The 226,591-nt window shown below is 68.4% G+C and carries 204 protein-coding genes, 1 tRNA gene and 6 pseudogenes (1 of these 211 cut by a window edge); 118 read left to right on the top strand and 93 right to left on the bottom strand.

Annotation, left to right across the window (positions count from 1 at the left end):
- A protein-coding gene (locus ASC95_RS15335; RefSeq protein ID WP_157256335.1) for a YhdP family protein crosses the window boundary here: on the top strand, nt 1–2,513 show its 3' portion. It extends 1,543 nt beyond the left edge of the window; only the last 2,513 of its 4,056 coding nucleotides appear in the window; its start codon lies off the left edge, out of view; it ends in the stop codon at nt 2,511–2,513.
- 7 nt (nt 2,514–2,520) lie between these two features.
- Here the strand turns inward: ASC95_RS15335 and ASC95_RS15330 are convergent, their stop codons facing one another.
- A complete protein-coding gene (locus ASC95_RS15330) occupies nt 2,521–3,366 on the bottom strand; it encodes an ABC transporter substrate-binding protein (protein WP_057298586.1) in 846 nt (281 codons plus the stop codon).
- Nucleotides 3,367–3,400: 34 nt separating this feature from the next.
- Entirely contained in the window at nt 3,401–4,006 is a 606-nt protein-coding gene (locus ASC95_RS15325) for an alpha-ketoglutarate-dependent dioxygenase AlkB (protein WP_057298585.1), read from the bottom strand.
- A 163-nt stretch (nt 4,007–4,169) separates the two neighbouring features.
- Between ASC95_RS15325 and ASC95_RS15320 the strand changes: the two genes are divergently transcribed.
- Both ASC95_RS15320 and ASC95_RS15315 read left to right on the top strand, forming a co-directional pair.
- Nucleotides 4,170–4,964 carry a carbon-nitrogen hydrolase family protein gene (locus ASC95_RS15320; RefSeq protein WP_057298584.1) on the top strand — a complete coding sequence of 265 codons (795 nt, stop codon included), beginning with the start codon at nt 4,170–4,172 and terminating at the stop codon, nt 4,962–4,964.
- A gap of 110 nt (nt 4,965–5,074) precedes the next feature.
- Nucleotides 5,075–6,343, top strand: a complete 1,269-nt coding sequence (locus tag ASC95_RS15315) for an MFS transporter (protein WP_057298583.1) — start codon at nt 5,075–5,077, stop codon at nt 6,341–6,343.
- 208 nt (nt 6,344–6,551) lie between these two features.
- Here ASC95_RS15315 and ASC95_RS15310 read toward each other — a convergent pair whose 3' ends face one another.
- From ASC95_RS15310 to ASC95_RS15285, 6 genes are all read right to left on the bottom strand, one after another.
- Nucleotides 6,552–7,106, bottom strand: coding sequence for a hypothetical protein (locus tag ASC95_RS15310; RefSeq protein ID WP_057298582.1), 555 nt, complete (start codon nt 7,104–7,106; stop codon nt 6,552–6,554).
- 67 nt (nt 7,107–7,173) lie between these two features.
- Complete coding sequence (locus tag ASC95_RS15305) at nt 7,174–7,581, bottom strand: response regulator (RefSeq protein ID WP_057298581.1); 408 nt, start codon at nt 7,579–7,581, stop codon at nt 7,174–7,176.
- Nucleotides 7,578–8,075, bottom strand: coding sequence for a GAF domain-containing protein (locus ASC95_RS15300; protein WP_057298580.1), 498 nt, complete (start codon nt 8,073–8,075; stop codon nt 7,578–7,580). The genes ASC95_RS15305 and ASC95_RS15300 overlap by 4 nt, the downstream gene beginning before the upstream one ends.
- 26 nt (nt 8,076–8,101) lie before the next feature.
- On the bottom strand, nt 8,102–8,710 hold the full coding sequence (locus ASC95_RS15295; protein WP_057298579.1) for a hypothetical protein: 609 nt from the start codon (nt 8,708–8,710) through the stop codon (nt 8,102–8,104).
- Nucleotides 8,711–8,718: 8 nt separating this feature from the next.
- The gene (locus ASC95_RS15290) at nt 8,719–9,036 is read right to left on the bottom strand and encodes a GNAT family N-acetyltransferase (RefSeq protein ID WP_369820617.1); all 318 of its coding nucleotides are present in this window, start codon (nt 9,034–9,036) and stop codon (nt 8,719–8,721) included.
- Nucleotides 9,037–9,115: 79 nt separating this feature from the next.
- Nucleotides 9,116–10,297: an FAD-dependent monooxygenase gene (locus ASC95_RS15285; protein WP_057298577.1), complete on the bottom strand. Its 1,182-nt coding sequence runs from the start codon at nt 10,295–10,297 to the stop codon at nt 9,116–9,118.
- 163 nt (nt 10,298–10,460) lie between these two features.
- On the opposite strand from ASC95_RS15285, the gene ASC95_RS15280 reads away from it, so the two are divergent.
- The 3 genes from ASC95_RS15280 to ASC95_RS15270 all read left to right on the top strand — a co-directional run bounded on the left by ASC95_RS15280 (nt 10,461) and on the right by ASC95_RS15270 (nt 17,699).
- Nucleotides 10,461–11,441, top strand: a complete 981-nt coding sequence (locus tag ASC95_RS15280) for an aldo/keto reductase (RefSeq protein WP_057298576.1) — start codon at nt 10,461–10,463, stop codon at nt 11,439–11,441.
- 62 nt (nt 11,442–11,503) lie between these two features.
- Entirely contained in the window at nt 11,504–14,644 is a 3,141-nt protein-coding gene (locus ASC95_RS15275) for a ligand-binding sensor domain-containing diguanylate cyclase (RefSeq protein WP_057298575.1), read from the top strand.
- A gap of 28 nt (nt 14,645–14,672) precedes the next feature.
- Nucleotides 14,673–17,699 carry a P-loop NTPase fold protein gene (locus tag ASC95_RS15270; RefSeq protein ID WP_057298574.1) on the top strand — a complete coding sequence of 1,009 codons (3,027 nt, stop codon included), beginning with the start codon at nt 14,673–14,675 and terminating at the stop codon, nt 17,697–17,699.
- On the opposite strand, the gene ASC95_RS15265 is transcribed toward ASC95_RS15270, so the two are convergent.
- Entirely contained in the window at nt 17,696–18,310 is a 615-nt protein-coding gene (locus tag ASC95_RS15265) for a hemerythrin domain-containing protein (RefSeq protein ID WP_235537940.1), read from the bottom strand. The genes ASC95_RS15270 and ASC95_RS15265 overlap by 4 nt on opposite strands.
- Before the next feature lie 111 nt (nt 18,311–18,421).
- On the opposite strand from ASC95_RS15265, the gene tkt reads away from it, so the two are divergent.
- From tkt to ASC95_RS15240, 5 genes are all read left to right on the top strand, one after another.
- Nucleotides 18,422–20,449, top strand: coding sequence for a transketolase (tkt, locus tag ASC95_RS15260; RefSeq protein WP_057299040.1), 2,028 nt, complete (start codon nt 18,422–18,424; stop codon nt 20,447–20,449).
- A 187-nt stretch (nt 20,450–20,636) separates the two neighbouring features.
- On the top strand, nt 20,637–25,157 hold the full coding sequence (locus tag ASC95_RS15255; protein ID WP_057298573.1) for a hybrid sensor histidine kinase/response regulator: 4,521 nt from the start codon (nt 20,637–20,639) through the stop codon (nt 25,155–25,157).
- 139 nt (nt 25,158–25,296) lie between these two features.
- Nucleotides 25,297–26,313, top strand: a complete 1,017-nt coding sequence (locus tag ASC95_RS15250; RefSeq protein WP_057298572.1) for a hypothetical protein — start codon at nt 25,297–25,299, stop codon at nt 26,311–26,313.
- A gap of 81 nt (nt 26,314–26,394) precedes the next feature.
- The gene (gap, locus tag ASC95_RS15245) at nt 26,395–27,393 is read left to right on the top strand and encodes a type I glyceraldehyde-3-phosphate dehydrogenase (RefSeq protein WP_056199784.1); all 999 of its coding nucleotides are present in this window, start codon (nt 26,395–26,397) and stop codon (nt 27,391–27,393) included.
- 153 nt (nt 27,394–27,546) lie between these two features.
- A complete protein-coding gene (locus ASC95_RS15240) occupies nt 27,547–29,772 on the top strand; it encodes a S8 family serine peptidase (protein ID WP_082567826.1) in 2,226 nt (741 codons plus the stop codon).
- Here ASC95_RS15240 and ASC95_RS15235 read toward each other — a convergent pair.
- The 3 genes from ASC95_RS15235 to ASC95_RS15225 all read right to left on the bottom strand — a co-directional run bounded on the left by ASC95_RS15235 (nt 29,755) and on the right by ASC95_RS15225 (nt 31,791).
- Nucleotides 29,755–30,426, bottom strand: a complete 672-nt coding sequence (locus tag ASC95_RS15235; RefSeq protein ID WP_057298570.1) for a hypothetical protein — start codon at nt 30,424–30,426, stop codon at nt 29,755–29,757. The two genes, ASC95_RS15240 and ASC95_RS15235, sit on opposite strands and share 18 nt — an antisense overlap.
- The gene (locus tag ASC95_RS15230) at nt 30,426–31,163 is read right to left on the bottom strand and encodes a biotin--[acetyl-CoA-carboxylase] ligase (protein ID WP_057298569.1); all 738 of its coding nucleotides are present in this window, start codon (nt 31,161–31,163) and stop codon (nt 30,426–30,428) included. Before ASC95_RS15230 ends, ASC95_RS15235 begins: the two co-directional genes overlap by 1 nt.
- A gap of 139 nt (nt 31,164–31,302) precedes the next feature.
- Nucleotides 31,303–31,791, bottom strand: a complete 489-nt coding sequence (locus ASC95_RS15225) for an SET domain-containing protein (protein ID WP_057298568.1) — start codon at nt 31,789–31,791, stop codon at nt 31,303–31,305.
- Between the two features lie 233 nt (nt 31,792–32,024).
- On the opposite strand from ASC95_RS15225, the gene ASC95_RS15220 reads away from it, so the two are divergent.
- The 10 genes from ASC95_RS15220 to ASC95_RS30720 all read left to right on the top strand — a co-directional run bounded on the left by ASC95_RS15220 (nt 32,025) and on the right by ASC95_RS30720 (nt 45,066).
- The gene (locus ASC95_RS15220) at nt 32,025–34,613 is read left to right on the top strand and encodes a DNA topoisomerase III (RefSeq protein ID WP_057298567.1); all 2,589 of its coding nucleotides are present in this window, start codon (nt 32,025–32,027) and stop codon (nt 34,611–34,613) included.
- 77 nt (nt 34,614–34,690) lie between these two features.
- Entirely contained in the window at nt 34,691–36,553 is a 1,863-nt protein-coding gene (locus ASC95_RS15215) for an ATP-binding protein (RefSeq protein WP_057298566.1), read from the top strand.
- Nucleotides 36,554–36,646: 93 nt separating this feature from the next.
- Nucleotides 36,647–37,630, top strand: coding sequence for an AEC family transporter (locus ASC95_RS15210; protein ID WP_057298565.1), 984 nt, complete (start codon nt 36,647–36,649; stop codon nt 37,628–37,630).
- Nucleotides 37,631–37,710: 80 nt separating this feature from the next.
- Complete coding sequence (locus tag ASC95_RS15205; protein WP_082567825.1) at nt 37,711–40,560, top strand: pitrilysin family protein; 2,850 nt, start codon at nt 37,711–37,713, stop codon at nt 40,558–40,560.
- A 63-nt stretch (nt 40,561–40,623) separates the two neighbouring features.
- Entirely contained in the window at nt 40,624–42,429 is a 1,806-nt protein-coding gene (locus ASC95_RS15200; RefSeq protein WP_235537939.1) for a tetratricopeptide repeat protein, read from the top strand.
- A gap of 28 nt (nt 42,430–42,457) precedes the next feature.
- Entirely contained in the window at nt 42,458–43,708 is a 1,251-nt protein-coding gene (locus tag ASC95_RS15195) for a glutamate-5-semialdehyde dehydrogenase (protein WP_057298564.1), read from the top strand.
- 23 nt (nt 43,709–43,731) lie between these two features.
- Complete coding sequence (locus tag ASC95_RS30725; protein WP_157256334.1) at nt 43,732–43,878, top strand: hypothetical protein; 147 nt, start codon at nt 43,732–43,734, stop codon at nt 43,876–43,878.
- A 33-nt stretch (nt 43,879–43,911) separates the two neighbouring features.
- Nucleotides 43,912–44,157 (top strand): hypothetical protein, encoded by a 246-nt coding sequence (locus ASC95_RS15190; RefSeq protein WP_057298563.1) that lies wholly within the window; start codon nt 43,912–43,914, stop codon nt 44,155–44,157.
- Between the two features lie 18 nt (nt 44,158–44,175).
- Nucleotides 44,176–44,634 (top strand): GNAT family N-acetyltransferase, encoded by a 459-nt coding sequence (locus tag ASC95_RS15185; protein ID WP_057298562.1) that lies wholly within the window; start codon nt 44,176–44,178, stop codon nt 44,632–44,634.
- A 12-nt stretch (nt 44,635–44,646) separates the two neighbouring features.
- On the top strand, nt 44,647–45,066 hold the full coding sequence (locus tag ASC95_RS30720; RefSeq protein WP_157256333.1) for a hypothetical protein: 420 nt from the start codon (nt 44,647–44,649) through the stop codon (nt 45,064–45,066).
- Here ASC95_RS30720 and ASC95_RS15175 read toward each other — a convergent pair.
- The 16 genes from ASC95_RS15175 to ASC95_RS15100 form a co-directional block, all read right to left on the bottom strand.
- A complete protein-coding gene (locus tag ASC95_RS15175; RefSeq protein ID WP_057298560.1) occupies nt 45,026–46,627 on the bottom strand; it encodes a DUF4139 domain-containing protein in 1,602 nt (533 codons plus the stop codon). The genes ASC95_RS30720 and ASC95_RS15175 overlap by 41 nt on opposite strands.
- A gap of 87 nt (nt 46,628–46,714) precedes the next feature.
- On the bottom strand, nt 46,715–47,770 hold the full coding sequence (locus ASC95_RS15170) for an adenosine deaminase (RefSeq protein ID WP_057298559.1): 1,056 nt from the start codon (nt 47,768–47,770) through the stop codon (nt 46,715–46,717).
- 152 nt (nt 47,771–47,922) lie between these two features.
- Nucleotides 47,923–49,059 (bottom strand): BMP family ABC transporter substrate-binding protein, encoded by a 1,137-nt coding sequence (locus ASC95_RS15165; protein WP_057298558.1) that lies wholly within the window; start codon nt 49,057–49,059, stop codon nt 47,923–47,925.
- A gap of 38 nt (nt 49,060–49,097) precedes the next feature.
- Nucleotides 49,098–50,018: an ABC transporter permease gene (locus ASC95_RS15160; protein ID WP_057298557.1), complete on the bottom strand. Its 921-nt coding sequence runs from the start codon at nt 50,016–50,018 to the stop codon at nt 49,098–49,100.
- Entirely contained in the window at nt 50,015–51,094 is a 1,080-nt protein-coding gene (locus ASC95_RS15155) for an ABC transporter permease (protein ID WP_057298556.1), read from the bottom strand. The genes ASC95_RS15160 and ASC95_RS15155 overlap by 4 nt, the downstream gene beginning before the upstream one ends.
- Complete coding sequence (locus ASC95_RS15150) at nt 51,081–52,598, bottom strand: ABC transporter ATP-binding protein (RefSeq protein ID WP_057298555.1); 1,518 nt, start codon at nt 52,596–52,598, stop codon at nt 51,081–51,083. The genes ASC95_RS15155 and ASC95_RS15150 overlap by 14 nt, the downstream gene beginning before the upstream one ends.
- Nucleotides 52,599–52,721: 123 nt before the next feature.
- Entirely contained in the window at nt 52,722–53,576 is an 855-nt protein-coding gene (locus ASC95_RS15145) for a hypothetical protein (protein ID WP_057298554.1), read from the bottom strand.
- A gap of 138 nt (nt 53,577–53,714) precedes the next feature.
- A complete protein-coding gene (locus ASC95_RS15140; protein WP_235537938.1) occupies nt 53,715–54,407 on the bottom strand; it encodes a GntR family transcriptional regulator in 693 nt (230 codons plus the stop codon).
- A complete protein-coding gene (gene hpxZ / locus ASC95_RS15135) occupies nt 54,404–54,844 on the bottom strand; it encodes an oxalurate catabolism protein HpxZ (protein ID WP_235537937.1) in 441 nt (146 codons plus the stop codon). The genes ASC95_RS15140 and hpxZ overlap by 4 nt, the downstream gene beginning before the upstream one ends.
- On the bottom strand, nt 54,841–56,643 hold the full coding sequence (gene atzF, locus ASC95_RS15130) for an allophanate hydrolase (protein WP_057298551.1): 1,803 nt from the start codon (nt 56,641–56,643) through the stop codon (nt 54,841–54,843). Before atzF ends, hpxZ begins: the two co-directional genes overlap by 4 nt.
- Nucleotides 56,640–57,326 carry a cysteine hydrolase family protein gene (locus ASC95_RS15125; protein ID WP_057298550.1) on the bottom strand — a complete coding sequence of 229 codons (687 nt, stop codon included), beginning with the start codon at nt 57,324–57,326 and terminating at the stop codon, nt 56,640–56,642. Before ASC95_RS15125 ends, atzF begins: the two co-directional genes overlap by 4 nt.
- Nucleotides 57,323–58,855 (bottom strand): ABC transporter ATP-binding protein, encoded by a 1,533-nt coding sequence (locus ASC95_RS15120; RefSeq protein ID WP_057298549.1) that lies wholly within the window; start codon nt 58,853–58,855, stop codon nt 57,323–57,325. Before ASC95_RS15120 ends, ASC95_RS15125 begins: the two co-directional genes overlap by 4 nt.
- A gap of 9 nt (nt 58,856–58,864) precedes the next feature.
- Nucleotides 58,865–59,557: a cysteine hydrolase family protein gene (locus ASC95_RS15115; protein WP_057299037.1), complete on the bottom strand. Its 693-nt coding sequence runs from the start codon at nt 59,555–59,557 to the stop codon at nt 58,865–58,867.
- Nucleotides 59,558–59,574: 17 nt separating this feature from the next.
- Nucleotides 59,575–60,501: an ABC transporter permease gene (locus ASC95_RS15110; RefSeq protein WP_057298548.1), complete on the bottom strand. Its 927-nt coding sequence runs from the start codon at nt 60,499–60,501 to the stop codon at nt 59,575–59,577.
- Nucleotides 60,498–61,622, bottom strand: coding sequence for an ABC transporter permease (locus ASC95_RS15105; protein WP_157256332.1), 1,125 nt, complete (start codon nt 61,620–61,622; stop codon nt 60,498–60,500). Before ASC95_RS15105 ends, ASC95_RS15110 begins: the two co-directional genes overlap by 4 nt.
- A 22-nt stretch (nt 61,623–61,644) precedes the next feature.
- A complete protein-coding gene (locus ASC95_RS15100) occupies nt 61,645–62,763 on the bottom strand; it encodes a BMP family ABC transporter substrate-binding protein (RefSeq protein ID WP_082567824.1) in 1,119 nt (372 codons plus the stop codon).
- A gap of 280 nt (nt 62,764–63,043) precedes the next feature.
- Here ASC95_RS15100 and queC point away from each other — a divergent pair, with 280 nt between their 5' ends.
- The 3 genes from queC to ASC95_RS15085 are packed head-to-tail and all read left to right on the top strand — an operon-like array spanning nt 63,044 to nt 64,796.
- Entirely contained in the window at nt 63,044–63,748 is a 705-nt protein-coding gene (gene queC, locus ASC95_RS15095; RefSeq protein WP_057298546.1) for a 7-cyano-7-deazaguanine synthase QueC, read from the top strand.
- Nucleotides 63,745–64,290 carry a LemA family protein gene (locus ASC95_RS15090; RefSeq protein ID WP_057298545.1) on the top strand — a complete coding sequence of 182 codons (546 nt, stop codon included), beginning with the start codon at nt 63,745–63,747 and terminating at the stop codon, nt 64,288–64,290. Before queC ends, ASC95_RS15090 begins: the two co-directional genes overlap by 4 nt.
- 29 nt (nt 64,291–64,319) lie before the next feature.
- Nucleotides 64,320–64,796, top strand: a complete 477-nt coding sequence (locus ASC95_RS15085; protein WP_057298544.1) for a TlpA disulfide reductase family protein — start codon at nt 64,320–64,322, stop codon at nt 64,794–64,796.
- Nucleotides 64,797–64,945: 149 nt separating this feature from the next.
- Here ASC95_RS15085 and folE read toward each other — a convergent pair whose 3' ends face one another.
- On the bottom strand, nt 64,946–65,641 hold the full coding sequence (gene folE / locus ASC95_RS15080; RefSeq protein ID WP_057298543.1) for a GTP cyclohydrolase I: 696 nt from the start codon (nt 65,639–65,641) through the stop codon (nt 64,946–64,948).
- Between the two features lie 43 nt (nt 65,642–65,684).
- On the opposite strand from folE, the gene rsmB reads away from it, so the two are divergent.
- From rsmB to ASC95_RS15050, 7 genes and pseudogenes are all read left to right on the top strand, one after another.
- On the top strand, nt 65,685–67,013 hold the full coding sequence (gene rsmB / locus ASC95_RS15075; RefSeq protein WP_057298542.1) for a 16S rRNA (cytosine(967)-C(5))-methyltransferase RsmB: 1,329 nt from the start codon (nt 65,685–65,687) through the stop codon (nt 67,011–67,013).
- A 1-nt stretch (nt 67,014) separates the two neighbouring features.
- Nucleotides 67,015–67,578 (top strand): DUF4390 domain-containing protein, encoded by a 564-nt coding sequence (locus ASC95_RS15070; protein ID WP_057298541.1) that lies wholly within the window; start codon nt 67,015–67,017, stop codon nt 67,576–67,578.
- Nucleotides 67,575–69,863, top strand: a complete 2,289-nt coding sequence (locus ASC95_RS15065) for an ATP-binding protein (protein WP_057298540.1) — start codon at nt 67,575–67,577, stop codon at nt 69,861–69,863. Before ASC95_RS15070 ends, ASC95_RS15065 begins: the two co-directional genes overlap by 4 nt.
- Nucleotides 69,864–69,869: 6 nt before the next feature.
- Nucleotides 69,870–70,238: pseudogene (locus ASC95_RS32550) on the top strand (response regulator); the annotation flags it as partial.
- A 141-nt stretch (nt 70,239–70,379) separates the two neighbouring features.
- Nucleotides 70,380–70,565: pseudogene (locus ASC95_RS32545) on the top strand (helix-turn-helix domain-containing protein); the annotation flags it as partial.
- Between the two features lie 77 nt (nt 70,566–70,642).
- A tRNA-Phe gene (locus ASC95_RS15055) sits at nt 70,643–70,718 on the top strand.
- A 306-nt stretch (nt 70,719–71,024) separates the two neighbouring features.
- Entirely contained in the window at nt 71,025–71,249 is a 225-nt protein-coding gene (locus tag ASC95_RS15050) for a hypothetical protein (protein ID WP_057298538.1), read from the top strand.
- 59 nt (nt 71,250–71,308) lie between these two features.
- On the opposite strand, the gene ASC95_RS32270 is transcribed toward ASC95_RS15050, so the two are convergent.
- Nucleotides 71,309–71,431 (bottom strand): hypothetical protein, encoded by a 123-nt coding sequence (locus tag ASC95_RS32270; RefSeq protein ID WP_255355267.1) that lies wholly within the window; start codon nt 71,429–71,431, stop codon nt 71,309–71,311.
- 45 nt (nt 71,432–71,476) lie between these two features.
- Nucleotides 71,477–74,116, bottom strand: a complete 2,640-nt coding sequence (locus ASC95_RS15045) for an excinuclease ABC subunit UvrA (protein WP_057298537.1) — start codon at nt 74,114–74,116, stop codon at nt 71,477–71,479.
- A 194-nt stretch (nt 74,117–74,310) separates the two neighbouring features.
- On the opposite strand from ASC95_RS15045, the gene ASC95_RS15040 reads away from it, so the two are divergent.
- Nucleotides 74,311–75,000, top strand: coding sequence for a hypothetical protein (locus ASC95_RS15040; protein ID WP_057298536.1), 690 nt, complete (start codon nt 74,311–74,313; stop codon nt 74,998–75,000).
- A gap of 93 nt (nt 75,001–75,093) precedes the next feature.
- Here the strand turns inward: ASC95_RS15040 and ASC95_RS15035 are convergent, their stop codons facing one another.
- The 7 genes from ASC95_RS15035 to ASC95_RS15005 all read right to left on the bottom strand — a co-directional run bounded on the left by ASC95_RS15035 (nt 75,094) and on the right by ASC95_RS15005 (nt 84,843).
- The gene (locus ASC95_RS15035; protein WP_082567822.1) at nt 75,094–76,230 is read right to left on the bottom strand and encodes an MFS transporter; all 1,137 of its coding nucleotides are present in this window, start codon (nt 76,228–76,230) and stop codon (nt 75,094–75,096) included.
- A complete protein-coding gene (locus ASC95_RS15030; RefSeq protein WP_057298535.1) occupies nt 76,227–76,688 on the bottom strand; it encodes a thioredoxin family protein in 462 nt (153 codons plus the stop codon). Before ASC95_RS15030 ends, ASC95_RS15035 begins: the two co-directional genes overlap by 4 nt.
- A 71-nt stretch (nt 76,689–76,759) precedes the next feature.
- Complete coding sequence (locus ASC95_RS15025) at nt 76,760–77,725, bottom strand: PHB depolymerase family esterase (RefSeq protein WP_057298534.1); 966 nt, start codon at nt 77,723–77,725, stop codon at nt 76,760–76,762.
- Nucleotides 77,726–77,729: 4 nt separating this feature from the next.
- On the bottom strand, nt 77,730–79,106 hold the full coding sequence (locus ASC95_RS15020) for an efflux transporter outer membrane subunit (protein WP_057298533.1): 1,377 nt from the start codon (nt 79,104–79,106) through the stop codon (nt 77,730–77,732).
- Complete coding sequence (locus ASC95_RS15015) at nt 79,103–82,258, bottom strand: efflux RND transporter permease subunit (protein WP_057298532.1); 3,156 nt, start codon at nt 82,256–82,258, stop codon at nt 79,103–79,105. The genes ASC95_RS15020 and ASC95_RS15015 overlap by 4 nt, the downstream gene beginning before the upstream one ends.
- A 14-nt stretch (nt 82,259–82,272) precedes the next feature.
- Nucleotides 82,273–83,469 carry an efflux RND transporter periplasmic adaptor subunit gene (locus ASC95_RS15010; protein ID WP_200960150.1) on the bottom strand — a complete coding sequence of 399 codons (1,197 nt, stop codon included), beginning with the start codon at nt 83,467–83,469 and terminating at the stop codon, nt 82,273–82,275.
- Nucleotides 83,470–83,610: 141 nt separating this feature from the next.
- Nucleotides 83,611–84,843 carry a multifunctional CCA addition/repair protein gene (locus ASC95_RS15005; protein ID WP_057298530.1) on the bottom strand — a complete coding sequence of 411 codons (1,233 nt, stop codon included), beginning with the start codon at nt 84,841–84,843 and terminating at the stop codon, nt 83,611–83,613.
- A gap of 106 nt (nt 84,844–84,949) precedes the next feature.
- Between ASC95_RS15005 and fghA the strand changes: the two genes are divergently transcribed.
- The 6 genes from fghA to ASC95_RS14975 all read left to right on the top strand — a co-directional run bounded on the left by fghA (nt 84,950) and on the right by ASC95_RS14975 (nt 91,108).
- Nucleotides 84,950–85,774, top strand: coding sequence for an S-formylglutathione hydrolase (gene fghA, locus ASC95_RS15000; protein ID WP_057298529.1), 825 nt, complete (start codon nt 84,950–84,952; stop codon nt 85,772–85,774).
- A gap of 114 nt (nt 85,775–85,888) precedes the next feature.
- Complete coding sequence (locus ASC95_RS14995) at nt 85,889–87,235, top strand: dicarboxylate/amino acid:cation symporter (RefSeq protein ID WP_057299035.1); 1,347 nt, start codon at nt 85,889–85,891, stop codon at nt 87,233–87,235.
- Nucleotides 87,236–87,269: 34 nt separating this feature from the next.
- Nucleotides 87,270–87,887: a TetR/AcrR family transcriptional regulator gene (locus ASC95_RS14990; protein ID WP_057298528.1), complete on the top strand. Its 618-nt coding sequence runs from the start codon at nt 87,270–87,272 to the stop codon at nt 87,885–87,887.
- Nucleotides 87,888–87,937: 50 nt separating this feature from the next.
- Nucleotides 87,938–88,828 carry an alpha/beta fold hydrolase gene (locus ASC95_RS14985; protein ID WP_057298527.1) on the top strand — a complete coding sequence of 297 codons (891 nt, stop codon included), beginning with the start codon at nt 87,938–87,940 and terminating at the stop codon, nt 88,826–88,828.
- 22 nt (nt 88,829–88,850) lie between these two features.
- Nucleotides 88,851–90,731: an ATP-binding cassette domain-containing protein gene (locus ASC95_RS14980; protein WP_057298526.1), complete on the top strand. Its 1,881-nt coding sequence runs from the start codon at nt 88,851–88,853 to the stop codon at nt 90,729–90,731.
- On the top strand, nt 90,728–91,108 hold the full coding sequence (locus ASC95_RS14975; protein ID WP_057298525.1) for a hypothetical protein: 381 nt from the start codon (nt 90,728–90,730) through the stop codon (nt 91,106–91,108). Before ASC95_RS14980 ends, ASC95_RS14975 begins: the two co-directional genes overlap by 4 nt.
- Here the strand turns inward: ASC95_RS14975 and ASC95_RS14970 are convergent.
- On the bottom strand, nt 91,105–91,713 hold the full coding sequence (locus tag ASC95_RS14970) for a response regulator (protein ID WP_162250783.1): 609 nt from the start codon (nt 91,711–91,713) through the stop codon (nt 91,105–91,107). The two genes, ASC95_RS14975 and ASC95_RS14970, sit on opposite strands and share 4 nt — an antisense overlap.
- Before the next feature lie 187 nt (nt 91,714–91,900).
- Entirely contained in the window at nt 91,901–93,343 is a 1,443-nt protein-coding gene (locus tag ASC95_RS14965; RefSeq protein ID WP_057298523.1) for a PLP-dependent aminotransferase family protein, read from the bottom strand.
- A 73-nt stretch (nt 93,344–93,416) separates the two neighbouring features.
- Here ASC95_RS14965 and ASC95_RS14960 point away from each other — a divergent pair, with 73 nt between their 5' ends.
- The 23 genes from ASC95_RS14960 (at nt 93,417) to ASC95_RS14850 (ending at nt 110,967) form a co-directional block, all read left to right on the top strand.
- Nucleotides 93,417–94,334, top strand: a complete 918-nt coding sequence (locus tag ASC95_RS14960; RefSeq protein WP_057298522.1) for a DMT family transporter — start codon at nt 93,417–93,419, stop codon at nt 94,332–94,334.
- Nucleotides 94,335–94,346: 12 nt separating this feature from the next.
- A complete protein-coding gene (locus ASC95_RS14955) occupies nt 94,347–94,640 on the top strand; it encodes a DUF2917 domain-containing protein (RefSeq protein ID WP_057298521.1) in 294 nt (97 codons plus the stop codon).
- Nucleotides 94,637–95,332, top strand: coding sequence for an aspartate/glutamate racemase family protein (locus ASC95_RS14950; protein WP_057298520.1), 696 nt, complete (start codon nt 94,637–94,639; stop codon nt 95,330–95,332). Before ASC95_RS14955 ends, ASC95_RS14950 begins: the two co-directional genes overlap by 4 nt.
- A gap of 26 nt (nt 95,333–95,358) precedes the next feature.
- Nucleotides 95,359–96,567, top strand: a complete 1,209-nt coding sequence (locus ASC95_RS14945; protein ID WP_057298519.1) for a PLP-dependent aminotransferase family protein — start codon at nt 95,359–95,361, stop codon at nt 96,565–96,567.
- The gene (locus ASC95_RS14940) at nt 96,567–97,001 is read left to right on the top strand and encodes a GNAT family N-acetyltransferase (protein WP_057298518.1); all 435 of its coding nucleotides are present in this window, start codon (nt 96,567–96,569) and stop codon (nt 96,999–97,001) included. Before ASC95_RS14945 ends, ASC95_RS14940 begins: the two co-directional genes overlap by 1 nt.
- A gap of 7 nt (nt 97,002–97,008) precedes the next feature.
- Entirely contained in the window at nt 97,009–97,848 is an 840-nt protein-coding gene (locus tag ASC95_RS14935; protein WP_200960149.1) for a PhzF family phenazine biosynthesis protein, read from the top strand.
- 2 nt (nt 97,849–97,850) lie between these two features.
- Complete coding sequence (locus ASC95_RS14930; protein ID WP_082567818.1) at nt 97,851–98,429, top strand: VOC family protein; 579 nt, start codon at nt 97,851–97,853, stop codon at nt 98,427–98,429.
- Nucleotides 98,429–99,145: an alanyl-tRNA editing protein gene (locus ASC95_RS14925; RefSeq protein WP_057298516.1), complete on the top strand. Its 717-nt coding sequence runs from the start codon at nt 98,429–98,431 to the stop codon at nt 99,143–99,145. The genes ASC95_RS14930 and ASC95_RS14925 overlap by 1 nt, the downstream gene beginning before the upstream one ends.
- 129 nt (nt 99,146–99,274) lie before the next feature.
- Nucleotides 99,275–99,790, top strand: a complete 516-nt coding sequence (locus ASC95_RS14920) for a GNAT family N-acetyltransferase (protein ID WP_057298515.1) — start codon at nt 99,275–99,277, stop codon at nt 99,788–99,790.
- Between the two features lie 17 nt (nt 99,791–99,807).
- Nucleotides 99,808–100,695, top strand: coding sequence for an SMP-30/gluconolactonase/LRE family protein (locus ASC95_RS14915; RefSeq protein WP_057298514.1), 888 nt, complete (start codon nt 99,808–99,810; stop codon nt 100,693–100,695).
- A gap of 161 nt (nt 100,696–100,856) precedes the next feature.
- Complete coding sequence (locus ASC95_RS14910) at nt 100,857–101,345, top strand: ATP synthase subunit I (RefSeq protein ID WP_057298513.1); 489 nt, start codon at nt 100,857–100,859, stop codon at nt 101,343–101,345.
- 25 nt (nt 101,346–101,370) lie between these two features.
- The gene (gene atpB, locus ASC95_RS14905) at nt 101,371–102,225 is read left to right on the top strand and encodes a F0F1 ATP synthase subunit A (RefSeq protein ID WP_057298512.1); all 855 of its coding nucleotides are present in this window, start codon (nt 101,371–101,373) and stop codon (nt 102,223–102,225) included.
- A gap of 66 nt (nt 102,226–102,291) precedes the next feature.
- Nucleotides 102,292–102,567 (top strand): F0F1 ATP synthase subunit C, encoded by a 276-nt coding sequence (gene atpE, locus ASC95_RS14900; protein WP_056205553.1) that lies wholly within the window; start codon nt 102,292–102,294, stop codon nt 102,565–102,567.
- 74 nt (nt 102,568–102,641) lie between these two features.
- On the top strand, nt 102,642–103,112 hold the full coding sequence (locus ASC95_RS14895; RefSeq protein ID WP_057298511.1) for a F0F1 ATP synthase subunit B: 471 nt from the start codon (nt 102,642–102,644) through the stop codon (nt 103,110–103,112).
- Nucleotides 103,113–103,646: a F0F1 ATP synthase subunit delta gene (locus tag ASC95_RS14890; protein ID WP_057298510.1), complete on the top strand. Its 534-nt coding sequence runs from the start codon at nt 103,113–103,115 to the stop codon at nt 103,644–103,646.
- A 93-nt stretch (nt 103,647–103,739) separates the two neighbouring features.
- On the top strand, nt 103,740–105,293 hold the full coding sequence (atpA, locus tag ASC95_RS14885) for a F0F1 ATP synthase subunit alpha (protein ID WP_057298509.1): 1,554 nt from the start codon (nt 103,740–103,742) through the stop codon (nt 105,291–105,293).
- Between the two features lie 61 nt (nt 105,294–105,354).
- Complete coding sequence (atpG, locus tag ASC95_RS14880) at nt 105,355–106,227, top strand: F0F1 ATP synthase subunit gamma (RefSeq protein ID WP_057298508.1); 873 nt, start codon at nt 105,355–105,357, stop codon at nt 106,225–106,227.
- Between the two features lie 42 nt (nt 106,228–106,269).
- The gene (atpD, locus tag ASC95_RS14875; RefSeq protein WP_057298507.1) at nt 106,270–107,685 is read left to right on the top strand and encodes a F0F1 ATP synthase subunit beta; all 1,416 of its coding nucleotides are present in this window, start codon (nt 106,270–106,272) and stop codon (nt 107,683–107,685) included.
- Nucleotides 107,686–107,784: 99 nt separating this feature from the next.
- A complete protein-coding gene (locus ASC95_RS14870) occupies nt 107,785–108,198 on the top strand; it encodes a F0F1 ATP synthase subunit epsilon (protein ID WP_057298506.1) in 414 nt (137 codons plus the stop codon).
- A 173-nt stretch (nt 108,199–108,371) separates the two neighbouring features.
- Nucleotides 108,372–109,043: a CsgG/HfaB family protein gene (locus ASC95_RS14865; protein ID WP_057298505.1), complete on the top strand. Its 672-nt coding sequence runs from the start codon at nt 108,372–108,374 to the stop codon at nt 109,041–109,043.
- A gap of 8 nt (nt 109,044–109,051) precedes the next feature.
- Nucleotides 109,052–109,450, top strand: a complete 399-nt coding sequence (locus ASC95_RS14860; RefSeq protein ID WP_057299033.1) for a DUF4810 domain-containing protein — start codon at nt 109,052–109,054, stop codon at nt 109,448–109,450.
- A 12-nt stretch (nt 109,451–109,462) separates the two neighbouring features.
- A complete protein-coding gene (locus ASC95_RS14855; protein ID WP_057298504.1) occupies nt 109,463–110,143 on the top strand; it encodes a DUF799 domain-containing protein in 681 nt (226 codons plus the stop codon).
- 2 nt (nt 110,144–110,145) lie between these two features.
- Entirely contained in the window at nt 110,146–110,967 is an 822-nt protein-coding gene (locus ASC95_RS14850) for a D-hexose-6-phosphate mutarotase (protein WP_057298503.1), read from the top strand.
- Here ASC95_RS14850 and ASC95_RS14845 read toward each other — a convergent pair.
- Genes ASC95_RS14845 through ASC95_RS14835 form a run of 3 tightly spaced genes read right to left on the bottom strand, consistent with a single transcriptional unit; the run spans nt 110,962 to nt 113,028 of the window.
- Nucleotides 110,962–111,495 carry a TPM domain-containing protein gene (locus ASC95_RS14845; RefSeq protein ID WP_057298502.1) on the bottom strand — a complete coding sequence of 178 codons (534 nt, stop codon included), beginning with the start codon at nt 111,493–111,495 and terminating at the stop codon, nt 110,962–110,964. The two genes, ASC95_RS14850 and ASC95_RS14845, sit on opposite strands and share 6 nt — an antisense overlap.
- Nucleotides 111,495–112,403 carry a YgcG family protein gene (locus ASC95_RS14840; protein ID WP_057298501.1) on the bottom strand — a complete coding sequence of 303 codons (909 nt, stop codon included), beginning with the start codon at nt 112,401–112,403 and terminating at the stop codon, nt 111,495–111,497. The genes ASC95_RS14845 and ASC95_RS14840 overlap by 1 nt, the downstream gene beginning before the upstream one ends.
- 7 nt (nt 112,404–112,410) lie before the next feature.
- Complete coding sequence (locus tag ASC95_RS14835) at nt 112,411–113,028, bottom strand: LemA family protein (protein ID WP_057298500.1); 618 nt, start codon at nt 113,026–113,028, stop codon at nt 112,411–112,413.
- Nucleotides 113,029–113,123: 95 nt separating this feature from the next.
- Here ASC95_RS14835 and hemE point away from each other — a divergent pair, with 95 nt between their 5' ends.
- From hemE to ASC95_RS14820, 3 genes are all read left to right on the top strand, one after another.
- Nucleotides 113,124–114,203, top strand: coding sequence for a uroporphyrinogen decarboxylase (gene hemE / locus ASC95_RS14830; protein WP_057298499.1), 1,080 nt, complete (start codon nt 113,124–113,126; stop codon nt 114,201–114,203).
- Nucleotides 114,204–114,522: 319 nt separating this feature from the next.
- Nucleotides 114,523–116,601, top strand: coding sequence for a primosomal protein N' (locus ASC95_RS14825; protein ID WP_057298498.1), 2,079 nt, complete (start codon nt 114,523–114,525; stop codon nt 116,599–116,601).
- An 18-nt stretch (nt 116,602–116,619) separates the two neighbouring features.
- Complete coding sequence (locus ASC95_RS14820) at nt 116,620–118,128, top strand: alkaline phosphatase (RefSeq protein ID WP_057298497.1); 1,509 nt, start codon at nt 116,620–116,622, stop codon at nt 118,126–118,128.
- Nucleotides 118,129–118,138: 10 nt separating this feature from the next.
- Here ASC95_RS14820 and ASC95_RS14815 read toward each other — a convergent pair whose 3' ends face one another.
- From ASC95_RS14815 to ASC95_RS31175, 6 genes are all read right to left on the bottom strand, one after another.
- Nucleotides 118,139–118,828 carry a hypothetical protein gene (locus ASC95_RS14815; RefSeq protein WP_057298496.1) on the bottom strand — a complete coding sequence of 230 codons (690 nt, stop codon included), beginning with the start codon at nt 118,826–118,828 and terminating at the stop codon, nt 118,139–118,141.
- Nucleotides 118,829–118,975: 147 nt separating this feature from the next.
- Complete coding sequence (locus ASC95_RS14810; protein WP_057298495.1) at nt 118,976–119,344, bottom strand: hypothetical protein; 369 nt, start codon at nt 119,342–119,344, stop codon at nt 118,976–118,978.
- A gap of 106 nt (nt 119,345–119,450) precedes the next feature.
- Nucleotides 119,451–121,526 carry an ATP-dependent helicase gene (locus ASC95_RS14805; RefSeq protein ID WP_057298494.1) on the bottom strand — a complete coding sequence of 692 codons (2,076 nt, stop codon included), beginning with the start codon at nt 121,524–121,526 and terminating at the stop codon, nt 119,451–119,453.
- Nucleotides 121,527–121,536: 10 nt separating this feature from the next.
- Nucleotides 121,537–124,179: a hypothetical protein gene (locus ASC95_RS14800; RefSeq protein WP_057298493.1), complete on the bottom strand. Its 2,643-nt coding sequence runs from the start codon at nt 124,177–124,179 to the stop codon at nt 121,537–121,539.
- Nucleotides 124,179–124,781 (bottom strand): PEP-CTERM sorting domain-containing protein, encoded by a 603-nt coding sequence (locus ASC95_RS14795; protein WP_057298492.1) that lies wholly within the window; start codon nt 124,779–124,781, stop codon nt 124,179–124,181. The genes ASC95_RS14800 and ASC95_RS14795 overlap by 1 nt, the downstream gene beginning before the upstream one ends.
- 92 nt (nt 124,782–124,873) lie before the next feature.
- Complete coding sequence (locus ASC95_RS31175; RefSeq protein WP_057298491.1) at nt 124,874–125,911, bottom strand: hypothetical protein; 1,038 nt, start codon at nt 125,909–125,911, stop codon at nt 124,874–124,876.
- 112 nt (nt 125,912–126,023) lie between these two features.
- Here ASC95_RS31175 and ASC95_RS14785 point away from each other — a divergent pair, with 112 nt between their 5' ends.
- Complete coding sequence (locus tag ASC95_RS14785; RefSeq protein ID WP_057298490.1) at nt 126,024–126,983, top strand: AEC family transporter; 960 nt, start codon at nt 126,024–126,026, stop codon at nt 126,981–126,983.
- 9 nt (nt 126,984–126,992) lie between these two features.
- Here the strand turns inward: ASC95_RS14785 and ASC95_RS14780 are convergent, their stop codons facing one another.
- The 3 genes from ASC95_RS14780 to ASC95_RS14770 all read right to left on the bottom strand — a co-directional run bounded on the left by ASC95_RS14780 (nt 126,993) and on the right by ASC95_RS14770 (nt 130,827).
- Nucleotides 126,993–128,060 (bottom strand): PEP-CTERM sorting domain-containing protein, encoded by a 1,068-nt coding sequence (locus ASC95_RS14780; RefSeq protein WP_082567816.1) that lies wholly within the window; start codon nt 128,058–128,060, stop codon nt 126,993–126,995.
- A 62-nt stretch (nt 128,061–128,122) separates the two neighbouring features.
- Nucleotides 128,123–129,484 (bottom strand): PAS domain-containing sensor histidine kinase, encoded by a 1,362-nt coding sequence (locus tag ASC95_RS14775; RefSeq protein ID WP_057298488.1) that lies wholly within the window; start codon nt 129,482–129,484, stop codon nt 128,123–128,125.
- Nucleotides 129,484–130,827: a sigma-54 dependent transcriptional regulator gene (locus ASC95_RS14770; protein ID WP_057298487.1), complete on the bottom strand. Its 1,344-nt coding sequence runs from the start codon at nt 130,825–130,827 to the stop codon at nt 129,484–129,486. The genes ASC95_RS14775 and ASC95_RS14770 overlap by 1 nt, the downstream gene beginning before the upstream one ends.
- 187 nt (nt 130,828–131,014) lie before the next feature.
- On the opposite strand from ASC95_RS14770, the gene ASC95_RS14765 reads away from it, so the two are divergent.
- The 4 genes from ASC95_RS14765 to ASC95_RS14750 all read left to right on the top strand — a co-directional run bounded on the left by ASC95_RS14765 (nt 131,015) and on the right by ASC95_RS14750 (nt 135,996).
- Nucleotides 131,015–132,685, top strand: a complete 1,671-nt coding sequence (locus tag ASC95_RS14765) for an OFA family MFS transporter (RefSeq protein ID WP_057299032.1) — start codon at nt 131,015–131,017, stop codon at nt 132,683–132,685.
- 72 nt (nt 132,686–132,757) lie between these two features.
- The gene (locus ASC95_RS14760) at nt 132,758–135,103 is read left to right on the top strand and encodes an FdhF/YdeP family oxidoreductase (protein ID WP_057298486.1); all 2,346 of its coding nucleotides are present in this window, start codon (nt 132,758–132,760) and stop codon (nt 135,101–135,103) included.
- The gene (locus ASC95_RS14755) at nt 135,072–135,287 is read left to right on the top strand and encodes a hypothetical protein (RefSeq protein WP_057298485.1); all 216 of its coding nucleotides are present in this window, start codon (nt 135,072–135,074) and stop codon (nt 135,285–135,287) included. The genes ASC95_RS14760 and ASC95_RS14755 overlap by 32 nt, the downstream gene beginning before the upstream one ends.
- Before the next feature lie 94 nt (nt 135,288–135,381).
- Nucleotides 135,382–135,996, top strand: coding sequence for a glutathione S-transferase family protein (locus ASC95_RS14750; RefSeq protein ID WP_057298484.1), 615 nt, complete (start codon nt 135,382–135,384; stop codon nt 135,994–135,996).
- 6 nt (nt 135,997–136,002) lie between these two features.
- Here ASC95_RS14750 and ASC95_RS14745 read toward each other — a convergent pair whose 3' ends face one another.
- From ASC95_RS14745 to ASC95_RS14710, 8 genes are all read right to left on the bottom strand, one after another.
- Nucleotides 136,003–136,878: a hypothetical protein gene (locus ASC95_RS14745; RefSeq protein ID WP_057298483.1), complete on the bottom strand. Its 876-nt coding sequence runs from the start codon at nt 136,876–136,878 to the stop codon at nt 136,003–136,005.
- Between the two features lie 6 nt (nt 136,879–136,884).
- Nucleotides 136,885–137,226 (bottom strand): hypothetical protein, encoded by a 342-nt coding sequence (locus tag ASC95_RS14740; RefSeq protein WP_235537935.1) that lies wholly within the window; start codon nt 137,224–137,226, stop codon nt 136,885–136,887.
- 203 nt (nt 137,227–137,429) lie between these two features.
- Complete coding sequence (locus tag ASC95_RS14735; protein ID WP_057298481.1) at nt 137,430–138,953, bottom strand: Do family serine endopeptidase; 1,524 nt, start codon at nt 138,951–138,953, stop codon at nt 137,430–137,432.
- A gap of 91 nt (nt 138,954–139,044) precedes the next feature.
- Nucleotides 139,045–139,413 (bottom strand): hypothetical protein, encoded by a 369-nt coding sequence (locus ASC95_RS14730; protein WP_235537934.1) that lies wholly within the window; start codon nt 139,411–139,413, stop codon nt 139,045–139,047.
- Between the two features lie 174 nt (nt 139,414–139,587).
- Nucleotides 139,588–139,788, bottom strand: a complete 201-nt coding sequence (locus ASC95_RS14725; RefSeq protein WP_057298479.1) for a hypothetical protein — start codon at nt 139,786–139,788, stop codon at nt 139,588–139,590.
- Between the two features lie 54 nt (nt 139,789–139,842).
- Complete coding sequence (locus tag ASC95_RS14720) at nt 139,843–140,223, bottom strand: TraR/DksA family transcriptional regulator (RefSeq protein ID WP_057298478.1); 381 nt, start codon at nt 140,221–140,223, stop codon at nt 139,843–139,845.
- A gap of 49 nt (nt 140,224–140,272) precedes the next feature.
- Nucleotides 140,273–141,592: an ATP-binding protein gene (locus ASC95_RS14715; RefSeq protein WP_057298477.1), complete on the bottom strand. Its 1,320-nt coding sequence runs from the start codon at nt 141,590–141,592 to the stop codon at nt 140,273–140,275.
- Nucleotides 141,593–141,758: 166 nt separating this feature from the next.
- Nucleotides 141,759–142,424: a response regulator transcription factor gene (locus ASC95_RS14710; protein ID WP_057298476.1), complete on the bottom strand. Its 666-nt coding sequence runs from the start codon at nt 142,422–142,424 to the stop codon at nt 141,759–141,761.
- A 143-nt stretch (nt 142,425–142,567) separates the two neighbouring features.
- Between ASC95_RS14710 and ASC95_RS14705 the strand changes: the two genes are divergently transcribed.
- A complete protein-coding gene (locus ASC95_RS14705; protein WP_057298475.1) occupies nt 142,568–143,188 on the top strand; it encodes a type 1 glutamine amidotransferase family protein in 621 nt (206 codons plus the stop codon).
- On the opposite strand, the gene ASC95_RS14700 is transcribed toward ASC95_RS14705, so the two are convergent.
- On the bottom strand, nt 143,169–143,735 hold the full coding sequence (locus ASC95_RS14700) for a cysteine hydrolase family protein (protein ID WP_057298474.1): 567 nt from the start codon (nt 143,733–143,735) through the stop codon (nt 143,169–143,171). The genes ASC95_RS14705 and ASC95_RS14700 overlap by 20 nt on opposite strands.
- Before the next feature lie 113 nt (nt 143,736–143,848).
- Here ASC95_RS14700 and ASC95_RS14695 point away from each other — a divergent pair, with 113 nt between their 5' ends.
- Nucleotides 143,849–144,349, top strand: a complete 501-nt coding sequence (locus tag ASC95_RS14695; protein WP_157256331.1) for an endonuclease V — start codon at nt 143,849–143,851, stop codon at nt 144,347–144,349.
- 149 nt (nt 144,350–144,498) lie between these two features.
- Nucleotides 144,499–145,491: an alpha/beta hydrolase family protein gene (locus ASC95_RS14690; RefSeq protein WP_200960148.1), complete on the top strand. Its 993-nt coding sequence runs from the start codon at nt 144,499–144,501 to the stop codon at nt 145,489–145,491.
- A gap of 284 nt (nt 145,492–145,775) precedes the next feature.
- Here ASC95_RS14690 and ASC95_RS14685 read toward each other — a convergent pair whose 3' ends face one another.
- Nucleotides 145,776–146,660: a hypothetical protein gene (locus ASC95_RS14685; protein WP_057298471.1), complete on the bottom strand. Its 885-nt coding sequence runs from the start codon at nt 146,658–146,660 to the stop codon at nt 145,776–145,778.
- Between the two features lie 119 nt (nt 146,661–146,779).
- Nucleotides 146,780–147,565, bottom strand: a complete 786-nt coding sequence (locus ASC95_RS14680; protein ID WP_057298470.1) for an SDR family NAD(P)-dependent oxidoreductase — start codon at nt 147,563–147,565, stop codon at nt 146,780–146,782.
- A 170-nt stretch (nt 147,566–147,735) separates the two neighbouring features.
- Between ASC95_RS14680 and ASC95_RS14675 the strand changes: the two genes are divergently transcribed.
- From ASC95_RS14675 to ASC95_RS14640, 8 genes are all read left to right on the top strand, one after another.
- Entirely contained in the window at nt 147,736–148,455 is a 720-nt protein-coding gene (locus ASC95_RS14675; RefSeq protein WP_057298469.1) for a GntR family transcriptional regulator, read from the top strand.
- Nucleotides 148,452–149,240, top strand: coding sequence for a transporter substrate-binding domain-containing protein (locus ASC95_RS14670; protein WP_057298468.1), 789 nt, complete (start codon nt 148,452–148,454; stop codon nt 149,238–149,240). The genes ASC95_RS14675 and ASC95_RS14670 overlap by 4 nt, the downstream gene beginning before the upstream one ends.
- 152 nt (nt 149,241–149,392) lie before the next feature.
- Nucleotides 149,393–150,061, top strand: a complete 669-nt coding sequence (locus tag ASC95_RS14665; RefSeq protein ID WP_057298467.1) for an amino acid ABC transporter permease — start codon at nt 149,393–149,395, stop codon at nt 150,059–150,061.
- Nucleotides 150,058–150,711, top strand: coding sequence for an amino acid ABC transporter permease (locus ASC95_RS14660; RefSeq protein ID WP_057298466.1), 654 nt, complete (start codon nt 150,058–150,060; stop codon nt 150,709–150,711). Before ASC95_RS14665 ends, ASC95_RS14660 begins: the two co-directional genes overlap by 4 nt.
- Nucleotides 150,695–151,477: an amino acid ABC transporter ATP-binding protein gene (locus ASC95_RS14655; protein ID WP_057298465.1), complete on the top strand. Its 783-nt coding sequence runs from the start codon at nt 150,695–150,697 to the stop codon at nt 151,475–151,477. Before ASC95_RS14660 ends, ASC95_RS14655 begins: the two co-directional genes overlap by 17 nt.
- A 121-nt stretch (nt 151,478–151,598) precedes the next feature.
- A complete protein-coding gene (locus tag ASC95_RS14650; protein WP_057298464.1) occupies nt 151,599–152,039 on the top strand; it encodes a host attachment protein in 441 nt (146 codons plus the stop codon).
- 40 nt (nt 152,040–152,079) lie between these two features.
- Nucleotides 152,080–153,378, top strand: coding sequence for an erythromycin esterase family protein (locus tag ASC95_RS14645; RefSeq protein ID WP_057298463.1), 1,299 nt, complete (start codon nt 152,080–152,082; stop codon nt 153,376–153,378).
- A 19-nt stretch (nt 153,379–153,397) separates the two neighbouring features.
- Nucleotides 153,398–153,784, top strand: coding sequence for a DUF427 domain-containing protein (locus ASC95_RS14640; RefSeq protein ID WP_057298462.1), 387 nt, complete (start codon nt 153,398–153,400; stop codon nt 153,782–153,784).
- Here ASC95_RS14640 and ASC95_RS14635 read toward each other — a convergent pair.
- Complete coding sequence (locus ASC95_RS14635) at nt 153,781–154,689, bottom strand: LysR family transcriptional regulator (protein ID WP_057298461.1); 909 nt, start codon at nt 154,687–154,689, stop codon at nt 153,781–153,783. The genes ASC95_RS14640 and ASC95_RS14635 overlap by 4 nt on opposite strands.
- An 81-nt stretch (nt 154,690–154,770) precedes the next feature.
- Here ASC95_RS14635 and ASC95_RS14630 point away from each other — a divergent pair, with 81 nt between their 5' ends.
- Together ASC95_RS14630 and ASC95_RS14625 are read left to right on the top strand one after the other, a co-directional pair.
- Nucleotides 154,771–155,520: a TSUP family transporter gene (locus ASC95_RS14630; protein WP_057299031.1), complete on the top strand. Its 750-nt coding sequence runs from the start codon at nt 154,771–154,773 to the stop codon at nt 155,518–155,520.
- Nucleotides 155,521–155,601: 81 nt separating this feature from the next.
- Nucleotides 155,602–155,994 (top strand): DUF1801 domain-containing protein, encoded by a 393-nt coding sequence (locus ASC95_RS14625; protein ID WP_057298460.1) that lies wholly within the window; start codon nt 155,602–155,604, stop codon nt 155,992–155,994.
- Here ASC95_RS14625 and ASC95_RS14620 read toward each other — a convergent pair.
- The 5 genes from ASC95_RS14620 to ASC95_RS14600 all read right to left on the bottom strand — a co-directional run bounded on the left by ASC95_RS14620 (nt 155,991) and on the right by ASC95_RS14600 (nt 161,586).
- Nucleotides 155,991–156,569: an HD domain-containing protein gene (locus ASC95_RS14620; RefSeq protein WP_057298459.1), complete on the bottom strand. Its 579-nt coding sequence runs from the start codon at nt 156,567–156,569 to the stop codon at nt 155,991–155,993. The genes ASC95_RS14625 and ASC95_RS14620 overlap by 4 nt on opposite strands.
- 78 nt (nt 156,570–156,647) lie before the next feature.
- Nucleotides 156,648–157,472 (bottom strand): class I SAM-dependent methyltransferase, encoded by an 825-nt coding sequence (locus ASC95_RS14615; protein ID WP_057298458.1) that lies wholly within the window; start codon nt 157,470–157,472, stop codon nt 156,648–156,650.
- 23 nt (nt 157,473–157,495) lie between these two features.
- A complete protein-coding gene (locus ASC95_RS14610; RefSeq protein WP_057298457.1) occupies nt 157,496–160,009 on the bottom strand; it encodes an ATP-binding protein in 2,514 nt (837 codons plus the stop codon).
- A gap of 135 nt (nt 160,010–160,144) precedes the next feature.
- Nucleotides 160,145–160,951, bottom strand: a complete 807-nt coding sequence (locus ASC95_RS14605; RefSeq protein ID WP_057298456.1) for an ABC transporter substrate-binding protein — start codon at nt 160,949–160,951, stop codon at nt 160,145–160,147.
- Nucleotides 160,948–161,586, bottom strand: a complete 639-nt coding sequence (locus ASC95_RS14600; RefSeq protein WP_057298455.1) for an HD-GYP domain-containing protein — start codon at nt 161,584–161,586, stop codon at nt 160,948–160,950. The genes ASC95_RS14605 and ASC95_RS14600 overlap by 4 nt, the downstream gene beginning before the upstream one ends.
- A gap of 162 nt (nt 161,587–161,748) precedes the next feature.
- On the opposite strand from ASC95_RS14600, the gene ASC95_RS14595 reads away from it, so the two are divergent.
- The 6 genes from ASC95_RS14595 (at nt 161,749) to ASC95_RS14570 (ending at nt 167,243) form a co-directional block, all read left to right on the top strand.
- The gene (locus ASC95_RS14595; protein WP_235537954.1) at nt 161,749–162,300 is read left to right on the top strand and encodes a response regulator; all 552 of its coding nucleotides are present in this window, start codon (nt 161,749–161,751) and stop codon (nt 162,298–162,300) included.
- A gap of 14 nt (nt 162,301–162,314) precedes the next feature.
- Nucleotides 162,315–163,052 carry an Hpt domain-containing protein gene (locus ASC95_RS14590; RefSeq protein WP_057298454.1) on the top strand — a complete coding sequence of 246 codons (738 nt, stop codon included), beginning with the start codon at nt 162,315–162,317 and terminating at the stop codon, nt 163,050–163,052.
- A 205-nt stretch (nt 163,053–163,257) separates the two neighbouring features.
- The gene (locus ASC95_RS14585) at nt 163,258–163,641 is read left to right on the top strand and encodes a response regulator (protein ID WP_057298453.1); all 384 of its coding nucleotides are present in this window, start codon (nt 163,258–163,260) and stop codon (nt 163,639–163,641) included.
- Nucleotides 163,642–163,717: 76 nt separating this feature from the next.
- Nucleotides 163,718–165,280, top strand: a complete 1,563-nt coding sequence (locus tag ASC95_RS14580) for a DUF1800 family protein (RefSeq protein WP_082567878.1) — start codon at nt 163,718–163,720, stop codon at nt 165,278–165,280.
- Nucleotides 165,281–165,285: 5 nt separating this feature from the next.
- Nucleotides 165,286–166,518, top strand: coding sequence for a DUF1501 domain-containing protein (locus ASC95_RS14575; protein ID WP_057299029.1), 1,233 nt, complete (start codon nt 165,286–165,288; stop codon nt 166,516–166,518).
- A gap of 212 nt (nt 166,519–166,730) precedes the next feature.
- Nucleotides 166,731–167,243: a hypothetical protein gene (locus tag ASC95_RS14570; protein ID WP_057298451.1), complete on the top strand. Its 513-nt coding sequence runs from the start codon at nt 166,731–166,733 to the stop codon at nt 167,241–167,243.
- On the opposite strand, the gene ASC95_RS14565 is transcribed toward ASC95_RS14570, so the two are convergent.
- Together ASC95_RS14565 and ASC95_RS14560 are read right to left on the bottom strand one after the other, a co-directional pair.
- Nucleotides 167,231–168,568, bottom strand: coding sequence for a DUF1501 domain-containing protein (locus ASC95_RS14565; protein WP_057298450.1), 1,338 nt, complete (start codon nt 168,566–168,568; stop codon nt 167,231–167,233). The two genes, ASC95_RS14570 and ASC95_RS14565, sit on opposite strands and share 13 nt — an antisense overlap.
- 177 nt (nt 168,569–168,745) lie before the next feature.
- Nucleotides 168,746–170,395 carry a DUF1800 family protein gene (locus ASC95_RS14560; protein WP_057298449.1) on the bottom strand — a complete coding sequence of 550 codons (1,650 nt, stop codon included), beginning with the start codon at nt 170,393–170,395 and terminating at the stop codon, nt 168,746–168,748.
- Between the two features lie 204 nt (nt 170,396–170,599).
- Between ASC95_RS14560 and ASC95_RS14555 the strand changes: the two genes are divergently transcribed.
- The 5 genes from ASC95_RS14555 (at nt 170,600) to ASC95_RS14535 (ending at nt 177,154) form a co-directional block, all read left to right on the top strand.
- Complete coding sequence (locus ASC95_RS14555) at nt 170,600–171,877, top strand: efflux RND transporter periplasmic adaptor subunit (protein ID WP_057298448.1); 1,278 nt, start codon at nt 170,600–170,602, stop codon at nt 171,875–171,877.
- A 696-nt stretch (nt 171,878–172,573) separates the two neighbouring features.
- Nucleotides 172,574–173,257 (top strand): ABC transporter ATP-binding protein, encoded by a 684-nt coding sequence (locus tag ASC95_RS14550; protein ID WP_056205385.1) that lies wholly within the window; start codon nt 172,574–172,576, stop codon nt 173,255–173,257.
- Nucleotides 173,258–173,262: 5 nt separating this feature from the next.
- A complete protein-coding gene (locus ASC95_RS14545; RefSeq protein WP_057298447.1) occupies nt 173,263–174,552 on the top strand; it encodes a TolC family outer membrane protein in 1,290 nt (429 codons plus the stop codon).
- Nucleotides 174,552–175,859, top strand: a complete 1,308-nt coding sequence (locus ASC95_RS14540; protein ID WP_057298446.1) for an ABC transporter permease — start codon at nt 174,552–174,554, stop codon at nt 175,857–175,859. The genes ASC95_RS14545 and ASC95_RS14540 overlap by 1 nt, the downstream gene beginning before the upstream one ends.
- Nucleotides 175,859–177,154, top strand: a complete 1,296-nt coding sequence (locus tag ASC95_RS14535; protein ID WP_082567811.1) for an ABC transporter permease — start codon at nt 175,859–175,861, stop codon at nt 177,152–177,154. The genes ASC95_RS14540 and ASC95_RS14535 overlap by 1 nt, the downstream gene beginning before the upstream one ends.
- A 6-nt stretch (nt 177,155–177,160) precedes the next feature.
- Here ASC95_RS14535 and ASC95_RS14530 read toward each other — a convergent pair whose 3' ends face one another.
- A complete protein-coding gene (locus ASC95_RS14530) occupies nt 177,161–177,985 on the bottom strand; it encodes a DUF6279 family lipoprotein (protein WP_057298445.1) in 825 nt (274 codons plus the stop codon).
- A 52-nt stretch (nt 177,986–178,037) separates the two neighbouring features.
- The gene (locus ASC95_RS14525) at nt 178,038–178,514 is read right to left on the bottom strand and encodes a BON domain-containing protein (protein WP_057298444.1); all 477 of its coding nucleotides are present in this window, start codon (nt 178,512–178,514) and stop codon (nt 178,038–178,040) included.
- Between the two features lie 64 nt (nt 178,515–178,578).
- Here ASC95_RS14525 and ASC95_RS14520 point away from each other — a divergent pair, with 64 nt between their 5' ends.
- The 7 genes from ASC95_RS14520 (at nt 178,579) to glcF (ending at nt 185,868) form a co-directional block, all read left to right on the top strand.
- Nucleotides 178,579–179,064, top strand: coding sequence for a TIGR02281 family clan AA aspartic protease (locus tag ASC95_RS14520; protein WP_057298443.1), 486 nt, complete (start codon nt 178,579–178,581; stop codon nt 179,062–179,064).
- A complete protein-coding gene (locus ASC95_RS14515; RefSeq protein ID WP_057298442.1) occupies nt 179,061–179,972 on the top strand; it encodes a TraB/GumN family protein in 912 nt (303 codons plus the stop codon). Before ASC95_RS14520 ends, ASC95_RS14515 begins: the two co-directional genes overlap by 4 nt.
- Before the next feature lie 27 nt (nt 179,973–179,999).
- Nucleotides 180,000–180,767 carry a PhaM family polyhydroxyalkanoate granule multifunctional regulatory protein gene (locus tag ASC95_RS14510; RefSeq protein WP_057298441.1) on the top strand — a complete coding sequence of 256 codons (768 nt, stop codon included), beginning with the start codon at nt 180,000–180,002 and terminating at the stop codon, nt 180,765–180,767.
- A 55-nt stretch (nt 180,768–180,822) separates the two neighbouring features.
- Nucleotides 180,823–181,656: an ABC transporter substrate-binding protein gene (locus ASC95_RS14505; RefSeq protein WP_157256329.1), complete on the top strand. Its 834-nt coding sequence runs from the start codon at nt 180,823–180,825 to the stop codon at nt 181,654–181,656.
- Between the two features lie 285 nt (nt 181,657–181,941).
- Nucleotides 181,942–183,420 carry an FAD-linked oxidase C-terminal domain-containing protein gene (locus ASC95_RS14500; protein WP_057298440.1) on the top strand — a complete coding sequence of 493 codons (1,479 nt, stop codon included), beginning with the start codon at nt 181,942–181,944 and terminating at the stop codon, nt 183,418–183,420.
- Nucleotides 183,417–184,487, top strand: coding sequence for a glycolate oxidase subunit GlcE (glcE, locus tag ASC95_RS14495; protein WP_057298439.1), 1,071 nt, complete (start codon nt 183,417–183,419; stop codon nt 184,485–184,487). The genes ASC95_RS14500 and glcE overlap by 4 nt, the downstream gene beginning before the upstream one ends.
- Nucleotides 184,488–184,620: 133 nt before the next feature.
- Nucleotides 184,621–185,868, top strand: a complete 1,248-nt coding sequence (gene glcF / locus ASC95_RS14490) for a glycolate oxidase subunit GlcF (protein ID WP_057298438.1) — start codon at nt 184,621–184,623, stop codon at nt 185,866–185,868.
- 670 nt (nt 185,869–186,538) lie between these two features.
- Here the strand turns inward: glcF and ASC95_RS14485 are convergent.
- The 5 genes from ASC95_RS14485 to ASC95_RS32375 all read right to left on the bottom strand — a co-directional run bounded on the left by ASC95_RS14485 (nt 186,539) and on the right by ASC95_RS32375 (nt 190,022).
- Complete coding sequence (locus ASC95_RS14485; RefSeq protein WP_057299026.1) at nt 186,539–186,847, bottom strand: addiction module antidote protein; 309 nt, start codon at nt 186,845–186,847, stop codon at nt 186,539–186,541.
- Nucleotides 186,848–186,861: 14 nt separating this feature from the next.
- Nucleotides 186,862–187,155, bottom strand: coding sequence for a type II toxin-antitoxin system RelE/ParE family toxin (locus ASC95_RS30005; protein ID WP_082567809.1), 294 nt, complete (start codon nt 187,153–187,155; stop codon nt 186,862–186,864).
- A 107-nt stretch (nt 187,156–187,262) separates the two neighbouring features.
- Entirely contained in the window at nt 187,263–187,784 is a 522-nt protein-coding gene (locus ASC95_RS14480; protein ID WP_057298437.1) for a hypothetical protein, read from the bottom strand.
- A gap of 136 nt (nt 187,785–187,920) precedes the next feature.
- Nucleotides 187,921–188,454, bottom strand: a complete 534-nt coding sequence (locus ASC95_RS14475; protein WP_057298436.1) for a hypothetical protein — start codon at nt 188,452–188,454, stop codon at nt 187,921–187,923.
- Between the two features lie 41 nt (nt 188,455–188,495).
- The gene (locus tag ASC95_RS32375) at nt 188,496–190,022 is read right to left on the bottom strand and encodes a methyl-accepting chemotaxis protein (RefSeq protein WP_304440596.1); all 1,527 of its coding nucleotides are present in this window, start codon (nt 190,020–190,022) and stop codon (nt 188,496–188,498) included.
- A 7-nt stretch (nt 190,023–190,029) separates the two neighbouring features.
- Between ASC95_RS32375 and ASC95_RS31935 the strand changes: the two genes are divergently transcribed.
- A complete protein-coding gene (locus ASC95_RS31935) occupies nt 190,030–190,167 on the top strand; it encodes a hypothetical protein (RefSeq protein WP_235537933.1) in 138 nt (45 codons plus the stop codon).
- Nucleotides 190,168–190,251: 84 nt separating this feature from the next.
- Here the strand turns inward: ASC95_RS31935 and metK are convergent, their stop codons facing one another.
- Nucleotides 190,252–191,433: a methionine adenosyltransferase gene (metK, locus tag ASC95_RS14465; protein WP_057298434.1), complete on the bottom strand. Its 1,182-nt coding sequence runs from the start codon at nt 191,431–191,433 to the stop codon at nt 190,252–190,254.
- A gap of 129 nt (nt 191,434–191,562) precedes the next feature.
- Between metK and ASC95_RS30715 the strand changes: the two genes are divergently transcribed.
- On the top strand, nt 191,563–192,426 hold the full coding sequence (locus ASC95_RS30715) for a lysophospholipid acyltransferase family protein (protein ID WP_057298433.1): 864 nt from the start codon (nt 191,563–191,565) through the stop codon (nt 192,424–192,426).
- Nucleotides 192,427–192,430: 4 nt separating this feature from the next.
- Here ASC95_RS30715 and ASC95_RS30710 read toward each other — a convergent pair whose 3' ends face one another.
- Nucleotides 192,431–193,306, bottom strand: coding sequence for a PEP-CTERM sorting domain-containing protein (locus tag ASC95_RS30710; RefSeq protein WP_057298432.1), 876 nt, complete (start codon nt 193,304–193,306; stop codon nt 192,431–192,433).
- A 106-nt stretch (nt 193,307–193,412) separates the two neighbouring features.
- Nucleotides 193,413–196,007 (bottom strand): AAA family ATPase, encoded by a 2,595-nt coding sequence (locus ASC95_RS32370; RefSeq protein WP_057298431.1) that lies wholly within the window; start codon nt 196,005–196,007, stop codon nt 193,413–193,415.
- Nucleotides 196,008–196,283: 276 nt separating this feature from the next.
- Between ASC95_RS32370 and dapF the strand changes: the two genes are divergently transcribed.
- From dapF to ASC95_RS14425, 5 genes are all read left to right on the top strand, one after another.
- A complete protein-coding gene (dapF, locus tag ASC95_RS14445) occupies nt 196,284–197,123 on the top strand; it encodes a diaminopimelate epimerase (protein WP_057298430.1) in 840 nt (279 codons plus the stop codon).
- Nucleotides 197,120–197,830, top strand: a complete 711-nt coding sequence (locus ASC95_RS14440; RefSeq protein ID WP_057298429.1) for a DUF484 family protein — start codon at nt 197,120–197,122, stop codon at nt 197,828–197,830. The genes dapF and ASC95_RS14440 overlap by 4 nt, the downstream gene beginning before the upstream one ends.
- The gene (locus tag ASC95_RS14435) at nt 197,827–198,750 is read left to right on the top strand and encodes a tyrosine recombinase XerC (RefSeq protein ID WP_157256328.1); all 924 of its coding nucleotides are present in this window, start codon (nt 197,827–197,829) and stop codon (nt 198,748–198,750) included. Before ASC95_RS14440 ends, ASC95_RS14435 begins: the two co-directional genes overlap by 4 nt.
- Nucleotides 198,747–200,270, top strand: a complete 1,524-nt coding sequence (locus ASC95_RS14430) for a hypothetical protein (protein ID WP_157256327.1) — start codon at nt 198,747–198,749, stop codon at nt 200,268–200,270. Before ASC95_RS14435 ends, ASC95_RS14430 begins: the two co-directional genes overlap by 4 nt.
- 79 nt (nt 200,271–200,349) lie before the next feature.
- Complete coding sequence (locus ASC95_RS14425; protein WP_057298426.1) at nt 200,350–201,531, top strand: class I SAM-dependent rRNA methyltransferase; 1,182 nt, start codon at nt 200,350–200,352, stop codon at nt 201,529–201,531.
- 55 nt (nt 201,532–201,586) lie between these two features.
- On the opposite strand, the gene ASC95_RS14420 is transcribed toward ASC95_RS14425, so the two are convergent.
- Both ASC95_RS14420 and ASC95_RS14415 read right to left on the bottom strand, forming a co-directional pair.
- On the bottom strand, nt 201,587–202,657 hold the full coding sequence (locus ASC95_RS14420) for an NF038122 family metalloprotease (protein ID WP_057298425.1): 1,071 nt from the start codon (nt 202,655–202,657) through the stop codon (nt 201,587–201,589).
- Between the two features lie 86 nt (nt 202,658–202,743).
- Entirely contained in the window at nt 202,744–203,214 is a 471-nt protein-coding gene (locus tag ASC95_RS14415) for an Lrp/AsnC family transcriptional regulator (RefSeq protein ID WP_057298424.1), read from the bottom strand.
- A 133-nt stretch (nt 203,215–203,347) separates the two neighbouring features.
- Here ASC95_RS14415 and glmS point away from each other — a divergent pair, with 133 nt between their 5' ends.
- The gene (gene glmS, locus ASC95_RS14410) at nt 203,348–205,207 is read left to right on the top strand and encodes a glutamine--fructose-6-phosphate transaminase (isomerizing) (protein ID WP_057298423.1); all 1,860 of its coding nucleotides are present in this window, start codon (nt 203,348–203,350) and stop codon (nt 205,205–205,207) included.
- Between the two features lie 355 nt (nt 205,208–205,562).
- Here the strand turns inward: glmS and ASC95_RS14405 are convergent, their stop codons facing one another.
- From ASC95_RS14405 to glpD, 10 genes are all read right to left on the bottom strand, one after another.
- Entirely contained in the window at nt 205,563–206,120 is a 558-nt protein-coding gene (locus ASC95_RS14405; RefSeq protein ID WP_057298422.1) for a PIN domain-containing protein, read from the bottom strand.
- The gene (locus ASC95_RS14400) at nt 206,120–206,857 is read right to left on the bottom strand and encodes a hypothetical protein (RefSeq protein ID WP_057298421.1); all 738 of its coding nucleotides are present in this window, start codon (nt 206,855–206,857) and stop codon (nt 206,120–206,122) included. The genes ASC95_RS14405 and ASC95_RS14400 overlap by 1 nt, the downstream gene beginning before the upstream one ends.
- Nucleotides 206,858–206,957: 100 nt before the next feature.
- The gene (locus tag ASC95_RS14395; RefSeq protein ID WP_157256326.1) at nt 206,958–208,157 is read right to left on the bottom strand and encodes a PIN domain-containing protein; all 1,200 of its coding nucleotides are present in this window, start codon (nt 208,155–208,157) and stop codon (nt 206,958–206,960) included.
- A 296-nt stretch (nt 208,158–208,453) separates the two neighbouring features.
- On the bottom strand, nt 208,454–210,187 hold the full coding sequence (locus tag ASC95_RS14390) for an ABC transporter substrate-binding protein (RefSeq protein ID WP_057298419.1): 1,734 nt from the start codon (nt 210,185–210,187) through the stop codon (nt 208,454–208,456).
- Between the two features lie 86 nt (nt 210,188–210,273).
- Nucleotides 210,274–210,582 (bottom strand): DUF2160 domain-containing protein, encoded by a 309-nt coding sequence (locus tag ASC95_RS14385; protein WP_057298418.1) that lies wholly within the window; start codon nt 210,580–210,582, stop codon nt 210,274–210,276.
- Nucleotides 210,583–210,612: 30 nt separating this feature from the next.
- A complete protein-coding gene (locus ASC95_RS14380; RefSeq protein WP_056205621.1) occupies nt 210,613–211,425 on the bottom strand; it encodes a carbohydrate ABC transporter permease in 813 nt (270 codons plus the stop codon).
- Complete coding sequence (locus ASC95_RS14375; RefSeq protein WP_057298417.1) at nt 211,418–212,299, bottom strand: carbohydrate ABC transporter permease; 882 nt, start codon at nt 212,297–212,299, stop codon at nt 211,418–211,420. The genes ASC95_RS14380 and ASC95_RS14375 overlap by 8 nt, the downstream gene beginning before the upstream one ends.
- Nucleotides 212,296–213,324, bottom strand: coding sequence for an ABC transporter ATP-binding protein (locus tag ASC95_RS14370; RefSeq protein ID WP_057298416.1), 1,029 nt, complete (start codon nt 213,322–213,324; stop codon nt 212,296–212,298). The genes ASC95_RS14375 and ASC95_RS14370 overlap by 4 nt, the downstream gene beginning before the upstream one ends.
- On the bottom strand, nt 213,324–214,394 hold the full coding sequence (locus ASC95_RS14365; RefSeq protein ID WP_057298415.1) for an ABC transporter ATP-binding protein: 1,071 nt from the start codon (nt 214,392–214,394) through the stop codon (nt 213,324–213,326). The genes ASC95_RS14370 and ASC95_RS14365 overlap by 1 nt, the downstream gene beginning before the upstream one ends.
- Nucleotides 214,385–216,007, bottom strand: coding sequence for a glycerol-3-phosphate dehydrogenase (glpD, locus tag ASC95_RS14360; RefSeq protein ID WP_057298414.1), 1,623 nt, complete (start codon nt 216,005–216,007; stop codon nt 214,385–214,387). Before glpD ends, ASC95_RS14365 begins: the two co-directional genes overlap by 10 nt.
- A 188-nt stretch (nt 216,008–216,195) precedes the next feature.
- Between glpD and ASC95_RS14355 the strand changes: the two genes are divergently transcribed.
- The 10 genes and pseudogenes from ASC95_RS14355 to ASC95_RS31920 form a co-directional block, all read left to right on the top strand.
- A complete protein-coding gene (locus ASC95_RS14355; RefSeq protein ID WP_057298413.1) occupies nt 216,196–216,963 on the top strand; it encodes a DeoR/GlpR family DNA-binding transcription regulator in 768 nt (255 codons plus the stop codon).
- A 64-nt stretch (nt 216,964–217,027) separates the two neighbouring features.
- Nucleotides 217,028–217,726 (top strand): annotated as a pseudogene (locus ASC95_RS29995) (FGGY family carbohydrate kinase); the annotation flags it as partial.
- Nucleotides 217,727–217,891: 165 nt separating this feature from the next.
- Nucleotides 217,892–218,023: a hypothetical protein gene (locus ASC95_RS32265; RefSeq protein WP_255355266.1), complete on the top strand. Its 132-nt coding sequence runs from the start codon at nt 217,892–217,894 to the stop codon at nt 218,021–218,023.
- Between the two features lie 508 nt (nt 218,024–218,531).
- On the top strand, nt 218,532–219,227 hold the full coding sequence (locus tag ASC95_RS14340) for a FadR/GntR family transcriptional regulator (protein ID WP_235537932.1): 696 nt from the start codon (nt 218,532–218,534) through the stop codon (nt 219,225–219,227).
- Nucleotides 219,228–219,838: 611 nt separating this feature from the next.
- Nucleotides 219,839–221,506 (top strand): hypothetical protein, encoded by a 1,668-nt coding sequence (locus ASC95_RS14335; protein WP_235537931.1) that lies wholly within the window; start codon nt 219,839–219,841, stop codon nt 221,504–221,506.
- A gap of 141 nt (nt 221,507–221,647) precedes the next feature.
- Entirely contained in the window at nt 221,648–224,743 is a 3,096-nt protein-coding gene (locus ASC95_RS14330) for a TonB-dependent receptor (protein WP_162250781.1), read from the top strand.
- 144 nt (nt 224,744–224,887) lie between these two features.
- A pseudogene (locus ASC95_RS30705) lies at nt 224,888–225,129 on the top strand (tryptophan 7-halogenase); the annotation flags it as partial.
- A gap of 19 nt (nt 225,130–225,148) precedes the next feature.
- Nucleotides 225,149–225,508: pseudogene (locus tag ASC95_RS32540) on the top strand (tryptophan 7-halogenase); the annotation flags it as partial.
- A 55-nt stretch (nt 225,509–225,563) separates the two neighbouring features.
- Nucleotides 225,564–226,120, top strand: a pseudogene (locus ASC95_RS32535) (tryptophan 7-halogenase); the annotation flags it as partial.
- A gap of 1 nt (nt 226,121) precedes the next feature.
- Nucleotides 226,122–226,591, top strand: a 470-nt coding sequence (locus tag ASC95_RS31920; RefSeq protein WP_235537930.1) for a tryptophan 7-halogenase, incomplete at both ends; no start/stop codon positions are given.

Here is a 226,591-nt window from a genome sequence, read left to right as displayed (position 1 = left end):
CGCCCGGCGAGGTCGAGCTGAAGCTGCACGAGCTGCAGCTGCAGACGCCCGATCTGAGCGGCGAGTTCGATGTCACCTGGCGGCGCGCGGCTGGCGCGACGACGCCTGGCTTCCTGGACCTCAGCGGCCGCGTGCAGCGCGTGGAGGCCACGCGCGTGGCCCGCTACATCCCGCAGCGCCTGCCGGCCACGCGCAGCTATGTGTCGCGCGCCATCCTCGGCGGCGAGGCGCGCAACGTCAGCGTGCGGCTCAAGGGCGAGCTGAGCGACTTCCCCTTCGCGACCCCCAGGTCCCCCGGCATCTTCCGCGTGGCCACCCAGGCCCAGAACGTCACGCTGGCCTATGTGCCGCCGAGCGACAACGGCGGCAACTGGCCGGCCATGGAGGGCGTGGATGCCGAGCTGATCTTCGAGCGCGCCGGCATGGAGATCAAGGATGGCCGCGCCAAGGTGGTGGGCTATGAACTCAGCGGTGTCAACGGCGGCATCAAGGACCTGCACCATGGCCGGGTGCTGCAGCTCGACGGCAACGGTCGCGGCGCCGGCGCCGACCTGCTGCGCTTCGTGCGCGCTTCGCCGCTGGACGAATGGCTGGGCCATGCGCTGAGCACCACGACGGCCCAGGGCCCGGTCGGGCTCAAGCTCGGCATCACCATCCCGCTGGACGACACCCACCAGACGGCGGTCAAGGGCCAGCTCCAGCTCGGTGGCGTTGACCTCAAGCTGCGCCCCGAGCTGCCGGCGCTGAACGGCGCACGTGGCCGTGTCGACTTCGACCGAAAGGGCCTGCAGCTGACCGGCATGACGGCCCGCCTGCTCGGCGGCGACGCCGGCATCGAGGGCGGTACGCAGCGCGACGGCGGCATGCGCTTCGCCGTGCAGGGCCAAGCCACCGCCGAGGGGCTGCGCCGCGCCACCGAGCTGGGCGCCGTCGCCCGCCTGGCCCAGGCCGCCAGCGGCCAGGCGGCCTATCGCTTCCAGCTCGCCATCCCGAAGGACGGCCAGAGCGAACTCAGCGTCACCAGCAATCTGCAGGGCCTGGCCCTGGACCTGCCCGCGCCCGGCCGCAAGGAGGCCGATGCGGTGCTGCCGCTGCGCCTGCTGATGACGCCCACCGGCGCCGGCCGCGACGAACTGCGCCTCGAACTGGGCGCCGGTGCGCTGCCGCTGCTCCAGGCCCAGCTGCAACGCGACGTGTCCGGCACGGCCTCGCAGGTGCTGCGCGGTGCGCTGGCCGTGCAGGACAAGCTACCCGCCTTGCCGGCTGCCGGTGTGCTGCTGCAGGTCAATGTCGCCGCGCTGGACCTGGACGCCTGGCAGCAGCGCCTGGGCGGGTTGGCGGGTGCCGGTAGCGGTGGCGAGGGCGCCGACGACGCCGGCCTGCTGCCCAGCCAGATCTCGCTGCGCAGCCAGGCGCTGAAGATCGGTGGCCGCCAGCTCGGCCGCGCGTCCGCGGTGGTGGCGCGCGAGGGCGCCAATTGGCGCGTCAACATCGATGCCGAGCAGCTCTCCGGCCGCATCGACCTGAAGGGCGTCAAGGGCGGCCAGATCGACGCCGTGCAGGCGCGGCTGACCCGGCTGTCGCTGCCGCGCCAGGAAGCCGAGTCGGTCAGCGAGCTCATCGATCCGGTCAAGGCCGACGCGGGAAGCAGCCCGCTGCCGTCGCTGGACATCGAGATCGACGACTTCGAGCTGCGCGGCAAGCGCCTGGGCCGGCTGGAGGTGCTGGCCCACGCGCCGGCCGCCGCGCGTGACTGGAAGCTGGAGAAGCTGCAGATCCGCTCGCCCGAAGCGACGCTGATGGCCACCGGCCATTGGGGTGGCGACGGCAACGCCAGGCGCCGCACCCAGCTCGACTGGAAGCTCGACATCGCCGACGCCGGCAAGCTGCTGGAGCGCCTCGGCCAGGGCCAGAAGGACGCGCCCGTGCTGCGCGGCGGCAAGGGCGTGCTGGCCGGCCAGGTCGGCTGGGACGGCTCGCCGCTGGCCCCGCACTACGCCAGCATGGCCGGCGCCTTGAACATCCAGCTCGACACGGGCACTTTCCTGAAGGCCGAGCCCGGCGTCGGGCGGCTGCTGGGCGTGCTGAGCCTGCAATCGCTGCCGCGACGCTTCCTGCTGGACTTCCGCGACGTCTTCGCCGAGGGCTTCACATTCGACGGCGTGACCGGCGACGTCAAGATCACCGCCGGCGTGGCCCGCAGCGACAACATCCGCATCCGCGGCCTGCAGGCGGCCGTGTTGGTGGACGGCAGCACCGACCTTGCGGCGGAGACGCAGAAGCTGCGCGTCGTCGTCGTCCCCGAGGTGTCGGCCGGCGGCGCATCGCTCGCCTATGCGGCCATCAACCCAGCCATTGCGCTCGGTGCCTTCCTGGCCCAGTTGATCCTGAGCCGCCCGGTGGCCGCGGCCAACACGCGCGAGTTCCACATCACCGGGACCTGGGATGACCCCAAGGTCGAGAAGGTGGAGGCGCTGCCGGCCAAGGCGGCGAGCGGGGCCAGCGCGCCCTGACCTCGCGTCAACGAGGAGGCTCCGCCTCCAGCGCCTTCAGCTGCAGCCGCAGCCCCGTGTAGCCGCGCAGCTGCATCAGCGCGGTCTTCAGCCCGGGTTCGGCCATGAAGAGGGTGTCGAAACTGCCGTCGGCCGCCGCCAGGTTCAATCCGCGCAGCAGCCGCTCGGCCAGTTGCGGCTTGTCGCGCGCCACGAAGAAGTAGAGCGGCTGCCGGTATTGCAGCGCCACACCCGGCAGTTCGGCGAAGCCCTGGTCGGCGAATTGCAGCAGCTCGGCGTCGATCTCTTCGCGGCTGCGAGGGATGAAGTCGAAGCGGCCGGCCTTGAGCATGCGGAACAGCAGCTCGGATTTGGTCGCCGTCTCGACGTTGAAGCCATTGGCGCGCAGGATCTGCGCGTCGCTCCAGTAGGTGCCGGCGCCGGCGCGAAAGCGGCGCAGCGCCTCCAGCGTGCGCACCGATCGCATGGTGGAGAGGTCGGTGGCCCGCACGAGCAGGAAGCGCAGTTCGTTGATGCCCTTGAGCAGATTGAAGCGCACCGGCAGCGCCTGCGCCTCGCGCTCGGGCGTGGTAGTGCTCCACATCAGGTCCAGCAGGCCGTCCTGCAGCATCTGGCGCATGCGCGGGCGCGGCAGGTCGGGCGCCGCGTGAACCAGGACGGGCGCCGGCTCGCCGTCGCCCGTCTTGCTAAGCGCCAGCTTCAAGGCCTCGATGAAGAAATTGCCGTGGGCGCTGTAGGCGTTGGGGTCGGGCAGTCGCAGCGTCAGCGGTGAGGTGGCGCCATGGGCTGGCGGCAGTGCGGCGGTGAGGGGCAGCGCCAGCAGTTGGCGCCGCAGTCGGGAGGCAAGCGGCATGTCCGCTCGATTCTCATGCCGCCGCCCGAGGGCGTCATGCCGGCGGGCGTGAACTCTGCCGCGCAGTCCTGAACGTGATCGACCAGCGCAGCGCGTCCACCGGCGCCACGCTGTGCTGCCAGCCCCAGCGCGCCGCGCCCTGCAGCGCGTAGAGGGAGCGCGGTTCGACGTTCAGCTTGATGATGTCCTCGCGCTTCGGGTTCTGCGGCGGATACGGTCTGAAACGCAACAGCGCCACATTGCCCAGCGACACGCCAAAGACGTCCTCGAAGTCGGGCACATCACGGTGCCAGCCCAACGGCGTGCCCGGTGCGTACTCGGCGACGAGCACATGCACGAGGGCCTGAGCGTCGACACCCGCCCGGCGCGCGACACGTTCGCGCAGCGGGTGCAGTGCGTCGATCAGCGGCACGGACGGCAGCAGCCGATTGCTGTCGTAATCGAATTGGCCGCCGAAGCTGACGACACGGCGCCGCGCGGTATAGCTCTTGTACTTCGCTGCCTGCAGCGGCAGTGCCTTCACGATGGCGATGAGGGCCGCTTCCTCGCTGGCGGACAGAAAGCCAGCCTCGTAGCGCAAGCCGGCAGGCAGTGCGCCCGGTGACGGCGCGAGATCGTCGAACAGTCCGGTCTGGCTCATTGCGGTCAGTTCAGGCCGGTATGCAGGCTTTCAAGTCGGCGGCCGTGAGGGCTGCGTCCTCGCGAATGACCAGCAGGTTGGCGCGCGGCTTTGATGGCATCGTTCGGGTCTCTTTCTCCTGGCTTAACGACCAAGCGGACGTCGAACGGCTAGCATCAGTGGCATGAAGATCGCTGCAGTCCAAATGGTCTCCGGCCCCGACGTGGCCACCAACCTCGGCACCGCGCGCCGCCTGCTGGAGGACGCCGCCCGCGGTGGCGCCCAGCTCGCGGCCCTGCCCGAGTATTTCTGCCTGATGGGGATGCAGGACAGCGACAAGCTGGCGCTGGCCGAAACCGAGGGCGAGGGCCCCATCCAGGCCATGCTGGCGAGCGCCGCGCGCGACCTGGGCCTGTGGCTCATCGGCGGCACGCTGCCCATCAAGTCGGCGACGACTGAACGCGTGCGCAATTCGACGCTGGTGTTCTCGCCCGACGGCGAGCGCGTCGCGCGCTACGACAAGATCCACCTGTTCGCCTTCGACAACGGCCGCGAGAGCTATGACGAGGGCCGCGTGCTGGAGCCCGGCAACCAGCCCACCCGCTTTGACACTGGCAGCATCAAGGTCGGCCTGTCGGTCTGCTACGACCTGCGCTTCCCCGAGCTCTACCGCGCCTATGCCGGCTGCGACCTGCTTGCCGTGCCGGCGGCCTTCACCTACACGACCGGCCAGGCGCATTGGGAGCTGCTGCTGCGCGCCCGAGCCGTCGAGAACCAGTGCTATGTCGTCGCGCCGGCCCAGGGCGGCCAGCATGCCAATGGGCGCCGCACCTGGGGCCACAGCATGGTCATCGACCCCTGGGGCCAGGTGCTCGGCGTGTTGGCCGAAGGCGAGGGTGTCGTCGTCGCCGACGTGGACCCGGCCCGCCTGACCCAGGTGCGCCAGCAGCTGCCGGCGCTCGCGCACCGCAAGCTCTGAGCGGCCCCCGTTGCTGAGGTGTGAAGGGAGCGCGGCCCGGGGGAGACCCCGACGGCCGCAACGGCGCGCAGCGCCCAGAATGCGCGGCTTCACGCACAAGGATTTCCTTCATGACTGACAAGCTGCCCAGCCCGGCCCTGGCCCGGCTGGTGGGCGTGCTGATCGCGCTGGCGCTGTTCGGCAATTTCTACGTCTATGACTCCATCGGCCCGGTGGCCGACCTGCTGCAGCAGCAGCGTGGTTTCAGCGACACCCAGGTCGGTGTTCTCAACGCCATCTACAACCTGCCCAATGTCGTGCTGATCCTGGTCGGCGGTGTGCTGGTGGACCGCTTCGGCGCGGCGCGCATGACGCTGATCACGGCCGGCATCTGCCTGGCCGGGGCGCTGCTGACGGCCTTCAGCCCCAGCTTCGCCGGCATGGCCGCGGGCCGGCTGCTCTACGGCATCGGTGCCGAGACCTTCAACATCGCGACGCTGGCCGCCCTGGCCCAGTATTTCGCCGCCGGTGGCATCGCTCTGGTGATGGGCCTGACGCTGGCGATTGGCCGGCTGGGCTCCTACAGCGCCGACATGTCGCCGACCTGGTTCACCACCGCCTACGCCCAGGGCTGGCAACCGCCGCTCTTGATCGCGGCGGTCATCGCGGCGACCTCTTTCGCGGCTTCTGCCGCCTACTGGTGGATGGACCGCAAGCGCGCCAGCCAGGTCGGCGCGCCGCCGGTGGCCGAGCGCTTCGTGCTGCGCGACCTGCTGCACTTCGGCAAGGCCTACTGGTATCTGCTGGCCCTGTGCGTGCTGTGGTACTCGGTCATCCTGGCGTTTCGCAGCACCTTCTCGATCAAGTACTTCCAGCACACCCACGGGCTGGACCTGGCCACCGCCGGCGAGATGAACAGTTATGTCTTCCTCGCCGCCGTGTTCGCCACGCCGGCGTTTGGCTGGATGTGCGACCGCCTGCGCCGCTATGCGCCCTTCCTCGCCTTCGGCGCGCTGCTGCTGCCCATCGCGCTGGCAGCATTGGCGTTGACGTCCTGGAGCCTGTGGGTGCCGACGGCGCTGATCGGCGTCAGCTACTCCCTGGTGCCAGCCGTCATGTGGCCGCTGACCAGCCGCCTCGTGTCACCGGCCCGCTTCGGCACGGCCATCGGCCTGATGTGGGTGGTGCAGAACGCCGGCATCGGCGCCGCCAACATGGTGGCGGGCTGGCTCAACGACCAGGCGGGCGCGAGCGCGGCCAACCCGGCGGGCTACGCGCCGATGATGTGGTTCTTCGGGCTGACCAGCGTGGCGGGCTTCGTCTTCGCGCTGCTGCTGTGGTGGACCGCCGGACAGCGCCGGCATGAAGTGAAGCCCCTCGCCCAATCTCACCCCCGCTGAACGCGGGAGAGCCTGGTCGGTCCCCCAAGGGGACGCCGGTGCTCGCGGCATTGAGCCGCAATCACCGTCAGACGGGCCGGCTCGGCGAACTGGAGTCGGACACAAGCAGTCCCTGCGGACTGCTTGTGCCTACGACAGGCCAGGGGCCTTTGGCCCCTGGCAGCCCAGCGCTCGGCCCGAAAAGCCCCGGCTCTCGTGGGATAGCCGGTCAGGGACGCAGGGTGACGAGATCGCGCAGCAGCAGGTCGATGTTGGCCCGCAACGCGCGCTCGTTGGCGATGCGCAGCCTCTCGTTGGGCGAAACGATGGCCTCGCTGAAGCGGGCCTCGTCGGTGTTGGCAATGCGGCGCTGGTACACAGCCTTGCCGCTGGCCTTGTCGACCAGGGTGTAGTGCACCGCCACGCCGACGGTCACGCCGACAGCGGGCACCAGCGGCTGGTCCAGTTGCAGCAACTCGGCCTGCAACTCAAAGCGCGGCGCCGGCTCGGGCGACAGCGGCTTCATGCCGACCGCAAACAGGGATTCGTCCAGCGCTTGTTGCAGCACCACCGTGCTGACCTTGGAGCCCCACCAGCGGCCGGTCTCCTGGCCGCCCTTGACGGTGGCGAGACCGACCTGGCGCTGCAGAGCATCCGGCACCCAGCCGCGGATCTGCAGCGCCTCGGCCGCGGTGACGGCCATGGGCAGGGGCTGGCTGGGCGTGCCGCAGCCGGCTAGCGACAGAGTCAGCAGGGCAGCGGGAAGGAGGGCAAGGCGCGTCATCGGTCCCCCATGCTAGGGCCAGGCGTGCCGGGCGTGGCGACGAAAAGCGCCGTCGCGGCGGGGCTTTTCAGGACGCGGACAGCGGTTCGGGCGCGCCCAGCGCAGAGATGACCTCCAGCATGCCGCGCACCTTGAAAGGCTTGAGCAGTAGGCGGCAGACGTCGAGCTGCTTCAGGCGCAGGGCCAGCTCGACATCGCAGGACGCGGCCGTGGCTGCCACCGGCACACGGGCCGGGTGCGAGGTCTCGCCGGCGCGCAGGCGGCGCAGCAGCTCCAGCGTTTCGCCTTCATCGTCGATGGCGATCAGCAGCGCGTCGTAGCGGCGCTCGAACAGCAGCTTCTCGGCCACCGCCGCGCTGGTGGCCTCCTGCACATCGGCCAGGCCCATCTCGCGCGCCATGGTCGAGACCGTGCGCCGCAGCACGAATTGCGGCTCGAGCAGCAGCAGCCGCCCGCTGGGCGTGACGCCGGTCATGGGGTTCCGCCCGGGCCGGCCAGCTCGGCCACCACCAGGTCGCGCAGCGTGCCCAGGATGGCGCGGTCCAGCATGTCGAAGTGGCGCGGCTGGGTATCGATGAGGCAGAGCGTGCCGATGGTGGCGCCGCTCGGCAGCGCCAGGGGCGCACCGATGTAGAAGCGGATGAAGGGCGCTCCGACGACCAGCGGGTTGTCGGCGAAGCGCGGATCCAGCGCAGCGTCCAGCACCTCGAAGAGATCGCTCTGCACGATCGCGTGGCCGCAGAAGGAAATCTCGCGCGAGGTCTCGCAGGCGTCCAGGCCGACGCGGGCCTTGAACCACTGGCGCTGCGCGTCGACGAGGCTGATCAGCGCGATCGGCATGTCGAATTCTTCGGCGGCGAACGTGACGATGCGGTCGAAGCGCTCCTCGGGTGGCGTGTCGAGGATGAGCAGCTCGCGCAGCACGCGCAGCCGCTCGGCCTCGTTGGCGGGGATTGGAGCGGGTGTCATAGGCGGGCCCAGTCTAGGCCCGCAATTCAGCGCACGTCGAGGGTATAGGTCACGGCTTGGGACATGGTGGGCAGGATGCCGCCGAAATTCAGCGTGTAGCGGCCGGGCTTGAGTGGGCCAAGGGCGACGTAATAGCCATTGGCGGCCGCAGGTGCGTCGTCGTCCGGCGCGACAAGGAAGCAGCCTCGCGTGGCCTGGCGGTGCGCTTCCAGCCCGGCAAAGCGCTTGCCGTTCAAATCCAGCACGAGGGCTGCCGGCGACTCGGTCAGCCCTTCGGCGCGCAGCATCAGCGAGGCGCAGGCCTCGCGCTCGTCGTCGGGCGGGAAGGCGATGGTGTTGATCAGCGGGAAGAACAGCGTCTTGCCGGCCGGGATGCTGCAACGGCGCACTGTGCGCTTTGTGCCATAGGTGCCGGCCAGGAACCAGACCGGCCCGGACTGGCCGTTGGCGCACAGGCTGCCGTCGGTGTCGGCCACGGGGCTGTCCTCGTCGTCGAAGGACAGGGCCCAGTGCCACCAGCGCTTGGACCATTCCTCCTGCGTGGCGCCGGCTATTTGCCTGGCTGGCGGGATGAGCTGGGCCTGGGCCGGCACGGCCGTGGCCAGCAGCAGGGTCAGAAGGAGAGCGTGTCGCATCGATGCTTTCAGGGTTTGCGCTTGCGTTCCATGGCCACCTGGGAGGCCTGAAAGCCGAGCTTTTCGTAGAAGGTGGCCACGCCGTCGCGGCCGGCGCGCAGCACCCAGGTCATCTCGTCGTTGCCGCCGATGGCCGCCTTGACGAGGGCGCTGCCGATGCCGCGGCCGCGGTGCGAGTCCGCCACGACGACCATGGAGATATAGCCGTTGAACAGGCCGTCGGTGATGGCGCGCAGGAAGCCGATGACCTCACCATCGTCGTCCACGGCAGCCAGGGCAACCTGGGAGCGCCGGACCAGTTCGGCAAAGACGTCGGCATCGGCCACGCGCGGTCCCCAGTGGTTGGCGATCAGCAGCTCGCGCGCGGCTTCGATCTCGGCAGGCTTGATGGGTCGGATCTCCAGATCAGCCTCCGAACATCATGCGGTGCGCCAGCGCTTTTTTCAGCGGTGTGGCCAGCTCCAGGCCGGCCAGGGCCAGGCCACGCAGCGCCGGCAGCCCCGGCAGCCGCCAGGCAAAGCTGCGGGCGAGGAAATCGGTCGCGGCAATCATGGGCCAGCGGTCGGGGGCGCGCTGCCAGTCGACGCGGGCCAGCACGGCGTCCAGGCCCAGGCCGGTTTCCGTCGCATCGCGCAATGCATCGATCAGGGCCTGGGCGTCGCGCAGCCCCAGGTTCAGCCCCTGACCGGCCACCGGGTGCAGGGTCTGGGCCGCATTGCCGATGCGCAGCGCCCGGCCCTGCAACAGCCGGGTCTCGGCGTTCAGGCCGAGCGGAAAGCACTTCAGCGCCGAGATGCCGGTCAGCCGGCCGGCCACGGCGGGCAACTGCTGCTGGATGACGATCAGGCGCTGGGCATCGTTCAAGGTAGCGATGTCGTCCTCGGCCTGGGGCAGGCACCAGACGATGGCCGCGCGCGGGCCTTGCGCGTCGTCGGGCAGAGGCAGCAGGGCCAGTGGGCCGTTGCGCGTGAAGCGCTCGATCGCCAGGCCCTGCAGGCCGGGTGGCCCCAGGTGCACCGTGCCGACCCAGGCGTTCTGGTGGTAGTCGCTGGTGATGGACTTTCTGTCCTGCTCGGCGAACACGCCGCCCTCGGCAACGACGGCGAGGTCGAAGCTGTCGACGACCGGGCCTTCGCCGCAATCAAGTTCTACGCCGCCCGGGTTCGAGCGAATCGCATGCACGGCCGTCCCGAAGCGCGTGAACAGGCGTTCGCGCTGGGCGGTGGCCAGTTCGAGCCAGCGCTGCTGCAGCGGCGCCACGAGGGCGCCATAGGGCAGCACGGCGCCGAGCTGGGGCAGGCCCTGCTCCGCGGCGCTGATGCGCACTTCGCCGGCAATCGGTGCGGGTGGCGCCTGGCTGACATGCACGGTCCGGATGGCCTGGGCGCTCTCGGGTTGCCAGGCGTGCAGGCGCTGCAGCAACCGGATGCTGCCGAGGTTGAGCGCCAGTGTGCGGGCGTCGCCGCTGATGTCGCGGTCCAGCGGCCGCGTGTCGAAGAGGTGGATTTCGGCTTGGGCCAGGCGCTCGGCAGCGAGCAGGGCGAGGGCGAGGCCGGCAGGGCCTGCACCAATGACGGCGAGCTTCATGGGCTCAACGATACCTGCCGGCGACGCGCAGCTGCCCAATAACCAGGGGATGTCGGGCGCCTCGCCCCCTGCGCGCCTCGGGGAATTGCAGCCATGCGCCGGCCGGGCCGGGTGGCCGCCGATAAGCTGCGTCTTTTCCGCACCTCCCGCACAGGAACGCCCCATGCAATACCGCCGTCTCGGCCGCGCCGGCCTCCAGGTTTCCGAACTCTCGCTCGGCTCCTGGGTCACTTATCACAACCAGGTCGGCACGAAGGCCGCCACCGAGATGCTGGCCGCGGCCTTCGACGCCGGCGTCAACTTCTTCGACAACGCCGAGGTCTATGCCCAAGGCGAGAGCGAGGTCGTCATGGGCCAGGCCTTCAAGGCGCTGGGCTGGAACCGGCTGGACTACATCGTGTCGAGCAAGTTCTTCTGGGGCCTGCAGCGAGACGGCGTGACGGTCAACCGCAAGGACACGCTGAACCGCAAATACCTGATACAGGCGGTCGACGCGTCGCTCAAGCGCTTCCAGCTCGAGCATCTGGACCTGATCTACTGCCACCGCCCCGACCCGAACACGCCCATCGAGGAGACCGTCTGGGCGATGAGCGACATCATCCGCCAGGGCAAGGCGCTGTACTGGGGCACCAGCGAGTGGAGCGCCGCCGACATCCGCGCCGCCTGGGAGATCGCCGAGCGCCACCACCTGCACAAGCCCATCGTCGAGCAGCCGCAGTACCACCTCTTCCACCGCCGCCGCGTCGAGCAGGACTACGCCCGCCTGTACGAGGACATCGGCCTGGGCCTGACGACCTGGAGCCCGCTGGCCTCGGGCCTGCTGACCGGCAAGTACCGCAGCGGCATTCCCGCCGGCAGCCGCGGCGCGCTGGAGAACATGAGCTGGATGCGCGAGCAGCTGCAGGACAAGGCGCGGAACGACGCTGTCGGTAAGCTGTCCGAGATCGCCGCCGAGCTGGGCTGCAGCACGGCCCAGCTCGCCATTGCCTGGATCAACCGCAACCCGCGCGTGTCCACCGTCATCCTGGGCGCCAGCCGCATCGAGCAGCTGCACGACAACCTGGGTGCGCTGGCGGTGACGCCCAAGCTGACGGCTGAAGTGATCGAACGCATCGACGCCATCACCAAGCCCCTCGCGGCATGATTCACGTTCTGTGAGGGCAAGACCCGGCAAGCCAGGCTCTTTCGGTGCCTGAGAATGCCGGCATGAGGGTCTTGATAACAAAAGGGTGCGCTGCAGCCCTGCTGATCGCCGCGGCGCTGATAGCCACTGCGGCGCAGGCGGTGGTGCCGCGCTTCGAGCCCATCGGGGAGCCGGGCGCCGTCAGGGACAACGTTGTCTCGGCGCTGGCGCTGGACGCCCGCGGCCTGTTGTGGGCGGGCTCGCCCGAAGGGCTGCTGCGCTTTGACGGCTATGCCTTTCGCCGCTATCCCTTGAGCGGCCCCGACGGCCAGCTGCTGCCCGAGCAGTTCGTGCGCGCCATGCTGCCCGACCCGCGCGGCTGGATGTGGGTGGCCGCCGGCAACAGCGGCCTCGTGCGCCTGGACGTGGCCACCGGCCGCTGGGACCGCTGGGCGCGCGACGGCAAGTCGGCCGACGAGACCGCGCCCGCCGCCAACACCGTGCGCACCTTCGCGCTGGAAAAGGACGGCACGCTGTGGATTGGCGGCAGCGGCGGCCTGGACCGCTTCGACGTCAAGAGCCAGCGCTTCACCCACCACCGCGGCAAGGAAGACGGCCTGCCCGACCCGCGCGTTCAGACCCTGCTCGTCGACCGCCAGGGCACGCTGTGGATCGGCACCTGGCGTGGCCTGGCGCGCAAGGCGCCCGACGGCCCCATCGAGGCGTTGGACGTCGGCATCGGCGACCAGCTCGTCACGCTGATCAGCGAGGCCCAGGACGGCCGCATCATCGTCGGCACGGCCCAGGGGCGGCTGCGCGCGCTGTCGCCCAATGGCCAGCCGCTGCCCTTCAGCCCCGGCGCCCAGCCGGGCGCCACCTCGGGCGTCTGGCCCGTCATGGCCATGGCCCAGCCCGATGCCGACGAGCTGTGGTTCGGCGACGCCTCGGGCGTGTCGCGCCGTCGTGCGGTTGACGGCGCGCTGATCGAGCGCCTGCCCGCCACCGGCGCCGGCACCGCGCCGCGCAGCGATGTGCGCGCGTTGATGCGCGACCCGTCCGGCACGGTCTGGGCCGGCAGCTATGGTGGCGGCCTGATGCGCCACGTGCCGTCACTACCAGGCCTGTCCATGGTGCGCGAGGCCATCGGCTCGGTCTCGGGCGGCCTGGACGTGCGCAGCATCCTGCAGCTGGACAACGGCGAGATCTGGCTGGGCACGCTGGCCGGCGGCATCGAGCGCCGCGACCGCCAGCTGATGCCGCTGGGCGTGGTCGCCCAGGGCAGTGGCGGCCTGCCGTCAGGGCGGGTCAATGCACTGGGGCAGAGCAAGGACGGCTCCGTCTGGGTCGCCATCGACACCCAGCTGCTGCGCTTCGACACCCAGGGCCGCTGGAAGGAAACCCTGCGCAGCGGCAATGCCGTGCCGCGGCGCTTCCACGCGCTGGACGACGGCTCGCTGTGGATCGCGACGCTGGACGGCGTGATGCGCTGGACGCCCGAACACCCGCAGATGCGCGCCATCCCGACCGCCGGCCTGGTGGGCGGCACCGGCGAGGTCAATGCCTTCGCCAGCCTGCCCGACGGCAGCCTGTGGGCGGGCGGCGCGGCCGGCCTGTTCCGCGTCGCCAAGCCGGGGTCGGATGAGCCCGTGGCCGAGTGGGTCGAGCCCGTGGGTCTGACCGGCCAGACGGTGCTGGGCATGGCCGTCGACCTGGCCGGGCGCCTGTGGGTGGACACCGGCACCGGCCTGCACCGCCTCATCGACAGCGACGGCAAGAAGGCGCGCTTCGAAGTCGTCGGTGCCTCCGACATCGGCGGGGCGTTCGGCGCCAACCTGCTGTTCGACAAGCAGGGCCGCATCTGGTCGCAGCGCAATATGTACGACCCGCGCAGCGGCGAGCGCCGCGAGCTGGGCGCCGCCGACGGCGCTGATCTGGGCACCGGCTGGTTCCGCGCCTACGCCAAGCTCGACGATGGCCGCATGCTGTTCGGCGGCGCGCGCGGCCTGCTCGTCATCGACCCCGACCGTTTCTCGCCCTGGACGTACAAGCCGCCGCTGGTCGTTTCGGAGCTGCGCGTCGATGGCGAGGAGCGCGCGCTGCCGGCCAACGGCAGCGACATCGTCCTCGCGCCCGGCGAGCGGGGCCTGAGCCTGGCCTTCGCCTCGCTGGACTACAGCCAGCCCAGCCGCAACCGCTACCGCTACCGGCTGCAGGGCCTGGACGCCGGCTGGATCGACGCCGGCATGCTGGGCCGCACGGCGGCCTACACCAACCTGTCGCCCGGCCACTATCAGCTGCAGGTGCAGGGCAGCAATCGCGACGGCGCCTGGAGCCCTACCGAGATCAAGATCGGCGTCAATGTGCGCGCCGCCTGGTGGCAGACGCGCTGGGCCCTGGCCCTGGCCGTCATCGCTGCGGTGGGGCTGGTGGCGGCGATCGTCAGCATGCGCACGCGGCTGTTGCTGCGCCACCGCCGCGTGCTGGAGCTGCGCGTGCAGGAGCGCACCGAAGCGCTGGAGGCCGCGACTGCCGCACTGACGGCCAAGTCCGTCGAGCTGGAAGAGGCCAGCCTCACCGACCCGCTGACGGGCCTGCGCAACCGCCGCTTCCTGGACCGCCAGATGCCGGCCGACGTCGCCATGGTCCTGCGCCACTACGAGCCGACCTCGGGCGCCCTCGTCGCCAACCCCGACAGCGACCAGGACCTGCTGTTCTTCCTTATCGACATCGACCACTTCAAGCGCATCAACGACGCCCATGGCCACATGGCCGGCGACGCCGTGCTGATGCAGATGCGCGGCCGCCTGGAGCAGGTCTTTCGCGCCACCGACTACCTGGTGCGCTGGGGCGGCGAGGAGTTCCTCATCGTCGCTCGCGGCACGCCGCGCCGCCGTGCGGCCGAGCTGGCCGAACGCGCCCGCCAGGCCATCATGGCCCAGCCCTTCGAGCTCGACGGCGGCCTGCGCCTGACCCTGACCTGCTCGGTCGGCTTCTCGGCCTTCCCCCTGTGCCCCATGCTGCCGCGCGCGCTGGACTGGCACGCTGCCATCGACCTGGCCGATGCAGCGCTGTACGACGCCAAGGACACCGGCCGCAACGCCTGGGTCGGCCTGCTGGACGCCAAGGCCGACAACGAAGACGAGCTGCGCCAGGACATCCGCCGGCCGCTGGACAGCTGGGCCGCCAGCGGGCGGCTGACGCTGCAGCGCTCGGGGCGCGGCTGAGGCCGGCGCGGCAGGCGGAGCATCCGACATGCTGCCTGCCCACGCGCCTCTGTCCTTTGGCCACGCGGCGCTGGCCAGGCGCCTTGTCGATGAGCTGCAAGCCAGCCTGCAGCCCGGCGCCGGCAGCAGCACCGAGCCGGCCCTGGTCATCGGCGTGTTCGGCGAATGGGGTGCAGGCAAGAGCCGGCTGCTGCAGACCATTGGCGACGAGCTGAACCAGCGCGGCCAGAAGAACGGTGAGGGGCTGCTGACGGTCGTCGTGCCTTTCAACGCCTGGCGCTTCGAGCGCGAGGAGCATCTGCTGGTGCCGCTGTTGCGGGTCGCCCAGCAATGTCTGCGCAAGGCGATCGACGACAGCCTGGGCACCGACATCAAGCGTCACGAGCGGCTGTCCGATCAGCTGCTGTTGCTGGGCGACCTGGCCCAGGTCATCTACCAGCACGGCGGACGCGACCTCGCCCAGGCGGCGCTGACGGCTCATGGAGTTGCGCTCAAGCTGCCAGCCATCAAGCCGACCGAGGGCAAGCCCAGCCCTAGCGCCCTGGAGGTGCTGGCGCTGAACCGCCGCCTGAGGGCAAACGCGCGCCGGCTGGACACACCCATCAGCCAGCTCCAAAGCCTCTACTACGACTTCCTCGAACAGCTCAAGGCGGTCACGGGGCGCAACCCGTCGGCGTTGACCCTGCATCGGCAGCGCCTGCTGCGGCGCGGCAGCGGCCTGTGGCCGGCGCTGCGCTTTCATGCCCGCACGGCCTGGGACTGGTTCTTCACCGGAGAAGTGGCTACGGCGCCGGGCGTGCAGGTCAACCTGGTGTTTCTCGTCGACGACCTGGACCGCTGCCTGCCCGACAAGGCCGTTGAGGTACTGGAGGCGGTGAAACTCTTCCTCGAGGTCGAGGGCTGCGCCTTCGTGCTGGCGCTGGACGAAGAGGTCATCGAGCGTGGCATCGCGCACCGCTACCGCGACTACGCGCTGCAGGGCAAGGAGGGCATGACGCCCATCACCGGCGCGGAGTACCTGGAAAAGCTCGTGCACCTGCCGGTGCGGCTGCCGCGGCCGACGCGCGCCGAGGCCGAGGACTTCCTGACGCTGAAGCACCCGGAACTGTTTGGCACGCCGGGCGCCTGCAACGACCTGGCCCGGCTGGTGGCGGCCATCACGCCTTCGGTGCCGCGCAAATTGCTGCGCATGGTCAACCTGTTGGAGATGGCTGACCAGCTCGCCGCCGCCGTCACCGGCCAGGGTCAGGAGCGCCGCCAGTGGCTGGCCGTCGTCTGCGCCTTGCAGCTGTTCACGCCATCGCTTTACCGCTATTTGCGTATGCGCGGCCCGATGCTGTTGCTGACGCTGGCTGACTGGCGCGCCGACGCCCGCTTGCGCGACCTGGATGCCTTGCGCCAGCAATTGGCGGGCGAGGTGCGCGCGGTGACGTCGCCGGCAGAGCTGAACTACCGCCTGGTGCTGCTGCGCCTGCCCGACCTCTGCGAGGCTGCGATGCAGAACCGCTCCGGCTTTGACCTGTTGGAGCTGCTGGCGCGGGTGGGTGATCTGAGGCAACGGGCGCCGCTGACGCCGACGCAGCTCGGCGCGCTGCTGGCCTTCACCGAGGCCAAGGCGGAGGACAGGGCGTCGGAGTCCGTCGCGATGCCGCCGTCGGCCGTAGCGGTGATGCCCGAGCCTGTGGCACCGCTACAGCCGCCCCTGGTCGATCCGGTAGCAGCCGCGGCGGTCGAACCGGCCCCTGCTGCGCCAGCCGCTGTTGTGGCGATGCCGCCGGCACCAGCAGTGCCCGAGCCGGGACCGGCCCCACTCGACGAGCCCCGGTTGGAGGACGAGCGCGGTCTGCTCGAAGCATTGGTCTCGGGCCACCCGGAGCTGGTGCGTTTCGCTCTGTCAAGGGAAGGACCCGCTTTGGGTGGTCGCAGTCTGCCGGAAGGCTTCTGGCGCACGCTCTATAGCTCGCCCTGGTTGCAGCGTCTGAATGACTGGATGGCGGAGGGCATGCCGCCCGGACCGATAGAGCAGACGTTGCGTGAGTTGCGGCCGCACCTGTCCCAGGCCATGGCACTACAGCTACTCGAGGGTTTCGGCGCATCTCTGCACGCCATCCTGCGCCGCCCAAGCTGGGCGCCGCGTGTGGAGGTGAGTGCAGAACATCCGGTGCCACGCGTGCTAGCGCCAATGTTGGACCGCAACCACCGGCTTTGGCTGGCGACGCGGGACGGAACCACTGCCTCCACTTGGTCCGTGCCGCGAGGCTGGTCCTGCCCCACCGAACCGCTGCTGACGCATCGAGACGGCGAGCACACGGCCTTGCTGCGAGTGGGCGCGGACGCCCTCTTCGGCGTCTTCGCGCTGCTGACGATCACGCGCGACGGTGGCGCGCGGCCTGTCACCCAGCGCCTGCGTTGGATGGAGCCGGGGGGCTTCATGATGGGCTCGCCGCTGACCGACAGCGGCCGCCTCGGCAATGAGCGCATTGCGGAGCCCATGCAGTTGACAGAGGGCTATTGGATCGCGGACACGGCCTGCACTTCGGGGCTGTGGCTGATGCTGATGGCCGACGAGACACCCGCCGACTGGAACGGCGATCGCGACAACGATCCTGCGACGGGCATCACGCCCGCGCAAGCCTTCGAATTCCTGCGCCGCCTGGGCGCCCTACTGCCGCCCTGCCAGGCGCTGCTGCCAAGCCAGGCGGAATGGGAATACGCCTGCCGCGCCGGTACGGACACGGGCTGGTCCTTCGGCAGCAGCGTCAATAACAGCCAGGTTCAGATGCTGACCAGCGCGCCCTGCGCGGTGACCAGCCTGCCGCCCAACGCCTGGGGTCTCTACGAAATGCACGGCAACGTGGCCGAGATCTGCGCGGATGGGATGCCGTCGGCCGCAGGGGTGCCCGAGTTCTTCGCAACGCGCGGCGGCTCGTTTGCCGATCCACCGGGGGCGACCCGGTCGGCGGCCGAGCGGCTCATCCAGCTCAAGGAGGTCCACGACGACGTGGGCTTTCGCTTCACTCTTCGCGCTCATCCGAAGGCCGAGCCGGTCGTTTAACCGGCCGAAGGCAAGGCCGGCCCCCAGCCCAGTGGCGCCGGCAGCGCGGCCAGGATGCGCTGGCGCAGCGGCGCGTAGGCCTCGTCCACCGGCTGGCCCGCGCGTGGCGCCAGCGGGTCCTGGTGGCTGCCGAAGGCTTCGTCCAGGTCGGCCCAGTCGGCGGCGCTCAGCAGCCGCGTTGCCAGCGGCAGGATCTCGGTCTCCTCGCGCCGCATGTGGCGCAGGTACCGGGCGGTGTAGACCTTGAGCTGCTGCTCGAACTTCATGCGCCGCGGCTCGCCCATGTGTTCCCAGGCGAGCAGGCTGTGCTGCAGCTCACGCACGGCGCGTTCGCCCTGGGCGTGGTCGGCATCGAGTTCGTCCAGCGTCTCGCGCAGTTCTGGCGCCAGTGCGCGCAGCTTCGGAAACAGCAGCTCGCTTTCTTTTTGGTGATGCAAGCGTTCTGGAAATTCGTCGACATAGAACAGCATCGCTCGCAGCGCACCGAAGTCGCAGGGCGTGCCGGCGCGCTGCTGGGCCGCAAGCAGCAGGGGCAAGGTGCGCAGCATCGCGGCCAGGGCGTCGTGCTCGGCGCGGATGATGCGCACGGCCAGGGGCATGGGCGTGGTCATGCGCCAAGCGTCGCGCTTCGCCGCGCGGGCGGTCTTGCGCTGGATCAAGCCAGTCGAACCACCCCCGTAAAATCCCTGGTTTTGCCCTTCCAGCCCAAGAAAGCCCCGGCCATGACTGCATCGACCGCTTCCCCCACCCTCATGGCCAACGCGATCCGCGCCCTCGCGATGGACGCGGTGCAGGCGGCCAACTCCGGCCACCCGGGCGCACCGATGGGCATGGCCGACATCGCTGTCGCGCTGTGGGGCCACCATCTGCAGCACAACCCGGCCAACCCGCACTGGGCCAACCGCGACCGCTTCGTGCTGTCCAACGGCCACGGCTCGATGCTGATCTATGCGCTGCTGCACCTGACGGGCTATGACCTGCCGATCGACGAGCTGCGCAACTTCCGCCAGATGCACAGCAAGACGCCGGGCCACCCCGAAGTGGGCGTCACCCCGGGCATCGAGACGACCACCGGCCCGCTGGGCCAGGGCGTGACCAACGCCGTGGGCCTGGCGCTGGCCGAGAAACTGCTGGCGCGCGACTTCAACCGCGAAGGCCACGAGATCGTCGACCACCACACCTACGCCTTCCTCGGCGACGGCTGCCTGATGGAAGGCATCAGCCACGAGGCCGCGTCGCTGGCCGGCGCCTGGAAGCTGAACAAGCTGATCGCCATCTACGACGACAACGGCATCTCCATCGACGGCCAGGTTGCGCCCTGGTTTGCCGACGACACCGCCAAGCGCTTCCAGGCCTATGGCTGGCACGTCATCGGCCCGGTGGACGGTCATGACGTCGACGCCCTGGACGACGCCATCGGCAAGGCCAAGGAGAGCCAGGACAAGCCCACGCTGATCATCGCCAAGACGGCCATCGGCAAGGGCTCGCCCAACCGTGCCAACACCAGCAAGGCCCACGGCGAACCGCTCGGCGCCGAGGAGATCAAGCTGACCCGCGAGGCCCTCGCCTGGGAACACGAGCCCTTCGCCGTGCCGGCCGAGGTCTATGCCGCCTGGGACGCCAAGGAACGCGGCGACAAGGTTGAGGCCGAGTGGGACAGCCGCTTCGACGCCTATGCCGAAGCCCACCCCGAGCTGGCCGCCGAGTTCCAGCGCCGCATGGCCGGCGTGCTGCCTGCCAACTTCGCGCAGATCGCCGTCGACGCCGTCGTCAAGGCCCATGCCGAAGCGCAGACCGTCGCCAGCCGCAAGGCCAGCCAGTTGGCCCTCGAAGCCTTCACGCTCGCCCTGCCCGAGCTGCTCGGCGGCAGCGCCGACCTGACCGGCTCCAACCTGACCAACACCAGCAGCACGCCGGCCCTGCGCATCGGTGCGGACGGCGCGCCCAACAACGGTCGCCACATCAATTACGGCGTGCGCGAATTCGGCATGGCCGCCATCATGAACGGCGTGGCGCTGCACGGTGGCTTCATCCCTTACGGCGGCACCTTCCTGACCTTCAGCGACTACAGCCGCAACGCCATCCGCATGGCCGCACTGATGAAGGCCCGCGTCATCCACGTGATGACACACGACTCCATCGGCCTGGGCGAAGACGGCCCGACCCACCAGTCCGTCGAGCATGTCGCCAGCCTGCGCCTGATCCCGGGCCTGGACGTCTGGCGCCCGGCCGACACGACCGAGACGGTCGTCGCCTGGACCATGGCCATCGGCAACGCGCAGCGCCCCAGCCTGCTGGCCCTGTCGCGCCAGAACCTGACCTACTCGCCCAAGACCAACGTCGACGAGATCGCCAAGGGCGCCTATGTGCTGTTCGACCCGGTGAGCCCCAAGGGCAACAGCAAGGCCCAGGCCGTCATCATCGCCACCGGCTCCGAAGTGCAGCTGGCCATGGCCGCCAAGGCGCTGCTGGCCGATGAAGGCATCAAGGTGCGGGTCGTCTCGATGCCGTCGACCAACGTCTTCGACCGCCAGGACAAGGACTACAAGAAGAGCGTGCTGCCCAAGGGCCTGCCGCGCGTGGCCGTCGAGATGGGCGTCAGCGATTTCTGGTGGAAGTACGGTGTCGACGCGGTGGTCGGCATCGACACCTTTGGCGAATCGGCGCCGGCCGGGGTGCTGTTCAAGCATTTCGGCTTCACGCCTGAAAATGTGGCCGCGACCGTCAAGGCGGTGCTGAAGAAGAAGTAACGCCATCGCGCCGCGGGCCTGCCCGGCGCAGCGGGTGAATGCCGATAGCCGGGGTTCCCGGACAGACATCCAATGGCCCTTGATTTCCGGGGGCTCTGGAGGGCTGGCGTTGGCGACTGGCGATTCGTTTCCTGCGCGTTCGAGGGGCTGGCGCGCCATCAGCGCACGGCTATGCAATTTCGTCGCGTTGTTCACCGCGCTTGCTGCGCTCGCCACCTGCAGGGCCGCCTGCGCGCAGGACATCCGCGTCGTCGACGTACCGCTCGTCGCCGGCGCGCCAATGCCGTTCTACCCGCTGCCGTCGCCCCTTGCGTCCGTGGCGGTCCAGCGGATGGTGCAGGACGAGTTCGGCTTCCTGTGGCTGAGCGCCGAGGACGGGTTGCGGCGCTACGACGGCTACGACTTCATGAAGGTCCCGGCGGACCAGCGCGCGAGCAGCGTCGGCTTCATCATCGGCCAGTCGCTGTTCAAGGACCACGCGGGCCGGCTGTGGATCGGTGCCGACGACTCGCTCAGCCGCTATGACCCTGCCAGCGGCAGCTTCACGCAGTACCGCTCACCCAACGAGGCCTGCGGCACGGTGGCGATCACCCACGACATCAGCGAGGACCCCGACGGCCTGATCTGGCTCGCGACGGACGACGGCGTGACGGCCCTGGACCCGGTCACGTCGAAGACGACCTGCCATCGGCCGCGCTACACGCCCGGGCTCGGCGAGACGCGCGTCATCGCGACGCTGGCGCTGCGCGACGGCACGCTCTGGGTCACCAGCACGGAGGGCCTCTACGTGCTGGACCGGCGCTCGGGCGAGGTCAGGCGACACATTCGGTTGGAGACCAGTCCCGGGCGCAAAGTCGTCGCCACGGGATTCCCGTCCAAGCCGTTCCTGGATAGCCGGGGCATGCTGTGGTTTGGCCTCTCCTCCGGCGGGGACCTTGCCTCGATCGACGTGGCCAGCGGCGCCGTCACCGTCTATGCGTTGCGGGGCGGCGGGCTGGCGCCGAACGCCTCCTCCAGCGTCGTGTCGATCCAGGAGGACGACGACCACGCACTCTGGCTCGGGACCAACAAGCTGGGCCTCGTCAAGCTGACGCCGGACCGCACTCAGGCGATCTGGTACCAGAGCGACCCCGACGACCCCGACGGCTTGCGCGGCGACCTCGTCGTTGGCCTGTTCCGGGACCGCGACGGGAGCTTCTGGTCGACGACGAGGGCGGGGGCCGTCTACCGCTTCGACACCGAGCGCCCGCGTTTCCGGTCCTACCGCCACCAGCAGGCGGACCCGCACAGTCTGGCCAAGGGCGCGGTGACCGCCGCCTACGCCGAGAACGATCAGACGCTGTGGATCGGCACGGACCGCGGCCTGAACCGCGTCGACCGCGCGACCGATCAGGTGATGCAGATCGACCTGCCGGTCTTCGCGCGGGGCGTCCGGGCGATTGCGGATCACGCGGGCGATCTGTGGTTGGGCACTTACGGCAATGGCCTGGTCCGCTTCGATCGCCGCACGCAGCGCTACACGGCGTACACCCACGTCGCATCGGACCCGCGCTCGCTGAACCACGACCGCATCACGGCCCTGTGGGTCGATCGCGGCAACACCTTGTGGGTCGCCACGGACTTCGGCCTGAGCCGCTGGGAGCCGGCGACGGAAAAGTTCTCGACCTTCAGCCCGCAGCCCGGCACTCTGGTCCAGTACCGCTCGATCGCGGAGGACGCCAGCGGCGTGCTGTGGCTGGCGACGTCATCTCACGGCCTGCACCGTTTTGATCCCCGCACGAGCACCTTCAAGGTCTTCGATGCGGAACTCCGCGCCGCGCGTCCGCCGGGCCATCAACGCGTCAATGCGGTCCATGTCGACCGCGCCGGTACGGTGTGGGCCGGGACCTTCCGCGGGCTGGTCAAGCTAGATCCCCGCGGCACGTTCACCTCGTACGACTCGCGCGCCGGCCTTCCCGCGGACAGCGTGTTCGGCATCCTGGAAGATGACGATGGGCAGCTGTGGGTCAGCACGCCGAACGGGTTGTCGCGGTTCGACCCGCACCGGGGGACCTTCACGAACTACCGCGCGTCCGATGGCCTGTTGACCGACCGGTTCGCCAACCCCGTGGTGGCCGCCAGGAGTTCGAGCGGGGAGTTGTTCTTCGGCTCTCAGAAGGGGCTGGTGGCTTTCTTCCCCGGCCAGGTCGTCGACCGCAAGCGCACGCTGCCGGTGTTCCTGACCGACTTCCGCCTGTTCGGCGAGTCGGTGCTGCCAGGCAGCACGCCGCTGCAGCAGCCGATCTGGTCCGCGCCTGCGCTGGCGCTGGAACCGCGCAGCATCGCGTCCTTCGACTTCGCCGCCCTGAACTATGTCGACCCGGCGCACACCCGCTACCGCTACCGGCTCGAAGGGTTCGAGACGAAGTGGAACGACACGGACAGCGCGCGGCGCAACGCGACGTACACGATGCTGCCACCGGGCGACTACACCTTCCTCGTCCAGGCGCGCGGCACCCGCGGGGACTGGAGCGAGAGCGCGGTGCCGCTCAAGATCCACGTGCCGCCGCCGTGGTACGCGACCTGGTACTTCCGCGCCGGGGTCGCCGCGCTGCTGCTAGCGGCGCTGTGGCTGGCCTACCGCCTGCGCATGCGCCAGTTGCGCCATGACTTCGAGATCGCGCTCCAGGCGCGGCTCGACGAGCGCACCCGCGTCGCGCGCGAAGTGGCCGAAGGGCTGGAGCAGCGCGTGCGCGAGCGCACCGAGGAGCTGGCCGGCGCCCAACACGCCGCCGAGGCCTCCACACGGGCCAAGAGCGAGTTCCTGGCCAACATGAGCCACGAGATCCGCACGCCGATGAACGCCATCCTCGGCATGTCCTATCTGGCGCTGCAGACCGGCCTGGACGCGCGCCAGCGCAACTACGTCGACAAGGTACACCGTGCCGCCGAGTCGCTGCTCGGGATCATCAACGACATCCTCGACTTCTCGAAGATCGAAGCCGGCCGGCTGGAGATCGAGGAGATCCCCTTCCAGCTCGGCGACGTGCTGGACCAGCTCGCCACGCTGGTGGGCATGCGCGCCGAGGAAAAGGGGCTGGAGCTGCTGTTCGCGCTGTCGCCCACGCTGCCAACCGCGCTCGTCGGCGACCCCTCGCGGCTGGGCCAGATCCTGCTGAACCTGAGCAACAACGCCGTCAAGTTCACCGAGCAAGGCGAGGTCACGGTGGCAGTGGCCGAGACGGCGCGCGAAGGCCCGCGCGTGACGCTGCGCTTCGAGGTGCGCGACACCGGCATCGGCCTCGAGCCCGAGTCCCGTGCACGCCTGTTCCAGCCCTTCACGCAGGCGGATGCGTCGACCAGCCGGCGCTATGGCGGCACGGGGCTGGGCCTGGCGATCTGCCGCCACCTGGTGGAGCGCATGGGCGGCGAGATCGGCGTGGACAGCGAGCCCGGGCGCGGCAGCTGCTTCCACTTCAGCCTGCCCCTGGGCCTGCAGCCCGGGGCCGAGCCGGCGCCGCAGGACAACGAACTGCACGGCTTGCGCGTGCTGGTCGCCGACGACCACCCGGCGGCGCGCGACGTGCTGCGCACGCTGGCAACGGCCTTCGGCCTGGAGGCTGAGACGGCGGCCGATGGCGCCGCGGCGCTGCAGGCCGTGGCGCAGGCCGACGCCGAGGACCGGCCGTTCCGACTGCTGCTGCTGGACTGGCACATGCCGGTCCTGGACGGCATCGGTTGCCTGGAACGGCTGGGGCAGGCCGCCGACAGGCACGCGCCGCCGACGGTGCTGATGGTGACCGCCTTCAACCGCGACGAGGCCGAGCGCCAGCTCGCCGCACGGGGGCTGCTGGTGGCGGGCCTGCTGGCCAAGCCGGTCACGCCCTCGAGCCTGCTGGACGCCTGCGCCAATGCGCTGGGCCGTCCGCGTGCCGGGCTGAGCCGCAACGGGCAGCGCCACGAACTGCTGCAGGCGCGCCAGGCCGGCCTGGCCGGCGCGCGCGTCCTGTTGGTCGAGGACAACCCCATCAACCAGGAGCTCGCGCGTGACCTGCTGAACCGCGCCGGCATCGTCGTGCAAATCGCCGGCGACGGCCAGGAGGCGCTGGCGATCCTTGCGCGCGAGCGCTTCGAGGCCGTGCTGATGGACTGCCAGATGCCGGTGATGGACGGCTACGAAGCGACGCGCGAACTGCGCCGCCGCCCCGAACTGCAAGGCCTGCCGGTGATCGCGATGACGGCCAACGCAATGGCCGGCGACCGCCAGAAGGCGCTGGAGGCCGGCATGAACGACCATGTGCCCAAGCCGATCCGCGTCGACGAGCTGTTCGCCACGCTGGCGCGCTGGGTGCGTCCGGCGCTGCCCGCGCCCGCGCCGCAGGCGCCGACCGCGGCCCTGGACATCGACGCCGGCCTGGCCGCGCTGATGGGCGACGAGGCGCTGTATCGGCGCTTGCTGGCGCTGTTCCGCGAGCGTGAGGGCGACGTCGTCGTGCGCTGGCGGGCCGCCCGTGAGCGCGGTGATGGCAAGGCCGCCCTGCGCTGCGCGCACGACCTGAAGAGCGTCGCGGGCAGCCTGGGCATGCCCGCCCTGCAGCGCGCCGCCGCCAGGCTGGAGGAAGCCTGCAGCCAGGGCGTCGAAACGGTGGGCCTGGAGCCGCTGCTGCAGGTCGTGGAGCGCGAGCTCTCGGCCGTGCTGGCCAGTTTGCAGGAGAAGGGCTTGGCCTGAATCGGCTGAACCGCTCGCGCGTGGCCGCTGCCCTGAGGCGCTGGGGGCGCCCAGTTCCTGAAGCGGGCTCCTGGTGACTGCCGGCGCGGCATTCATGCGCTACAAACCCGCCTGCATCGAAAAGACCAGGGAGGTTCGGATGCGCAATGTCTTTATGGCCCTTGCGGCCGGTTTGATCGCCGGCTGCGCCTCGGCCCAGATGGTCGAGGTCGACCGTGTCGATCCACAGGCCCTGGCATGCCTGCAAAAGGGCGGCCCCGCGATCAGCTACCCGGCGCAGGACGAAAAGCTGCGCCAGCCCGGGCATGTGCGCCTGAGCCTGAAGTTCACCGCGCCGGACCGTGCGCCGGAAGTGACGGTGCTGTTCCGGGCCGCCAGCGAGGCCATGCTCGATGAGGTGCGGTGGTTCGTGAACGGCTACCGCCTGCCTTGCCTGCCCGCGGGAGCCGCGACCGTGCTGGCGGTGCAGGAGTTCGAGTTCACGCCCCGCGTCACCGACCCCATCACCTGGACCGCGCCGCGCGCCGTGGCCGAGCGCGACGGCACCGATGCGTCGGCGCTTCAGCGGCCCAGGGCGCTGTCCTGCATGCGCACGCCAAAGGAGCCACCCGAGTTCGCCGGATCGTCCCTGCAGCGCGAAGTCAGTAACGCCTTCGTCGAACTCAGCTTCACGGCGCCCGACGCGCCACCCGAGGTCAAGATCGCCTATGCCAGCGCCGGCAACGCCCAAGTCGGCGTGGTGACAGACTATGTGCGCCAGTACCGCCTGCCCTGCCTGCAGGCAGGCGCCAAGCCCTACGTCGTGCAGCAGCATTTCCAGTTCCGCCCCTACGGCGTGGGTGCGAGGGTGTTCAAGGACGCCGTCCCGCTTACCTCCTTCCTGTCCAACGTCAAGGGCGTGCGGGCTTTGCGCGCCGACTTCGACCTCACCACCATGGCCTGCCCTTTCCAGGTCGCATGGACGCTGGGCAAGCCGGCGCTGGACAACCGCATCGGCGAGGTGGGCAAGCCGGACCTGAACCGCGCGGAGTTCCTCGCTTGGCTGGCCGGCCTGGAGATGGACATGAAGGAGCGCCAGTTCGAGCAGTTGGTCGGCCAGACCGTCATCGTGAACGTGCCCTGCGGCAAGCTGAAGCTGGAGCCCCAGCCGGGCTGAAATCGCCCTGAAACCACCCGGTACCCCGAATCGCCGAGAATCGCGCCCGCACCGAATTTTTCATCCTCTGGAGACAGTTCCATGACCATCAAGATCGGCATCAATGGCTTCGGCCGCATCGGGCGCATGGTGTTCCGTGCCGCCGTGGCGAATTTCAAGGACATCGAGGTCGTCGCGATCAACGACCTGCTCGAGCCCGACTACCTGGCCTACATGCTCAAGTACGACAGCGTGCACGGCAAGTTCGACGGTGAAGTTTCCGTGGACGGCAACACCCTGATCGTCAACGGCAAGCGCATCCGCCTGACCGCCGTGAAAGACCCGTCCGAGCTGAAGTGGGCCGAGGCCGGTGCCGACATCGTCATCGAAGCCACCGGCATCTTCCTGGACAAGGCTGGCGGCGAGAAGCATTTGGCCGCAGGCGCCAAGAAGGTCATCTTCTCGGCCCCCTCCAAGGACGAAACGCCGATGTTCGTCTTCGGTGTCAACCACACCAAGTACGCCGGCGAGGCCATCATCTCCAACGCGTCGTGCACCACCAACTGCCTGGCGCCGCTGGCCAAGGTGCTGAACGACAAGTGGGGCATCAAGCGCGGCCTGATGACCACCGTGCACGCCACGACCGCCACGCAGAAGACCGTCGACGGCCCGAGCAACAAGGACTGGCGCGGCGGCCGCGGCATCCTCGAGAACATCATCCCGAGCAGCACCGGCGCCGCCAAGGCCGTCGGCAAGGTCATCCCCGAGCTGAACAAGAAGCTGACCGGCATGAGCTTCCGCGTGCCCACCAGCGACGTGTCGGTCGTCGACCTGACCGTCGAGCTGCTGAAGGACGCCAGCTACGAAGAGATCTGCGCCGAATTCAAGGCGCAAAGCGAAGGCGCGCTCAAGGGCGTGCTGGGCTACACCGAGGACAAGGTCGTCGCGACCGACTTCCGCGGTGACGCCCGCACCTCCATCTTCGACGCCGACGCCGGCATCGCGCTGGACAGCACCTTCGTCAAGCTGGTGTCCTGGTACGACAACGAGTGGGGCTATTCGAACAAGGTGCTGGAAATGGCGCGCGTCGTGGCCGGGTGAATTGTTGGCCCCTCGCCCAGTCTGGCCGCGCTGAACGCCGGCCAGCCTGGTCGGTCTTGCAGACCGCGCTGCGGCAGGTGCCGCAGCTCTTCGGCAGGCACATGCCGCCCACTGGGCGCCATGTGTCCGGCCTCAGCCCCCTAGGGGACGGCGATGCTTGCCGGATCGACCGGCAAGCACATCGCCCAACGGGCCGGCTTGGGAGCGGCCCGGCGCTCGGCCCCGGATACCCACTGGAAGCCCCGCTCGACGGGGCTTTCTCTATTCTTGCGCCCCACATTTGTTTGCGATTGCTTCACAAGGGCGCGCCTAAACTGGCCGCCCCGCCCGTTCGAGCTCGCCGTCATGAAGTCCTTGCGTCCGCTGCTGATCGCTGCCCTGACCGTGATGGCCGCGCCCGTGCTGGCTCAGACTGCTGACAGCGAAGCCCGTGTCATCGTTCGCTTCAAGCCGCAAGCCGACAGCGTGCGCGCCAAGGCACTGGCCTTGCGGGCCACCCGGGCCGAGGCGCGCGAGGTGGCGCAGACGCGCGCGACGGCCCTGGGCTTGCGCAGCGGCCAGCGGCTGGCGGCCGGCATCAGCCTGGACGAGCGCACCCATGTGGTCATCGCCAAGGGCATGACCAGTGCCGCGTTGGCAAAAAAGCTCGCCGCCGACACCGAGGTCGAGCTGGTGGTCGTCGACCAACGCCGCAAGCACATGAGCCTGCCGAATGACCCGCTGTTCGGTGGCGCGGACGTAAATCCGGAGTCGACGGTCGGCGGCATTCAGGCCCGCACCATCGACCAGTGGTATCTGAAGAAACCTAGCAGCACGCCGGGACAGGCGGTCTCCAGCATCAATGGGCCGGCGGCATGGGATGTCATGACCGGATCTTCGGGTGTTGTTGTCGCTGTACTCGACACGGGCGTGCGCCTGGATCATCCCGACCTGGCGGGTCAGTTCGTCAGCGGCTACGACATGATCGGTTTCAGTAGCTCAAGTTCCGTGTCGGCGGCGATTGCCAACGATGGCGGCGGCGCCGATGCCGACCCTTCCGATCCAGGCGACTGGGTCAGCCAGGCAGACATCGACGGGAAATCGCTGGGCAGCGGCTGTGACAGCACCGACGTCGGCAACAGCTCCTGGCATGGCACCCGCGTGTCTGGCCTGATTGCCGCGATGAGCAACAACAACCTCGGCATGGCTGGCGTTGGGTGGGGTCTGAAGATCCTGCCGGTGCGTGTGCTCGGCAAATGTGGCGGTTATGACAGTGACATCGTGGCTGGCATGAAATGGGCCGCCGGCATCTCGGTACCGGGGCTATCGCCGAATCCCTGGAAGGCCAAGGTACTTAACATGAGCCTGGGCGGCAGCGGGACGTGTGGCACCGAGGGCACGGGCAAGCTCTACCGCGATGCGATTACGGCAATCAATGCGGCCGGCGCCATCATCGTCATCGCGGCTGGGAACTCCGAGGGTCAGGCCGTCGGCCTGCCAGGCAACTGCCCAGGTGTCATCACGGTGGCGGCGCTGCGTCACGTCGGCACCAAGGTTGGCTTCTCCAGCCTAGGTTCCGAAGTGACCGTCGCCGCGCCTGGTGGCAACTGCATCAACATCGGCACCGGTCAAGCCTGTCTCTACCCCATGGTCAGTACGACCAACGCCGGTACGACGACGCCGGTGGCCAACGATGGCAGCTATACCGGTAGTTCAGCTTCAGTCGGCACCAGCTTCTCGGCGCCCATCGTCAGCGGCATCGTCGGCCTGATGGCCTCGGTACGACCCACGCTGACGTCAGCCGAGGCGACCCAGATTCTCAAGAGCACGGCACGGCCCTTCCCGACAACAGGTAGCGGCAGCACGCCAAACCCTCCGCAGTGTGTGGCACCCAGCTCCACGGCGCAGGATGAGTGCTACTGCACCACCTCGACCTGCGGCGCGGGCATGGTTGACGCCGCCGCCGCGGTCAATTCAGCGTTGGCGATGAGCGGAGGTGCTGTCACGATTTCGGAGTCGCCCAGGAGTGGTTTGATTGCGGGCCAGACACTGACACTGACTGCTGCAGGCATTGGTTTGCCAGCGAATCGCGTCATCGCATCCACGTCGTGGACGATCGTGAACGATGGTGGCATCGTGAGTAGCTTTGCCTCATCCAACCTGACTACGGCAACCGTTGTGCCAAGTGCGAGTGGTACGTTCTCTGTGCGCGCCGAAGCGACTGACAACCTCGGACAGATTTATAGCCAGACTGCGACCGTTAACGTCACAGCGGCGCCTGTTGCCCCACCGCCATCCACCGGTGGCGGTGGTGGTGGTGGTGGCGCCGCCAGCGCGGCCTGGCTGGCCGGCCTGCTGCTGGCGGCGTTGGCGCTGCGTCGCTCAGCGGCTGGCCGCTGATGCGGCTGCGGCGGGCGCCGCGCTGCAGGCCTTGAAGCCGGCGGCCAGCGCCGCATCCTTGGAGGCCTTGAGCCGGGCTGCCAGCAGGCCATCGGCCTGATCGATGACCAGGCTGTGGCGGGTCAGCGGCGCCTTCAGCGTCAGCACGCGCAAGCCCTTGAGGCCGCGTTTGTCGAAGTTCTCGGCCTGGGCGTTCGCCTCGGCCTGGCTCGCATGCTTGCTGAGCACAAAGGCCGGTTGCTCGGCGGGCAGGCCGTCCAGCGGTTCGAAGTTGATGCGCAGCTGCTTGTAGGTGGCTTCCTTGCGGGCGCGGAACTCGGGGTCGGCGAGCTTGATGGTCGCCACCACCCACACGCCCGACTGCTCGCTGCTGCGCACCTGCGCTTCGGCGCCGGCGGCCTTCAATGCGGCTTGCGCGGCGGCCAGGGCCGCATCGCCATCGAGCGGGCCCAGTTCCAGGCAGCTGCGCTGGGCGGCGACGGCGGCAGCGCTGGCGGCCAGGGGCTGGATGCGTTCGGGATGCTGCTGAGCCGCGACGCGCTGCGGCTCGCGGCCGCCTTGGGCCGGCAAGCCCGTGACGGTGTCCAGCCAGCCGCGCGACCAGATGAAGAAGAGGGCGTTCACCGCCAGCAGCACCACCACGACGATACGCATCACAGCGGTTTCTCCAATCTGAGGCTCAGTTCACCACCGCTGCAGGGCAAGAGGCCGGCGGCGGTTTCCAGCAGCAGTTCACCACGCTCGCTGACGCCGCGTGCGGTGCCGGCCTGCTCGCCGACGCGAACACGCTGGCCACCCGCAAGGTCGCGTCGCGCGAACGCGGCTTGCCAGGGCGCAAAGCCCAGGGTTTCAAAATCGGCCAGCATGCCGCGCAGCGCAGGCGCGAGACGGTCCAGTGTCGCCGCGGCCGTGGCGGCTGGGTCCAGCGTCTGCAGCGCCGCGTGGCCACTGGCAAAGGCTTCGCGGTCGGCGCCTTCGGGCAGGGGCCGCAGGTTGAGGCCGATGCCGATGACGACACCGCGCTGGTCCGCCGGCAACGGCACCGTCTCGATGAGGATGCCGCCGAGCTTGGCGCCATCCAGGAAGAGGTCATTGGGCCATTTGAGCTGGATGCGCCGGCCCGCCGGGTCCAGCACGTCGGCCACTGTGCAGCCCACGGCGAGGGACAGGCCGCTCAGGTCAAGCGCGGCCGGCAGTGGCAAGGCGATGGAAAAAGTCAGCGCGGCGTCATCCCCCGCCTGTTCAGTCAGCCACGCCCGGCCCAGGCGCCCTCGACCTGCGGTCTGGCGCGAGGCCGACACCAGCAGCGGCCCGCCGCCATCGCGAAGGTGCGCCAGCGCCTCGGTGTTGGTCGAGCCGCATTCGGCGAGGTGCTTGCGAGCAAAAACCATCAGTGGTTTCTGGAGCAAATCAACCGTCTAGACGGTGGCATGTGGTGACTTCCCAAGCGGCTCCCGCAGAACCGGCTTTGCCGGGCTGCTGGGGGCGCCCCTCGAGGGGGCCGGCGAAGCCGGTAGGGGGTGGGTCATATCAGCGCCTCGATTTCCGGGTCTTGGGCGCCAGCATGGTGCCGCGGCAGGTCAGCGCGCCGCACCAGCAGGCGAACTGCTTCTTGACCTTGGCCGTGTGGCGGTCGTCCAGCACCAGGCCGTAGTCATAGAACAGTTCCTCGCCGGGTTCCAGGTCGCGCAGGGCCTGGATGAAGACGCGGCCATCGACCTCGTCGGCTTCGCAATTGGGCTCGCAGGCGTGGTTGATCCAGCGCGCGTCATTGCCGCCATACAGCGCATCGATGACGAGGCCGCCGTCGAGGTGGAAGTAGAAGGTGTGGTTGGGCTGTGCCGGGTCGTGCGGATGGCGGTCAACCGCCTGCTCCCAGGTGATGCGCTCGCCGGTGTACTCGATGATGCGCGCACCGGCGGCGATGGGAGCTGCTGCATAAACCCCCCGGCCATGCACGCCGGAATCACGGACTTCGATGTTGCGGCGCGGGGCAGGACGCGGGGATTTGGCGGTCATCGGCGCTGTGGTACGGTGATTTCATGGGTGCGCGTGTGCGTAGGCGTGCGCGCGAGGCCCGGATTGTAGGCAGCAAGAATGAGACCCCTCGTCCAAGGACTACCTTGGCCGGTCCCCCGAGGGGACGGCGATACACGCGGCTTCGAGCCGCGTGCACATCGCCCGGCGGGCCGGCTTGGGAACGGCCCGGCGCTCGGCCCGGGAAGACGAACTGACAACTGATTGAAAGACCGATGAGCAAGACTCTGATCATTGCCGAGAAGCCCTCCGTCGCGCAGGACATCGTCCGCGCGCTGACACCCGTGGCGGGCAAGTTCGACAAGCACGACGACCATTTCGAGAACGAGCAGTACGTCGTCAGCTCGGCCGTCGGCCACCTGGTGGAGATCGCGGCGCCCGAGGAGTTCGACGTCAAGCGCGGCAAGTGGAGCTTCAACAACCTCCCCGTCATCCCGCCGCATTTCGACCTCAACCCGATCGACAAGAACAAGGGCCGGCTCAATGCGCTGGCCAAGCTGATCCGCCGCAAGGACGTGACGGCACTGATCAACGCCTGCGACGCGGGTCGCGAGGGTGAGCTGATCTTCCGGCTCATCGAGCAGTACGCCCAGCCGGCCAAGGGCAAGCTCAACAAGCCCATCGAGCGGCTGTGGCTGCAGTCCATGACGCCCGCCGCCATCCGTGAAGGCTTCGAGAAGCTGCGCAGCGACGCGCAGATGCTGCCGCTGGCCGACGCGGCGCGTTGCCGCTCCGAGGCCGACTGGCTGGTGGGCATCAACGGCACGCGGGCCATGACGGCCTTCAACTCGCGTGATGGCGGCTTTTTCCTGACCACGGTGGGCCGCGTGCAGACGCCGACGCTGTCGGTCGTCGTCGAGCGGGAAGAAAAGATCCGCAAGCACGTCGCTCGCGACTACTGGGAGCTGCGCGCCAACTTCGACGCCCAGGCCGGCCAGTACGAAGGCAAGTGGTTCGACCCCGCATGGAAGAAGAACGACGACCTGGAGCGCCGCGCCGACCGGCTCTGGACCCAGGCCGAGGCTGACGAGATCGCCAAGGCGGTGCTCGGCAAGCCCGCCGTCGTCACCGAGGAAAGCAAGCCCAGCACGACCAGCTGCGGCGGTCTCTACGACCTGACGACGCTGCAGCGCGAGGCCAACTCGCGCTTCGGCTTCTCGGCCAAGACGACGCTGTCCATCGCCCAGGCGCTGTACGAGAAGCACAAGGTGCTGACCTACCCGCGGACGGACTCGCGCTTCCTGCCCGAGGACTACTTGGCCGTGGCCAAGGACACCGCCAAGATGCTGGCCACCGAGGACCTCCCCGGCCCGCTGGCCGCGCTGTCCCAGCATGCCGCCACGTCGCTGAAAGAGGGCTATATCAAGCCCACCAAGAAGGTCTTCGACAACGCCAAGGTGTCGGATCACTTCGCCATCATCCCGACGTTGCAGGCGCCCAAGGCCCTGACCGAGATCGAGGCCAAGCTCTACGACATGGTCGTCAAGCGCTTCCTGGCGGTGTTCTTCCCGCCGGCCGAGTTCCTGGTCACGACGCGCATCAGCAAGGTCGACACGCATCACTTCCAGACCAACGGCAAGGTGCTGGTGAAGCCGGGCTGGCTGGCCGTCTACGGCAAGGACGTCGACGACGAGGACGCCAACCTCGTGCCGGTGCAGCCGAACGAGGTCGTGCGCACCGAGAGCGTGGACGTGAAGGCGCTGCAGACCAAGCCGCCGGCGCGCTACACGGAAGCGACGCTGCTGTCCGCGATGGAAGGCGCCGGCAAGCTCATCGACGACGACGAGCTGCGCGAGGCCATGGCCGAAAAGGGCCTGGGCACGCCAGCCACGCGCGCGGCCACCATCGAAGGCCTGATCAGCGAGAAGTACATGCTGCGCGAGGGCCGCGAGCTGATCCCGACGGCCAAGGCCTTCCAGCTGATGACGCTGCTGCGCGGCCTGGGCGTGGAAGACCTGACCAAGCCCGAGCTGACCGGCGACTGGGAATACAAGCTGGCCGAGATGGAGAAGGGCCGCCTCAAGCGCGAGGTCTTCATGGCCGAGATCGCGGCCATGACCGAGAAGATGGTCGCCAAGGCCAAGGGCTATGACCGCGACACGATCCCGGGTGACTACGCGACGCTGAAGACGCCTTGCCCGAAGTGCGGCGGCATCGTCAAGGAGAACTACCGGCGTTTCACCTGCACGGGGAAAAGCGGCGACGGCAGCGATGCCTGCGGCTTCTCCATCGGCAAGATCCCGGGCGGCCGCAGCTTCGAGTTGAACGAGGTCGAGACCTTCCTGGCGAACAAGAAGATCGGCCCGCTGGAAGGCTTCCGCTCCAAGGCCGGCTGGCCCTTCACGGCCGAGCTGGCGCTGGTTTACGACGACGAGATCCAGAACTGGAAGCTGGAGTTCGACTTCGGCGAGGACGCCAAGAAGGCCGAGGGCGATGGCGAACCGGTGGACTTCTCCGGCCAGAACTCTCTGGGCGCCTGCCCCAAATGCAAGGGCCATGTCTACGAGCACGGCGCCAACTATGTCTGCGAGCATTCGGTCGGCGAGACGGTGACCTGCGACTTCAAGACCGGCAAGGTCATCCTGACCCAGCCCATCGAGCCGGCCCAGGTGCACAAGCTGTTGGCCAACGGCAAGACCGACCTGCTGGAGAACTTCGTCTCCAACAAGACGCGCCGCAAGTTCAAGGCCTTCCTGGCCTATGACAAGAAGGAAGGCAAGGTCGTCTTCGAGTTCGAGCCACGCGCGGCCAAGGCACCGGCGGCCAAGAAGGTGGCCGCCAAGAAGACCGCAGCGAAGGCCTGAGCGGGGCAGGAGATCCGCGGCGCCGCTGCATTTATGCTCGGCGCCTGGCCTGACAGGGCTGCACCGGGGGAGAGGGGATGGCGTTGGCACCGATCAGCATCGGCATACAGACGCGCCTGACGGCCGGCATTGCGCTGGTTGCGAGCCTGCTGGTGTTGGCGGTGGGCTGGTACTGGACAACGCACGAAGAGGCCGAGCTGATGGCCGGGCTGCGCCAGCGCGAAGCGCGCATGGCCGGCCTCATCGAGCGCGGTTTCGCGGGCCCGATCTGGAACCTCGACCACGTCGCCATCGAGAATCTGCTCGACGCCGTCATGGCCGATCCCGAGGTGCATGCCATCGAACTCAAGGGTCTGGGCCTGCGCGGCGGCCAGGCGCGGCGTGTGCGCGACAACCCGGCCGTCGGGTCGTTGCGACGCGAGTTCGCAATCACCTATCAGCCCGCGGCCGACACCGCCGGCACTCAGGTCGCCTCGGCCGTTCTCACTTTCACGCGATACCTCGTCGACGAGCAGATCAGCCGCACGCGGTTTTTCGTCGTCGAACTGCTGGCCGTCGTCGTCATCGGCATCGTCATCGCCAGCTCGTTGCTCGTGCAATGGCTGGTGCGCCGGCCCGTGCTGAAGCTGGGCGCGCTGGCCCAGCGCGTCGCCAAAGGGGACCTGGGGGCGCAGGAGACCGTGGAGCGCGGCGACGAGATCGGCGAGCTGACGATGCGCTTCAATGCCATGAGCCTGAAGCTTCGCAGCGCGGCCGACCAGGTGCAGCTCAGCTCCGCGGGCCTGCGCGCCAGCGAGGCGCGCTACCGCAGCCTGTTCGAGAACGCGACCGAGGGCGTCTTCCAGGCCGACGCCGATGCCCGCGTACTCAGCATGAACCGCACTTTCACGCAGATGCTGGGGCTGGGTTCGCAAAACCCGGTGGGGCGCCGGCTGGCTGAACTGACCGGCATTGACCGGCACGAGATGCAGCGCGTCGCCGCCGTCATGAACGAGCAGGGCAAGATCCAGCAATGCCAGCTGCAGCTCCGCGGCGCGGCTGGCCGGCCGTTGTGGGTCGAGCTGAACGCGCACTGGGTTGAGGGCGAGAGCGGCCAGCGTCGCATCGAGGGCATGGTCAGCGACATCTCGCTGCGCCGCCAGGCCGAGGCCGAGCTGACCCGCCACCGCGACCACCTCGAGGAACTCGTCAACGAGCGCACCGCCGAACTCAGCGAGGCCAAGCTGCGCGCCGAAAGTGCCAACCAGGCCAAGGGCCGCTTCCTGGCGACCATGAGCCACGAGTTCCGCACGCCGTTGAATGCCATCCTGGGCTTCACGCAGCTGATGCAGATGGATGCCGCCATTCCCGCCGGCCAGCAGGCCAAGCTGCAGCTGATGCGTGACTCCGGCCTGCACCTGCTGGAGCTGATCAACGATGTGCTGGACATGGCCAGCATCGAGGCCGGCAAGGTCTCGCTCAAGCCGGCGTCCGTGGACCTGCGCGCCCTCGTCGACATGGCCTGCGACAGCGTGCGCCTGCGCGCCGAGCAGAAGGGCCTGGCCTTCTGGCTGGACATCGACGCCCGCCTGCCGACCCAAGTCATCGCCGACGGCCAGCGCTTGCGCCAGGTGCTGCTCAACCTGCTGTCCAACGCCGTCAAGTTCACCGACAGCGGCAGCGTGCAGCTCGACGCCCGCGTCGTCGAGCTCGATGCCACGCACACGCGGCTGCGTTTCGAGGTCAGCGACACCGGCATCGGCATGACGCCGGCCCAGCAGGCGCGCCTCTTCCAGGCCTTCGAACAGGTCTCCGACGCCTCGCGCCACCTCGGCGGCACGGGCCTGGGCCTGTCCATCAGCCAGCAGCTGGTGCGCCTGATGGGCAGCCAGATCCTGGTGCAGAGCACGGCCGGGCACGGCAGCAGTTTTGTCTTCGAATTGCGGCTCGCGTTGGCATGACATGAAAAGGCAACCACAGAGGCGCGGAGCCACAGAGGAAATACAAGAAGGCTGTTTCTCCGTGCCTCTGTGCCTCTGTGGTTGCATTTCAGAATGACCTGGGCTATCGCCGCCAAATTGCTGGCCATCCTGGTGGCTGTCGCCATCGGCTGGGCGGTCGGCCGCATGCGCTGGCTGGGCGGTGGCGAGGCGGGCAGTGACAGCGATCCGGCCCGCGTGCTGGCCAATGCGGCCTTCTACATCTTCGTGCCGGCGCTGCTGTTTCGCACCACGGCGCGGCTGGACACGGCGACGCTGCCCTGGGCCTTTTTGCTCGCTTTCTTCGTGCCGGTGCTGGTGCTGATCGCGCTGCTCTACGTGCTGTACCGCGGGCTGCGCAAGCCAGGTGAGAACGTCGTCGCGCCCAGCGTCAGGGCCATCACGGCGGGCTTTGGCAACACGCTGCAGGTGGGCCTGCCGGTCGCGGCGGGCGTGTTCGGTGAGAAAGGCCTGGCCATCCACATCGCCGTGGTGAGCCTGCATGCGCTGTCGATCCTGACGCTGCTGACCGCCATCGTCGAGCTTGACCTGGCGCGCGAGCGCAGCACCGGGAACCTGGCCGGCACGCTGCTGCAGACGGTGCGCAACACCGTCATCCACCCCGTCGTGCTGCCGGTGCTGGCCGGCCTGGCCTGGAACGCGACCGGGCTGGGCCTGCCTGCGGTCGCCGACGAGGCGCTGCAAAGCCTGGGCACGGCCGTCGTGCCGCTGTGCCTGACGCTGATCGGCATGTCCCTGGCCTATTACGGCTGGCCGCGCACCTGGCGCGGCCTGGCCGGGCTGGTGCTGGCCAAGCTGCTGCTGATGCCGGCCGTGGTGCTCGGTGTCGCGCATTGGGGCCTGGGCTTGAACGGCATGCCGCTGGCCGTCATCGTCATGATCGCGGCGCTGCCGACCGGCTCCAACGCGCTGATCTTTGCCCAGCGCTACCGCGCGCTGGAGGCCGAGGTCACGGCCGCCACCGTCGTTTCCACCATCCTTTACGTCGCCACGGCGCCGCTGTGGCTGGCGCTGCTCGCCTGGCTGTCGCCTTGGTAGGCTCGTGGTGACTCCCGGCACTTCCGCATCGTGTTGAACACGTCGCCCAATCCCGCATTGCCCTTCGAGGACCGATACGAATGAAAGCTCCCGCCCCCCGCCGTCTCGTCGCGCTGCTGGCCCTGGCTGGCGCCCTCTCGGCCGCCCTGCCCGCAGGCGCCGCCCCTGAATCCGCGATGAAGGCCGCCGTCAGCACCGAGGCCGGCCAGCTCGCCGTGCGCCAGGAGAAGCTGACGTTGCCCAATGGCTTCGAGGTCATCCTCGTCGAGGATCACCGCCTGCCGCTGGTGGCCTTCAACCTGTGGGTGCATGCCGGCCCGCGCAACGAGGCCAAGGGCCAGACCGGCTTCGCCCACCTGTTCGAGCACCTGATGTTCGCCGGCAGCAAGCATGTGCCGCGAGGCGAGTTCGACAAGTTCGTCGACGCCGCCGGCGGCACCGACAGCAATGGCTCGACCAACTTCGACCGCACCAACTACTTCTTCACGCTGCCGTCCAACCAGCTCGAACTCGGCCTGTGGCTGAAGGCCGACATGCTGGGCTACATGATCGACGAGGTCGATTCGGTGGCCCTGGCCAACCAGCAGGACGTGGTGCGCAACGAGCGCCGCCAGAGCTTCGAGAACCGGCCCTACGGCATCGTCGAAGAGGCGATGTACCAGGCCCTCTACCCCGAAGGCCACCCCTACCGCGCCGCCGTCATCGGCTCGCATGCCGACATCCAGAGCATCCAGCTCAAGGACGTGAAGGACTTTGCCCGCACCTACTACCGGCCCAACAACGCCACCCTGGTGCTGGCCGGCGACTTCGACCCCAAGCAGGCCAAGGCCCTGGTGCAGAAGTATTTCGGCTCGCTGAAGGCCGGCGCCAAGGTGCCCGAGGTGCATGTCGCCATGCCCGAGATCACCAAGGAGCGCCGCCTCGTCGTCACTGACCGCATCGAGCTGAGCCGCCTGAACCTCGCCTGGCACACGCCGCCCATGTTCGCCGCCGGTGACGCCGAGCTGGACGTCGCCGCCCATGTGCTGGGCGGCGGCAAGGCCAGCCGCCTCTACGGCCTGCTGGTGCGCGACAAGCAGCTCGCGCAGAGCGTGCAGGTGGGGCAGGACTCGCAGTCGCTGAGCTCGATCTTCAACATCGAGATCGTCGCCCGCCCCGGCGCGTCGCTGGACGAGATCGAGAAGCTGGTCGACGCCGAGATCGCCAAGCTGGCCACCACGCCGCCGACGGACGCCGAACTGGGCCAGGCCCGCGCCACCATCCAGACCCAGCTGCTGCAGCGCATGGAGAAGGTCACGTCGCTGGCCGATCTGATCAACCACTACAACCAGATGGCCGGTGACCCCGGCTTTGTCGGCAAGGACCTGGCGCGCTATGGGCAACTGGGCCCGGCCGCCGTCAGTGCCACGGTTGCGCAATGGCTCAAGAAGGACCGCCGCGTCGTCGTGCAGGCGAAGCCGGGCGAGCAGGTGCTGCCGCCCGAGGTGGCCACACCGCCGGCGCCCACCAAGGCGGCCAAGGGTGAGCGCGAGTCGCTGAACGCGGCCGAGGCCTGGCGCGCCAAGCCGCCGGGTGCGGCCAAGGCCAAGGCGCTGACGCTGCCGGCCGCGCAGAGCTTCACACTGGCCAATGGCCTCACGGTCATCTACTCGCCCAAGCCCGGACTGCCGCTGGTGAGCGCCGCCCTGGTGGTGCGTGCCGGCCAGGGCGCCAACCCGGCGGACAAGCCCGGCCTGGCCGGCTTCACCGCCGCCATGCTGCCCGAGGGCACGAAGACGCGCAGCGCCCAGCAGATTGCCGAAGCTGCCGCGGCCCTGGGCGCCACGCTGAACGCCCAGGCCGGCAGCGAGGAGGCGCGCATCGACTTCTCCGGCCTCAAGGCCAGCGCCAAGGAAGGCCTGGGGCTGCTGGCCGACCTGGCGCTGAACCCCGCGTTTGCCGCGCCCGAGATCGAGCGCCTGAAGGCGCAGCGCCTGGCCGCCCTGGCCCAGATGCGTGAGCAGGCGCCGCTGCTGGCCAACGTCGTCGGCAACCGCGTGACCTATGGCGAGGGCCACCCGCTCGCCGTCAACGCGCTGGGCACCGAGGCCAGCATCAAGGCCGTGGATGGCGCTGCGCTGCGCGCCTTCTGGCAGGCCCACTACCGCCCCGAGCGTGCGGCCCTGGTGGTTGCCGGTGACCTGACCGAGGCGGAGCTGCGTGCGCTGATCGAGCCGCTGTTCGGCGCCTGGAAGGGCGAGGGTGCCGCTGCAGCCGCCGCGCCGCTGCCTGCGGCCAAGCCCATCGCCGCGCGCACCGTCGTTGTCGACAAGCCCGGCGCGCCGCAGACGGCCCTGGCCGTCGTCTCGCCCGGCCCCTTCGCCGCCGCGCCCGATGCAGCCGCCATCAACGTCATGAACGCGGCCCTGGGTGGCCTCTTCACGTCGCGCATCAACAACCAGCTGCGCGAGGTCAAGGGCTACACCTATGGCATCCATTCCGGCTACACCATGGGCCGTGAGCGCGGCCAGTTCGGCATCCGCGGCAGCGTGCGCACCGACGTGACCGGGCCGGCCCTGGTCGACATGTGGAAGGAGATCGAGGGCATGCGCGCCAAGCCCATGGGCGCGGCCGAGCTGGGCCGCGTGCGCAACGCCCAGCTGCTGTCGCTGCCGGGCCAGTTCGACACCAACCTCGCGGTCGTGGCCGGCTATGCCGGCAACTGGTCCTCGGGCCGGCCGCTGAACGCGATCACCGAGCTGCCGAAGAAGGTCGCCGCCGTCACCGCAGCCAGCGCGCTGAAGGCCGCCCAGCAGCATCTCGACCCGGCCCAGCTCATCGTCGTGGCGGTGGGCGACAAGGCCAAGATCGTGCCGCAGCTGGAAGCGATTGGCCGCAAGCCCGAGATCCTGAATGCCGAGGGGCTGGCCGAGGGCAAACCGCAGCCCTGATTGCGGCCGCGCGGCGCTGATGCGAGCATGCCCCTCCTGGCCCCTGCCGGGCCTGGAGGTCGCATGCCATCACGCCATCACCCCGCCACCCGCCTGCTGCAGGCCCTCGCCGCGCTGGGCCTCGTTGCCCTGACCGGCAGTGCCGATACGGCCGCCGCCTTCGACCCGCTGCTGAGCAGCCCCGGCGGCGTCTGCGCCCCGTCAGTGGCCGGCCGGCCCGTGCTGCTGCAAGCCCTGCTGGCCTCTGCCGCCACCACGCCCAGGACCGAGACCGCGCCCTTCCAACCCGCGCCCATGAAGGCCGCGCCGGGCGACGTGCCGCTCTACAAGGACTTGGGCCGCATGAGCTTCAAGCTCGAGCATGCGTCGCCCAAGGTGCAGGCCTATTTCGACCAGGGCCTGCGCCTGGCCTTTGCCTTCAACCATGCCGAGGCGCAGCGTGCCTTCCAGGCCGCGCAGAAGCTCGACCCCGGCTGCGCCCTGTGCTTCTGGGGCGAGGCCCTGGTGCTGGGCCCCAACATCAATGTGCCCATGCAGGCCGAGGCGAATGCGCCCGCCTGGGCTGCACTCACCCGCGCCGTCGTGCTGAAGGACAAGCTGCCGCCGCGTGAACGCGTCCTCATCGAAGCCCTGCAACAGCGCTATGCCGCCGAGCCACCGGCCGACCGCAGTGCCCTGGACGCCGCCTATGCCGACGCGATGAAGCGCGTCGCGGCCCAGTTCCCTGGCGAGGACCTGATGCAGGTGCTCTACGCCGAGGCGGCCATGGACACCCAGCCCTGGGACTACTGGGAGGCCGCCGGGGCGAAGCCGAAGGGCAGCACGGCCGACATCGTCGCCGTGCTGGAGACCGTGCTCAAGCGCCGCCCCAACCATGCCGGCGCCATCCACCTTTACATCCATGCCGTCGAGGCCTCGACGCGGCCCGAGCGCGCGCTGGAGCCCGCGCGCCGCCTGGCCGCGCAGATGCCCGGTGCAGGCCACATCGTGCACATGCCGGCCCACATCTACTACCGCGTCGGCCTGTACCGCGAGTCGCTGGATGCCAACCGCCAGGCCATCGCCGTCGACGAGGCCTATTTCAAGACCTCGCCGTCCGACCCGCTTTACCGCTCGGCCTACTACCCGCACAACATCCACTTCCTGATGGTGTCGGCCCAGATGGGCGGCGCGGCCAAGACGGCCATCGACGCCGCGGCCAAGCTCGACGCATCCATGCCCGTCGACGTCGTCAAGGCCTTCCCCATCATGCAGCCCGTCAAGGCCGCGCCCTACACGACGCACGCCCAGTTCAGCCCGCCCGACGTCATCCTGAAGCTGGCCGCGCCGCCCGACGACCTGGTGCTGGTGCGCGTCATGTACCACTACGCCCGCGCGCTGGCCCAGGCTACCCGCCACGACGCGGCGGCGGCCCGGCTTGAGATCGACGCCATCACGGCGCTGGAAAAGGGCGCCGACTTCAAGCCCTTCGACGCCTGGGGCATCCCGGCCCAGGCCATCGCCCAGACGGCCCGCCTCGTCGCCACGGCACGCCTGGCCGACGCCCAGGGCGACCTGGCGGGCGCGGCCGCCGCACTGGAGCAGGCCGTCGCCATCGAGGAGGGCCTGGCCTACACCGAGCCGGCCTATTGGTACTACCCGGTGCGCCAGTCCCTCGGCGCCGTGCGCCTGCGCCAGGGCCGGCTGGACGAGGCCGAGAAAGCGTTACGGGAATCGCTGGCCCGTGTGCGCAACAACGGCTGGGCGCTGGCGGCCCTGGCCGAGGTCTACAGGAAGCGCGGCGACGTGGCCGCCGAGAACAGCGCTCGCCAGGCGTTGAACAAGGCTTGGTTCGGCGCGGAGGGCGGCCCAGACCTTACGAAGCTGTAGGTCGAGGCTCGTCGACGAAAATGCGGCCATGAGCCTGCCCGCCTACATGGACGACCTCGGCCGCGCCGCCCGCGCCGCCGCCACCGCAATGGCCGCCGCCCCGACGGCCGCCAAGAACGCTGCACTGCTGGCCCTGGCCCGCCGCCTGCGCGAGGCCGGCCCGGCGCTGGCGGCCGCCAATGCCCGCGATCTGGCCGGTGCGGCCGAACTCAGCGGCCCGTTGCGCGATCGCCTGAAGCTCGACGCGAAGACCCTGGCGACGGTCGCCGAAGGCTGCGAGCAGATCGCCGCCATGCCCGACCCCATCGGTGAGGTCACCGGGGTGAAGCGCCGCCCCACCGGCATCAGCGTCGGCCAGATGCGCGTGCCGCTGGGCGTGTTCGGCATGATCTACGAGAGCCGCCCCAACGTGACCATCGAGGCCGCCTCGCTGGCCATCAAGAGCGGCAATGCCTGCATCCTGCGCGGCGGTTCCGAGGCGATTCACTCCAACCTCGCGCTGGCCGAGCTGGTGGCCGCGTCGCTGGAAGAAGCCGGCCTGCCGCGCGCCGCCGTGCAGCTCGTCAACACGACCGACCGCGCCGCCGTCGGTCTGCTGATCTCCTCGCCGCAATGGGTAGACGTCATCATCCCGCGCGGTGGCAAGGGCCTGATCGAGCGCATCAGCGCCGAGGCCAAGGTGCCCGTCATCAAGCACCTGGACGGCAATTGCCACAGCTATGTCGATGCCGAGGTGGACCTGGAGCAGGCACTCAAGGTCGTCGACAACGCCAAGACGCAGAAGTACAGCCCGTGCAACGCGACCGAGTCGCTGCTGGTGCATGCGGCCCAGGCGCCGGCCTTCTTGCCGCGCATCGCGGCCATCTTCAAGGCCAAGGGCGTGGAGATGCGCGGCTGCCTGCGGACTTTGGCTTTGGTGCCTGGCGCGGTGCCGGCGACGGAGGAAGACTGGTCCACCGAATACCTCGCCCCCATCATCAGCATCAAGGTGGTCGATTCACTTGACGAAGCCATTGCCCACATCAATCGCTATGGCTCGCATCACACGGATGCGATCCTGACGACGAATCATCCCAACGCGATGCGATTCCTGCGCGAGGTGGATTCGGCAAGCGTGATGGTCAATGCCAGCACGCGCTTTGCTGATGGCTTCGAATACGGCCTGGGCGCGGAGATCGGCATCTCCACCGACAAGTTCCACGCCCGCGGCCCGGTGGGGCTGGAGGGGCTGACGTCGATGAAGTGGGTGGTGTTGGGGCAGGGTGAGGTGAGGGGCTGAGGCTTCGCATGCAGAGACGTCTCTTGTCGATCGCGCTGATGCTGGCCTTGCCGGTGTTCGCTCAGGTTTCACCGTCGATCCAACAGTCTCACATTGATGCCAACGTTCCCGAGGACAAGGACTTCCATACCTTTCTGAAGCGCGATGTGCTGGCTTACCTTCGAGCCTGACAGTCAGGCGCTGACGATGACATCCAGATCGAGTTGCTGCGCGACGAGCCGACCCAGTCCGGCGTGGCCTATCCGAAGTACTACGCCTGGGTCAGATACAAGGTTGGCGTCATGAAGCAGCAGCAAGGCGCCGTGCGTCTGGCCGCGATTGACAAGCTCAGATTCGAAGTCACGGACTTCTTGTCAGCAGCCGTGATCAAGGCGGACAGCCAAGCGGTGGAGCGGGTTTTTCCGCGTCCGCTGGTTCCAATGATTCTTGCCAGGGCAGCTCAGGCGTGACTTTGCTGCGTTAGCCCGATGTCCATCCTTTTCCGCCCCGCCACCGCCGCCGACGCCCCCGCCTGTGTGACCCTGCGCGGCCTCACTCGTGAGAACGCGATCTCGGTTGCGCAGCTGGCGGCCATGGGCATCACGGCCGAGTCGTGGGCAAGTGCGGTCGCTGACGGCGCCTTGCCTGGCTTTATCTGCACCGACGAAGCCGCCATCGTCGGCTACTGCTTTGGCGACAAGGCCTCCGGCGAAGTGGTGGTGCTGGCGCTGCTGCCTCAGTATGAAGGCCGTGGCATCGGCAAGGAGCTGCTCAACCTCGTGGTGGACCTTCTCGTCGAGGCCGGCCACCAGCGCCTCTTCCTCGGCTGCTCGCCAGATCCCGCCGTGCGCTCCTACAGCTTCTATCGCCAGCAGGGCTGGGTGTCGACCGGCAGCTTCGATCGTGCCGGCGATGAAGTGCTCGAACTCTTGGTCGGTAACTCATAGAGGAGGCCCTGCATGCAACGTCTCGCCTTACTGCTAGGTGTCATCGTGGCGCTGCAGGGCGTTGTCGGCCTCGTCGCGCCGGACGCGTTTGTCGATGTTGTCCGCTTCTTCCAGACCCCGCCGACGATCTACTTCGCCGCGGTCGTTCGCATGGCGTTCGGCCTGGTCCTCGTGCGCGCTGCGCGTCACGCGCGTGCAGCGGTCGGGCTTCGCGCGCTGGGCATTGCCATCGTCATTGGTGGCGCCCTGACGCCGTTCCTTGGCGTTCAATTGGCCCAGGTGATCCTGGGCTGGTGGGCGGAGGGTGGCGCTGCGGTCGTGCGAGCGTGGGCTTTCGCTTCCTTGGCCATCGGCGCTTTCATCATCTACGCGACTTCGCAGAGCCGCCGCTCTACCGCAATCCCGTCACCTGCGCCTCCTTCGGCGCACTGATGACGTACTCCGCCGTGAACCGCTGGCTCTGCCCCGCTGCCAGCGGCAGCTCCCACATCACCAGCCCCGGCTGCTTGCGCCAGGCCTGAGTCGTCGGTGCCGGGTTGAATTGGGTCTGCACCTTGATGTCCTCGTGCTGCGACACCGGCGCGGCTTCGACGAGTTGCAGTGTCACCGTGCCCGACGTGTGACGGTTCTCGACGACATAGGCGCGCCCGTAGCGGTGCTCGGCGCGTGCGCTGATGAAGCCGGTGTTGGCGGCATTGCGCTGCTCAGGCTCGACCTGCACGCGCACGCTCTCGTCGCGACCGAAAGGCAACTCCAGGCGCTCCTCGCCGGTCGCGACATTGAGCGTGCTGCTGCCTACCAGCGCCCCGTCGCGCACCAGCTGCAGCGTGCCGCGCGGCCATGAGCCGTCGGGCTTGGCAAGCTCGGCGACGAGGTAGGCCGCGGCCTCGCTCTGCGGCTGCACGCGGGCCAGCACCCTGGCCTGCAGCTTCTCGCTGCCGAGCGTCAGGCTGGCGCGCTGCGTGCCGCTGTCGATGTTGACGCGCAGCGGCAGCACGAACTCGGTGGCGTGGCTGCCCTGGAAGACGCTGAGGTCGAAGCGCTCCAGCTGGGGCTCGGCGGCGACGCGCGAGCCGGTCACGGCGACGTTCTGCGGCGGGGGCGCGGGAGCGGGTGAGGCAGGAGCGGGCGCGTACAGGGCGCGCGTCTCAGCCTGCGGTTGCGGACGCTGCAGGTCGAGCTTCCACGGCGGTGGCATGCCTACGCCCACGCGGGGCGTCAGCTGCGCCGTCGACAGCCGCAGCTTCACGTTCTTCCAGTCCTCGCCGCTTTGCTGCGACACCTGGGCCAGGCGCTCCAGGTTCAGCGCGCCCGAGGTGGTGTCCAGCAGTGCGCGGTAGCTCGGCGCCCAGCCGGCCTGCGTCACGCGGTAGTTCAGCTTCAGCTCGGCCTCGCGCACGGTGGACAGCCGCAGGCGCAGGCTGCGCCATTGCGGGTTGGCTGCGGCCACGTGGTCGCGCTCGGCCTTGAGCGGGGCGAGCTGCTTGTCCAGGTCTTCCAACTGGCGGCGGATTGCGGCCTGGCGCAGCAGGCCCTCCAACGCGGTTTTGCGGATCGTGTCTGCCGTCGCGCCGATGCCTGTGGCCGGCGTGGCCCGCGCCTCGCCGGCGCCCAGGGCCTTGAGGTAGCCGAGGCCGGTGTCCAGTGCGCTTGACTCGGCGGTCAGCGTGTCGCGCTGGGCTTCGAGCTTGCGAACCTGTTCATCCAGCGGGCTTTGCGCGCACTCGGGCACGCGCTCGCGCGGCAGCGTCTCGAGTTGCACCGGTCCGAGGTTGACGCCGGCGGGCGCGTCGATCTGCAGCGAGTCGGGGTCGAAGCGGGCCGACAGGCAGTTCAGCACCAGCTCGCGCGCGCCGGCCGCGACCGTGGCCAGCCGGGTGACCTGGGCGCCGCCCGGGTAGACGAGGACTTCGTCGATGTGGGATGCCGGTGCGGCTGCCAGTACGCTGCCAGCCCCCAGGGCGGTGGCCAGGCTAAAAACGGTCGATTTCATGTTGTTGCTCCCCAGGCGAACGCGCCCGCGCGGCGCGGAAGTTAACACCGGGTGAGGCGGGCCGCCGCGAACCGCAGCGGCCGATTCCTAGACCACCGCCCGCGCGAACTCGGCGTCCAGGGCCGCCACCCAGGGCGCGCGGGCCGGCGGCGGCACGAAGGCCGCTTCGAGGCTGTTGCGCAGCAGCTGGTAGGCCTCGCGCGCGCCCCATTGAGGCAGAGCGTCGAACAGCGCCGACAGGTTCTCGTTGAGGTAGCCGCCGAAGTAGGCCGGGTCGTCGGAGTTGATGGTCACGGCCAGGCCGGCGGCCAGCAGCTGTGGCAGCGGGTGCATGGCCAGGTCGGGCACGACGCAGAGCTTGACGTTGGACAGCGGGCAGACCGTCAGCGGCATGCGCTCGGCAGCCAGGCGCTGCATCAGCGCCTGGCTTTCGACGGCCCGCACGCCGTGGTCAATGCGCTCCACGCGCAGCAGGTCCAGGGCCTCTTCGATGTAGGTCGGTGGCCCCTCCTCGCCGGCATGGGCCACGCGGTGCAGGCCCAGCTCGGCGCAGCGCACGAACACGCGCGTGAACTTGCTGGGCGGGTTGCCGCGCTCCGAGCTGTCCAGCCCGACGCCGATGAAATGCGCGCGGTAGGGCAGGGCCGCCTCCAGCGTGGCGAAGGCATCGGCCTCGCTCAGATGGCGCAGGAAGCACAGGATGAGCGCGGCGCTGACGCCCAGCTTGTCGCGCGCATCGGTGCAGGCGCGCGACAGGCCCTGGATGACCGTGCCCATGGGCACGCCGCGCACCGTGTGCGTCTGCGGGTCGAAGAACAGCTCGGCATGGACGACGTGGTCGCGGGCGGCCTTCTCGAAGTAGGCCCAGGCCATGTCGTAGAAGTCCTGCTCATGCAGCAACACGCTGGCCCCGGCGTAGTAGATGTCCAGGAAGCTCTGCAGGTCGGTGAAGGCATAGGCCGCCCGCAGCGCCTCCACGCTGGCATAGGGCAGGGCCACGCCATTGCGTGCCGCCAGCGCGAAGATCAGCTCCGGCTCCAGCGAGCCCTCGATGTGGATGTGCAGCTCGGCCTTGGGGCTGCGTGCCAGCAGGCCGGAAAGGGCTGAGCGCGGGATGCGGTCGAAGTCGATCTCAGTATTCATGGCCGTAGTGTCTTTGTGGGCCGAGCGCGGGCCGCCCCAAGCCGGCCCGTTTGGCGATGTGCTTGCCGGTCGATCCGGCAAGCATCGCCCTCCCCTCGGGGGACCGACTGGGCTTGCCCGCGTTCAGCGCGGCAAGACCAGGCGAAGGGTTCCTACTTCGAACCTGGAACTTTGCCCTCGACGCCTTTCACGAAGAACTTGATGCCGCCCAGGAAGGCATCGTCCGCCACGGTGTCCTTGGCCAGCACTTCCTTGCCGGTGTTGTCGATCAGCGGGCCCTTCCAGATCGAGAAACTGCCGTCCTTCAGCCCGGCCTTGACTTGCTCGACCTTGGCCTTGGCCTCGGCCGGCACGTCGTCGGCGATGGAGACCATGTCGATGGCGCCTTCCTTCACACCCCACCAGGCCTTGCCGGTGGCCCACTTGCCGTCCAGCGCGTCATGCGTGGCCTTGATGTAGTACGGCGCCCAGTTGATGACGGCCGAGGCCAGGTGGGCCTTGGGGCCGTAGGCCTTCATGTCGGAGTCCCAGCCGAAGGCGCGTTTGCCCTTTTCCTCGGCGGTCTTGAGCACGGCGGCGGAGTCGGTGTTCTGCATCAGCACGTCGGCGCCGCCGTTGATCAGCGCGGTGGCGGCCTCGGTTTCCTTCGGCGGGTCGAACCACTCGTTGACCCAGACCACCTTGGTCTTGATCTTGGGGTTCACGCTCTGCGCGCCCAGCGTGAAGCTGTTGATGTTGCGAATGACCTCGGGGATGGGGATGGAGCCGACCACGCCGAGGGTGTTTGTCTTGGTCATGGACCCGGCGATGACGCCGGCCAGGTAGGCGCCCTCGTAGGTGCGGCTGTCATAGGTGCGCAGGTTCTCGGCCGTCTTGTAGCCGGTGGCGTGCTCGAACTTCACGTCCTTGTGCTCGGCCGCGACCTTGAGCATGGGCTCCATGTAGCCGAAGGTGGTGCCGAACACCAGCTTGTTGCCCTGGCCCACCAGGTCGTTGAAGACGCGTTCGGCGTCGGCCGCTTCGGGCACCTTCTCGACGAAGCTGGTGGCGATCTTGTCACCGAACTCCTTCTCCAGCGCCTTGCGGGCGTTGTCGTGGGCAAACGTCCAGCCGCCGTCGCCGACCGGGCCGACGTAGGCGAAGGCGATCTTCAGCGGCTCGGGCTTGGCGGCGGCGGTGAACGCGGGCGTCGCGGCGGCGGGAGGCTCTTCCTTCTTGGAGCAGCCCGCGAGGGCGGCGGCGGCCAGTGCGGCAAGCGCGAAGGTCCGGCGGGTGGCAAGGGGTGTCATGCGTTTCTCCTGAGGGGTGAGCGGTTGAGACAGGGAATTCAATGGCCGGGTTTGAAAGGCTTGCCAAGCGACGCGGGCATGTTGGCCTTGATCCAGGCCGGGTTGCGCGAGATCAGCACCAGCACGGCGATGGTGGCGAGGTAGGGCAGCATGCTCAGCCAGTGGCTGGAGATGGCGATGCCTTCGCTTTGCAGGTGGAACTGCAGCATCGTCACGCCGCCGAACAGGTAGGCGCCCAGCAGCACGCGGGCCGGCCGCCAGGTGGCGAAGGTGGTCAGCGCCAGTGCGATCCAGCCCTTGCCGGCCACCATGCCCTCCACCCACAGTGGCGTGTAGACCAGCGACAGATAGGCGCCCGCCAGGCCGCACAGCGCGCCGCCAGCGGCCACGGCGGCCAGGCGGATGCGGCGAACCGGGTAGCCCAGCGCATGGGCCGACTCGGGCGACTCGCCCACCGCGCGCAGCACCAGCCCCGCCCGTGTGCGGTACAGGAAGAAGTGCAGCGCCACCGCCAGCGCCATGGCCAGGTAGACGGCGGGATGGTGCTCGAACAGCGCCTTGCCCACCACCGGCAGGTCGGCCAGGCCGGGCACGGCCCAGTGACTGCGCTCGGTGAGTCGCTGTTGCGTGTACTCGATGCCGACGAAGGCCGAGAAGCCGGCGCCGAACAGGCTCAAGGCCAGGCCGGTGGCGTATTGGTTGGTGTTGAGCCAGATCACCAGCAGCCCGAGGAAGAGCGACAGCACCGCGCCTGCGCCTAAGCCGGCCAGGAAGCCGAGCAAGTCGGAGCCGGTGTGCACCGCGGTGGCAAAGCCGGCGATGGCCGCCACCAGCATCAGCCCCTCGGCGCCCAGGTTGACGATGCCGGCCCGCTCGTTGATGAGCAGGCCCAGGCCGGCGATGGCCAGCACCGTGCCGGCGCTCAGCGTCGCGGCGATCAGCAGCGCGATTTCGTTCATGCGGCTGCCCTCGCCTTGGCCGCAGCCACCCAGCGCATGCGGTATTGCAGCCCGTGGTCGCAGGCCAGCAGCGTGAATAGCAATACGCCCTGGAAGACGCTGGTCAGCGCCTTGGGCAGGCCCATGCGGCTCTGGGCCAGTTCGCCGCCGATGTAGAACATGCTCATCAGCACCGACGAGAAGACGATGCCCACCGGATGCAGCCGGCCGACGAAGGCCACGATGATGGCCGCGAAGCCGTAGCCCACCGGCACGTAGGGCGTCAGCTGCCCCAGCGGCCCGGCCACCTCGAAGGCGCCTGCCAGCCCCGCCATGCCGCCCGACAGCAGCAGCGCCGTCCACAGCGCGCTGCGCGACGAGAAGCCGGCATAGCGCGCGGCGGCCGGGGCGATGCCACCCACGGTCAACGCATAGCCCCGGTAGGTGCGGAACTGGAACACCGCGAAGGCCGCCACGGCCAGCAGCGCGATGACCACGCCCACGTTCATACGCAACCCGTTCACCAGGCGCGGCAGCCGCGTCGAGGCCGCGAACAGCACGGTCTGCGGGAAGTTGTAGCCGTCGGGGTCCTTCCAGGGCCCGTAGACGAGGTAGTTCAGCAGCAGCGTGGCCACATAGACCAGCATCAGGCTGACCAGGATCTCGTTGGTGTTGAAGCGGTCGCGCAGCAGCGCCACGACCCCGGCCCACAACATGCCGCCGACGACACCGCCGAGCAGCACCGGCACGACGAACCAGGCGGAGGTGTCCGGCCCGGCCTGCATGGCCACCCAGCCGGCGCCCAGAGCGCCAAGCACGAACTGGCCCTCGGCGCCGATGTTCCAGATGTTGGCGCGAAAGCACACCGCCAGGCCCAGTGCGATCAGTGCCAGCGGCACGGCCTTGACGCTGAGTTCCGACAGTGCCCGGCCGTTCTTCAGCGGTTCGATGAAGAACAGCCGCAGCGCCTGCAGCGGGTCCTTGCCCAGCGCGGTGAACAGCAGCACGCCGATGGCCACGGTGAGCGCCAGCGCCAGCAGCGGCGCGGCCACGGCCAGCAGCATGGAGGTTTGCGTGCGCGGCTCAAGCTTGAGCATCGGCCGCTTCCTTTGTGGGCCACAGCCCCGACATCCATTCGCCGATCTGCTCGCGCGTGGCCGCCGCAATGGGCACCGATGGCGACAGCCGGCCATCGGCGATGACGTGCAGCCGATCGCAGATCTCGAACAACTCGTCCAGCTCCTCGCTGAACACCAGCAGCGCACAGCCCTGGTTGCGCAGCCGCAGCAGCTCGCCGCGGATCTGCGCGGCTGCGCCCACGTCCACGCCCCAGGTCGGTTGGGCAATGATCAGCAGCTTCGGGCTCGCGTCGATCTCGCGGCCGACGATGAACTTCTGCAGATTGCCGCCCGACAGCGTGCGGGCCACGGCGTCGGGGCCCGAGGCCTTGACGCGGAAGCCCTCGATCAGTTTGGCCGCTAGCCGGCGCGCCTCGCCGACCCGCAGCCAGCCGCTGGCGGCCACCGCCTCGGTGCGCGTCAGCAGCGTGTTCATGGCCAGCGACAGCGTAGGTACCGCGCCGCGGCCCAGTCGCTCCTCGGGCACGAAGTGCAGCCCGGCGGCGCGGCGCCGGGCCGGTGGAGCCTGGGCGATGTCCTGGTCGAAGAGCTTGATGCTGCCCGCCGCCGCGCGCGGGTCTTCGCCGGACAGCGCCGCGAGCAGCTCCTGCTGGCCGTTGCCCGACACGCCGGCCACGCCGACGATCTCGCCAGCGCACACCTCGAAACCGACCGTCTTGAGCGTGACGCCAAACGGATCGAGCTGAGCCAGATCCAGGCCGCCCACGCGCAGCACCGGCGCGCCGCGCTCGCCCTGGCGCGGTGTCAGCACCGGCGCATCGGCACCGATCATCAGCCGCGACAGGCTGGCGTTGGTTTCCTGGCGCGGGTCCACCTCGCCCACCACGCGGCCGCCGCGCAGCACCGTGCAGTGGTCGCACAGCGAGCGGATCTCATGCAGCTTGTGGCTGATGTAGAGGATGGAGCAGCCCTCGCCGCTCAGCTTGCGCAGCGTCACGAACAGGCTTTCGACGGCCTGCGGCGTCAGCACCGAGGTGGGTTCGTCCAGGATCAGCAGCTGCGGCTGGGTCAGCAGCGCACGCACGATCTCGACGCGCTGGCGCTCGCCGACGCTCAGCGTATGCACCGGGCGCGACGGCTCGATGTGCAGGCCGTATTCGGCGGACACCGCCCGCGCCTGCTCGGCGACCTCGGCCAGCGAGCCCGACTTGTCCAGCCCCAGCCAGATGTTCTCGGCGGCGGTCAGCGTGTCGAACAGCGAGAAGTGCTGGTAGACCATGCTGATGCCCAGCGCGCGGGCCTGCGCCGGGCTGGCCACCTCGACCTCGCGGCCGTTCCAGGCCATCTGCCCGGCGTCCGGCTTCGTGGCGCCGTAGATGATCTTCATCAACGTCGACTTGCCCGCGCCGTTCTCGCCGAGAACGGCGTGGATCTGGCCCGGCGCGACGTTCAGATGGATGTCGTCGTTGGCGCGGACACCGGGGTACTGCTTGGTGATGCCGATCAGTTCTAGACGAGACATGGGGCCCGCAGACGAAACGAAAGAACCAGTACGACCACAGAGTCACAGAGGCACCGAGAAGAGCACAGAGAAATTCGGCATGCCTCTGTGTCTCTGGGCCTCTGTGGTTGCATTTGTGTGCCTTTAGAAGTGGTACTCCGCGCGGATCATCGGCGTCTTCGCGAAGGCCCCAGATCCGGCCGGACCCTTGTACGGGTTGCCGAACTTGTTGCGCCAGTACTGGTACTCCAGCCCCACCTTGAACTTGTTCGGCGTCGCGCCGGTGGCGGCGCCCACGTCGTACATGATCTGGCCGTCGAAGTTGGTCTCGGGGCCTGTTGCGCCGCCGAACTCGTCCGTGCCCTTGCTGGCGATGTAGTTGGCAAAGCCTTCGAAGGCCAGGGGCAGCTTGCCCAGCGGGATGCTCCAGGCCGCCGTCAGCATCACATGGCTCTTGTAGTTGTAGCGCGGCGTCGCCGTGCTGCTGAACTTGTTGTACGGCGCGTTGCTTTCCTTCAGCAGCAGCAGGCTGACGTTGAGGAAGCCAGGCACGTCCATCATCAACGTGGGGCCGAGCACGAGCATCTGCTTGCGCGAGTTGTAGCCGGCATCCACCTTCACGTTGGCGTCGAAACCGGCGGTGAGACCCACGCCACGGACAGGGCCGAAGGCAATGGGGCTGCCGGTGATCTTGCCGAAGTCCAGCGTGTGGCGATAGACGATATAGACCTCGCTGGCACCGCTGCCCGAGTTGGGGCTGGACGGGTCGCGCTTGTCGGACAGCAGCAGGTCGACGTTGAAGAAGTTGGTGCCGTAGGCGTAGCCGCTGGCATGGTTGAGGTCAAGGATGTTCTTGTGGATGTCGTTCGTGCCGAAGGGCTCGGCAAACTTGGTGCCGTAGCGGTAGCCGATGGAGGTGTCGGCCCAGTCGGCGGCCTGGGTGGCGCTGGCGGCGAAGGCGGCGAGGGCGGTGCAAAGCAGGCGTGCGGTGGGTTTCAAGGCAAAGCTCCTAGGGGGTGGATGAAGAACGCGTGAATTGACTCTTGGCGGCCGGCATCGCCAGGGCCGCTCGCACGAGCCGGCCTGGCGGGTTCATGCAATTCATGTGCCATTCGGATGCGATGTGGGCGCGCGGCATCAGCTGCTCCGCCTGGCGCGGTAAAGCATGTCGAGCGTGATGTGCCGCACTTCGAGCTTGCTCTGCTGGATGTGCGCGCGCAGCAGGCGCTGGGCTTCATCGGTGCGGCGCCGCGTGATGGTGCGCAGGATGCGGGCATGCTCGTCGTAGGTCGCATCGACGCGCGCGGATTTGGTGAAGTCCAATCGCCGGATGATGCGGATGCGTTCGGTGATTTCCCTGTGCACGCGGACCATCTCGCGGTTGCCGCTGCCCTGCACCAGCAGCGCGTGGAAGCGCTCGTCCAGCGCGCCCACCTCGGCAGCATCGGCCAGCCGCTCGGCAGGTGGCACCAGCCAGATGTCGGCCAGTTGCTGCAGCTCGGGCCGTTGCTCGCGCTCGCAGAGGTGGCGTGCGGCCTCGCACTCGATGAGGGTGCGCAGGTCATAGAGCTCATCCATCACGTCGAAGTCCAGCGGCGCCACCTGCCAGCCCAGGCGCGGCAACAGTTGCAGGAAGCCCTCGCGCTCCAGCCGCTGTAGGGCGGCGCGCAGCGGCGTGCGGCTGACGACGACGCGCTGCGCCAGCTCGGTCTCGGAGACGCGGTCGCCGGGCATCAGCGCAAAGTCAAAGATCATCTGCTTGAGCCGCGTGTAAGCCTGGTCGGCCAGGCTCGGGGCTTCGGCGGGCGGGGAGGGCGCGCGCTGGGTCACGGCTGGGGCACGGGAGCCCCGGGCTCCACGATGGTTGGCGTGCCGCATGCGAAGGGAATCATGCTGACGTGGGCTGCCACGATGCGCCAGCCCTCGGGCAGCCGCACCCAGGTCTGCGTCTGGAAGCCGCGCAGCGGCGTGTCGCTGCGCACGAACTCGACCTGCGCCACCGCCATGTCGGGCCCGAAGGCGTGCAGGCGCAGGTGCTCCAGCCGCCGCGTGAAGGCCGGCGCGGGCGTGGCGGCGCGGTAGGCCTCCAGCTCGGCGATGCCCCATTGCCGGTCGGCGATGCCGTAGCGCGTGACGCGCGCGTCCTGCCAGAAGAAGGCGTTGAGCGCGGCCACGTCGTTGCCCATCAGCGCCTGCTCGTAGGTCTCGAACACGGCGCCGAGCTCGGCCAGCACGGCCGGGTCGTCGAAATGGCTTGGGTCCATCATGGCGCGGCAAGGAAGGCGCGCCAGCCACCGTGATGGCTGATGTCGGGTGCGCCCTGCAGCGCGGCGCCTTCGCAGATGAAGCCCTTGACCCAGCGGCCGTCGGCCAGCTCCAGGTTGCCCAGGCCCAGCGGCGGCGGGATCAGCGCGAGCAGCGAGCCGACGCTGGCTACCGGCAGTTCGTAGACCTCGACCTCGATGGCATGGCCGGCCTCGCCTTCGGGCGCACGGGCCAGGCCGGGCTTGGGCGGCACGGTGCCTGGCAGCGCGTGCAGGCGGTAGCGCGGTGCCGTTTGCGTGCGGACCTGCAGCCGCGCGCCGCGCTCCTGTAGCTGGCCATGCAGCGGCAGGCCCTGCAGATGGGCGCCGACGACGGCCAGCAGCAGCGTCGGCTCGGCCCGGGGCAGGGCTTGCACGTGGCGGTCGGCCGGGCGGGCCTCGCGCAGGCGCGCGCCCAGCGACGCGGGGCCGGCAGCCTCCCAGCGCAGCCCGAAGTCGACCAGCGCCGCTTCGGCCCCGCCGGGGGCGATCAGCGTGACGCCGAAGGGCAGCGGGGATTTGTCATCGGGCAGCTGGCAAGGCAGGGCCAACGCCGACCAGCCCAGCAGGTTGACGAAGTTGGTGTAGCGGCCCAGCTCGCTGTTGCGCAGCACCGGCTCGGCGGCCACGGCGGCGCGCGTGGGGCAGGTGGGTGCGGTGGGCACGAGCAGCGCATCGACCTGCTGCCACAGGCTTTGCAACTCGGCGCGCAGGCTTTCCAGCTTGTAGCGGCCACGGAAGGCCGCCACCGCGTCGTGGTTGCCCCCCTGCGTGATGACGCGGGCCACGGTGGGGTCGAACGCCTCGGGTTCGGCGGCGAGCAGGGTGTCGACCACGCTCAGCCGCTCGGCCACCCAGGGGCCTTCGTACAGCAGCTTGGCGACTTCGAAGAGCGGCTCGAAGTCCAGCTCCACCAACTCGGCGCCCAGCGCGCGGGCGCGGTCCTGCGCGGCCTCGAAGGCGGCCGGCCAGCCCAGGGCGGCATTGCAGCCGGGCTCTCTTGGCACGCCCAGGCGCAGCGCCGCGCGGGCGCCGCCCAGCCACGGCGGCCGCGGCGCGGCGACGTGAAAGCGCGCCTCGTCTCCTTGCGCGCCCTCGAATAGCGAGAAGGCGAGCGCCGCGTCGGCCACGGTCAGCGCGAACACGCTCACCACGTCCAGCGTGCGGCAGGCCGGCAGCACGCTGCGCATGGGCACGCTGCCCGGCGTGGGCTTAAGGCCCACAAGGTGGTTGAAGCCGGCCGGCACGCGGCCCGAGCCGGCGGTGTCGGTGCCCAGGGCCAGCGGCACCAGGCCGCGCGCCACCGCCGAGGCCGAGCCCGAGCTGGAGCCGCCGCTCACGTACTCCGGCGCGAAGCTGTTGGGCACTTCGCCGTAGGGCGAGCGGGTGCCGACAAGGCCGGTGGCGAACTGGTCGAGGTTGGTCTTGCCGATGACGACGGCGCCGGCCACCTGCAGGCGCTGCACGCAGGTGGCCGAATGCTCGGGCTGGTGCGCGAAGGCCGGGCAGGCGGCCGTGGTGGGCATGCCGGCGACGTCGATGTTGTCCTTCACCGCCAGCGGCACACCCCACAGCGGGGTGGCGGGCCCGCGCGGCGGCAGCGCGGCGAGCTGCGCGACGAGCTGCTCGGGCGTGCAGCGGTGGATCCAGGCCGCGTCGGTGGGCTCGAGCCGGGCCAGCAGGTCAGTCAGCAGGATGTACGGGCTTGCGCCTGCGGCGTAGGCGGCCTGCCAGTCGGCGACGGTGTGCAGGGTTTCTGTCATGTGATCGCTTCGATGACTGCGCTCGACGGCGCCGCCCAGCCGACGATGGCGCCCTGGGCCGTCAGCATGGCCAGCGCGGCGGCCTTGAACTCAGGGAAGTAGCTGGCGGTGCCGTCTTCGATCAGCAGGCACTCGTAGCCGCGGTCGTTCGCTTCGCGCATCGAGGTCTGCACGCAGACCTCGGTGGTCACGCCCATGAAGAGCAGGTGGGTGATGCCGCGCTCCTTCAGCAGCGCGTCCACCGGCGTGGCGTAGAACATGCCCTTGCCGGGTTTGTCCACCACCAGTTCGCCGGGCAGCGGCGCCAGCTCGGGAATGATCTCGGCGCCGGGCTCGCCGGCGATGAGGACGCGGCCCATCGGCCCGACATCGCCGATGCGCAGCGAAGGCTGGCCGCGCAGGCGCTTGGCCGGCGGGCAGTCGCTGAGGTCGGGGCGGTGGGCTTCGCGGGTGTGCAGCACCACGCCGCCCTTTCCGTCGTTCAAGGCTCGCCAGGCGTCGAGCATGCGGCGCACGGTGGGCACGATGGCCTGCAACCGCGTCACGTCGTTGCCCAGGCTGGCACCGAAGCCGCCGGGCTCGATGAAGTCGCGCTGCATGTCGATGACGACCAGCGCCGTGTGCGCCGGGTTGAAGGTGTAGGGAAAGGGTTGCGCGGTTGCCAGCGTGAGCAGCGTGTTCATGCGTGCCCCTTTCCACCCATGAATTCGCCGAGCGACTGGCGCGTGGCCTCGGCGGCCGGCACGTCGTGCACGATGCGGCCTTCGCTCATGACGACGATGCGGTCGGCCAGCGCCAGCAGCTCGTCCAGGTCTTCGCTGACCAGCAGCACGGCGGCACCCCGGTTGCGCGCGGCCGTCAGGCGGCCGTGGATCTCGGCGACGGCAGCGAAGTCCAGCCCGAAGACGGGGTTGCTGACCAGCAGCAGCTCGGACTCGCCCGCCAGCTCGCGGGCCAGCACGGCGCGCTGCACGTTGCCGCCCGACAGCGTGCGAATGGCGGCGCGCTCGCCCTGGGTCTTGACGCCGTACTCGGCGATCCATTCGCGCGCACGCTGGCGCAGCGCGCCCCAGCGCACCAGGCCGCCGCGCGACCAAGGTGCCTCGTCGAAGCTGCGCAGCGCCATGTTCTGCGCCACGCTCAAGGGGCCGACGCAGGCATTGGCCAGCGGCTCCTCGGGCAGGCTGCGCACTTTTCGGGCGCGGTTCTCGGCGCGGCGGGCCAGGAAGGGCTGGTCGTCCACCATCACCCGGCCGGCGAGGCGGGCGCGCTGGCCCACCAGGGCCTGCATCAGCTCGCGCTGGCCGTTGCCGCTGACGCCGGCAATGCCGACGATCTCGCCGCGCCGCACGTCCAGGCTCAGGGCACGCACGGCGGGCTCGCCGCGGTCGCCCATCACGTCCAGGGCCTCGATGGCGAGCTTGACCTCGCCGGGCGGGCGCGTTTCGCGCACCCACGCCGGGCTCATGACGGCGCTGCGGCCCTCGCCCACCATCGCAGTGGCCAGGCTGTCGGGCGTGCAGTCGGCCACCGCGCCGGTGGCCGCCAGCGCCCCCTTGCGCAGCACGCTCACGTCGTCGGCATAGGCCATCACCTCGCGGAACTTGTGCGTGATCATCAGCACCGAGCAGGCCATCGCGTGCGCCTGCTCGCGCAGCGCGCCCAGCACTTCGTCGGCCTCCTGCGGCGTCAGCACCGAGGTGGGCTCGTCGAGGATGAGCAGGCGCGGCTTGAGGAACAGCTGCTTGAGGATTTCGAGCTTCTGCCTCTCGCCGGCCGACAGCTCGCCGGGCCAGGCGTCCAGCGGCAGGCGAAAGGGCGCCGTGTCCATGAAGGCCTGCAGCTCGGCGCGGGCAGCCTTCCAGTCCACGACCATGGGCAGGTGGCCGCGCGCCAGCAGCAGGTTCTCGGCGACGCTCATGCCGGGCACGACGGTGAAGTGCTGGTAGACCATGCCCAGGCCGAGGTCGCGGGCCACGACCGGCGAGGCGATCTCGCGCTCGCGGCCGTCCACCAGCACGGCGCCGTCGTCGGGGCGGTGGTAGCCGACGATGGCCTTCACCAGCGTGCTTTTGCCGGCGCCGTTCTCGCCCAGCAGCGCATGCACGGTGCCGGGCCGCACGGTGAGGGAGACGTCATCCAGCGCCGTGAAGCTGCCGAAGCGCTTGGTGAGGCGGTAGGTATCGAGCTGCAGGGCGTGTGGGTGGGACATGGCCGCGGCTCAGAGTTGCGCCAGCAGGTCGAGCACGGCGGCCGACTCGGCCACGGCGCCGAACACGCCGCCCTGCATCTGGATCATGCTGAGCGCGGCGGCGTGGTTGCCAGGGTCGGTGGCGCCGGTGCAGTCCGACAGCATCAGGCACTCGAAGCCGCGGTCGTTGGCCTCGCGCATGGTGGTGTGCACGCACACGTCGGTGGTGATGCCGGTGAGGATGAGATTGCGGATACCGCGCGTGTGCAGCACCAGCTCCAGGTCGGTCGCGCAGAAGCTGCCCTTGCCGGGCTTGTCGATGACGGGCTCGCCCGCGGCGGGGTAGAGCTCGGGAATGATGTCCCAGCCCGGCTCGCCGCGCACGAGGATGCGGCCACAGGGCCCGGCGTCGCCGATGCCGCGGCCCTCGGTGCCAATCTGCCGCGAGCGCCACAGCTTGTTGGCGGGCAGGTCGGCCAGGTCGGGGCGGTGGCCCTCGCGCGTGTGGATGACGTGCATGCCTTTGCTGCGCGTGGCGGCCAGCAGCACTTTGAGCGGTTCGATGGGCGCGCGCGTCAGCGACAGGTCGTAGCCCATCTTGTCGACATAGCCGCCGATGCCGCAGAAGTCGGTCTGCATGTCGATGATCACCAGCGCGGTATTGCGCGGCGTGATGTCGCCGTCGAAGGGCCAGGCATAGGGTTTTGAACGCAGGGTCGGCATGGTCGGGTTCCTTCGGTTCAACGGGACACACCGAGTTCGGCGGGCGCACCTTTGAGGGACTGGCTCGGCGTGCAGGTGGCCACGAGGATGAGCAGGGTCAGCGCGTAGGGCATGGCGTTGAACAGGTAGTAGCCGCCGCTCACGCCCACGCTCTGCAGCGCCGGGCCGATGGCGCCCGCGCCGCCGAACAGCAGCGCCGCGCCCAGGCAGCGCCACGGGCGCCAGCGCGCATAGATGACCAGGGCCACGGCGATCAGGCCCTGGCCGCTGGACAGGCCTTCGTTCCAGCTGCCGGGGTAGTACAGCGACAGTGACGCCCCGCCCAGGCCGGCAATGGCGCCGCCCACCGTGGTGGCGGCGATGCGCACCCCGTTGACCGAGTAGCCCAGCGCCCGTGCGGCGTCGCTGCTGTCGCCGGCCATGCGCACGACCAGCCCCCAGCGCGTGTTCTTGAAGCCCCAGGCCAGCAGCGCGGCCAGCGCCACGCCGATGGGGAAGAGGGCGTTGACCGACAACGCCGTCTGCACGGCGGACGAGTCGCTCCAGGCGCCCAGCGGCAGCGACGGGATCTGCGGCGCCTGCGGCTGGATCAGTGGCTTGCCCAGGTAGAAGGCCAGGCCAGCGCCCAGCAGCATCAGCGCGATGCCGGTGGCGATGTCGGACACGCGCGGCAGCGAGCACAGCAGCCCGTGCAGCAGGGCCAGCAGCGCGCCGCAGCCGCCGGCCGCCAGCACGCCCAGCCACGGCGAGCCGCTGAGGTAGGCGCCGCCGAAGCCGGCCATGGCGCTGAAGACGAGCACGCCTTCGAGGCCGAGGTTGATGCGGCCGCTCTTCTCGGTCAGGCACTCGCCCAGGCTGACGAAGAGGAAGGGCGTGCCCACGCGCAGCGCGCCACCAACGACGGCGAGCAGCAGGTCGGGGATGACGTTCAGCGCCAGACTCATGCGACCCCCTGGACGGTTGCGGCCGGGGCGGCCGGAGCGGGCCGCCTGGCCACGGCGCGCGGCGCAAACAGCCGCCCGCGCAGCGCCTCGGCCGCGAGGATGAAGACGAAGGCGAAGCCCTGCAGCACCAGCACCGAGGCGTCGGGCAGGTCCAGCCGGCGCTGCAGCAGGCTGCCGGCCGCCGCAAAGCCGCCGAACAGCACGGCCACCGGCGGGATGGCCCAGGGGTTGTGGCGGGCCACGAAGCTGACCAGGATGCCCGTGTAGCCCAGGCCGGCGATCACCGAGGCATTGGCCGCCGTGTGCACGGCCGCCACCTCGATGGCGCCGGCCAGGCCCGCCGCCGCGCCGCCGAGAGCGCAGGCCAGCAGGATGAGGCGGTCGGTGGGCAGGCCGACGAGACGGGCGGCCCGGGCGTTGCAGCCCACCACGCGCATCGCGAAGCCCGAGGCGCTGAAGCTCAGCCAGGCGCCGCAGGCCAGGCACAGCACGACGCCGATGACCAGGCCCCAGTGCACGTCGCCCAGCCAGGACTCTATGGCCGCGTCGCCCATGATGGGACCGATGCGCAGGCTTTCAGCCAGCGGATGGGTGGACGGCTTGTTCAGGCTCGCCGGGTCGCGCATCGGCCCTTCGACGAAGTGCTTGAACAGCGCGATGGCGATGTAGGAGAGCAGCAGGCTGGAGATGGTCTCGTTGACGCCGCGCCACTGGCGCAGCCAGCCGGAGAGCATCACCCAGCCGCCGCCGAGCAGCGCACCGGCCGCCAGCACCATGGCGCTGCCGATCACGTTGCCGGGTGGGCCGAAGAGATAGGGCAGGCCGGCGCAGCCCAGCGCACCGAGCACCAGCGCGCCCTCGCCGCCGATCATCGTCAGCCCGGCCTGCGCGGGCAGCGCCACGGCCAGTGCGGTGAGCATCAGCGGCGCGGCGCGCAGCAGCGTGTTCTGCCAGGAGAAGGCGTCGCCGAAGGCGCCGAGGAAGAGCAGCTTCCAGGCCTCCACCGGCGAGGTGCCGCCCAGCCACACGAAGACGCCAAACAGCAGCAGCGCGGCCGTCAGTGCGAAGACGGGCAGCAGCAAGGCTTCGGCGAAACCCTGCGCTCTTGAGTTGGCGACCATGGTGGCGGCTCCTGGAGCGGGGTCACACCTTGCCGATGACGCCTTCGACGAGGTAGTTCATGCCCTCCAGCTCCATGTCGGTCTGCTTGAACACCTTGCCTTTTGGAATGACCACCTTGCCGGTGTTGTCCTTGAGCTCGCCCTTGAAGATGTCGAAGCTGCCCTTGAGCATCTCGGCGCGCACGGCCTCGGCCTGCTTGCGCCCGCCCTCGGGCACCGAGCTGCCGTAGGGGCTGCTCTTGACGAAGCCGTCCTTGAGCCCGCCGCGCACGAAGTTCGGGTGCGGCTTGCCGGTCTGCGCGGCGTCGATGATCTGCTTGTAGGCGGTGATCCAGTTCCACTCCGCGCCCGTCAGGTAGGCCTGCGGCGCCAGCTTCGCTTGGCTGGCGTGGTAGCCGCAGACGAACTTGCCACGTTTGGCTGCTGTCTCGACGATGACCTTGGGGCCGTCCACATGCATCGTGAACACGTCCACGCCCTGGTCGGCCAGGCTGTTGGTGGCCTCGGCCTCCTTGACCGGCATGCTCCAGTCGCCGGTGAAGATCACCGTCGTCGTGATGTCCGGGTGCACGCTGCGCGCGCCCATCGTGAAGGCGTTGATGTTGCGCAGCACCTGCGGGATGGGCTTGGCGGCGATGAAGCCGAGCTTCTTGCTCTTGGTCACGTGGGCCGCCACCACACCGTTGAGGTACTGCGCCTCGTCGATGTAGCCGAAGAAGCTGCCGGCGTTCTTGGGGTGCTTGGCCGCGTCCCACAGCCCGCCGCAGTGCGCGAAGCGCGCGTTGGGGTATTTGGGCGCCAGCGCCAGGATGTGCGGATCGAAGTAGCCGAACGAGGTCGGGAACAGCAGTCCCGCGCCGTCCTGGGCGATCATGCCCTGCATCGTTTTCTGCACCGCGTTGGTTTCGGGGACGTTCTCCTCCTCCACCACCTTGATGCCCGGCATCTTCTTCACCAGCGCCGCGGCCTCGGCATGCGCCTGGTTGTAGCCGTAGTCGTCCCGCGGCCCCACGTAGATGAAGCCCACGGTCAGCGGCTTCTGGGCTTGCGCCAGCCCGCTCCAGCCGGCGGTCATCACGCCGGCTCCCGCAGCGCCCAGGCTGCCCAACAATTCCCGGCGGTTCCATTGCGATCGCTTCATCCAGGCTCTCCTCAAGTTGTTTGACCCACGAAGTGCGCCGGTTGAGTTCCGGCTTGTGTTCAATGCGGTATACAAGCATGTGCCGTGCCAGTCCGCCCGCCTGGGAGAGGTGGGCTGGACGCGCACATGGGCGGTGCAAAGTCGCGCCGCGCAGGGCGAATCGGGGGCGCGCAGGCACGGCCGAGGTGCCTGTAAGCCGGCTCTTGAAGGTGCCGAACCGGCGCGCCGGCATCCGGCCTGGCGCCGGGCATGGCTGGAGTGGCCGGGTAGCATCCCGGCCATGACCGACAACCGCAAAGCCCTGGTGCTGTTTTCCGGCGGCCAGGACTCCACCACCTGCCTGGCCTGGGCCCTGGACCGCTTCGCCGAAGTCGAGACGCTGGCCTTCGACTACGGCCAGCGCCACCGCATCGAACTGGCCTGCCGCAACACTGTCCGCGCCGAAATCGCACGCCAGTTCCCGCATTGGGCCGGCAAGCTCGGCGCCGACCATCTGCTGGACCTGTCCCTGCTCGGCCAGATCAGCGACACGGCGCTGACGAGTGAGCGCGCCATCGAGCTGCAGGCCAACGGCCTGCCCAACACCTTCGTCCCGGGCCGCAACCTGCTGTTCCTGACCTTTGCCGCGACGCTGGCTTATCGCCGTGGCGCGTCGGTGCTGGTCGGCGGCATGTGCGAGACCGACTTCTCGGGCTACCCGGACTGCCGCGACAACACGATGAAGGCCATGCAGGTGGCGCTCAGCCTGGGCCTGGACACGCCCATGACGCTGGACACGCCGCTGATGTTCATCGACAAGGCGGCCACCTGGCACCTGGCCGAATCGCTCGGTGGCCAAGCGCTGGTGAAGCTCATCGTTGAGGAGACGCACACCTGCTACCTCGGCGAGCGCGGCGAGCTGCACGAGTGGGGCCATGGGTGCGGCCACTGCCCGGCCTGTGCGCTGCGGGCAAAGGGCTTCGCGCAGTACAAGGCCAGCGCATGACCGCCTGGAGCTGGGCCGGCGTCGCCGGGGCGGCGCTGCTGTTCTTCTGGGGCATTGGTGCCTACAACCGCCTGATGTCGCTGCGCAATGTCATCGGCGAGGCCTTTGTGCAGCTCGATGCCCACCTGAAGGACCGCGGCGAAGTCTGCGACAAGCTGCTCGCGGCCGTGGCGCCGCGGCTCTCCAGCGAGCAGGCGACGTTCGATGCCTTGGCGAGCGCACAGGCGGAATCGCAGGCCGCAGCTCTGGCCTCGCGCAGCAAGCCCTGGGCGCCCGACCCGGTCGGCAGCCTGGCCGTGGCCAGTGCACTGCACGCCGCGGCGCTGACCCGCCTGCTGTCCCTGCTGGACCACCAGCCCGAGCTGCGCAGCGAAACCGAGATTGACGGCCTGGTCAGCGAGCTGAAGCTGATCGAGCGCCAGCGCGCATTCGCGCGGCAGGTGTTCAACCAGGCGGTAAGCCAGTACAACGAGGCCTTGCACCAGTTCCCGACGCGGGTGCTGGCCAATCTTTATGGCTTCAGCGAGGCGCGGTCGCTGTAAGGTTTGACGGGCTGGCCCGACTGAGCGGCATGCGCCCGCTCATCACCGCCTTCTTGTTCTTCATCAGCCTGTCGGCCGCCGCCCAACCGGCGCGGCTGAACGGCAACACGCTGGACGGCCAGCGCTTCAGCCTGGAGGCGCTGCGTGGCAAGGTCGTCATGCTGTTCTTCTGGAACACCGACTGCACCCCCTGCATCCAGAAGATGCCCGAGCTGCGCGCCAATGCGGCCGGCTGGCGCGGCAAGCCCTTCGAGCTGGTGCTGATCAGCACGGATCGTGAACGGGCGAATGCATTGGCCTATCTGCAGACGCTCAAGCAGATCGAGAAGAACGGGCCGCCGATGCCGGCGTTGTGGGCAGGTGACCTGACCTTCAGCGCGCCATTGGCAGCGCCCGCCACCGTGCCGCTGACCCTGGTCATCGACGTCAAGGGCGCGGTCGTCGCGCGGCATGCCGGGCGCATCGCGCCGGAAGCCTGGGACGACGTCGCCGGGCTCCTGCCATAGTCCTGAATGGTTTTGGGCCGAGCGCCGGGCCGCTCCCAAGCCGGCCCGTTAGGCGATGTGCTCGCGGCTCGATGCCGCGAGCATCGGCGTCCCCTTGGGGGACCGATCAGGCGCGCCTGCGTTCAGCAGGGAGAGACTGGGCGAGGGGTTCACGATTTCTTTGGCATCAGCGACAGGAATTCCCGCCGCAGGTTGGCGTCCGTCAGGAAGGCACCGCGCATGACGCTGTTGGTCATCGCGGCCTCGATGTCCTTGACGCCGCGCCAATGCATGCAGAAGTGGTCGGCCTCCATGACGACGGCCAGGCCGTCGGGCCGCACGCGGGCCTGAAGTTCGTCGGCCAGCATGATCACGGCCTCTTCCTGGATCTGCGGGCGGCTCATGATCCAGTCAGTCAGGCGCACGTACTTCGACAGGCCGATCAGGTTGGAATGCTCGTTGGGCATGATGCCGATCCACACCTTGCCGATGATGGGGCAGAGGTGATGGGAGCAGGCACTGCGCACGGTGATAGGCCCGACGATCATCAGCTCGTTGAGGCGGCTGATGTTGGGGAATTCGGTCACCGCGGGCGCCTGCGCGTAGCGGCCGGCAAACACCTCGCGCACGAACATCTTGGCGACGCGCTTGGCGGTTTCCTGCGTGTTGTGGTCGCTGTCGGTGTCGATGACCAGGCTCTTCAGCACTTCCTGCATGCGGGTCTGCACCTCGGCCTGCAGCGCGTCGAGTTCACCGGGCTCGATGTAGGCGGCGATGTTGTCGTTGGCGTGGTGGCGGCAGTTGGCCGACACGAGGCGGTAGCGGATGCGTTCGGAAACGGGCGCGTCGGGGGCAGGTGCATTCATGGGCGCGAATTCTCCGGCCAAAGCCCCCTCCTACACTGGCGCGATGTCCCAAAGCCCCCAAGCCGGCTCGATGTCGGCCCCCCTGCATCGGCTGCTGTCCCAGGCTGCCGATGCTGTCCAGGGCGTGCGCGAGGGCAAATCCCTGACCGAGTTGCTGGGCCGCGTGCCCGCCGACCTGCGCCCCGGCACCCAGGCCCTGGCCTTCACGGCACTGCGCCGGCTGGGCGCCGCCGAGGCGGCCCGCCAGCAGCTTGCGCCCAAGGCACCGCCGGCGCGTGTCGACGCGTTGCTGCTGACTTCGCTGGCCCTGCTCTGGCCCGACCCCGAACCGGCCTACACCGATCACACCCTGGTCGACCAGGCCGTCAAGGCCGCCAAGCAGCGCGCGCCGGCCAGCGCGGCCTTCATCAACGCCGTGCTGCGCCGCTTTCTGCGCGAACGCGGCGCCATCGTCACCGCCGCCGAGCGCAGCCCGCTGGGTGCCTTCAACCACCCGGCCTGGTGGGTCGAGAAACTGCGGCTGGACTGGCCGGCCCAGTGGCAGGCCATCCTGGCCGCCAACAACCGCCCCCCGCCGATGACGCTGCGGGTGCACGCCCAGCGCGCCACGGCGGATGACTACGTGAAGCGCCTGGCGGCCGCCGGCATCGCGGCACGGGCCCTGGGCGCCCCCGCGCCCCAGGCCGTCGTGCTGGACAAGCCCGTGCCCGTGTCGGCCCTGCCCGGTTTTGCCGAGGGGCTGGTGTCCGTGCAGGACGCGGCCGCCCAGCTCGCCGCTCCGCTCGTCGTCGGCGCAGGCCTCAAGCCGGGTGCGCGGGTACTGGATGCCTGCGCCGCACCGGGCGGCAAGACGGCCCATCTGCTCGAATTGCAGCCCGACCTGCAGCTGACCGCCCTGGACGCCGACGCGACCCGCCTGACCCGCGTACAGGACAACCTCAACCGCCTGCAACAGCAGGCGACGCTGAAGGCCGCCGACGCCCGCCAGCCAGCCACCTGGTGGGACGGCCAGCCCTTCGATGCCATCCTGCTCGATGCCCCCTGCAGTGCCTCCGGCATCGTGCGCCGCCACCCCGACGTGCGCTGGCTGCGCCGGCCCGATGACATCACCGCCCTGGCCCGCATCCAGGCCGAGCTGCTGGACGCGCTGTGGCCGCTGCTCGCGCCGGGCGGCCGCCTCGTGTACGCCACCTGCTCTGTCTTCCGTGCCGAAGGTCAGGCCCAGCTCGACGCGTTTTTGCAACGCCAAACTGACGCCAAGTCCCATGCCGTGCCCGGGTTCACGGGTCACCTGCTGCCCCTGGCTGACAATGGCCTGCAACTGTTGCCGCCCCTGGACGGCTTCTTCTACGCCCTGCTGACCAAGCCCTGATTTGTTCGCCCGGATCGCCATCGCCGCCTTTTTTGCCGTGCTGCTTGCCCTGACCCCCGGGCCGGCGCGGGCAGACGGCATCGAGCTGTCCCAACTGGCCACGCGCCGCGCCGACGACGGCCTTGATCTCAGCTTCACGACTCATTTCGAGCTCAGCCACGCCGCCGAAGACGCGCTGCACAAGGGGGTGCCCCTGTACTTCGTCGTTGAAGCCACCGTGCTGCGCAACCGCTGGTACTGGCGCGACGCCCGCGTCGCCCGGGCGGAGCGCACCTGGCGCCTGTCCTGGGATTCGCTGACGAGGCAGTACCGCGTCTCCACGGGCGGCCTGCATCAGAGCTTCACGGGGCTGGACGATGCGCTGACCTTGCTGCGCGGCCAGAGCGCCTGGCATATCGCCGAGCCCAAGGACATCGAAGACAGCGGCAGCTACTACCTCGAGTTCAGTTACCGGCTCGACATCAGCCAGCTGCCGCGTCTCATGCAACTCGGTGGCTTGCAGTCGGGCTTTGCGCTCAGCATCGAGCAAAAGCGCAACTTCGCGCCTGACTTCAGCTTGAAATGACCAAGGTCGCTCGATGGGGCTGGGTCATCACGCTGGTGACCCTCACGGGCGTGGCCGGCGTGCTGGCCTTCGTGCTGATCGTCGGCACGACCTCGGAACGCGGCTTCTTCGAGCGCCACTACAACTGGCTCTACTGGGTCAACGTCGCCGTTGCCGCGGTGCTGACCCTGGTCATCCTGACGGCCGCAGTGCGCCTGGTCGTGCGCGTGCGCCGCGGGCGTTTCGGCAGCCGGCTGCTGCTGAAACTGGCGGGCATCTTTGCGCTGGTGGGCATCGTGCCCGGCGTGATGATCTACACCGTCTCCTACCAGTTCGTGAACCGCAGCATCGAGACCTGGTTCGACGTGCGCCTGGCCAGCGCGCTCGAGGCCGGTCTCAACCTCGGCCGCGGCACGCTGGATGCGATGGTGACCGACCTCGGCATCAAGACGCGCGACGCCGCGGATCAGCTCGCGGAGAGCAACACGCCGCAGCTGCTCGGGCTGGAGCGCGTGCGCGACAAGCTTGGCGCCCGCACCGTCGCCCTGGTAGGCGGCAACGGCCAGATCCTGCTGGAAAGCGGTGGCGACACCCGCCAGCTGACGCCCGACCGCCCCAGCAGCACGATGCTGCGCCAGGCGCGCGGCGGCAACGTGGCCAGCCAGCTCGAAGGCATGGAAGACGAGACCGCGGCCCTGCAGGGTGGCGCCCAGATCCGCACGTTGGCCCTGCTGCCCAACACCGAGCTGCGCCTGGGGCTGGGCGAGCGCTACCTGATGGTCATCCAGCGCATCCCGGCCAGCATGCTGACCAATGCCCTGGCCGTGCAGACGGCCAACGCCGAATACCAGCAGCGCTCGCTGGAGCGCGTCGGCCTGCGCCGCATGTACCTGGGCACGCTGACGCTGGTGCTCATCCTGGCCACCTTCGCGGCCCTGCTGCTGGCCGTGACGCTGGGCAACCAGCTGGCGCGGCCGCTGCTGATGCTGGCCGACGGCATGCGCCTGGTGGCGCAGGGCGACCTGTCTGTGCGCCCCGTGCTCGCCTCGCGCGATGAACTCGGCGGCCTGACACGCTCCTTCGCCGACATGACCGGCCAGCTGGCCGACGCGCGCGCGCAGGTGTCGCACACCGTGGTCGAACTGGACGCCGCCCGTACCCACCTTCAGACCATTCTCGACAACCTGACCGCGGGCGTCCTCGTCATCGACGCCGACGGCCACCTCGAAACCGTCAACCCCGGTGCGACGCGCATCCTGCGCCTGCCGCTGTCTGCCTACATCGGCCGCCCGCTGGCCGACCTGGCGCCGCTGGCCGAGTTCTCAGCGGCGCTGGACCAGCGCTTCGAGCAGCATCTCGGCCGCGACAGCGGCGAGCGCGACATGGATCGCGAGCTTTGGCAGGACTCCTTCGAGCTCAAGCTCGACCCCAAGCAGGACCCGCTGACGCTGCTGGTGCGCGGTGCACCGCTGCCGCAGGCCGCGCGCCTCGTTGTCTTCGACGACATCTCCGAGGTGGTCTCGGCCCAGCGCTCGGCCGCCTGGAGCGAAGTCGCGCGCCGCCTCGCCCACGAAATCAAGAACCCGCTGACGCCCATCCAGCTCTCGGCCGAGCGCATGCAGCACAAGCTCGAAGCCAAGCTCGAAGGCGCCGACCAGGCGATGCTCGTGCGCTCGGTGGCCACCATCGTCAACCAGGTGCAGGCCATGAAGCAGCTCGTCAACGAGTTCCGCGACTACGCCCGCCTGCCGTCGGCCCAGCTCAAACCCCTGGACCTGAACGAGCTGATCCATGAGGTGCTCAGCCTCTACGCCGAGCCACAGGAGAAGGGTCGCCTGGCCGCCGATCTGGCGTCCAACCTGCCCCTCATCAAGGGTGACGCCAGCCAGTTGCGCCAAGTCATCCACAACCTTGTGCAGAACGCGCTGGACGCCGTGCACGAGCGCCCCGATGGCCATGTGGCCGTGCGCTCCTCGCTCTCCGTGACCGAGGGCGGCACGCCGCGTTCGGTACGCCTGCACATCGTTGACAACGGCCCCGGTTTTGCCGAGAAGGTGCTCAAGCGCGCCTTCGAACCTTATGTGACAACCAAGGCCAAGGGCACCGGCCTGGGCCTGGCCGTCGTGAAGAAAATTGCCGACGAACACGGCGCCCGCATCTCCTTGCGCAACCTGCATCCGGCTTCCGATGCGGGTTCTCCCCCGGACGGCAGTCAGGAGGCTGTCGTGACTGGCGCGCAAGTTTCGCTATCATTTTCGAATCTGGCACCTGCCACCGAGCCCGGTGCACAGGCTGCCAAGACCTAAGGATTCATGGCCACGATTCTTGTTGTCGACGACGAACTGGGCATCCGTGCCCTGTTGTCCGAGATCCTCAGCGACGAGGGACACACCATTGAGCTTGCCGAGAACGCCACCCAGGCGCGGGCGGTGCGTGAACGCATGCGCCCGGATCTCGTGCTGCTCGACATCTGGATGCCCGACGTCGACGGCGTGACGCTGCTCAAGGAATGGGGCAGCGCCGGCGTGCTGACCATGCCCGTCATCATGATGAGCGGCCACGGCACCATCGACACGGCGGTGGAGGCCACCAAGTTCGGCGCCATTGCCTTCCTCGAGAAGCCGATCACGCTGCAGAAACTGCTGCGGGCCGTCGAGCAGGCGCTGGTCAAGACGGCCCCGCCGCGCCCCGCGCCGGCTGCGGTCGGCATGGTCAGCTATGCCCGCCCAGAGATGAGCCCGATGCAGGCGGCACCCACGAGCCTCGCGGGCAACAGCCATATGCCGGGCAACGCGCTGGCGTCCGAGCAGAGCTTCGAGCTCGACCGCCCGCTGCGCGAGGCCCGCGACGCCTTCGAGAAGAGCTACTTCGAGTTCCACCTCGCCAAGGAAAACGGCTCCATGACCCGCGTCGCCGAGAAGACCGGCCTGGAGCGCACCCACCTCTACCGCAAGCTCAAGCAGCTGGGCGTCGACCTGAGCCGCAACAAGCGCGGCAGCGGCGGCTGACGTAGCAAAAGCCACGCAGCCTGTGCTACAGTCGCGGACTTCGCTGAACGGCGCCAGCCATTCGGGAAGCAGATCAAGGCCTGGTAGCTCAGTTGGTAGAGCAGCGGATTGAAAATCCGCGTGTCGGTGGTTCGATTCCGCCCCAGGCCACCAGACAAGAACGGCACCCTTCGGGGTGCCGTTTACGTTTGGGGGTCTGGGGCGGATGAGAACCACCGAGTGGTTCGCTCAAGGCAGTCCGGTGGACTGCCTTGGACGTGGCCTGCGGCCACGGGCCGAGCGCCCAGCGAGGCCGAGGGATCGGTCCGACCGATCCCGAGCATTCCGCCTGTCGTCGCGGGGCATAGACTTCGCCGAAGCTACAAGCACTTAGAGCAAGCCCCGCGTAGTTCGTCTACCCGGGGCTTTTCTACAATCGGGCTACCCATCTACAAACGGCGGGACGCAGGGAGTGGACAGATGCAAGAGTTGCTGCGGGAGCTGTACTCCGAGCAGCCGACGGGAGAGCTGTTTCACTACACAACTTCCGCTGGTCTGCTCGGAATCGTCCAGTCTGGTTCGATCTGGGCGACAGAGGCCCGCTACCTGAACGATGCGACAGAGCTGTCAAACGCTTTGGAGCGAATTGGTGCAGAGGCGGGTGAATGCGCGAAGGGTTGGCAGGCCATGAAGCGCAGTGCTTAGAAGCACTTGGCGAGTGGTGCCGCTTTCGACGCAGTGACGTGCACTCAGTATTCGTGTCGTCATTGACGCAAAACGGCAATCTTCTCAAACGTGTCGAGCGGCTTGCCGTCGTCACGCTGAATCAACCAGGCGCTCAGACGCTCGCGCGGCCTGGCGTTGATCCGTTCGATCAACTGGGCCAACTCCCCGGTGATCTCGATGGCCCGCTTGGGACTGAGCGACCGAGGCTAGAGGCGCAGTTCGCGCCTGAGGAAAGACCCCGTCCTGCTTTTCGCCGCCGCCGCCACGGCCTCGGGCGAGCCGTGCGCGACCATCTTTCCGCCGTCCGCGCCGGCCCCAGGCCCGACATCGATGACCCAATCGCAGGCCGCCACGACGCGCATCTCGTGCTCGACGACGATGACGGTGTTGCCCGCATCGACGAGGCCGTTCAGCTGCACCAGCAGCTTGTCCACGTCCGACGGGTGCAGGCCGGTCGTCGGCTCGTCCAGCACATAGAGGGTGTTGCCGCGCTGCGCCCGCTGCAGCTCGGTGGCGAGCTTGATGCGCTGGGCCTCGCCGCCGGACAGCTCGGTGGCCGGCTGGCCCAGGCGCAGATAGCCCAGGCCGATCTGCTGCAGCAGCGCCAGCGGGCGCGCGAGCACCGCTTCCTGGGCGAAGAAGCCCTGCGCCTCGTCCACCGTCATCTGCAGCACGTCGGCGATGCTCCTGTCGCGCAGGCGGACCTTCAGCGTCGCCTCGTTGTAGCGCGCGCCGTGGCAGGCTGGGCAGGGCGCGTAGACGCTAGGCATGAAGAGCAGCTCGACGCTGACGAAGCCCTCGCCCTCGCAGGTCTCGCAGCGGCCCTTGGCGACGTTGAAGGAGAAGCGGCCAGCGTCAAAGCGCTTCGCCCGTGCGGCGGAGGTGGCCGCGAAGAGCTTGCGCACATGGTCGAACAGGCCCGTGTAGGTGGCCAGGTTGGAGCGCGGCGTGCGGCCGATGGGCTTCTGGTCGACCTGCACGAGGCGGCGGATGTGCTCGGCGCCGGCGCTGATGCGGCCCTGAGTGGTTTCTCGTGCCGGCTCCTCGTCGTCGTCATCGGCCTCGGGCGCCGGCGGCTCGTGGCCCAGCGCCTGGCTGACGAGGTCGACCAGGGCCTGGCTGACGAGACTGGACTTGCCCGAGCCGGAGATGCCGGTCACGGCGGTGAAGCAGCCCAGCGGGAAGTCGACGGCGATGCCGCGCAGGTTGTTGCGCGTCACGCCGGTGAGTTGCAGCCAGCCGCGCGCCGGGCGGCGCGGCCCGCGAACCGGGCTCTGCCGGGGAAAGAGATAGGCCGCGGTGCGGGAGGCCGTCACTGCTTCCAGCCCCGCGGGCGGGCCGCTGTAGAGCACCTCGCCGCCCAGCTCGCCGGCGTCGGGGCCGACGTCGACGATCCAGTCCGCCTCGCGCATCAGGCCGAGGTCGTGCTCGACGATGAACAGGGAATTGCCCGCGGCCTTCAGGTCTTTCAGCGCCTGCAGCAAGGCTTCGCCATCGGCGGGATGCAGGCCGGCCGAGGGCTCGTCCAGCACGTAGATGACACCGAAGAGGTTGGAGCGGATCTGCGTGGCAAGGCGCAGCCGCTGCAGCTCGCCGCTGGACAGCGTCGGCGTGGCGCGGTCCAGCGACAGATAGCCCAGGCCCAGTTCGATCAGCGTCGTCAGGCGCGCCAGCATGTCGTGGGCGATGCGCTGGGCGGCGATGAGCTTTTCCTCCGACAGGTTGGGCGTGCGGCGCACGTCCGGTGCGGCGGCGTGGGCATTGCCACCAGCGGCGAACCGCTGGGCGGTGTGCGCCTGCGACGTCTTGCGGCTCACGCCATGCCCATGAGCCGCCGCATGCGCCGCGCCGGCGGCCGTCGGGCGCAGCACCTCGGCCAGCTCGCGCAGCGGCATGCGCGACAGCTCGCCGATGTCCCGCCCCTCGAACGTGATCGACAGCGCCTCGCGCTTGAGCCGCTTGCCTTCGCAGGTCGGGCAGTCGCTGGCCACCATGTAGCGCGACACGCGGCGCTTCATCAGCGCGCTCTGCGTCGTCGCGAAGGTGTGCAGCACGTACTTGCGTGCGCCCATGAAGGTCCCTTGGTAGCTCGGCTCCATGCGGCTCTTCAGCGCGGCGCGGGTCTCGGCGGGCGTGAAGCCGGCGTAGACCGGCACGGTGGGCTGCTCGTCGGTGAAGAGGATCCAGTCGCGGGTCTTCTTCGGCAGGTCGCGCCAGGGGGTGTCGACATCGTGGCCCAGGGTGACGAGGATGTCGCGCAGGTTCTGGCCGTGCCAGGCCGGCGGCCAGGCGGCGATGGCGCGCTCGCGGATGGTGAGCGACGGGTCGGGCACCATGGACGCCTCGGTCACCTCATAGACGCGGCCCAGGCCGTGGCAGGTCGGGCAGGCGCCTTGCGGCGTATTGGGCGAGAAGTCCTCGGCGTACAGCATGGGCTGGCGCGACGGGTAGTGGCCGGCGCGCGAATACAGCATGCGCAGCAGGCTGGACAGCGAGGTGGCGCTGCCGACCGACGAGCGCGCGCTGGGCGTGCCGCGCTGCTGCTGCAGAGCCACGGCGGGCGGCAGGCCGTCGATGCTGTCGACCGCCGGCACGCCGACCTGGTCGATGAGGCGGCGCGCATAGGGCGCGACGGACTCGAAGTAGCGTCGCTGCGCCTCGGCATAGATGGTCGCGAAAGCCAGCGACGACTTGCCGGAGCCGGACACGCCGCTGAACACCACCAGCGCGTCGCGCGGCACGTCCACGTCGACGTTCTTCAGGTTGTGCTCGCGGGCACCGCGAACGCGCACGAAACCCGAGGGAATCACGAACGACCTCCTTGCTGACGTGAGGCCCCTAACCATGCGTCGAAATGGCGGCCGCACCTGTAGGACAACTTCCTGCACGCCTGCGCGCGGCCATACTTCGCAGGATGAGCCGCGCCCGCATCTTTCTGCCCCTGGCTTTGCTGGTTGCCGCTGCAATGGGCACTGCATCGGCGGGTGTCGCCTGCGACCGCACGCCGCTGCCGCCGGCGACCGCATAGGCGCCGCAGCGCGTGCTCTTCGTCGGCAACAGCTTCCTGCACGGCCATGTGCCGCCGGTGCTGCACTACAACGCGGCGCGCGTGACGGATCTGAACGGCACGGGCTATGGCGGCGTGCCGGGGCTGTTCAAGCAGCTCGCCGATGACGTCGGGCTGTATGTCGACGTGGTGAGCGAGCTGCTCAGCGGACAGACACTGCAGGTCCACTTCAACGACAAGCGCGCGCTGATCGCCAGTCGGCCCGGGGACATCGTCGTGCTGCAGGAATACAGCACGCTGAGCCCGCAGCGGCCCGGCGACGCCACGGCCTTCATTGCCGCGGCTGGACGGCTGGAAGCGGCGGTGCACGGCGTGAACCTGGCTGCGCGCGTCTACCTGCTGCAGACCTGGGCGCGCGCCGACCAGGTCTACCGCATGCCTGGCGGCCGCTGGGCCGGCAAGACGCTGGAGGCCACGCAGGGCGGCCTGCATGCGGCCTATGCGCAGGCCATGGCGCGCGCCTCGTGCATTGCCGGCGTGCTGCCGGTGGGCGATGCGGCGCTGTGGGCGGTGCAGGAGGGCGTGGCCGACCGCGACCCTATGACGGCATCGCCCCCGGCAAGATCAATGTGTGGGGCGACGACAGCTACCACTTCAGCGCCTGGGGCAGCTATCTGGAGGCGCTCGTCATCTTCGGCCAGCTCAGCGGGCGCGATCCGGTGAGCCTGGGCGAAGCGAACCGCGCCGGGCGCGACCTGGGCCTCAGCGCCGCGCAGATCGACGCTGCACAGGCGGTAGCGTCGCGCCAGTTGGGCTTCAGGCCCCGCGCATGGCCCGCTTCGCCGACAGCGCCATGAAGACGGCGAACACGACGACGACGACCAGGCCGGCCGTCAGCGACGAATGCTCGGCGATCAGGCCGATCAGCGGCGGGCCGGCCATCATGCCGAGGTAGCCCACGCCCGACACGGCCGCGATGCCGTGGGCCGACGACACGCCCGGCGCCTGCGACGCCGCGCTGAAGATCACCGGCACGACATTGGACAGGCCGAGGCCGACCAGCGCAAAGCCGATCAGCGCGACCGCGGGTGAGGGCACGGCCAGCGCCAGCGCCATGCCGGCGGCCGCCAGCACACCGCTGGCGCGCATCAGCTGCGTGCTCGACAGGCGGGCGCGCACCCAGTCGCCGCCGAAGCGGCCCACCGCCATCGCGCCGCTGAAGCTGGCGTAGGCCAGGGCCGCGGTGCCGGGTTCGCTGGCGCGCTCCTGCTTCATGAACAGCACGCTCCAGTCGTACATCGCGCCCTCGGCGATCAGGCCCATGGAGGCCAGCACGCCCAGCAGCAACAGCGGGCCGCGCGGCAAGCTGAGCGGATGTTTTTCCTCGGCCGCCTTGTCAGGCACGGGCAGCATGGCGCGGCTGCCCAGCAGCACGACGACCGCGCCGATGCCGGTGGCCACCAGCAGATGGGCCTGCGGCGAGAGGCCGAGCGCAGGTGCTGCGCTGCCCAGGCCGGCGCCGGCCATGCCGCCGAGGCTGAACATGCCGTGGAAGCCGCTCATCAGTGGTCTGGCGGCCAGGCGCTCGATCTCCGTGGCCTCGGTGTTGATGGCCACGTCGACCAGGCTGCCGGTGATGCCAAAGCACAGCATGACGGCCAGCAGCGCGGCGTAGGCCGATCCCGCCAGCAGGCAGGCGATGGAGGCGCAACAGGCCACGCCCATGGCGGCGGAGACGGCGCGAGGCCCCCAGCGGCCGACAACGCGGCCCGCCTGGGCCAGGGCCATCAGCGCACCGACGCCGCCGGCCAGCATGGCGATGGCCAGCGCCTGCTCACCCAGCCCGTAGTGGGCCTTGACGGTGGGGACGTGGACGCCCCAGGTCGCGAACATGACGCCGAGCACGAAGAACTGCGCGCGCAGTGCGCGCGACGCACCGGTGACGGTGCTCACTTCGCGGTCGTGCTGATGCGGGTGAAGAAGTCGTAGACGCCCTGGTCACCCATCTTGCGGGCGTCGGCCAGCTCGCCGCCTTCGGTCGCGTAGAGCAGCTTGCCCTGCGGTGACAGTACGGCGACGGCCGGGATGCCCTTCTTCAGCGGCACGCGGTAGCCCTCGGCGATGTCGACGTTGCGGTCGAAGCGGCCGACGTCGACCTTGACGACCTTGAAGCTCTTGGCGATCAGCGGGGCGCTGGGGCCGTGCTTGAAGGTGTTGTCCAGCATGCGGCAGTCGCCGCACCAATTGGCGCCGAAGACGACCAGCACGGGCAGCTTGGCCTTGTCGGCCTCGGCCAGCGTGGCGCGGATGGCGGCCTTGGCGTCGACGCCTTCGTCGTAGATGGCCGGCGGGCCGCTGGCGATGGCGGAGAGGCTGGTGGCGAGGAGGAGGGTGGGGGTCAGGAAGCGCATGGCGGTGGGGGCGCGGTGGGTTCGTGCAGCGCAGTATGGGTCAGAAAATTGGAAGCGATTCCAGCAGGGGCTTAGCGCGCGGTCTGCTCGAAGAAGCGCCAGATCGCGTCGTTGGCGTCCAGCGCCTGCGAGGCCGCCTCCTTGCCGCGTCGCACGTTTTGCGCGCCGGGCCAGGAATGGCCACCGGTCTCGGTGACGCAGAGTTGCACGGCCACGCCGCCACTGCAACCGGTGTGGACTTCGCAATAGGCGCCGGCCTTGTCCAGCGTTCGCTGGGGAGCGGCCGTGCAGTGGTCGCGCTGCACCCAGCGCGAGACGGTCTCGGGCACGGAGATGAAGCTCATGACCTTGCCCTCGTCGCGAAACGCGCCTGCGCCGGCGCCGCCGTCGAAGAGCACGTGATCGTCGTCCCGGGCGTGGATGTGCAGCACCGGGATGGGCCGGCTCGGCGTGCAGCTGGCGGTCGCGTCGGTACCGGCGACGGACGCGACCGCGCGGAACACGTCGGCCGCCTCGCAGGCCAGGCGATGGCTGAGCATGCCGCCGTTGGACATGCCGGTGGCGAACACGCGGGCGGCATCGATGTTGTAGCGGGCCTGGAGGGCTTTCACGACGGCGCGCGCGAAGGCCACGTCGTCGACCTTGCGGTCGCGCGCATCGCCGCAACAGCCGCCCGCGTTCCATGTGGCGAATTTCCCACCCGGCAGCTTGCTGTAGCCATTGGGAAACGCGACGACGAAGCCCGCCTCGTCGGCCTTCTTCTGCAGGCCATACTTCCCGTCGTCGGCCATGTACTCTGCATGGCCGCCGCCGCCGTGGAAGGCCAGCACCAGTGGCGCGGGCTTTGCTGCGTCATAGCCGGCGGGCAGGTGGACCAGCACCTTGCGATCCTGGACCTGCAGCTCATGCAAGGCGCCGCTGCCCTTGTCGGCGCGGCGTTCCTCGATGCGGGCCTTGATGCGTGCGCGCAGCGTCCCTTCGGCCTGCGCAGTCGGCAGCAGCGCAAACAGCACGACGGCAAGCGCCAGCCCGCGCATGGGCTCAGCCTCCGCCGCCCAAGGCGCGATACAGCGCCACCAGGTTCTGCGCGCGCTGGCTCTGCACCTGCACCAAAGTCTGCTGGGCCGCGAACAGCGAGCGCTGGGCGTCCAGCCGGTCCAGTGCACTGGACACGCCGGCCGTGTAGCGCTGCTCGGCGGCATTCAGGCGGCGTGATTCGGCGTCGACCTGGGCGGCCAGCGCAGCGCGCTGCTCGGCCAGCGTGGCGCGCCCAGCCAGGCCGTCGGCCACCTCGCGGAAGGCCGTCTGGATGGCCTTCTCGTACTGGGCCAGCGCGATGTCTCGCAACGCCCGCGCGCCGGCCAGGTTGGCGCGGTTGCGGCCGGCGTCGAAGATCGGCTGAACCAGCGAAGGTGCAAAGCTCCAGGCCGAGTTCTTGAACAGATCCGATAGGTGGCCGCTGGCCGTGCCGACGCTGCCGGTCAGGGTGATGCGCGGCCAGAAGGCGGCGCGGGCGGCGTCGATGTTGGCGTCGGTGGCGCCGAGCTGGAACTCGGCCTGGCGGATGTCGGGCCGGCGTGTCAGCACCTCGCTGGGCAGTCCGGCGGGCAGCTCGGCCAGCGGCTCGAAATCGGCCAGGTCGCCGGTCGGCGCGGGCAGGTCGGCCGGCAAAGGCCCGCCGATCAGCAGGGCCAGCGCGTTCTCGTCCAGCGCGCGCTGGCGCTGCGCCTGGGCCAGCACGGCGCGGGCTGCCTGCCAGGAAGACTCGGCCGTGCTCAGGTCCAGCTGCCCCGCCACGCCGCCTTCGAAGCGCTGGCGGGTCAGCGACAGCGACTGCTCGCGCGTGGCGAGGGTGTCGCGCGTGATCCTGAGCAGGGCCTCATCGGCCTGCAGTGCGATCTCGGTGTTGGCGACGCTGGCCACCAGGGCCGTGCGCACGGCCTGCTGGTTGGACTGGGCAGCCAGCACCTGGGCCGCGGCGGCGGCGCTCAGGCCACGCAGACGGCCGAACAGGTCGAGCTCATAGGCCGAGACCTGCAGGCCGGCCTGGTAGGCGCTGTTGATGCCGCCAGCCGCCGTGGGCGTGCGCGAGCCGCTGAGGCCGGCGTTGACCGTGGGCCACAGGTCGGCGTCGCGCGCCGCCGTGGTGGCACGGGCGGATTCGATGTTCAGCACCGCCACGCGCAGGTCGCGGTTGTTGGCCAGCGCCAGCGGGATCAGCCGCTGCAGCCGCGCGCCCTTGAAGGCCTGGGCCCAGGGCAGCTCGGCGGCGGCGACCGGGCTGGGGCCGCCCGGCTGCGGGAAGGCATTGGGCACCGCAGCAGCGGCCGCTTTGGAAGCGACCGGCCGCTTGGGTTCGGGCCCGGCACAGGCTGCCAGCAAGGCCGCCAGCGCGATCAGCGAAAGCGTCGTCTTCATGCCTGGCCTCCCGCATCGTCCTCGGCCTCGTGGGCATCGCGCTTGCGCTGCCGCTCGCTCCCCGGGAAGAAGCGGCGCACGACGACGAAGAACACCGGCACGAAGAACACCGCCAGCATGGTGGCTGACAACATACCGCCCAGCACGCCGGTGCCGATGGCACGCTGGCTGGCCGAGCCCGCACCGCTGGCGAGCACCAGCGGCAGCACGCCGAGCATGAAGGCGAGCGACGTCATGACGATGGGCCTGAAGCGCAGGTGCGCGGCTTCACGCACCGCGTCGAATACGCTCTTGCCGTGGGCCTGCAGGTCCTTGGCGAACTCGATGATCAGCACCGCGTTCTTGGCCGACAGGCCGATGATGGTGATCATGCCGACCTTGAAGTAGACGTCGTTCTCCAGGCCGCGGAAGGTGGCGCCCAGCACCACGCCCAGCACGCCCAGCGGCACGACGAGGATGACGGCGAGCGGAATGCTCCAGCTCTCGTACAGCGCGGCCAGGCACAGGAACACGGCCAGCAGCGAGAAGCCGAACAGGATGAACGCGGTGGAGCCCGAGAGCTTCTCCTCGCGCGACTGGCCCGTCCATTCGTAGCCGAAGCCGTCGGGCAGGGTGGCCGCGATCTTCTCCATCTCGGCGATGGCCACGCCGGTGGACACGCCCTTGGCCGGCTCGCCCAGGATGCGCATGGCCGAGTAGCCGTTGTAGCGCACGGTCTGCATGGCGCCGGTGATCCACTTGCTGGTCGAGAAGGCGCTCAGCGGCACCGGCTGGCCGGCGCTGTTGAGCACATTGAGCCGGCCGAGGTCCTCGGGCTGCATGCGCGCCGGCGCGTCGGCCTGCACGATGACGCGCTGCAGCCGGCCGGTGTTGGGGAAGTCGTTCACATAGGTGGACCCGAGCGACGTGCCCAGCACCGCGTTGACGGCGCCGATGTTCACGCCCAGCGCCTGGGCGCGGTCGCGGTCGATGCTGAGCTCCAGCTGCGCGGCGTCTTCCAGGCCGTCGGGGCGCACGGCGTTCAGCAGCGGGTTCTTGGCGGCGGCGGCGAGGAGCTGGTTGCGCGCGGCTAGCAACTCGGCGCGCGTGTGGCCGCTGCGGTCCTGCAGGCGGAAGGCGAAGCCGTTGGCCCGGCCCAGGTCGCGGATGGGTGGCGGGCTGGTCGGGAAGATGATGGCGTCGCGCACCTTGCTCAGCGCCCCGAAGGCGCGGGCGGCCAGGCCTTGCGCAGAGTGCTCGGGGCCGTGGCGTTCGTCCCAGGGCTTGAGCGTGACGAAGGCCAGGCCGGCGTTCTGGCCCGCGCCCGAGAAGCTGAAGCCGACCACGCCGACCATGCTCTCGACCTCGGGCTGCTTGAGCATGTAGCCCTCGACCTGCTTGACCACGTCCAGCGTGCGCGCCTGCGTGGCGCCCGGCGGCAGCTGGATGTTGACGAGGATGTTGCCCTGGTCCTCATTGGGCACGAAGGAGGTGGGCAGCTTCTGGAACACCAGCACGGCCGCGGCGATGACGGCCGCGTAGACCACGGCCATGCGCGCGCCGCGGTAGATGAACTTGGACACCCAGCCTTCGTAGCCCTTGGCCGTGCGTGTGAAGCCGCGGTTGAACCAGCCGAAGAAGCCGCGCTTTTCCAGGTGGTGGCCGGCCTCGACGGGCTTGAGCAGCGTCGCGCACAGCGCCGGCGTCAGCGACAGCGCCAGGAAGGCCGAGAAGGCGATGGAGCTGACCATCACCGCCGAGAACTGGCGGTAGATGTTGCCGATGGAACCGCTGAAGAAGGCCAGCGGCACGAACACCGAGATCAGCACCACCGTCACGCCGACGATGGCGCCGGAGATCTGGCCCATGGCCTTGCGCGTGGCCTTGAGCGGCGACAGCCCCTCCTCGCTCATGACGCGTTCGACGTTCTCCACCACGACGATGGCGTCGTCCACCACGATGCCGATGACCAGCACCATGCCGAACATCGTCAGCACGTTGATGGAGAAGCCCAGGGCCAGCAGCGTGGCGAAGCTGCCCAGCAGCGCGATGGGCACCACCAGCGTGGGAATGATGGTGTAGCGGATGTTCTGCAGGAACAGGAACATCACCAGGAACACCAGGGCCACGGCCTCCACCAGCGTCTCCACGACCTGCGAGATGGAGATGTCGATGAACAGCGAGCTGTCGTAGGGGATGGTGGCCTTCACACCCGCGGGGAAGTACGGCTCCAGCTGCTTGAGCCGCTGCTTGATGAGCTTGGCCGTCTGCAGCGCATTGGCCGACGGCGCAAGCTGCACGCCCACGCCCGCCGAGGGGTTGCCGTTCAGCCGCGTGGAGCGGCCGGTGTAGCTGTCGGCGCCCAGCTCGATGCGGGCCACGTCCTTGAGCCGCACCGTGGAGCCGTCGGGATTGGCGCGCAGGATGATGTTGCCGAACTGCTCGACGCTGGTGAGCTGGCCGCGCACGACCACCGTGGCCGCCACCGGCTGGCCCGGCACATTGGGCAGGTCGCCGATGGAGCCGGAGCTGACCTGCGCGTTCTGCGCCTGGATGGCCGTGTTGACGTCGGACGGCGCGAGCCGGAAGCCCACCAGCTTGGCCGGGTCCAGCCAGATGCGCATGGCGCGCTCGGTGCCGAACAGCAGGCCCTGGCCGACGCCGGGCACGCGCTGGATCTCGGGCAGCACGGTGCGCGAGGCGTAGTCGCCCAGAGCGATCGGGTCGAAGGCCGGGTTGCTGCTCGACAGGATGATGAAGAGCAGGAAGTTGGGGTTGGCCTTGTCCACCCGCACGCCCTGCTGTATGACGGACTGCGGCAGGCGCGGCTGGGCGCGGGCGTAGCGGTTCTGCACGTCGACCTGGGCCAGGTCGGGACTGGTGGCCGGGTCGAAGCTCATCGTGATGGAGCCGGTGCCGTCGGCTTGCGCCACGGCCTCCATGTAGATGAGGCCGGGCGAGCCGTTCATCTCGCGCTCGATGACGCTGATGACCGAGTCCTCCAGCGTCTGCGCCGAGGCACCCGGGTAGCTGACTGACAGCACGATGGACGGCGGCGCGACCGGCGGGTACTGGGCGATCGGCAGCTGCGTGACCGCCACCACGCCGATGACCGTGATGAACAGGGCGATGACCCACGCGAAGATGGGCCGGTTGATGAAGAACTGCGCCATGAGTGCTCAGCCCTTCAGCGCGAAGCCGCCGAGGCCGGCGCGGCAGGAGCGGACCCCGCTGGCGACCATGGCACCGGGCGGGCCTTGCCGCCCGCCTTGGCCTTCTGCAGGCCGTCCACGATGACCTTCTCGCCGGCCTTCAGGCCGCTCAGCACCAGTGCGTTGCCGCCCTGGGCCGGGCCCAGCTTGACGGGGCGCGCACTGACGCTGCCGTCGTCGGCCACGACCAGCACGGTCTCGCCCGTCGCGCCGCGGGCCACGGCCTGCTGCGGCAGCCAGACGGCGTCGCTCACCTCTGCCTGGGCCAGGCGCACCCGCACGTAGAGCCCGGGCAGCAGCAGGCCCTTGGGGTTGGGCAGCTCGGCGCGCAGCGTGATCTGGCCGGTGGCGGCGTCCACGCTGAGGTCGGAGAACAGCAGCTTGCCGGCCTGTGGGTAGACGCTGCCGTCCTCCAGCAGCACCTGCACGCTCGCGGCGTCCTTGCCGCCCGCCCGCTGCAGCTTGCCATCGGCCAGCGCCTGGCGCAGCCGCATGACCTCGGCGGCCGACTGCGTGAAGTTCACATACAGCTTGTCGATCTGCTGGACGATGGCCAGCGGCGTGGCTTCGCCCTGGCCCACCAGTGCGCCTTCGGTGACGAGGGCACGGCCGATGCGGCCGGCGATGGGCGAGGTGACGGCTGCGTAGCCGAGGTTGATCTGGGCCGTCTGCACGGCCGCCTTGCCGGCCGCCACGTCGGCCTTGGCCTGCTGGGCCGCGGCCTGGGCGTTGAGCGCTTCCTGCTGGCTGACGGCCTGGGTCTTGGCCAGCGGGGCATAGCGGTCGGCCAGGGCCTGGGCCTGGGTCAGGTTGGCCTCGGCGCGCGCGAGCGTGGCCTGGGCGCTGGACAGCGACGCGCGGTAGGGCGCGGCATCGATCTCGAACAAGGCCTGGCCGGCCTTCACGTCGCTGCCTTCGGTGAAGAGGCGCTTTTGCAGGATGCCGGCGGCGCGGGCGCGGACCTGTGCGACGCGGAAGGCTTCCAGCCGACCGGGCAGTTCGGTGGCGAGGTCGGCGCGGCCCGGTGCGACGGTGACGACACCCACTTCGGGCGGCGGTGGCGCGGCTGCCGCGGGCTTGCTGTCGCCCCCGCCACAGCCGCTCAGGCCCAGCCCAGCGCCCAGTGCCACCAAGACGCCCAGCCGAGCGCTGTTACCCCATGCCAACTTCATCATTGCGTCCTGTTCGACTTGCTTCTCGACGGCCCGCTCGCATGCGAATTTCCGGCATGCGGAGCAAAACCTCTGACTTTATCCATGCAATCGCTTTCATGCCGGTGAAGCAACGCAAAGCCCCAGTGCCTGGCCAAGTGCCTAGGTCAGCGTCGCGTTGAGCGCCGCCAGCCGCGCCCGCTGCACGGCGCGGCCGATGTCCGGCCCCTTGGCGCCACGCGCGATGGCTTCGGCACTGGCGGCGGCGAGGTCAACCTTCTGCGTCGCCGCCAGGTCGGCCAGCAGCCGTTCGCGTTGCGGATAGTCGCGGTTCTCCAGGCCCAGACGGCCGCGGGCATCGCACTCGCAGGCCCACAGCAGTTCGGCGAATCGATCCGGGCGGCGCCAGGCGTCGCAGCGCTCCAGCAGGCGCAGCCGCGCCTCGGCGCTGAAGCCGCCGCTCTGGTGAACATGGGTGTGCTCGCGCGCCACCAACTCGGCCAGCTCGCGGCAGTCGGTCGGCACCTTCCAGCGCGCGCTGACGCCACGGGCCAGGTCCTCGCTGCGCTTCTCGTGGGCGATGTGGCGCGGCAGCTCTTCCTTGCGCGTCGTGCCCTTGCCGAGGTCGTGGCAGAGGCAAGCGTAGCGCACCGTCAACGGCGCCTGCAGCCGGGCGCATTGGTCCAGCACCATCAGCAGGTGGATGCCGGTGTCCACCTCGGGGTGGTGGGCCTCGGGCTGGGGCACGCCGAACAGGGCCTCGACCTCGGGCAACAGCTTGGCTAACGCGCCAGCCTGGCGCAGCACCTCCAACATGCGTGAGGGCTTGGCTTCCATCAACCCGCGGGACAGCTCCTGCCAGACGCGCTCGGCCACCAGCGCATCGACCTCGCCGGCGGCGACCATGGCGCGCATCAGCTCGACCGTCTCGGGAGCGACGGTGAAGTCGGCGAAGCGCGCCGCGAAGCGGGCCAGGCGCAGGATGCGCACCGGGTCCTCGGCAAACGAGGGCGAGACATGGCGCAGCACCTTGGCCGCCAGGTCTCGCTGGCCGTCGTAGGGGTCGATGACCTGGCCCTGCTCGTCCTGCGCCATCGCATTGATGGTCAGGTCACGCCGCGCCAGGTCCTGCTCAAGCGTCACGTCGGGCGCGGTGTGAAAGGCGAAGCCGTGATAACCGGCGGCCGTCTTGCGCTCGGTGCGGGCCAGGGCCACTTCCTCGCGCGTGTCAGGGTGCAGGAAGACGGGAAAATCCTTGCCGACCGGCAGGTAGCCGGCCGCCAGCAGGTCGGCAGGCGACGCGCCGACGACGACCCAGTCATGGTCCTGCACCGGCAGGCCGAGCAGGCGATCGCGCACGGCGCCACCGACGAGATAGGTCTGGAAATGAGACATGACGCCGATTCTGCGGCCACACTGTGGGCATGAAGCCCCCACGTCAACTTCGTTTCCTGCCCCGCGAGGGGGCGTCAGTGCCCTTCGGGCGGTCGGGCCGGCACTGATGCAGATCCTGAACGAACACCGCTGCTTTGGCGGCACCCAGCGCTTTTGCCAGCACGACTCGGCCGAGATCGGCCTGCCGATGCGCTTCGGCCTCTTCCTGCCGCCCGAGCCGCGGGCGCTGCTGGTCTTCCTGGCGGGCCTCACCTGCACCGAAGAGACCTTCGCCATGAAGGCCGGCGCCCAGGCCGTTGCGGCCGAGCTGGGCCTGACCCTGTTGACGCCGGACACCAGCCCGCGCGGCGCCGGCGTTCCGGGCGAGAGCGACGCCTGGGACTTCGGCGTTGGCGCGGGCTTCTGTCTGGATGCGACGCAGCCGCCCTGGGCGCAGCACTGGCGCATGGAAAGCTGGCTGATGAAGGAGTTGCTGCCCGCGGTGCAGGGCGAGACGGGGCTGGCGCGCGTCGGCCTGTTCGGCCACTCCATGGGCGGACACGGCGCGCTGACGCTGGCGCTGCGCCACCCGGGCCGCTTCGCGTCGTTGTCGGCCTTTGCGCCCATCGCGGCGCCGATGCGCTGCCCGTGGGGGCGCAAGGCCTTCAGCGGCTATCTGGGCGAAGACCGCGCCGCCTGGGCGGCCCACGACGCCAGCGCGCTGATGCAGTCGCAGGCCAGTGCGCCCTACCCGCAGGGCATCCTCATCGACCAGGGCCTGGCCGACAAGTTCCTGGCCGAGCAACTGCACCCCGAGGCCTTCGAGGCCGCCTGCGCTGCCAAGGGCCAGCCCTTGACGCTGCGCCGCCATGCCGGCTACGACCACGGCTACTACTTCATCGCCAGCTTCATGGCCGACCACCTGCGCCACCACGCCAGCCAATTGTTCTAGGGGGTCTGGCGCCGGCTTTGCAATTCTTGTGGGAAGCCACAGTCGCCGCCGCCGACCTTCGCACCTAAGCTGCCGCCGAAGCCAGTTCCGCTCGAAGAACTGTTGGAGACGCGCATGCAAGCTGCCACCGGGCGCCCGCCCATCTATCGCTCCCTCTACGCCCAGGTCATCACGGCCATCGTCATCGGCGTCGTCGTGGGGCATTTCTGGCCGCAGACAGGTGAGGCCCTGAAGCCGTTGGGTGACGGCTTCATCAAGCTGATCAAGATGATCATCGCGCCCATCATCTTCTGCACGGTGGTGGTGGGCATCGCGGGCATGGAGGACATGAAGCGCGTCGGCAAGACCGGCGGCTATGCGCTGCTGTACTTCGAGATCGTGTCGAGCATCGCCCTCATCGTCGGCCTCATCGTCGTCAACGTGTTGCAGCCCGGCGAGGGCATGCATGTGGACCCCAAGACGCTGGACACCAAGGGCATTGCCGCCTACACCGGCCCAGGCAAGCTGCAGGGCACGGTGGACTTCCTGCTGGCCATCATCCCGACCACGGTGGTGGACGCCTTTGCCAAGGGCGAGATGCTGCAGGTGCTGCTGTTCTCGCTGCTGTTCGGTTTCGCGCTGCACCGCTTCGGCGGCCGCGGCACGCTGGTGTTCGACGGCATCGAGAAGACCTCGCATGTGCTGTTCGCCATCGTCGGCATGATCATGAAGATCGCGCCCATCGGCGCCTTCGGCGCGATGGCCTTCACCATCGGCAAGTACGGCGTCGGCTCGCTGATCTCGCTGGCCAAGCTGATGGGCACCTTCTATGCCACCTGCCTGATCTTCATCTTCATCGTGCTGGGCACCATCGCCAGGCTGCACGGCTTCTCCGTGTGGAAGTTCATCAAGTACATCAAGGAAGAACTTTTCATCGTGCTGGGCACCTCGTCCAGCGAGTCGGTGCTGCCGCGCATGATGGCCAAGCTCGAGAACCTGGGCGTGCGCAAGTCCACCGTCGGCCTCGTCATCCCGACCGGCTATTCCTTCAACCTCGACGGCACCTCCATCTACCTGACGATGGCCGCCGTCTTCATCGCCCAGGCGACGGACACGCCGATGACGCTGACACAGCAGCTCACGCTGCTGGGCGTGCTGCTGCTCACCAGCAAGGGCGCGGCCGGCGTGACGGGCAGCGGCTTCATCGTGCTGGCAGCGACGCTGTCGGCGGTGGGCGGCGTGCCGGTGGCGGGGCTGGCGCTCATCCTGGGCATCGACCGCTTCATGTCCGAGGCACGGGCGCTGACCAATCTGATCGGCAATGGCGTTGCCACCGTCGTCGTCGGCAAGTGGACGGGCGACCTCGACACGGCGCGCATGCAGGCGGTGCTGAACAACGAGACGCCCGCCGAGTCCGACGAGCCCGAGGAGGTGCTGGACGCCGTGGACCAGCACATGCCCGGCGCAGTGACCTCCAAATAGACAGGGTCTCGCACGATCGTGCTAAATTGCGGGCATGGAAACCCGCAGCGAACGCGCCGAAACCACGCTGGCCGCCATCATCGATGCCGCCCTGGCCATGGCCTCCGAAGGCGGGCTGGAGAGCCTGTCAATCGGTGAGTTGGCCAAGCGCCTGGAGCTGTCCAAGAGCGGCGTGTTCTCGCGCGTCGGCTCGCGCGAGCAGCTGCAGGTGGCCGTGCTGCTGGAGTACGACCGGCGCTTCCAGCAGGACGTTTTCGTGCCCGCCATGCGCGAGCCGCGCGGCCTGCCGCGGCTGGACCTCATCATGCGCCGCTGGCTGGCGCGCGCCACCAACACCGATCGCACGCGCTCCTGTCTCTACACGGCGGGAGCCTTCGAATACGACGACCGCGAGGGTCCGGTGCGTGACCAGCTCCTCGACGGCGTGCTGAGATTGCGCGTGGCGCTGCGCCGCACCGTTCTGCAGGCCATCGAGGCCGGCCATCTGCGCGCCGACCTCGACGTCGAGCAGTTCGTCTTCGAGATGGACGCCCTCTTCACCGGCCTGCTGCGCGACACTCGCTTCCTGCGCGACCCCCTGGTCCACGCGCGCGGCATCAAGGCCTGGGAGCGCATGCTGGCCGCCGCCAGAAGCCCCGCCAGCCCGAGTTGATTTTTTTTGCCAAAACGTCGCACGATCGTGCGAAATCAGGAGCCACAGCGATGAGCACCCACAATCCCGCCGCCGCCTTCTTTGCCTCCCCGGCCGCACGCGGCGTCGCCGCCCTGCTGCGCGGCCTGCAGCATGTCTCGCCCAGCCTCGGCACGCGGGTCGCGCTGGGCCTGTTCTTCACGCCGATGCCGACCAAATGGCTGGCCCGCTCGCGCGCCGTGCCACGGCCCTGGGTGGAGCGCCAGCTGCCCTTCGAGGGCGGCCATGTCAGTGTCTGGGAGCGCCGCGACATCGAGCCGGGCCGGCCCAAGGTGTTGCTGACCCACGGCTGGGCCGGCGACGCCCAACAGATGCGGCCGCTGGCCGACACGCTGGCGGCGGCGGGGTTCGAGCCGGTGCTGCTGGACCTGCCGGCCCATGGCCGCAGCAGCGGCTGGCGCAGCAATCTGCTGCAGTGGGTGAGGGCGATCTTTGCCGTCACGGCGCGCTTCGGTCCCTGGGACGGTGTCGTCGCGCATTCACTCGGCGCGATGGCCATGTCCCATGCGCTGGCGCGCGGCCTGCCGGTGCGGCGTGCGGCGCTGGTCGCGCTGGCGCCGGCGCCCTGGCAGTTCCTGCGCTGGTTCGCCCAGGCCATGGGCACGGGCGAGGGCCTGGCGGCGCGCATGCGCGGCCATTTCGAGCAGCGCGAGGGTGCGTCGCTGGGGCATTTCGAGCCCGGCTGGCTGGCCTTGCGCGTGAACCAGCCGACGTTGCTGGTGCACGACCGCGGAGACCTCACGGCGCCCATCGCCGGCAGCGAGACCCTGCTCGCCGGTCTGAGCGCCGGCCGCCTGCACGTCACCGAGAACCTCGGCCACCGCCGCCTGCTCAGCGACCCGGCCGTCATGGAGCAGGTGCAGGCCCATCTGTCGGCAACGCCGTCGCTGAGGGCCGTTTGAACCGCCGAGGGACAATCGAGGGATGGCAGTCCTCTCCCTCACCAACGCCCACCTCGCTTTCGGCCACGTCGCGCTGCTCGACGGTGCCGGCTTTTCCCTCGAAGTCGGCGAGCGCGTCGGCCTCATCGGCCGCAACGGCACGGGCAAGTCCTCGTTGCTGAAGATCCTTGCCGGCCTCGAGAAGCTCGACGACGGCCTGCTGCAGCAGCAGCAAGGCCTGACCAACGTCTATGTGCCGCAGGAGCCCGAGCTGCGCGGCGACGCGACCATCTTTGATGTCATCAGCGAGGGCGTGGCCGAGCACAAGGCGCTGCGCGAACGCTACGAGATCCATGACGAGAACGACGACCTGGCCTGGGTGCAGGAGCGCATCGAGCACATCGGCGCCTGGAACTGGGAGCAGCGCGTCGAGGAGACCCTCCACCGCCTGGGCCTGGACGGCTCACGCCTGGTGAGCACGCTGTCCGGCGGCCTGAAGAAGCGGGTCGCGCTGGGCCGGGCGCTGGTCGCGCAGCCGGACGTGCTGCTGCTGGACGAGCCCACCAACCACCTGGACCTGGACGCCATCACCTGGCTGGAAGGCCTGCTGAACGACTTCAAGGGCTCGCTGCTGCTGATCACCCACGACCGGGCGTTCCTCGACAACGTGGCCAACCGCATCGTCGAGCTGGACCGCGGCCAGCTGCGCGGCTACCCGGGCAACTACGCCGCCTTCCAGGCCGCCAAGGCCTATGAGCTGGAGAACGAGGCGCTGTTCAACGCCCGCTTCGACAAGCTGCTGGCGCAGGAAGAGGTCTGGATCCGCAAGGGCGTCGAGGCGCGTCGCACGCGTTCGGTGGCGCGCATCCAGCGCCTGGAGGCCATGCGCCAGGCTCATGCCGCGCGGCGCGACGTGCAGGGCAAGGTCAGGCTGGACATCGACACCGGCGGCGCCAGCGGCAAGATCGTCGCGGAGCTGGAGGACGTGTCCAAGAGCTACGGCGAGCGTGCCATCGTGCGCGGCTTCACGTCCACCATCCTGCGCGGCGACAAGGTCGGCCTGATCGGCCCCAACGGCGCCGGCAAGACGACGCTGCTGAAGATGATTCTCGGCGAGCTTCCGCCGGACAGCGGCAGCGTGCGCCTGGGTTCCAAGATGACGGTCGCCTACTTCGACCAGATGCGCGACACGCTCAACCTCGACGCGACGCTGGCCGACACCATCAGCCCCGGCTCGGAGTGGATCGAGATCGGCAACCAGAAGAAGCACGTCAAGAGCTACCTCGGCGACTTCCTGTTCTCGCCGGCACGTGCCAACTCGCCGGTGCGCACGCTGTCGGGCGGCGAGCGCAACCGCCTGCTGCTGGCGCGCCTGTTCGCGCGGCCGGCCAATGTGCTGGTGCTGGACGAGCCCACCAACGACCTCGACATCGAGACGCTGGAGCTGCTGGAGGAACTGCTGGCCGACTACGACGGCACGGTCTTCCTCGTCAGCCACGACCGGCGCTTCCTGGACAACGTCGTCACGTCGACCATCGTCTACGAGGGCGAAGCGCGCTGGCGCGAGTACGAGGGCAGCGTGCAGGACTGGCTGACGCAGTCCCGGCGCGCGGCGGCCCTGCAGGCGCAGGCGGCGCCCAAGCCTGCCGCGGCGCCGACGCCGCCACCACCCGCACCTGAACCGGCGCTGGTCGTCGCGACCAAGCGCAAGCTCAGCTACAAGGAGCAGCGCGAGCTCGACGAGATCCCCAAGCAGATCGCCGCATTGGAGGCCGAGCAGAAGCAGCTGAACGCGCTGCTGGCCGGCAGTGAGCTGTACGCGCAAGGCGCGACCCGCATCGCCGAGGTGACCGACCGCGCCGCCGACATCGATGCCGAATTGCTGACGCTGATGGAGCGCTGGGAAATCCTGGAGGCGAAGTGAACGCCTTGCACCAGGAATGGCTGGCCCTGCAGTCCCAGCACGAGCGCTACGAGGCGCTGGCCCTGAGCGTGAAGCTGGTGGCCTTTGCCGCCACCGTGCTGGTGCCGGACAACACGCTGGCGCTGGCCCTGCTGGCTCTGCTGTGGCTGCAGGAAGGCGTGCTCAAGACCTTTCAGGGGCGGCTGGGTGATCGCCTGCTCGCTGTCGAGGCGGGACTGAAGTCGGGCGAAGGCGTGGTGGCGATGCAGTTGCACAGCGACTGGCTCGCCAGCCGGCCGCGTGGCGCGGGATTGATGTCGCAGTACCTGAAGAGTGCGCTGCGCCCGACGGTGGCGCTGCCTTATCCGCTGCTGATGCTGTTGGTGGTGATCGTCTAGGCGCGCTGCAGTTTCTCGAGCGGGACGAGTTCGCCCTGGCCCTTGAGCTGCACCACCGTCTCGCCATGGCGGTGCACGACGTACTGGGCCACGTGCACGGCACCGTTGAAGCGCACCTTGTCGCCCGGCTTGATGATGGGCAGGGGCGCCATGACCGGCATTACCGGCCGGGGCGCTGGCTTGGCCGTGCGCATCACCTCGCGGACCTGGCCGTGCAGGCCGGGCAAGCGCTTGGCCAGGGCCTCGAGGGAGCGCGTCATCTCCGCCTTGAGCTGCTCGGCGGTGAAGGGCTTCTTGAGCAGGAAGTCGGCACCGTGGGCCTCGGCCTCGAACTGGTGCTCGGGCGTCACCTCGAAGCTCAGCAGGGACAGGTGCAGCGACGGCTGCACCTCGCGCAGGCGCTGGTAGAGCTGGATGCCGCTCAGCGGCGCCTTGGCGAACCAGTCGGTGATCAGGAAATGCGGCTTGAAGAGCAGGCCCTGGGCCAGGGCGGCGTCGGTGTCGGCGCAGCACAGGATGTTGTCAGCGGCGAAACCGCGGCTTTGCAGCAGTTGGCGTGCAAAGGTCTGCACGCCGGCCAGGGGGTCTACAACGAGAAATTTCAAGGAGTCTGTCATGGCCGCCGGAGGGCCGCTGAAAGGATTTCGCGGCGCCCGGATTCTGCCGTCCACGGTCTGCCCGGCCGGCGAACAAACCCTCGCTCGGCGAGAACTTTTTGTCAGCCCTGCAGGCCGCCGAAGTCGGCTCGCAGACCCTGCGGCGTGCGAGCCAGACGAACGAGGTGGGATGACCCTAGGGGGGCGCCGCCCGGCCTTGCAAGGCATCCACGCAGGCGCGCAGCGCGCGCCAGAAGGTCGGGTCCTGCGAGGTGGCCATGTTGACGCGCATCAGCGAGCCCGGGCAGCGCGTGGCGCTGAAGAGGGCGCCGGGCGCCGTCAGCCAGCCGGCGTCCAGCAGCGGCTGGGCCAGGCGCTCGGTGTCGACACCGACGTCCAGCCAGCCGAACAGGCCGTCCGGCGGCGCGGCCCAGGCAAAGCCCTGCTTGCCCGCGAGCGCCGAGACGCGCTGGCGCGCCGTGGCCAGGCGTTCGCGCAGGCGCTGGGCGTGGCGGCGCAGGCGCCCCTGTTCCAGGCACAGCGCCACGGCACGCTCCAGCACCGGCGAGCTGGTCAGGCCGTCGAGCAGCTTGGTGTCGGTCAGCGCGCGCAGGCGCTCGGGCGCAGCGGCCAGGTAGCCGACGCGCCAGGCCGGCGTCAGCACCTTGGAGAATCCCGACACATAGGTCACGCGGCGCAGGCCGTCCAGGGCCGCCAGGCGCGGCAGGTGCTCCGGGGCGAGGAAGCCGTAGCTGTCGTCCTCGACGATGAAGAAGTCATGTTCGTCGGCCAGGCGCAGCAGCTTGTGGGCGCCGGCCAGGTTGAGGCTGTGGCCGGTCGGGTTGTGCAGCACGGACACGGTCAGGTAGGCGCGCGGCGAATGCGCGGCGGCCAGCGCGTGGAGCACTTCCAGGTCCGGCCCTTGGGCACTGCGCGGCACGGGCAGCAGGCGGATGCCGGCCTGGCTCAGGCGGGCAAACATGATGGCCCAGCCGGGGTCGTCGACCAGCACGGCATCGCCCGGCTGCAGCTGGGTGCGGATGATGAGGTCCAGCGCGTGGGTGGCGCCGTTGGTCGTCAGGATCTGCGCCGGGGTGGCGTGGATGCCCAGGTCGTGCAGGCGCTGGCCGAGGGCCGCGCGCAGGCGGGCGTCGCCGCTCGGGTCGCCGTAGCTGACCTGCAGGCCGAGAGCGTCGGCCGCGTTCAGGCGGCGCAGGGCCGACTGCAGCAGCGTCGGGTCCAGCCAGTCGGCCGGCAGCGTGCCCAGGCCGGGCGAGCGCGCCGCGTCGGCCTCGAACATGCCGCGGATCAGCGCGGTGGCGTCCATGGGCGCCTGGCGCGGCATGGCCATGGCGGGCGCGCGGGCCGTGGCCCGGGCGGTGGCAGGCCGGCTGTCACGCACGAAGAAGCCGCGCTGCTGGCGCGCCTCCAGCAGCCCGGCGGCCTGCAGCTGGTCGTAGGCGGCCACGACGGTGTGCGGGCTGACGCCGTGCTGGCGCGCGCAGTCGCGCACCGAAGGCAGGCGGGCGCCGGGCAGCAGCAGGCGCTCGCGGATGCGCTGGGCGTAGCGCTCGGCCAGTTGGCCGGCCAACGGCAGGCTGGCGCCGCGCTGCAGGGGCGGGTGTGTACCGGTGGGCATGGCAGTACAGATTCGTGGTGTGGCTGGCCGACTGTACTGGTTCTGTATCGGTGTCATGCCTCAGACTGAATCCATGTCAGGGTTTTCCACGTCCACCACGGTCTCGACGACCACCACCTCCGATGCCACACGGGGCTTGCTGCTCGGCGCGGCCGGCGTGCTGATGTTTGCGCTCAGCATCCCGATGACGCGCCTGGCCGGTGGCAGCGCTGCGCTTCCGCAGCTCGACCCGGCCTTTGTTGCCTTCGGCCGCGCGGTGGTGGCAGGGCTGCTGTCGGTGGCCTATCTGCTGGCCACCGGCGCGCGCCGGCCGCGCGGCGGCGAATGGCGGCTGCTGGGCTTCACGGCCGCCGGCGTGGTGTTCGGCTGGCCGCTGCTGCTGGGCTTTGCGGTGCGGCATGTGGATGCCGTGCATGCCTCCGTCGTGTCCGGCGTGCTGCCGCTGGCCACGGCCGTCATCGCTGCGCCGGTGCTGCGCCAGCGGCCGAGCCTGGGCTTCTGGGCCTGCGCGTTGGCGGGGTTGGCGCTGGTGATTGGCTTCGCGGCCTGGCGTGGCGCCGGTGGGCTGGAACTGGCGGACGGCTTGCTGCTGGGCGCCGTGCTCTGCGCGTCCGCCGGCTATGTCAGCGGCGCCAGGCTCACCAGGTCCATGACGGCCGAGCAGGTGATCTGCTGGGTGCTGGTCATCAGCCTGCCCCTGACCGTGCCGCTGGCCGCGCTGACGCGGCCGACCGCGCCGGTGGCGGCCTCGGCCTGGGGCGGCTTTGCCTATGTGTCGCTGGTGTCGATGTGGATCGGCTTCTTCGCCTGGTACCGCGGTCTGGCGCTGGGCGGCACGATGCGGGTCAGCCAGGTGCAGGTGCTGCAACCTTTCTTGTCCATGCTGTTCGCGGTGCCCTTGCTGGGTGAGCGGCTGGACGCGATGACCGTGGTCTTCGCCGTCGCCGTGCTCGCGGTCGTGTGGCTGGGCAAGCGGCAACCGGTTCACTGAAGGAGGCTTGCCATGAACGACCGTTTCACCACCCAACTCGTGCCCGGCCAGGCGCTGACCTTGGCTGCCGTGGCTGCGCCGCGCCGCCTCGTCGTCACGAGTGGCCGGCTGTGGCTGACGGTGTCCGGTGGCACGGATGACCATTGGCTGTGCGCCGGCGAAGGCTTGACGCTGGCGGCCGGCCAGGAGGTGGTTGTCGAGGCGTGGCCGGAAGCCGCCTTCCAGTTGCTGCAGCCGGTGCCCAAGCGCAGCGTCGAGGCCAGGCCGGCACGGGGCTGGCGCATGAACCTGGCGGGTGCGGCATGAAGACGCTGGGCATCCTGGGTGGCATGAGCTGGGAGTCCACCCAGCATCTGTACGCGTTGATCAACCGCGGCGTGGCGGCGCGGCTGGGCGGCCTGCACAGCGCCCAGCTCGTGCTGCACAGCGTCGACTTCGCGCCCATCGCCGCCATGCAGTCGGCCGGCCAATGGGCCGAAGCCGCCCGCGTGCTGGGTGAAGCCGCCGCCGGCTTGAAGCGTGCCGGTGCCGAGGCGCTGCTGATCGCAACCAACACCATGCACCTCGTCGCCACCGAGATTGAACAGGCGGCCGGCCTGCCGGTGCTGCACATCGTCGACGCGACTGCGGAGGCGCTGCGCGCAGCCGGCGTGAAGCGCGCCGGCCTGCTGGCCACGCGCTTCACGATGGAGCAGGGCTTCTACCGCGAGCGCATGAAGACCCGTTTCGGCATCGAGGTCATCGCGCCCGACGAGGTTGGCCGCACCGAGGTGCACCGCCTGATCTACGAGGAACTGTGCCGCGGCCGCTTCGAACCGGCCTCGCGCGAGGCCCTGCGCGGCCAGGTTGCGGCCCTGGCCGACCGCGGCGCGCAGGCCGCCATTCTTGGCTGCACCGAGCTGGGCCTGCTGCTGCCTACAGGTTCCAACGCCGCCCTGCCATTGTTTGACTCCACCGATTTGCAGGCCCGTGTCGCCGTCGACTGGATGCTAGGCTGACTCCTTTGAAATCCCACGTAACCACCATGACCACCGTCTGGACCCAGGCGCGCCGCGCCGCGCGAATGAACCCATCCATCATTCGCGAGATCCTCAAGGTCACCGAGAAGCCGGGCATCCTGTCCATGGCCGGCGGCCTGCCGAGCGCGGACACCTTTCCGGTCGACGCGCTGAAGGCCGCCTGTGACCGCGTGCTGAGCAGGAACCCGCGCGAGGCCCTGCAGTACGCCGCCAGCGAGGGCTTTGCGCCGCTGCGCGAATGGGTGGCGGCGCGAGTCGCTTCACTGGGCATGAAGGTCACGCCCGACCAGGTGCTGGTCACCAGCGGTTCCCAGCAGGGCCTGGACCTGGTGGGCAAGATCCTGTGCGACGCCGGCGCGCCGGTGGCCGTGGAAACGCCCACCTATCTCGGCGCCCTGCAGGCATTCACGCCTTTCGAGCCCATCTTTGCGAGCCTGGCCAGCGACGACCAGGGCCCGCGCCCTGAGGCCATCGCGGCGCTGCCGCATGACGCGCCGGGCACGCGCTTCAGCTATCTGCTGCCCAACTACCAGAACCCGACCGGCCGCGTCATGGGCGCGCAGCGGCGTGTCGAGGTCGTCGAGGCCTCCCGCCGCGCCGGCGTGCCCATCGTCGAGGACAACCCCTACGGCGATCTCTGGTTCGACGAGCCGCCGCCGGCCGCGCTGTCCAGCCTGTGGCCGGAAGGCTCGCTCTACCTCGGCTCCTTCTCCAAGGTGCTGACGCCGGGCTTCCGCCTGGGCTATTTGATCGCTCCGCCCGAGCTGTATCCAAAGCTGCTGCAGGCCAAGCAGGCCGCCGACCTGCACACGCCGGGCTTCAACCAGCGCGTCGTGCACGAGGTCATCCGCGACGGTTTCCTGGACAACCACATCCCCACCATCCGCGCCCTGTACAAGGCCAACCGCGACGCCATGGCCGAAGCGCTGCGCGAGCACCTGCCGCCGGGTTGCGACTACCTGTCGCCCCAGGGCGGCATGTTCTTCTGGATCCGCCTGCCGGAAGGCCTGGACGCCATGGCCCTGCTGCCCAAGGCCGTGGACGCCGGCATCGCCTACGTGCCGGGTGCAGCCTTCTACGCCCACCAGCCCGACCCGCGCACGCTGCGCCTGTCCTTCGTCACGCTCACGCCCGACCTGATCCGCGACGGCGTCGAGAAGCTGGGCCGGGTGCTGCACGAGGCGTTGGAGCCGGTGGCGGAGCACGCGCCCTGATGCAGCACGATGGCTACCGGCTCAGCTTTGCGCCCGAGGACATCGACGCCCGGGCAGCCCACGCCTTTCTCGTCGGCGCCTACTGGTCCGAGGGCATCCCGCTGGCCCTCGTCGAGCGCTCGATTGCGAACTCGCTGTGCATCGCGCTGCTGGCCGAAGGGCAGGGCCAGGTCGGCTTTGCCCGCGTCGTGACCGACCGGACGACCTTCGCCTACCTCTGCGACGTCTATGTCCTGGATGCCCACCGCGGCCGCGGCCTCGCGAACTGGATGATCGAGACGCTGCTCGCCCACGCCGACCTGCAAGGCCTGCGCCGCTTCATGCTCTTCACCCGCGATGCCCATGCGGTCTACGCCGGCCACGGCTTCTCGCCACTGGCCAAGCCGCAGCGCGGCATGGAGATCGTCCGCCCCGGTCTTTATCTCAAGCCATGATCAAGCCATGACTCAGTTGCGCCGCTTTGCCCAGGTCGATGTGTTCACCGCCGTCCCGTTGAAGGGCAATGCCCTGGCTGTCGTCATCGACGGTACGGGGCTGTCCGACGAGGAGATGAGTGACTTCGCGCGCTGGACCAATCTGTCCGAGACGACCTTCCTGCTGCCGCCCACCGACCCCGGCGCCGACTACCGCGTGCGCATCTTCACGCCCGGCGGCGAACTGCCCTTCGCCGGCCATCCGACGCTGGGCAGCGCCCATGCCTTCCTGGCCAGTGGAGGCGATGCGAAGAAGCCGGGCGAGGTGGTGCAGCAATGCGCCATCGGCCTGGTGCGCGTGAAGCGCGACGGCGCGCGCCTGGCCTTTGCCGCGCCGCCGTTGCAGCGCAGCGGCGCCGTGGGTGCCCAAGAGCGTGCACAGGCGATTGCCGCGCTGCGCATCGCGCCGGACGCGCTGCTCGACCTGGTCTGGGTCGACAACGGCCCCGGCTGGATGGCCGCTCGTCTGGCCGACGCCGCCAGCGTGTTGGCGCTGCAGCCGGATTTCATCGCGATGCAGGGGCTCAAGCTCGGCGTGGTCGGCGCCCATCCGGACGGCAGCGAATGCCAGTTCGAGGTGCGTGCCTTCGTGCCCGATCTGGGCATTCCCGAAGACCCGGTCACCGGCAGCCTGAATGCGGGGCTGGCTCTGTGGCTGCAGGCATCCGGTTTGGCGGGTGACAGCTATGTTGCTGCTCAGGGCGCGGCTCTCGGTCGCGCGGGTCGCGTCCACGTGAGGCGCGATGGCGAGGGAACCTGGATCGGCGGTGACGTCACCCCGCTGATTCATGGCCAGGTGAAGCTGTGAGTATGGAACTCGATCACCTTGTCGTCGGCGCAGCGACGCTGGAAGAGGGCGTCGCCTGGTGCGAGCGCGTGCTCGGTGTCACGCCCTGCCCGGGCGGCAAGCATGCGCTGATGGGCACGCACAACCGCCTGCTCAACATCAGTGGCCCCCTCCATCCACGCGTCTACCTGGAGATCATCGCGATCGATCCCGAGGCGCCACCGCCCGGCCGGCCGCGCTGGTTCGACCTCGACCAGCCGGCCCTGCGCGAGCGGCTGGCCCAGGGGCCGGGGCTCATCCACTGGGTGTCGCGCGTGCCGAACCTGGATGCGGCGCTCGCCAACTGGCGCGGCGAAGGCGTCGACGCCGGCGAGGCGGTCGAGGCCTCTCGAGGCAATCTGCGCTGGCGCATCGCGTTGCGGGAAGACGGCCGCCGGCTGCGCCGCGAGGCGCTGCCGGTGCTGATCGAATGGGGCGAGGCCCATCCCACCGATGGCATGCCGGCCTCGGATGTGCAGTTGCTGGGCTTCGATGCCCGCGACGGGCTGAAGGCGCGCCTGGCGACGCCGCGCGGTGAAGTCGAGCTGGAGGTGGTGGGCTGATGAAGACCGAGGATCTGTTCCGCGAAGACGCGACGCTGCTGGCTTGCGACGCGACCGTCACCGCGCAGGGTGAGGGTGGCGTGCTGCTCGACCGCACCGTCTGCTATCCGGTCGGTGGCGGCCAGGCCGGGGACACCGGTTGGTTGGTCGCCGACGAGCAACGCTGGCGCGTCACCGACACGCGCAAGAGCAAGGAGCACCCGGCGGCGATCGTCCACCTGATCGAAGGCGAGCTGCCGGCTGTCGGCACTGCGGTTCGCGTCGAGGTCGATGTTGCGCGCCGCATGGCCCACCGGCGCTTTCACACCGCCACGCATCTGCTGTGTGCGCTGCTGCCCTATCCGGTCGACGGCTGCTCCATCACCGAGACCTATGCGCGGCTGGATTTCCACACCGACGAGCCCTTCGACAAGGAAGCCATCCAGGCTGGGCTGGACCGGCTGGTGGCCGAGTCGCATCCGGTGGGGCACCGCTGGATCAGCGAGGAAGAGCTGGATGCCAACCCCGGTCTCGTGCGCTCGATGAGCGTGCAGCCTCCGCGCGGGCTGGGCCGCATTCGCGTGCTGGAGGTTGAGAGCGTGGACCTGCAGCCCTGCGGCGGAACGCATGTTTCGAATACCGCCGAGATTGGTGCCGTGGTGGTCACCAAGATTGAGAAGAAGAGCGCCAAGACCCGCAGGGTCGTGCTGGGCTTTGCCCAGTCAAGCGCAGCTTGAAGCGCTCTTCTTCGGGGAGCACTCACGTTTACTTTGCGAACGTGAGTGATCACCAGAAGAAGAGTGCCAAGACCAGACGTGTAGTCTTGGGATTCGCCAGCTGATCCCACTGGCTAAACTGCGGCGCCTATGGCCGGCCCCGACATACAGCTGATCACGCCCGAGTCCCCCGAGGACTGGCAGGAGACCCGACTCATCCTGCGCGACTACGCCAACAGCCTCGATGTGGATCTCGACTTCCAGGGCTTCGAGGAAGAACTCGCCGGATTGCCAGGCGTCTATGCGCCGCCCGGCGGCCTGATGCTGCTGGCCACCGTCGACGGTGCCATCGCGGGCAGCGGCGCCTTCCGTCCCTTGCCTGACGCCGACTACCCCAACGCCTGCGAGATGAAGCGCCTGTTCGTGCGCCCGGCCTTTCGCCGCTTCGGCTTGGGCCGCATCCTGGCCCAGGCGCTGATGGACCGCGCCACCGAGGCCGGCTACTCATCCATGCTGCTGGACACGCTGGACGACATGGAAGCCGCGCGTGGCCTCTACGAAAGCCTGGGCTTCTCGGAAGTGCCGCCGTTCTACTACAACCCCATCCCCGGCGCCCACTACCTGAAAGCCGAACTCGGCGCCTTCCGGCCGAGTTACTTCGGATAACCGCCTAGAGTGAGTGGATGCCTCAAGACATCCAGCCCCTAGGCTCCCATCGCTGCCTGCTCGGCGAATCGCCGCTCTGGCATCCCACCGAACAATCGCTGTACGCGGTCGACATTCCTGGCCGCCAGGTCTTGCGCTGGCGCGCTGGCGCCGATGCCCCTGATGCATGGCCGCAGGATGCGGAACCTGGCTGCATCGCGGCGCGAGCCAGCGGTGGCCTGCTGGTTGCACGACGCGATGGTCTGTGGGCGCTGGATCCGGCGACCGGAGAGCAGCAACTCGTCAGCCCGCCGCCCTATGACGCCGCGCGCCTGCGTTTCAATGACGGCAAGGTCGACCCGGCAGGACGGCTGTGGATCGGCAGCATCTCCGATGCGCGCGAGCCTGAAGCGGCGCTCTATCGCTTTGATGGCCAGGCGTTCGCGGCACAGGTGTCCGGCCTGACGACCTCCAACGGCCTTGCCTGGAGCCCCGACGGTCGGCGCATGCACTGGTCCGACACCAAGGCCCACCGCGTATACGTGGCCGACTTCGATGTGGCGACGGGCGCACTGTCGTCCCCGCGCGTTTTTGCCGAATTCAAGCCGCGCTCACCGGGCGAGGTCTATGGCGGCCGCCCGGATGGTGCGGCGATGGATGCCGAGGGTTGCTACTGGGCCGCGATGTTCGAGGGCGGCTGTGTGCTGCGCATCGCGCCGAGCGGCGAAGTCGTGCGGCGCGTCGAGCTGCCCGTGACGTGCCCGACCATGCCCACCTTTGGTGGCGCCGACCTGCACACCCTCTTCATCACGACGGCGCGCGAAAAGCGGCCCGCTGACGAACTGGCGCGCGAGCCGCTCGCCGGCGCCGTGCTGCAACTGCGCGTCGACGTGCCGGGCTTGCCCGCGACCCTGACACCCGCCTGAACGGGGCCTGAATCCTGTTCCGGACAGGGGGCGTATTTACCCCGGTGTAACTCGTCACATATAATGAGTGGCTTTGTTGGGTGGCGCCCATGCGTCATCCCGGTGCAATCGGCTTCCGGTAGTTTTGGAGGTCGAGCCGCCCACCCCAGGACCCTGGCGCCATGACCGAGAACGGCCCCCGAAAGACCTGGCCCCCCGCTGTTTCGACGGCCGGCGGCTGGGACGAGGACAACGAGGAGCCGCCCGTCAAGGCCTTGAGCCCCGAGGAAGCGGCCGCGCTGAAGTCCACGTTGCCGATGCTGTCGCCTTGGCGTGTGCTGGGGATGCAACTGGTGGCGGGCTTGCTGTGCGTGGCCGTGATCCGGCTGTGGACGGCGTCCGGCGTGGCCATGGCCTCGGCGCTCTACGGCGCTGCGGCGGTGGTGCTGCCAAACATGCTGCTGGCGCGGGGCATGACGAAGCGTGTGGATTCAGCGGTCGGCGCGGCCGCCGGATTCATGGGTTGGGAATTTTTGAAAATCGGTGCATCGATCGCGATGCTGGTGCTGGCGCCAAAGGTGGTGCCGGGCCTGAGCTGGCCAGCCCTGCTGGTCACCCTCGCGGTGTGCATCAAAGTGAACTGGCTTGTGCTTGCGTGGCGCAGCCGCTGATTGAACTGACGAGGCAGAACGAAACATGGCAGCAGAAGGCCACGAAACAGCCGCCCCGAGCGCCGGTGAATACATCATTCACCACTTGAACCACGCGCAGAGTGGCAAGCAGCAGGGCATCGTCGACTTCTCCGTCGTCAATCTGGACTCGATCTTCTTCAGCGTGCTGCTGGGGTTGGTGGGCTGCTTCTTCCTGTGGCGCGCCGCGAAGTCCGCCACGTCGGGCGTTCCCGGCCGTTTTCAAGCCGCCGTCGAAATCCTCGTCGAGATCGTCGCCGATCAGGCGAAGGGCATCGTCCACAACGCCAACAGCCGCAAGCTGGTCGCGCCGCTGGCCCTGACCGTGTTCGTCTGGATCTTCCTGATGAATGCGATGGACTTGTTCCCGGTCGACCTGTTCCCCTGGATCTGGCAGAACATCACCGGCAACCATCACGCCTACCTGCGCGTCGTGCCGACCGCCGACCTGTCCATGACCATGGGCCTGTCGCTGGGCGTGCTCGTCACCTGCCTGATCTACAACGTCAAGATGAAGGGCGCTGGCGGCTGGGCTCACGAACTGATCTCGGCACCGTTCGGCGACAAGGTCGCGCTGTACCCGGTCAATCTGGCGATGCAGCTGATCGAGTTCGTTGCCAAGACCGTCTCGCACGGCATGCGGCTGTTCGGCAACATGTATGCCGGCGAACTGATCTTCATGCTGATCGCCCTGATGGGCGGCGCCTGGAGCCTGTCGGCCACGGGCATCGGCCTGGCCATCGGCCACATCATCGCGGGCTCGGTGTGGGCGATCTTCCACATCCTGATCATCACGTTGCAGGCCTTCGTGTTCATGATGCTGACGCTGGTCTACATCGGCCAGGCCCACGACGCGCACTGAGCGTCCCCAGTTTTTTCAAGCAGTTTTCCCTCAACCCTTTCTCTCTAAATCCTCTAAGGAGTCATCGTGGAAGTCATTAGCTTTGTTGCTCTCGCCGCTGGTCTGATCATTGGCCTGGGCGCCTTCGGTGCTTGTATCGGCATCGGCATCATGGGCAGCAAGTACCTTGAGTCCGCCGCTCGTCAGCCCGAGCTGATGAACGAACTGCAGACCAAGATGTTCCTGCTGGCCGGCCTGATCGACGCGGCCTTCATCATCGGCACCGGTATCGCCCTGTGGTTCGCCACCGCCAACCCGTTCCTGGGCCAGATCGCTACCGCCCTGGCCGCTGGCGCCAAGTAATTCGACGCTGTCGACCCGCCGTGGCCAAGCTTGCCCCGGCGGTTTCCGCACTCGAACTCCTGTGAGGCACCAAGGTGTTTATTAACGCGTCGCTCATCGTTCAGATGATCGTGTTCCTGATCCTGGTCGGGTTCACGATGAAGTATGTGTGGCCGCCGATCATCAAGGCGCTCGACGAGCGCGCCGCGAAGATCGCCGCCGGCCTGTCCGCTGCAGACAAGGCGAAAGCCGAACTGGCCGGCGCCGAGGCGCAGATCGCCAAGGAACTGGCTCAGACCAAGGCTGAATCCGGCAAGCTGATCTCGGACGCCGAGAAGCGCGCCGCCGCCATCGTCGACGCTGCCAAGGGCCGCGCCGAAGAGGAAGGCGCCAAGATCCTGGCCGCCGCCAAGGCCGATGCTGAGCAGCAGGTTTCCCGCGCTCGCGAAGCCCTGCGCGAGCAGGTCGCCGCGCTGGCCGTCAAGGGCGCCGAGCAGATCCTGCAGAAGGAAGTCAACGCCGGCGTTCACGCCGAGCTGCTGGCTCGCCTGAAGACGGAGCTGTAAATGGCCGAGATCGCCACCATCGCCCGCCCCTACGCGGAAGCGCTGTTCCAGGTTGCCAAGTCGCAAGACCTGACCTCTTGGGGCCAGCAGCTCGACGCGCTGGCCCAGGTGGCGCAGGACGCCGATCTGCGCCAGTTCGCCGATCACCCCAAGGCCCAGGTCGAGCAGGTCGTTGCGGTCGTGACCGCTGCGGCCAAGCAGGACTTCGCCTCAGGTGTGCAGAACTTCCTGCGCGCCATCGTCGAGAACGGCCGCCTGGCTGCGCTGCCCGAAATCGTGGCCCAGTACCACGTGCTCGCCAACGCGGCCTCGGGTGTGTCCGATGCGCAGATCTTCAGCGCCTATGAGATCAGCGACGCTCAGCTCGCTGACCTCAAGGCGTCGCTGGAGAAGCGCTTCGGCCGCAAGCTCGAAGCCCATGTGCAGCTGGAGCCCGGCCTGATTGGCGGCGTTCGCGTCGTCGTCGGCGACGAGGTGCTGGACACCTCCGTCAAGGCCCGACTTGAGCGCATGAAAGTTGCGCTGACTGCCTGATCCGCAGCTGGACACCCGAAGACATTCCGATTTACCCCGCGTCTGACCCCCGCCCTTGATCCGGCGAAGGAACGGCCACCTGGGAGACCTAGCATGCAACTGAATCCCGCTGAAATTTCCGAACTGATCAAGAGCCGCATCGAGGGTCTTGGTGGCAGCACGGACATCCGCAACCAGGGCACCGTCGTGTCCGTTTCCGACGGCATCGTCCGTGTCCACGGCCTGTCCGACGTGATGCAGGGCGAAATGCTCGAATTCCCGGTCGCCGCCGACGGCTCGCAGACCTTCGGCCTGGCCCTGAACCTCGAGCGCGACTCCGTCGGCGCCGTGATTCTGGGTGCCTACGAGCACATCTCGGAAGGCGACACCGTCAAGTGCACGGGCCGCATCCTGGAAGTGCCGGTCGGCCCCGAGCTGATCGGTCGCGTCGTCAACGCGCTGGGCGAGCCGATCGACGGCAAGGGCCCGATCAACGCCAAGATGACCGACGTCATCGAGAAGGTCGCCCCGGGCGTGATCGCGCGCAAGAGCGTCGACCAGCCCGTGCAGACCGGCCTGAAGTCCATCGACTCCATGGTTCCCGTCGGCCGCGGCCAGCGCGAACTGATCATTGGTGACCGTCAGACGGGCAAGACCGCCGTCGCCATCGACGCGATCATCAACCAGAAGGGTCAGAACATGACCTGCGTCTACGTCGCGATCGGCCAGAAGGCCTCGTCGATCAAGAACGTGGTGCGTGCTCTGGAGCAGGCCGGCGCGATGGAATACACCATCGTCGTGGCCGCCTCGGCTTCTGAATCGGCAGCGATGCAATACGTGTCGGCCTACTCCGGCTGCACGATGGGCGAGTACTTCCGCGACCGCGGCCAGGACGCCCTGATCATTTACGACGACCTGTCCAAGCAAGCCGTCGCCTACCGTCAGGTCTCGCTGCTGCTGCGCCGCCCGCCGGGCCGCGAAGCCTACCCCGGCGACGTGTTCTATTTGCACAGCCGCCTGCTCGAGCGCGCCGCCCGCGTGAACGCCGACTACGTCGAAGCCTTCACCAAGGGTGAAGTCAAGGGCAAGACCGGTTCGCTGACGGCCCTGCCGATCATCGAGACGCAGGCCGGCGACGTGTCCGCCTTCGTGCCGACCAACGTGATCTCGATCACCGACGGCCAGATCTTTCTGGAAACCAGCCTGTTCAACGCCGGTATCCGCCCCGCCATCAACGCCGGTATCTCGGTGTCGCGCGTCGGTGGTGCTGCCCAGACCAAGCTGATCAAGTCGCTGTCCGGCGGTATCCGTACCGACCTGGCGCAGTACCGTGAGCTGGCCGCGTTCGCGCAGTTCGCTTCCGACCTGGACGAAGCCACCCGCAAGCAGCTGGACCGCGGTGCCCGCGTGACGGAACTGCTCAAGCAGGCCCAGTACTCGCCGCTGTCCATCTCGCTGATGGGCGCGTCGCTGTACGCCGCCAACAAGGGCTTCATGGACAGCATCGAAGTGAAGAAGGTCCTGGCCTTCGAACACGGCCTGCACCAGTTCCTGAAGACCAGCCACGCTGCCCTCCTCGCCAAGCTCGAAAACGACAAGGTGATGGACAAGGACGCTGAAGCCGAGCTGAACGCCGCCATCACGGCCTTCAAGAAGTCCTTCGCTTAAGAAGCCACGGAACACGCGGGGCTGAGCCTCTACTTAGCCCCGCATTGAACTAGGAGTTCGAATGGCTTCAAGCAAAGAAATCCGCGGCAAGATCAAGTCGGTCGAGAACACCAAGAAGATCACCAAGGCGATGGAAATGGTCGCCGCGTCCAAGATGCGCAAGGCGCAGGAACGGATGCGGTCGGCTCGTCCCTATGCCGAGAAGATCGGCAACATCGCGGCCAGCCTGGCCAAGGCCAACCCCGAGTACCGCCATCCCTTCCTCGTCAAGAACGAGAGCGTGAAGACGGTCGGCATGGTCGTCGTCACGACGGACAAGGGTCTGTGCGGTGGTCTCAACACCAACCTGCTGCGCGCGGCCACGGCCAAGCTCAAGGAAGTTGAAGCGGCGGGCCACAAGGCCGAGGTCGTCGCCATCGGCGGCAAGGGCCTGGGCTTCATGAACCGCATCGGCGCCCGCGTCGTCGCTCACGCGACGCAGCTCGGCGACCAGCCGCACATCGAGGCCCTCATCGGCCCCGTCAAGGTTCTGCTCGACCAGTACGCCGAAGGCAAGCTGTCGGCCGTGTACCTCTGCTACACGCAGTTCATCAACACGATGAAGCAAGAGGTGAAGGTGCACCAGCTGCTACCGCTCAAGGCCAGCGACATGGAGACCGACAAGGCCGGCCACTCGTGGGACTATCTCTACGAGCCCGACGCCCCCACCGTCATCAACGAACTGCTGATGCGCTACACGGAAGCCCTGGTCTTCCAGGCCGTTGCCGAAAACATGGCCAGCGAGCAGTCCGCCCGCATGGTGGCCATGAAGGCCGCGACCGACAACGCCGGCACGCTGATCGGTGAGCTGAAGCTGGTCTACAACAAGACCCGCCAGGCAGCCATCACCAAAGAGTTGTCCGAGATCGTCAGCGGCGCCGCCGCGGTCGGTTGAGTCGATTCGGCACGCAAAGATTTGAATTGAAGGAACGCACAAATGTCTAACACTCAAGCAGCAGTCGGCAAGATCGTCCAGTGCATCGGTGCCGTCGTCGACGTGGAATTCCCGCGTGACCGCATGCCCAAGGTCTACGACGCGCTGAAGATGCAAGGCTCGGCGCTGACGCTGGAAGTCCAGCAGCAGCTGGGCGACGGCGTGGTCCGCACCATTGCTCTCGGCTCGTCCGACGGCCTGCGCCGCGGCACCGAAGTCTTCAACACCGGCGACACCATCAAGGTGCCGGTCGGCAAGGCGACCCTCGGCCGCATCATGGACGTGCTGGGCAACCCCATCGACGAGCGTGGCCCGGTCTCCTCCGACCTGACCGCCTCCATCCACCGCGCCGCCCCGGCCTACGACGAGCTGAGCCCGTCGCAGGACCTGCTGGAAACCGGCATCAAGGTGATCGACCTGATCTGCCCGTTCGCCAAGGGCGGCAAGGTGGGCCTGTTCGGCGGCGCCGGCGTCGGCAAGACCGTCAACATGATGGAGCTCATCAACAACATCGCCAAGGCGCATAGCGGTCTGTCCGTGTTCGCAGGCGTGGGTGAGCGCACCCGTGAGGGCAACGACTTCTATCACGAGATGTCGGACTCGGGCGTCGTGGTCCAGGACAAGCTGGAAGACTCCAAGGTCGCCATGGTCTACGGCCAGATGAACGAGCCCCCGGGCAACCGTCTACGCGTGGCCCTAACCGGCCTGACCATCGCCGAGTCCTTCCGTGACGAAGGCAAGGACGTGCTGTTCTTCGTGGACAACATCTACCGCTACACGCTGGCCGGTACCGAAGTGTCCGCACTGCTGGGCCGCATGCCTTCCGCCGTGGGCTACCAGCCGACGCTTGCCGAGGAAATGGGCCGCCTGCAAGAGCGCATCACGTCGACCAAGGTCGGCTCGATCACGTCCATCCAGGCCGTCTACGTCCCTGCGGATGACTTGACCGACCCGTCGCCCGCCACGACCTTCGCCCACCTGGACGCCACCGTCGTGCTGTCGCGTGACATCGCCTCGCTGGGCATCTACCCCGCCGTGGACCCGCTGGACTCGACCAGCCGCCAGATCGACCCCAACGTCGTCGGCGAAGAGCACTACACGACGACCCGTGCCGTGCAGCAGGTGCTGCAGCGCTACAAGGAACTGCGCGACATCATCGCCATCCTGGGCATGGACGAGCTGTCGCCGGAAGACAAGCTGTCCGTCGCCCGCGCCCGCAAGATCCAGCGCTTCCTGTCGCAGCCCTTCCACGTCGCCGAAGTCTTCACCGGCTCGCCCGGCAAGTACGTGCCGCTGAAGGAAACCATCCGGGGCTTCAAGATGATCGTGGCTGGCGAGTGCGATCACCTGCCGGAGCAGGCGTTCTACATGGTTGGCACGATTGATGAGGCGTTTGAAAAGGCCAAGAAGATTCAATAAGACATTGCGGGACAGACCTGGCCGAGGTACTCCTTGGACTGCTCTGTCCCCAACTGATCAAGTCTTGAATCTCTGCAACCCAGCCAAGGAAGATTGAACATGGCAACCCTCCACGTCGACGTGGTCTCCGCCGAAGAGCAGATCTTCTCGGGCGAGGCCAAGTTCGTCGCCCTGCCGGGCGAGAGTGGCGAGCTGGGCATCCTGCCCAAGCACACGCCGCTGATCACCCGCATCAGGCCGGGCGCCGTGCGCATCGAGCGGCCTGACGGCACCGAAGAGTTCGTCTTCGTCGCCGGCGGCATCCTCGAAGTGCAGCCCAACCGCGTGACCGTGCTGGCCGACACCGCCATCCGCGGCAAGGACCTCGACGAAGCCAAGGCCATCGAGGCCAAGAAGCAGGCCGAGGAAGCGCTCAAGAACGCGAAGAGCGAACTCGACCAGGCCGCGATCCAGAACGAACTGATGACGCTGGCGGCTCAGGTCGCCGCGCTGCGCAAGTTCCGCAAGAAGTAAATCATCCGGCCGTTCGCGGTCGCTTTGAAAGGCGATGGGAGTGATCCCATCGCCTTTTCCTTTTGCGGTATTCGTACCGGTGCCCTGGCGGCGTTCCGGGGTCGAGCCGCGTGCCCGAATCGCTAAACTCGCGCCGTTTCTGTTCTAGGGAGGACCCAATGAAGAATCTGAAAATGACGAGCCGCGGCCTTGCCGCTGCAGCGTTGGCCGCCGCGCTCAGCGGCTGTGCCACGACCGAGCAATCCCGCTCGCTCGAAGTGCCCAAGGTGGCCGCCGCGACGGCGCCTGCCTATCAAGGCGTCCGTGCGCCCATCGCTATCGGCAAATTCGACAACCGCAGCAACTACCAGCGTGGCATCTTCTCGGATGGCATCGATCGCCTGGGCGCGCAGAGCCGCACCATTCTGGTCTCACACCTGCAGCAGACCAACCGCTTCAGCGTGCTGGATCGAGACAACCTCGAGGAATCCAAGCAGGAAGCCCAGTTCAAGGGCAACGCTCAGACCATCAAGGGCGCGGACTACCTCGTCACTGGTGCGGTGAGCGAGTTCGGCCGCAAAGATGTCGGCGATAAGCAACTGTTCGGCCTGCTCGGGCGCGGCAAGTCGCAGATAGCCTATGCCAAGGTGACGTTGAACATCGTCAATCCGGCGACCTCGGAAGTTGTCTATTCCGTGCAGGGCGCTGGCGAATACAGCCTGTCCGAACGTGAGGTGTTGGGCTTCGGAAGTACGGCCAGCTATGACGCCACGCTGAACGGCAAGGTGCTCGACCTCGCCATCCGCGAAGCCGTTAACGCACTGACCGCTGGGGTCGACAGTGGCGCTTGGAAGCCTGCGCGGTGAGCTCGGCGATGAAACGATTTGTACTCATCGCTGCCCTAGCCCTTGTTGGCTGCGCCCAGCCCGGACCCAAGCCGTTGTACCAGTGGGCCGGCTACCAGAACTCCGTCTACCAGTACTTGAAGTCAAACGGCGGCGAGCCAGGCGCGCAGATCGCAGCCCTCGAAGCCCAGCTCGACAAGAACAAGGCAGCCGGTGAAGTGACGCCACCCGGCATGCGCGCGCATCTGGCGCTTCTGTACTCCAAGGTGGGCGACGAAGTGGCCGCTCAGCGCCACCTCGAAGCCGAGAGGGCGCAGTTCCCAGAGTCCTCCGCCTATGTGGACTTTCTGCTAAAGACTGCACAGAAGGACGCTGGCAAGAACGCCGCAAGCGCCCCGGCGGCAGCCGCCAGCCAGCCCAGGACCTGAGGGAGGAACAACATGAATGCTTTGATCCAGCGCCTTCGCCGCTGTGCATCGCTTGCGGCCGGCGCCGCGGCGCTCGCCGTATTGCAGGGCTGCGCCACGCCACCCAAGCCCTACGACTACACGGCCTACAAGGAGGCCAAGCCTGCTTCCATCCTCGTGCTGCCGCCCATCAATGGCACACCCGAGGTGCAGGCTACGCCCAGCGTGATGGCGCAGATGACGCAGCCGCTGGCGGAGTCGGGCTATTACGTCCTGCCAGTGTCCCTGGTCGACGAGACGCTCAAGGGCAACGGCATGCACACACCGGACGATGCGCAGCAAATCCCGGTGGCGAAGCTGCGCGAGATCTTCGGTGCCGACGCTGGCCTGTACGTGAAGGTCATGCGCTACGGCTCTGTCTACAAGGTGCTCAACAGCGAGACCGCCGTGACCCTTGAAGCCAGGCTCGTGGACTTGCGCAATGGGCAACTGTTGTGGGAGGGCAGCGCCAGCGCGTCAAGTGCCGAACAGAACGGCAGCAGCCAGGGGGGCTTGATCGGCCTGCTCGTGAAGGCCGTGGTTGACCAGATCATCTCCGCCTCGACCGACCGCAGCCACCCGATGGCTGGGCTGGCCAGCCAGCGCCTGCTCGTCGCCGGCCGACCGAACGGCCTGTTGTTCGGGCCACGGTCGCCCAACTACGGCAAGCCCTGACTATGCGTATCGAACTCACCGCCCCTGATGGTGCCCGCGCGGCGCTGAGTCTCGATGGCGGCCATCTCCTGTCCTGGAAACCCTCCGGCGCCGCCGAACAGCTTTATCTCTCGCCGCGCAGCGAGTTCACACCTGGCAAGGCCATCCGCGGCGGCGTGCCGGTGTGTTTCCCGCAGTTCGCCGAACGCGGGCCGCTGCCCAAGCATGGCTTTGCGCGCACGCTGCCGTGGGAACTGGTCCAGCAGCAGCAGGGCAAGGACGATGCGCTCGCCGTCATTCGCCTGCGTGACAGCGACGCGACGCGGGCGATCTGGCCGCATGCTTTCGAGCTGGAGTTGAGCGTGCGCGTCGGCGGCCGCAGCCTCGACATCGAACTCGCCTGCGAAAACCTCGGCGACGCACCGCTGCAGTTCACAGCGGCGCTGCATACCTATCTGCGCGTGGCCGACCTGGACGCGGTCAGCGTCGAAGGGCTCGCCGGCCGGCGCTATTTCGACAGCATCAAGCAGGCCGAGGCGTTGCAGCGCATGGATCTGCTGCTGACCGGCGAGAAAGGCGTGCTCGACCTGGACCGCATCTATTTCGGTGTCAAGGACCGCCCACTGCTGGTGACCGAGGACCGCCGCCAGGTGGCCGTCCGCCAGCAGGGCTTCGAGGATGCCGTGGTCTGGAACCCCGGCCCCGAGCGCTGCGCCAAGCTGGCCGACATGCCCCCCGAAGGCTGGTCGGAGATGCTGTGCGTGGAGGCGGCATGCATTGGCCGGCCGGTCGAGCTGCCGGCGGGCGAGAGCTGGGTGGGCCGGCAGAGCCTGACGCTGCTATAGGGCGCTGCGCCCCGTGAGCAGGGGCTCGTCGGGGAGTTCGTTGAGGCGCTGCGTGGTGGCGCCCGGAGCGCGCGGGAAGTGGGCCACCAGCAGGGCGCCCACGGCATCGATGGCGTCGTTGAGGCCCGGCTCGAAACGGCCGGCCCGAAACGCGTCGCCCATAGCGTCCACCAACTGCTGCCAGAGCCCGGCGTCGACGCGGCGCGCCAGCGCGCGGTCCGCGACGATCTCGATGCGGTGCTCGGCCAGCAGCAGGTAGATCAGCACGCCGTTGTTGTGCTCCGTGTCCCACACGCCCAGCTTGGAGAACATCGCCACAGCCCGTTCGCGCGCCGGCGCGTCGCGCCAGAGGTAGCTCAGTGGCAGGCTGGCTTCGACGCAGACGCGGATCTCGCCGCTGTGGCGCTGCTCGCTGTCGGCCACGCGTTGCTGCAGCCTCGCCAGCGCATCGGCGGGCAGCACGCGGCGGGCATCGTCCTCGTCCCACAGGCGATGGCGGATGAAACGCTGGAGTGACAGGCGCGCCATCACCAGTCTCCCGAGGCGCCGCCGCCGCCGAAGTTGCCGCCACCGCCGGAAGAGAAGCCGCCGCCCCCGCCCCCGCCGAAACCACCGCCGCTGCCGCCGCCGAAGATGATGGGCGGGATCAGCATACCGCCGCGGCGGCCGCCGAGTGCGGCAAGGCCGGAACTTCGTCGGGCCGCGCCGATGCCGAACAGGCCCACCAGCACCAGGGCCGCGACGGCGGCGATGCCGGCCATGACGAGGCCGCCGCCAAAGGCCCAACCCGCCGCGCCGGCGGCGCCTGCCGTGGCCAGGCTGCCGAGCTTGCGCCCGAGCAGGCCGGTCAGCAGCATGCCGACGACCGGCACGCCGATAAAGAACAGCATGCCGAGATCCTGGAAACCAAAGCCCTCGTTGCCACCGGCGTGCGGCGTGGAAGCAGGGGTTGGCAGGCCTTCGCCATTGATGCGCGCTTGCAGTTTCTCGATGGCCGCCTGCAGGCCGCCAGCGTAGTCGCCATTGCGGAAGGCCGGCTTCATCGCCGTGTCGATGATCTGCCGCGCGGCCAGGTCGGGCACCGCGCCTTCGAGCGCCTTGGCCACCTCGATGCGCATCTTGCGGTCGTTCTTGGCGACGACGAGCAGCAGCCCGTCACCCACCTGGCGGCGGCCGATCTTCCACTGGTCGGCCACGCGCTGGGCATAGGCGGCGATGTCCTCCGGCGCGGTCGTCGGCACCATCAGCACGACGATCTGCGGCCCCGACGCGCGCTCGTAGGCGGCCAGCCGGTCTTCGAGTGCTTGGCGCTGTGCGGCGTCGAGCGTGGCAGTCTGGTCGATGACGCGGGCGCTCAGGGCCGGCACCGGCTGCACGTCCTGGGCGTGGGCCAACACTGCCGCCACGAGCAGCAGCAAGGCAGTCAGCCAACGCATCACGCGCTCACTTCGACGCGGCCGGCGCCGTCGGCCTGGCGGAGGTGCCGAAGTCCACCGTCGGCGCGGTGGTGATGGCCGCCTCGTTCTGCACGGTGAAGTTGGGCTTGGCCTTGTAGCCGAACAGCATGGCCGTCAGGTTGTTCGGGAAGCTGCGCGTGTGGACGTTGTAGCTGGCCACTGTCTGGATGTAGCGGTTGCGCGCCACGGTGATGCGGTTCTCGGTGCCTTCGAGCTGCACGCGCAGATCCTGGAAGCCCTGGTTGGCCTTCAGGTTGGGATAGTTCTCGGTGACCACCAGCAGCCGGGACAGCGCGCTGCTCAACTCACCCTGCGCTGCCTGGAACTTCTTCAAAGCCTCGGGATCGTTGATCAGCTCCGGCGTGGCCTGCACGCTGGTGGCGCGGGCGCGGGCCTCGACAACACGGGTCAGCGTTTCCTGCTCGAAGTTGGCTTCACCCTTGACCGTGTTGACGATGTTGGGAATGAGGTCGGCCCGGCGCTGGTACTGGCTCAGCACCTCCGCCCAGCTGGCGTTGACCTGCTCGTCCAGCGTCTGGAACTGGTTGTAGCCGCAGCCCGACAGGCTGGCGGCGGCCGCCACGGTGACGAGGGTTCGGATCATGGGCGCATCTCGCTGCTGGGAGGATGCAGAGCACCGGCAAACGGCGCTCCCACGCGGCGCGAGGGCCGGCGAAAGGCAGCGGGGATAATTTGTCCATGTTCGCCTCCCTGCAAAACGACACCTTCCTGCGCGCCTGCCTGCGCCAGCCCACCGAGCACACGCCCATCTGGCTGATGCGCCAGGCCGGCCGCTACCTGCCCGAGTACCGCGCCACGCGCGAGAAGGCTGGTAGCTTCATGGGCCTGGCGACCAACACCGACTACGCCACCGAGGTGACGCTGCAGCCGCTGGAGCGCTTCCCGCTGGACGCAGCCATCCTGTTCAGCGACATCCTGACGGTGCCCGACGCGATGGGCCTGGGCCTGTCCTTCCAGCAGGGCGAGGGTCCGAAATTCGCAAGGCAAGTGCGCGACGAGGCAGCGGTTGCAGCGCTGGAAGTGCCCGACATGGACAAGTTGCGCTATGTCTTCGACGCGGTCACCTCCATCCGCCACGCGCTGAACGGCCGCGTGCCGCTGATCGGCTTCTCCGGCAGCCCCTGGACGCTGGCCTGCTACATGGTCGAAGGCGGGGGCTCCGACGACTACCGCCTCGTCAAGAGCCTGATGTATTCCCGCCCCGACCTGATGCACCGCATCCTGGACGTGAACGCCCGCTCGGTGGCCGCCTATCTGAACGCCCAGATCGAAGCCGGCGCCCAGGCCGTCATGCTGTTCGACTCCTGGGGCGGCGTGCTGGCCGACGGCGCCTTCCAGCAGTTCAGCCTGGCCTATTCGCGCCAGGTGTTGAGCCATGTGAAGACCGAGCACGGCGGCGTGCGCATTCCTCGCCTGCTGTTCACCAAGGGCGGCGGCCTGTGGCTGGACGAGATCGCCGACGCCGGCGCCGACGTCGTCGGCCTGGACTGGACGATGAACCTCGGCGCCGCCCGTGCCCGCGTGGGCGACCGGGTGGCGCTGCAGGGCAACCTCGACCCCAATGTGCTGTTCGCACCACCGCAAGCCGTGCGTGCCCAGGCCCGGGCGGTGCTTGACAGCTTTGGCAACCCTGCCGCCGGCCACGGCCATGTGTTCAACCTCGGCCATGGCATCAGCCAGTTCACGCCGCCCGAGAGTGTGGAAGCCTTGGTGGACGAGGTTCATCAACATTCGCGCCGCCTGCGAACTGCGGCCTGACAGGTCGGTCAAATCTGCAGTTGCGCGATGACTTATCCCCAAAATTTGGGAGGCGACGGCGACGGGCTGTCGTTGGTGCGGCGCACCTAAGAGTTTTCCCGAATTCGTGCTAAGTGCTTGATTTTAAAGGCAGCACTCAAATGGCGCTGATGAACGGAATTGGGGCGGGTCGTCCCGCTCTGGCGCTCTACCGGCCCGCGCGCGGCGATTTGCTCACAAACTTATCCACAGAAATTGTGGGCAACCCAAGAGCCCTTACGAATCATGTACTTGCAGCCACTTGCTGAGCCACTGCTTCACAAGAAGCGCGGAGCTGCGCATGGCTGAAGCCGGAGGCCCTGCAACGGTGCGCGTGGCGGTCGACGCCCCTCAGCACAGCGGTTTGAATGGCCCGCTTGACTACGCCAGTGAGCAGGCGCTCGCATCAGGCACTTTGGTGCGGGTGCCGCTGGGCAAGCGCGAACTGCTGGGCATCGTCTGGCCGGGCGACGAAGCCACGGCGCCAGACGTCACCCTGCGGCCGGTGGCCGCCGTTTTTGACGCGCTGACACCGCTGGGCGCCGACTGGTGCCGGCTACTGGATTTCGCCGCCGGCTATTACCAGCGCAGCGTCGGCGAACTGGCCAGCGCGGTGCTACCGCCCCAGTTGCGTGAACTCTCGCCCGAGCAACTGGCCGCACGGCTGCGCAAGCTGGACCGCAAGGCCGCCAAGCCGGTCGCCGTGCCCGAACCGGCCCGGCCGGAGCTGGCGCCCGAGCAGGCAGAGGCCGTAGCCCGCATTGCCGCCCAGATCGACGGCGGCGCGCGCAAGCCGGTGTTGCTGTTCGGCGTGACCGGCAGCGGCAAGACCGAGGTCTATCTGCGCGCCGCCGAGGCCGCGCTGGCGGCGGGCCGGCAGGTGCTGGTGCTGGTGCCCGAAATCAACCTGACACCGCAATTGGAGGCCCGCTTCACCGAACGCTTCGCGGCGCTGCTGCCGCAGCCGCTGGCCATCGTCTCGCTGCACAGCGCGCTGACGCCGGCCCAGCGCCTGCAGAACTGGCTGGCCGCCCACCTCGGCCGCGCGCGGTTGGTGCTGGGCACGCGGCTGGCCGTGTTCGCGTCGATGCCGGAACTGGGGCTGATCGTCGTCGATGAGGAACACGATCCCTCGTACAAGCAGCAGGACGGTGCCCGCTACTCGGCACGCGACCTGGCCGTCTGGCGCGCGCATGATCTTCAAGTGCCCGTCGTGCTGGGCTCGGCCACGCCCTCGCTGGAGAGCTGGCAGCACGCTGAAAGTGGCCGTTATGAGCGGCTGACCTTGGCCGCCCGCATCGGCGGCGGTGCGCTGCCTCGCATCAGGCTCTTCGATATGAAGGCCTTGCCACCCACGGCCGGCGTGACGACCGCGCTGACCGCGCCGCTGCTGGCGGAGCTGAAGGCGCGCCTGGACCGCGGCGAGCAGAGCCTGGTCTTCCTGAATCGCCGCGGCTATGCGCCGGTGCTGCATTGCGGTGAATGCCAATGGAAGAGCGATTGCCCGCATTGCAGCGCCTGGCGCGTCTTCCACAAGCGTGACCGCACGCTGCGCTGCCACCACTGCGGCTTCACCGAGCGCGTGCCGAGCGCCTGCCCCAACTGTGGCAACCACGACATCGCCCCCATCGGCCGTGGCACCGAGAAGCTGGAGGAGCAGCTCGGCGAGGCCCTGCCCGGCGCGCGCGTGCTGCGCATCGATGCGGATTCCACGCGCCGCAAGGGTGAACTGGAGGCGCAGCTGCAGGCCGTGCATGACGGTGACGTCGATATCCTCGTCGGCACGCAGATGATCACCAAGGGCCACGACTTCCGGCGCATCCGTTTCGTCGCCGCGGTGAACCCGGATGGGGCTCTCTTCAGCAGCGACTTCCGCGCGCCGGAGCGCCTGTTCGCGTTGCTGATGCAGGCGGGCGGCCGTGCGGGTCGCGATGCAGAACGTGACGCTGGGGGCGAGACGCCGGCCGAGATGTGGGTGCAGACCTGGCACCGCGACCATGCCCTCTACCAGGCGCTGGCACGCCACGACTATGTGCGCTTCGCCAGCGACCAACTGGCCGAGCGCCGCTCCGCCAGCCTGCCGCCGTTTGCCCACCTGGCGCTGCTGCGCGCCGAGGCGCGCACGGTGGAGGCGGCCAAGGCCTTCCTGATGGCCGCCGCGGAGCTGATGCATGACGACGGCGTGCTGGTCTACCCGCCGGTGCCGCATGCGGTGGCACGCGTGGCCGACGTGGAACGCATGCAGATGCTGGTGGAGGCCACGCAGCGCGCGCGGCTGCAGGCCTTCCTGCGCGGCTGGGTGCCCGAGCTGATCGCGCTCAAGCGCGAGCACAAGGCCGTGCTGCGCTGGGCCGTCGACGTCGACCCGCTGGCGATCTAGCCGCGCCAGAATCCGGCGATGGGCACCCATCGCCGCCACCTGCTGCAACTGTCTTTGGCCGCTGGCTTGGCCCCCGGATGGCTCCGCCATGCGCGTGCCGACGTGGCGCCGCGCTTCGCCCTCGGCATCGCCTCTGGCCACCCGACTCCTGACGGCATGGTGCTGTGGACCCGGCTTACCGGCGCCGATCTGCCGGCGCGCGTCGAGGTGCGCTGGGAAGTGGCGGAGGACGAGGCCTTCCAGCGCCGTGTGGCGTCGGGCACCGAGATCGCTGAAGGCGCCTGGGCGCACAGCGTGCATGCCGAGCCCGCAGGGCTCAAGCCGGGCCGTTGGTACTGGTACCGCTTCGAAGCCCTGGGCCAGCGCAGCCTGGCGGGCCGCACGCGCACCACACCGGCCGCGGACGCGCTGGAGCCGCTGCGCTTTGCCATCGCCAGCTGCCAGCGCTGGGACCATGGCTTCTTCGCGGCGTGGCACCACATGCTGGCCGAGGAGCTGGACCTCGTCATGTTCCTGGGCGACTACATCTACGAGTACGGGTCCGCGCCCGGCCGCATTCGGGCCGTGGAAGGCAGTGCTGCCGTGACGCTGGACCAGTACCGCAGCCGCTACGCGCAGTACAAATCCGACCCCGCACTGCAGGCCATGCATGCCGCCGTGCCCTGGCTTTACGTGTGGGACGACCACGAGGTGGAGAACGACTACGCCGGGCTGCGCGGCGAGAAGATCGCACAGGACTTCCCGGCGCGCCGCGCCGCCGCCTACCAGGCTTGCTGGGAAAACCAGCCCCTGCCCAAGGCCTGGCGTCCGCGCGGCATGGACATGCGCATGCATGGCCGCCACGCCTGGGGGCGGCTGGCCGTCATCCATGCGCTGGACGACCGCCAATACCGCGACCCGCAGCTGTGCACCAAAGCCGGCAAGTTCGGCAGCAACACGCTGCCGCTGCGCGACTGCCCGGAGTTGCTGGACCCCAAACGCACGCTGCTGGGCGCGGCCCAGGAACGCTGGCTGGCCGAGGGCTGGGACACCACGCCCGGCCGCTGGAATCTCGTCGCACAGCAGACGTTGATGGCACGCATGAACTGGAACGCGGCTGAGCCTACCTACTGGACCGATGGCTGGGATGGTTATGCGCCGGCGCGCAACCGGCTGCTGGCGACCGTGCGCGAGCGCCAGGTGCCCAATGTCGTCGTGTTAGGGGGCGACGTGCATTCGCACATCGTGGCCGACCTGAAGGTCGACTTCGACGACCTTGATTCACCCGTTGTCGCCAGCGAGTTCTGCGGCAGTTCCATCACCAGTTGGGGTGGCAAGCAGCAGCGGTTGGATGAGGTGTTGCCGCACAACCCGCACCTGCACTACGGCCGCAGCGACCAGCGTGGCTACATGGCCTTCGTGCTCGACAAGGCGGGGCTGCAGGCGACCGTGCGTTCGCTGGACGATGCCCTGCAGCCTGACAGCGCCATCCGCTCGATGGCGCGTTTCGCCGTGGAAAACGGCCGAGCTGGCGTACAGCCCGCCTGACGGCAGCGGCTCAGCGCGGGCGTGGTGTCGGGGCAGTCAGCGCGGCGGCCAGCGCCGTGGCGCGGCGCGCCTCAGCCTGGCGGCGCAGTGTGCGCGGCAGCAACAGGCAGCCTGCCAGCGCGGCGAAGGTCAGCGCCAGGCTGCCGGGCTCGGGAATGCGGTTCAGGTTGACGTTGTCGAGGTTGCCGCCCAGGCCGTCACTGGTGCCCACAGATGCAAAGCTCAGCAGGTTGCGGCCGGCCTGGGCCGTCAGGTTGAACTTGACCTCGGTCCATTGATTGCCGCTGTTGCCGAGGCCGCTCATGGTGGCACCGAGCTGCACGCCGTTCCAGAACGCCTGCATGCCGTTGGTCGACGCGGCCTGGAACTCGCGCGGTGCGTACCAAAAGCTCAGCTCATAGCGCGCGCCAGCGCTGAGGTTGTCGAGGTATTGACCGATCAGCGTGTTGCCGTTGGTGTCTAGCTCGAGGAAATTGCGGCCGTCCTGGGCCGTGCCGGCGACGTTGTGGCGGACTTCAAAACCGGTGCCCGGGCCCCCGAGCCAGGTCCAGCCTGGCGTGCTGGCCACGTTGACCCAGTTGCCGTTGGCCACGGCCGTGCTCTCGAAGCTGCCGTTGACGAGCAGGTTCACCGGCGCGGGTGCGGCCAGTGCGGAACTGCCAAGGGCAATCAGGGCAAGCAGGGACAAGGCGCGTTTCATGGGCGGGCAGGGTTTGGAGTGATTGGCCGCGATTCTTCGGCCTGCCCTGCCGGGCCCGGGGTGCAGAGTTCACACCGGCGCGAACAACCCCCTCAGGCCGGTGTGCGGCCTGTGAAGCAATTCACTGAAACGGGGTGGCCGGGCCGCTCAGGCGTGCGGCGTGTGGCCGAGTGTGCTGGCCAGCGCGGTGGCACGGCGTTGCTGTTCCTGCCGGCGCAAGGCGCGGCTGACGGGGCGTGCGAGGGCCAGGGCCAGAACACCCAGGACGATCAGCAGCGAGCCTGTATCGACCTGTGCGGGCAGGGTTTCGAAATCGGTGTCGGACTGGCGGTTGGCCGGCGTCCAACGGGCATTGCCGTTCAGCGACGTCAGGCTGGCCGAGCCGAGACGGCCGGCATCGGCAATCATGGTGGCCGTCGTCGTGTCGACGATGGGTTGACGGGCTTCACGCGTGGCGCCGGCCGGGGTCGAGGAACTCAGGGCAGCGAGGGCGGCAGCAAGGACCAGGGCTTTCATGTGCAGGCTCACCGGAAAGAAGGGCTGGATCGCATTGTTCGCAGCCTACCGTGGCGAGGTTGTGAAGACTTCACGCGCTCGGGGGGTACCCCCGCGAATGAGCGCTTCAGTCTTGACTTGCTGAGGAAGCCCGGGCGGCCGCCTTGGCGGCCAGTTCCTCGCGCATGCGCTTGAGCTTTTCCCGGGGATCCTCGCGGGTGCTGCCCTCGTGCAGCTTCATCTCGGCCAGGAAGCGGCTGGGAATGCCCACGACGGTGTCGCGGCCTTTCTTGCGCCGGCGCAATGTCGACACGGCCAGCGTCGTGCGCGCCCGCGTGATGCCGACGTACATCAGCCGCCTCTCCTCCTGCAACGCCTCGACAGTCAGCTCAGCCTCCTCGCGCTTGAAGGGCAGCAGGCCCTCATTGACGCCGGCCAGCACGACATGGGGCCATTCCAGGCCCTTGGAGGCGTGCAGCGTGGTCAGCGTGACTTGGTCCTGATCCTCGCCGCGCTCGGCCAGCGACAGGATGACGCTGATGGTCTGGGCCACGTCCAGCACGCTCTGCTTGGGCTCGGTGAAGCTGACGCCGCCTTCCTCGCTGTGCTGGCCGCCGCAGCGCTTGGCGACCCAGTCGACGAAGTCCAGCACGTTGCCCCAGCGCGCCTGCGCAACCTTCTCGTTCTCTTCGTTGTCGATCAGGTGGGCTTCGTAGCCGATGTCCTTGAGCCACTCGGTCAACATCGCATGCGCGGCGGTGTGGCCCTCGGTGTGCCTGGCCTTGTACTGCAGCTCGTTCACGTAGCGGCCGAACTCGTGCAGGCCGTCCAGGGCGCGTTTGGTCAGCGCGGTGGCCAGGCTCTCGGCGAACAGCGCCTCGAACATGCTGCACTTCCATTGCGCCGAGAACGTGCCCAGGGCGCCCAGCGTCTGGTGGCCGATGCCGCGCTTGGGCGTTGTCACGGCGCGCAGGAAGGCCGGGTCGTCGTCCTGGTTCACCAGCAGGCGCAGCCAGGCGCACAAGTCCTTGATCTCGGCCTTGTCGAAGAAGCTCTGGCCGCCTGAGACCTTGTAGGGGATCTGCGCGCGGCGCAGGGCCTGCTCGAAGACGCGCGCCTGGTGGTTGGCGCGGTACAGGATCGCAAAGTCCCTGAACTGCGGGCCCTTGCCGTCGGCACGCAATTGCTGGATGCGAGCCACGGCCCGCTCGGCCTCGTGCTCCTCGCCGTCGGCCTCCAGCAGCGCGATGGGCTCGCCGTCGCCGAACTCGCTCCACAGCTTCTTCTCGAAGATCTTGGGGTTGCCGGCGATGACGTTGTTGGCCGCGCGCAGGATGCTGCCGGTGGAACGGTAGTTCTGCTCCAGCGGGATGACCTTGAGCTTGGGGTAGTCGGTCGGCAGGCGCTTCAGGTTCTCGATGGTGGCGCCGCGCCAGCCGTAGATGCTCTGGTCGTCATCACCCACGGCCGTGAACATGCCGCGCTCGCCCACCAGCGTCTTCAGCAGCTCGTACTGCACGGCATTGGTGTCCTGGTATTCGTCCACCAGCACATAGCGCAGCTTGTCCTGCCACTTCTCGCGCGCCTCGGCGTCATTGCTGAGCAGCTTCAGCGGCAGCGTGATGAGGTCGTCGAAATCCACCGCCTGGTAGGCGGCCAGGCGCTCCTGGTAGCGCACCATGACGGCAGCGGCCGAGCGCTCGTCCTCGTCCTTGGCCACCTGCGCCGCTTCAGCCGGGCCCAGGCCCTGGTTCTTCCACAGCGAGATGGTCCACTGCCAGCGCCTCGCCTGGTTCACGTCCGTGGTGCCACCGGCGTCCTTCAGCACGTTGAGCACGTCGTCGCTGTCGAGGATGGAGAACTGCTCCTTCAGGCCGACGCGCGTGCCTTCCTCGCGCAGCAGGCGCACGCCCAGCGAGTGGAAGGTCGAGATCGCCAGGTCCTTGGCCGCCTTGTTGCCCACCAGCGCCTTGGCTCGTTCGCGCATCTCCTGCGCGGCCTTGTTGGTGAAGGTGATGGCGGCGATCTGGCTGGGCCGGTAGCCCGACACCAGCAGCTGCGCGATCTTGGTCGTGATGACGCGTGTCTTGCCCGAGCCCGCGCCGGCGATGACGAGGCAGGGGCCGCTCAGGTGGTAGACGGCTTCGAGCTGGGCCGGGTTGAGTCCAGCTGAAGCTGGCCCGGGCGATGGGGCGGAGGACATGGGGGGCGGATCATGCCACCCTGGCCACGCCTTCCCCCGGCAGCGCACGCAGGCCCAGGCCCAGCAGCAGCAGCGTGAAGAACACGAAGCCGACGCGTGGAACGTCCAGCAGGCTGTCAAAGGCGCCGACGGCGGCGAAGCCGATCAGCGCGGCGACGATGGCCGGCGCCAGGGGATGGTCGCGGCCGCGGCCGAACGACAGGCGCACCAGGGCCAGCATATAGGCGCCGCCCAGCAGGGCCAGCCCCACGAGGCCTTGCTCGAACAGCGCGTGCAGGGCCACGTTCTTGATGTGCCAGGGCAGGTGGTAGCGGTCGCTGGAGAAGAACCAGCGGGCCATCTCGCGGTTGAAGTCGCCGTTGACCAGCAACTGGCGGCCCTGCGCGTCCTGCATGGCGATGCGGGCAATGTCGACGCGGGCGGCGCGGGTGTTCAGGGACATGGAGAAGGTGACAAAGCGCGGCGCCCACCAGTCGCCGCCCAGCGCCGGCACCGGGCCGAGCTTGAACTGGCTGGTCTGCCACTCACCCATGCCGGCGAGAGCGGCCGGCGTGGCGGCATCGGCCCCACCCTTGGCCGGCAGCTCGGTGCGCAGCGGCTTGAGCGTCGGCTCGGTGCCGTTGCAGTTGTCCGGGTAGATCAGGTTCTTCTCGCAGACCTGCATCACCAGGTTGGCGTCGCTGGCGGTGCGATGGACCAGGGTGATGGTGACGGGGCCGGGCGCCGGCGCGGAGATGCGCTGGCTGACCCGGAACTGCTCGCCATTGCCCAGCAGATGCTTACCGGCCGCAAGCGCCAGATAGGATTCGGTCGGGTCATGGCGCAGCCGATAGTCGCCGACCTGGCTGCTGACCGGGCCTTCGTAGAAATTGCTCGACACGAAGCGCCCTGCGCCCTTGCCCAACAGCCATTGGCGGCCGCCATGCAGCAGGTGCAGGCTTTCGCGCCAATGCGTCAGGCGGGTCTGGCCGTCCTCCTTCCAGGTGGCCACACGGTCACGCAGATAGCCGCCGCCACCCAGGGCCGCAACGATGGACATGACCATCAACAGGCCCGCGACGAGCAGGGCGCGCTTGCGCCAGCCCGCTGCACCGCGGCTGTCCTTGCCCTGCAAGGGCCACAGGCGCGGTTCCACCAGCATGGCCGCCCACACGCCGGCCAGGGCCAGGCCTGCTGCCAACGCCGTCCAGCGGCCCGCGGTGCCGCTCCAGTAGTCGGCCACGATGACCATGGTGGCCAGCAGCCAGAACCAGGCCGTCGCAACCAGCAGCACATACAAGGGCCGCGCCTGCCCCGGCTGGTCGCGCCAGCGCAGCGCGGCACAGCACAGCAGCGCGACGACGTTGAGCACATAGGCCGCCTTCGGCACGGCCATGGACAAGGCCCAGCTCGCGCCGCCGAGCAGCAGGGCCAGCACGCCGCCCATGATCAGCGCCGTCAGCCGCTGGCTCAAGGTGGGCAGCCACAGGCTGGCCGGCATGGTCAGCAGGATGACCATGACGAAGAACAGGGCCAGCAGGCCGCGGTAGCCGCCGCTGCCGAATATCAGGGCGGCCGCCAGCGCGAAGGCGCCGGCCATGGCCAGCGCCCCGACCTTGGCCAGGCGCGGCAGCGGCTCGTCGACAGCGCCGAGCGTGCTGTCGATCTGGCTGCTTTCCGGGCCCGAGGCTGCGGCGCGGCGCCGCTGGGCGTCGGCCAGCATGACCATGGGGATGAGAGCCAGCGGCAACGCCAGATAGACGCCGCGCGAGAAGGTCGTCAGGCAGGCATAGGCGGCCAGCAGCGCGATGACCAGGCCGATGGCAAAGCGCCAGGGCGAACGCGTGCGCAGCAGTGCCAGCAGGGCGAAGGGCAGGGTCAGCACCAGGAAGCCGTCCAGGGCCGCGCCGCCGACGTGCATCTCCCAGAAAAGGGCCGTGGTGCGGTAGTCGGTCGAGAAGTCCAGCAGGCCGGTATAGGCCAGGCGCTCCCACAGCGCGGCGGCGCTGCCGCCGGCCAGCGCCAGCACCAGGCCGAGCAGCAGGCCGCGCGAGAAACCCCGTGGACGCGCGGTGGCTGCGGCCGTCCACAGCGGCAACAGGGCCAGCACCAGGAAGATGGCCTTGGCGTTGCGTACCGAGTTCATGGCTTCGTGATAGCCGTGGAACCAGCCGAAGGCAAAGCCGCCCGCGTCGGCGAAACCACGCCTGATGCTCCAGGCCGCCGACAGCGCCAGGGCCATCATCAGCACGATGACGACCGGCGAATAGACGAGGCCGTGGCGCCAGGCTGGCGCGCGGTCGCGCGAGTTCAGCTGCAGCGCATAGGCCAGATAACCGCCGCAGCCGCAGGCGGTGACGAGGAGGTCCATCTCCTCGAAGCTGATCCAGCCGGTCCAGGGCGCCAGACCGACCAGGGGCAGCGGCGCGAGCACGAGAACGGGCGTCTTGATCCAGAACAGTGCCGCCAGCAGCACGATGGCGCCCCAGGCCGTCAGCGCGAGCGGCCCCGACAGCGGATGGTGCCAGGCCAGCTCGGCGCCCACGAGGCCGAATCCCACGCCGGCGGCCAGCGCCAGCCATTGGATCTTGGTGGCCGGCAGCCTGAGTTGCAGTTCGCCCAGGCCCAGCAGGCCCGGGTTGACGGTTGAGGGGGCTGCCCCGACCGCGGCCATCAGCGCTTGCGCCGCAGGCCGGCCAGCAGGCCCAGCCCGCCAAGCAGCAACGCTGCGCTGGCCGGCTCGGGCACGGCCGTGACCTGGATGTTGTCAAAGCCGACGACTTCGCCTGGGCCTGCATGGAATTCGCCGTTGATGGTCAAGCTGGTCACGTTGGCAAGCACACTGGCCAGCGAGGGCCCCCAGCCGGCGGCGGGTGTCAGTGCCGCGCTGTAGTGGCGCCACTGGCCGTCCGGGGCGGCCGGTGCGAGATCGAGCACCAGGCTGCCGCCCGGGCCGCTGATCCGGACCTCACCGAATCCGGACCAGTCGACGGACGCGTTGTTGACGGTTCTTGCATCGAAGGACAGCGTGCCACCCAGGTAGGCCGACCAGTTGCCCAGCCAGCCCGACGGCGCGGTGAGCAAGATGTCGGTGTTGCCGTCGAGGTCCTCGACCTGGACCCAGCCCCCGCCGTTGCCGCCGGTGGCCTGCCAGGCTTGGGTGCCGCCCACGGGCGTCGTCCAGCCCTCGGCATCGGTGGCGAAGCCGGCGGCAGAAACGGCCAGCGGCAGGGCGGAGCCGAGGACGATCAGCGTCGCGCGCAGGGAACGAGCCATGGAAACCTCCAGAGGGTAGGGGGTCGCATTGTTGCCGAGCGCCGTCCTCGGCGCATCCCCAAACAATCCCCCGATCCTCGCGGTTCCGAGGGTCAGCCCCGCGACTGGCTCTGTGTGCCGGCGGTCGACGTCGGCGGTTCGGCGACGCGCGCCGCCATGGCCAGCAGGCCCAGGCCGGCGGCTGCCCCCAGCCACAGCCAGCGCTTCCACCAGGCCGGCCGCGGCTTGGCTGCGACGGCAGACGCCAATTCGGCGGCGCTGCCGGTGCTGCGCGGAGGGGCGAGGCCCAGCCATTCGCGCAACTCGTCGGCCAGGCCCTCGGCGCCGCGCGTGCGCAGCTCGGGCGATTCGGCCATGGTGCCGCGCAGCAGGGCGTCGAGCTTGATCTGCTGCGCCTCCTTCATCTGCGGCCAGGCGTCGGCCACGCTACCGCGCAGCGGCGCCAGGCCCCGGGGCGTGTCTTCCCAGCCGCAGATGAAGACGCGGGCCAGGGCGCCCAGGCCGTAGATCTCGCTGGCGAGGGTGGGAGGTTCGCCGTTGCGGCGCTCGGGCGCGACGAAGGCCGGCGAGGCGCCGAGGCTCAGGCCGCGGTCGAAGGGGTCGGTCGGGTCGGGGATCTTGGTCAAGCCCAGGCCCATCAGGCGCACGCCGCCTTCGGGGCCGAGCCAGATCATGGCGGGGTCGATCTCGGCCAGCAGCCAGCCCTGCTGGTGGGCCGAGCGCAGGGCTTCGCAGAGCTGCACCAGCAACTCGACGCGCTGGCGCAGGCTCAAGCTGTGCAACTGCGGCAGCACCGGCTCGCCATGCTCGCCGTCGACGATCAGGTAGGGATGGGAATCGGGCGTCACGCCGCTGTCGCTGGGCACGGCGATGTGCGGGTGCTGCAGCTTGGCGAGGTCGCCGGCCTGGTCGGCATAGCGCAGCATGACGCCGGCGCCCTGGTCGCTGCGGTCCAGCACGAGCACGGCCGCCTTCTGCTCGGTGGCCAGCGCATGGTGGGCGCTGTACCACTGGCCGGCATGAGCCTGCTCGCCGTCGGCCAGCGGTTTCTCCAGCCGCCACACGCCCAGCGCCTGCCCTTCGTCCAGCGGCGCGGCAGCGGCTGGCGGTGGCAGGGAGAGATTGGGCATGCGCATGGCGCGGCATATTAGGGGTCACCCCAGGGGGCTGCCATCCCCCTTTGTTACAAAGCGGGCCGGTCCGCGCATTCGCTCACGGCCCTTGATACTCGCCCCCCGGACCATGCTTGCCGTTCTCGCCACGACCTTTCCATTCTTCGCGCTGGTGCTGTGTGGCTGGCTGGCCGCCGAGCGTGGCCTGCTGCCGGACAGCGCCATTCCAGGCCTGAACGGTTTCGTGCTTTTCTTTGCGCTGCCTTGCCTGCTGTTTCGCTTCGGGCGCGACACGCCGCTGCTGGAGCTGCTCAACCCGGCCCTGCTCGGCGTGTATCTCAGCTCGGCGCTGCTGATCGTCTTCTTCACGGTGGCAACGACGTTGTCCGAGCGCGTGGGCATGAAGGACGCCGCCTTTGGCGCCCTGGTGGCGGCCTTCCCCAACACCGGCTTCATGGGCGTGCCGCTGATCGTCGCGTTGCTGGGCAATGCCGCCGGCGGGGCTGTCGTCAGCACCATCCTGGCCGACCTGTTCGTGACGAGCTCGCTGTGCATCGCTCTGGCACAGGCGGGGGCCAGCGGCCATGCCGGCCGGGCGGCTTTCGTGCAGGCGCTGAAGGCGGCCGCTTCCAATCCGCTGCCCTGGTCCATTGCCCTGGGTGCGGCTTTGGGCGTCAGCGGCCTGGTGTTGCCGGGGCCACTGGCCAAGGTCATTGCCATGCTGGGCGATGCGGCCTCGCCGGTGGCGCTGTTCTCCATTGGCGCGGTGCTCAGCCGCTCGGGCCGGGCCAACCGCAAGGCCGGCCGTGTGACGCCGGCGGCGCTTTACCTGCCCGTGGCCGCCATCAAGCTGCTGCTGCATCCGGCCCTGGTCTTCGCCTTGGGTGCCGCGGCGCGCTGGCTGGGGGCGCCGCTGGCCTGGCCGCAGCTGGTTGCGCTGACGCTGGCGGCCGCGCTGCCCAGCGCCAGCAATGTGTCGCTGCTGGCCGAGCGCTACGGCGCGGACAACGGCCGCATCGCGCGCATCATCCTGGCGTCGACCGGCCTGGCCTTTTTCAGCTTCAGCGGCCTGGCGGCCCTGCTGATCTGAGCTGTTGACTCAACGGCTGCGACGGCGACGCGCCACCCAGGCGATGACGCTCAGGCCCGACAGCAGCAGCGCATAGGTTTCGGGTTCGGGAATGGGCAGGCCGCCGCCGCCGGTCGCGCAAGCCAGGTTCTGGCAGATCGTGCCGCTGCCATTGCCGGCGAAGCTGATGCCGTAGTCCGACGCAGCGGCGCCAGACAGCACATAGACCGTCGAGCCCTGCGGCAACTGCATGCCCGTGAACTGCACGGTATTGGAGAAGTCCGCGGCACCGTTGCCGCTGATGCTCGTGCTCAGCTCAGACTTCAGGTATAGCGCTGCGCCATAGGTGAAGCTATAGCTGCCGACGACATCCTCGTTGATCGTCAGCGTGCCGTTGCCGTCCGTGTAGGTCCACAGGCCGTCGCTGTAGACGCTCTTGTTCCAGTGGTCCGAGCCCGCGTCGTAGGAGGCGTAGACCGACGCGACGACCTGGTTGGAGAAGGAGCGCAGCGACCAGTCGATGGACGCGCCGCCATTGCCCGTCGTGATGCCGGCGAGGCTGCCGTCGATGTGGATGGTGCCCGTGAAGGTGCCCGTGCCGGTGCCGCCGCCGATCTGGTAGAGCTCCTCCCAGGCCGAGCGCCCGGTCGCATAAGTCTGGTTGTTGCTTTCCACGTGCATAGGCCAGCTGGTCGCGCCGACGACGAACTGGCCGTCGTAGCTCTGGCTCACCGGTGTGAAGCCGGCCAGCGAGGCGCTGGCATGGTTGCTGCCCCAGTCCGTCATGCCGTAGGCATTGGCGGTGACGGGTGTCATGCCTTGGCTGGCATCACCTGCCCAGACGCCACCGGCCGTCACATTGGGTAGGGGCGTGGCCTGGTCGTAGGCGGCGCCGCTGAGGTAGTCGTAGCCGTAATAGACGCTGCCGTAGACGGTGTTCGGGTTGCCGCCGGGGTCCAGGCCAAAGACGGGGCTGGTTGTCTGGATACTGTTGTAGTAGCCGCTGTAGGCCTCGGCGAAGACGCGGTATTGCGACTGCGCCTGGGCGGTGCAGGCGAGGGCAGCGAGACCCAGCAGGGTCAAAGCGCGTAGAGACATGGCACGGCTCCCAAGGCAGCGTGCCGACGGTGGCGCGCTGAAACAAGTTGTGCACTCTGTCACTAATTGCTCGCTTTGGCATCCTCATTCGACAGGACGGCGCGCCATGGCAGCCGGATCGTCACCCGCAGCCCACCACCGTCACGGTTGGCCAGCGCGATATGGCCGTCGTGGGCTTCGGCAATCTCCCGCGCCAGCGCCAGCCCGAGGCCCGTGCCGCCCCGGGAGCCGGGTTCGGAGCGCTTGGTGGAATAGAAGGGCAGCAGGGCCTGGGCCAGCACCGCCTCGCTCATGCCGGGGCCGCGGTCCAGCACTTCGATGCGCAACTCGCCGCCCTGGCTGGCCAGGCGCAGCAGGATCTCGTCGGGGTCGCTGCCCGACTCATGGGCGTTCTTGATCAGGTTGAGCAGGGCTTGTTCGATCTGGGCCGCATCGAACCAGCCGGGCTGATCGGGCGGCGCGCCCTCGACGCGGAACTCGCCCAGCGTCGCCAGCCGCGCGATAAAGGCCGGCCAGTCCACCGCCTCGCGGCGCGGCGCCGGCAGCTTGGCGAAGGCCGCGTAGCCGCTCAGGAAGACATGCAGATGTGCCGCCCGTTCGCCAATGCTGGCCAGCACCTGCAGCAGCCGCTCGGTGTTGCCGCGCCGCGCCAGCTCGGCGCCGCTGTGGGCCAATGACGAAATCGGCGCCAGCGAGTTGTTCAACTCGTGGCTCAACACGCGGATGACGCGCTTCCACGTCGCGACTTCGGCCCGCGACAGCTCCCGCGTCATGCGCCGCAGCAGCCGCAGCCGATGCGGCTGGCCCTGCAGCCTGAATGTGCGCGTGCTGTGGTGGAAGGTTTCCTCCGATCCGTCGGGCAGCGTCACCGCGAAAAGCCGGTCGGCGTCGCCGGCGAGGGCCTCGCGCAGCGCCTCCGGCAGGTGGGCGATGACGGTGGGGAAGTCCAGCCCGGTCAGGCTGCGGCCGTCGCCCAGCAACTGGCGTGCGGCCAGGTTGGCAATGGCGATGCGCTCGCTCGGCGCCGTCAGCACCAGCGCGACGGGCGTGTTCTGCACGACGGTGTCCAGCAGCAGCTCGCGCTGGGCCAGGTGCTGGCGCTGCTCGCGCAGGGCCAGGCCGAGCTCGGCGTGCAGTTGCGTCAGCTCGATCAGCTCACGCGGGCCGTCTGGCGCCAAGTTGAGGCTGAAGTCGCCGTCGCGATAGCTCAACACGGCGCCTTCGAGCGCGCGCGTGAGCCGCAGCAGCGGCGCCAGCCAGAATGCCGCCAGCCAGCCGATCAGCGGCAGCATGACGATCACCGCCACGGCCAGCGCAATGCCCGCATCCAGGCCCGCGCGCCGCACGCCGAGGATGACCAGGGGCGGCACCACCGCCGCCGCACAGAGTGCCAGCAAGGCGCGTGCGCGCAGCGACAACGGCATCAAGGCGTTATCCCATAACGCTCCAAGCGCCGGTACAGCGCCTGGCGCGACAGACCCAGCTGGCTGGCCGCGCGGCTGACCACGCCGCCGGCCGCGTTCAGCGCCGCGACGACGGCCTCGCGGCTGGGCTCGTCGAGGTTGCGCCAGGCGCCGCCGCCATTGCCATTGGCTTCCTCCAGCCCCAGCAGGGCCGGCGTGATTTCACCGCCCTGGCACAGCAGGGCCGCGCGTTCGACGGCGTTCTTCAGTTCGCGCACATTGCCTGGCCAACGGTGGGCGAGCAGGGACTCGCGCGCGGCCTCGCTCAAACGCGCGCGGCCGGCCAGGAAATGCTCTGCCAGCGGCAGCACATCGTCGCGGCGCTCGGCCAGCGGCGGCAGCCTCAGCTCAATGAGATTGAGGCGATAGAACAGGTCCTCGCGGAAGGCGCCCGTCTTGACCATGGCGCGCAGGTCGGCATTGGTCGCGCTCAGCACGCGCACCAGCACCTGGCGCGTCTTGCTCGAGCCCAGGCGCTCGAACTGGCCGGTCTCCAGCACGCGCAGCAGCTTGACCTGGCCGGCCAGCGGCAGGTTGCCGATCTCGTCCAAGAAAAGGGTGCCGCCGTCGGCCGCCTCGAAGCGGCCCACGCGCGCCTTGGCCGCGCCGGTGTAGGCGCCGCTGTCGCTGCCGAACAGCTCGGCCTCGATGAGGTCGGCCGGCAGGGCGCCGCAGTTCAGAGCGACGAAGGGGCCGTCATGCGCGCTTGAATTGGCGTGCACGAAGGCCGCGATGCGTTCCTTGCCGGCGCCGTTCGGCCCCGTGATCAGTACCGGCACCGGCGCCGCGGCGATCTGGCCGGCCAGTTCGAGCAAATTGGCCATCGCATCGGAGCCGAACACGAGGCCAGCGAGGTCGTAGCGCCGTGCCAGCGCTGCGCGCCTGGCCGACCGTGCCTCGCGCAGCTGCGCGATCTCGCGGTTGGCCTCGCCCAGCTCCAGCAGGTTTTCGACGGTCGCAATCAGCTTGGCGTCGTCCCAGGGTTTGGCGAGGTAGTCGGCCGCGCCGGCCTTGACGAGGGCCACGGCGGCGTCCAGCCGCGTCCAGGCCGTCAGCAGGATGACGGGAAGGTCCGGGCGGCGCGCGCGGATGGCGCGAAACAGCTGCTCGCCTTCCTCGCCCGAGGTCGTGTCGGCCGTGAAATTCATGTCCTGGATGACGAGGCCGAAGGCGCGCTTGTCGAGCAGGGCCAGGCCCTCTTCGGGGCTGGTGGCCATACTGGCCTCGATGTCGTGCAGGGACAGCAGCAGTTCCAGCGCCTGGCCCACGCCGGGATGGTCGTCAATGATCAATACGCGTCGCATGGCGCAGCAGGATAGCCGCCCATCCAACCGTGCCATCTGCCCGGATTTTCTGAACGACGAGCTAGGTTTTTCCCTAAATCGCCACTTCGACGGGGGACTCGTCACAAAGCAACCCGTATCCTGCGCCGCCTCGGGCGGGCTGATGGTGGCTGCGCACGAGATTCACATCAACGTCAAAGGGAACACCATGTCTTCAGTGGGATTGGATGCCGTGCCCGGTCCGGGTCGGAGCGCAGGCTGGCTCGACAAGGAAAGAACCATTGCCGGCGTCGGCTTCAACCGCTGGCTGGTGCCGCCGGCGGCCCTCGCCATCCATCTGTGCATCGGCATGGCCTACGGCTTCTCGGTGTTCTGGCTGCCGCTGTCCAAGGCCCTGGGCATCAAGGAGGCGATCAAGTGCGGCGCCGACGTGGGCTTCTTCCAGGAGCTCTTCGTCAGCGGTTGCGACTGGAAGGTCTCGACGCTGGGCTGGATGTACACCCTCTTCTTCGTCTTCCTTGGTTGCGCAGCGGCAATCTGGGGCGGCTGGCTGGAACGCGCCGGGCCACGCAAGGCCGGTATCGTGTCTGCCCTGTGCTGGTGCGGCGGCATGCTGATCTCGGCGTTGGGCATTCATCTACACCAGTTCTGGCTGATGATCCTCGGCAGCGGCGTCATCGGCGGCATCGGTCTCGGGCTGGGCTACATCAGTCCGGTCAGCACGCTGATCAAGTGGTTCCCGGACAAGCGCGGCATGGCCACCGGCATGGCCATCATGGGCTTTGGCGGCGGTGCCATGATCGGCTCGCCGCTGGCGGCAGAGCTGATGAAGATGTTCGCGACGGCCACCGATGTCGGCGTGACTCAGACCTTCATCGTCATGGCCCTCATCTACTTCGTCTTCATGATCGGCGGAGCACTCGGCTACCGCGTGCCGCCGACGGGCTGGAAGCCGGCCGGCTGGACCGCGCCGGTCGCTCAGGGCAGCAACGCCATGATCACGCAGCGCCACGTGCATGTGAAGAAGGTCTGGGGCATCCCGCAGTTCTGGCTGGTGTGGATCGCGTTGTGCATGAACGTGTCGGCCGGCATCGGCGTCATCGGCATGGCCAGCCCGATGCTGCAGGAAATCTTCGGCGGTTCGCTGATCGGCCTGACGGCCAAGTTCGGTGAACTCGACAAGGCGCAGCTCGCCAAGATCGCCGGCGTCGCTGCTGGCTTCACGGCCTTGCTGAGCCTGTTCAACATCGGCGGCCGTTTCTTCTGGGCCAGCCTGTCCGACAAGCTCGGCCGCAAGATGACCTACGTCGTCTTCTTCGTGCTGGGTGGCGTCCTCTACGCCAGCATCCCGGGCAGCGCCGCGGCCGGCTCCAAGCTGCTCTTCGTCGGCGCCGTCTGCATCATCCTGAGCATGTACGGCGGCGGCTTCTCCACCGTGCCGGCCTACCTGGCGGACCTGTTCGGCACGCAGATGGTGGGCGCCATCCACGGCCGCCTGCTGACGGCTTGGGCCACGGCCGGCATCCTCGGCCCGGTCGTCGTGAACTACATGCGCGACTACCAGCTCGGCCTGGGCCTGCCGCGCGAGCAGGTCTACAACCAGACCATGTACATCCTGGTTGGGATGCTGGTCGTCGGCCTGATTGCCAACCTGATGGTCAAGCCGGTCGCGGACAAGTACTTCATGACCGACGCCGAGCTGGCCGAGGAAAAGCGTCTGGCGCATGAGCGCGCCGCCGCCACCGAGGTGGGCAGCGGCAGTGGCCAGGCGGCCGCCACGCCGACGTTCATCGTCGTGCTGGCCTGGGCCGCCGTGGGCATCCCGCTGGCCTGGGGGGTCTACAAGACCCTGATCAACGTGGGCAAGTTCTTCAACTGATCCGGTCCTGCTAGGCTGACAAGCCCCGCTGCCTGTGCAAGGCGCGGGGCCTTTTTCTTGGTTGATGTGCATATGAGCGAAAAAGAGATCGAACAGAAGATCGAGCTGTACGACGGCCCCGCCGGCGGTTGGGGTGCGCTGAAGAGCGTGGCCAGGCACCTGAACGAGCAGGGCGTGGCCGTGAAGGGTGCCAAGACGCTGCTGCATGCCAACCAGACCGACGGCTTCGACTGCCCGGGCTGCGCCTGGCCTGACCGCGATCACCGCTCCACCTTCGAGTTCTGCGAGAACGGCGCCAAGGCCGTCGCCGCCGAAGCCACCGCGCGGCGCGCGACGCCCGAGGTCATTGGCGCGAAGACGCTGAAGGAATGGGCCGAGGCGTCGGACTACGACCTGGAAGCCACGGGTCGTCTGACCGAGCCCATGGTCTACGACGCCCAGACCGACCGCTACCAGCGCACCAGTTGGGACGCCGCCTTCGCGCTGATCGCACGCGAGCTGCAGGCCCTGCCCGACCCCAACGAAGCCATCTTCTACACGTCGGGGCGCACCAGCAACGAGGCCGCCTTCTTGTACCAGCTGTTCGTGCGCGAGTACGGCACCAACAACTTCCCCGACTGCTCCAATATGTGCCACGAGCCCAGCGGCTCCGGCATGCGCCCGACCATCGGCGTCGGCAAGGGCACGGTCACGCTGTACGACTTCGAGCGGGCCGACGCCATCTTCGTGTTCGGTCAGAACCCCGGCACCAACCACCCGCGCATGCTGGGCGAGCTGCGCGCGGCCCGCAAGCGCGGCGCGCGCATCGTCAGCTTCAACCCGCTGCGCGAGCGTGGCCTGGAGCGCTTTGCCGACCCGCAGAACGCCATCGAGATGGCGAGCTTCAGCGACTCGCCGATCAGCAGCCACTACTTCCAGCTCCAGGTGGGCGGCGACTTCGCGCTGCTCAAGGGCATGTGCAAGCGCGTCGTCGAGTTGGACGACGCCGCGCTGGCGGCCGGTAAGCCGCGCGTGTTGGACGTGGATTTCATCGCCGAGCACACCCAGGGCTTCGACAGCTTCGTGGCCGAACTGCGCGAGCAGCCCTGGGAGCCGCTCGTCCAGGCCTCGGGCCTGACGCGCGAACAGATCGTGCAGGCTGCCGACATCTACGCGACGAGTGAGCGCGTCATCGCCTGCTGGGGCATGGGCATCACCCAGCACCGCCACTCGGTCAAGACGATCCAGATGATCGTCAACCTGCTGCTGCTGCGCGGCAACCTGGGCCGGCCCGGCGCCGGTGCCTGCCCGGTGCGCGGTCACAGCAATGTGCAGGGCGACCGCACCATGGGCATCTACGAGAAGCCCGCGCCGGCCTTCCTGGACAAGCTGGGCCAGGTGTTCGGCTTCGAGCCGCCGCGCGAGCACGGCTACGACACGGTTGGTGCCATCCAGGCCATGCTGGACGGCAAGGGCAAGGTCTTCATCGCCATGGGCGGCAACTTCGCCGCCGCCACGCCCGACACGGCCGCCACCTGGCGCGCGCTGCGCCAGTGCGAGCTGACGGTGCACATCACCACCAAGTTCAACCGCAGCCATGTCGTGCACGGTCGCCAGGCTCTGGTGCTGCCCGTGCTGGGCCGCACCGAGATCGACGTGCAGGCCAGCGGGCCGCAAGGCGTCACGGTGGAGGACTCGATGAGCATGGTGCACCTGTCGGCCGGCATGAATGCGCCGGCATCGGAGCACCTGATCTCCGAGCCCATGCTGGTCGCGCGCATGGCCGCGGCCACGCTGACGAAGAGCCGCACGCCGTGGCTGGCCCTGGCCAGCAACTACGCCGCCATCCGCGACAAGATCGAGGCCGTGCTGCCCGATTTCGCCGGCTTCAACGAGAAGATCAAGTCGCCCGGTGGCTTTCGCCTGCGCAACACTGCCAGCGAGCGCGTCTGGGCTACGGCGAGTGGCAAGGCCGAGTTCAGCACGCACGCGATGCCCACCGACCTGGCGGTGCAGCGCATCGCCGAGCGCCAACGTGACGCGCGCGTCTTCACGCTGACGACACTGCGCTCCCACGACCAGTACAACACCACCATCTACGGCCATGACGACCGCTACCGCGGCGTCTACGGTCACCGCCGCGTGGTCTTCGTCAACGTCGAGGACTTGAAGGATCTCGGCATGAAGGCGGGCGACTGGGTGGACATCACCAGCCTCTACATCGACGAAGCCGGTGGCGAGGTGCAGCAGCGCCGCGCTGAACGCTTCCTGCTCGTCGCCTACGACATCCCGCGCGGCTGCCTGGCCAGCTACTACCCCGAGACCAACCCGCTGGTGCCGCTGCAGAGCTTTTCCGTCACGGCGCGCACACCAACGTCCAAGTCCATCCCGGTCGTGTTGACGCCTCATGCAGGAACAGCTGCTGCAGACGCTGCGTGAGCTGGCGCCCGATGGCGAGCCGGTCGCGCTGACGCGGCTGGCTAAGCGGCTGGACGAGCGCGTCAGCGTGCTGTTGCGCGAGCTGACCGCGCTGAGTGACGCGAGCATCGGCGGCGTTCGGGGGCCGGGCCTCGTGCAGCTGGCCTGCGACGAAGCGGGCCGCTGGACCGTGCGCTTGTCTTGACAGCAAGCCGCTGTCATATCCGCGGCTGAAACGGCGCTTCACCATGCAAGCCGGCTGACACAATGGGCCGCCCCGTCTCTTGCCCAACGCCACGATGAAGCTGCTCGGCCGCCTCACCTCCATCAACGTCCGCAAGGTTATGTGGACCGCCGCGCAACTCGATCTCGAACTCGACCGCGAGGATTGGGGTGCGGGTTTTCGCTCGCCGCAGGAGCCGGGCTATCTGGCGATGAACCCCAACGGGCTCATTCCCGTCCTCATCGACGGCGACTTCGTGCTGTGGGAGAGCAACACCATCTGCCGCTATCTCGCCACCCAGCGCTACGCGAGCACGCTGCTGCCCACCGAGGCGCAGGCGCGTGCCCGCGTCGAGCAGTGGATGGACTGGCAGGCCGGCGAGCTGAACAACAGCTGGCGCGTCGCCTTCATGGCGCTGGTGCGCGGCCAGCCGGCCACGGCCGAGGCCATCACTGCAGGCGTGGCCAACTGGAACAAGCACATGGGCATGCTGGACGCCCAGCTCGCGCGCACCAACGCTCATGTCTGTGGACCCGAGTTCACGCTGGCCGACGTCGTGCTCGGCCTGTCGGCCCAGCGCTGGAAAAACGCACCCATCGAGCGCGCGGAACTGCCGGCGGTGGACGCCTGGATGCAGCGGCTCGGCAGCCGGCCCGGCTTTGGCGACTACGTGGACAACGGCATGCCTTGAGCGACCTCAGGGCTTGCCGCCAGCGGGCCGGCGCGCAAGGATCTGCTGCGCCGCCTCCCTGGCCGCGGCCATCTGCTGAGGTGTGGGCGGCGCTGCCAGGTGAAGCGCACCCCGCTCCAGCAGCGACTTGGCCATGCCCTTGGCCTCAGGGTCGGGCAGCTCGGCGTAGGCCATCAGAAAGCTCAAACGCTCGGCATCGCTCAGTCCCCAGGCGGGGTTCGACGTCGCCGCGTTGACGAGGCTGGGCCCGTCACCGACAAGTGCGTCACGCCGCATCGCTTCGGCCACCTGCTGGCGCTGCGCTGCGGTCAGGTCGCTGGAGAAGGTTGAGGCGGCAAAGGCCGAGGCCGCCTCGGCCACGCCGGCCCGCACCGCCCGTGAGGCCAGTTCCGGCAGCATCACTCGGTGCTGGGCGGTCACGGTCTGGCAGCGCCGCGCTTCGGCATCGGCCTCCACCATCATCTGGGTCATCATTTCCGGCGAGACGCCCTGGTTGCGGACGGTCTCGAGGCTGTTGCGCCGCGTCTCGTTCGACGCGCAAAGCCGCAGCCAGCGCACCGCCTCCCAGGCAGCCACCGCATCGTCGCCAGCCACCGCACGATCGATGTGCGGGCCGTACCCTTCCGAACCGATACGCGGCGCGGCCGGCCTTGTGGAGGCGGGCATCGGCGCTGCCGTTGCGGAGGCGGCACGCGCCACCGCGCGTGTGGTTGCCGAGGCTGCGGAAGCCGCCAGCGGCCGCGTGGCGGGCAGGGCTGCGACGGTCGTGGGCTCGGATGGCGCGGCCGGGCTCGCGGGCGGCGCGCTCAGCCCCAGCCACAGGGCGGCGGCCGCTGCAGCGCCAATCGCGATGAGGATGAGAACCCAGCGAATGGCGTCCATGGCGGCTCAGCTTGCGAAGTTGTAGCGCACGACGGCGACCGTCAGCGCGAACAGATAGCCGTAGGCAAATCGGTCGATGCGCAGCACCGGGTCACCACGGCGCGCGCGCCAGAGGCCGATCAGCGTCATGGCGAAACCGGCGATCACGGGCGTGACGACGAGGTTGGCCAGGCGGGGCCAGCCATCGCGCGTCAGGTGTTGGGGCATCAGCCACAGGCTCAGCGCGCCGACGATGCCGCCGAGCAGCACATAGCCAAGCACGGCCACCCAGACGCTGGGCTGCTTGCGAAAAGGCTCGGCGACGGCATGCAGACCGAGTTCGACGAGCAATTCGCCGAAGACCTGCAAGACGAGTTCGAGCAGCAGTTCAAGCAGGATCTCCAGGGCGGTCTCCGCGAGCGGGTGCGATGACGCGCAGCCTAGCGCAAGCGGCGGCCGGTGGGCGGGACGCGTGAGTTTTCACCGGCCGGAGCCCCGATAAAAAAAGGCCCGCGGCTTGGGCGCCGCGGGCTGGTGCGGGTAGCGCCTGCCACCCCTGCCGTCCAAACGTATCAGCCGAGTCGCACCGGCACAAAGATCTGCTGGCCGTCACGCGCCACCAGCAGGGCCACCGAGGCCGGCTTGCCCTTGAGCGCGTCGCGCACCTGCTCGACGTTCTGCACCGGCTTGCCGTTGAGCGCCAGCAGCACGTCGCCGGGCTGCACGCCGGCCAGTTGGGCCGGGCCGGTCACGCGCTCGATCAACAGGCCATGGTCCAGCCCTGAACCGCGCAGTTCCTGGCGCTCCAGCGGGCGCAGCGCCAGGCCCAGTGAGCCGCCCTGAGGCGAAGCACTGGCTTCCTGCGTGTCCTTGTCGGCGCGGCCCAGGCTGACGGTCTCGCTGACGCGGGACTTGTCGCGCCACAGCTCCAGCTTGAGCTTGTCGCCGGGGCGGGCCAGGCCGACGCGGCTGGACACATCGCCCGCCACGCGCACCGGCTCGCCGTCGATGGCGGTAATCACGTCACCCGCCTTCAGCCCGGCCTTGGCGGCCGCGCTTTCAGGCTGCACGCTGGACACCAGGGCGCCGTCGGGCGCACCCAGGCCGAAGGACGAGGCCAGTGGCGCGCTCAGGTCCTGCAGCGTGACACCGAGGCGCGCATGCTCAACCTTGCCGTGGGCGACGATCTGGTCCTTGACCTTCAGCGCCACGTCCACGGGAATCGAGAAGGCCAGGCCCTGGAAGCCGCCGCTCTGCGAAAAGATTTGTGCATTGACGCCGACGACACGACCGGCTGCGTCGAACAGCGGGCCGCCCGAGTTGCCCGGGTTCACGGCCGCATCGGTCTGGATGAAGGGTACGACGCTGTCGCCCGGCAGCGAGCGCCCCTTGGCGCTGACGATGCCCTGTGTGGCCGTCTGCTCGAAGCCATAGGGCGCGCCGATGGCCAGCACGTAGTCGCCCACCTGCACCTGCTTGGGGTCGCCGAGCTGCACGGTAGGCAGGCCCTTGGCATCGAGCTTGAGCACGGCGATGTCGGTGGCCGGGTCGCTGCCCAGCACCTTGGCCGAGAACTCGCGGCGGTCGCTGAGCTTGACGGTGACCTGCTTGGCGTCGCGCACCACGTGAGCATTGGTCAGCACCAGGCCGTCGGCGCTGATGATGAAACCCGAGCCCTGGCCGCGGAAGGGCTGGGGGCCCTGCTGGGGCATGCGCAGCCCGGGGATGCCGCGGAAGAAGCGGAAGAAGGGGTCATCGTCGCCCCGCGCGACGGGGCCTTCGTCGCCTTCGTCGTTGCCCACCTTGTGCAGGCCGGCCACGGTGATGCCGACGACGGCGGGGCCTTGCGTCTGCACGATGGCGCGGTAGTTCGGCAGCTGGGCTGAAGGCAGGCTGACGGCCGGCGCGGCCAACGTGGTGGCTGCGGCGGCCGTGGCGGCGGGCGTGGCTTCGCCGGCCACCGGTGCGCTGACGGGAGCCTTGCCCTGCAGCCAGGCGGGCGCGGTCCAGCCGGAGGCGGTGGTGGTGACGGTGACGCCGGCGGCCAGCAGCGCGGCGGCGGTGGCGATCAGGGTGGTTTTGGCAGTCTGGGTCATCGAAGGGTCCTCAAGCAGGCTGCGGTGCAGCCGTTGCCGGGAATCTAGAGATGCCAGATGAGCGCTCGGTGAGGCGAAGGTGAGGCGAAAGTTAAGGCGCGGCCGCGGTCGGCATGTCGGCCTTGGCGCGAGCACCGATTTCAGCCCTCTCCTTGATGCGGCCCAGGCGAACCAATCGGGAGGCGATGCCACCCTTGGAGCGGCCGTGCACCAGGGTCAGCGTTGCCAGATCGGCACCTTGGTCAAAGTTGTCGAGCAGGCGCTGATCCTCCTGCACCGACCAAGGCTTGCCAGCCTGGCTGGGCCGCTCTTTGGTTGCACGGGCTTCGTTGCGTGGGGTCTCCAACGCTCGCGACGCCACGAACAGGGCCCGGATCACCGAGGGCTTCAGCAGTGCGCTTTCCGCTGGAAGAAACTCGCCGGTGTCAGGGTCCACGCCATCGGCGAGGGCATCGATCACGCGCTGGGCTTCTTGAGGAGTCATGGCTTTGACGGCTTCGTGATGGCTGTGTATTTCTACAGTCATCTGGTTGAGCTGCCAAGGGCGCGCGGCCCTCGCCATCCTCAAGCTCGAGGACGTCGATGTGCCGAGCCGGTGTTCGGCGCTGAGGCCGCCCACGGCCGGCGCTGGTGTTCAGCCCTTGCGACGCGCCTCGGGCTTGTCGCCGCTTTCCGGCGCCCAGTGCGGGTCGTCCTTCTGGCGCTCGGGCGCCGCGGTGCCGGACTTGCCCTGTGACTTGTCCTGCATGCCGATGTCGGTGGCCTCGCTGGCATTGCCGGCGTGGCGGCGCTGGTCCTTCTCGCTGCCCTGACGAAGGGGGTCTGGATGTGCCATGACATTGCTCCGGTTCAGAAAAGGGGACCTGAAACCGGCAATCCTCATGCCGGATCACGCCGGCGGCGCGCCCCGTTCGAAGCGCTGCTGGCAGGCGACGCACCGGGCCGCCGCCGGTTCGGCCTGCAATCGCGCCAGCGGGATGTCACAGCCGCAGTCCACGCATTCGCCGTAGCGCCCCTCTTCCATGCGCTGAAGGGCCGCGGCGATGTTGCGCAGTTCCTGCGTGTCGCGTCCCTGCTCTGCGTGGCGGACGGCATGACGCGCTTCTTCCTCGCCCCGTTCGCCGGGATCTTCGACCGGACCGCCCGGTGTCTTCGTCAGGTCGCCGGCCTCCTCGGCGCGCAGCGCGCCCACTTCCTGGCGCAGTTCGGCCGCGCGGGCCTCAAGCCGCTCACGCAACGCTTGCAATTCGGTGCTGCCCTGCAGGGCCATGTCGGTCTCCTCGATTCGGCATCCGACTGCCGGCAAGCGACGTGCCGGGTCAGGACGCCGGCCAGGCGATTTCCGCCCTCAGCCCGCCGGACGGTGAACTGGCCAGCGTCACGCTCGCTCCCTGCTGCCGTGCCGCTGCCTGCACGATGGCCAGTCCCAGCCCGCTGCCTTCAACGGTTGCGCATTCGCCGCGCTGGAAGCGGTCGAAGACCCGCTCGCGCGCTTCCACCGGAATGCCCGGGCCGTCGTCGTCCACGCGCAGCAGCGGCGCGCCGCGCGGGCCGCGCAAGGCGCTCACGTGCACCGTTCGGGCGCCGTACTTCACGGCGTTGTCGATGAGATTGCGCAGCGCGCCGCGCAGGGCCTGGGGGTCGCCGGTCAGCGGCAACGGGTCGGGTGCGGTCAGAGACAGTGACACGCCGGCCTTGTCGGCCAGGGGCTGCACGTCGGCCACGGCCTGGCGGGCCAGGTCGGCGAGGTCCAGCGGCAACGCAACTGCCGCGGCGCCCGGCTCGGCGCGGGCGAGGGCCAGCAGTTGTTCAACGAGACGCACCGAACGGTCGATACCGCCGCGCAGGCGGGCGATGGATTCGTCCTGCTCCGCGCCCGGGGCCGCGCCTCGCAGCAACCCAAGTTGCAGCTTCAGCGCCGTCAGCGGCGAGCGCAGTTCGTGGGCGGCGTCGGCGACGAAATTGCGCTGGGCCTCGAAGGCCGACGACAGCCGCCCCAGCAGGTCGTTGAAGGCCTCCACCAGCGGCGCCACCTCACCGGGCAGGCCGGCCGTGGGCAGCGGGTGCAGCGCGTTGGCGCCGCCGGCCTGGGCGGCGCGCGTGACGCGGGCCAGCGGCGCCAGCGACATGCCCAACAGCCACCACACGGCCGCGGCGACCACAGGCAGGGCCACGGCCACGGGCACGACGCTGCGCAGCGCCGCCACGGCGGCCAGGCGCTGGCGCACGGCCAGCGGCTGGGCGACCTGCACGACGCGCAGTGGCGTGGCCGCACTGAACACCCGCCAGTCCTGGCCGGCGAGGTGCAGGTTGGAGAACCCCAACACCGCGCGCGGTGGCAGCGCCTCTGTCATGCCCTGCGGCCGGCTGGAATAGAGCTCCAACCCCTGCACGGACCAGATCTGCACGAGATAGTCCAGGCTCGGGTCGGCCAGGGCCGCAGCCTCTTCGCCGGCGATGCGCCCCTGATCGCGCAGCGACAGCGCCGTCTGGCGCAACTGGTAGTCGAACAGCGCGTCGGCCTCGGTGCGCACGCTGATGTAGGTGGCGCTGCTGACGGCCAGCGCGGTCACGGCGCCCAGGATGGCGAGCAGCGCGAAGAGGCGGCCGCGCAAGGTGGAGAGCAGCCGCTTAGTCATGGCGTGGTGGATTGTTCGAGCCGAGCGCTGGGCCCGCCATGGGCCAGAGGCCCACGTCCTTCCATAGGCACAAGCAGTCCGCAGGGACTGCTTGTGTCCGACTCCAGTTCCCGAGCCGGCCCGTCCCCCAGGGGGACCGGCCAAGGTACTCCTTGGACGAGGGGCTTCATTTCTCAGGGCCGGCGTAGTAACCCAGGCCGCGCACCGTGTGAAGCAGGTCGGCGCCGAGCTTCTTGCGCAGCTGGTGCATATAGACACTGATGGCGTTGCTCTCCAGCTCCTCGCCCCAGCCGTAGAGACGGTCCTCCAGTTGGGCGCGCGACACGATGGCGCCGGGCCGCTCCAACAGCGTCTCCAGCAGCGCGAACTCGCGTGCCGACAGCAGGATGGGTTTGCCGGCGCGCGTGACTTCGCGCGTGGCCGGGTCCAGGCGCAGGTCGGCGACCTGCAGGCCCGTGTCCGTGCGGCCGCCATGGCGGCGCGTGACCGCGCGCAATCGCGCCAGCAACTCATCCAGCTCGAAAGGCTTGACGAGATAGTCGTCAGCACCGGCGTCCAGCCCGGCAACCTTGTCGGTCAGCGCGTCGCGCGCCGTCAGCACGATGACGGGCGTCGAGTCTGCGCGGGCCCGCATCGAGCGCAGCACCTCGACGCCGCTGCGCTTCGGCAGGCCCAGATCCAGCAGCACGGCGTCGAAGCGCTCGCCGCTGGACAGCACGGCGTCGGCCGCCTGGCCGTCCCTCACCCAGTCGGCCGCAAAGCCCTGGCGGCGCAAAGCCTCACGCAGGCTCTCGCCGATCATGGGGTCGTCTTCGACAAGCAGGAGGCGCATGCGGGGCGGCGGGATGGAAATGACAGGACAGCGGATTGTGGCGACTCGGTCGCGCCGCAGGCGGAAGCACCTGGTTGCCAAAAGCTTCGTCGCGCGCTGGGCCGATCCGCAAAATGGGCTGACGAATCATCCGAGCGGGCATCATGAAGAAACAGACGGTTCATCTCTTCGTCTTCGACACGATGTCGGACTGGGAATACGGTTATCTGGTCGCGGGCCTCAACAACCCGTTGGGCCAGAAGCTGCCTGGGCGGTTCAGGGTGAAAACGGTGGGGCTGACCGATGCGCCCGTCAAGACGGCCGGCGGTCTGCGCGTGTCGCCCGACCTGGCGCTGGACAAACTCAAGCCTCGCCACAGCGCGCTGCTGGTACTGCCCGGCGGCACGGCCTGGGACAGGAAGAAGAACAAGGAGGCGGCGCAGCTGGCCGGAAATTTCCTGGCCGAAGGCGTGGCCGTCGCCGCCATCTGCGGTGCCACGGCCGGGCTGGCGCGTGCGGGCCTGTTGGACGACGTGCCACACACGAGCAACTCGAAGGACTATCTGGCAGCCACCGGCTACCAGGGCGCGGCGTTCTACCGCCAGAAGCCGGCGGTGCGCTCAGGCAAACTGATCACTGCGTCGGCCATGCGCCCGCTGGAGTTCGCGAAAGAAGCATTTGCCGCGCTGGACGTCTATGCCGACGACGTGCTCGCAGCCTGGTATGGCCTCTACAAGACGGGCGATGCGAAGTATTTCGAGGCCTTCATGAAAGCGGCGGCCTGAGGCCTGCGAGCAGCGCAGCGGCCGTCGCCGTGTCGATGATCGTGGCGTATTCGCCGTGCAGATTGGCCAACGCCATTTGATGCACCTCCTCGGCCGCATGGCGCACGCCGCGCAGGTCGGTCAGGTCAAACGCGAAGCAGGCGTCGGCCACCACATGGGCCTGGAAGCCCAGGTTGCCGGCGCTGCGGGCGGTGGCCTCTACCGAGTTGTTGGTGCTGACGCCGGCGATGACCAGCGAGCGATGGCCGCGCGCGTGCAGCCAGCGCTCCAGGCCGCTGTGGGTGAAGGCATCGGGCACGTTCTTCTCTACGACGTGCTCGTCGTCTCGCGGCGCCAGCGTGGGCTGGAATTCCACGCCGGGCTGACCCGGCCAGAACGGCGAACCCGGCGTGCGCGAGATGTGATGCACATGGACGACGGGCGCACCAGCGTCACGCCAGGCGCCAAGCAACCGCGCAATATGGGTCTCGGCCTGCAGGTTGTTGCGCACGTCGGCGCTGGGCCAGGTCATGCCGACCTGCATGTCGATGATGAGAAGAGGCGGCATGGGATGAAAGGAGGGAGAGTGCCTGCGGCATCGTAGAGCGTCGACCTGCCCGTCGAACCAGGCCGTGCAGCTACGGATGGCCAGGCGTGAGCTGCAGCGGCTCATACTCCTGCATGAAACTCGTAGTGGCTGTTCATTTCGATGGCACGCAGGCGAATGCTGCCGCTGCGGCTTTCGACGCCTGGGATGCCGCGGAAGCGACGCAGGCTTACGTCTCGCGCATCACCCATGTCGAGAAGGCCGTGCGAGGAGAACTCGACCTGCGAGAACTGCCCTGCGTGATGCAACTGCTGCGTGAGCACAGCCTGGAGCCTGAGCTCATCCTGCTTGATGGCTTTGTCCATCTGGATGCTGACGAAACGCCCGGCCTTGGCCAGCACCTGTATCACGCGCTGGGCGGCAAGGTGCCTATCGTGGGTGTTTCGAAGCGGCGCCTGCCGGGCCTGTCGGCGCAGTTCGAGATCATGCGAGAAGAGGAAGCGCAACCGCTGTTTGTGACGTGCGCGGGCATCGACATTGGCGCGGCCAAGGCGCGACTGCGTGCGATGCACGGCAGGAAGCGTGTGCCCACGCTCTTGAAGCTCGCAGCTCGCCTGGCGAAGAACACGGATTGATTCCGCGCTGTGGGGCACTGACCGGTGTCGGCTTTGGGGTGGGCCGACTGCCGACGCGCGACTATCCTCGGGTGGCAAGCAGCTAACGTCAGCAGCGGGCGAACAATTCGGCTTTGGCTAGGAAGATCAGGATGCGCACAACCTCGAACATGGCCGCCGGTGCTGTCCATCAACTGGCCATCGACAGCCAGGTGCTCGCTGGCAATCTGCTCGGCGACCCCACGCTGCGCGCGATCGACGTCTATGTTCCGGCAGGGCATGACGGCCGCGGCCTGCCGCTGCTGGTCGATATCGTCGGCTTCACCGCGGGTGGGCCGGCGCACACCAACTGGAAGAATTTTGGTGAGAACGTGCCCGAGCGGCTCGACCGCTTGATTGCGACCGGCGCCATGCCGCCCGTCGTCGTGGCCTTCCCGGACTGCTTCACCCGGCTCGGCGGCAATCAATACGTGAACTCGGCCGCGGTCGGCCGTTGGGACGATTTCCTGCGGGCGGAAGCGGTGCCTTTCGTCGAAGCCCGCTTTGGCTGCGGCGGCCCGGGCCGGCGAGGCCTCTTCGGCAAGTCCAGCGGCGGCTACGGCGCGATGGTCCATGCGCTGCTGCACCCGGACTTCTGGAGCGCGGCGGCCGTGCATTCCGGCGACATGGGCTTCGAGCTCCTCTATCGGCACGAATTCGTGCCGGTGCTGCGGGCCCTCGCCAAGCAGCCGGACATCGGCGCGTGGGTCGACGCCTTCTGGCAAGCCCGCAAGGTCAAGGACAGCGATGTGCACATCCTCATGATGCTGGCGCAGGCGGCGAGCTTCGATCCGGACCCTTCAGTGCCCTATGGCGTTCGCCTGCCGGTGACGCTCGACACCTGCGAGCCGATCCCCGAGCGCTGGGCCAACTGGATGGCCTGGGACCCGTTGACCCTGGTTGAACAGCATGGCCGCGGATTGGCGGCACTCAAGGCCCTGTACATCGATTGCGGCGACGTCGACCAATACAACCTGGTCTATGGCGCCAGGCGGATGCACAAGCGGCTTGCTGCCCTGGACATCGCCCATGTCTACGAGGAATTCGCCGACGACCATACGGCGGTCGACTACCGGATGGACGTCAGCCTGCCGATTCTGGCCAAGGCGCTCGCTCAACCATGAACAGCGCAAGTCAGGGCGAGCGTCGGAAAGCCAGACGACCGGCCATGGCGCTCGGGTTCGTCGCTGCCTTCATCACCGCCGGTGCGGTGTCGTGGGCCACGCCAGACGGCAACCTCGTCGTGACTTTGGTGCCCGCCCTGGCAGTTGGCTTGGTTGTATTCGGTGTCGCGCTGTGGCACTTGCGCGGAGTCCACGCAGGTCCTTGAGGCCGCCCCCAAGCGGCCAGAAGCGATCCCTCGCCGATGTCAGCTTTGGGCTAGACATCGACGAGGATCCGAATGCTGCTAAAGCATGTACAGGCCCGTCCGGCGAAGCCCGTCAAGCTTCGCCTCTAACCGGCGGCGGGCGTGATCGAACCGCTGTCTGTTCGTTGGAAAGGCATCGAGCATGAAGAACGTGTCAAACATTGCCCCCGACAAATCCTTGCTGTGAGCTCGCAGGATTTCGCGCTTGAATGTTCCCATGGACACAGGAAATCCGTCGCGTTGGCTTCTTCTGAAGAGGTCCAGAGCGCGCCGCCTGATAGCTTTTCGGGTGCATTCGTCTTTGACGTAGTTGGTGGTGACTAGCTCGAACCAGTATTCAGCATGGGTGATATGCCAGACGTCCGGTGCCTGATGTGCTAATTTCGTTGTCGCCAGCCCTGCACGACCGGTCTCAAATACCGTTCTGTAGAACAGCCTAAATCCCGCCATTAGGTCGCTGGCATGCACCTCTTGCATTGGACCGATCATCATGAGGCACGGCGCTGGCTTCATGGAGGCCATGTCACCCAAGAGGTGAGCACCGTAGCAGGCGGAGATACCCACCATGAGATTGACTCCGGTTGCAGCGTTTAGACCGCGAAGTTCGTCCCCGAACTGAGACCATCCGAGTTCGCTACCGTTGGCAAACTGAAGGCCACCCTCCATTGAGCCGTGACATTCAACGTGGAGGATTGGCCGTGTTCCATTCTCAGTAGCGTCGGCGGTGTGCGCCCTGATTTGTTCAATGCATTCCGCGGCGTGGGTGCACCTCAGCAGTCGCACTCCAATTCCCTTCGCCTGGACAGCTTCCAAGCCTTGAAGGTAGTCAGCAAGGACTTGACCAGTTCTAACTTCATCGTCCTCCAGCGATTCAATGATCACCACTTCGGACATGATCAATGGGGTGAAGGAAATCGTTGCCATGCGTTGTAGTGTCTTTCGATGCTGAATGCGGCGACGGCTGCTTCGGGTCGGAAGCCGTCACGCATCCGCGCGAGGACCGCGCCCAGCCTGAAGCGGCCCTCGGCGCCTGACTGGCCCCCCTAGAACGCGCTCTTCGTCGTCCCCCCATCCACCCGCAGCGCTGCGCCCGTGGTGGCGGAGGCCAGCGGGCTGGCGACGTAGGTCACCATGGCGGCCACTTCCTCGGGCGTCGCAAAGCGCTTGATCAGCGAGGTCGGCCGCACCTTCTCAAAGAACTCGGTCTCGAACTCGGCAAAGGATTTGCCCTGCGAGACCTGCTCGACGAAATCATTGACACCGCGTGAGCGTGTCGGGCCGGGCAGCACGCTGTTGACGGTGATGCCGGTGCCCGCCAGGGTCTCGGCCAAGCCGCGCGAGACGGCGAGCTGGGCCGTCTTGGTCATGCCGTAGTGAATCATCTCGGCAGGGATCTGCACGGCGCTTTCGCTGGAGATGAAGATGATGCGGCCCCAGTCGGCGGCCTTCATCGCCGGCAGCACCAGTCGCGCCAGGCGCACGCCGCTGAGCACGTTGACGTCGAAGAAGCGCTGCCAGTCGGCGTCCGGGATCTCCTCGAAGGGCTTGGCCTCGAAGATGCCGAGGTTGTTAACCAGAATCTCGATGCCAGGGTGTTCGCGCACCAGGGCCTCGGCGACGTCCGGCTGACTGAGGTCGCCGGCAAAGCCGAGCGCCTCCTGGCCAGTGGTGGCCTGGATCGACGTGACGGCGGCATCGACCGCCGGCTGCATGCGGCCGTTGACGATGACGCGAGCGCCCTCGGCAGCGAGCGACTGCGCGATGGCGAAGCCGATGCCGGCCGTGCTGCCCGACACGAGGGCGAGGCGGTTCTTCAGTTGCAGGTCCATGGCAAGCCTTCCAAAAGGGATGAAGCTAGCCGATGCGCAACGACCCGATCCGCGTTGGGGCTGTTCCGCACCGGGGCGGTGCGACAGGGCGTCCGGCTGGCCCAGTTTTGTGCGCATGACTTGCATACAAGCCAGATGAGCGCTGGCACGGAAGCTGCAGAGCCCCCGCCATGGGCATCTCCGCCACCGACATCAGCCAGCGCATCATCGAAGCGGTGCTTGCGCAGAAGCTCGCGCCCGGCGCGCGACTGGGCGAGCAGCAACTGGCGATGCTGTTCGACTGCAGCCGCACCATCGTGCGCGAGGCGCTGACGCGGTTGGCGGCGCGCGGCATCGTCACCGTCAGCGCGCGGCGCGGCTGGTATCTGATCGCGCCGACGCCGGACGAAGTGCGCGAGGCCTTCGAGGCGCGCCGCGTCATCGAACTCGGCCTGATCCGGGGCCAGCCGCAATTGCCCGCCGATGCGATCACGCGGCTCAACCAGCACCTGCAGCAGGAGCAGGCCGCGCTGCGCGGCGACGACGTTGGCACGCGCAGCTTCCTGCTCGGTGATTTCCACGTCTGCCTGGCCGAATGCCTGGGCAACAGCCTGCTGGCCGACACGCTGCGCGACGTCACGGCGCGCACGACGCTGATTGCGATGCGCTACCAGTCGTCCCACGACGCGGCGCTGTCCTGCCAGGACCATGTCGCCATCGTCGAAGCCCTGGCCGCTGGCGACAGCGCCCGCGCCGAGGCGCTGATGGCAGAGCACCTGTCCAGCGTGCAGGCCGCGCTGCGCCTGCCCGCCGACGACGACCCGCTGCAGCAGCTGCGCGAAGCCCTCGCGCCGCTGCCCTCCACGACTTCCTCCACCGCCGAACCTGCCTACCTAGGAGCCCTGCTATGACCTTGACGCTTTCCCGCCGCCTGACGCTGATCGCCGGCCTGAGCCTGTTGGCCGCCGCTGCCCAGGCCCAGACCGCGCTGGACACCATCACCAAGAGCAAGGCGATCAAGATTGCCATCCCGACCGACTACCCGCCCTACGGCTTCGTCGGCCCCGACATGGCGCCGCAGGGCCTGGACGTGGCGGTGGCCCAGCTCATCGCGGCCAAGCTCGGCGTCAAGGTGGAACTGGTGCCGGTGACCAGCGCCAATCGCATCGCCTACCTGCAGACCAAGAAGGCCGACCTGGTCATCTCGACGCTGGGCAAGAACCCCGAGCGCGAGAAGGTCATCAACTTCAGCGCCGCCTACGCACCCTTCTACCAGGCCGTGTTCGCGGCCAAGAGCCTGCCCATCAAGACGTGGGCCGACCTGGGCGGGAAAAGCGTGGCCGTCACGCGCGGTGCGATGGAGGACCAGGAGCTGGCCAAGGTGGCACCCGCCACGCTGGAATACAAGCGCTTCGAGGACAACAACGCCACCATCGCCGCTTTCGCCGCCGGCCAGACCCAGCTGCTGGCCACCAGCGCCGCCGTCGCCGGCAACCTGATGCAGCGCAACCCGGGGCTGAACACCGAATACAAGCTGCTGCTCAAGGACAGCCCGTGCTTCGTCGGCGTCGCCAAGGGCGAAGACGCGCTGCTGGCCAAGGTGAACGACATCATCGCGGCGGCCAAGGCGGCGGGCGAGCTGGAGGCGCTGTCCAAGAAGTGGCTCGGCCGCGGCACGGGCGAACTGCCGTTGTGAGCCGTTGAAGTGAAGTCGCGCCGTCGGAAGGCTCAGCTGAACAAAGCCACAGAGGCACAGAGGCACGGAGGAATGCAGATTCCTTTGTCTTCTTCTCTGTGTCTCTGTGCCTCTGTGGCTGTGTTCCGGTATTGGCATGGGAGCACAGGTACATGATCACATTCGACTTCCTGGCCGTCCTCGCTGAATGGCCGCTGCTGCTGAAGGGGCTCGCGTGGACGCTCGGCCTGACGCTCATCGCCACGCCGCTGGGCCTGCTGATCGCCACGCTGGGCGCCTGGTCGCGTGCCAGCGGCCCGGTGTGGCTGCGCCGCCTGCTCGGTGCCTACGTCGAGCTGCTGCGCAACACGCCCTTCATCGTGCAGCTGTTCTTCATCTTCTTCGGCCTGCCGGCCGCGGGCGTGAAGCTGTCGCCCGAGGCTGCGTCGCTGATCGCGATGACGCTGAACCTCGGCGCCTACGGCACTGAGATCCTGCGCGCCGGTATCCAGGCCACGCCGCGCGGCCAGTGGGAGGCGGCCCAGAGCCTGGCACTCAGCCCCGTGCAGGTGTTCACGCGCGTCGTGCTGCCGCCGGCGCTGCAGCGCGTGTGGCCGGCGCTGACGAGCCAGATCATCATCGTCATGCTGGGCTCGGCCGTCTGCGGGCAGATCTCCACCGAGGAGCTGAGCTATGCGGCCAACCTGATCCAGAGCCGCAACTTCCGCGCCTTCGAGGCCTTCATCATCGCGACGCTGGCCTATCTGGCCCTGGCCATCGCAGCGCGCAAGCTGCTGGCCTGGGCCGGGCCGCGCTTCATTTTCGGAAGGCGGCCGGCATGATCGAGTTCACCCTCTGGGACATCGTGCGCAACCTGCTGCTGGCGCTGCGCTGGACGGTGGCCCTGTCGGTCATCGCCTTCATCGGCGGCGGCCTGGTGGGCGGCCTGCTGCTGACGCTGCGCTTGCGCCTTGGCGCCCGCACCCGGCGCGCCATCGCGCTCTACGTCCAGCTCTTCCAGGGCACACCGCTGCTGATGCAGCTTTTCCTCGCCTACTTCGGCCTGGCCCTGCTGGGCCTGGAAGTGTCGGCCTGGACGGCCGCTGCGCTGGCGCTGACCCTCTACACCAGCGCCTACCTCGTCGAGATCTGGCGCGGCTGCGTGGACGCCGTGCCGCGCGGCCAGTGGGAGGCGGCGCGCAGCCTGGCGTTGAGCTTCGGCGAGCAGCTGCGCCACGTCATCCTGCCGCAGGCCGGTCGCCTGGCCATTGCGCCGACGGTGGGCTTCCTGGTGCAGGTCATCAAGGGCACGGCGCTGGCGTCGGTGATCGGCTTTATCGAGCTGACCAAGGCCGGCAGCATGATCGCCAACGCCAGCTTCAAGCCCTTCCTCGTCTTCGGCTGTGTGGCGCTGCTGTACTTCGCGCTGTGCTTCCCCGTCAGCCTCTTGGCACAACATCTGGAAGGCAAAGCCCATGGCCGCCCAACTTGAAGACCTGCAGGCCGCGCCCGTCGTGCCTGGCGCGCCCATCGTGCGCATCACCGCGCTGCGCAAGTCCTATGGCGCCAACGAGGTGCTCAAGGGCATCGACCTCGACGTTGTGCGCGGCGAGGTCATCGCCATCATCGGCAAGAGCGGCTCGGGCAAGAGCACGCTGCTGCGCTGCATCAATGGGCTGGAGCAGTTCCAGGACGGCTCACTGACCGTCAACGGCAAGCCGCTGCTTTACGAGAGCGCCATGGCCATGCGCACGCTGCGCCAGCAGGTGGGCATGATCTTCCAGGGCTTCAACCTGTTCCCGCACCTGAGCGTGGGCCGTAATGTGATGCTGGCGCCTACCCTCGTGAAAAAACGCAGCGCCGCCGATGCCGCTCAGCAGGCCTCAAAACTGCTCAGCCGCGTCGGCCTGTCCGAAAAGTTCGACGCTATGCCCGACCAGCTGTCCGGCGGCCAGCAGCAGCGCGTGGCCATCGCCCGCGCGTTGGCGATGGAGCCGGCGGTGCTGCTGTGCGACGAGATCACCTCGGCGCTGGACCCGGAGCTCGTGGGCGAGGTGCTGCGCGTCGTCGAGAGCCTGGCCGACGAAGGCATGACGCTCTTGATGGTCACGCACGAGATGGGCTTCGCGCGCAAGGTGGCGGACCGCGTCATCTTCATGCACCAGGGCCGCGTGCACGAGATCGGCCCGCCGGCCGCGCTCTTCGGCGCGCCGCAGACGCCGGAGCTCAAGCAGTTCCTGTCGTCGTTGAACGACTAGGCAGGGTTTCGAGGAAGCGCAGGACGCGCTTCCAAGTGAGGCTCCTGTCGCCGTGGACGCGCCGCCGCCGGTGGGAACGTCGATTGCCGCCTGGCATTCCTGCCACGAAAGGAGTGCCACGATGAAAACGACCTGGGTCCTGGTGGCCGATGAAGCCATCGCCCGCATCTTCGAGCAGCCGCCGGGCGGCGCCGACCTGGTGCCGGTGGAAGACCTGACCGACCCCGACGCCCATGCGCGCGAGGCCGAGATGCGCCATGACGCTCACGGCCGCCGCGCCGGCAATGCCACCGTGTCGGCCAGCGACAGCGAGCGTCACCAGCACGCCCAGGTCTTCGCCGTCCGCATCGCCGAGCGCCTGGCCGAGTACCACCGGCAAAAGCGGTACGACTTGCTGCACATCCTGGCGGCACCTCGTTTGCTGGGCTATCTGCGCAAGGCGCTGGCGCCGGGCCTGTCTGACGTCATCGCCAGCACCCAGGACAAGGACGTCGTGCAGGAAAGCCCGGCCCAGCTCGCCCAGCGCCTGGCCGGCCACCCGAAAGCCGGAGCGCCGGGGTGAGGCGGGTCGCGCGATGCCGGCGCGACGACAAGGCGGCGCCATGAGCCAGCTGCTGAAGGCGGCGCTCGAGCCCCTGCCCGATGTCGATGCGCCCGGCTTCGGCGCGCTGTTCGACCGCTTCGCGGCCTGCCGTGTCGTCATGCTGGGCGAGGCCAGCCACGGCACCTCGGAATTCTACCGTTCGCGTGCCGCCATCTCGCGCCACTTGATCGAGCGTCATGGCTTCAACCTCGTCGCCGTCGAGGCGGACTGGCCGGACGCGGCGGCCGTGGACCGGCGCATCCGGCCGCGCGACGGCGCACCCCCACCGGCCCAGCCGCCCTTCGAGCGCTTCCCGACCTGGATGTGGCGCAACCGCGAGTTCGCCGAATTCGTCGGCTGGCTGCACCGCCACAACGCCGGCCGGGCACCGGAAGCGCGCGTCGCCTTCCATGGCCTGGACCTCTACAACCTGCGCGCCTCCATCGCGGCCGTGCTCGCGTATCTCGACAGCGTCGACCCCGAAGCGGCCCGCACTGCCCGTGAGCGCTATGCCTGCCTGACGCCCTGGCAGCAGGACCCGGCCTTCTACGGCCGTGCAGCCCTGGACCCGGGCTTCGAGCGCTGCGAGCGGGCCGTCGTGCAGCAATGCCGCGACCTGCTGGTGCGCCAGCTCGACTACGCCAGCGAGGGCAAGGACAGCTTCCTGGACGCGGCGCAGAACGCTCGCCTCGTCGCCTCCGCCGAGCGCTATTACCGCGTCATGTACCAGGGTGGCGCCGCCAGCTGGAACCTGCGCGACTCGCACATGTTCGAGACGCTGGCACAGCTGCTGGCCTTCAACGGCCCCATGGCCAAGGCCATCGTCTGGGCGCACAACTCCCACATTGGCGATGCGCGCTTCACCGACATGGGCATGACGCGCGGCGAGCACAACCTGGGCCAGCTGGCGCGCCAGGCCTGGGGCGAGCAGGTGGCGCTGATCGGCCAGGGTACGCATACCGGCACGGTTGCGGCGGCCCACGACTGGGACGCCGACATGGAAGTCATGCCCGTGCGACCTTCGCGCAGCGACAGCTATGAGCGGCTCTGCCATGACACCGGCGTTGCGCGCTTCCTGCTGGATTTGCGGCCCGAGCGCCATGTCGAGCTGCGCCAGCAATTGCGCGTGCCGCGGCTGGAGCGCTATATCGGCGTCATCTACCGCCCCGACACCGAGCGCTGGAGCCATTACGCCGAGTCGGTGCTGTCACGGCAGTACGACGCCTGGCTGTGGTTCGACGAGACGCAGGCGCTGGCACCCCTGGGCGCCGAGCCTGCGCACTCCGGTCTGCCGGAGACCTATCCGTTCGGCGTCTGAATGCACTGAAAGGCCTGCCATGAGCAAATCGCCCGGTCACCGTGACCATCCCGAGCACACCGTCGCCGAAACCCGCCTGGCCCACCGGGTCACGGCCCGCATCGACGGCCAGGTCGTTGCCGAGTCCGACGACGTGATCCGCGTCGACGAGACCGGTGCGCCGCCGCGCCTGTACTTCCCGCGCGAGGCCGTGAAGGTCGACAAGCTGGAGCGCAGCGACACCAGGACGCATTGCCCCTTCAAGGGCGATGCGAGCTACTACACCGTCACCCAGAACGGCCGCACGCTGAAGGACGCGATCTGGTCCTATGAGGACCCCTACGACGAGCATGCGGCGCTGAAGGGCCGCATGGCCTTCTACGACGAGAAGCACGCGGGCATCGGCTTTACCGAGGCCCGGTCCTAGGCCTGCAGCGCAGCCAGCAGGCCGGCGGCGCCAGGCGTCAGGTCTTCGGATTTGCCGAAGCAAAGCAGCAGCCGGCGCCTGGCCCAGGGCTCGGCCAGGGGCGCGACACAAACGCCCGGGCGGGCCAGGCGCCGCGCCGTCAGTGCCGGCACGATGGCCACGCCCACGCCATCGGCCACCAATTGCAGCAGGGCTTCGAAACCCTGCACCTGCACGCGCTGATGCAGGCCGCGGCCATGCTGCAGTGCGCGGGCCTGCAGGAAGCGGCTCAAGCCGGCCTCGGCGGGCAGGCCGACAAAGGGCTGGGCCAGCAGTTGCGCAAATGCCAGGCCGGCCTTGCGCACGCCCAGGCGCCGTGTCCAGGCAGCGGGCAGCACGGCCACCAGGTTGTCCTCGCGGAAGGGCCGGGTGTCGAGCCCTTCGGTGGCAACGTGGTCGGCCACGATGCCGAGATCGGCGCGCTCCTGGCGCATGGCCTGCAGCACGTCCTGGCTGTCCAGCTCGCGCAGCTCGACGTCGATGTCCGGGTGGGCCGCGAGGAATGGGCCGAGCAGCGGCGGCAGGTGCTCGGTGATAGCGGCGGTGTTGCACAGCAGGCGCACCGTACTGCGCACGCCATGGGCGTGGGCCGCCATGCCGGCATGGAGGGCCTCCATCTCGCGCTGCAGCCGGCCGGCGTGGCGCAGCAGGGTGCGGCCGGCGTCGGTCAGGGTGATGCCTGTCTTGGCGCGTTGCATCACTCTGGAGCCGATGGCCTGCTCCAGCTGCCGCAGGCGCGTGCTGGCCGCGGCCAGCGACAGATGCACGGCGCGCGCGCCGGCCGTGATCGTGCCGCTCTGCGCCACGGCGGTGAACAGGCGCAGGTCGAAGGGGTCGATGCGGTAATGCGGATTGCGTGCGTTCATGGCCCATCCTTCGGCAATACCGGAGGATATGCGCGGCATTGCGCGATGGACGCATCGCGCCGCCGTGCCGACCATGCCGGCATGGATGACATCGAATGGCTGTCGGCCGGTCTGCTGGGCTGGGTGGCGCTGACCTTCTTGCTGGCTGGCCTCGTCAAGGGCGTGTCCGGCATGGGTCTGCCGACACTGGCCATGGCCCTGCTGAGCCTGCGCCTGCCGGCAGCGCCGGCTGCCGCGCTGATGCTGCTGCCGGCCTTGCTGACCAATGTGGCCCAGTGCATGGGCCCGCACGCGGCCGGGCTGTGGCGGCGGCTCTGGCCGCTGTGGACGGGCCTGGTGCTGGGCACGTTGTTCGCTCCGGTTCCAAGCCTCGGCTCGGGTCATGGCGGCGCGCGGCTGGCGCTGGCTGGCGTCTTGGTGGCCTATGGGGTGTTCGGCCTGTGTCGGCCGCGGCTGCCCGACCCGGGGCGCCTTGCCGGCTTGTTGGGCGGGCTGGCGGGCCTGGTGGGCGGTGCGGTCAGCGCGGCGACCGGTGTCTTCGTGCTGCCCATGGTGCCGTTTCTGCAATCGCTGCAGCTGCGGCGGGGCGCCTTGATCCAGGCCCTGGGCATCAGCTTCATGCTGGCCTCGCTGGCGCTGGCCGCGCGCCTGGGTGGGCTGGATGCCGCGGCGCCGCCCGATCCCTGGGCCAGCGGCATGGCGCTGGCGGCGGCCTTCGCCGGCATGGCCCTGGGTGCCCGCCTGCGTGAGCGGCTGCCAGCCCTGTTGTTCCAGCGGGCGCTGTATGCCGTCTTCCTGCTGCTGGGGCTGCTGATGCTGCGGCCTGAGTGACGTGAAGCCATCAGATTTCAAGAAGCGCTCCAGGGCGGCTGACGTTAGGCTGCGGTTCCCGCCAGACATTCCGTCACCGCCATGAGCAGCAAGAGCCCCTCGACATCCACCCCCCCGGCCGCGGCCCTCATCGACGAACGCATCGCCAGCCTGGGCGGCTGGCGCAGCGAGACGCTTGCCGCGCTGCGCGCGCTTATTCACGAAGCCGACCCCGACATCGTCGAGGAGTGGAAATGGAGCAACCCGGTCTGGTCGCATGACGGCATCGTCTGCACCGGCGAGGCCTACAAGAGCGCCGTGAAGATGACCTTTCCCAAGGGCGCTTCCCTGGCTGACCCCAAAGGTCTCTTCAACTCCAGCCTCGAAGGCAATGTGCGTCGCGCGATCGACTTCAAGGAAGGCGACAAGATCGACAAGGCTGCGCTGAAAGCATTGATCAAGGCGGCCGTGAAAGCCAACCAGACGAAGGGCTAAACCTTCATCGCGCTTTTGTAGATCGACTGGCGCGGCTGGGCCATCAGCCGTCGCAGCATCGGCTCGAAGAAGTCCAGCGGCAGGGCCTGGGCCTGCGGGTCGAAGGCCGGGTTGTCGTAGCGCTCGACAAACTCGGCCGTGCGCCCGAAATGCGGGTGGCCGCGGAACTGCTCGCGCATGTCGCGGTCCAGGCCGATGTGGTGGAAGAAATTGTGGCCCTGGAAGATGCCGTGCTGCTGCACCATCCACAGGTTCTCTTCCGTCACGAAGGGTTTGAGGATGGCGGCGGCGATGTCGGGGTGATTGAACGAGCCCAGCGTGTCGCCGATGTCGTGCAGCAGCGCGCAGCAGACGTACTCCTCGTCGCGGCCATCACGATGGGCCAGCGTGGCGGTCTGGCGGCAATGCGTCAGCCGGTCCACCGGAAAGCCGCCGAAATCGCCGTCCAGCAGGCGCAGATGATCGAGCACGCGGTCAGGCAGGCTGCGGGCCATCTTCATCGCCTCGGGCACGATGAGTCCCCAGTCTTCGCGGCTGCTTTCGTCCATGCGGGTGAAGGTGGCGCGTGAGTTCATGACAGCTCCAAAGGGTGCGGCGATTCTGTGCCGCCAGCACGGTGAGGCGCTGTCACCTGCGGCACGGTGCAGCAACCGCTACCCCGCCGCCACGATCACATGGGCCTGGATCTTTCCCGCCACAGCGCCGTCGCCGTGGCGGCTGGCGATCACTTCGGTGGCGCGGTCGATGGCGAGCTGTAGCAGGCCAGCGTCGCGTGCCTCGATCTCGTTGCGCAACGGTGTTCCCTGGCAATAGGCCATGGCAGCGGCGCGAGCCGAGGATGCGTGACTCAACTTCGCGCGCGTCTCGATCGTGATCTCGGTGAAGCCCGCGCGACCCAGGTCCGCGTGGATCAGCGCGGCGTCGTGATAGCCGTGCGGCGTGCGGGCGAGAAAGCGCGGCGGGTCGTGCGCGAACACCGTGGCGACGGCGTGGGTGACTTCGTCGGCAAAGGCGTTCTCTTCAATGCGGTCCCAGACGGTGAAGACAAAGCGCCCGCCGGGCTTGAGCACCCGCCGTGCCTCGGCGTAGCCCGCGGCGCGATCAGGAAAGAACATTGCGCCGAACTGGCAGCACACCACATCGAAGGAGCCGTCGTCAAAAGGCAGGGCCAGGGCATCCGCCTGCCGCCATTCGATGCGGCTGTCGGCGCCTTGCTGGCTGGCGGCGTAGTCGAGCATGGGCTGGTTGAGGTCGGTCACCACGTAGCGCGAAGCGGCGGCCAGCCTTGGCGCCAGCGCACGGGTGACCGCGCCGCTGCCGGCGGCTGTTTCGAGCACGCTGCGCGGCGAGCTGGCCGCGACCAGCGCCGCCGTGTCGGCGGCATAGCCGTCGAAGATCAGCGGCACCATCAAGGTGTCGTAGAGCCTCGGAATGGAGCCGGCAAACAGCTTGTCGCTCATCTTGTCGCTGTCGGTCATGAGATCCCCTTCCGATGTAGCCGTCAAAGCGCTGCCGGCGTGGTGTCGCCAAAGCGCGTGGCGGGAAGTGCCAGACTGATGACAGCGCCCCCACCGGCGCGGTTGGCCGCCCAGACACGGCCGTCATGGGCCTCGGCGATGCGCCGACAGATGGCCAGGCCCAGGCCCGTGCCTCCGGCGGCGTTCTTCGTTGCGCTGGACTGCACGAAGGCTTCGAAGATGCTCTCCAGTTCGTCCGGCGGAATTCCGGGGCCGCGGTCGGCGACATCAACCCGCACTTCGGCGGCCGCATCGTCCTGCCAGGCCGTCACCTCGATGTGGCCGCCCACGGGCGAGAAGCGGATGGCATTGGCCAGCAGGTTGCGCAGCAGTTGCTGCAGGCGCCCTGGGTCGGCCAGCACGACCAGGTCCTCGTCGCCCAGGGCCATGGCCAGGCTGAGCTGGCGCGCGGCCAGCAGGGGCTCGAGTTCGCGGCCGACCTCGACGGCCAGTGGCCTCAGGTCCAGGCGCTCGGGCTGCAGGGGTTCGGCACCGCGCTCGATCTTGCTGAGGTCGAGCAGGTCGTTGACGAGGCTGAGCATGCGTTGGCCGGCGTGGTGCACGTCGCCGAAGAGCTCAGCCAGGCGGGGCTCGGCGCGCGCGCGCCGCGCGCCGATCTCGGAGAAGCCGAGGATGGACTGCAGCGGCGTGCGCAGCTCGTGGCTGACGTTGGCGATGAAGTCGGACTTGGCCCGCGAGGCCTGCAGGGCGGCGTCGCGGGCGGCGCGGGTGGCGCGCTCGGCCTCGCGGAATTCGCTGATGTCCATGAGGCAGACGACTATGCCCATGGGGCGGCCGTGGGCGTCGGGAAAGGTGGACTTGCTGATGTAGAGGTCGCGCCGCCGGCCATCGAGGCCATGCCAGATGGCCTCGTAGTTCATCTCGCCGCCGCGCGCCAGCAGCTCGGCGTCGCGGCTGTCGTGCAGGGCGGCCTCCTCGGGGCGCAGATAGCTGGCGGCCTTGCGGCCCAGCACCTCGCTGCGGCGCCGGCCGGTGAACTGCTCCCAGGCGCGGTTGACGTCGAGATAGCGGTTGTCGCTGTCCAGCACCGACGTGGGCAGCGGGCTGCTGGACAGCAGCGAGCGCGCCAGGCCGAGCTGGGCGCGCAGTTCGGCCTGGGCACGCACCAGTCCGCTGACGTCGGCCGCGCTGCCCACCCATTCGAGTAGGCCGGCGCGGTGGCGCAGCGGCACCAGGTGGATCTCGAAGCTGCGCGCCTTGCCGTCGTCCGCGATCCAGTCGGCGCGCAGTTCGTGCGGGCGGGCTTCGTGAACGTCGCCCGCCGCGAACAGCGTGGCCACGGCCGGCGAGCCGCCGAACAGCTCCTGCAGCGGCCGGCCCAGCACCTGGGCGACGGGATGGCCACTGAGGCGGGCATAGCCCTCGTTGATGAAGGTCACCTGGCCGGCCGCGTTGGTGCGGAACAGCAGGTCCTGCACGCTGCCGAAGATGGCGCTGAGCTCGCGCTCGCGCTCGGCGACCTGGCGCTGGGCCTCGTCGAGTTCCAGCATGGAGCGCTCGCGCGCGCGCAGTGCGGCGGCGCCCACGGCCGACAGCACGAGCAACGCAGCGGCGATGCCGATGGCGGGCAGGCCGAGGTCCCATGCGGTGGACAGCCACTGGGTGCGCAACTCGCCCTGGGGCATCTCAACGACGACGACGAGGGGGCGAGTGCGCAGCGCGCGAAAGGCACCGAGCTGGTCGGCATCGCGCAGGCCCGCGCCGTCCCAGCGGCCGTATTCGCTGCCGGTGCGCACGCGCGCCAGCGGGCCGGTGGGCAGTTGCAGCGAGGCCAGGCGTTCACCTGCCAGGTGGTCGGCACCGACGGTCACCGCGAGCAGCCGGCCGTCCAGGTCCACGAGTGCTGCCGCGGCACGGGCGTCGTTCAGCGTCAGCTCCTGGAAGTTGGCCAGTGCGTCGGGGTTGATGAGGGCAGCAAGCAGGGCTGGCCGGCCGTCGGGGGTCTTGATGCCGCGCAGCAGCGGGATGAAGCCCACCCCTGGCGGCACAACGGCCGCTGCGCTGCCTGGTGCGACTTCGGCGAGGCTGGCCAGGCTGCGCGCGGCGACGAAGCCGCCCAGGGTGTCCTGGCCTGCGGCCGGCAACGGGCCGAGCCTGGTCGTGGCGATCTGCACGCCGCGGTCGGCAGGGTCGGCGGCGGCCAGCACATGGCCGGCCTCGTCGAGCAGGGCGACGCCGCGCAGGAAACCCAGGCTGGCCTGGGTCTGGCCGAGCAGGGCCTGCAGCACCTCTGGCGGCGCGCCGCGCTCGGCCACGTCGGCCAGGCCGGCCAGGGCCAGTTGGGCGGCATCCAGGCTGCGGCTGGCGTGGTCCTCGAGCACGCGCGCAAGCAGCGCCTGGCGGGCGGCGACCTCGGTCGTCTGCTCGCGTTTCTCGCGCCAGATGCTGTAGCCCGCGCCAGCGAGCAACGTGGCCGCGAGCAGGACGCCGGCGCTGGCGGTGATGATGCTTGGACGCCAGCGACTACGGTGCGGCATACCCGAAGTTCCCTGCGGACCGAGCGCCGGGCCGCTCCCTAGCCGGTCCGCGCCGGCGATGTGCTTGGTGGTCGATCCACCAAGCATCGCCGCCCCCTCGGGGGGCGGGCCAAGGTATGCCTTGGACCGGGGGCCTCATCTCTCGCGCACGATCGCGCTCAAGCCGTGCCGCTTGGCGGCGGCTTGCAGCCGGCCATCGCGCTGGATGCGGGAGACGAATTCGTCGACGGCCGTCAGCCAGGCCGCGTCACCGGGCTTGACGGCATAGGCATAGGGCAGCACGGAAAAGGGCGCGGGCGGCGCGACGAGGCGGGCCCAGTCGGCGTTGTCCAGCAGACGGCGGCTGTAGGGGTAATCGGTCATGAAGGCATCCACGCGGCCGGCCTCGAGTTCGCGCTCGCGGGTGGCGGGTGGTCGCACGACGACGAGGTTAGCCTGTTTGAGGGCAGCTGCCATGACCGGTTCCATGAAGGTGCCGGCCTGCACGGCGATGCGCACGCCGGGGCGGTCCAGATCCTGCCAGCGCTGCACGACACGGCTGCTGCGCGTCGTGACGGCATAGATGTCGCTTTCCAGATAGGGCCGGCTGAAGCGCAGTGCTTGCGCGCGTTGCGGCGTCATGCCGATGGCGAACATCGCAACATCGCAGCGGTCGCGCAGTAGGTCGTCGACGAGTGTCGCAAAAGAGGAATCGACGTAGACCGGCTTGACCTTGAGATCGGCGGCAAAGGCTGCCGACAGGTCGATGTCGATGCCCGAGAGCTGGCCGGTGCGCGGATTTCGCAGCGAGATGCCGTAGTAGTCGGGCCAGATGCACACCCGCAATTCGCCGCGGTCCTGCACGCGCTGCGAGGTGATGTTAGGGGCCGCTGAAACCGATGCGGCCGCGACGGTGGCCAGCAAGCCGAGAAGGCCAAGCAGCGCGGCCGTCAGCCGCGTCATGCCTTCGCTCCGGCGCGCGTCGCGTTGATGCGGTCGCGCAGCGCGATCAACTCGGGGGCATGGGCAAGGAAGGCGGCGACGATGGCCGGGTCGAAGGCGCTGCCGGCCTGCTCGGCCAGCATCGCCAGCGCGCGGTCGTCGGCGCGGGCCGGGCGGTAGCTGCGGGGCAGGGTCAGTGCGTCGAAATAGTCCACGACGGCAACGATACGCCCAGACAGCGGGATGGACTCGCCCTTGAGGCCCTCCGGATAGCCGCTGCCGTCCCAGCGCTCGCGGTGGTGCAGGGCGATTTCGGCCGCCAGGGCGAACAGGGGCAGGCCGGAGCCGCTGAGCAGGGCTGCGCCGCGGTAGGGCTGAGCGCGCCGGCGGTGGCGCGCCTCCTCGGCCGTCAGCGGCCTGGGCGGTGCGGTGCTGGCAGGGCTGCCGTCGAGTTCGCCGATGTCATGCAGGGGCGCGGCCAGGCGCAGCTGGCGAGCACTGTCGGCGCCCACGCCCAGATGCAGGGCCAGGGCCTCCGCCAGATGCCCAAGCCGCGCGCGATGGGCACTGCGGTCTGCGTCATGAACGTCGCCCGGGTCATGGCAGAGCAGTACCAGCGGCGGGATGGCGGGGTCGAAGGCGGCGGTGGGCAGCATGGCAGCGGGCTCCGTATCGGTGTCGCATTCTCCGATGTGATCATTTCTATCAAATATGCCAGCTCGGCGATCGCCGGCAAATTCGGCAAAATACCGCAAGTGAACCGCAACCCGTCCGCGCCCGACACCTGCTCGACCACCGAAGCCGCTCAACAGCTGGGCATGGCTGTGCGCTCCGTGCAGCTGATGGTCGACCGCGGTGAATTGCAGGCCTGGAAAACGCCAGGTGGCCACCGCCGCATCCTGCGCAGTTCGCTGGATGCCTGGCTCGCCGCCCGTGCCGGCCGTGCGACGACAGCGCTGCCAAGCTCTGGCGCGCAGGCGAACGAACGCCCCTTGACCTTGCTGCTCATCGAGGACTCGGTGCACTTCCAGAACCTCATCAGCCTGGTCGTCAAGCGCGAGTTGCCTGAAGCCCAGTTGCACGTCGCCTCCGACGGCATCGCCGGGCTGGCCATGGCCGGCCGTCTCGAGCCGGATGTGCTGCTCATCGACATCCTGTTGCCGGGCATTGACGGCGCGGCGTTGATCACGAGCCTGCGCTCGCACCCCCAGTTCGCACGCAGCCGCCTCATCGTCGTGACCGCGCTGGACGAGACGCAGCGCGCGCCCTATGCCTTCGCGCTGGAGGGCGTGCCGCTGGTGCACAAGACGGCCCTGGTCACCGAGCTGCCACCGCTGCTGGCCGAGGCCGCGGCGGCCCAGCCGGCCTGAGCGCGCGCATACCTATGCCCGCGCGTTTGCTGCTGATCGAGGATGACGCCTCGATTGCCCGCTTTGTCGAATTGGCTCTCGAAGAGCTGCCGGGCCATGACCCAGCCGCACCGGCGGTTGAGTTGAGCGTGGTACGCCGCCTCGCCGATGCCCGCGACGCGCTGGCGGGCGGGGGCTGGCAACTCGTTGTCAGCGACCTGATGCTGCCCGACGGCTCGGCCGAAACCTTGCTCGCCGAGGGCCTGGCCCAGGCTGCCGGTGCGCCGCCGTGGGTGATTTTCAGCGCCGGCGTTCACCCTGATCACCATGCGGCGCTCGCCGCCCGCGGTGTCGTGCGCACGCTGCGCAAACCCGTGCCGCTGATCGAGCTGCTGGACACGTTCAGCGAGCTGCTGCGGGGGCGCGCCCTAGCCAGAGTACCGATCGCCGCCTTGACCACAGGCGTTGACCCGGTGCTGCAGCATTTCGGCGGCGATCGGGCCCTGTACGAGAGCTTTCGCACCGGCTGCCTGGACCGCTTTGCTGATGATCTCGCGCAGGGCAATGCGGCCGTCGCCAGCGGCGATGCGCCCGCACTGCGCCGCGTCGCCCATGGCCTGAAGGCCGTGCTCGAACTGCTGGGCCATACGGACTTGGCCGCCCAGGCCCGCGCGCTGGAGATGGCGGCGGCGGACTGGACGCCGGGCAGGCCCTTGCCCGAGGGCTGGCTGTCGCTGTCGCGGGCGCTGGCCGAATTGCGCCGTCGCGGCTAGGCGATTTCCGCAGCGGCCGCCTCGCAATATTTGGCAAATCCGGCGCGGCGCCGCCCGTTCAGGGGCGGACGCATTGATCACCTGTATTAATAGATTTGATAATCGGCGCAAAATCCTGATCATGTTTCTATGCCTGTCCCCTGCCGATGCCGTGTTGCCCGATCCAGGCGCTTGCAGCCTGCCGTCTGCTTTTGAAGGGGCGGGCATGACGACAAGCCTGGTTCTCTACGTCGAAGACGATCCCGTCAACGTGATGCTGATGCAAGGCATCCTGGAGTTGCGCCCAGGTTGCAGCCTGCTGGTGGCGCGCAGCGGCGCTGAGGCCCGGCGCCTGGTCGCCCGGGACCGCGTCGATCTTCTGTTGTGCGATCTGCGCCTGCCCGATATCGGTGGCGATGAATTGCTGCCTCAGTTGCGCGATGCCGGCCTGCCCGAAGGCGTGCCGGCCCTGCTGGTGACGGCCGAGTCCGAGTTCGTCGCCTCCCAGCTGGCGCGCCGCCATGGTTTTGACGGCTACTGGAACAAGCCGCTGGATGTGGCGGCCACCTTGCGCAGCCTGGAGCACTGGCTCAGAGCGGCCTCCCCTTGACACAAATCTTTGCGCATCGGCCATAAGGCCTTGCGTGGCTGGCGGGATGCTCTGGCGCAAGACACCGGAGGCCTCCATGAAAAACCGCCGCTTTGTGCTGAGCAGCGCCGCCGCCCTGGCTGGCGTCATGCTGGCAGCGCGCCGCAGCCAGGCGGCTGTTGCAGTTGCAACTCCCGCCTTGAGCACCGAAGAGCGCGCCCTGCACGCCCTCAACCGCCTGGGCTACGGCCCACGCCCGGCCGACGCCGCCGCCATCGCCGCCCAGGGCGCCGACAAATGGCTGGAGCGCTTCCTCGGCGAGCAACTGGAGCCGCGCCGCCTGCCTCAGCCTGAAGGCCTGAGCGCTCGCCTGGCCAGCCTGGAGGTGCTCCAGCTTGGCCAGGCCGAGTTGCTGGGCCGCTACCGCGAGGCGGTGAAGGCTGCCCGTGAGGCCCGGCGCGAGCAGGCCCAGGGCATGAAGGCCGATGCCGACGCGATCAATGCGGTGCGCGACAAGATCCGCCCCCTCGTCGGCCAAGCTGCGACGGCCCGTCTGTCGCGCGCACTGCAAAGCCCGGCCCAGCTCGAGGAGGTATTGACCGAGTTCTGGTTCAACCACTTCAATGTCTTCGCCGGCAAGCAGGCGGTCGGCGTCCTGGTCGCCGACTACGAGCAGCGCGCCATCCGGCCCCATGTGCTCGGGCGCTTCCGCGACATGCTGGGCGCGACCGCCAAGCACCCGGCCATGCTGATCTACCTCGACAACGCCCAGAGCGTCGTCGCCGGCTACGAGCCGCCGCAGCGCGCCAGGCGCTTTCTCGCCGAGAGGCCGCAGTTCAAGGCCCGCGTGCCCGGCGGCCTCAACGAGAACTACGCCCGCGAGCTCATGGAGCTGCACACCCTGGGCGTGGACGGCGGCTACGCGCAGCGCGACGTGACCGAACTGGCGCGCATGTTGACCGGCTGGGGCCTGGACACGCGCAAGGCGCTGGTCGGCGGCACGGGCGACCTGTTCGCCTTCGAGCCGCGCAAGCACGACAACGGCAGCAAGACCTGGCTGGGCCAGGCCGTGAAGGGCGGCGGCATGGCCGAAGGCGAGCACGCGCTGGACGTGCTGGCCGCCCATCCGGCCACTGCCCGCCACCTCGCCTTCAAGTTCGCCCAGGCCTTTGTGGCCGACGATCCGCCGGCCAGCCTGGTGCAAAAGCTAGCCGACAACTTCAAGGCGACCGGCGGCGACCTGCGTGAGTTCACGCGCACCTTGATTCGTGCCGACGAGTTCTGGAGCCGCGAGGCCTACCAGGCCAAGTTCAAGACGCCCTACCAATACCTGTTGTCGTCCTTGCGCGCACTGGACCTGCAGCCGGCCGACCCGCGCAATCTGCTCGCCGCGCTGGCGCAGGCCGGCCAGCCTCTTTACGGCGCACAAACGCCCGATGGCTACAAGAACACTGCGGCTGCTTGGCGCAACCCAGAGGCGTTGACACAGCGCGTGCAACTGGCGACGACGCTGGGCCAGCGCAGCGGCATCAGTGCCGAGAAGCTGACCAGCACCCTGGGTGCGTCGGTGAGTGAACCGACGCGCCGCACGCTCGCGACCGAGCCCGTGGGCCAGCAGGTTGCCCTGCTGCTCGCCAGCCCCGATTTCATGAAGAGGTGACCGCCATGTTGCGTCGTCAATTGCTCCACTTCGGCGCCTTCACCTTGGGCGGCCTGCCGGTTTCCCTGGTGCAGGCCCAGGGGGGCACCCAGAAGAAACTCGTCGTCGTCATGCTGCGTGGCGCCGTCGACGGCCTGTCCGTCGTCGCGCCCTATGGCGAGAGTGAATACGCCGCCAGCCGCCCGCAGATCGCGCTCGCGGCACCGGGCGCCGAGGACGGCCTCATCAAGCTCGATTCTCTGTTCGGCCTGCATCCCTCACTGGCGCCGTTGAAGCGCCACTGGGACGGCGGCCAGCTCGCCTTCGTGCATGCCAGCGGTTCGCCCGACCCGACGCGCTCCCATTTCGATGCGCAGGATTACTTCGAATCCGGCACGCCCGGCCGCAAGTCCACGCCGGACGGCTGGATGAACCGGCTGCTGTCGGCCCTGCCGGGCGAACCGGCGCCGACGCGCGCCATCAGCCAGGGCAGCACGCCACCGCGCATCTTTGCCGGCACCGCCAGCGTCGCCAGCCTCGGGCTCGGGCCCAACGCGATGCAGCGCCGCGCCATCGACGATCCGCAGATGCAGGCAGGCCTCGCCAAGCTCTATGCCAACGACGCCCAGCTCAGCGGCACGCTGCGTGATACGACCCAGGGCCGCGGTGAGATGAGCCGCAGCATGGCGGCGGGCGAGGGCAAGTCCATGGATCCGAGCGCCGACGCCGGTGCGCCGTCCGCGCGCAGCTTCGCCGCTGATGCGCGGCGCCTGGGTACCTTGATCCGCAAGGACGCCCACACCCAGCTCGCCTTCACGGCGGTGGGCGGCTGGGACACCCATGTCAACCAAGGCGCCGCCCGCGGCCAGCTCGCCAACCGCCTGGCCAGCCTGGGCGAGGGCCTGGACGCGCTCAGCGTCGGCCTGGGTGACACCTACAAGGACACCGTCATCGTCGTCGTCAGCGAGTTCGGCCGCACCTTGCGCCAGAACGGCAATGGCGGCACCGACCATGGCCGCGGCAACGTCATCTGGCTGCTCGGCGGGCCGGTCGCCGGCGGGCAGGTGCTGGGCGAATGGCCGGGCCTGGACGGCAGCGCCCTGGCCGACGGCCGCGACCTGGCCGTGCGCACGGACTTCCGCCAGGTGCTGGCGCCATTGCTGCAGCGCCATCTCGGCCTGTCGGAAACCGCGCTGGCAACAGTGTTTCCCCAAGCCCCGCAAACTTGGCGTTATGCGGACAAGCTGCTGCGCACCTGAGGTGCCGGCAGCCGCGTTCTAACGGATGGGAGAACGACATGTTGCGAAGCGCTTCCTCGTTGTTCGGGCTGTGCCTGTGGGGCGCGGTGCTGGCCTATTGCTTCCTCGTCGCGGTCGGGGCCTGAGCGGCCGCCCCCCACGAACGAAGTCATCCCGCTGCAGCGCGGGGCGTTGAGGCTGGCAGCATCCGCCAACCTCCCAACGCCGCCACCATGCGTCCATTCCTTTCCGTTCTTTCTCTCGCGGCTCTCCCGGCTGTTTCCTGCTTTGCGCAGGCCGAACCGATCCAGAGCTGCGATGAGGCCGTTGTCGTCTACGCCGCGCCCCAGCTCATCCCGCTGAAGGGTCATGTCACCGTCAAGCGCCTGGCCGTGCGTCCTGCAGCGCCGCCGCAGGACGATGAGGGGGAAGACAAGCGCTGGGCGCCGCAACGCACGGCGGCCTTCACGCGGGTGACTCGACCGGGCGTCAACGGTCCGGACACGGTGGCCCTGGAGATCTTCTCGACCAAGACAAGCGCCCGCTGGCGCATGGACTTCGACCGCGAGCTTGACAGCGCCGAGGCTCAATGGATCAACGAGGAGCTGCTCTTCGTGCGCGCTTGGTGGGGGCGAATCGTGTCGACCGAGTTGATCTTCGAGGTCGGCAGTGGCCGCTTCCTCTATGCCAAGGAAGCGAACTACGGCCTGTTGACGCAGCCCTGCGCCAAGCGTCAACCGAAGTAGCCGAGGTTCTTGACGCTGAAGTTGGTCAGGTGTGGGAAGACGCCGCCAAGATCGGCCGCGCCGACGCCGAACCAGCTCGCCAGCGTCGCGCTCATCTGGTCGACCGACGTGGTCGGCAGCCAGCGGCCCTCGTCGGACATGTCGTCCGGCCCTGCGAGTACGAGCTGGGGCATGCGGCCGTAGAGCCCGCCCTTGACGGCGCCGCCGAGCACGAACTGATGGTTGCCCCAGGCGTGGTCGGTGCCGCCGCCCGAAGCGGGTTGCAAGGTGCGCGCGAAATCGCTGGCGGTGAAGGTCGTCACCGCGTTGGCAACGCCGAGCTGCTGCATCGCGTCGTAGAAGGCCTTCAGCGCGGGGCCGAGGTCCGAGAACAGGGCCTGCTGCTGGTTGAGCTGGTCGTTGTGGGTGTCGAAGCCGCCCATGCTGACGAAGAACAGCTGGCGCGTGACGCCCAGACCCGAGCGGCCCTCAATCATCTTGGCCACTGTCAGCAGCTGCTGGGCGATGTTGCTGCCCAGGCCGCTGAAGAGGCCGGCGATGCTGCCGGTGCCCGCCAGCGCCGTGTTCAGGACATTGCTGGCCTTGAGGGCCTGGTTGAGCACGCTGGCCGCGGCGCGTTCCTCGGCGTTGGCATAGGGCTGCTGCAGCAGGCCTTGATAGAGCTGGTAGAGCGGGTTGGCGCCGGGGTTGTTGCCAAAGCCCTTGATCGCGAAGCTGGTGCCGCTGCCGACCGTCAGGCCGGCGTGGGTCGCGCCGTTCATGAAGACGTTGTTGCCGCTGACCGAGAGGGCCATGGGCACGACACCATTGCTGGCCTGCAGGTCGGCGATGCGGCCGCCCCAGCCCGTCGTCGACGTGGCCGTGTTGCCGCTGAAGGACTGACCGCGCTGCCACTGGTCCTGCTGGTCATCGTGGGAGAAGAGATTGCTCGGCGCCTGGGCGTTGGCCGCGTTGAACTGGGCCTTGGTCATGGGCTTGACCAGCGGGCCGACGTTGGCCTGCACGGCCAGATGGCCCTGGTTCCAGATGTCGGCCAGTGGCGTCAGCGCAGGGTGCAGCCCGACGCCGCCGCCGTTCAGCGGCGCGAGGGCCGACTGCGGCAGCGTCAGCCCACCGGCGCCGGCCGTGCCGCGTGCCCTTGCATAGGCGGCGTAGCTGGCAGCGTCGGTCGGGATGACCATGTTGTTGCCGTCGTTGCCGCCGTACAGGAAGACGCAGACCAGGGCGCGGTAGTCGCTGCCGATCAGCGGCGCGGCAAGGGACGGCAGGGCGGAGGCACCGGCGAAGGCGGCGGCGTGGGAGAGCAGATGGCGACGCTTCAGCATGTCAGTTCTCCGATCCGGAACGCGTGAATTTGCGGGCCGAGCGCTGGGCCGCTCCCGAGCCGGCCCGTTTGGCGATGTGCTTGCCGGTCGAACCGGCAAGCATCGCCGTCCCCGCGGGGGACCGACCAGGCTTGTCCGCGTTCAGCGAGGCGAGAGTGGGCGAGGGGCCTTTTCACTTCAGTTCTCCACCAGGTATTCGGGCGACATCGCGGCGAGGAAGAGCGCCGCCTTGGCGCGATCCAGCGGCTTGGTGGCCGGCGCAATCTGCGCGGCCTTCAGCAGAGCGGTCTGCAGCGCCGTGCTGGCGCGGCCGGCGAAGAGCACGCGGTTGATCTCGGCGACGAGGCTGGTCGGCGTGGTGGCCAGGGCCTGCCAGCGGGCCAGGTCGATCTTGGTGCCGATGGCGCCGGGCACGGAAGCGTCGGCCGCCACGCCCTTGCCGTTCAGCGCCGTCTGCAGCACGCCGCTCAACTTGAAGGCGGCGCTGGCGTTGAAGACGCCGAAGGCCGGGCCGTCCAGGCTGGGGTTGTCGGGGAGGTCGTAGTCGGGCGGGAAGAAGTTGAAGACGCTGGCCGGGCTGTAGACCGCCTGGCCCAGGCTCGCGGCCTGGCTGCGCAGCCACACGCCATCGCTGACGCCGCCCATGCTGCGCAGCAGGTGGGTCAGCTGCAGGATGGGTTCGCGCAGCTTGCCGAAGTTGGCGGGCGCCTGTGAGGAGGCGGCCTCGGCGTCGGTCAGGATGGCCGTCAGCACGGCTTTCATGTCGCCGCGCTTGCTGCGCTGGCCGTTGACGAGGGCCCCGCCGTTGAAGGCCGTGGCCACGCGCTGCACATAGGCCGGGCTGGGGTTGGCCGTGACGAGCTGCTGGATCAGCTGGCGACCGATGAAGGGGCCGACATTGGGATGGTTGAAGATGTTGTCGACAGCGGCCTCGAGGTCGGCCTGGGCCGTCTGGCCGCCCGGCAGCACGGTGCCGTTCAGCAGCTTCTTCGTGCCTTTGTCGTGATGGTCGTCGAAGGCGACCATGGGCGCGTCGTAGTAGCTCGGGTTGCCAAACTTGTTGCGCGTGGCGCCGGGCCGCGGCGCATAGGTCCAGCCGGTAAAGGCGTGGGCGAAACCTTCGACCGTGTCCTGGTCGTAGCTGGCGATGGGCTGGCCCTTGGCGTCGAGCTGGACGCTGCCGTCGAGGTTGAGCTGCGACAGACCGATGGAGAACAGCTGCAGCACCTCGCGGGCGTAGTTCTCGTTGGGCTCAATACCCTTGGTCGGGTTGGGCTTGTCGTTGTTGGCCATGTTCAGGAAGCGCCCCATGGCCGGGGACAGCGTCACCTCCTTGAGCACGTCGCGGAAGTTGCCGAAGGCGTTGCGCAAAAAGATGCGCTGGTAGTTAGCCATCGCATTGGGCAGCTTGATGACATTGCCCGACACGACCAGGATCTCCGACAGCGCCAGGGCCGTGCGCTGGCGCAGCTGGTCGGGCTGGTTGACGGCATTGGCGAAGAACTGCACCTGCACCGGGAACAAGGTGTAGTTGTCACGCTTGCAGGCGGCCGGCGCGCCAGTGGGGCAACCCTTGCTCGAATCGGGGTCGACATAGGGCACGCCGCTGAAGTCGGAATTGGCCAGCGTGAATTGACTCGCCAGCCACGCCGGGCGGCCGCCGGCCATCACCTGGGTGACGCTCGCATCCGTCGGCCCGAAGCCGGCCTGGGCGAGGAAGCGGCGCGCTTCCGACTCCGTCATGGTCGACGGCGGCAGATCGTTAGCCAGCGCGGGCCAGCTCAGGCTGGTCAGCGCGGCCAGCAGGCAAAGTCGGGCGAGAGTCATTTCAGTCTCCGAAGCGGCGCGATTGTTGGAGCCGGCCACTCGTGTCGTCTCGCCACCAGTTGTGCGCTTTCGTAAGCAAACGCTGCGGACGGTTGCTGAGCTTGTTCGGACTGTCCGCCACCTGTCCGCGGACACATGTCACGGCTGCAAGTCGTTGATTTTTCACGCGGCGCGTGCTGGCACATCCCTTGCGGAAGACAGGGCATGAACACCCGCTTTCGCGACACTTCGGAACAGGACCGCCCCCTCGCTCAAAAGTCCCGGCGCTGGCCGCTGCTGCTGGCCGGCGGCGCGGGCGTCGTGGCCGTGCTCGTGCTGGTGAGCGGCGGCCGAATCAAGCAGATGCTGTCCGCCGACTCAGCAGTCAGCATCGCCCGGCTGTCCGTGGCCACCGTCGACGTGGCACCGCTGACGCGCGACGTCGCCGGCGAAGGCCGTGTCGTCGCCGCGCAGAGCCCGACGCTGTTCGCGCCCGGCGCCGGCACCGTCACGCTCGCCGTGCAGGCCGGTGACCCGGTCAAGCGCAACCAGGTGCTGGCCCGCGTCGACTCACCCGAGCTGACCAACCGTCTGGCGCAGGAGCGCAGCAATGTCGATGCCTTGCGCGCCGACCTGGCCCGCGCCGAGGTCGAGGCCCGCCAGCAGTCGGCCGCGCTGCAGAGCGCGTTTGAAAACGCCCGCATCGACCAGCAGACGGCCCAGAACGACCTGGCCCGCCAGACCCAGGCCTTCGAGGCCGGCGCCACGGCGCGCATGCAGGTCGAGCGCGCCCAGGACACGCTGGCCAAGGCCAAGCTCGCTCACGACCAGGCTCGCGACCTGCGCGGCCTGAAGACCGACAGCCTCAAGCTCGACGTGCAGGCCAAGCAAAGCGCCCTGGCCCGCCAGCAGCTGTTGGTGGCCGACCTGGAGCGCCAGGTGGCCGAGCTGCAGGTGCGCTCGCCGGTGGACGGCCAGGTCGGCCAGCTCTTCATTCCCGACCGCACCAACGTCGCCCGCGACACCAAGCTGCTGTCGGTCATCGACCTGTCGGCGCTGGAGGTGCAGATGCAGGTGGCCGAGAGCTTCGCCCGCGAACTGCAGCCCGGCATGCCCGGCGAGATCACCGGCAACGGCCAGCGCTGGGCCGGCCAGGTCAGCTCGGTCTCGCCCGAGGTCGTCAATGGCGAGGTCAGCGCGCGGCTGCGCTTTGCCGGGCAACAGCCCGAGCAGCTGCGCCAGAACCAGCGCCTGTCGGTGCGGGTGCTGCTGGACAAGCGCGACAAGGTGCTGGGCGTGGCCCGCGGCAGCTTCGTCGACGAGAGCGGCGGCAGCTTTGCCTATGTGGTGCGGGGCGGCGTGGCCGAGAAGGTTGCCGTCAAGCTGGGTGCGCGTTCGCTGGAACGGGTCGAGGTGATCTCGGGCCTGCAGGTCGGAGACCGTGTCGTCATCTCCGGGTCGGACAACTTCAAGGGCGCGGAGCGCGTCCTGATTGCGGATTGATTTGTGATGTTTGGTCAGGTTGCTTTTGCGACGAATGCTGCTGATCGCTGCATTGCCGGGAGTCCGTCCCGGCGGCCGGGTAACTTTCTTCTGCGGGGCCAGAAGAAAGTCACCAAAGAAGAGGCCCTGAACCGCACACCAGCACCACGTGCACGAGCTGTGCCGTGCAACAGCCACTCGGTGATTGGGCAGACGCGACCCGCTGCGCTCTCGCTGCGGTCCCTGTCACCAGCACCATCCATCACACCACCTGCCCGCTTAACGCGCGGCTGCACGCCGAGCTCACCAGAAAACCAAATACAACGTCGCTCGGGCGACGCGGCCGCTGCCAGCACCTCCGTGCCGTCGCCCCAGCGACGCGGTATTCCTGATGAGCCCGGCGTGCAGCCGGCGTTAACCGGCGTGAAGGGGCGGTGGATGGTGCTCGTCATAGGGACAGCAGCGAGAGCGCAGCGGGTCGCGTCTTCCCGAAACGATGCAGAGAGTTTTCGCGCGACGCTCATGGCGTCGTCGCGATCGTGTGCGGTTCAGGGCCTCTTCTTTGGTGACTTTCTTCTGGCCCCGCAGAAGAAAGTTACCCCGCCGCCGGGCGGGACTCCCGGCACCTTGCCACCAAGCAGGTGCCGCCTAGACAAACCAAGCCGTCGGCAAAGCTGATCGCGACCAAACCCACTCCGACTGAACAGGACAACCCCCATGCTCCAGATGGAAAAACTGCAGAAGGTCTACCGCACCGAAATGGTCGAGACCTATGCCTTGCGCGACTTCAACCTGACCGTCAACGAGGGCGAGTTCGTCGCGGTGACCGGGCCTTCGGGCTCGGGCAAGACGACCTTCCTGACCATCGCTGGCCTGCTGGAAGCCTTCAGCGGCGGCAGCTACAAGCTCGACGGCATCGACGTCAGCCGCATGGGCGACGCCGAGCGCTCGCGCATCCGCAACCAGAAGATCGGCTTCATCTTTCAGGCCTTCAACCTGATCCCCGACCTGAGCGTGCTGGACAACATCGAAGTGCCGCTGCGCTACCGCGGTTTTGGCGGCGCCGAGCGCAAGAAGCGCGCCGCCGATGCGCTTGCCCGCGTCGGCCTGTCGGCCCGCGGCCGCCACTACCCGGCCGAGCTGTCCGGCGGCCAGCAACAGCGCGTGGCCATCGCCCGGGCCCTGGCCGGCGAGCCGCGCCTGCTGCTGGCGGATGAACCCACCGGCAACCTCGACAGCGCGATGGCGCGCAGCGTCATGGAGCTGCTGGAAGAGCTGCACCGCGACGGCGCCACCATCGTCATGGTCACCCATGACCCGCAGCTGGCCGCACGTGCGCAGCGCAATGTCCATGTCATCGACGGCCAGGTTGTCGACCTCGCGGCCGAGTTGGCCGCTTGATCTCCATGCGTCGACTGACCTTTGTCCTCGTGCTGCTGGCGGCCACCACCGCGGCCCGCGCCGACGACCTGCTGCAGGTCTGGGCGCAGGCGCGCGCGGCCGACCCGCTGCTGCGCCAGGCCGCGGCCTTCAACGGCGCGCAGGAAGCGGCCTCACGCGAAGCCCGCGCGGCGCTGCTGCCGCAGTGGAACCTGCAGAGCAGCGAGCAGCGCGAGAACGGCAGTGGCGAGCGCTCGCGCACGACGACGAGCAGCATCAGCCAGCCCCTCTTCGACCTGGCCGCGCTGCGCGAATGGGACGCCAGCCGCAGCCAGGCCTCGGCCCAGTCCGCGCGCCTGGCCGCCGCCGAGCAGGCCGCGCGGGCCCGCGTCGCCGACGCCTATTTCGGCCTGCTGTCGGCCCAGGCCCAACTGGCCACGGCGCGCGCCAATGAAGAGGCCTTCGCCCGCCAGGTCAGCGAGGCCGACACGCGCTTCAAGGCCGGCCTGTCGGCCCAGGTCGAGGCCGACCAGTCGCGCGCCTACCGCGAACTGGCGCGCAGCAACACGCTGGCCGCCGAGCTGAACCTGGCCGATGCCCGCGAGGCCCTGGCCCAGTTGACTGGCGTGCCGGTCACGACCCTGCAGCCGCTGCGCCGTGCGCTGGATGCGCAAGCCCTCCCCGACGACGCCGAAGCCTGGACCGCGCGTGCGCTGCAGGCCAACCCCGAGTTGCGCGCGCTGCAGCTGGACGTGCAGGCCAGCGAGCAGCGCATCTCCGCCGCGCGCGCCGGCCATCTGCCGACACTGAGTGTGGGCGTGGACACGACGCAGCGCCGCAATGTCGGTGGAGGTAGCGGCGTGTCGGCCTTCGATGCCAGCCGCACGCCGACGCTGGTCGGCCTGCGCCTGACCGTGCCGCTGTTTGCCGGCGGCGCCGTGGCCGCTGCGGCCGACCGCGCCGGCTTTCAGCGGGATGCCGCCCGCGAGCAGCTCGAAGCCGGCCGCCGCGCCGTGCTGCGCGAGGTGAGGGCGCAGCACCTGGCCGTGGGCCAGGGCGCGGTGCAGCTGCGCTCCGCGCAGGTCGCCGTCGAGGCCGCCGAGCGCGCGCTCGAAGCCACGCGCACCGGGCTGACCCTGGGCACGCGCAGCACCACCGACCTGCTGCTTGCCATCCAGACCCTGGCCGGCGCGCAGAACGCGCAGACCCAGGCCCGCCACCGCCATGTGCTGGCCCTGCTGGCCCTGCACCAGGCGGCAGGTTCCCTCGGCGATGCCGAACTCGCCACCGTCAACGCTCTTCTGGAGAACCGCTGATGTTTCTTCACTACCTCGAACTCGCCTGGCGCAACACGCTGGCCGCCAAGGGCCTCTCAGCGTTGATGGTGCTGGCCCTGGCGCTGGGCATCGGCGCCTGCATGACGACGCTGACCGTCTATCACGTGCTGTCCGGCGACCCCATTCCGGCCAAGAGCGCGCGCCTGTTCAATGTGCAGCTCGATGCCTCGGACATGGTCGGCTGGAAGGCCGGCGACGAGCCGACTTTCGATCTGACCCGCTTCGACGCCACGGCCCTGCTGCGCGACAGAAAAGCGCCGCGCCAGGTCATGTCCAGCGGCTTCAACACCGCCGTGTCGCTGCCGGACGCCAAGACCAAGCCGGTCTTTTCCAGCACGCGCTACACGACGGCCGACTTCTTCGCGATGTTCGAGGCGCCCTGGCAGCACGGCGGCGGCTGGAGCGCGGCCGACGACGAGGCCGAGGCACGCGTGGCTGTCATCTCGGCAGCCTTGAACGAGAAGCTCTTCGGCGGTGCCAACAGCGTCGGCAAAGAGATCATCGTGCGTGGCCAACCCCTGCGCGTCATCGGCGTGCTCAAGCCCTGGCACGTCAAGCCGCATTTCTGGGACCTGACGCTCGGCAGCTATACCGAGACGGAGGATTTCTTCCTGCCGTTCTCCACCGCCATGGCCATGAAGATGGGTCACTGGGGCAACACCGACTGCTGGGCGCGCGGCGCTGCCGGCGGCAGCTCGTACGACCTGAACGCCGCCTGCGCGTGGGTGCAGTACTGGGTGGAGTTCGCCCGGCCGGAGGACGCCGCGGCCTACCGCGACTACCTGGTCGCCTATTCCGAAGCGCAGCGCAAGGCCGGGCGCTTCGAGCGGCCGACCAATGTGCGGCTGCGCAATGTGATGGAGTGGCTGGGCGCGCAGAAGGTGCTGCCCGCCGACGTGCGCCTGCAGACCTGGCTGGCCTTCGGTTTCCTGGCCGTCTGCGTCGTCAACATGGTGGGCCTGCTGCTGGCCAAGACGCTGCGCCGCAGCGGCGAGATCGGCGTGCGCCGCGCCCTGGGCGCAACGCGTGGCGACATCTTCAAGCAGTTCGTCGTCGAGGCCGGCCTGCTCGGCCTGGCCGGCGCGCTGCTCGGCCTGCTGTTCGCCCAGGGTGGCCTGTGGCTGGTGCGCCAGAGCCCGAACGACTATGCCAAGCTGGCCGAGCTGGACGCTTCCATGCTGGCCCTGACGCTGGGCCTGGCGCTGCTGGCCAGCCTGCTGGCCGGCCTGCTGCCGGCCTGGCGCGCGGCCCTCGTCACCCCTGCCGTCCAACTGAAGGTGCAGTGATGTCCGATACCACCACGCTGTCCATCGTCTCTCCCGCCCGCGCAGGTTCTGCACCCCTCGGTGCCTTCGGGCGGGCCTTGAGCGACCTCGCACCCATCCTGTCGACGCTGCGCCGCCACAAGATCGCGGCGGGCCTCATCGTGCTGGAGGTGGCGCTGACCTGCGCCATCGTCACCAACGCATTGCACCTGATCCAGACTCGCATCCAGGCGCTCAACGCCGACAGCGGCATGGCCGAGTCAGAGCTCATCGTGCTCAACCTGCGCGACAGCAAGCCAACGCCGCGCGAACGCACCGCCGGCATCGTGGCCGCGGACATGGCGCGGCTGCGCACGCTGCCGGGCGTGAAGGCCGCGACGTCGTCCAACCAGATCGTCTACGGCAACAACAGCAACAACAGCGGCGTGACGCTGGAACCCGACAGCAAGGGCCTGCGCATCGTCGCGTCGCAGTACACGGGGGACGACCAGCTGCTGGCGACCTACGGCCTCAAGCTGCTGGAGGGGCGCAACTTCGCGCCCGACGAGGTGCTGGACAGCTTCCAGGTCTTCAGCGTGCCGCAGCCGAACATTCCCCAGGTCATCGTCAACAAGGTGCTGGCCGACAAGCTCTTCGGCGGCCGCTCACCGCTGGGCCAGTCGATCTACGTCTTTGGCAGCTCTCCGTCGACCGTCATCGGCGTGGTGGAGACGCTGACGCATCCCCAGTTGCACCGCGCGCGCAGCGAAGGTGGCGCCGCGATGATCTTCCCGCTGCGCAGCGGCGGCAACTACGTGCTGCGGGTCGACGCCGCCCAGCGCGACGCCCAGATCAAGGCCGCGACCGCACTGCTGGAGGCGGATGACAAGAGCCGCGTCGTCACCCAGGGCCGGCCGCTGACCGAGATGCGTGCCGAGTTCTACGCCCAGGACCGCGCGATGGCCTGGCTGATGGGCGGCGTCTGCGTGTCGCTGCTGCTCGTCACGGCCATGGGCATCGTCGGCTTGGCCAGCTTCTGGGTGCAGCAGCGCACCCGCATGATCGGCACCCGCCGCGCGTTGGGTGCCACCGAGGGCCAGATCCGGCGCTACTTCCAGGTCGAGAACCTGCTGCTGACGACGACCGGCATCCTCATCGGCATGGTCGGCGCCTGGGCGCTGAGCCAGCTGTTGATGCAAAGCTATGAGCTGCCGCGCCTGCCCTGGGTCTATCTACCCGCTGGCGCATTGGCGCTGTGGGCCTTGGGCCAACTGGCTGTGTGGGTGCCGGCCCGGCGGGCGGCGCAGCTGGCACCGGTGGCGGCCCTGCGGAGCTGAAGCGGTTCAGACCGTCTGCAGGCTGCGCAGCTCGGCCGCCCAATTGGCCCAGTGTTTGCGCACAGCGGCCCGCTGCTCGGCGTCCAGTCCATTGAGCAGCTTCATCAGGCTGGCGACGACCTGCTCGCGGTAGGGTTGCTCGGCGGGCTGGGTCAAGGTGTCCTGCATCAGCAGGGCGGTGCCCGCGGCCAGGTCCTGGCGCGCCCAGGCGCGCAGGGCCTGCACCAGCCGAGCCTGGCGTACGGCGCGAGCCTGGGCCATGACGGGCAGGTCGAAATGCCAGTCACGCGCATCGGCTGCGGCCTGCTTGCGGGTCGCGCGGTCCAGGTCGCCCAGCCAGCGTTCGAGGTTGCTGGTGTAGCGCTTGGCGCGCTCGTCGGGCCCGCGCTTGCCCGATTGCTTCTCGCGCCACTCGGTCGTCTTCTCGGCCATCTTCTTTTCCAGGTGCTGCCATTGCTCGGTCCGCAGGCTGGCCAGTACCGGCGCGGCCAGCGGCGCGGCATGCTGCAGGCAACGCTCGACGCTGGCGCGCGCGCCGCGCTCCAGGACCAGCAGCTCGTCCTGGGTGACGCCGTCGTCCAGCGCCGCATGGGCCTGGCCCACCAGCGCGATCCACTGCGGCAGCTCCTCGCGGCGGTGCCAGGCCTGCCAGGCCTGCAGCTGTGCCTTGAGCTGGCTGCGCTGGGCGCTGTCCAGGTCGAGATAGCTGTCCGCCCACAGCCCGGCCAGCAGTGGCAGCTGCCCGTAGGCCAGCGTCAGGCTGGAGCAACCGATCAGGCCCAGCAGGGCCGTCAACGCGAAGAGGGTGGCAAGACGCTTGAGCAGTTGCATGGGGCCATCGTGACAAGGCAGGGCGGCGTTGTCACGCCTGGGGTCTTGCAGGTCAATTCATGCGCCGATAGGGCACGACGCCGCCCTGGCCGACCCGCACCAGCGCCAGGGCTTGCTGCACGTCCGGCAACCCACGTGCCTGGGCCTCCAGTTCGGTCGCCTGCTCGGCGCGCTCGACGCAGCCCTCCAGGTAGACGACCCGGCCCTGCACGGTCAGCCACAGGCTGCTCGGATGCAGGGCGGCCGCGCTGTTCAGCTTGGCACGCAAGGCCCCGGCAATGGTCGCGTCATAGCGGAAGGCATTGGGCTCGCTGCATTCGCCCTTGAGCCAGCAGGTGGTGCCGCGCTCGGCACGGTGGTGCGCCTGCACGCGGGCCTCGGCGGCCGTGATACGCGGGCCGCGGGGCTCGGGGCAATCGGCGATGTCGCTGGAAATCACCTCGAAAGGGTCGTTGAAGCGATTCAGCACCAGATCATCGCTGCCACCGGCGAGCAGCAGCGCGACAAGCAGGGCGGGCGGCGGCGACATGAATGCATTCTGGTGGGGCCGGGTATCGTGTGGTTCCGCGCAAACCCTCGCCTCAGTCGCCTCCGTGTCCCACCAGGATCTGCCGCACACCCTCAAGCTGATGACGATCTGGCTGTTGATCGGCCTGGGCATTTTCCTGGGTTTCAAGCTCTGGGAGCACGAGCGTGAGGCCAGCCGCTTCCAGCTTGCCGGCGAGGTCATCGTGCTGACGCGCGGGGGCGACGGCCACTTCCACTGGCCCGGCCGGGTCGACGGTATCGAGGTGGACTTCCTCGTCGACACCGGCGCCACCACGACGGCCCTGCCGCAAGTGTTGGCGGAGCGCGCCGGCCTCAAGCCGCTGGGCGCCGTGCGCGCCCATACCGCAGCCGGCGCCACGCGTGGCTTCCTCGCACGGGCCGACGTCGCGCTGGAAGGCGGCGTGCGCGCCGACAAGTTGATGGTCACCGTGCTGCCCGACCTTGCTGCCCCGCTGTTGGGCATGGACGTGCTCGGTCGCCTGCATTTTTCTCAGAAACCCGGCGAACTCCGCATCACCCCAGAACCATGATCCGCGCCTTTCTCCTTGGCCTGCTGTTCGTCGGCAGCGCTCACGCCGCCTGCCCGCCGGCGCCGGCCCTGCCGAGTGTCGAGCAGGCCGCCACCTGGGCCGCCAAGGCGCCGGACCGTGGCCTGTTGTGGCGCATCAGCCGTGGCGGCCACAGCAGCTATCTGTTCGGCAGCCTGCATGTCGGCAAGGCTGACTGGGCCTATGCCGGGCCGGCCCTGCGCGCGGCCTGGGCGCAGACCGAGGTGCTGGCCGTGGAACTCGACCCTGCCGACGTCGGCGCCGTGCTGGCGGCCATGCCCAAAGCCCCGCCCCTGCCGCCGGTCCTGGCCCAGCGCCTGGACATCCAGGCGCGCGCGGCTTGCCTGTCGCCGGGCACCTTGAGCGCACTGCCCGCCATGTTGCAGCTCAGCATGCTGTCCCTGATGGAGGCGCGCCGCGATGGCTTTGATGCCGGTTTCGGCCAGGACGTGATGCTGCTGGCGCGCGCCAAGAGCGAGGGCCGGCCGGTGCAGTCGCTGGAGAGCGTCGAGGAGCAGTTGCTGGCGCTGGAGCCCGAGGCAGCGGAATTGCCCGCCATCGTCGACGGCACCTTGCGCCAGCTGCAAAAGGGCCAGATGCGCGAACCCCTGCGCAAGCTGGCTACCGCCTGGTCGCGCGGCGACCTTGGCGCGCTGGCGAACTACCCGCGCTGGTGCGCCTGCGCCGACACCCCGGCCGAGCGCGCCTGGCTCAAACGCGTCAACGACGACCGCAACGGCCCGCTGGCCGAGCGCGTCGCGGCCCTGCATGGTGCCGGCCAGCGCCTGCTGGTGGCCGTCGGGGCCTTGCACATGAGCGGCCCCCGTGCCCTGCCCAAGCTGCTGGCCGAGCAGGGTTTTACCGTCGAAGCCTTATTGCCTGCGAAGTAGCATCCGTCAACGCCAAGGAGACAAGAGATGACCGACAACAGCTTCACCAAGTTCGTGCCCGGTTTCGAGTTCCTGCAGGGCCTCGTCAAGAACGCCGGCTCGGCCCTGCCCGGCATCGGCCAATGGGTGGCGCCGACGCTCAACCCGGAGGAGCTCTCCAAGCGCATCGAGGAGTTGCGCACAGTGCAGTTCTGGCTGGAACAGAACGCGCGCATGCTGGCCGCCACCATCCAGGCGCTGGAGGTGCAGCGCATGACGCTGTCGACGCTGAAGTCAATGAACGTGCCGCTGGCCGACCTGCGCGACAGCCTCAAACTGCCCACCGGTGGCGACGGCACCTCCTGGCCCGGCATCCCGCCCGAAATCCTGGCCGCCGCGGCGCCCGCGGCCCAGGCCGCCGCGCAGACGGTGACCAAGACGGCCCATACCGCCAGCAAGGTCGCCGCCAAGACCGTGAAAACGGCCGGCGATGCGGCCAAGGCCGTGGCCGACAACCCGGCCGCCGTCGTCGACCCGACACAGTGGTGGACGGCGCTGAGCCAGCAGTTCACGCAGTTGGCCACCTCGGCCATGAAGGACACCGCGACCGATGCGGCCAAGAACCTCGCCGGCAACCTCGTCAAGCAGAGCTTCGACGCCGCCAGCGAAACGTTGAAGCGCGCGGCCAGCGTGCCCGGGGCGGTGGTGGGTGGCGTCGCCAAGGGCCTGGCGTCCGGCGCCGCGCCCAAGCCGGCCGCGAAGACCGCCGCCGCGAAGGCGGCCAAGCCACGCAGCAGCGCGCGCCGCAAGCCTTGAGGCGGGGACGGCGCGCGGCGGCGGGAGGGCGATGAGGCGCCGGCCGCTGTTGTTCATGATCGCAGCGGGCGCCGCCGTCGAGGCGCCCGCGCGGCCCGCGCCGCTGGTCTATCCCCAGCACGACCCCGGTCGCGTGCCGCAGTGGCATTACATGCAGGCCGTCATCAAGCTCGCGATCACGCGCAGCGGTGCCGACTATGAGCTGGTGGAATCGCCCGCGCCGATGACCCAGGCGCGCGTCGTGCGTGAGCTGGCCGACCGCAGCGGGCGCATCGACCTGTGCTGGACCATGACCAGCATCGAGCGCGAGGCCCAGCTGCTGCCTGTGCGCGTGCCCATGGACCGCGGCCTCATCGGCTGCCGCATCGCCTTCGTCCGCCCCGAGGACGTGGATCGCTGGCGCGACCTGCACGACCTCAACGAACTCTCCCGCTACGTCGCCGGCCAGGGCCAGGACTGGCCCGACACCGCCATCCTGCGTGCCAACGGCCTGCCGGTGCAGGGCATCAGCCGCTACGAGGCGCTGTTCGACATGCTGCGCATGCGCCGCATCGACTACTTCCCGCGCGCCGTCTTCGAGATCGACGACGAGGCGACCACGCCGGCGGCCCATGACCTCGTCATCGAGCCCCATGTGCTGCTGCGCTACCCGGCGGCCTCCTATCTCTTCGTGCGCCCGGACCGGCCACGATTGGCGGCCGAGTTGCAGCGCGGCATGGAGGCCGCGGCCAGCGACGGCAGCCTCGCGCGCCTCTTCCAGCAGTATTTCGGCGACCTGCTGCGCCGCCACCACCTGGCCCGCCGGCGCCAGCTGTTGCTGAAGAATCCGTTGCTGCCGCCCGAGACGCCCTTGCACAAGCCGGCCTACTGGCTCGTCATCGAAGGCTGAGATGAACTGCCCCTCGCCCAACCTCGCGTCGCTGAACGCGAGCGAGTCTGGTCGGTCTTGCAGACCGCGCCGCGTCTTGCGCCGCAGCTCTTCGGCAGGCACATGCCGCCCACTGGGCGCCATGTGTCCGGCCTCAGCCCCCGGGGGGACGGCGATGCTTGCCGGATTGACCGGCAAGCACATCGCCAGCGCGTGCCGGCTAGGGAGCGGCCCGGCGCTCGGCCCGCAACTTCAATGCATTGCGGGTGTCGCGAATTCGGAATGGGCAACTAAAGTGGGCCCGACATGAACGCCCCCGTCGACCTCGCCGCCCGCCGTGCCGCACTCATCGCGGCCCTGGCACCGTTGCTGCCGGCCCATGCCCTGCTGCACCAGGCCGAGCAGACCACGCCCTATGAATGCGATGGCCTGACCGCCTACCGCCAGCGCCCGCTGGCCGTGGCCCTGCCCGAGACCGAGGCCCAGGTGGCGGCGGTGCTCAAGGCCTGCCATCGCCTCGGGGTGCCCGTCGTCGCGCGCGGCGCGGGCACGGGCCTGTCGGGCGGCGCCATGCCGCATGAGGCTGGCCTGACGCTGGCCCTGGCCAAGTTCAACCGCGTCCTGTCGCTGGACCCGCTGTCGCGCACGGCGCGCGTGCAATGCGGCGTGCGCAACCTCGCCATCAGCGAAGCCGCGGCGACTCACGGCCTGTATTACGCGCCCGACCCCAGCAGCCAGATCGCCTGCACGATTGGCGGCAACATCGCCGAGAACAGTGGCGGCGTGCACTGCCTGAAGTACGGCTTGACGCTGCACAACGTGCTGCGCCTGCGCGGCTTCACCGCCGAGGGCGAGCCCATCGAGTTCGGCAGCGAGGCCCTCGACGCGGCGGGGCTGGACCTGCTGGCCCTGGTGGTCGGCAGCGAAGGCATGCTGGCCGTCATCACCGAGGTCACCGTCAAGCTGGTGCCCCAGCCGCAACTGGCGCGCTGCATCATGGCCAGCTTCGACGATGTGCGTAAGGCCGGCGACGCGGTGGCCGCCATCATCGCGGCCGGCATCATCCCGGCGGGCCTGGAGATGATGGACAAGCCGATGACGGCTGCCGTGGAGGACTTCGTGCATGCCGGCTATGACCTCGATGCCGAGGCCATCCTGCTGTGCGAAAGCGACGGCACGCCCGAGGAGGTGGCCGAGGAGGTCGCGAAGATGGAAGCCGTGCTGCAGGCCAGCGGTGCGACGCGCTGCCAGGTCAGTGAGAACGAGGCCCAACGCCTGAAGTTCTGGAGCGGCCGCAAGAACGCCTTCCCGGCGTCCGGCCGCATCAGCCCAGACTACATGTGCATGGACTCCACCATCCCGCGCAAGCACCTGGCCACCATCCTGCTCGACATCCAGCAGATGGAAAAGAAATACGGCCTGCGCTGCGCCAATGTCTTCCATGCCGGCGACGGCAACCTGCACCCGCTGATCCTGTTCGACGCCAACGACCCCGACCAGTTGCACCGCTGCGAGCAGTTCGGCGCCGAGATCCTGGAGCGCAGCGTCGCCCTGGGCGGAACGGTGACGGGCGAGCACGGTGTCGGCGTCGAGAAGCTCAACTCCATGTGCGTGCAGTTCAGCACCGAGGAGCGCGAGCAGATGCTGGCGTTGAAGCGCGCCTTCGACCCTGCCGGCACACTGAACCCGGGCAAGCAGATCCCGTCCCTCTCCCGCTGCGCCGAGTACGGTCGCATGCATGTGAAACGCGGCCTGCTGGCCTTCCCGGAACTGGAGCGGTTTTGAGCTTTGCTGACCTGCAGACCCGATTGCGCGATGCGCGCGCGCCGCTGCGCATCCAGGGCCATGGCAGCAAGGATTTCTATGGCGAGACGCCGCAGGGAGAGCTGCTGTCGACGCTTGAGATGAATGGCGTGACGGCCTACGAACCCAGCGAGCTGTTCGTCAGCGCGCTGGCGGGCACGCCGATCTCCGATGTCGAAGCGCTGCTGGCCAAGCGCCACCAGCGCCTGGCCTTCGAGCCACCGCGCTTCGGCGGCCGCGGCACCGTGGGCGGCATGGTGGCGGCCGGCTTGTCGGGGCCGACGCGGGCGGCTCTGGGGTCGGTGCGGGACCATCTGCTGGGCGCTGTGATGATCAATGGCCGGGGCGAGTTGCTGAGCTTTGGCGGCACGGTCATGAAGAACGTGGCCGGCTTCGATGTCAGCCGCGCGCTGGCGGGGTCGCTGGGCGTGCTGGGGTTGATCACCGAGGTCACGTTGAAGGTGTTGCCGCTGCCGGCCGCGACCGCCACGCTGCGCTTCGACTTCGACCAGTCCGCCGCGCTGATGGCGATCAACCGCTGGGGCGGCGAGCCCCTGCCCATCGAAGCCAGTGCCTGGTGGGATGGTGCCTTGCTCGTGCGGCTGGCGGGCGCCAATGCCGCGGTCGAGGCTGCGGCACGCAAGTTGGGCGGCGATGTCATTCCGGGCGACATGGCCGAGCCTTTCTGGACCGGCCTGCGCGACCACAGCGACGAGTTCTTCATTGGTGCCGAGCGGGCGGTGGCTGGCGGCGCGCGGCTTTGGCGGCTGTCCCTGCCGAGCGCGACGCCCCAGCTCAAGCTGCATGGCGAGCAGCTCATCGAATGGGGCGGCGCCCAGCGCTGGGTCGTCACGCCGATGCCGCCGGCCGGCGTGCGCGACGCCGCCGCCGCCGTGGGCGGGCATGCGACGCTATTCCGCGCCCAGGACAAGGGCGTGGGCGTGTTCGCGCCGCTGAGCGCGCCGCTGGCGGCCATCCACAAGCGTCTCAAGGCATCCTTCGACCCGCATGGCGTGTTCAACCCGGGGCGGCTCTATCGTGATCTTTGAATTGACGTTGCGTCGACGCCCATGCTGAAGAACAAAGCCACAGAGGCACGGAGGCACGGAGAAAAGCAGACGGGAAATTCCTCTGTGTCTCTGTGCCTCTGTGGCTGTGTTTGTGGCGAGCGCAGCCACTGACATGCAAACCACCCTCGCTCCCGAATTCGCCGGCACCCACGACGGCACCGAGGCTGAAGCCATCCTGCGGCGCTGTGTGCACTGCGGCTTCTGCACGGCCACCTGCCCGACCTACCAGCTGCTGGGCGACGAGCTCGACGGCCCGCGCGGCCGCATCTACCTGATCAAGCAGGTCATGGAAGGCGTGGAGCCGACGCGTGAGACGCAGCTGCACCTGGACCGCTGCCTGACCTGCCGCAACTGCGAGACCACCTGTCCGTCGGGCGTCGAATACGGCCGCCTGGTCGACATCGGCAGGCGCGTCGTGGATGCCAAGGTTGAGCGCCCCAGTGGCGAGAAGCGTGTGCGCTGGCTGCTGAAGGAAGGCCTGACTTCGCCGCTTTTCAAGCCGGCGATGAAGCTGGGCCAGTTGTTCCGGCCCCTGGTACCTTCGTCACTGAAGGACAAGGTACCGGCCCGGCCCCCGGCCACGGCCCACGACTGGCCGACGCGCCAGCTCAATCGCAAGGTGGCCTTGCTGCTGGGCTGCGTGCAGCCGGCCATGGCGCCCAATATCAACAGCGCGACGGCGCGGGTGCTGGATGCGGCCGGCATCCAGACGGTCGTCGCCGACGGCGCGGGTTGCTGCGGGGCCATCCGCGAGCACCTGGGCGACCACGAGGCGGCGCTGAACGAGATGCGCCGCAACATCGACGCCTGGTGGCCGCTGGTCTCGGGCCTGGGCGAGCGCGTCGAGGCGTTGGTGATGAACGCCTCGGGCTGCGGCGTCATGGTCAAGGACTATGCGCACCTGCTGGCCCATGACCCCGCCTATGCCGACAAGGCCAGGCGCGTCAGCGAGATGACCAAGGATCTCAGCGAGCTGCTGCCCGAACTCGTGCCCACGCTGAAGGCGCGCCTCAAGGCCAAGCCCGGCTCGCTGGCTTACCACCCGCCCTGCACGCTGCAGCATGGGCAGAAGCTCAGTGGTGGCGTGGAAGGTGCGCTGCGTGAGCTGGGTTTTCGCATCGACTGCGCACCGACCGACAGCCATCTCTGCTGCGGCTCGGCCGGCACCTACTCGGTGTTGCAGCCCGAGCTGTCCAAGCAGCTGCGCGACCGCAAGTTGGCGGCCCTCGCGCCGCTGCAGGCCGAGCAGATCGTGTCGGCCAATATCGGCTGCATCCAGCATCTGCAGAGCGGCACGACCCAGCCGGTGCGGCATTGGGTGGAGGTGCTGGATGATGCGCTGAGGGGTGTGAGCGGGTAGGTGGTCGAGTGAGCTTGCTGTGGGTGCAACGGATCAGCCAATGACGGGTGTCGACCCAACAGCGACATTCGCAGCCGCAGATTCGACGCCCCCAAGCGGACGTCCGCAACGGGCAGCGCCGTCCCCGAATACATTGCGACCATGCCGTTCATTGCCCCGAGTACCTCGCAGCACACATGCCCATGCGGCTGTGACTCGCCAATACGTCTGCTGGAGGGGCGTTTCGAATATGGAGACCATTCCAATGTCGCATTCCGAACAGCTTTGATGGACTGCTGTACGACGGGCCCACACGTCTTTACCCAACTTGGCTCGGGTGCTTGGGATGGCAGCACGCCAGGATTTTGGTGGACGACTGTTCACACTTGGATAGAACACGGGACTCTTGTCAGCCGGGTTGTCGAACCCGTTGAATCGCCGCTCGCTCAACTTCTTGCGCCCGCCGGCCGCCTTCTTTCTCGTGCTGACGTTATGGCCCAGGGCGGTGCGAAGGACTGGGCATGCGAGGTGGCTTATGAGATCGCCGTCGAACACGATGAAATCTCATCGTTCATCTTGAGCAAGTCCGGAGCGCCGTAGTAGCTTCTTCGGCGACCACAAGCGGACGGTCACCGACGACAGCAAGTGGCCGCTAGCGCCAGTCGACGCTCGACCCGCGAAGTAGGATCGATCAGGCCGGGTGCAACGGCTGCACAACCAGGCGCACTCCAAGGGCGGTACAGACGCGGCTTACCGTGTCGAAGCGCGGCTCACTGCCCGGCCGCAGGGCCTTGTATAGCGCTTCTCTCGTGATGCCTGCGAGCTTTGCAATGTCGGTCATGCCACGAGCACGCGCAATGTCACCCAGCGCCGCCGCAAGCAGGCCCGCGTCGTTGGCCTCCAAGATGTCAGTCAGGTACCACGCAATCGCTTCCTCGCTGTCCAGGTAAGGTGCGGCATCGAATGCCGGCAGATCGTCCACCTTGATACGCTTGTTCATCATCGTTTCCTTTGTCAGTCCAGCAAAGCAGCCATCGCCTTCGCGCGTTTGATATCGCTCCTCTGTGTGCGCTTGGATCCGCCCGCCAGCAGGACAATGATCTGACCACCGCGTTGGGCGAAATACACTCGCCACCCCGCGCCGATATGAATACGAAGCTCCGAGACGCCGTCCCCGACTGGCTCCACGTCGCCGAGAAGGCCTCGTTCCAGACGTTTGATGCGAGCCACCACGACGCCTCGAACCGAGGCATCTGCAAGACGGTCTAGCCATGAGGTGAACTCAGGCAGAGCTTTGACGCTGAACACAATTGGAATGTAATCGATCGATTACAAGCGGTCAAGACAGCTCAAAACGCCCGACTGGATTCAGCCAACCCGCAAGCAGCCGGTCGCGAGCGACGGCTCATGGCCGCCTACGGTCTTCCATCTGGCTCATAGAGCTCGTCCCATGCAAGCTGCTCATCCACCAACTCATCAAGTTCGGACTGATCCAGCGACGACAGCAACGCCCCCAGCTTTGCCTGCCGCCTGCACAACGCCAGGGCCGCCAAGATGGATTGCACGGTCAGAGCGTCATCCTGCAGAGGGAGGTCGCTCAACGCGAGGCTTTGCATTCCTCGCATCGCCGCAAAATACTCGTCGGCTAGCCAGACCGGCACGGGAGGGTTCGACTTTCTATGCCGCTCCACCTCGATGACGGATACGAGTGCATAGAAGTTCCATGAACGCTGAGTCGCCGCCGCTGCGATCCTGACAAGCTGCGGAACAGCTGCGTAGGAAGCCTCGCCAACATCCCCCTGATGGTGGAGCTCGTTCCAAAGTTCCGACCAGACGTCCTGACCTTGCTCAAGCTTTGAAAGAGCCGCCGACGGGTCGTAAGGCACGCGATAGCCGCCGGCCAGCGTGGCCCACTTCGCGTCGAAAAGAGGCAACATTCGGTACATCCTCGGTGAGCCGACCGCTCACGTTACCGTGGCGCTGGCCGACACCAAAGCCGACGCTCGCCGACGACCGCTCCTGGCCGACATCCGCCCCAAGAGGGGTCGGGACGCGGCGCTGAAACGCGGCTCGTCAGCGATGTACAGGAACGACCACATTCCCGTTCTGCTGGTGGAACTTGAGAGAGCCGCTGGCCCCGCGCTTCACTCGCACGATCTCGGGTTCGGCGGCTGCGACGAAATCAGCCACGACCAGAAGCGACCCGTCGACCTGCCGCTCGAGCGCGATATAGCGATTGAGGTTTCGGACAGGCACCTCAACGTAAACAAGCTCAAGCTTCGGATCAACGTGCGCTCCCAACTGGTTGGCATAGAAGAGGCCATATCCAGGAAACTCCAAAGCCGCCAATGCCGCATTGAGCTCGCCGCTGGTTTTGAACTGTGGGCCAAACTTCGCCGACCGCATCAGCGACTCGGCGCGCTGAATTTGTGCCGGCGTCAGGTTCCCTTGATCGTCCTTGTAATCATGAAAATCGTCGTACGCCTTCGAGAGATCAAATCGTTGCCCCCGATATTCGACGAACGTCAGCTGTGACTCTGCTGCATGAGTCTGAGCCAGCAAGCCCGCGGTGAGGATGAGGGCAACGACAACTAAAGCACGGCGCATGGCTGGGCGACTTGGTCGAAAACCAACAAAGTGTTTTCGTCCTAGACGCGGAACGTCGACACCAGCTTCACCAACTCGTCCGCCTGCTGCTTCAGGCTCTCCGCCGCCGCCGCGCTTTCCTCGACGAGGGCGGCGTTCTGCTGCGTGGCCTGGTCCATCTGCGTGATGGCCTGGCCGACCTGGCTGACGCCGGTGCTCTGCTCGCGGCTGGCCGAGCTGATCTCGCGCACGATCTGCGCGACGCGGCCGATGGCGGTCACGACTTGCGCCATCGTCTCGCCGGCCTTGTTCACCAGCACGGCGCCCTGCTCGACGCGCTCGACGCTGTCGCCAATCAGCCCCTTGATCTCCTTGGCCGCGTCGGCACTGCGTTGGGCCAGCATGCGCACCTCGCTGGCGACGACGGCGAAGCCGCGGCCCTGCTCGCCGGCCCGTGCAGCCTCGACCGCGGCATTCAGCGCCAGGATATTGGTCTGGAAGGCGATGGCGTCGATGGTGCCGATGATGTCGCCGATCTTGCGCGAGCTCTCTTCGATGCCCTTCATGCGCTGCACCGCCTCGCCGACGACTTCACCGCCCTGGCGCGCCACCTGGCTGGCGTCATGCGCGAGCTTGTCGGCCTCGCCGGCGTTGTCGGCATTGAGCTTCACGGTGGCCGACAGCTCCTCCATCGACGCCGCCGTCTCTTGAATGGCGCTGGCCTGCTGCTCGGTGCGTGCCGACAGGTCGTTGCTGCCATGCGAGATCTCGGTGCTGGCCGTCGCCACGCCGCTGGCGTTCTCGCGCACCGAGCCGACGAGGTGGCGCAAGGCCTGCTGCATCTGTGCCAGTGCCTGGGTCAGCTGGGCAGTCTCGTCGCTGCCCACGCTGCGAATGTCGCGAGACAGGTCGCCATGCCCCACCTCCTCGGCCTCGTGGATGGCCTGGCGCAGCGGGCCGACGACGGAGCGCGTGATCAGCCAGGCCGCCGCGATGCCTACGCTCAGGCAGGCGATGGCGATCACGAGCATGATCATTTGCGTGCGGCGCGCCTCCTCCATGACCTGCTGGGTTTCGAGGCGCACGCGCTCGCCCTGGAAGTCGGCCATGCGGCTGATGGCCGCGACATAGGCCTCGGAGGCCGGCCGCATCTTGCCTTCCAGCGTCTGCAGCGCCGCGTCGGCTTCGCCGGCCTTGAGCTGGGCGAAGACCTGGTTGCGAATGTCGACATAGGCCTTGCGGGCGCTCGCAATCTCCGTGAGCACCGCCTTGCCGCGCTCTGTGTCCTCGCGCTTGGTGAGCCCCTCCTGCAACTCCGAGATCTTGGCGCTCGTCGTCTTGATGGCCGGCGAAAAGAACTCCGCCACCGGGCCCGAGCCGCCGGCCCGCGCCACCGCATCGGTACGTGTGACGTTGAGCTGGGTCTGGGTGCGCCAGTCCTGCGCCAGATCTTGTCGCCCTTGCAACTCGACGAGCAGATCGATATGAGGGCCGACGGCGCCGATCTGCCGGTAACTCAGGCCCAGGGCCACCGCCAGCAGCAACAGCACGAGCCCAAAGCCCAGGCCCAGCCGGGTCCCGATTCGCATGGATTGCATGTTCATCACCGCCTCCAGGTTGATGCTGCGGCGGGCGGCTGTGATCGCGCACCCTGCCGGTGCGTTGACTCTACATGTTGACGGATGTGGCGGCGAAAAGGAAAACACCGCCTGGGGGGCGGTGTTGGTTCGGTAGCCTTGTGGTCTTCGCTCACGTCGCAAGCGACATGAGCTTCGCCCCAAAGCGGCTTCGGTCGCTGGCGCGACCGACTGCCAGGCCTTACAGCCCGGCAGCAGCGCGCAGCGCTGCCGCTTTGTCAGTCCGCTCCCAAGTGAACTCCGGCTCTTCCCGACCGAAGTGACCATAGGCAGCGGTCTTCGAGTAGATCGGACGCAGCAGATCCAGCATCTGGATGATGCCCTTGGGACGCAGGTCGAAGTGCTCGTTGACCAGCTTGGCAATGGCCTCATCGGGGATGACGCCCGTGCCTTCGGTGTACACGGTCACGTTCATCGGCCTGGCCACGCCGATGGCGTAGGCCACCTGGATCTGGCACTGGCGCGCCAGGCCGGCGGCTACCACGTTCTTGGCGACATAGCGGGCGGCATAGGCGGCCGAGCGGTCGACCTTGGACGGGTCCTTGCCCGAGAAGGCGCCACCGCCGTGCGGGCAGGCGCCGCCGTAGGTGTCGACGATGATCTTGCGGCCGGTCAGCCCGCAATCGCCCTGCGGGCCGCCGATGACGAAGCGGCCGGTCGGGTTGATCAGGTATTTGGTGTCGGCGTTGAGCCAGGCCTTGGGCAACACCGGCTTGATCAGCTCTTCGCGGATGGCTTCGTAGAACTCGTCCGTCATGCGGTCGCCGAGCGAGTACTCGGGCGCGTGCTGGGTGGACAGCACGACGGTGTCGATGCTGTGCGGCTTGCCGTCCACATAGCGCATCGTGACCTGGCTCTTGGCGTCCGGGCGCAGGAAGGGCAGGCGGCCGTCCTTGCGCAGCTGGGCCTGGCGCTCGACGAGGCGGTGCGCGTAGTAGATCGGCGCGGGCATCAGCTCGGGCGTCTCGTCACAGGCGTAGCCGAACATCAGGCCCTGGTCGCCGGCACCGGTGTTGAGGTGATCGTCGGACGCATGATCGACGCCCTGGGCGATGTCGTTGGACTGCTTGTCGTAGGCGACCAGGACGGCGCAGCCCTTGTAGTCGATGCCGTACTCGGTGTTGTCGTAGCCGATGCGCTTGATGGTGTCGCGCGCGACCTGGATGTAGTCGACGTGGGCGTTGGTCGTGATCTCGCCGGCGAGCACCACCAGACCGGTGTTGCACAGTGTCTCGGCGGCCACGCGGCTGCGCGGGTCCTGCTCGAAGATGGCATCCAGGATGGCGTCCGAGATCTGGTCGGCCACCTTGTCGGGGTGCCCTTCCGAGACGGATTCGGACGTGAAGAGGAAATCGTTGGCCACTTTTAAACTCCGGTTGCTGGATTGGCGGCGTCGCCGTCGCTCCTGGAGGTGCGGCGAACGCTTTAGCGGGATTTGTGAATCGCCCCGCAAGTAGTTCAGTAACTCGGCGATCTGCGAAGTATAGGAAATATGGGTTGGGTCTTTCGCTTGCTGTCCCGGCTGCCTCTGGCGCTATTGCACGCTTTGGGGGCGGCGCTGGGCTGGATCGTCTACTTCGCCTCGGGGGTCTACCGGCGTCGATTCCAGGCCAATGTCGCCCAGGCGGGCGTGGCCTGGGCCGACGCCCGGCCCGCCATTGCCGCCGCCGGGCGCATGGCGGCGGAGCTGCCCTGGCTCTGGGTTGCGACCAAGGGCAGGCCGTTGGGCGACAAGCTGCGATGGGATGGCGGCGAGCTGATCGCGGCGGCTCTTGAGCAGAAGCGCGGCCTGGTCATGCTGACGCCGCACATGGGTTGCTTCGAGATCTGCGCCCAGGCCATCGCCGAGCGCTTCACGACCGCCGAGGCGCCCATCACAGTGCTCTACCGCCCGGCGCGGCAGGCCTCGCTGCGCGAGGTGATGGCCGGCTCGCGCGAGCGGCCCGGCCTGGCCACGGCGCCGGCGTCGCTGGCCGGTGTGCGCCAGATGATCCGCGCGCTGCGCAAGGGGGAGGTCATCGGCCTGCTGCCCGACCAGGTGCCGCCCGACGGCCTTGGTGTGTGGGCCCCTTTCTTCGGCCGGCCCGCCTACACGATGACGCTGGCGGCCCGCCTCGTGCAGCAGACGGGGGCGGCGCTGCTATTGATCTGGGGCGAGCGGCTGCCGGGCGGGCAGGGTTTCGTCGTGCATGTGCTGCCGGCGCCCGAGATTGCCAAGGACGCCCCCGCCGAGGCCGCAGCCACGACGATCAATGCCGCCATGGAGAGCGTGATCCGGCGTGCGCCAGGGCAATACATGTGGGGCTATCACCGCTACAAGCAGCCGCGTGGGCTGGACATCGGCGCGGCACCTTAGTCCCTCAGCGTCGTTCCCGCCGCAGGCGGAGCAGCGCGATCAAGCCGAGCGACAACAGCAGCGCCGCCGACGGCTCGGGCACGGCAGTCACCAGCAGGCTGGGGTCGCCACCGGTGATGGCCGTCAGGCGCAGCGTGTGCGAGGCGTCGGCCAGCACATCGGTCGTGTCGTAGGTCATCTGCACGCTGGCGCTGAGCTGGCTGATGAGGACGAAGCTCGCGCCCGGGTCCACCGTGATGCTGACCGAGAAGTCGCCGCCGAAGGCTTGCGGGTTGTAGAGCAGGCCCACACCGCTGTGGCTGCTGTAGCCGAAGTCGATCAGGCCGACCTCGAAGGACGGATCCTGGCCGGTGTAGATGGCGGCCGACCCGAAGGCGCTGGCCCGGGTGCTGCTGAGCGTGCCGTCGACATGGAAGTCGAAGTGGTAGGTCGTCGTGCTGGCGCCGAGGTAGTGGTAGGTCTGCTGGGTGCGGGCCACCGCCGTGGCCGCATAGAGATCGATGCCGATCTCCAGCTGTGCCGGGTCGGCGAGGATGACGACGGGCTCGTTGTCGGCCCGCGCATAGGCGCCCAGCAGCGGTGTGGCCAGGGCGCCCTGCAAGGCGGCGCTGGCGTGGTACTCCACGCCGCCGCCCAGGCTGTAGCCCGCCGTGTTGGGGTCGCCCACGGGCTGGCCGAGGTAGTCCACCTGGGCGGCCAGCGGGCCGCTCTGGCTTTGCACCGGGTTGCCGGTGAGACCGAGCTGGAAATGCGGGCAGGTGCTGCAGCCGATCTGGAAATCGCCCCGGGCGGTGCCGCTGGCGGCGGCCAGGCCGGCCTGGCCCCAGGCGGCGCCACTGGCAAGCAGGGCGAGAGCAGTGAGCAGCGTGCGGATCTTCATGACAGGTCTCCCTTGCAAAGGCGGTGCGGGCCGGTGGCCCTGAATGCAAGGCTAGAGGGCGAGGCGCGTGAGCACCTCGGCGGCGTTACCCGGATTTGGGCGCGCACTACTCAGATTTCGCGCGCTGGATGGCGTCCTGGCGTGTCTTCACCCCGAGCTTCAGGAACACGGCGGCGACATGGTTCTCCACGGTGCGCTCGGAGCGGTGCAGCGTGGCCGCGATAGCGCGGTTGCTGTGACCCTGCACGAGCAGCTCCAGGATCTCGCGTTCGCGCCCGGTCAGGCCCAGCGGGTCCTGCCGGGCATGGCCGTAGCGGCCGCGCCCCACGCCGCTCACGCCGACACGCCGCAGGCGCCGGCGCGCGTACTGCGCGGCCAGCCCGGCGCCCAGCCCTTGAAGGCGCTGCAGTCCGTCGGCAATGGCGTCGGCATCGCCCCACAGCAGCGCCAAGGCCTGCTGGTAGGGGCAGCCCAACTCGCGCCAGGCCTGGCTGGCGGCGCGATGCTGGCCGCTGGCCTCCAGAGCACAAGCCGCGGGCGCGTCGGCGGCGAGGGCCTGCGGCTGATCCAGGCGCGTGAGCCACACCTGGACCTGCGCCCGCCGCCACGGCCCCAGCCGCGCGGCCGCTCTGGCCAGCGCTTCCTCTGCCAGCTGTCGTGCCCGCCCCACCGGGCCCGACAGCGTCGCGATTTCCACCTGATGCACGTCCACCGACATGAACCATGGCCACACAGCCAGCTGCCGCCGCCCACTGGCTAGTTCCTGCCAGTAGGCCAGCGCGCCCGGTTCGGCCCGGCGGGCCGCCTGCAACGCGAGCAGATGGCCGACCTGTTCGCACTGCAACTCGTTCAGGTCAGGGCGGGCCTGGAGCTGGCGCAGCCGCGCCTCGCCGGCCGCCCAGTCGCCGCGGGCGATGTCGCCGCAGGCCTGGCGCACGCGCAGCGGCACGGCGAACAGATCCAGGTCGCGCGCCTCGCAATACGCCAGCCCGGCCGCGCACAGGCTCTCCAGCTTGTCGTAGCGCGACGCGACCAGTGCGGCCGAGGCGAGGTTGGTCCAGGCGCGCGCGGCCAGTTCCTCCCGGCCATCGGCCAGCGCCTGTTCGAGCGCGGCGTGCAGTTCGACCGTGCCCAGCCCCTCATCCGGCCCGCCCAGCCGCGCCGAGGCCAGCGTGATGCGCGCGCCGAGGGCGCCCGCCGGGTCGCCGAGGCGGCCGAACAAGGCCAGGGCCTGGGCGGCACCCACCAGCGCCGCGCCGGTGTCGTCGTCCAGAAGATGCAACTGGGCGTGGTTGGCCAGCGCGTGGGCCAGGGCCGAGCTGTCGGGAGCGTGCTCGTGCAGCAGGGCGATCGCGGCCTCGGCATGGGCCAGGCCGGCGCTGGCGCGGCCGCGCGTCCATTCGATGCGCGCCAGCAGGCTCAAGTGCTCAGCCCGGGCCAGCGGCCGCGCGCCGGTCAGGCTCAGCGCCAGGGCGGCGGCGTGCGCGGCCTCCTCGACCTGCCCGGTCAGCAGGCATTCGATCGCTTGAGCGCGCGCCAGCGGCTCGACCTGCACGGCAGGCAGCTGTGCGGCGCGGCGCAGCGCCAGGCCGAACAGGGCCGCGGCCTGGCGGTGCGCGCCCGTGGCGGCCGCCAGTTCGGCGGCGCGCGGCGCCAGCCGGGCCACGGCATGGTCCAGGCCGGCGTGCTCGGCGTGATGCACGAGCCGCGCCGGCGCCGCGCCGCGCTCGCTCAAGGCATCGAACACGGCGGCATGCAGGGCCGCGGCGCGGGGCCCCAGGGCTTCCAGCACGGTCAGCCGGGTCAGCTCGTGAGCGAAACGCAGGCAGTCGCCACCGGCCTGCAACAGATCACTGGTGACGACTTCGGCCAGGGCCTCGGGCTCCAGGCCGCAGGCATGGGCCAGCACGGCGGTCTCCAGCGGCGCGGGCGAGACGCTGGCGACATTGAGCAGCTCGCGCGCCGGTGGCGACAGCCGCGCCACGCGCGCCAGCAGCGCATCCCGCACCGACACCGGCAGGCCCTCGGCCAGCGGCGCGGCCAGCAGCTCCGTCACGAAGAAGGGATTGCCGCCGCTGGTCTCGAACAGGCCCGCGGCAGGGCGGCCGGCGCGGGCCGCCAGCGTGGCCACGGCCGCGCGGCTCAGCGGCGCCAGGCCGAGGCTGCGCGCGCCCTGGCCGGCCAGGCCCGCGAGCGCCGCGCGCAGCGGGTGGGCCGGGCCCAGCTCACCGCCCCGCCAGCTCAGGCACAACAGCACCCGGGTGCCGGCGATGCGCCGGGCCAGGAAACGCAGCAGGTCCAGCGTGGCACCGTCGGCCCAGTGCAGGTCCTCGAACACCCAGACGCGCGGCCGGCGCGTCTGGCGCGCCACCTCCAGCAGGGCGGCAAACAACTCGGCGGCCGGAGCGGCGCGCCGCAGCAGCGCCGCGATCTCGCCCGGTAATCGCGGCAGCATGTCCAACAATGGCCCGAGCGGCAGCGGCGTGATCAGCGGCTCGCAGGCGCCCCAGGCCCAGTCGATGGCGCTCCCGCCGGCGCGTTCCGCGGCGCGCAGCAGCCGTGTCTTGCCCATGCCGGCATCGCCTTCGAGCAGCACGCAGCGGCCCTGGCCCTGCATCGGGTCGGCCAAGGCGGCCAGGTCGGCGCGCAGGCCGGCCAGCGCGGCATCGCGTTCCAGCAGCGGTAGCGCGGGTAGCAGCATGGTGCCAAGCTTGCGCCGATTTGGCGGTCACGCGCTTCCTCAACATGCAGGGTCAGCCCAGTTCAACCTAGATCCGGCAGTCGACCGTTCCCTATTGTCAGTCGGCCCGGCTGGCGAGCTGAAGCTGCGCGCCTACGTCGGCTTGCCGCTGTTCGGCAAGAGCCAGGCCTGGCAGCGCGGCACGAGCCTGTGCGCGGTCTGCGCCTTGCCCAGCATCCGGCAAAGACCTCGCCGCGACCCATGGGGGCATCGCATCCCCTCCCTGATAATCCTCTGATGAGATTGAGCTTCACCAAGATGCACGGTGCGGGCAATGACTTCGTCGTCATCGACGCGACGAAGCAGCCCTTTGCGCTGACGGCCGAGCAGATGCGCCTGCTCGGCGACCGGCGCTTTGGTGTCGGCTGCGACCAGATCCTCGTCATCGAACCCAGCCAGGACGCCGGCGCGGACTTCCGCTACCGCATCTTCAACAACACCGGCAACGAGGTGGAGCATTGCGGCAATGGCTCGCGCTGCTTCGTGCGCTTCGTCGTCGATGCCGGGCTGACGGACAAGCGCGAGATCCGCGTCGACACCATGAACCGCCGCCTGCTGCTCAAGCTGCAGGACGATGGCCGCGTGACGGTGGACATGGGCGCGCCGGTGTTTGAGCATGACGCGTTGCCGTTCGACGCGGCGGGCTTGCAACCGCGGCTGGTGAATGGCTTCGAGCTGTGGCCTGTCGAAGGCGTGGAGCTGGCCGTCGTGTCCATGGGCAACCCGCATGCGGTGCAACGCGTCGAGGATGTCGAGACGGCGCCGGTGCTGACCCAGGGGCCGCTGATCGAACACCATGCGCGCTTTGCAAAGCGCGTCAACGCTGGCTTCATGCAGATCCTGAGCCGCGACCGCATCAAGCTGCGCGTCTTCGAGCGCGACGCTGGCGAGACCCTGGCTTGCGGCACGGGCGCCTGTGCAGCCGTCGTCGCCGGTATTCGCGCCGGCTGGCTCGACCAAGCAGTTGAAGTGCAGACCCGTGGCGGCCTGCTGCGTATCGAATGGGCGGGTGGCCAGAACCCGGTGTTGATGACCGGCCCCGCAGTGAAAGTTTTTGACGGAGAGATCACGCTGTGAGTTCCAACCCGGCCGCTGACGCGGTGCAAGGCATCACCGAAACCGACATCGCCAACTACCTGGCGTCCACCCCCGGTTTCTTCGAGCGCCACGCGGCGTTGCTTGCCAGCGTGCAGCTGCAGCACCCGCATGGCGCGCGCGCCGTGTCGCTGCAGGAGCGCCAGGCCGAGATGCTGCGCGACAAGATCAAGGGCCTGGAAATGCGCATCATCGACATGATCCGCAACGGCCAGGACAACGTCACCATCGCCGACCGCCTGCACCGCTGGACGTTGGCCGTCATGCGCGCCGTCGGCACGCCCGAGCTGCCGCACGTGCTGCTCGCCGAGTTGCGCCACCAGTTCATGATCCCCCAGGCCGGCCTGCGCTTGTGGGGCGTCGCGCCCGAGCATGAGGCCTCGGAGTTCGCCGCCTCGGTCAGCCCCGACGTGCGCAGCTTCGCCTCCAGCCTGAGCCAGCCCTATTGCGGCGTGAACTCCGGCTTCGAGGCGGCACGCTGGCTGGGCCTCAGCGAGAGCGGCGGCACGGCGACCTCGCTGGCCCTGATCCCGCTGCACCAGCCCAGCGCCAACGAGGACAAGCCCTTCGGCCTGCTGGTGCTGGGCTCGCCCGATCCGACGCGCTACACGGCCGAGATGGGCACCGACTTCCTGACCCGCGTCGGCGAGATCGCCAGTGCCGGGCTGGCGGGCTTGCTCGCTGCATGATGGAGTTGGCGCAGGACTTCACGGAGTTCTTGCAGCACGCCCGCGTGCAGCAGCGCCTGAGTCCGCGCACGCTGCGTATCTACACCGATGGCCTTGAGCGCCTGCAGGCCATGTTGGTCGAAGCTGCGATCGACGCACGTAATCTGAACATCGCCCAGGCACGCCGTCTCGCGGCCCTGTTGCATCGTGAGGGCCTGGCGCCAAAGTCCATCGCGCTGCTGCTGTCGGTCTGGCGCAGCGCCTACCGCTGGCTGGGCCTGCAGGGTCGCGTCACGCTCAATCCCTTCGACGGCCTGCGTGCGCCGAAAGCGCCCAAGCCCCTGCCCAAGGCGCTGGGCGTGGACGACGCGGTGCAACTCGCGGCCTACGCGCCCGAGGCGGCGGCCGACCCGGTACTGGAGGCCCGCGACCGCGCCATGGTGGAACTGCTCTACGGCGCCGGCCTGCGTGCGTCCGAGTTGACGGGCCTGGACGCCCAGGCCAGCGGCCAGGCCGCAGGCTGGGTCGACCTGCAAGCCAATGAAGTGCATGTGCTGGGCAAGGGCGGCAAGCGCCGCAGCACGCCGCTGGGCAAGGCCGCGGCCGAGGCGCTGCGCGCTTGGCTGGCCGTGCGGCCTCAGGTGGTGGCGGCTGGCGAGGCGGCACTCTTCGTCGGCTCGCGCGGGCACCGCATCGCCGGCTCGACGCTGCGCGCCACGCTCAGCGCCCGCGCCGTCGCGGCCGGCAGCCCGGCCCACGTTCATCCGCACATGCTGCGCCACAGCTTTGCCTCCCACTTGCTGCAGTCCAGCGGCGACCTGCGCGCGGTGCAGGAGCTGCTGGGCCATGCCCACATCACGACCACCCAGGTCTACACCCAGCTGGACCATCAGCACCTGGCGCGCATCTACGACGCCGCGCATCCCCGAGCCAAGAAATGAGATTCCAAATCACGGCTTTGGCCGCGCTGGCGGCCCTGCTGCCGACAACGGCGCGGGCCACCCCCGACGAGTCGCCCTTCGCACGCGTGCAAACCGTGCGCCCGGCCGCAGTCGAGGGCAATTGGACCAAGATGAAGATGCCTGACGGCGGCCGCACGGCCTTCGCGTCGATCAGCTACATGATGGCGTTGGACGACGACTGGGGCTTCGGCCCCGGCGTCTACGGCGCGGCCAAGGGCAATTACGGCGGCATCTTCACGGTGGGCTTCACGGGGCAGCGGCGTTGGCGGCTGGCCAGCGGCACGCATCTGGCGGCAAGCCTTTACGTTGGCGCAGGCGGTGGCCTGTCCACGCAGCAACTGCGCTTTGGCGGCGGCCTGATGCTGCGACCGGAGCTGTCGCTGCGCACCGAGACCGGCGCCTGGTACACCGGCGTCGGCATTTCGCAAATCCGCTTTCCGAGCGGCAATGTAAAGAGCGGCGTCGGCCTGAGTTTTACCGTCGGACGTTCGATGGGCTTTCCGAGCTTCTCGCCCGATGACGCCGGCCGGCCAGGCCGCGCGAGCCAGCGCACGGGCCTGGGCTTCGATGAGATCGCGGTGACCGGAGGCTTCGAGAAGCCGCGGGCCTCCAGCCGCGACCGGAGCGGAGTGCCGCTGACGCGCCGGATCGGCAAAGCCGGCGGGGAGCTGAGGCAATACATCGTCGACGGCAGTTGGTGGGGCATCGAGGCCGCCGGTGCAGCCCAGGGCGGCGCCGACGGCTACATGGAAGTGCTGGGCAACATTGGCCAGGACTGGGCCCTGTTTGGCACGCCGCGGCTGCGCGTGGGCGGCCAGCTTGGCGCGGGCCTGGGTGGTGGCGGCACGCTGGACACCGGCAGCGGACTGCTGTTGCGCGCCGGGCCGACGCTGCGCTGGCTCACGCCCTGGGGGCCCAGCGTGCGTCTGGATGCCGGTTTCACCTATGCGTCCAGCGGTTCCTACAGCGCGCCGTACGTCCGTGCGGTGCTGGCGATGCCGCTGGACCGGTCACCGGTCGCGTTCGGCGACGACATGAGCAACGGCATCGTGCGCGTGCAGCAACTCGGCGCCAGCGTGCTGCATCTGCCGCGTGTGCGCTTCAAGGACGGCCGACGCGAGGCGGTCAGCCATCTGGCCGTCAACATGTCGCGCGAGTTCACGCCCTACGTCTATGGATCGGCGTTGGCGGGCAGCGCGGCCGCGGGCAGCGCCGGAGCCTATTCCTTCGGGCTTGTCGGCCTGGGCTTGCAAAGCGACCCGCTGTGGGGCGGGCTGCGTGTCGGTGCGGAATGGCTGGTCGGCGCAGCCGGCGGCGGCGGCGTGCAGGTGGGCGGCGGCGCCGTGACGCAGGCTGAAGCGTGGGCGCAATGGCGGGTCGGGGAACGGTTGCGGCTGCGCACCGGCCTGGGCGAGTTCCGCACCATGCGCGGCAGCAGCCAGTCCACGCCCGTGGTCCACATCGGGCTCAGCTACGCTTTCGGGACGCTGCAGCGATGAACAGTTGCCCCCACGCGCCCACACGTCGTGTAGCCGCTGCCCCCCGAGGGGGCGCTTTTCATCTTGGGACGGCCCGGCGATGAAAAAGATCACTCTGCGCGCCGGCAAGGAGCGCTCACTGCTCAAGCGCCACCCCTGGGTGTTCGAGAGCTCCATCGCGCGGGGAGGTGCCGACGCTGGCGAGACCGTGCGCGTCGAGTCGGCCGATGGCGCCTTCCTGTGCTGGGCGGCCTTCAGCCCGCAGTCGCAGATCCGCCTGCGGGCCTGGAGCTTTGACGAGGCCGAGCGCATCGACGCGGCCTTCTTCAAGCGGCGCATCGAGCAGGCCGTGGCAATGCGTGCGAGGCTGGCTATCGCGTCGGACGCCTGGCGCCTGGTGCATGGCGAGGCCGATGGCCTGCCTGGCCTGGTCGTGGACCGCTACGGCGACACGATGGTGGCTCAGTTCGGCAGCACGGGTGTCGAGCGCTGGAAGCAGGGAATCGCCGACGCGCTGCTCGCCGCGACGGGGCTCACGCGCCTGTACGAGCGCTCCGACGCCCAGGCCCGCGAGTGGGAGGGCCTGCCCGTGCAGACGGGATGGCTCCGTGGCGAAGGTGAAACGGCGCTGACCCTCCGCGAGCACGACTGGCGGCTGACGCTGGATGTGGCCGAAGGCCACAAGACCGGCTACTACCTCGACCAGCGCGACAGCCGCCGCCGTTTTGCCGACGCGGTGAGGCAATACGGCTGCAAGAGCGTGCTGAACTGCTTCAGTTACACCGGCGGCTTCTCGGTGGCGGCGCTGGCGGGTGGTGCGAGCGAAGTCATCAGCGTGGATTCCTCCGGTCCGGCGCTGGAACGCGCCAAGGCCCATGTCGAGCTGAACGGCTTCGACGCCAGCCGCCACCAGGCCTGGGATGCCGACGTGAACGCCACGCTGCGGCGCTGCCTGGCCGAAGGCCGGCGCTTCGACGCCATCGTGCTCGACCCGCCGAAGTTCGCACCCACGGTCGCGCACGCCGAGCGCGCCGCGCGCGCCTACAAGGACATCAACCGCCTGGCCTTCATGTTGCTGAACGATGGCGGCCTGCTCTACACCTTCTCCTGCTCGGGCGGCATCTCGCCCGACCTCTTTCACAAGATCGTCGCGGGGGCGGGGCTGGACGCGGGCGTGGACGGCTACATCGTCGAACGCTTGTCGGCGGCGGCCGACCATCCGCAAACGGTGTGCTTCCCGGAAGGGGACTATCTGAAGGGCCTGGGCGTGCTGAAGCGCTGAGTTCAGGCAAAGAAAAAGCGGCCTTGCGAGGCCGCTTTGCATCGAGTGCGCAGCTTCAGTCGCGCTTGCGGCGGCGTGCCAAGCCGACGGCGACCAGGCCGCCGATCAGCAAGGCGTACTGGCTCGGCTCCGGCACGGCGGTGGCCAGGTCCCAGCCGATGGCGTCGAAGGCCATCAGGTCGCTGGGCGACGCGTCATAGGACTGGCCGTTGCCGACGAAGGGGCGCATCAGCGTCAGCACATTGGGGCCGAAGTGGCTGGCCTGCCAGCCGTTGCCGTGTTCCTCGCCGGTCGAGAAGGGCTGGATGGACGTCAGGCCACCGTCCACCGAGAAATAGGGCGAGCCGCCCAGCGTCAGGTCGCGCTTGCCGGCGGCCGAGTAGCGGAACATGTCCAATGGGTAGTACCACCAGTCGCTCTCGAACTGATTTGCAGCGCCTGACAGGCCGCATTGCGCAGCGTTACTGACGCAGAAGTCGATGTCGTCCACGCCGGACACGAAGCCGAGGGCATGACCGATCTCGTGCTCAGCGACCGTGATGAAGTCGATCTTGTTGGCCGGCACGCCGCCATTGACGCGAGTGAAGGCGAAGTCGCTGGCGAAAGCATTGGCGAACTCAATGCGCGCGTCGGGATTGCCGGCGTTGGTCCCAGGATCCACACCCAGCGCCTTGAGATTGGCCGTGTTGATGCCGAGCAGCTTGTTGTTCGTCGAGCCGTCGTTGTCGAAGCGGGTCGTCAGGTCGCCCTGTGTGGCCCAGAAGCTGACGGCCGAGCCGGTGGGCATGCTGGCGACGGCGAGGGCGTCGGTGGCTGACTTGGCGTCGGTCGCAAGGCGACTGCGCAGCGTGCTGTAGTTGATGGTGTCCCAATTGGAGCCGGTCGAGCCCAGGATGTTGGGCCCCAGGTCGCTGAAGGCGATGTTGACGTAGACGGTCGCGTTGTCGGTGAGCTTGCCCGACCAATAGTTGGCGGCCGCCTGGAAGGCGCCCAGTTGCGCAGCGGACATCGGTGTCGCGCCCACATCGGTCAGCACGATATTGAGGGCCTGGGCCGTGGGGGCCAGGCCGGCGAGGCCCAGGGCCAGCGCGAACGCGGCGGGGCGGAAAGACTTGCGGGACAGCATGCGGGCTCCGGTATAGGCGGAAAGCTGAGATTCTGTCGGCCGCGGGAGCGCCCCTTGCCCCCGGGCTCGCGGGGGGTCATATGAAGTTAGGGGGATGGCAGCTGGATGCGGGTCTCGAACTTGGCCCGCTTCACGCTGAAGAAGGCCTTGATGTTGCGCACGTTGGCGTCCTGGGTCAGCAGCCGTTGCGTGAACGCCTGGTAGGCCGGCATGTCGGCCAGCTGCACAACGAGCACGAAGTCCGGCCCGGGCGACACCCGCCAGCACTGTTGCACGGCCGCCTCCTGCACCGCCCGCGCCTCGAAGGCATCCAGGTGCTCGGCGCCCTGGCGGTCCAGCGTGATCTCCAGGATGGCCGACAGCCCGGCTCCGAGCTTGTCGCGCGACAGCAGGGCCACCTGGCGTTCGACGATGCCGGCCTCGATCAGGCGCTTGACACGCCGCAGGCAGGTGGCAGGCGACACCGCGACGCGCGCGGCCAAGTCCTGGTTGCTCAGCGAGGAATCCGTCTGCAGAGCCTCCAGCAGGCGCAGGTCGATGGCGTCTAAATCAATCATCTTTGTTTGATATTTGAACGAATATTTCTCAATGGGGAGATTGAGAAATTTTCCTTCATTTATGCGGGAATTTTGCACCCATTCGCCGCGGCGGCCTGCCTACGATGCACGCATTCCTCAAACGGAGATCTCCATGTGCGGCATCGTCGGCGCGGTCAGTCAGCGCAACATCGTTCCCATCCTCGTTGAAGGCCTCAAGCGCCTCGAGTACCGCGGCTATGACTCCTGCGGCGTGGCCGTGCACCAGGACGGCGGCTTGAAGCGCGCCCGCAGCACGTCCCGCGTGGCAGAACTGCAAGCCGTGGCCGACCAGGACGGCATCTCCGCCGGCACCGGCATTGCCCACACGCGCTGGGCCACGCATGGCGCACCGGCCGTGCACAACGCCCATCCGCATTTTTCGCCCGGCCCCAACGCGGGCGTCGAGAGCACCGGCCGCATCGCGCTGGTCCACAACGGCATCATCGAGAACCACGACGAGTTGCGCGCCGAGCTGAAGTCGCGTGGCTATCAATTCACGAGCCAGACCGACACCGAGGTTATCGCCCACCTGATCGACCACCTCTACAGCGGCGACCTGCTCGATGCCGTGCAGCAGGCCCTGCCGCGGCTGAAGGGCGCCTATGCCGTGGCCGTGTTCTGCCGCGACGAGCCGCACCGCGTCGTCGCCGCCCGCGAGGGCTCGCCGCTGGTGCTCGGCGTGGGCGAAAGCGAAAACTTCGTTGCTTCCGACGCGATGGCCCTGGCCGGCGTGACCGACCAGATCGTCTATCTGGAAGAGGGCGATGTCGTCGACCTGCAGCTGGGCCGCTACTGGCTCAGCCGCCTGGACAAGACGACGGGCCGCTATCAGTCGGTGGAGCGGGAGGTCAAGACCGTGCACGCCCACAGCGGCGCCGCTGAGTTGGGGCCGTATCGCCACTACATGCAGAAGGAGATCTTCGAGCAGCCCGTGGCCATCGCCAACACGCTGGACGCAGTGACCGGCATCAGCCCCGAGCTCTTCGGCGACGGCGCCTATGGCATCTTCAAGGAAGTCGACAGCGTCCTCATCCTGGCCTGTGGCACCAGCTATTACTCCGGTTCCACGGCCAAGTACTGGCTGGAGAGCATCGCCAAGATCCCGACCAGCGTCGAGATCGCCAGCGAATACCGCTACCGCAGCAGCGTGCCCAACCCGCGCACCCTGGTCGTCACCATCAGCCAGAGCGGCGAGACGGCCGACACCATCGCCGCACTGAAGCACGCCCGTTCGTTGGGCATGAAGCACACGCTGACCATCTGCAATGTCTCCACCAGCGCCATGGTGCGCGAATGCGAGCTGGCCTACATCACCCGTGCCGGCGCAGAGATCGGCGTGGCCTCCACCAAGGCCTTCACGACCCAGCTCGTCGGCCTCTTTCTGCTGACGCTGGCCCTGGCGCAGACGCGCGGCCACCTCAGCGAGGCCGATGAGGCCGAGCACCTGAAGGATCTGCGCCACCTGCCCGTCGCCGTGCAGGCCGTGCTGGCCCTGGAGCCGCAGGTCATCGCCTGGAGCGAGGAATTCGCGCGCAAGGAGAACGCGCTCTTCCTGGGCCGCGGCCTGCACTACCCGATCGCACTCGAGGGTGCGCTCAAGCTCAAGGAAATCAGCTACATCCACGCCGAGGCCTATCCCGCCGGCGAACTCAAGCATGGCCCCCTGGCGCTGGTGACGGCCGAGATGCCGGTGGTGACCGTCGCGCCCAACGACGCGTTGCTGGAGAAGCTCAAGAGCAATATGCAGGAAGTCCGCGCCCGCGGCGGCCAGCTTTATGTCTTCGCCGACGGCGACACCGCCATCGAAAGCGAGGCCGGCCTGCACGTCATCCGCATGCCCGAGCACTACGGCGAACTCAGCCCCATCCTGCACGTCGTGCCGCTGCAGTTGCTGGCTTATCACACGGCTTGTGCGAGGGGGACGGATGTGGACAAGCCGAGAAACCTCGCAAAAAGTGTGACTGTCGAGTAGGTGCTCCCCTTGTACACCGACGCTGTCGTTCTGCGTCATTAGAGTCTGAGACATGTCATTTGTTGTCTGGGACGTGCCAATAGTGTCCGAGACACCGAAAGGGGCGCAGCGAGCGCCGTTTCCCTTCGGTCGGTACGCCGAGCAGTCTGCTGAGTTGACGGCCCTTTGCTCCTCCGAACAAGGTTCCTGCTTTTCCTCCCTGAGCGGGCTTCAGCGCGATGACAGCAAAGAGGTTCAATCCCTCGATCCGGTTTCCGGCCGAGGGCATTTCTTTGGCGGGTGGACGCTAAGCCGCCCCCGTTGAGTAGTACGCCCGCTGAGCCCGTATCTAAGTGCCTGCCGCGAGCGAGTGCTGTCAAGCGCCAGCGACGGACCCCGCAGCGCTTCCAGGCTTCTGCTTGTCGGCGGGCGGAGTGGGTAGACCGACCAGATGCAGCTGCTTCGCCCAATCGGGAAGCGGAAGTGACGCCACGGTAGACGCTCTGACGCCCCAGGCATTCGCGATTGCCAACACGTCGCTATCGTCGGCAACTATGGAGGCGCTGCGAGTCTTGGCGATGGCTACGATTTGCCGGTCGACCTTGACCTTCTGCCACGCGACGTCCCGCCCGAGCGGGTGGCGCTTGTTTCCGGTGGTGTTCGCTGCCGACTGCATGACGGCACACTCTTCTGCCGCGAGGTGGTCGAACGGCGCGACCAGCACATACCTATTGCTGAGAAACGAGGCCAAAAGGGCTTTGCCTGCTTGGCCTGCGTTGACGAGGTACTCGCTTACGACCAGCGTGGGGATGACCACCTGTCCGCGCGCTCTCTCCACTTCCTGAAGAAGGCCTTTGAGACGGTCTTGGATGTGCTGCGGCGCGCGTCGGTCGAGCAGGTAGATCAGCCCATTGGTATCCAGCAGCACGCGCATTAGTCGTCACCTCGCGACTTCTTCCACTCGCCAATTGGGTCATCCATGCTGTTCCAACCGTTGTCTGGCAAGTCTTTCAACTGGCCGAACAAGTCGATGACAGAAGTTCCGTCTAGCTCAGTGAAGTCGTCGACCAAGACGCTCGCGCAAGCCCACTGGCCTTCTCCGTCGCGCTTCCACGTGGCCAAGCCTGTGACGCGTATCTCGGTGCCGAAAAGGTAGGGGGCTAGGCGTTTCGCCAGCTCACGCCCGCGTATGTTTACATCGACGAATAGACCTTCGGGGGTCTCAAGCGTCATGGGCACAGTCTCATCACGGCCGCCGATCTTGATGACTCGGCCGACGATGGTGTCCATCTGCTGAACAGTACGCTCCTCCTGAGGCTGGACTGCATTCAGAGCTCCGGGGAAGGCGATGACCACGGCCCCATCATGGTTGCGGACTTCGCCGTGCCAGCCCTTTGACCTCAGGTAATCGTTAAGGCGAGCAACCTTAGGCATGGCCTGGGCATTGGTGCGGGCTTCAATGAGCTGCACTTGAACGTCCAGCTTGGCATCATCGTCAACCTTCGCCAGAAGACGTGCACTGCCCTGTCGTAGTGCGCCGAAGTGCACGCTGGACGGGCTGCCTAGTAGTTCGGCAAAGCGCTTGGCCAGTTCGCTGAAGTCGACCAACGACAACGTCTTCGGCCTCGTGCCGATGACGTGCAGCTCGTAGCTCCAGTCAAGTGACTTCATCCGTTCAACCTCGATGTCCCGCGGTGGACCGCAACGTGGTACGGCAGGCTAGCACGCTTCATGGCGGGGTTGCCGACAGGCCACCGGGTCCAACTTGGCTTCATTCCTCGTACCCCGGCTCCCATCCCCTGATGGTCCCGAAGTCGATGTCGGTTTCAAGCACTCGAACCTCGACGTTTCGGATACTGGCGTGCGGCAGGGTACGCGCGGACAGGGCGCCGGCCGGCTGAAGCGTGACGATGACCTCAAGGTCCACGGTGCCGTCCCCGTTCTCCTCCGGAGCATCATGCAAGCTACTGCTGCTTCTGCTGCCCCTGTAGAGCTTGGCGAATTGCGCCGTGGCGTCGACGTGAACTCGGAAGTCGCAAACGAAGGTCAGGCCGCCAACGGTCGCGGTGAATATCCGAAGAAGCAGTCTGCCGTCGGCAGTGCCCATTGGCTCGATGCGGTCGACCCAGACATACGTCACCTCGTGGTCGCAGTCGGCCCCCGACTCCTCCTGAAATGTGACCTCGAGCTCTAGGTCGGGGACGATCTTTTCAAGGTAGGAGTCAATGGCCTTCCTCAGGTCGGATACGTCGCTTCGGAGCTCCTGGGTAAGCAGAACTTCGAGCTCGTCGATCACGGCTTTGCGACGTTCATCAGCTTTGCGCAGGGCGCCCAGGGCCTCGGTGAGGCTGTTCGAGCCCACCAGGACATCGGTTGCCGCGCAGGCACGTAGGCAACCAGCGTCTTTAGTTACAACCAGGACCTTTGTGGCGTTCTTCCTGGCCCACGCCTCAAGCGTGGCCAGTGCGAAGGCGTCCGGGAACTCGCTCTTCTTTGAGCCTGACGCCTCGAACGGATGTAGGCTGTCGAAGTAGGCGCGAAGCACGTCCGGTCCCGATGACCACGCTGTCTGCAGACGTACTGGCCCCCCCGACCCGTAGTGCTCATCAAGTAGCCGGTTCCCGATGGATTGGCCTGACTCAGTTGTCAGCGCGGCAACGAGCTTCTCGGAAAGCGCCAGTTGTGATTTGTCCGCCCATTCGCGCGACTTTTCGAGGTCGCGCCGCAGCGTGGACACCTTGTCTGAGTTCTCGGCGATATGGCGTTGAAGCTCTCGCTCCCAGAACTCCGGCACCAGCCATTTCACTCCGATGTCTTCGACCTGGCCGAGCGCGGCAAGCGGTTGGCTGCGCACTCTGAAGCCGTATTCCTTGTACACGTTCGTGTCGACGGCAATCGCGCCTACGTCTTCTGGCGACGACAACGGTAGGTGTGCGGGCTGAGGCTCTCCACGTCGTTCACGGGTGCTCATCGAACTTCCGTCCAGGATGCACTGGGGGCGCCCACCATATAGCAACTGCTAGGGTAGCGCGCGTCCCTGCGTGCCGGTTAGGCTTTCGCCAGTGGCTTGCATGTGTGCCACGGTCCAAAGCTCCGAGCGCGGAACCGAAAAGTGACAGGGTTCTCGTTTTCCTCCCGCGCCTGCTTCCCATCGAGGACGGCCATCCAGTTCAAGATGGTCGGGCTGGACGCTCACAAAAGACCCGGCACTTGGCCGGGTCTGCTGTGCCGCCGCGGGGCGCGACGGATGGGTGGCGAGGGCGTGGCTCAGCGAACCTTCCCCGACTTCCACGCATTCAGCAGCGTGTCGTAGGCAATCGTTTCGCCCTTGGGTTTCTCATTGGCGAGCTTCTTCCACGGTGCGCTCTTGTCGGACAGCCACTTGCCCGGGTCTTCCTTCTTGTTGAGCTTGGGCGCGCAGCGGGCCATGCCGGCGCGCTCCAGGCGGCTCATGACCTGGTCCATCTCCTCGGCCAGGTTGTCCATCGCGGCCTGCGGGGTCTTCTCACCCGTCACGGCGACGGCCACGTTCTTCCACCAGAGCTGTGCGAGCTTGGGGTAGTCGGGCACGTTGGTGCCGGTCGGCGTCCAGGCGACGCGGGCCGGGCTGCGATAGAACTCCACCAGGCCGCCGAGCTTGGGGGCCAGGTCGCTCATCGCGCTGCTGCGGATGTCGGACTCGCGAATGGGCGTCAGGCCTACGATGGTCTTCTTCAGCGACACGGTCTTGGCGGTCACGAACTGCGCGTACAGCCAGGCGGCGGCGGTCTTGTTGGCGTCGTGCGCCTCGAAGAAGGTCCATGAGCCCACGTCCTGGTAGCCGTTCTGCATGCCCTGCTTCCAGTACGGGCCGTTCGGGCCGGGTGCCATGCGCCACTTCGGCGTGCCGTCGGCGTTGACCACCGGCAGGCCGGGCTTGGTCATGTCGGCGGTGAAGGCGGTGTACCAGAAGATCTGCTGGGCGATCTGGCCCTGGGCCGGCACGGGGCCGGCCTCGCCGAAGGTCATGCCGGTGGCTTCTTTCGGGGCGTACTTCTTCATCCAGTCGACGTACTTGGTGAGTGCGTAGACGGCCGCGGGCGAATTGGTGGCACCGCCGCGCGACACGCTGGCGCCGAGCGGCGTGCAGCCGTCGGGTGAGGCGCGGATGCCCCACTCGTCGACCGGCTTGCCGTTGGGGATGCCGATGTCGGCCGTGCCGGCCATCGACAGCCAGGCGTCGGTGAAGCGCCAGCCGAGCGAAGGGTCCTTCTTGCCGTAGTCCATGTGGCCGTAGATGGGCTTGCCGTCGATGGTCTTCACGTCGTTGGAGAAGAAGTCGGCGATGTCTTCGTAGGCGCTCCAGTTGAGCGGCACGCCCAGCTCGTAGCCGTACTTGGCCTTGAACTTCTGCTTCAGGTCGGGCCGGGCGAACAGGTCGGCGCGGAACCAGTACAGGTTGGCGAACTGCTGGTCGGGCAGCTGGTAGAGCTTCTTGTCGGGGCCGGTGGTGAAGCTGGTGCCGATGAAGTCGGCCAGGTCCAGCCCCGGGTTCGTCCACTCCTTGCCCTTGCCGGCCATGTAGTCGGTCAGGCTCATGATCTTGCCGTACCGGTAGTGGGTGCCGATCAGGTCGGAGTCGGAGATCCAGCCGTCGTAGATCGACTTGCCGGACTGCATGGAGGTCTGCAGCTTCTCGACGACGTCGCCCTCCTGGATCAGGTCGTGCTTGACCTTGATGCCGGTGATCTCTTCGAAGGCCTTCGCGAGCGTCTTGGATTCGTACTCGTGCGTGGTGATGGTTTCGGACACCACCGAGATCTCCTTCACGCCTTTGGCCTGCAGCTTCTTGGCAGCGTCGATGAACCACTTCATCTCATCCGCCTGCTGCTGCTTGCTCAGCGTGGAGGGTTGGAACTCGCTGTCGATCCACTTCTTGGCTTCGGCTTCGCCGGCCCATGCGCCCTGACCCACAGCCAGAGCAGCAGCGGCAAAGGCCACGGCATTCAAGCGCAATTTCATGTCTGTCTCCTGAGATGGCTTCCCATTGCTTGCACTGGCACGCCGGTCGGGAAGAGATGGCCGGCCGCCTTTTCGAAAAAATCCTCTCAGCCCTTGCGCATGATCAACGCGAGCACCGCCATCGAGATCACGAAGCTGATCCAGATGGACGGCTCGTCCGCGAGGCCGAACCACGTGACCATCTTCTCGCTCAAGCCCACGAAGGCCAGGTTGACCCAGGCCGCCGCCAGCAGGCCGATGAACAGGCGGTCGCCGCGGGTCGTCTCCAGCGGCAGCCAGCCGCGGCGGCTGGTGGTGGGCGACTTCAGCTCCCAGATCGTCATGCCGATCAGCATCAGCACGATGCTGCAGAAGAACACCGCCACCGGTAGCGTCCAGGCCATCCACTCGAACATGCTTGTCTCCTTTCGGCCGATCGCGGGGCGCTAGACGCGGCCCATCGCGAAACCCTTGGCGATGTAGTGCCGCACGAACCAGATGACGATCGCGCCGGGCACGATGGTCAGCACGCCGGCGGCAGCGAGCACGCCCCAATCCATGCCGGAGGCACTGACCGTGCGCGTCATCGTCGCCACGATGGGCTTGGCGTTCACGCTCGTGAGCGTGCGCGCCATCAGCAGTTCCACCCAGCTGAACATGAAGCAGAAGAACGCCGCCACGCCCACGCCGGCCTTGATGAGCGGCACGAAGATGGTCAGGAAGAAGCGCGGGAAGGAGTAGCCGTCGATGTAGGCCGTCTCGTCGATCTCGCGCGGGATGCCGCTCATGAAGCCTTCCAGGATCCAGACCGCCAGCGGCACGTTGAACAGCAGGTGCGCGAGCGCCACGGCGATGTGCGTGTCCATCATCCCCAGCGTGGTGTAGAGCTGGAAGAAGGGCAGCAGGAAGACGGCCGGGGGCGTCATCCGGTTGGTCAACAGCCAGAAGAAGACGTGCTTGTCGCCGAGGAAGCTGTAGCGGCTGAACGCATAGGCCGCCGGCAGGGCCACCAGCAGCGAGATCACCGTGTTGATGGCCACGTAGATCAGCGAGTTGATGTAGCCGGAGTACCAGCTCTCGTCGGTGAAGATGGTCTTGTAGTGTTCCCAGGTGAAGTGCTGCGGCCACAGGCTGAAGCTGGACAGGATCTCCGTGTTCGTCTTGAACGACATGTTGACCATCCAGTACACCGGAAGGATGGCAAACAGCAGGTAGGCGATCAGGAAGATCGTGCGCTTCTTGAAGCGGCGCTCATCCATGGGCCATCTCCTTCGACTGCGTGCCCACGCGCTGCATCCAGTTGTAGAGGATGAAGCACAGCAGCAGGATGATGAGGAAGTAGATCAACGAGAAGGCCGCGGCGGGGCCGAGGTCGAACTGGCCCACGGCCTTCTGCGTCAGGTATTGCGACAGGAAGGTCGTCGCGTTGCCCGGGCCACCGCCGGTCAGCACGAAGGGCTCGGTGTAGATCATGAAGCTGTCCATGAAGCGCAGCAGCACGGCAATCATCAGCACGCCGCGCAGCTTGGGAAGCTGGATGAAGCGGAAGACGGACAGCTTGCTGGCGCCGTCGATGCGCGCAGCCTGGTAGTACGCATCGGGAATGGCGCGCAGGCCGGCGAAGCAAAGCAGGGCGACCAGCGGCGTCCAGTGCCACACGTCCATCACCAGCACCGTCAGCCAGGCGTCGGTCGCATGGCCGGTGTAGCTGTAGTCCACGCCCAGCCAGGCGAGCGCCGCGCCCATCAGGCCGATGTCGGTGCGGCCATAGATCTGCCAGATGGTGCCGACCACGTTCCACGGGATCAGCAGCGAAATGGCCACGAGCACCAGCACCGCGGAAGACTTCCACCCCTGGGCCGGCATCGACAGCGCGAGGCAGATGCCCAGCGGAATCTCGACCAGCAGCACCGACAGCGAGAACCCCACCTGGCGCAGCAGTGCGCCTTGCAGGTCCTCGTCGCGCATCACGGCCTTGAACCACTCGGTGCCAACGAACACGCGGCGCTCGGGGGAGATGATGTCCTGCACGGAGTAGTTCACGACCGTCATCAGCGGCAGGATGGCGGAGAACGCCACGCACAGGATGACCGGCAGGATCAGCAGCCATGCCTTCTGATTGACCGGCTTCATGCCATCAGCTCCTCGTTCCTGTAGTAGCAGGTGTGGTCGCCCTTCACGCTGAACCACGCGGTCTCGCCGACGCCGGCCGGCGTGGCATCGGGGCTGAGGCGCGCGCGGATCACGCTGTCGCCTGCCTTGGCGGTGACGAGCCAGTAGGTGCCCACGTCCTGCCGCTGCGTGACGACGGCCTGCAAGGCGCCGGCCGCATCAGGTGCCGCCAGCGTCACGTACTCGGGCCGCACGCCCAGCGTCGTCGCGCCGACGGGGGCGCCGGGCAGGACATCAGCGGGCAGGAAGTTCATCCCCGGCGAGCCGATGAAATGCCCGACGAAGGTATGTTGCGGGCGCTCGAAGAGGTCGCCGGCCGTGCCGATCTGCACCGCGCGGCCGCGCGTCATCACCACCACTTCTTCTGCAAAGGTCAGGGCTTCGACCTGGTCGTGGGTCACGTAGATCAGCGTCAGCTTCAGTTCGTGGTGGATCTGCTTGAGCTTGCGGCGCAGCTGCCACTTGAGGTGCGGGTCGATGACGGTGAGCGGCTCGTCGAAGAGCACGGCGCTCACGTCCTCGCGCACCAGGCCGCGGCCGAGCGAGATCTTCTGCTTGGCGTCGGCCGCCAGGCCGGCGGCGCGGGTGTCGAGCTGGCCGCTCAGCTCCAGCATCTCGGCGATGACGCCGACGCGCTGCCTGATCCGGTCGCGCGGCACGCCGCGGTTCTTCAACGGGAAGGCCAGGTTCTCGGCCACCGTCATCGTGTCGTAGATGACGGGGAACTGGAACACCTGCGCGATGTTGCGCTGCTGGGGTGTCTGCCGCGTCACGTTGACGCCGTCGAACTGCACCGTGCCCTGCGACGGCGTGACGAGGCCGGAGATGATGTTGAGCAGCGTGGTCTTGCCGCAGCCCGAGGGGCCGAGCAGCGCATACGCCCCGCCATCGCGGAAGACCATCTTCAGCGGCAGCAGCGCGTAGTCTTCATCCGCCTGGGGGTTGGGGCGGTAGGCGTGGGCCAGGTCGAGTTCGATGCGGGCCATCAGGTCAGCTCCTTGCTCGGCGCCACCAGCAGCTCGCCGTTGGCGTCGAACACGTACACCTGGCCAGGGCTCAGGTACAGCGTGAGGCTGGCGCCCAGATCGAAGAAGTGCACACCGGTCAGTTGGGCAACCAGTTCCCCCACCGGGGTCTCCACGTGCACGAAGGTGTCGGAGCCCGAGATTTCCGCCAGCTCCACCGTGCCGGGGAGGGCCACGTCGCCCGGGCGGCTTTGCAGGTGCAGCGCGCTTGCGCGCACGCCGAGGGTCAGCGCGGCGCTGCGGGTGGCGGGCAGGGGAGTCGTGACCTGCACACCCGCCGGCAGGCTCACCCCCGACGGGGTGGCGTTGCCGGCGATGAGATTCATCGGCGGGTCGCTGAAGGCGCGCGCGACGCGGATCGACCGCGGCCGGTGGAACACCTCGGCCGTGGGGCCGTACTGGAGCACTTCGCCGGCGTCCATCACGGCGGTGTAGCCACCGAGCAGCAGGGCTTCGGTGGGTTCGGTGGTGGCGTAGACCACGGTGGAGTCGCCTGCGGCGAAGAGCTGCGTTAGCTCGTCGCGCAGTTCCTCGCGCAGCTTGTAGTCCAGGTTCACCAGGGGCTCGTCGAGCAGCATCAAGGGCGCGGCCTTGGCCAGGGCGCGGGCCAGCGCCACACGCTGTTGCTGCCCGCCCGACAGCTCCGCCGGCAGGCGCGAGAGGAAAGGCTCGATGTGCAACCTGGCGGCCAGCGCCTGCACGCGGCCGGCGATGTTCTTCTCGCGGCGCAGCTTGAGCGGCGAGGCGATGTTGTCGTACACGCTCATCGACGGGTAGTTGATGAACTGCTGGTAGACCATGGCGACGTTGCGCTCGCGCACCGGCATGCCGGTCACGTCCTTGCGGTCCACATGGACCTGGCCGTGCGTGGGCTTGTCCAGCCCGGCCATCAAGCGCATCAGGGTCGTCTTGCCCGCTTGCGTGGCGCCGAGCAGCACCGTGACGGCGCCCGGCGCGAGCTTCAGGTCCAGCGGGTAGAGATGGGTCTCGGGGCCCACCACCTTGCCGACCCGCTCCAGCGTCAACTCCATGTCGTCGTCCTCACGCTGTCTCCAATGCTTGTCGTTGTCGTTTCACCCGGCCAGCGCGTCGCCCACCAGCGGGCGACGTCCCGGCGTTGTGCTTCGCTCATGTGCAGCCCGAGCTTGGTGCGGCGCCACAGCACGTCGTCGGGCGTGCGTGCCCATTCATGGTCGTGCAGGTAGACGAGTTCGCCTTCGTGCAGGCCCGGTGCGATCTCTTCACCCAGGCCTTCAGGCCCCAGAACCCGGTCGATGCGAGCGCCATAGCAACGAGCCAGCCGATGGCGCAGTTTGACCGGCAGCGCCGGGTGCCGCTCCCCTAGCTTCTGTTCGAAACGCGCGAAGTCGACGTCGGGCCGCGTGGCCGGGCCGATCCAGGCGCTCAGGTCGCCACCGGGCAGCCAAGTGCCCGCGGTCCACGCGGCCGTCTTCAAGCCCAGGCCCTTGCAAAGCCCGTCCGCCGCGTCTTCGGCCAGCTTGCGGAAGGTCGTGATCTTGCCGCCCCACACGGTCAGCAAGGGTGGGCCGTCGGTGTCCAGCTCGAGCAGGTAGTCACGGGTCACGGCCGATGGATCTTCGGCGTCGTCCTCGATCAGCGGGCGCACGCCGGAGTAGCTCCACACCACGTCCGCCGGCACCACCGGTTTGACCATGTAGCGGCTCGCCTGTTCGCAGAGGTAGCGGATCTCGTCGTCGTCGATCTTCGCCTCGCCGGCCGGGCCCTTGTGCTCGACGTCGGTGGTGCCGATGAGCGTGTAGTCGCCCTCGTAGGGAATGATGAAGATGACACGCTTGTCGGCCCCCTGCAGCGCGTAGGCGTGGTCGTGGTCGAACAGCTTGGGCACGACGATGTGGCTGCCCTTGACCAGCCGCAGCGGCTTGATCTTCGAAGCCTGCGCATGCGCGTGCTCCTTCAGGAACTGCGCCGCCCAAGGCCCTGCGGCGTTGACGAGGGCGCGGGCGCGCACGAGGCGGACGGTGCCCGTGGCGTCCTGGAGGGTGGCCTGCCAATGGGTGCTGTCGCGCCGGGCGTCGATGCAGCGCCAACCGGTCAGCACCTGGGCGCCCCGTTCGGCGGCGTCCAGTGCGTTGAGCACCACGAGCCGGGCGTCGTCGGTCCAACCGTCGGAGTAAAGGAAGGCGCGGGAATAGCGCGGGTTCAACGGGGCGCCCAATGCGTGCCCGCGCAGGCTGATGGTGCGTGAGCCGGGCAGGAACTCGCGTCGTGCGAGGTGGTCGTAGAGGAACAGGCCGATGCGCATCATCCACACCGGCCGCATGCTCGGGTCGTGCGGCACCACCAGCCGCAGCGGCCACATGATGTGCGGGGCGCTGCGCAGCAGCACCTCGCGCTCGGCCAGCGCCTTGCGCACCAGCCCGAAGTCGTAGTACTCCAGGTAGCGGATGCCACCGTGGACCATCTTGGTGGATGCCGACGACGTGTGGGCGGCCAGGTCGTCCTTCTCGCAAAGCACCACCGACAGGCCGCGCCCGGCCAGGTCGCGCGCGATGCCGGCGCCGTTGATGCCGCCGCCCACGATGAGCACGTCGCATGCTTGCCGTGCAGCCGTGTGGGCGGGAGATGCGGCCGGTTGTGTCGCGCCCGCCGGGGAGTCGTTCAAGCTGTCTCCGATCTTTGTGGGTGGCGGCCGCTCAACGCGCGCCTGGCGGGTTCGTTTTTGTTCGTCTGCGTTCGAAGTTTTTCTTTTTATGCCACAAACGAACTCCGCGCAAGAGCAACTCCACCCCTATGGAACATCTCGACGCGCCTTTACGCTTGGCCCCCAAACTTGACCCCGGCCTTGCGCGCATGATCCCCAACCCTCGACAAGCCCTGCTCATCCAGGAGGTGCGCAACCGCGGTGCGGTTTCCGTGGAGGCCTTGGCCGAACAGTTCGGCGTGACGCTGCAGACGGTGCGGCGCGACGTGAAGCAGCTCGCCGCTTCAGGCCTGCTCGCGCGCTTTCACGGCGGCGTGCGCATGCCCACCTCGACGACCGAGAACATCGCGTACCGGCAGCGCCAGCAGCTCAACGAGCACAGCAAGCAGCGCATCGCGCGGGCCATCGCGGCGGTCGTGCCGCAGGACTGCTCGCTGATCATCAACATCGGCACGACGGCCGAGGCGGTTGCGCGCGAGCTGATGAACCACAAGGGCCTGCGGGTCATCACCAACAACCTCAATGTCGCCGCCATCCTGAGCGACAACCCCGCCTGCGAGGTCATCGTGGCGGGTGGCGTGGTGCGGTCCCGCGACCGCGGCATCGTCGGCGAAGCCACGGTGGACTTCATCAGCCAGTTCAAGGTCGACATCGGGCTGATCGGCATTTCCGGCATCGAGGACGACGGCACCTTGCGCGACTTCGACTACCGCGAGGTCAAGGTGGCGCGGGCGATCATCGAGCACTCGCGGCAGGTGTGGCTGGCGGCCGATCATTCCAAGTTCAACCGGCCGGCCATGGTCAAGCTGGCCAGGCTCGACGAGGTCGACATGCTGTTCACCGACCAGGTGCCGCCAGCGCCGTTTCCCGCGCTGCTGGCCGAAGCGGGCGTTCAGTGCGAAGTCGCGTCACCCTGACGGGCTGCCGGCACTGATCGCCGCTGGCGGCATGCGGCTCGACATGGCCCATTGAAGGAATTCCATGACGTATCTGCTTGCGCTCGACCAGGGCACCTCCAGCTTGCGCAGCATCGTGTTCGATGCCGACGGCCGCGTCGTGGCGATGGCGCAGCGCGAGATCCGCCAGATGTTCCCGCAGCCGGCTAGGTCGAGCACGATCCCGACGACATCTGGGAGAGCCAGCTTGCCACCGCGCGCGAGGCCTTGGCCAAGGCCGGCATCCCGCCAAGGACATTGCAGCGCTCGGCATCACCAACCAGCGCGAGACCACCGTGGTGTGACATCGCAGGACCGGCGAGCCCATCCACAACGCGATCGTCTGGCAGGACCGGCGCGCCGAGCCCACCTGCCTGGCACTGCGCGAGCGCGGCCACGCGGCTGCGGTGCAGGAACGCACGGGCCTGGTCATCGATGCCTACTTTTCCGGCAGCAAGCTGAAATGGATCCTCGACCACGTCGATGGCGCCCGCGCTGCGGCCGCACGCGGCGAGCTGGCCTTGGGCACCGTGGACAGCCGGCTGGTGTGGAAGCTCACCGGCGGCCGCGTGCATGCGGCGGAGTGAGCGATGCCTCCCGCACGATGCTTTTCAACGTGCGCCGCAACGCCTGGGACGAGCAGCTGCTTGAGCTGTTGGAGGTGCCGCGCGGCATGCTGCCCAGCGTGCGTCCTTCCGCCCACATCCATGGTGAGACCGAGCCCGCGCTGTTCGGTGCGCCGATCAGGCGACACGCACGATGGGCAGTTGCTGGGCAATAGCGATCCGAAGATGGCCGCTGGGGCGACATGGCGGCTGGCCGAGACCAGCAACGGCGCCGACATGGACCTGGCCAAGATGCAGATGCTGTTCTTCACGATTGCCATCATCGCGGCCTACGCCTTTGCGCTGTGGCGCACACCTTCAAGTACTCCCAATCCGACGGCATCACCGACTTCCCCACGCTGGACGACAGCACCATCGCGCTGCTGGGCATCAGCCATGCCGGCTACCTGACGAATAAGGCAGTGCCGCGCCCCTGAGGCCGCCCAGCCCGCCGACCTTTGGGAGACCAGCCCAGAGTGCCGTTTCCGACACTTGCGAGAAGTGGTCGGTTGACGGTTGCGTAAGCGGCGGAGCACTGCCACCGGCTGCGCAAAAGATCTCGGGACTCTTGCCACATCGTCGAGGTCATCCGAGCCTGACACTGCTCGGCGCTCTCAATGCGTCGCTGCGATCCTCTTGTGCCGACAAGTGGCCCCAGCGGCGCCGATGGGTTTCCCCTAATTAGTTCGACGATCGATCGAACTATGATGGCTGCGCGGCGTGGTCGCATTTATTTTTGCCGACTGATTCGGCGCCGAATCAAACCCAGCTGATGGCTTCGAGCGAACCAGCGGCGTAACGCCGACGGCTGCCATCAAACATGCCAAGAACTCGAGGGAGTGGTGTCGCTGCATGTCCTGCAGTTTGAGCAGCGACCAGTTATTTCAGAAATAGGAGTTCACGGAGGCCATGTCATTTCATCATCGGGGCGTCGAGACACGTCGCTTGTACGAGCAGATCGCCGATCGGATCAGGGCGCTGATAGACGCTGAGGGCTTGGTGGAAGGCGCCCGGCTTCCCGGTGAACGCGACCTGGCCTCGCTGCTCGGCGTGTCGCGGCCCTCACTCCGTGAGGCGCTGATCGCGCTGGAGATAGACGGGCGTATCGAGATTCGCGGCGGATCGGGCGTCTATGTCTGCCCGTCTGGCCGTCGCAGCGACACTGCTGCGCTGAGCTTGGGGGACAGCCCGGAGGAACTGCTGCAAGCGCGAGTTGTACTGGAGAGCGCGGTGGCCACACTCGCCGCCGCTCGCGTCAGTACGTTAGGGCTGCATCGTGTCGAGGAGGCTCTGGAGGAGATGCGGGATGGGCTCGCCAGAGGCTACAAGCCAGTCGAGGCAGACCGACGGTTCCACCTCAGCATCGCCGAACAGGGCGGGAATTCAGTGCTGGTCGGAATGGTCGGGGCTCTGTTCGACAGTCGGCACAGCCCAATTTCAGCCCGGATGAGTGTTCGCGCGGGAACGGAACACGGCTGGCAGTCTGCGCTGGACGAGCATGAGGCGATCCTTCGGGCGCTCAAATCGCGCAATCCGCAAGCTGCCGCGGCGCAGATGTGTCATCACCTGCAGTCTTCCCATAGGCGCTGGGTTGGCGAGCCGACCCAGCACGCCATCGAGGCGGCGCTCACATGGGCGTGATCTCTGCATTGGCATCAAGGAAGAGTCGGTCGGGCTCGTGGGATGTCACGCCCCGAACGAGATGTGGGGCCTGCGGGCGCCGATGGGTTTCCCCTAATTAGTTCGATGGTCGATCGAAATATGATGCTTCCGCGGCGCTTGTCGCAATTATTTTCATCAACTGATTCGGCGCCGAATCTGAGCCGATCCGGCGTCTTTGGCGCCAAACCGACGCTATGCAGCCGGCGTGTCTTCGCCACCAACCACAGCAAACGAACCCCACTTGACAGTCGGATTCAGCCCGCCTCTGAACTCGCGCTGAGCCCCCGGCTCACCCACCTGCGTGTCCTTGGAAGGGTCGTGCGAACGCCGGGTGGTCGTTCCGAGGCGAAGCCGGCCAGGCGAAGGGTCGTACCTAATTTCACATCCCCACCGCCTTTCGGCTGGCGTGAATGTGACCCAGCCACGGTGAACACACGTGCCGATGGCGGGCTCTTTTACTCGGAAATAGTTCGTTCAACGCCCGAACCAAATGGCGGCTTCGGCGAGACGGGCCCGGGATCAAAGGAGCGGTCTCGCTGCAGGTTCTGCAGTTGAGCCGCTACCAGTTATTTCAGAAAAGGAGACAGAACGTGACGAAAAAGTCGATTCCACACGGCAAGAAGTTGACCGTTGCAGCGGCATGCGCTTTCTTGGCCGCATGCGGGGGCGGAGGGGGCGGGGAGGGCGGCGGAGGGGCTGAGGGGCGCTTCCAGGCCATCAGCTTCAAATATCCGGGTGGCAACACTTTGTTGAATGGCCCGACCGCGTTGTCCGCAACAGCCACTTCCGGTTTGCCGGTCAGCTTCCGTACCGGCACGCCCACCACCTGCACCGTGGCGGACAAACAGGTGACCCTGGTGGCTGCAGGAGACTGCCTGGTCATCGCGAGCCAACCCGGCGGCGTTGGCTCGGACGGCACCGTATGGGCTGCTGCAGACGATACGAGCCAAGTGTTCGTCGTGTTGAAGCATGCACAACGCCCGCTGGTGCCGGTGGGCATCGTTCTGCGTGGGGCAGTTCCCGCCAACATCACGCTGCCAGACAAAACTGACGCTGGCATGCCGGCGACCTACACGGCGACGAAGACGCCCGACGTTTGCACGGTCAGCGGCACGACGCTGAAAGTCCTGCAGCAGGGGTTCTGCACGCTTGGGGTGACGGCGGCAGAAAATGACTCATACGCAGCCATGCCCGAGGGGCAGGCCTTCATTGAAATCGGCGCCTTGCCGCCCGCGGTGGTCCCGTTGGGCGGCGCGACTCAAACAGTCGTGCTGGGCTCGGTCGATGCCAATGGCAACGCCCTGACGTACGCAAGCACGACGCCCACGGTTTGCACGGTGGCAGGCAACGAGCTGCGTCTGACCGCCAAGGGAAGCTGCGCGGTGACCCTGTCCAGCGCAGCGGGCACTTCCGAGAAGCTCGAGGTGCTCGCCGACCCGCTGTTGGTGTCGAGTGGATTTGCGCTTGAGACGCGCAGCAGCGTCGGCTGGACGGATTCGTACAGAACCTGGCAAGGCGGTCGTGTGACCGTCAACCCCTGGAGCAGTACCTTGGCCGCAGGCTGGGAGCGGTGTAACGCCAAGGCCGACAACGGCGACAGCATCGACAACTGGTGCTACAGCAAGATCGCCGACGACGGCTTGTCTCTGCTATCCGCGCTGCGCCTCCCCGAGAGCAAGTGGACCCCGGGCAACTGGCAGTACGGCTTCAATCGCATCGACATCTTTTCGCCTTGGACCATCGGGTTCAAGACCGACGACGACACCCTCAGTGGGCTGAAGGTGACCAACGAGAAGACGCTGAACTTCACCCTGGGCGTCAACGCCGATCTCTACGCGGCCGCCAAGCCCATCGTCGTGCACCTGGATCTGGGTAAGAGCAATAAAAACAATTGCAACGTCGCGCTGAGCACCTTGGTGTGGGTTCCGAAAGCGGGGATGGTCAGCTACGCAGTGCCTCTGGACAACTTTGCGGTCACCGAGTCGTGCGGCCTGCCGGACATCACCAAGGCTTCGCTGGACGACGATGTGCGCAAGCTGCCGAATCCGTATGACAGCACGGGCGCCCCCGTCAACGAAGCCGCGTTCAAGGCAGCCCTGGACAAGCTTGGTGCCTCGCGTGCCTCAGCTGCAACGCTGCTGAAGTCCTCCACCGTCGTGCGCACGCGCTTCTGGCTGATGGACATCAACGAGAACAACAAGACCGACGGCATCACTGCCTCCGACTTGACCCTCAAGGGCCTCATCTACTTCCAATAACCCAGTTAGCGCGCGGACTCGCGTGCCAGTGACCAGCCTCGCGCGTTGATCGGGGCAAGTGACACGGCACCGATGCCGAGAAGGCGGAGCCGCCCACATGGGCAGCTGCCGCTGGACTCATCGAAGGAATACGGAGACACCATGAAAAAACAGTTCCGAACCACCGCCATCCATCGCGGCATGGTCCACATGATGCTGCTGACAGTCGGCAGCGCCGCGCTGGCGCAGTCGACGGCTGACAAGCCGGCAAACCTGGACACCGTCGTCGTCACTGGGCAGCGCCAGGCGCTGCAGAATGCCCAGAAGATCAAGCAGAACGCCGAAGAAATCGTCGACTCGGTCGTCGCCGAAGAGGCCGGCAAGCTGCCGGACAAATCCATCACCGAAGTGCTGCAGCGCGTCGTCGGCGTCGTCATCGACCGCAACAAGTCGCGGGGCGATCCGGAGCACTTCTCTGTCGAAGGCTCCGGCATCAGCGTGCGGGGCCTGAGCTGGGGTTCTTCGCTGCTGAATGGCCGTGAGTCGTTCTCGGCCGGGTGGCCGGGCCGTGAGCTGAGCTGGGGCGACATTCCGCCCGAGCTGATGGCGGGCGTTGACGTCTACAAGAACCCCTCCAGCGAGATCATCGAAGGCGGCGTCAGCGGCACGGTGAACCTGCGCACGGCCTTGCCTTTTGACTACAAGGTGACCAAGGCCTACATGTCGGCGGGCAACAACTACGTGCAGCGCTCAGGCAAGAGTTCGCCCAGCCTGTCGGGGCTGTACACCACGCAGTGGAATACGGACATCGGCCGTGTGGGCGTGCTGCTGGATGTGTCCTACAACCACACCAGCTTCCAGAATGAGAGCCTCCAACTGGACGCCTACTACCCCCGCACCGACCTGATCGAGGGCAAGGTGGCGTGGGCGCCGAAATCGGCTTCCTTCCGCAACAACACCGGCGACAACGAACGCGCCGGCTTCTACGGCGCGCTGCAGTGGAAGCTGGGCAGCATGGACTCGTCGCTGACCTATTTCGTGTCGGGCACCCGTGAGACGGGCAGCGAGCAGGGCTTCTACACCGGTATCGAGAACGCGTACAAGTCGAAGATCGACCCCGCGACCGCGAAGTACGACGCCAACAATGTGCTGCTCTCGGGCAAGTACACCTATCCGACCGGGCCCGGGGCGAACGACTTCGAGGCTGGCGGCCTGGGCTTGCAGATCACGCGCGGCTGGAACCAGACCACCTCGAAGACCGGTGAACTGGCGTGGAACTTCAAGTGGGCCGTCAGCGACAACTGGCTGCTGCAGAACGACGTCCAGTGGGTTCACGCGAAGAACGATTCGGTCGGCCGCAACCTGCAGTTGGGCACTTTCGCGCCAAGCATGGGCATCGACGTGTCAGGAAAGGGTCCGCTCCGCCTCGAGTTCGACCAGGCCGCCACGGATTTCCTGGCCGATCCGAAACACTATTACTGGAACCTGATCATGCCGAGCGCCAGCAAGGCCGACGGCGACTTGTACGCATGGAAGGCAGACGCGCGCTACCGTTTCGAGGACAACCCCATCCTGCGTGACATCCGTGTCGGCGTGAGAGCCACCTACCGCGTGGCACGCCGCTACGAACCCACGGGCAATGGATGGAGTTCCATTGCCGAGCCCTGGGACGTCAAGCAGAACGTCGTACCCGGTCAATATCCCCCGGACAACGGCCAGGGGGGCCGGCGCCCAAGCTTCGCGTACCTGAAAGATGCGAAGTACCAAACCGTGCCGGTCGAAGTGTTCAACTTCGGCAGCTTCTACGGGGGCAAGGCGGGCTCGCTGCCGAACATCGTCATGCCGACGGTCAGTGCCGTGCGCGACTATCCGAACACCTACGGCAAGCTGCTCAACGACTACCGCTACCAGCAATGCCTGGACGCCAAGGCGCAATACCCGGGCGTGGAATGCGACTTGAAGAAGGACTATCAGAACTTCAAGGAGCTGGTTTACGACAACAACCCGGAAAAGACCAGCACGCACAGCGAACAGACCGACGCGGTCTACGCCACGCTGCGCTTCGGCTTCGACGACTTGAAGTTCCCGATCGAAGGCAACGCCGGTGTGCGCGTCGTGATGACCCACGACGTCTCGCACGGCTACACGGTTTTCGATCACAAGTACGACTCGAATACGCCGCCGCATCTGCCGCACTTCGACAATATCAACCAGCCTATCGACGTACAAAACGAGTTCGTCAAGGTGCTGCCGTCGCTCAACCTGAAGATGAACTTCACCGACAGGTTGCAGGCTCGCCTGGCGATGGCCCAGAGCATGAACCGACCCGGCTTCAACCAGCTGGGCGAGTACATCAAGCTGTTCCAGAACTACGACGAGCAGAAAGGGACGCTCACCTACACCGGTGAGAACACCGGCAACGTCAAGCTCAAGCCGATCACGGCCAACAGCTATGACCTGGCGCTGGAGTGGTATCCGCGTGACGGCCAGTCCATCACGGGCACGGTGTTCTACAAGGACGTCAAGAACGTCATCATGAACAGCGTGTACAGCCGTGCCTACAACACCAACTCCGGCACTCCGCAGCTCTTCTCGATCACCGGGCCGGACAACGTGGGCAAGGCCAAGGTTGGCGGCATGGAGGTTGCCGCCATGACCTACCTGGACAAGCTCGGATTCCTGGAAGGCGTGTTGCCAGACTGGGCCAAGGGCATCGGCGTGTCGGCCAACTACACCTACATCGACGCCAAGCAAAGCCTTTACAAACAGATCTACAACCCCTACTGCGATGCAGGCAGGGCGACGTCGAATGGCACCCTGCATTTGTTCGGCTGCGACACCAACGGCTTGCCGTTCAGGGATCTGCCACTGCCCTACATGGCCAAGAACGCCTACAACTTCGTCCTGATGTACGACCGCGGCCCGCTGTCCGCGCGCCTAGCCTACAACTGGCACAGCCGCATCCTGCAGGCGGCGGATGCCAACGGCACGCGCGGCGACGACGCGACGAGCGCGGACCCGTCGCGCCCAGGCGCCCGGGATGTGGGCTGGGGCCTGCCGGTCTGGCAGGAGGCATTCGGTCAGTGGGACGCCGGCATGAACTACAGGTTCAGCGACGCGCTGAGCATGTCGCTCAACGTGACGAACCTGAACAATGTCATCGTTCGCCAGACGCAGCAGCAGCACATCGGCGTGATGGGGCGTGCGTGGTTCTACCCTGGCCGCAGCTACTCGATGAGCGCACGCTACGAGTTCTGACATGGTGCAACCTGCATGCCGCCCGGACGGGCTGTCCGGGCGGCATGCCCACTTGTGTGGGTCGCCGCCGTGCGCAGCCAAAGATAGAAATGATGGACGTCGGCGCTGGTCGTTCAAGGCGCCCAGGAACTTGGCAAGGTCTCTATGACGCAGAAAGTTGATCGCATCGTCGTCGTGGGCGGTGGCAGCGCCGGCTGGATGGTGGCCGCGGCGCTGGTCACCGGGCTGAAGGGCCGCGCCAGCGTCGAGGTGGTCGAGTCCGAGGAGATCGGCATCGTCGGTGTCGGTGAAGCCACCTTCCCGTCCATTCGCAACTACAACCAGCTGATCGGCATCGACGAGCGCGATTTCCTGCGCGCCACGAACGGCACCTACAAGCTGGGCATNGAAGCCACCTTCCCGTCCATTCGCAACTACAACCAGCTGATCGGCATCGACGAGCGCGATTTCCTGCGCGCCACGAACGGCACCTACAAGCTGGGCATCCGCTTTTGCGACTGGCTGGAGGTGGGCAAGGACTACTTCCACACCTTCGGCCACTTCGGCAACCTGTTCGGTTCGCAGACCTTGTGGGGCCAGCACCGCCGCATGGGGCTGACCGAGCCGCTGGGCGTGCAGTGCGTGCCGACGGTGATGGCGATGAAGGGCCGCTTCGTGCTGCCCGACGACCAGGCGCAGTTCAAGTACGCCTAYCACTTCGACGCCGTGCAATACGCCGCCTTCCTGCGCAAGCTGGCCGTGCAGCGCCCGCGAGTAGCGACAGAANGGCCACTTCGGCAACCTGTTCGGTTCGCAGACCTTGTGGGGCCAGCACCGCCGCATGGGGCTGACCGAGCCGCTGGGCGTGCAGTGCGTGCCGACGGTGATGGCGATGAAGGGCCGCTTCGTGCTGCCCGACGACCAGGCGCAGTTCAAGTACGCCTACCACTTCGACGCTGTCCAGTACGCCGCCTTCCTGCGCAAACTGGCCGTGCAGCGCGGCGCCCGCCACACGCTGGGACGCATCACCGACGTSTCACGCCGYGCCGATGGCGGCGTGGCCGCCGTGCAGCTGGAGGACGGCCGGCGCATCGAGGGCGACCTGTTCGTCGACTGCTCCGGCTTTCGTTCGCTGCTGTTGGGCCAGGCGCTGGCCGAGCCCTTCGTCGACTTCAGTCACTGGCTGCCCGTCGACGGCGCCTGGGCCTGTCCCACCGAGCGGGTCGGCGAAGAGCTGGCCCCGTACACCCAGGCCACGGCGCTGGAAGGGGGCTGGGCGTGGCGCATCCCGCTGCAAAACCGCACCGGTCATGGCCATGTGTTCTCAAGCCGCTTCATCGACGCCGACCGCGCGCGCGAGCAACTGCTCGCCCGGCTCGATGCCAAGCCGCTCGGCGANGAGCGGGTCGGCGAAGAGCTGGCCCCGTACACCCAGGCCACGGCGCTGGAAGGGGGCTGGGCGTGGCGCATCCCGCTGCAAAACCGCACCGGTCATGGCCATGTGTTCTCAAGCCGCTTCATCGACGCCGACCGCGCGCGCGAGCAACTGCTGGCGCGGCTCGATGCCAAGCCGCTCGGCGARCCGCGGCTGCTGCGCTTCACGACCGGCCACCGCGAGCGCTTYTGGGTSCACAACGTCGTCGCCATCGGCCTGTCCTCCGGCTTCCTGGAGCCGCTGGAGTCCACCAGCATCTACCTGATCCAGGACGGCATCAGCCGCCTCATGACCCTGCTGACGGCCGGTCGGCCGCTGGACGAGAACGACCGGGCCCTGTTCAACGACGGCGCGGCGCGCCGCTTCGCACGCATCCGCGACTTCATCATCCTGCACTACTGCCTGACCCGCCGCCGCGACAGCGAGCTATGGCG

Source organism: Pelomonas sp. Root1217 (genome assembly GCF_001425705.1).
Taxonomy (GTDB): Bacteria; Pseudomonadota; Gammaproteobacteria; order Burkholderiales; family Burkholderiaceae_C; genus Pelomonas.
The sequence above is the reverse complement of the archived record's forward strand: the minus strand, read 5'-3'. Positions and strand labels throughout refer to the sequence as shown.

Bases quoted from the DNA above. Each gene is read 5' to 3' on its own strand.
- ASC95_RS15330 (WP_057298586.1), bottom strand. From the start codon at position 3,366: ATGCCGCTTGCCTCCCGACTGCGGCGCCAACTGCTGGCGCTGCCCCTC.
- ASC95_RS15325 (WP_057298585.1), bottom strand. From the start codon at position 4,006: ATGAGCCAGACCGGACTGTTCGACGATCTCGCGCCGTCACCGGGCGCA.
- ASC95_RS15320 (WP_057298584.1), top strand. From the start codon at position 4,170: ATGAAGATCGCTGCAGTCCAAATGGTCTCCGGCCCCGACGTGGCCACC.
- ASC95_RS15315 (WP_057298583.1), top strand. From the start codon at position 5,075: ATGACTGACAAGCTGCCCAGCCCGGCCCTGGCCCGGCTGGTGGGCGTG.
- ASC95_RS15310 (WP_057298582.1), bottom strand. From the start codon at position 7,106: ATGACGCGCCTTGCCCTCCTTCCCGCTGCCCTGCTGACTCTGTCGCTA.
- ASC95_RS15305 (WP_057298581.1), bottom strand. From the start codon at position 7,581: ATGACCGGCGTCACGCCCAGCGGGCGGCTGCTGCTGCTCGAGCCGCAA.
- ASC95_RS15300 (WP_057298580.1), bottom strand. From the start codon at position 8,075: ATGACACCCGCTCCAATCCCCGCCAACGAGGCCGAGCGGCTGCGCGTG.
- ASC95_RS15295 (WP_057298579.1), bottom strand. From the start codon at position 8,710: ATGCGACACGCTCTCCTTCTGACCCTGCTGCTGGCCACGGCCGTGCCG.
- ASC95_RS15285 (WP_057298577.1), bottom strand. From the start codon at position 10,297: ATGAAGCTCGCCGTCATTGGTGCAGGCCCTGCCGGCCTCGCCCTCGCC.
- ASC95_RS15280 (WP_057298576.1), top strand. From the start codon at position 10,461: ATGCAATACCGCCGTCTCGGCCGCGCCGGCCTCCAGGTTTCCGAACTC.
- ASC95_RS15275 (WP_057298575.1), top strand. From the start codon at position 11,504: ATGAGGGTCTTGATAACAAAAGGGTGCGCTGCAGCCCTGCTGATCGCC.
- ASC95_RS15270 (WP_057298574.1), top strand. From the start codon at position 14,673: ATGCTGCCTGCCCACGCGCCTCTGTCCTTTGGCCACGCGGCGCTGGCC.
- ASC95_RS15265 (WP_235537940.1), bottom strand. From the start codon at position 18,310: ATGACCACGCCCATGCCCCTGGCCGTGCGCATCATCCGCGCCGAGCAC.
- tkt (WP_057299040.1), top strand. From the start codon at position 18,422: ATGACTGCATCGACCGCTTCCCCCACCCTCATGGCCAACGCGATCCGC.
- ASC95_RS15250 (WP_057298572.1), top strand. From the start codon at position 25,297: ATGCGCAATGTCTTTATGGCCCTTGCGGCCGGTTTGATCGCCGGCTGC.
- gap (WP_056199784.1), top strand. From the start codon at position 26,395: ATGACCATCAAGATCGGCATCAATGGCTTCGGCCGCATCGGGCGCATG.
- ASC95_RS15240 (WP_082567826.1), top strand. From the start codon at position 27,547: ATGCTTGCCGGATCGACCGGCAAGCACATCGCCCAACGGGCCGGCTTG.
- ASC95_RS15235 (WP_057298570.1), bottom strand. From the start codon at position 30,426: ATGCGTATCGTCGTGGTGGTGCTGCTGGCGGTGAACGCCCTCTTCTTC.
- ASC95_RS15230 (WP_057298569.1), bottom strand. From the start codon at position 31,163: ATGGTTTTTGCTCGCAAGCACCTCGCCGAATGCGGCTCGACCAACACC.
- ASC95_RS15225 (WP_057298568.1), bottom strand. From the start codon at position 31,791: ATGACCGCCAAATCCCCGCGTCCTGCCCCGCGCCGCAACATCGAAGTC.
- ASC95_RS15220 (WP_057298567.1), top strand. From the start codon at position 32,025: ATGAGCAAGACTCTGATCATTGCCGAGAAGCCCTCCGTCGCGCAGGAC.
- ASC95_RS15215 (WP_057298566.1), top strand. From the start codon at position 34,691: ATGGCGTTGGCACCGATCAGCATCGGCATACAGACGCGCCTGACGGCC.
- ASC95_RS15210 (WP_057298565.1), top strand. From the start codon at position 36,647: ATGACCTGGGCTATCGCCGCCAAATTGCTGGCCATCCTGGTGGCTGTC.
- ASC95_RS15205 (WP_082567825.1), top strand. From the start codon at position 37,711: ATGAAAGCTCCCGCCCCCCGCCGTCTCGTCGCGCTGCTGGCCCTGGCT.
- ASC95_RS15200 (WP_235537939.1), top strand. From the start codon at position 40,624: ATGCCATCACGCCATCACCCCGCCACCCGCCTGCTGCAGGCCCTCGCC.
- ASC95_RS15195 (WP_057298564.1), top strand. From the start codon at position 42,458: ATGAGCCTGCCCGCCTACATGGACGACCTCGGCCGCGCCGCCCGCGCC.
- ASC95_RS15185 (WP_057298562.1), top strand. From the start codon at position 44,176: ATGTCCATCCTTTTCCGCCCCGCCACCGCCGCCGACGCCCCCGCCTGT.
- ASC95_RS30720 (WP_157256333.1), top strand. From the start codon at position 44,647: ATGCAACGTCTCGCCTTACTGCTAGGTGTCATCGTGGCGCTGCAGGGC.
- ASC95_RS15175 (WP_057298560.1), bottom strand. From the start codon at position 46,627: ATGAAATCGACCGTTTTTAGCCTGGCCACCGCCCTGGGGGCTGGCAGC.
- ASC95_RS15170 (WP_057298559.1), bottom strand. From the start codon at position 47,770: ATGAATACTGAGATCGACTTCGACCGCATCCCGCGCTCAGCCCTTTCC.
- ASC95_RS15165 (WP_057298558.1), bottom strand. From the start codon at position 49,059: ATGACACCCCTTGCCACCCGCCGGACCTTCGCGCTTGCCGCACTGGCC.
- ASC95_RS15160 (WP_057298557.1), bottom strand. From the start codon at position 50,018: ATGAACGAAATCGCGCTGCTGATCGCCGCGACGCTGAGCGCCGGCACG.
- ASC95_RS15155 (WP_057298556.1), bottom strand. From the start codon at position 51,094: ATGCTCAAGCTTGAGCCGCGCACGCAAACCTCCATGCTGCTGGCCGTG.
- ASC95_RS15150 (WP_057298555.1), bottom strand. From the start codon at position 52,598: ATGTCTCGTCTAGAACTGATCGGCATCACCAAGCAGTACCCCGGTGTC.
- hpxZ (WP_235537937.1), bottom strand. From the start codon at position 54,844: ATGATGGACCCAAGCCATTTCGACGACCCGGCCGTGCTGGCCGAGCTC.
- atzF (WP_057298551.1), bottom strand. From the start codon at position 56,643: ATGACAGAAACCCTGCACACCGTCGCCGACTGGCAGGCCGCCTACGCC.
- ASC95_RS15125 (WP_057298550.1), bottom strand. From the start codon at position 57,326: ATGAACACGCTGCTCACGCTGGCAACCGCGCAACCCTTTCCCTACACC.
- ASC95_RS15120 (WP_057298549.1), bottom strand. From the start codon at position 58,855: ATGTCCCACCCACACGCCCTGCAGCTCGATACCTACCGCCTCACCAAG.
- ASC95_RS15115 (WP_057299037.1), bottom strand. From the start codon at position 59,557: ATGCCGACCCTGCGTTCAAAACCCTATGCCTGGCCCTTCGACGGCGAC.
- ASC95_RS15110 (WP_057298548.1), bottom strand. From the start codon at position 60,501: ATGAGTCTGGCGCTGAACGTCATCCCCGACCTGCTGCTCGCCGTCGTT.
- ASC95_RS15105 (WP_157256332.1), bottom strand. From the start codon at position 61,622: ATGGTCGCCAACTCAAGAGCGCAGGGTTTCGCCGAAGCCTTGCTGCTG.
- ASC95_RS15100 (WP_082567824.1), bottom strand. From the start codon at position 62,763: ATGAAGCGATCGCAATGGAACCGCCGGGAATTGTTGGGCAGCCTGGGC.
- queC (WP_057298546.1), top strand. From the start codon at position 63,044: ATGACCGACAACCGCAAAGCCCTGGTGCTGTTTTCCGGCGGCCAGGAC.
- ASC95_RS15090 (WP_057298545.1), top strand. From the start codon at position 63,745: ATGACCGCCTGGAGCTGGGCCGGCGTCGCCGGGGCGGCGCTGCTGTTC.
- ASC95_RS15085 (WP_057298544.1), top strand. From the start codon at position 64,320: ATGCGCCCGCTCATCACCGCCTTCTTGTTCTTCATCAGCCTGTCGGCC.
- folE (WP_057298543.1), bottom strand. From the start codon at position 65,641: ATGAATGCACCTGCCCCCGACGCGCCCGTTTCCGAACGCATCCGCTAC.
- rsmB (WP_057298542.1), top strand. From the start codon at position 65,685: ATGTCCCAAAGCCCCCAAGCCGGCTCGATGTCGGCCCCCCTGCATCGG.
- ASC95_RS15065 (WP_057298540.1), top strand. From the start codon at position 67,575: ATGACCAAGGTCGCTCGATGGGGCTGGGTCATCACGCTGGTGACCCTC.
- ASC95_RS15050 (WP_057298538.1), top strand. From the start codon at position 71,025: ATGCAAGAGTTGCTGCGGGAGCTGTACTCCGAGCAGCCGACGGGAGAG.
- ASC95_RS15045 (WP_057298537.1), bottom strand. From the start codon at position 74,116: ATGGTTAGGGGCCTCACGTCAGCAAGGAGGTCGTTCGTGATTCCCTCG.
- ASC95_RS15030 (WP_057298535.1), bottom strand. From the start codon at position 76,688: ATGCGCTTCCTGACCCCCACCCTCCTCCTCGCCACCAGCCTCTCCGCC.
- ASC95_RS15025 (WP_057298534.1), bottom strand. From the start codon at position 77,725: ATGCGCGGGCTGGCGCTTGCCGTCGTGCTGTTTGCGCTGCTGCCGACT.
- ASC95_RS15020 (WP_057298533.1), bottom strand. From the start codon at position 79,106: ATGAAGACGACGCTTTCGCTGATCGCGCTGGCGGCCTTGCTGGCAGCC.
- ASC95_RS15015 (WP_057298532.1), bottom strand. From the start codon at position 82,258: ATGGCGCAGTTCTTCATCAACCGGCCCATCTTCGCGTGGGTCATCGCC.
- ASC95_RS15010 (WP_200960150.1), bottom strand. From the start codon at position 83,469: ATGAAGTTGGCATGGGGTAACAGCGCTCGGCTGGGCGTCTTGGTGGCA.
- ASC95_RS15005 (WP_057298530.1), bottom strand. From the start codon at position 84,843: ATGTCTCATTTCCAGACCTATCTCGTCGGTGGCGCCGTGCGCGATCGC.
- fghA (WP_057298529.1), top strand. From the start codon at position 84,950: ATGCAGATCCTGAACGAACACCGCTGCTTTGGCGGCACCCAGCGCTTT.
- ASC95_RS14995 (WP_057299035.1), top strand. From the start codon at position 85,889: ATGCAAGCTGCCACCGGGCGCCCGCCCATCTATCGCTCCCTCTACGCC.
- ASC95_RS14990 (WP_057298528.1), top strand. From the start codon at position 87,270: ATGGAAACCCGCAGCGAACGCGCCGAAACCACGCTGGCCGCCATCATC.
- ASC95_RS14985 (WP_057298527.1), top strand. From the start codon at position 87,938: ATGAGCACCCACAATCCCGCCGCCGCCTTCTTTGCCTCCCCGGCCGCA.
- ASC95_RS14980 (WP_057298526.1), top strand. From the start codon at position 88,851: ATGGCAGTCCTCTCCCTCACCAACGCCCACCTCGCTTTCGGCCACGTC.
- ASC95_RS14965 (WP_057298523.1), bottom strand. From the start codon at position 93,343: ATGCCCACCGGTACACACCCGCCCCTGCAGCGCGGCGCCAGCCTGCCG.
- ASC95_RS14960 (WP_057298522.1), top strand. From the start codon at position 93,417: ATGTCAGGGTTTTCCACGTCCACCACGGTCTCGACGACCACCACCTCC.
- ASC95_RS14955 (WP_057298521.1), top strand. From the start codon at position 94,347: ATGAACGACCGTTTCACCACCCAACTCGTGCCCGGCCAGGCGCTGACC.
- ASC95_RS14950 (WP_057298520.1), top strand. From the start codon at position 94,637: ATGAAGACGCTGGGCATCCTGGGTGGCATGAGCTGGGAGTCCACCCAG.
- ASC95_RS14945 (WP_057298519.1), top strand. From the start codon at position 95,359: ATGACCACCGTCTGGACCCAGGCGCGCCGCGCCGCGCGAATGAACCCA.
- ASC95_RS14940 (WP_057298518.1), top strand. From the start codon at position 96,567: ATGCAGCACGATGGCTACCGGCTCAGCTTTGCGCCCGAGGACATCGAC.
- ASC95_RS14935 (WP_200960149.1), top strand. From the start codon at position 97,009: ATGACTCAGTTGCGCCGCTTTGCCCAGGTCGATGTGTTCACCGCCGTC.
- ASC95_RS14930 (WP_082567818.1), top strand. From the start codon at position 97,851: ATGGAACTCGATCACCTTGTCGTCGGCGCAGCGACGCTGGAAGAGGGC.
- ASC95_RS14925 (WP_057298516.1), top strand. From the start codon at position 98,429: ATGAAGACCGAGGATCTGTTCCGCGAAGACGCGACGCTGCTGGCTTGC.
- ASC95_RS14920 (WP_057298515.1), top strand. From the start codon at position 99,275: ATGGCCGGCCCCGACATACAGCTGATCACGCCCGAGTCCCCCGAGGAC.
- ASC95_RS14915 (WP_057298514.1), top strand. From the start codon at position 99,808: ATGCCTCAAGACATCCAGCCCCTAGGCTCCCATCGCTGCCTGCTCGGC.
- ASC95_RS14910 (WP_057298513.1), top strand. From the start codon at position 100,857: ATGACCGAGAACGGCCCCCGAAAGACCTGGCCCCCCGCTGTTTCGACG.
- atpB (WP_057298512.1), top strand. From the start codon at position 101,371: ATGGCAGCAGAAGGCCACGAAACAGCCGCCCCGAGCGCCGGTGAATAC.
- ASC95_RS14890 (WP_057298510.1), top strand. From the start codon at position 103,113: ATGGCCGAGATCGCCACCATCGCCCGCCCCTACGCGGAAGCGCTGTTC.
- atpA (WP_057298509.1), top strand. From the start codon at position 103,740: ATGCAACTGAATCCCGCTGAAATTTCCGAACTGATCAAGAGCCGCATC.
- atpG (WP_057298508.1), top strand. From the start codon at position 105,355: ATGGCTTCAAGCAAAGAAATCCGCGGCAAGATCAAGTCGGTCGAGAAC.
- atpD (WP_057298507.1), top strand. From the start codon at position 106,270: ATGTCTAACACTCAAGCAGCAGTCGGCAAGATCGTCCAGTGCATCGGT.
- ASC95_RS14870 (WP_057298506.1), top strand. From the start codon at position 107,785: ATGGCAACCCTCCACGTCGACGTGGTCTCCGCCGAAGAGCAGATCTTC.
- ASC95_RS14865 (WP_057298505.1), top strand. From the start codon at position 108,372: ATGACGAGCCGCGGCCTTGCCGCTGCAGCGTTGGCCGCCGCGCTCAGC.
- ASC95_RS14860 (WP_057299033.1), top strand. From the start codon at position 109,052: ATGAAACGATTTGTACTCATCGCTGCCCTAGCCCTTGTTGGCTGCGCC.
- ASC95_RS14855 (WP_057298504.1), top strand. From the start codon at position 109,463: ATGAATGCTTTGATCCAGCGCCTTCGCCGCTGTGCATCGCTTGCGGCC.
- ASC95_RS14850 (WP_057298503.1), top strand. From the start codon at position 110,146: ATGCGTATCGAACTCACCGCCCCTGATGGTGCCCGCGCGGCGCTGAGT.
- ASC95_RS14845 (WP_057298502.1), bottom strand. From the start codon at position 111,495: ATGGCGCGCCTGTCACTCCAGCGTTTCATCCGCCATCGCCTGTGGGAC.
- ASC95_RS14840 (WP_057298501.1), bottom strand. From the start codon at position 112,403: ATGCGTTGGCTGACTGCCTTGCTGCTGCTCGTGGCGGCAGTGTTGGCC.
- ASC95_RS14835 (WP_057298500.1), bottom strand. From the start codon at position 113,028: ATGATCCGAACCCTCGTCACCGTGGCGGCCGCCGCCAGCCTGTCGGGC.
- hemE (WP_057298499.1), top strand. From the start codon at position 113,124: ATGTTCGCCTCCCTGCAAAACGACACCTTCCTGCGCGCCTGCCTGCGC.
- ASC95_RS14825 (WP_057298498.1), top strand. From the start codon at position 114,523: ATGGCTGAAGCCGGAGGCCCTGCAACGGTGCGCGTGGCGGTCGACGCC.
- ASC95_RS14820 (WP_057298497.1), top strand. From the start codon at position 116,620: ATGGGCACCCATCGCCGCCACCTGCTGCAACTGTCTTTGGCCGCTGGC.
- ASC95_RS14815 (WP_057298496.1), bottom strand. From the start codon at position 118,828: ATGAAACGCGCCTTGTCCCTGCTTGCCCTGATTGCCCTTGGCAGTTCC.
- ASC95_RS14810 (WP_057298495.1), bottom strand. From the start codon at position 119,344: ATGAAAGCCCTGGTCCTTGCTGCCGCCCTCGCTGCCCTGAGTTCCTCG.
- ASC95_RS14805 (WP_057298494.1), bottom strand. From the start codon at position 121,526: ATGTCCTCCGCCCCATCGCCCGGGCCAGCTTCAGCTGGACTCAACCCG.
- ASC95_RS14800 (WP_057298493.1), bottom strand. From the start codon at position 124,179: ATGGCCGCGGTCGGGGCAGCCCCCTCAACCGTCAACCCGGGCCTGCTG.
- ASC95_RS14795 (WP_057298492.1), bottom strand. From the start codon at position 124,781: ATGGCTCGTTCCCTGCGCGCGACGCTGATCGTCCTCGGCTCCGCCCTG.
- ASC95_RS31175 (WP_057298491.1), bottom strand. From the start codon at position 125,911: ATGCCCAATCTCTCCCTGCCACCGCCAGCCGCTGCCGCGCCGCTGGAC.
- ASC95_RS14785 (WP_057298490.1), top strand. From the start codon at position 126,024: ATGCTTGCCGTTCTCGCCACGACCTTTCCATTCTTCGCGCTGGTGCTG.
- ASC95_RS14780 (WP_082567816.1), bottom strand. From the start codon at position 128,060: ATGTCTCTACGCGCTTTGACCCTGCTGGGTCTCGCTGCCCTCGCCTGC.
- ASC95_RS14775 (WP_057298488.1), bottom strand. From the start codon at position 129,484: ATGCCGTTGTCGCTGCGCGCACGCGCCTTGCTGGCACTCTGTGCGGCG.
- ASC95_RS14770 (WP_057298487.1), bottom strand. From the start codon at position 130,827: ATGCGACGCGTATTGATCATTGACGACCATCCCGGCGTGGGCCAGGCG.
- ASC95_RS14765 (WP_057299032.1), top strand. From the start codon at position 131,015: ATGTCTTCAGTGGGATTGGATGCCGTGCCCGGTCCGGGTCGGAGCGCA.
- ASC95_RS14760 (WP_057298486.1), top strand. From the start codon at position 132,758: ATGAGCGAAAAAGAGATCGAACAGAAGATCGAGCTGTACGACGGCCCC.
- ASC95_RS14755 (WP_057298485.1), top strand. From the start codon at position 135,072: ATGCAGGAACAGCTGCTGCAGACGCTGCGTGAGCTGGCGCCCGATGGC.
- ASC95_RS14750 (WP_057298484.1), top strand. From the start codon at position 135,382: ATGAAGCTGCTCGGCCGCCTCACCTCCATCAACGTCCGCAAGGTTATG.
- ASC95_RS14745 (WP_057298483.1), bottom strand. From the start codon at position 136,878: ATGGACGCCATTCGCTGGGTTCTCATCCTCATCGCGATTGGCGCTGCA.
- ASC95_RS14735 (WP_057298481.1), bottom strand. From the start codon at position 138,953: ATGACCCAGACTGCCAAAACCACCCTGATCGCCACCGCCGCCGCGCTG.
- ASC95_RS14725 (WP_057298479.1), bottom strand. From the start codon at position 139,788: ATGGCACATCCAGACCCCCTTCGTCAGGGCAGCGAGAAGGACCAGCGC.
- ASC95_RS14720 (WP_057298478.1), bottom strand. From the start codon at position 140,223: ATGGCCCTGCAGGGCAGCACCGAATTGCAAGCGTTGCGTGAGCGGCTT.
- ASC95_RS14715 (WP_057298477.1), bottom strand. From the start codon at position 141,592: ATGACTAAGCGGCTGCTCTCCACCTTGCGCGGCCGCCTCTTCGCGCTG.
- ASC95_RS14710 (WP_057298476.1), bottom strand. From the start codon at position 142,424: ATGCGCCTCCTGCTTGTCGAAGACGACCCCATGATCGGCGAGAGCCTG.
- ASC95_RS14705 (WP_057298475.1), top strand. From the start codon at position 142,568: ATGAAGAAACAGACGGTTCATCTCTTCGTCTTCGACACGATGTCGGAC.
- ASC95_RS14700 (WP_057298474.1), bottom strand. From the start codon at position 143,735: ATGCCGCCTCTTCTCATCATCGACATGCAGGTCGGCATGACCTGGCCC.
- ASC95_RS14695 (WP_157256331.1), top strand. From the start codon at position 143,849: ATGAAACTCGTAGTGGCTGTTCATTTCGATGGCACGCAGGCGAATGCT.
- ASC95_RS14690 (WP_200960148.1), top strand. From the start codon at position 144,499: ATGGCCGCCGGTGCTGTCCATCAACTGGCCATCGACAGCCAGGTGCTC.
- ASC95_RS14685 (WP_057298471.1), bottom strand. From the start codon at position 146,660: ATGGCAACGATTTCCTTCACCCCATTGATCATGTCCGAAGTGGTGATC.
- ASC95_RS14680 (WP_057298470.1), bottom strand. From the start codon at position 147,565: ATGGACCTGCAACTGAAGAACCGCCTCGCCCTCGTGTCGGGCAGCACG.
- ASC95_RS14675 (WP_057298469.1), top strand. From the start codon at position 147,736: ATGGGCATCTCCGCCACCGACATCAGCCAGCGCATCATCGAAGCGGTG.
- ASC95_RS14670 (WP_057298468.1), top strand. From the start codon at position 148,452: ATGACCTTGACGCTTTCCCGCCGCCTGACGCTGATCGCCGGCCTGAGC.
- ASC95_RS14665 (WP_057298467.1), top strand. From the start codon at position 149,393: ATGATCACATTCGACTTCCTGGCCGTCCTCGCTGAATGGCCGCTGCTG.
- ASC95_RS14660 (WP_057298466.1), top strand. From the start codon at position 150,058: ATGATCGAGTTCACCCTCTGGGACATCGTGCGCAACCTGCTGCTGGCG.
- ASC95_RS14655 (WP_057298465.1), top strand. From the start codon at position 150,695: ATGGCCGCCCAACTTGAAGACCTGCAGGCCGCGCCCGTCGTGCCTGGC.
- ASC95_RS14650 (WP_057298464.1), top strand. From the start codon at position 151,599: ATGAAAACGACCTGGGTCCTGGTGGCCGATGAAGCCATCGCCCGCATC.
- ASC95_RS14645 (WP_057298463.1), top strand. From the start codon at position 152,080: ATGAGCCAGCTGCTGAAGGCGGCGCTCGAGCCCCTGCCCGATGTCGAT.
- ASC95_RS14640 (WP_057298462.1), top strand. From the start codon at position 153,398: ATGAGCAAATCGCCCGGTCACCGTGACCATCCCGAGCACACCGTCGCC.
- ASC95_RS14635 (WP_057298461.1), bottom strand. From the start codon at position 154,689: ATGAACGCACGCAATCCGCATTACCGCATCGACCCCTTCGACCTGCGC.
- ASC95_RS14630 (WP_057299031.1), top strand. From the start codon at position 154,771: ATGGATGACATCGAATGGCTGTCGGCCGGTCTGCTGGGCTGGGTGGCG.
- ASC95_RS14625 (WP_057298460.1), top strand. From the start codon at position 155,602: ATGAGCAGCAAGAGCCCCTCGACATCCACCCCCCCGGCCGCGGCCCTC.
- ASC95_RS14620 (WP_057298459.1), bottom strand. From the start codon at position 156,569: ATGAACTCACGCGCCACCTTCACCCGCATGGACGAAAGCAGCCGCGAA.
- ASC95_RS14615 (WP_057298458.1), bottom strand. From the start codon at position 157,472: ATGACCGACAGCGACAAGATGAGCGACAAGCTGTTTGCCGGCTCCATT.
- ASC95_RS14610 (WP_057298457.1), bottom strand. From the start codon at position 160,009: ATGCCGCACCGTAGTCGCTGGCGTCCAAGCATCATCACCGCCAGCGCC.
- ASC95_RS14605 (WP_057298456.1), bottom strand. From the start codon at position 160,951: ATGACGCGGCTGACGGCCGCGCTGCTTGGCCTTCTCGGCTTGCTGGCC.
- ASC95_RS14600 (WP_057298455.1), bottom strand. From the start codon at position 161,586: ATGCTGCCCACCGCCGCCTTCGACCCCGCCATCCCGCCGCTGGTACTG.
- ASC95_RS14595 (WP_235537954.1), top strand. From the start codon at position 161,749: ATGGCTGTGCGCTCCGTGCAGCTGATGGTCGACCGCGGTGAATTGCAG.
- ASC95_RS14590 (WP_057298454.1), top strand. From the start codon at position 162,315: ATGCCCGCGCGTTTGCTGCTGATCGAGGATGACGCCTCGATTGCCCGC.
- ASC95_RS14585 (WP_057298453.1), top strand. From the start codon at position 163,258: ATGACGACAAGCCTGGTTCTCTACGTCGAAGACGATCCCGTCAACGTG.
- ASC95_RS14580 (WP_082567878.1), top strand. From the start codon at position 163,718: ATGAAAAACCGCCGCTTTGTGCTGAGCAGCGCCGCCGCCCTGGCTGGC.
- ASC95_RS14575 (WP_057299029.1), top strand. From the start codon at position 165,286: ATGTTGCGTCGTCAATTGCTCCACTTCGGCGCCTTCACCTTGGGCGGC.
- ASC95_RS14570 (WP_057298451.1), top strand. From the start codon at position 166,731: ATGCGTCCATTCCTTTCCGTTCTTTCTCTCGCGGCTCTCCCGGCTGTT.
- ASC95_RS14565 (WP_057298450.1), bottom strand. From the start codon at position 168,568: ATGCTGAAGCGTCGCCATCTGCTCTCCCACGCCGCCGCCTTCGCCGGT.
- ASC95_RS14560 (WP_057298449.1), bottom strand. From the start codon at position 170,395: ATGACTCTCGCCCGACTTTGCCTGCTGGCCGCGCTGACCAGCCTGAGC.
- ASC95_RS14555 (WP_057298448.1), top strand. From the start codon at position 170,600: ATGAACACCCGCTTTCGCGACACTTCGGAACAGGACCGCCCCCTCGCT.
- ASC95_RS14550 (WP_056205385.1), top strand. From the start codon at position 172,574: ATGCTCCAGATGGAAAAACTGCAGAAGGTCTACCGCACCGAAATGGTC.
- ASC95_RS14545 (WP_057298447.1), top strand. From the start codon at position 173,263: ATGCGTCGACTGACCTTTGTCCTCGTGCTGCTGGCGGCCACCACCGCG.
- ASC95_RS14540 (WP_057298446.1), top strand. From the start codon at position 174,552: ATGTTTCTTCACTACCTCGAACTCGCCTGGCGCAACACGCTGGCCGCC.
- ASC95_RS14535 (WP_082567811.1), top strand. From the start codon at position 175,859: ATGTCCGATACCACCACGCTGTCCATCGTCTCTCCCGCCCGCGCAGGT.
- ASC95_RS14530 (WP_057298445.1), bottom strand. From the start codon at position 177,985: ATGCAACTGCTCAAGCGTCTTGCCACCCTCTTCGCGTTGACGGCCCTG.
- ASC95_RS14525 (WP_057298444.1), bottom strand. From the start codon at position 178,514: ATGTCGCCGCCGCCCGCCCTGCTTGTCGCGCTGCTGCTCGCCGGTGGC.
- ASC95_RS14515 (WP_057298442.1), top strand. From the start codon at position 179,061: ATGATCCGCGCCTTTCTCCTTGGCCTGCTGTTCGTCGGCAGCGCTCAC.
- ASC95_RS14510 (WP_057298441.1), top strand. From the start codon at position 180,000: ATGACCGACAACAGCTTCACCAAGTTCGTGCCCGGTTTCGAGTTCCTG.
- ASC95_RS14505 (WP_157256329.1), top strand. From the start codon at position 180,823: ATGATCGCAGCGGGCGCCGCCGTCGAGGCGCCCGCGCGGCCCGCGCCG.
- ASC95_RS14500 (WP_057298440.1), top strand. From the start codon at position 181,942: ATGAACGCCCCCGTCGACCTCGCCGCCCGCCGTGCCGCACTCATCGCG.
- glcF (WP_057298438.1), top strand. From the start codon at position 184,621: ATGCAAACCACCCTCGCTCCCGAATTCGCCGGCACCCACGACGGCACC.
- ASC95_RS14485 (WP_057299026.1), bottom strand. From the start codon at position 186,847: ATGAACAAGCGTATCAAGGTGGACGATCTGCCGGCATTCGATGCCGCA.
- ASC95_RS14480 (WP_057298437.1), bottom strand. From the start codon at position 187,784: ATGTTGCCTCTTTTCGACGCGAAGTGGGCCACGCTGGCCGGCGGCTAT.
- ASC95_RS14475 (WP_057298436.1), bottom strand. From the start codon at position 188,454: ATGCGCCGTGCTTTAGTTGTCGTTGCCCTCATCCTCACCGCGGGCTTG.
- ASC95_RS32375 (WP_304440596.1), bottom strand. From the start codon at position 190,022: ATGCGAATCGGGACCCGGCTGGGCCTGGGCTTTGGGCTCGTGCTGTTG.
- ASC95_RS31935 (WP_235537933.1), top strand. From the start codon at position 190,030: ATGTTCATCACCGCCTCCAGGTTGATGCTGCGGCGGGCGGCTGTGATC.
- ASC95_RS30715 (WP_057298433.1), top strand. From the start codon at position 191,563: ATGGGTTGGGTCTTTCGCTTGCTGTCCCGGCTGCCTCTGGCGCTATTG.
- ASC95_RS30710 (WP_057298432.1), bottom strand. From the start codon at position 193,306: ATGAAGATCCGCACGCTGCTCACTGCTCTCGCCCTGCTTGCCAGTGGC.
- ASC95_RS32370 (WP_057298431.1), bottom strand. From the start codon at position 196,007: ATGCTGCTACCCGCGCTACCGCTGCTGGAACGCGATGCCGCGCTGGCC.
- dapF (WP_057298430.1), top strand. From the start codon at position 196,284: ATGAGATTGAGCTTCACCAAGATGCACGGTGCGGGCAATGACTTCGTC.
- ASC95_RS14435 (WP_157256328.1), top strand. From the start codon at position 197,827: ATGATGGAGTTGGCGCAGGACTTCACGGAGTTCTTGCAGCACGCCCGC.
- ASC95_RS14430 (WP_157256327.1), top strand. From the start codon at position 198,747: ATGAGATTCCAAATCACGGCTTTGGCCGCGCTGGCGGCCCTGCTGCCG.
- ASC95_RS14425 (WP_057298426.1), top strand. From the start codon at position 200,350: ATGAAAAAGATCACTCTGCGCGCCGGCAAGGAGCGCTCACTGCTCAAG.
- ASC95_RS14420 (WP_057298425.1), bottom strand. From the start codon at position 202,657: ATGCTGTCCCGCAAGTCTTTCCGCCCCGCCGCGTTCGCGCTGGCCCTG.
- ASC95_RS14415 (WP_057298424.1), bottom strand. From the start codon at position 203,214: ATGATTGATTTAGACGCCATCGACCTGCGCCTGCTGGAGGCTCTGCAG.
- glmS (WP_057298423.1), top strand. From the start codon at position 203,348: ATGTGCGGCATCGTCGGCGCGGTCAGTCAGCGCAACATCGTTCCCATC.
- ASC95_RS14405 (WP_057298422.1), bottom strand. From the start codon at position 206,120: ATGCGCGTGCTGCTGGATACCAATGGGCTGATCTACCTGCTCGACCGA.
- ASC95_RS14400 (WP_057298421.1), bottom strand. From the start codon at position 206,857: ATGAAGTCACTTGACTGGAGCTACGAGCTGCACGTCATCGGCACGAGG.
- ASC95_RS14395 (WP_157256326.1), bottom strand. From the start codon at position 208,157: ATGAGCACCCGTGAACGACGTGGAGAGCCTCAGCCCGCACACCTACCG.
- ASC95_RS14390 (WP_057298419.1), bottom strand. From the start codon at position 210,187: ATGAAATTGCGCTTGAATGCCGTGGCCTTTGCCGCTGCTGCTCTGGCT.
- ASC95_RS14385 (WP_057298418.1), bottom strand. From the start codon at position 210,582: ATGTTCGAGTGGATGGCCTGGACGCTACCGGTGGCGGTGTTCTTCTGC.
- ASC95_RS14380 (WP_056205621.1), bottom strand. From the start codon at position 211,425: ATGGATGAGCGCCGCTTCAAGAAGCGCACGATCTTCCTGATCGCCTAC.
- ASC95_RS14375 (WP_057298417.1), bottom strand. From the start codon at position 212,299: ATGAAGCCGGTCAATCAGAAGGCATGGCTGCTGATCCTGCCGGTCATC.
- ASC95_RS14370 (WP_057298416.1), bottom strand. From the start codon at position 213,324: ATGGCCCGCATCGAACTCGACCTGGCCCACGCCTACCGCCCCAACCCC.
- ASC95_RS14365 (WP_057298415.1), bottom strand. From the start codon at position 214,394: ATGGAGTTGACGCTGGAGCGGGTCGGCAAGGTGGTGGGCCCCGAGACC.
- ASC95_RS14355 (WP_057298413.1), top strand. From the start codon at position 216,196: ATGATCCCCAACCCTCGACAAGCCCTGCTCATCCAGGAGGTGCGCAAC.
- ASC95_RS14330 (WP_162250781.1), top strand. From the start codon at position 221,648: ATGAAAAAACAGTTCCGAACCACCGCCATCCATCGCGGCATGGTCCAC.